At 46.9% G+C, this 230,686-nt stretch carries 201 protein-coding genes and 1 pseudogene (2 of these 202 cut by a window edge); 142 read left to right on the top strand and 60 right to left on the bottom strand.

Features of this window, described 5'->3' with window-relative positions; genetic code table 11:
- A protein-coding gene (locus MHB43_RS31800; protein WP_338539556.1) for an IS3 family transposase crosses the window boundary here: on the top strand, window positions 1–993 show its 3' portion. Its footprint begins 336 nt before the window's first position; 993 of the gene's 1,329 nt are visible here — the last part of the coding sequence; the start codon falls outside the window, past its left edge; the stop codon is at window positions 991–993.
- 86 nt (window positions 994–1,079) lie between these two features.
- Here the strand turns inward: MHB43_RS31800 and MHB43_RS31795 are convergent, their stop codons facing one another.
- Window positions 1,080–1,940 (bottom strand): GNAT family N-acetyltransferase, encoded by an 861-nt coding sequence (locus MHB43_RS31795; RefSeq protein WP_221820113.1) that lies wholly within the window; start codon window positions 1,938–1,940, stop codon window positions 1,080–1,082.
- Between the two features lie 268 nt (window positions 1,941–2,208).
- Between MHB43_RS31795 and MHB43_RS31790 the strand changes: the two genes are divergently transcribed.
- The 6 genes from MHB43_RS31790 to MHB43_RS31765 all read left to right on the top strand — a co-directional run bounded on the left by MHB43_RS31790 (window position 2,209) and on the right by MHB43_RS31765 (window position 14,916).
- On the top strand, window positions 2,209–2,802 hold the full coding sequence (locus tag MHB43_RS31790; protein WP_282319840.1) for a hypothetical protein: 594 nt from the start codon (window positions 2,209–2,211) through the stop codon (window positions 2,800–2,802).
- 266 nt (window positions 2,803–3,068) lie between these two features.
- Window positions 3,069–5,219, top strand: a complete 2,151-nt coding sequence (locus MHB43_RS31785) for an ATP-binding protein (protein WP_282319841.1) — start codon at window positions 3,069–3,071, stop codon at window positions 5,217–5,219.
- Between the two features lie 4 nt (window positions 5,220–5,223).
- Window positions 5,224–5,922 carry a response regulator transcription factor gene (locus tag MHB43_RS31780; protein WP_339180681.1) on the top strand — a complete coding sequence of 233 codons (699 nt, stop codon included), beginning with the start codon at window positions 5,224–5,226 and terminating at the stop codon, window positions 5,920–5,922.
- Between the two features lie 314 nt (window positions 5,923–6,236).
- Complete coding sequence (minD, locus tag MHB43_RS31775) at window positions 6,237–7,046, top strand: septum site-determining protein MinD (protein ID WP_221820105.1); 810 nt, start codon at window positions 6,237–6,239, stop codon at window positions 7,044–7,046.
- A 452-nt stretch (window positions 7,047–7,498) separates the two neighbouring features.
- Complete coding sequence (locus tag MHB43_RS31770; RefSeq protein WP_221820101.1) at window positions 7,499–14,545, top strand: InlB B-repeat-containing protein; 7,047 nt, start codon at window positions 7,499–7,501, stop codon at window positions 14,543–14,545.
- Window positions 14,546–14,766: 221 nt separating this feature from the next.
- On the top strand, window positions 14,767–14,916 hold the full coding sequence (locus MHB43_RS31765) for a hypothetical protein (protein ID WP_221820092.1): 150 nt from the start codon (window positions 14,767–14,769) through the stop codon (window positions 14,914–14,916).
- A gap of 163 nt (window positions 14,917–15,079) precedes the next feature.
- Here the strand turns inward: MHB43_RS31765 and MHB43_RS31760 are convergent, their stop codons facing one another.
- Window positions 15,080–16,948: an AbfB domain-containing protein gene (locus tag MHB43_RS31760; RefSeq protein WP_221820090.1), complete on the bottom strand. Its 1,869-nt coding sequence runs from the start codon at window positions 16,946–16,948 to the stop codon at window positions 15,080–15,082.
- A gap of 245 nt (window positions 16,949–17,193) precedes the next feature.
- Here MHB43_RS31760 and MHB43_RS31755 point away from each other — a divergent pair, with 245 nt between their 5' ends.
- Window positions 17,194–18,606, top strand: coding sequence for a DKNYY domain-containing protein (locus tag MHB43_RS31755; protein ID WP_221820089.1), 1,413 nt, complete (start codon window positions 17,194–17,196; stop codon window positions 18,604–18,606).
- A 79-nt stretch (window positions 18,607–18,685) separates the two neighbouring features.
- Here MHB43_RS31755 and MHB43_RS31750 read toward each other — a convergent pair whose 3' ends face one another.
- Both MHB43_RS31750 and MHB43_RS31745 read right to left on the bottom strand, forming a co-directional pair.
- Complete coding sequence (locus MHB43_RS31750) at window positions 18,686–20,131, bottom strand: DEAD/DEAH box helicase (protein ID WP_076320241.1); 1,446 nt, start codon at window positions 20,129–20,131, stop codon at window positions 18,686–18,688.
- Window positions 20,132–20,364: 233 nt separating this feature from the next.
- The gene (locus MHB43_RS31745; protein WP_221820087.1) at window positions 20,365–20,721 is read right to left on the bottom strand and encodes a YobA family protein; all 357 of its coding nucleotides are present in this window, start codon (window positions 20,719–20,721) and stop codon (window positions 20,365–20,367) included.
- Between the two features lie 432 nt (window positions 20,722–21,153).
- Here MHB43_RS31745 and MHB43_RS31740 point away from each other — a divergent pair, with 432 nt between their 5' ends.
- Both MHB43_RS31740 and MHB43_RS31735 read left to right on the top strand, forming a co-directional pair.
- Window positions 21,154–22,092, top strand: a complete 939-nt coding sequence (locus tag MHB43_RS31740; RefSeq protein WP_339180674.1) for a macrolide 2'-phosphotransferase — start codon at window positions 21,154–21,156, stop codon at window positions 22,090–22,092.
- A 53-nt stretch (window positions 22,093–22,145) separates the two neighbouring features.
- Window positions 22,146–22,832, top strand: coding sequence for a hypothetical protein (locus MHB43_RS31735; protein ID WP_339180673.1), 687 nt, complete (start codon window positions 22,146–22,148; stop codon window positions 22,830–22,832).
- A 144-nt stretch (window positions 22,833–22,976) separates the two neighbouring features.
- Here the strand turns inward: MHB43_RS31735 and MHB43_RS31730 are convergent, their stop codons facing one another.
- Window positions 22,977–25,271, bottom strand: a complete 2,295-nt coding sequence (locus MHB43_RS31730; protein ID WP_339180672.1) for a 5'-nucleotidase C-terminal domain-containing protein — start codon at window positions 25,269–25,271, stop codon at window positions 22,977–22,979.
- A gap of 263 nt (window positions 25,272–25,534) precedes the next feature.
- On the opposite strand from MHB43_RS31730, the gene MHB43_RS31725 reads away from it, so the two are divergent.
- Window positions 25,535–26,497 carry an endo-1,4-beta-xylanase gene (locus tag MHB43_RS31725; protein ID WP_221820079.1) on the top strand — a complete coding sequence of 321 codons (963 nt, stop codon included), beginning with the start codon at window positions 25,535–25,537 and terminating at the stop codon, window positions 26,495–26,497.
- A 136-nt stretch (window positions 26,498–26,633) separates the two neighbouring features.
- On the opposite strand, the gene MHB43_RS31720 is transcribed toward MHB43_RS31725, so the two are convergent.
- The 3 genes from MHB43_RS31720 to MHB43_RS31710 all read right to left on the bottom strand — a co-directional run bounded on the left by MHB43_RS31720 (window position 26,634) and on the right by MHB43_RS31710 (window position 31,273).
- Entirely contained in the window at window positions 26,634–27,794 is a 1,161-nt protein-coding gene (locus MHB43_RS31720; protein WP_405131060.1) for an MFS transporter, read from the bottom strand.
- A 310-nt stretch (window positions 27,795–28,104) separates the two neighbouring features.
- Window positions 28,105–29,445: a glycoside hydrolase family 30 protein gene (locus tag MHB43_RS31715; protein WP_339180667.1), complete on the bottom strand. Its 1,341-nt coding sequence runs from the start codon at window positions 29,443–29,445 to the stop codon at window positions 28,105–28,107.
- Between the two features lie 310 nt (window positions 29,446–29,755).
- A complete protein-coding gene (locus MHB43_RS31710) occupies window positions 29,756–31,273 on the bottom strand; it encodes a leucine-rich repeat domain-containing protein (RefSeq protein ID WP_405131059.1) in 1,518 nt (505 codons plus the stop codon).
- A gap of 381 nt (window positions 31,274–31,654) precedes the next feature.
- Here MHB43_RS31710 and MHB43_RS31705 point away from each other — a divergent pair, with 381 nt between their 5' ends.
- The 7 genes from MHB43_RS31705 (at window position 31,655) to MHB43_RS31675 (ending at window position 37,722) form a co-directional block, all read left to right on the top strand.
- Window positions 31,655–32,545 carry a diacylglycerol kinase family protein gene (locus MHB43_RS31705; RefSeq protein ID WP_221820287.1) on the top strand — a complete coding sequence of 297 codons (891 nt, stop codon included), beginning with the start codon at window positions 31,655–31,657 and terminating at the stop codon, window positions 32,543–32,545.
- 147 nt (window positions 32,546–32,692) lie between these two features.
- The gene (locus MHB43_RS31700) at window positions 32,693–33,610 is read left to right on the top strand and encodes an aldo/keto reductase family oxidoreductase (protein WP_076213731.1); all 918 of its coding nucleotides are present in this window, start codon (window positions 32,693–32,695) and stop codon (window positions 33,608–33,610) included.
- Between the two features lie 271 nt (window positions 33,611–33,881).
- On the top strand, window positions 33,882–35,264 hold the full coding sequence (locus MHB43_RS31695; protein WP_221820075.1) for a transcriptional regulator: 1,383 nt from the start codon (window positions 33,882–33,884) through the stop codon (window positions 35,262–35,264).
- Window positions 35,265–35,504: 240 nt separating this feature from the next.
- The gene (locus MHB43_RS31690) at window positions 35,505–35,675 is read left to right on the top strand and encodes an aspartyl-phosphate phosphatase Spo0E family protein (protein ID WP_017691550.1); all 171 of its coding nucleotides are present in this window, start codon (window positions 35,505–35,507) and stop codon (window positions 35,673–35,675) included.
- A gap of 99 nt (window positions 35,676–35,774) precedes the next feature.
- On the top strand, window positions 35,775–36,155 hold the full coding sequence (locus MHB43_RS31685) for a GntR family transcriptional regulator (protein ID WP_036611682.1): 381 nt from the start codon (window positions 35,775–35,777) through the stop codon (window positions 36,153–36,155).
- On the top strand, window positions 36,152–37,027 hold the full coding sequence (locus MHB43_RS31680) for an ABC transporter ATP-binding protein (RefSeq protein WP_339180660.1): 876 nt from the start codon (window positions 36,152–36,154) through the stop codon (window positions 37,025–37,027). Before MHB43_RS31685 ends, MHB43_RS31680 begins: the two co-directional genes overlap by 4 nt.
- On the top strand, window positions 37,024–37,722 hold the full coding sequence (locus tag MHB43_RS31675; RefSeq protein ID WP_339180657.1) for a hypothetical protein: 699 nt from the start codon (window positions 37,024–37,026) through the stop codon (window positions 37,720–37,722). Before MHB43_RS31680 ends, MHB43_RS31675 begins: the two co-directional genes overlap by 4 nt.
- Before the next feature lie 167 nt (window positions 37,723–37,889).
- Here MHB43_RS31675 and MHB43_RS31670 read toward each other — a convergent pair whose 3' ends face one another.
- The 3 genes from MHB43_RS31670 to MHB43_RS31660 all read right to left on the bottom strand — a co-directional run bounded on the left by MHB43_RS31670 (window position 37,890) and on the right by MHB43_RS31660 (window position 40,370).
- The gene (locus tag MHB43_RS31670) at window positions 37,890–38,408 is read right to left on the bottom strand and encodes a hypothetical protein (protein WP_237178005.1); all 519 of its coding nucleotides are present in this window, start codon (window positions 38,406–38,408) and stop codon (window positions 37,890–37,892) included.
- 50 nt (window positions 38,409–38,458) lie between these two features.
- On the bottom strand, window positions 38,459–39,232 hold the full coding sequence (locus MHB43_RS31665) for an isocitrate lyase/phosphoenolpyruvate mutase family protein (protein ID WP_339180650.1): 774 nt from the start codon (window positions 39,230–39,232) through the stop codon (window positions 38,459–38,461).
- An 85-nt stretch (window positions 39,233–39,317) separates the two neighbouring features.
- Window positions 39,318–40,370, bottom strand: a complete 1,053-nt coding sequence (locus MHB43_RS31660) for a trifunctional transcriptional activator/DNA repair protein Ada/methylated-DNA--[protein]-cysteine S-methyltransferase (protein ID WP_339180647.1) — start codon at window positions 40,368–40,370, stop codon at window positions 39,318–39,320.
- A 304-nt stretch (window positions 40,371–40,674) separates the two neighbouring features.
- Between MHB43_RS31660 and MHB43_RS31655 the strand changes: the two genes are divergently transcribed.
- Window positions 40,675–41,052 carry a LysM peptidoglycan-binding domain-containing protein gene (locus MHB43_RS31655; RefSeq protein ID WP_221820068.1) on the top strand — a complete coding sequence of 126 codons (378 nt, stop codon included), beginning with the start codon at window positions 40,675–40,677 and terminating at the stop codon, window positions 41,050–41,052.
- 177 nt (window positions 41,053–41,229) lie between these two features.
- The gene (locus MHB43_RS31650; protein ID WP_339298589.1) at window positions 41,230–41,802 is read left to right on the top strand and encodes a hypothetical protein; all 573 of its coding nucleotides are present in this window, start codon (window positions 41,230–41,232) and stop codon (window positions 41,800–41,802) included.
- Window positions 41,803–41,914: 112 nt separating this feature from the next.
- On the opposite strand, the gene MHB43_RS31645 is transcribed toward MHB43_RS31650, so the two are convergent.
- The gene (locus tag MHB43_RS31645; protein WP_076213755.1) at window positions 41,915–42,832 is read right to left on the bottom strand and encodes a phosphatidate cytidylyltransferase; all 918 of its coding nucleotides are present in this window, start codon (window positions 42,830–42,832) and stop codon (window positions 41,915–41,917) included.
- Window positions 42,833–42,928: 96 nt separating this feature from the next.
- Here MHB43_RS31645 and MHB43_RS31640 point away from each other — a divergent pair, with 96 nt between their 5' ends.
- Window positions 42,929–43,462, top strand: coding sequence for a hypothetical protein (locus tag MHB43_RS31640; RefSeq protein ID WP_339180641.1), 534 nt, complete (start codon window positions 42,929–42,931; stop codon window positions 43,460–43,462).
- A gap of 67 nt (window positions 43,463–43,529) precedes the next feature.
- Here the strand turns inward: MHB43_RS31640 and MHB43_RS31635 are convergent, their stop codons facing one another.
- Together MHB43_RS31635 and MHB43_RS31630 are read right to left on the bottom strand one after the other, a co-directional pair.
- Window positions 43,530–44,750 (bottom strand): TraB/GumN family protein, encoded by a 1,221-nt coding sequence (locus MHB43_RS31635; protein WP_405131058.1) that lies wholly within the window; start codon window positions 44,748–44,750, stop codon window positions 43,530–43,532.
- Between the two features lie 443 nt (window positions 44,751–45,193).
- Window positions 45,194–45,742 (bottom strand): transcriptional regulator, encoded by a 549-nt coding sequence (locus tag MHB43_RS31630; protein WP_339180635.1) that lies wholly within the window; start codon window positions 45,740–45,742, stop codon window positions 45,194–45,196.
- A 198-nt stretch (window positions 45,743–45,940) separates the two neighbouring features.
- Here MHB43_RS31630 and MHB43_RS31625 point away from each other — a divergent pair, with 198 nt between their 5' ends.
- The 7 genes from MHB43_RS31625 (at window position 45,941) to MHB43_RS31595 (ending at window position 53,350) form a co-directional block, all read left to right on the top strand.
- Window positions 45,941–46,816 carry a carbohydrate ABC transporter permease gene (locus tag MHB43_RS31625; RefSeq protein ID WP_036671737.1) on the top strand — a complete coding sequence of 292 codons (876 nt, stop codon included), beginning with the start codon at window positions 45,941–45,943 and terminating at the stop codon, window positions 46,814–46,816.
- A 59-nt stretch (window positions 46,817–46,875) separates the two neighbouring features.
- Window positions 46,876–47,721, top strand: a complete 846-nt coding sequence (locus MHB43_RS31620; protein ID WP_235599520.1) for a carbohydrate ABC transporter permease — start codon at window positions 46,876–46,878, stop codon at window positions 47,719–47,721.
- 241 nt (window positions 47,722–47,962) lie between these two features.
- Complete coding sequence (locus MHB43_RS31615; protein ID WP_405131057.1) at window positions 47,963–49,336, top strand: ABC transporter substrate-binding protein; 1,374 nt, start codon at window positions 47,963–47,965, stop codon at window positions 49,334–49,336.
- A gap of 95 nt (window positions 49,337–49,431) precedes the next feature.
- On the top strand, window positions 49,432–50,202 hold the full coding sequence (locus tag MHB43_RS31610; RefSeq protein WP_339180627.1) for an HAD family hydrolase: 771 nt from the start codon (window positions 49,432–49,434) through the stop codon (window positions 50,200–50,202).
- Entirely contained in the window at window positions 50,199–50,537 is a 339-nt protein-coding gene (locus tag MHB43_RS31605; RefSeq protein ID WP_339180624.1) for a multidrug efflux SMR transporter, read from the top strand. Before MHB43_RS31610 ends, MHB43_RS31605 begins: the two co-directional genes overlap by 4 nt.
- Window positions 50,537–51,622, top strand: coding sequence for a metallophosphoesterase family protein (locus tag MHB43_RS31600; RefSeq protein WP_405131056.1), 1,086 nt, complete (start codon window positions 50,537–50,539; stop codon window positions 51,620–51,622). The genes MHB43_RS31605 and MHB43_RS31600 overlap by 1 nt, the downstream gene beginning before the upstream one ends.
- Before the next feature lie 270 nt (window positions 51,623–51,892).
- Window positions 51,893–53,350: a carboxylesterase/lipase family protein gene (locus tag MHB43_RS31595; RefSeq protein WP_339180618.1), complete on the top strand. Its 1,458-nt coding sequence runs from the start codon at window positions 51,893–51,895 to the stop codon at window positions 53,348–53,350.
- Between the two features lie 176 nt (window positions 53,351–53,526).
- On the opposite strand, the gene MHB43_RS31590 is transcribed toward MHB43_RS31595, so the two are convergent.
- Complete coding sequence (locus tag MHB43_RS31590) at window positions 53,527–54,678, bottom strand: VanZ family protein (protein WP_339180616.1); 1,152 nt, start codon at window positions 54,676–54,678, stop codon at window positions 53,527–53,529.
- A 236-nt stretch (window positions 54,679–54,914) separates the two neighbouring features.
- Here MHB43_RS31590 and MHB43_RS31585 point away from each other — a divergent pair, with 236 nt between their 5' ends.
- The 3 genes from MHB43_RS31585 (at window position 54,915) to MHB43_RS31575 (ending at window position 57,417) form a co-directional block, all read left to right on the top strand.
- Window positions 54,915–55,256, top strand: coding sequence for a zinc ribbon domain-containing protein YjdM (locus tag MHB43_RS31585; RefSeq protein WP_169482263.1), 342 nt, complete (start codon window positions 54,915–54,917; stop codon window positions 55,254–55,256).
- A 145-nt stretch (window positions 55,257–55,401) separates the two neighbouring features.
- Complete coding sequence (locus tag MHB43_RS31580) at window positions 55,402–56,214, top strand: bifunctional 2-polyprenyl-6-hydroxyphenol methylase/3-demethylubiquinol 3-O-methyltransferase UbiG (protein ID WP_221820055.1); 813 nt, start codon at window positions 55,402–55,404, stop codon at window positions 56,212–56,214.
- A 141-nt stretch (window positions 56,215–56,355) separates the two neighbouring features.
- Complete coding sequence (locus MHB43_RS31575) at window positions 56,356–57,417, top strand: LLM class flavin-dependent oxidoreductase (RefSeq protein WP_036612299.1); 1,062 nt, start codon at window positions 56,356–56,358, stop codon at window positions 57,415–57,417.
- Between the two features lie 132 nt (window positions 57,418–57,549).
- Here the strand turns inward: MHB43_RS31575 and MHB43_RS31570 are convergent, their stop codons facing one another.
- Window positions 57,550–58,209 (bottom strand): TetR/AcrR family transcriptional regulator, encoded by a 660-nt coding sequence (locus tag MHB43_RS31570; RefSeq protein WP_221820054.1) that lies wholly within the window; start codon window positions 58,207–58,209, stop codon window positions 57,550–57,552.
- A gap of 249 nt (window positions 58,210–58,458) precedes the next feature.
- Between MHB43_RS31570 and MHB43_RS31565 the strand changes: the two genes are divergently transcribed.
- Window positions 58,459–59,274, top strand: a complete 816-nt coding sequence (locus MHB43_RS31565; RefSeq protein ID WP_221820053.1) for an SDR family oxidoreductase — start codon at window positions 58,459–58,461, stop codon at window positions 59,272–59,274.
- 22 nt (window positions 59,275–59,296) lie between these two features.
- On the opposite strand, the gene MHB43_RS31560 is transcribed toward MHB43_RS31565, so the two are convergent.
- Window positions 59,297–60,604 (bottom strand): VWA domain-containing protein, encoded by a 1,308-nt coding sequence (locus MHB43_RS31560; protein ID WP_405131055.1) that lies wholly within the window; start codon window positions 60,602–60,604, stop codon window positions 59,297–59,299.
- 102 nt (window positions 60,605–60,706) lie between these two features.
- Window positions 60,707–61,171 carry a DUF4385 domain-containing protein gene (locus MHB43_RS31555; protein ID WP_047840920.1) on the bottom strand — a complete coding sequence of 155 codons (465 nt, stop codon included), beginning with the start codon at window positions 61,169–61,171 and terminating at the stop codon, window positions 60,707–60,709.
- 96 nt (window positions 61,172–61,267) lie between these two features.
- On the opposite strand from MHB43_RS31555, the gene MHB43_RS31550 reads away from it, so the two are divergent.
- The 5 genes from MHB43_RS31550 to MHB43_RS31530 all read left to right on the top strand — a co-directional run bounded on the left by MHB43_RS31550 (window position 61,268) and on the right by MHB43_RS31530 (window position 65,665).
- A complete protein-coding gene (locus MHB43_RS31550; protein WP_339180604.1) occupies window positions 61,268–61,735 on the top strand; it encodes a YfbM family protein in 468 nt (155 codons plus the stop codon).
- Between the two features lie 136 nt (window positions 61,736–61,871).
- Window positions 61,872–62,000 carry a hypothetical protein gene (locus tag MHB43_RS31545; RefSeq protein ID WP_339180601.1) on the top strand — a complete coding sequence of 43 codons (129 nt, stop codon included), beginning with the start codon at window positions 61,872–61,874 and terminating at the stop codon, window positions 61,998–62,000.
- A gap of 208 nt (window positions 62,001–62,208) precedes the next feature.
- Window positions 62,209–63,717, top strand: a complete 1,509-nt coding sequence (locus MHB43_RS31540; protein ID WP_339180599.1) for a copper amine oxidase N-terminal domain-containing protein — start codon at window positions 62,209–62,211, stop codon at window positions 63,715–63,717.
- Window positions 63,718–63,961: 244 nt separating this feature from the next.
- Entirely contained in the window at window positions 63,962–65,425 is a 1,464-nt protein-coding gene (locus MHB43_RS31535) for a GNAT family N-acetyltransferase (protein WP_405131054.1), read from the top strand.
- A gap of 6 nt (window positions 65,426–65,431) precedes the next feature.
- Window positions 65,432–65,665 (top strand): SDR family oxidoreductase, encoded by a 234-nt coding sequence (locus tag MHB43_RS31530; protein WP_405131053.1) that lies wholly within the window; start codon window positions 65,432–65,434, stop codon window positions 65,663–65,665.
- 96 nt (window positions 65,666–65,761) lie between these two features.
- Here MHB43_RS31530 and MHB43_RS31525 read toward each other — a convergent pair whose 3' ends face one another.
- Genes MHB43_RS31525 through MHB43_RS31515 form a run of 3 tightly spaced genes read right to left on the bottom strand, consistent with a single transcriptional unit; the run spans window position 65,762 to window position 68,601 of the window.
- Window positions 65,762–66,220 (bottom strand): GNAT family N-acetyltransferase, encoded by a 459-nt coding sequence (locus tag MHB43_RS31525; RefSeq protein ID WP_260632665.1) that lies wholly within the window; start codon window positions 66,218–66,220, stop codon window positions 65,762–65,764.
- Window positions 66,217–67,137: a D-alanine--D-alanine ligase gene (locus MHB43_RS31520; protein WP_405131052.1), complete on the bottom strand. Its 921-nt coding sequence runs from the start codon at window positions 67,135–67,137 to the stop codon at window positions 66,217–66,219. Before MHB43_RS31520 ends, MHB43_RS31525 begins: the two co-directional genes overlap by 4 nt.
- Before the next feature lie 12 nt (window positions 67,138–67,149).
- A complete protein-coding gene (locus MHB43_RS31515) occupies window positions 67,150–68,601 on the bottom strand; it encodes a PLP-dependent aminotransferase family protein (RefSeq protein ID WP_237177977.1) in 1,452 nt (483 codons plus the stop codon).
- Between the two features lie 673 nt (window positions 68,602–69,274).
- Here MHB43_RS31515 and MHB43_RS31510 point away from each other — a divergent pair.
- Both MHB43_RS31510 and MHB43_RS31505 read left to right on the top strand, forming a co-directional pair.
- On the top strand, window positions 69,275–69,631 hold the full coding sequence (locus MHB43_RS31510; protein WP_076213814.1) for a nucleotide excision repair endonuclease: 357 nt from the start codon (window positions 69,275–69,277) through the stop codon (window positions 69,629–69,631).
- 208 nt (window positions 69,632–69,839) lie between these two features.
- Window positions 69,840–70,586: a Bax inhibitor-1/YccA family protein gene (locus MHB43_RS31505; RefSeq protein ID WP_221820284.1), complete on the top strand. Its 747-nt coding sequence runs from the start codon at window positions 69,840–69,842 to the stop codon at window positions 70,584–70,586.
- 174 nt (window positions 70,587–70,760) lie between these two features.
- Here MHB43_RS31505 and MHB43_RS31500 read toward each other — a convergent pair whose 3' ends face one another.
- Window positions 70,761–71,447, bottom strand: a complete 687-nt coding sequence (locus MHB43_RS31500) for a 4'-phosphopantetheinyl transferase family protein (protein WP_405131051.1) — start codon at window positions 71,445–71,447, stop codon at window positions 70,761–70,763.
- Between the two features lie 81 nt (window positions 71,448–71,528).
- Window positions 71,529–72,401 (bottom strand): arylamine N-acetyltransferase, encoded by an 873-nt coding sequence (locus tag MHB43_RS31495; RefSeq protein WP_339180589.1) that lies wholly within the window; start codon window positions 72,399–72,401, stop codon window positions 71,529–71,531.
- Between the two features lie 289 nt (window positions 72,402–72,690).
- Here MHB43_RS31495 and greA point away from each other — a divergent pair, with 289 nt between their 5' ends.
- The 3 genes from greA (at window position 72,691) to rlmN (ending at window position 76,078) form a co-directional block, all read left to right on the top strand.
- The gene (greA, locus tag MHB43_RS31490; RefSeq protein ID WP_221820044.1) at window positions 72,691–73,167 is read left to right on the top strand and encodes a transcription elongation factor GreA; all 477 of its coding nucleotides are present in this window, start codon (window positions 72,691–72,693) and stop codon (window positions 73,165–73,167) included.
- Between the two features lie 283 nt (window positions 73,168–73,450).
- Window positions 73,451–74,806: a sodium-dependent transporter gene (locus tag MHB43_RS31485; protein ID WP_339180587.1), complete on the top strand. Its 1,356-nt coding sequence runs from the start codon at window positions 73,451–73,453 to the stop codon at window positions 74,804–74,806.
- A 177-nt stretch (window positions 74,807–74,983) separates the two neighbouring features.
- Window positions 74,984–76,078, top strand: coding sequence for a 23S rRNA (adenine(2503)-C(2))-methyltransferase RlmN (gene rlmN / locus MHB43_RS31480; protein WP_221820042.1), 1,095 nt, complete (start codon window positions 74,984–74,986; stop codon window positions 76,076–76,078).
- A gap of 172 nt (window positions 76,079–76,250) precedes the next feature.
- Here the strand turns inward: rlmN and MHB43_RS31475 are convergent, their stop codons facing one another.
- Entirely contained in the window at window positions 76,251–76,691 is a 441-nt protein-coding gene (locus tag MHB43_RS31475; protein WP_339180584.1) for a GNAT family N-acetyltransferase, read from the bottom strand.
- Between the two features lie 185 nt (window positions 76,692–76,876).
- Between MHB43_RS31475 and MHB43_RS31470 the strand changes: the two genes are divergently transcribed.
- The 5 genes and pseudogenes from MHB43_RS31470 (at window position 76,877) to MHB43_RS31450 (ending at window position 81,866) form a co-directional block, all read left to right on the top strand.
- Complete coding sequence (locus MHB43_RS31470; RefSeq protein WP_237178046.1) at window positions 76,877–77,317, top strand: MarR family winged helix-turn-helix transcriptional regulator; 441 nt, start codon at window positions 76,877–76,879, stop codon at window positions 77,315–77,317.
- Between the two features lie 101 nt (window positions 77,318–77,418).
- Window positions 77,419–78,528: a glycosyl hydrolase family 8 gene (locus tag MHB43_RS31465; RefSeq protein ID WP_339180582.1), complete on the top strand. Its 1,110-nt coding sequence runs from the start codon at window positions 77,419–77,421 to the stop codon at window positions 78,526–78,528.
- A gap of 128 nt (window positions 78,529–78,656) precedes the next feature.
- Window positions 78,657–79,531, top strand: a pseudogene (locus tag MHB43_RS31460) (diguanylate cyclase domain-containing protein).
- Between the two features lie 155 nt (window positions 79,532–79,686).
- Window positions 79,687–80,982 (top strand): glycosyltransferase, encoded by a 1,296-nt coding sequence (locus MHB43_RS31455; RefSeq protein ID WP_405131050.1) that lies wholly within the window; start codon window positions 79,687–79,689, stop codon window positions 80,980–80,982.
- Between the two features lie 155 nt (window positions 80,983–81,137).
- Entirely contained in the window at window positions 81,138–81,866 is a 729-nt protein-coding gene (locus tag MHB43_RS31450) for a class I SAM-dependent DNA methyltransferase (protein ID WP_405131049.1), read from the top strand.
- Between the two features lie 200 nt (window positions 81,867–82,066).
- Here the strand turns inward: MHB43_RS31450 and MHB43_RS31445 are convergent, their stop codons facing one another.
- Window positions 82,067–82,849, bottom strand: a complete 783-nt coding sequence (locus tag MHB43_RS31445; protein WP_405131048.1) for an ABC transporter ATP-binding protein — start codon at window positions 82,847–82,849, stop codon at window positions 82,067–82,069.
- A 78-nt stretch (window positions 82,850–82,927) separates the two neighbouring features.
- The gene (locus MHB43_RS31440) at window positions 82,928–84,151 is read right to left on the bottom strand and encodes an MFS transporter (RefSeq protein ID WP_405131047.1); all 1,224 of its coding nucleotides are present in this window, start codon (window positions 84,149–84,151) and stop codon (window positions 82,928–82,930) included.
- 117 nt (window positions 84,152–84,268) lie between these two features.
- Between MHB43_RS31440 and MHB43_RS31435 the strand changes: the two genes are divergently transcribed.
- The 9 genes from MHB43_RS31435 (at window position 84,269) to MHB43_RS31395 (ending at window position 96,233) form a co-directional block, all read left to right on the top strand.
- Complete coding sequence (locus MHB43_RS31435; protein ID WP_405131046.1) at window positions 84,269–85,072, top strand: helix-turn-helix domain-containing protein; 804 nt, start codon at window positions 84,269–84,271, stop codon at window positions 85,070–85,072.
- A gap of 354 nt (window positions 85,073–85,426) precedes the next feature.
- Window positions 85,427–86,344 (top strand): sugar ABC transporter permease, encoded by a 918-nt coding sequence (locus tag MHB43_RS31430; RefSeq protein WP_240768206.1) that lies wholly within the window; start codon window positions 85,427–85,429, stop codon window positions 86,342–86,344.
- A 29-nt stretch (window positions 86,345–86,373) separates the two neighbouring features.
- Window positions 86,374–87,255 carry a carbohydrate ABC transporter permease gene (locus tag MHB43_RS31425; RefSeq protein ID WP_036612222.1) on the top strand — a complete coding sequence of 294 codons (882 nt, stop codon included), beginning with the start codon at window positions 86,374–86,376 and terminating at the stop codon, window positions 87,253–87,255.
- A gap of 68 nt (window positions 87,256–87,323) precedes the next feature.
- On the top strand, window positions 87,324–88,919 hold the full coding sequence (locus MHB43_RS31420) for an extracellular solute-binding protein (RefSeq protein ID WP_405131045.1): 1,596 nt from the start codon (window positions 87,324–87,326) through the stop codon (window positions 88,917–88,919).
- 40 nt (window positions 88,920–88,959) lie between these two features.
- Window positions 88,960–89,928 (top strand): LacI family DNA-binding transcriptional regulator, encoded by a 969-nt coding sequence (locus MHB43_RS31415; RefSeq protein ID WP_339180564.1) that lies wholly within the window; start codon window positions 88,960–88,962, stop codon window positions 89,926–89,928.
- A gap of 84 nt (window positions 89,929–90,012) precedes the next feature.
- Window positions 90,013–91,125, top strand: a complete 1,113-nt coding sequence (locus MHB43_RS31410; protein ID WP_405131044.1) for a glycoside hydrolase family 105 protein — start codon at window positions 90,013–90,015, stop codon at window positions 91,123–91,125.
- Window positions 91,122–92,186, top strand: coding sequence for a pectinesterase family protein (locus tag MHB43_RS31405; RefSeq protein ID WP_405131043.1), 1,065 nt, complete (start codon window positions 91,122–91,124; stop codon window positions 92,184–92,186). Before MHB43_RS31410 ends, MHB43_RS31405 begins: the two co-directional genes overlap by 4 nt.
- A 375-nt stretch (window positions 92,187–92,561) precedes the next feature.
- Window positions 92,562–94,133 (top strand): chitinase, encoded by a 1,572-nt coding sequence (locus tag MHB43_RS31400; RefSeq protein ID WP_405131042.1) that lies wholly within the window; start codon window positions 92,562–92,564, stop codon window positions 94,131–94,133.
- Window positions 94,134–96,233, top strand: a complete 2,100-nt coding sequence (locus MHB43_RS31395; RefSeq protein ID WP_405131041.1) for a glycosyl hydrolase family 18 protein — start codon at window positions 94,134–94,136, stop codon at window positions 96,231–96,233.
- A gap of 154 nt (window positions 96,234–96,387) precedes the next feature.
- On the opposite strand, the gene MHB43_RS31390 is transcribed toward MHB43_RS31395, so the two are convergent.
- Window positions 96,388–97,245 (bottom strand): aldo/keto reductase, encoded by an 858-nt coding sequence (locus tag MHB43_RS31390; protein ID WP_405131040.1) that lies wholly within the window; start codon window positions 97,243–97,245, stop codon window positions 96,388–96,390.
- A 194-nt stretch (window positions 97,246–97,439) separates the two neighbouring features.
- Window positions 97,440–98,654, bottom strand: a complete 1,215-nt coding sequence (locus tag MHB43_RS31385) for an MFS transporter (RefSeq protein ID WP_405131039.1) — start codon at window positions 98,652–98,654, stop codon at window positions 97,440–97,442.
- A gap of 164 nt (window positions 98,655–98,818) precedes the next feature.
- Here MHB43_RS31385 and MHB43_RS31380 point away from each other — a divergent pair, with 164 nt between their 5' ends.
- The 3 genes from MHB43_RS31380 (at window position 98,819) to MHB43_RS31370 (ending at window position 100,484) form a co-directional block, all read left to right on the top strand.
- Window positions 98,819–99,214: a helix-turn-helix domain-containing protein gene (locus MHB43_RS31380; RefSeq protein WP_017691613.1), complete on the top strand. Its 396-nt coding sequence runs from the start codon at window positions 98,819–98,821 to the stop codon at window positions 99,212–99,214.
- Window positions 99,211–99,888 carry a TIGR00266 family protein gene (locus MHB43_RS31375; protein ID WP_017691614.1) on the top strand — a complete coding sequence of 226 codons (678 nt, stop codon included), beginning with the start codon at window positions 99,211–99,213 and terminating at the stop codon, window positions 99,886–99,888. The genes MHB43_RS31380 and MHB43_RS31375 overlap by 4 nt, the downstream gene beginning before the upstream one ends.
- Window positions 99,889–100,022: 134 nt before the next feature.
- On the top strand, window positions 100,023–100,484 hold the full coding sequence (locus tag MHB43_RS31370; RefSeq protein WP_339298554.1) for a MarR family transcriptional regulator: 462 nt from the start codon (window positions 100,023–100,025) through the stop codon (window positions 100,482–100,484).
- A gap of 144 nt (window positions 100,485–100,628) precedes the next feature.
- Here MHB43_RS31370 and MHB43_RS31365 read toward each other — a convergent pair whose 3' ends face one another.
- Window positions 100,629–101,603: an aldo/keto reductase gene (locus MHB43_RS31365; protein WP_405132489.1), complete on the bottom strand. Its 975-nt coding sequence runs from the start codon at window positions 101,601–101,603 to the stop codon at window positions 100,629–100,631.
- A gap of 112 nt (window positions 101,604–101,715) precedes the next feature.
- On the opposite strand from MHB43_RS31365, the gene MHB43_RS31360 reads away from it, so the two are divergent.
- Together MHB43_RS31360 and MHB43_RS31355 are read left to right on the top strand one after the other, a co-directional pair.
- Window positions 101,716–102,759 (top strand): LCP family protein, encoded by a 1,044-nt coding sequence (locus tag MHB43_RS31360; RefSeq protein ID WP_405131038.1) that lies wholly within the window; start codon window positions 101,716–101,718, stop codon window positions 102,757–102,759.
- A gap of 190 nt (window positions 102,760–102,949) precedes the next feature.
- On the top strand, window positions 102,950–105,538 hold the full coding sequence (locus MHB43_RS31355) for a DUF2339 domain-containing protein (RefSeq protein ID WP_405131037.1): 2,589 nt from the start codon (window positions 102,950–102,952) through the stop codon (window positions 105,536–105,538).
- Between the two features lie 406 nt (window positions 105,539–105,944).
- Here MHB43_RS31355 and MHB43_RS31350 read toward each other — a convergent pair whose 3' ends face one another.
- Window positions 105,945–106,100: a hypothetical protein gene (locus MHB43_RS31350; protein WP_405131036.1), complete on the bottom strand. Its 156-nt coding sequence runs from the start codon at window positions 106,098–106,100 to the stop codon at window positions 105,945–105,947.
- A gap of 233 nt (window positions 106,101–106,333) precedes the next feature.
- Here MHB43_RS31350 and MHB43_RS31345 point away from each other — a divergent pair, with 233 nt between their 5' ends.
- Together MHB43_RS31345 and MHB43_RS31340 are read left to right on the top strand one after the other, a co-directional pair.
- Window positions 106,334–107,005, top strand: coding sequence for an FHA domain-containing protein (locus MHB43_RS31345; protein WP_047840896.1), 672 nt, complete (start codon window positions 106,334–106,336; stop codon window positions 107,003–107,005).
- A gap of 26 nt (window positions 107,006–107,031) precedes the next feature.
- Window positions 107,032–107,610, top strand: coding sequence for a class I SAM-dependent methyltransferase (locus MHB43_RS31340; RefSeq protein WP_405131035.1), 579 nt, complete (start codon window positions 107,032–107,034; stop codon window positions 107,608–107,610).
- Between the two features lie 229 nt (window positions 107,611–107,839).
- On the opposite strand, the gene MHB43_RS31335 is transcribed toward MHB43_RS31340, so the two are convergent.
- Genes MHB43_RS31335 through MHB43_RS31325 form a run of 3 tightly spaced genes read right to left on the bottom strand, consistent with a single transcriptional unit; the run spans window position 107,840 to window position 111,665 of the window.
- The gene (locus MHB43_RS31335) at window positions 107,840–110,146 is read right to left on the bottom strand and encodes a carbohydrate-binding domain-containing protein (RefSeq protein WP_405131034.1); all 2,307 of its coding nucleotides are present in this window, start codon (window positions 110,144–110,146) and stop codon (window positions 107,840–107,842) included.
- 27 nt (window positions 110,147–110,173) lie between these two features.
- Window positions 110,174–110,854, bottom strand: a complete 681-nt coding sequence (locus MHB43_RS31330; RefSeq protein WP_036612177.1) for a DUF4956 domain-containing protein — start codon at window positions 110,852–110,854, stop codon at window positions 110,174–110,176.
- Window positions 110,847–111,665 (bottom strand): polyphosphate polymerase domain-containing protein, encoded by an 819-nt coding sequence (locus MHB43_RS31325; RefSeq protein ID WP_100528190.1) that lies wholly within the window; start codon window positions 111,663–111,665, stop codon window positions 110,847–110,849. The genes MHB43_RS31330 and MHB43_RS31325 overlap by 8 nt, the downstream gene beginning before the upstream one ends.
- A 253-nt stretch (window positions 111,666–111,918) precedes the next feature.
- Between MHB43_RS31325 and MHB43_RS31320 the strand changes: the two genes are divergently transcribed.
- The 3 genes from MHB43_RS31320 (at window position 111,919) to MHB43_RS31310 (ending at window position 114,401) form a co-directional block, all read left to right on the top strand.
- Window positions 111,919–112,596 (top strand): response regulator transcription factor, encoded by a 678-nt coding sequence (locus MHB43_RS31320; protein ID WP_405132488.1) that lies wholly within the window; start codon window positions 111,919–111,921, stop codon window positions 112,594–112,596.
- Entirely contained in the window at window positions 112,596–113,945 is a 1,350-nt protein-coding gene (locus MHB43_RS31315) for a sensor histidine kinase (protein WP_405131033.1), read from the top strand. Before MHB43_RS31320 ends, MHB43_RS31315 begins: the two co-directional genes overlap by 1 nt.
- Before the next feature lie 201 nt (window positions 113,946–114,146).
- Window positions 114,147–114,401 (top strand): hypothetical protein, encoded by a 255-nt coding sequence (locus MHB43_RS31310; RefSeq protein WP_124116914.1) that lies wholly within the window; start codon window positions 114,147–114,149, stop codon window positions 114,399–114,401.
- A 460-nt stretch (window positions 114,402–114,861) separates the two neighbouring features.
- On the opposite strand, the gene MHB43_RS31305 is transcribed toward MHB43_RS31310, so the two are convergent.
- The gene (locus MHB43_RS31305; protein WP_145324813.1) at window positions 114,862–115,629 is read right to left on the bottom strand and encodes an SDR family NAD(P)-dependent oxidoreductase; all 768 of its coding nucleotides are present in this window, start codon (window positions 115,627–115,629) and stop codon (window positions 114,862–114,864) included.
- A gap of 194 nt (window positions 115,630–115,823) precedes the next feature.
- Between MHB43_RS31305 and MHB43_RS31300 the strand changes: the two genes are divergently transcribed.
- Complete coding sequence (locus MHB43_RS31300) at window positions 115,824–116,462, top strand: TetR/AcrR family transcriptional regulator (RefSeq protein ID WP_221819964.1); 639 nt, start codon at window positions 115,824–115,826, stop codon at window positions 116,460–116,462.
- 6 nt (window positions 116,463–116,468) lie between these two features.
- On the opposite strand, the gene cobA is transcribed toward MHB43_RS31300, so the two are convergent.
- The 4 genes from cobA to nirB are packed head-to-tail and all read right to left on the bottom strand — an operon-like array spanning window position 116,469 to window position 120,930.
- The gene (gene cobA / locus MHB43_RS31295; RefSeq protein WP_221819963.1) at window positions 116,469–117,239 is read right to left on the bottom strand and encodes a uroporphyrinogen-III C-methyltransferase; all 771 of its coding nucleotides are present in this window, start codon (window positions 117,237–117,239) and stop codon (window positions 116,469–116,471) included.
- Window positions 117,236–118,117 carry a formate/nitrite transporter family protein gene (locus MHB43_RS31290; RefSeq protein WP_405131032.1) on the bottom strand — a complete coding sequence of 294 codons (882 nt, stop codon included), beginning with the start codon at window positions 118,115–118,117 and terminating at the stop codon, window positions 117,236–117,238. The genes cobA and MHB43_RS31290 overlap by 4 nt, the downstream gene beginning before the upstream one ends.
- Window positions 118,118–118,154: 37 nt before the next feature.
- On the bottom strand, window positions 118,155–118,472 hold the full coding sequence (gene nirD, locus MHB43_RS31285; RefSeq protein ID WP_221819961.1) for a nitrite reductase small subunit NirD: 318 nt from the start codon (window positions 118,470–118,472) through the stop codon (window positions 118,155–118,157).
- Between the two features lie 16 nt (window positions 118,473–118,488).
- Window positions 118,489–120,930: a nitrite reductase large subunit NirB gene (gene nirB / locus MHB43_RS31280; RefSeq protein ID WP_339306180.1), complete on the bottom strand. Its 2,442-nt coding sequence runs from the start codon at window positions 120,928–120,930 to the stop codon at window positions 118,489–118,491.
- A gap of 590 nt (window positions 120,931–121,520) precedes the next feature.
- Here nirB and MHB43_RS31275 point away from each other — a divergent pair.
- Both MHB43_RS31275 and MHB43_RS31270 read left to right on the top strand, forming a co-directional pair.
- Window positions 121,521–122,114 carry an ANTAR domain-containing protein gene (locus tag MHB43_RS31275; protein ID WP_339180530.1) on the top strand — a complete coding sequence of 198 codons (594 nt, stop codon included), beginning with the start codon at window positions 121,521–121,523 and terminating at the stop codon, window positions 122,112–122,114.
- A gap of 18 nt (window positions 122,115–122,132) precedes the next feature.
- Window positions 122,133–123,209: an anthranilate phosphoribosyltransferase gene (locus tag MHB43_RS31270; RefSeq protein ID WP_339180528.1), complete on the top strand. Its 1,077-nt coding sequence runs from the start codon at window positions 122,133–122,135 to the stop codon at window positions 123,207–123,209.
- A 41-nt stretch (window positions 123,210–123,250) separates the two neighbouring features.
- Here the strand turns inward: MHB43_RS31270 and MHB43_RS31265 are convergent, their stop codons facing one another.
- Window positions 123,251–123,763, bottom strand: a complete 513-nt coding sequence (locus MHB43_RS31265; RefSeq protein ID WP_339185475.1) for an acyl-CoA thioesterase — start codon at window positions 123,761–123,763, stop codon at window positions 123,251–123,253.
- Window positions 123,764–123,974: 211 nt separating this feature from the next.
- A complete protein-coding gene (locus MHB43_RS31260) occupies window positions 123,975–124,598 on the bottom strand; it encodes an acetate uptake transporter (protein ID WP_091012490.1) in 624 nt (207 codons plus the stop codon).
- A 436-nt stretch (window positions 124,599–125,034) separates the two neighbouring features.
- Here MHB43_RS31260 and MHB43_RS31255 point away from each other — a divergent pair, with 436 nt between their 5' ends.
- The gene (locus MHB43_RS31255) at window positions 125,035–125,211 is read left to right on the top strand and encodes an aspartyl-phosphate phosphatase Spo0E family protein (protein ID WP_017691636.1); all 177 of its coding nucleotides are present in this window, start codon (window positions 125,035–125,037) and stop codon (window positions 125,209–125,211) included.
- 173 nt (window positions 125,212–125,384) lie between these two features.
- Here the strand turns inward: MHB43_RS31255 and MHB43_RS31250 are convergent, their stop codons facing one another.
- Window positions 125,385–126,314, bottom strand: coding sequence for a response regulator (locus MHB43_RS31250; protein WP_339180525.1), 930 nt, complete (start codon window positions 126,312–126,314; stop codon window positions 125,385–125,387).
- Between the two features lie 327 nt (window positions 126,315–126,641).
- Between MHB43_RS31250 and MHB43_RS31245 the strand changes: the two genes are divergently transcribed.
- Complete coding sequence (locus MHB43_RS31245; RefSeq protein ID WP_339180522.1) at window positions 126,642–128,078, top strand: alanine/glycine:cation symporter family protein; 1,437 nt, start codon at window positions 126,642–126,644, stop codon at window positions 128,076–128,078.
- 147 nt (window positions 128,079–128,225) lie between these two features.
- Here the strand turns inward: MHB43_RS31245 and MHB43_RS31240 are convergent, their stop codons facing one another.
- Window positions 128,226–128,684, bottom strand: a complete 459-nt coding sequence (locus MHB43_RS31240) for a methyl-accepting chemotaxis protein (RefSeq protein WP_260632679.1) — start codon at window positions 128,682–128,684, stop codon at window positions 128,226–128,228.
- Between the two features lie 666 nt (window positions 128,685–129,350).
- On the opposite strand from MHB43_RS31240, the gene MHB43_RS31235 reads away from it, so the two are divergent.
- Window positions 129,351–130,043 (top strand): cyclic nucleotide-binding domain-containing protein, encoded by a 693-nt coding sequence (locus MHB43_RS31235; protein WP_339180517.1) that lies wholly within the window; start codon window positions 129,351–129,353, stop codon window positions 130,041–130,043.
- Between the two features lie 136 nt (window positions 130,044–130,179).
- Here the strand turns inward: MHB43_RS31235 and pepT are convergent, their stop codons facing one another.
- On the bottom strand, window positions 130,180–131,418 hold the full coding sequence (gene pepT, locus MHB43_RS31230) for a peptidase T (RefSeq protein ID WP_405131031.1): 1,239 nt from the start codon (window positions 131,416–131,418) through the stop codon (window positions 130,180–130,182).
- 486 nt (window positions 131,419–131,904) lie between these two features.
- On the opposite strand from pepT, the gene MHB43_RS31225 reads away from it, so the two are divergent.
- Window positions 131,905–132,096 carry a 2-hydroxymuconate tautomerase family protein gene (locus tag MHB43_RS31225; RefSeq protein WP_017691642.1) on the top strand — a complete coding sequence of 64 codons (192 nt, stop codon included), beginning with the start codon at window positions 131,905–131,907 and terminating at the stop codon, window positions 132,094–132,096.
- 48 nt (window positions 132,097–132,144) lie between these two features.
- Window positions 132,145–133,179 (top strand): NADH:flavin oxidoreductase/NADH oxidase, encoded by a 1,035-nt coding sequence (locus MHB43_RS31220; RefSeq protein ID WP_339306168.1) that lies wholly within the window; start codon window positions 132,145–132,147, stop codon window positions 133,177–133,179.
- Window positions 133,180–133,444: 265 nt separating this feature from the next.
- On the opposite strand, the gene MHB43_RS31215 is transcribed toward MHB43_RS31220, so the two are convergent.
- Complete coding sequence (locus MHB43_RS31215; protein WP_221819924.1) at window positions 133,445–134,212, bottom strand: bifunctional 2-polyprenyl-6-hydroxyphenol methylase/3-demethylubiquinol 3-O-methyltransferase UbiG; 768 nt, start codon at window positions 134,210–134,212, stop codon at window positions 133,445–133,447.
- A gap of 227 nt (window positions 134,213–134,439) precedes the next feature.
- On the opposite strand from MHB43_RS31215, the gene MHB43_RS31210 reads away from it, so the two are divergent.
- The 8 genes from MHB43_RS31210 (at window position 134,440) to MHB43_RS31175 (ending at window position 146,404) form a co-directional block, all read left to right on the top strand.
- The gene (locus MHB43_RS31210) at window positions 134,440–134,868 is read left to right on the top strand and encodes an SRPBCC domain-containing protein (protein ID WP_405131030.1); all 429 of its coding nucleotides are present in this window, start codon (window positions 134,440–134,442) and stop codon (window positions 134,866–134,868) included.
- Between the two features lie 240 nt (window positions 134,869–135,108).
- On the top strand, window positions 135,109–138,204 hold the full coding sequence (locus MHB43_RS31205) for an ATP-binding protein (RefSeq protein ID WP_405131029.1): 3,096 nt from the start codon (window positions 135,109–135,111) through the stop codon (window positions 138,202–138,204).
- A gap of 99 nt (window positions 138,205–138,303) precedes the next feature.
- The gene (locus MHB43_RS31200; protein WP_339306164.1) at window positions 138,304–139,467 is read left to right on the top strand and encodes a response regulator; all 1,164 of its coding nucleotides are present in this window, start codon (window positions 138,304–138,306) and stop codon (window positions 139,465–139,467) included.
- Window positions 139,468–139,494: 27 nt separating this feature from the next.
- On the top strand, window positions 139,495–140,841 hold the full coding sequence (locus tag MHB43_RS31195; protein WP_339306161.1) for a deoxyribodipyrimidine photo-lyase: 1,347 nt from the start codon (window positions 139,495–139,497) through the stop codon (window positions 140,839–140,841).
- Between the two features lie 282 nt (window positions 140,842–141,123).
- A complete protein-coding gene (locus MHB43_RS31190) occupies window positions 141,124–142,299 on the top strand; it encodes an acyltransferase (protein ID WP_339306157.1) in 1,176 nt (391 codons plus the stop codon).
- Window positions 142,300–143,927: 1,628 nt separating this feature from the next.
- Window positions 143,928–144,329, top strand: coding sequence for an HNH endonuclease (locus tag MHB43_RS31185; RefSeq protein WP_047841083.1), 402 nt, complete (start codon window positions 143,928–143,930; stop codon window positions 144,327–144,329).
- Between the two features lie 268 nt (window positions 144,330–144,597).
- On the top strand, window positions 144,598–145,257 hold the full coding sequence (locus MHB43_RS31180; RefSeq protein WP_074092721.1) for a TVP38/TMEM64 family protein: 660 nt from the start codon (window positions 144,598–144,600) through the stop codon (window positions 145,255–145,257).
- 67 nt (window positions 145,258–145,324) lie between these two features.
- Window positions 145,325–146,404 carry a DUF1835 domain-containing protein gene (locus MHB43_RS31175; protein ID WP_405131028.1) on the top strand — a complete coding sequence of 360 codons (1,080 nt, stop codon included), beginning with the start codon at window positions 145,325–145,327 and terminating at the stop codon, window positions 146,402–146,404.
- 277 nt (window positions 146,405–146,681) lie between these two features.
- Here MHB43_RS31175 and MHB43_RS31170 read toward each other — a convergent pair whose 3' ends face one another.
- On the bottom strand, window positions 146,682–147,200 hold the full coding sequence (locus tag MHB43_RS31170; protein WP_405131027.1) for a cupin domain-containing protein: 519 nt from the start codon (window positions 147,198–147,200) through the stop codon (window positions 146,682–146,684).
- Window positions 147,201–147,352: 152 nt separating this feature from the next.
- On the opposite strand from MHB43_RS31170, the gene MHB43_RS31165 reads away from it, so the two are divergent.
- Window positions 147,353–148,354: an NAD-dependent epimerase/dehydratase family protein gene (locus tag MHB43_RS31165; protein ID WP_405131026.1), complete on the top strand. Its 1,002-nt coding sequence runs from the start codon at window positions 147,353–147,355 to the stop codon at window positions 148,352–148,354.
- A gap of 166 nt (window positions 148,355–148,520) precedes the next feature.
- On the opposite strand, the gene MHB43_RS31160 is transcribed toward MHB43_RS31165, so the two are convergent.
- Window positions 148,521–148,694: a CsbD family protein gene (locus MHB43_RS31160; protein WP_017691655.1), complete on the bottom strand. Its 174-nt coding sequence runs from the start codon at window positions 148,692–148,694 to the stop codon at window positions 148,521–148,523.
- A gap of 685 nt (window positions 148,695–149,379) precedes the next feature.
- Between MHB43_RS31160 and MHB43_RS31155 the strand changes: the two genes are divergently transcribed.
- The 10 genes from MHB43_RS31155 (at window position 149,380) to MHB43_RS31110 (ending at window position 160,487) form a co-directional block, all read left to right on the top strand.
- Window positions 149,380–149,826 (top strand): DUF1641 domain-containing protein, encoded by a 447-nt coding sequence (locus MHB43_RS31155; protein WP_017691658.1) that lies wholly within the window; start codon window positions 149,380–149,382, stop codon window positions 149,824–149,826.
- A gap of 24 nt (window positions 149,827–149,850) precedes the next feature.
- Complete coding sequence (locus MHB43_RS31150) at window positions 149,851–151,032, top strand: NAD(P)/FAD-dependent oxidoreductase (RefSeq protein WP_036606574.1); 1,182 nt, start codon at window positions 149,851–149,853, stop codon at window positions 151,030–151,032.
- A 317-nt stretch (window positions 151,033–151,349) separates the two neighbouring features.
- The gene (locus MHB43_RS31145; RefSeq protein ID WP_127550365.1) at window positions 151,350–151,994 is read left to right on the top strand and encodes an SDR family oxidoreductase; all 645 of its coding nucleotides are present in this window, start codon (window positions 151,350–151,352) and stop codon (window positions 151,992–151,994) included.
- Between the two features lie 55 nt (window positions 151,995–152,049).
- Window positions 152,050–152,805, top strand: coding sequence for a response regulator transcription factor (locus MHB43_RS31140; protein ID WP_405131025.1), 756 nt, complete (start codon window positions 152,050–152,052; stop codon window positions 152,803–152,805).
- Window positions 152,802–154,178 (top strand): ATP-binding protein, encoded by a 1,377-nt coding sequence (locus MHB43_RS31135; RefSeq protein WP_221819894.1) that lies wholly within the window; start codon window positions 152,802–152,804, stop codon window positions 154,176–154,178. Before MHB43_RS31140 ends, MHB43_RS31135 begins: the two co-directional genes overlap by 4 nt.
- A gap of 78 nt (window positions 154,179–154,256) precedes the next feature.
- Window positions 154,257–155,057, top strand: coding sequence for a PepSY domain-containing protein (locus MHB43_RS31130; RefSeq protein WP_405131024.1), 801 nt, complete (start codon window positions 154,257–154,259; stop codon window positions 155,055–155,057).
- Window positions 155,058–155,292: 235 nt separating this feature from the next.
- Complete coding sequence (locus MHB43_RS31125; protein WP_405131023.1) at window positions 155,293–155,928, top strand: PepSY domain-containing protein; 636 nt, start codon at window positions 155,293–155,295, stop codon at window positions 155,926–155,928.
- 361 nt (window positions 155,929–156,289) lie between these two features.
- A complete protein-coding gene (locus MHB43_RS31120) occupies window positions 156,290–157,798 on the top strand; it encodes an RICIN domain-containing protein (protein WP_405131022.1) in 1,509 nt (502 codons plus the stop codon).
- 234 nt (window positions 157,799–158,032) lie between these two features.
- Complete coding sequence (locus MHB43_RS31115; protein ID WP_047840868.1) at window positions 158,033–158,818, top strand: ABC transporter ATP-binding protein; 786 nt, start codon at window positions 158,033–158,035, stop codon at window positions 158,816–158,818.
- Window position 158,819: 1 nt separating this feature from the next.
- Window positions 158,820–160,487 (top strand): hypothetical protein, encoded by a 1,668-nt coding sequence (locus MHB43_RS31110; RefSeq protein WP_405131021.1) that lies wholly within the window; start codon window positions 158,820–158,822, stop codon window positions 160,485–160,487.
- 374 nt (window positions 160,488–160,861) lie between these two features.
- Here the strand turns inward: MHB43_RS31110 and MHB43_RS31105 are convergent, their stop codons facing one another.
- Entirely contained in the window at window positions 160,862–162,076 is a 1,215-nt protein-coding gene (locus tag MHB43_RS31105; RefSeq protein WP_405131020.1) for a Leu/Phe/Val dehydrogenase, read from the bottom strand.
- 346 nt (window positions 162,077–162,422) lie between these two features.
- Here MHB43_RS31105 and MHB43_RS31100 point away from each other — a divergent pair, with 346 nt between their 5' ends.
- From MHB43_RS31100 to MHB43_RS31090, 3 genes are all read left to right on the top strand, one after another.
- Complete coding sequence (locus MHB43_RS31100) at window positions 162,423–162,938, top strand: DUF2179 domain-containing protein (RefSeq protein WP_036606590.1); 516 nt, start codon at window positions 162,423–162,425, stop codon at window positions 162,936–162,938.
- 289 nt (window positions 162,939–163,227) lie between these two features.
- Window positions 163,228–164,655: a hypothetical protein gene (locus MHB43_RS31095; RefSeq protein ID WP_339180473.1), complete on the top strand. Its 1,428-nt coding sequence runs from the start codon at window positions 163,228–163,230 to the stop codon at window positions 164,653–164,655.
- Window positions 164,656–165,289: 634 nt separating this feature from the next.
- Window positions 165,290–165,658 (top strand): hypothetical protein, encoded by a 369-nt coding sequence (locus MHB43_RS31090; RefSeq protein ID WP_339180470.1) that lies wholly within the window; start codon window positions 165,290–165,292, stop codon window positions 165,656–165,658.
- A gap of 75 nt (window positions 165,659–165,733) precedes the next feature.
- Here MHB43_RS31090 and MHB43_RS31085 read toward each other — a convergent pair whose 3' ends face one another.
- The 3 genes from MHB43_RS31085 to MHB43_RS31075 form a co-directional block, all read right to left on the bottom strand.
- Entirely contained in the window at window positions 165,734–166,810 is a 1,077-nt protein-coding gene (locus MHB43_RS31085; protein ID WP_339180468.1) for a substrate-binding domain-containing protein, read from the bottom strand.
- 140 nt (window positions 166,811–166,950) lie between these two features.
- Window positions 166,951–168,135 carry a glycosidase gene (locus MHB43_RS31080; protein WP_339180465.1) on the bottom strand — a complete coding sequence of 395 codons (1,185 nt, stop codon included), beginning with the start codon at window positions 168,133–168,135 and terminating at the stop codon, window positions 166,951–166,953.
- Window positions 168,132–169,322 (bottom strand): AGE family epimerase/isomerase, encoded by a 1,191-nt coding sequence (locus MHB43_RS31075; RefSeq protein ID WP_339180463.1) that lies wholly within the window; start codon window positions 169,320–169,322, stop codon window positions 168,132–168,134. The genes MHB43_RS31080 and MHB43_RS31075 overlap by 4 nt, the downstream gene beginning before the upstream one ends.
- Window positions 169,323–169,774: 452 nt before the next feature.
- Between MHB43_RS31075 and MHB43_RS31070 the strand changes: the two genes are divergently transcribed.
- The 10 genes from MHB43_RS31070 to nikE all read left to right on the top strand — a co-directional run bounded on the left by MHB43_RS31070 (window position 169,775) and on the right by nikE (window position 180,795).
- Entirely contained in the window at window positions 169,775–171,088 is a 1,314-nt protein-coding gene (locus MHB43_RS31070; RefSeq protein WP_339306136.1) for an extracellular solute-binding protein, read from the top strand.
- A gap of 196 nt (window positions 171,089–171,284) precedes the next feature.
- The gene (locus MHB43_RS31065) at window positions 171,285–172,172 is read left to right on the top strand and encodes a carbohydrate ABC transporter permease (protein WP_221819858.1); all 888 of its coding nucleotides are present in this window, start codon (window positions 171,285–171,287) and stop codon (window positions 172,170–172,172) included.
- The gene (locus tag MHB43_RS31060; RefSeq protein ID WP_405131019.1) at window positions 172,169–173,008 is read left to right on the top strand and encodes a carbohydrate ABC transporter permease; all 840 of its coding nucleotides are present in this window, start codon (window positions 172,169–172,171) and stop codon (window positions 173,006–173,008) included. The genes MHB43_RS31065 and MHB43_RS31060 overlap by 4 nt, the downstream gene beginning before the upstream one ends.
- A 21-nt stretch (window positions 173,009–173,029) precedes the next feature.
- Window positions 173,030–174,067: a glycoside hydrolase family 130 protein gene (locus MHB43_RS31055; protein WP_339180452.1), complete on the top strand. Its 1,038-nt coding sequence runs from the start codon at window positions 173,030–173,032 to the stop codon at window positions 174,065–174,067.
- A 201-nt stretch (window positions 174,068–174,268) separates the two neighbouring features.
- Entirely contained in the window at window positions 174,269–175,210 is a 942-nt protein-coding gene (locus MHB43_RS31050; protein ID WP_339180449.1) for a glycoside hydrolase family 113, read from the top strand.
- Between the two features lie 296 nt (window positions 175,211–175,506).
- Window positions 175,507–177,141: a nickel ABC transporter substrate-binding protein gene (nikA, locus tag MHB43_RS31045; RefSeq protein WP_339180446.1), complete on the top strand. Its 1,635-nt coding sequence runs from the start codon at window positions 175,507–175,509 to the stop codon at window positions 177,139–177,141.
- 75 nt (window positions 177,142–177,216) lie between these two features.
- On the top strand, window positions 177,217–178,161 hold the full coding sequence (nikB, locus tag MHB43_RS31040) for a nickel ABC transporter permease subunit NikB (protein ID WP_339180444.1): 945 nt from the start codon (window positions 177,217–177,219) through the stop codon (window positions 178,159–178,161).
- Window positions 178,158–178,988: a nickel ABC transporter permease subunit NikC gene (nikC, locus tag MHB43_RS31035; RefSeq protein ID WP_221819843.1), complete on the top strand. Its 831-nt coding sequence runs from the start codon at window positions 178,158–178,160 to the stop codon at window positions 178,986–178,988. The genes nikB and nikC overlap by 4 nt, the downstream gene beginning before the upstream one ends.
- A 38-nt stretch (window positions 178,989–179,026) precedes the next feature.
- Window positions 179,027–179,833 carry an ABC transporter ATP-binding protein gene (locus tag MHB43_RS31030; protein WP_339185473.1) on the top strand — a complete coding sequence of 269 codons (807 nt, stop codon included), beginning with the start codon at window positions 179,027–179,029 and terminating at the stop codon, window positions 179,831–179,833.
- A 161-nt stretch (window positions 179,834–179,994) separates the two neighbouring features.
- Complete coding sequence (nikE, locus tag MHB43_RS31025; RefSeq protein WP_339180441.1) at window positions 179,995–180,795, top strand: nickel import ATP-binding protein NikE; 801 nt, start codon at window positions 179,995–179,997, stop codon at window positions 180,793–180,795.
- A gap of 117 nt (window positions 180,796–180,912) precedes the next feature.
- Here nikE and MHB43_RS31020 read toward each other — a convergent pair whose 3' ends face one another.
- Both MHB43_RS31020 and MHB43_RS31015 read right to left on the bottom strand, forming a co-directional pair.
- On the bottom strand, window positions 180,913–181,491 hold the full coding sequence (locus MHB43_RS31020; RefSeq protein WP_339180439.1) for an NAD(P)H-dependent oxidoreductase: 579 nt from the start codon (window positions 181,489–181,491) through the stop codon (window positions 180,913–180,915).
- 307 nt (window positions 181,492–181,798) lie between these two features.
- Window positions 181,799–182,389, bottom strand: coding sequence for a TetR/AcrR family transcriptional regulator (locus MHB43_RS31015; protein ID WP_339180436.1), 591 nt, complete (start codon window positions 182,387–182,389; stop codon window positions 181,799–181,801).
- A gap of 160 nt (window positions 182,390–182,549) precedes the next feature.
- On the opposite strand from MHB43_RS31015, the gene MHB43_RS31010 reads away from it, so the two are divergent.
- The 12 genes from MHB43_RS31010 to MHB43_RS30955 all read left to right on the top strand — a co-directional run bounded on the left by MHB43_RS31010 (window position 182,550) and on the right by MHB43_RS30955 (window position 192,806).
- Entirely contained in the window at window positions 182,550–183,533 is a 984-nt protein-coding gene (locus MHB43_RS31010) for an aminoglycoside phosphotransferase family protein (RefSeq protein WP_339180433.1), read from the top strand.
- A gap of 18 nt (window positions 183,534–183,551) precedes the next feature.
- Window positions 183,552–184,550, top strand: a complete 999-nt coding sequence (locus MHB43_RS31005) for a glycosyltransferase (RefSeq protein WP_221819830.1) — start codon at window positions 183,552–183,554, stop codon at window positions 184,548–184,550.
- A gap of 53 nt (window positions 184,551–184,603) precedes the next feature.
- Window positions 184,604–184,888: a hypothetical protein gene (locus MHB43_RS31000; RefSeq protein WP_076216814.1), complete on the top strand. Its 285-nt coding sequence runs from the start codon at window positions 184,604–184,606 to the stop codon at window positions 184,886–184,888.
- Window positions 184,889–184,999: 111 nt separating this feature from the next.
- A complete protein-coding gene (locus MHB43_RS30995) occupies window positions 185,000–185,161 on the top strand; it encodes a hypothetical protein (RefSeq protein WP_017691697.1) in 162 nt (53 codons plus the stop codon).
- A 98-nt stretch (window positions 185,162–185,259) separates the two neighbouring features.
- Window positions 185,260–187,341, top strand: coding sequence for an ABC-F family ATP-binding cassette domain-containing protein (locus MHB43_RS30990; protein WP_405131018.1), 2,082 nt, complete (start codon window positions 185,260–185,262; stop codon window positions 187,339–187,341).
- Between the two features lie 443 nt (window positions 187,342–187,784).
- A complete protein-coding gene (locus MHB43_RS30985; RefSeq protein WP_405131017.1) occupies window positions 187,785–188,252 on the top strand; it encodes a hypothetical protein in 468 nt (155 codons plus the stop codon).
- Window positions 188,252–188,536 (top strand): hypothetical protein, encoded by a 285-nt coding sequence (locus MHB43_RS30980; RefSeq protein ID WP_036671603.1) that lies wholly within the window; start codon window positions 188,252–188,254, stop codon window positions 188,534–188,536. The genes MHB43_RS30985 and MHB43_RS30980 overlap by 1 nt, the downstream gene beginning before the upstream one ends.
- 4 nt (window positions 188,537–188,540) lie before the next feature.
- Entirely contained in the window at window positions 188,541–189,941 is a 1,401-nt protein-coding gene (locus MHB43_RS30975; RefSeq protein WP_221819823.1) for a glutathionylspermidine synthase family protein, read from the top strand.
- Entirely contained in the window at window positions 189,923–190,327 is a 405-nt protein-coding gene (locus tag MHB43_RS30970) for a DUF350 domain-containing protein (RefSeq protein WP_221819821.1), read from the top strand. The genes MHB43_RS30975 and MHB43_RS30970 overlap by 19 nt, the downstream gene beginning before the upstream one ends.
- 57 nt (window positions 190,328–190,384) lie before the next feature.
- Window positions 190,385–191,332: a nucleoside hydrolase gene (locus MHB43_RS30965; protein ID WP_339180426.1), complete on the top strand. Its 948-nt coding sequence runs from the start codon at window positions 190,385–190,387 to the stop codon at window positions 191,330–191,332.
- A gap of 160 nt (window positions 191,333–191,492) precedes the next feature.
- The gene (locus tag MHB43_RS30960) at window positions 191,493–191,822 is read left to right on the top strand and encodes a PadR family transcriptional regulator (RefSeq protein ID WP_017691704.1); all 330 of its coding nucleotides are present in this window, start codon (window positions 191,493–191,495) and stop codon (window positions 191,820–191,822) included.
- A gap of 6 nt (window positions 191,823–191,828) precedes the next feature.
- Window positions 191,829–192,806 carry a permease prefix domain 1-containing protein gene (locus MHB43_RS30955; protein ID WP_339180424.1) on the top strand — a complete coding sequence of 326 codons (978 nt, stop codon included), beginning with the start codon at window positions 191,829–191,831 and terminating at the stop codon, window positions 192,804–192,806.
- A gap of 69 nt (window positions 192,807–192,875) precedes the next feature.
- Here the strand turns inward: MHB43_RS30955 and MHB43_RS30950 are convergent, their stop codons facing one another.
- The gene (locus tag MHB43_RS30950; protein WP_405131016.1) at window positions 192,876–193,355 is read right to left on the bottom strand and encodes a heme-degrading domain-containing protein; all 480 of its coding nucleotides are present in this window, start codon (window positions 193,353–193,355) and stop codon (window positions 192,876–192,878) included.
- Window positions 193,356–193,581: 226 nt separating this feature from the next.
- Between MHB43_RS30950 and lspA the strand changes: the two genes are divergently transcribed.
- From lspA to MHB43_RS30890, 12 genes are all read left to right on the top strand, one after another.
- Window positions 193,582–194,073, top strand: a complete 492-nt coding sequence (gene lspA, locus MHB43_RS30945; RefSeq protein WP_221819808.1) for a signal peptidase II — start codon at window positions 193,582–193,584, stop codon at window positions 194,071–194,073.
- Between the two features lie 161 nt (window positions 194,074–194,234).
- A protein-coding gene (locus tag MHB43_RS30940) for an IS3 family transposase (protein ID WP_405118018.1) occupies window positions 194,235–195,562 on the top strand; the annotation gives its coding sequence in 2 pieces (ribosomal slippage) (window positions 194,235–194,604 and window positions 194,604–195,562; 1,329 coding nt in all).
- A gap of 286 nt (window positions 195,563–195,848) precedes the next feature.
- Entirely contained in the window at window positions 195,849–197,039 is a 1,191-nt protein-coding gene (locus MHB43_RS30935) for an ABC transporter substrate-binding protein (RefSeq protein ID WP_405132487.1), read from the top strand.
- A 24-nt stretch (window positions 197,040–197,063) separates the two neighbouring features.
- Window positions 197,064–197,930 carry a carbohydrate ABC transporter permease gene (locus tag MHB43_RS30930; RefSeq protein ID WP_036606633.1) on the top strand — a complete coding sequence of 289 codons (867 nt, stop codon included), beginning with the start codon at window positions 197,064–197,066 and terminating at the stop codon, window positions 197,928–197,930.
- Entirely contained in the window at window positions 197,930–198,757 is an 828-nt protein-coding gene (locus MHB43_RS30925) for a carbohydrate ABC transporter permease (protein ID WP_339180415.1), read from the top strand. The genes MHB43_RS30930 and MHB43_RS30925 overlap by 1 nt, the downstream gene beginning before the upstream one ends.
- Window positions 198,758–199,347: 590 nt before the next feature.
- Window positions 199,348–201,111, top strand: a complete 1,764-nt coding sequence (locus MHB43_RS30920) for a sensor histidine kinase (protein ID WP_405131015.1) — start codon at window positions 199,348–199,350, stop codon at window positions 201,109–201,111.
- Window positions 201,101–201,895: a response regulator gene (locus MHB43_RS30915; protein ID WP_405131014.1), complete on the top strand. Its 795-nt coding sequence runs from the start codon at window positions 201,101–201,103 to the stop codon at window positions 201,893–201,895. The genes MHB43_RS30920 and MHB43_RS30915 overlap by 11 nt, the downstream gene beginning before the upstream one ends.
- A gap of 115 nt (window positions 201,896–202,010) precedes the next feature.
- Complete coding sequence (locus tag MHB43_RS30910; RefSeq protein WP_339180409.1) at window positions 202,011–203,330, top strand: extracellular solute-binding protein; 1,320 nt, start codon at window positions 202,011–202,013, stop codon at window positions 203,328–203,330.
- Between the two features lie 38 nt (window positions 203,331–203,368).
- Window positions 203,369–204,250 (top strand): carbohydrate ABC transporter permease, encoded by an 882-nt coding sequence (locus tag MHB43_RS30905; RefSeq protein ID WP_036606643.1) that lies wholly within the window; start codon window positions 203,369–203,371, stop codon window positions 204,248–204,250.
- Window positions 204,251–204,466: 216 nt separating this feature from the next.
- Window positions 204,467–205,330: a carbohydrate ABC transporter permease gene (locus MHB43_RS30900; RefSeq protein ID WP_051154087.1), complete on the top strand. Its 864-nt coding sequence runs from the start codon at window positions 204,467–204,469 to the stop codon at window positions 205,328–205,330.
- 235 nt (window positions 205,331–205,565) lie between these two features.
- Window positions 205,566–206,975 carry an MATE family efflux transporter gene (locus MHB43_RS30895; RefSeq protein WP_339180405.1) on the top strand — a complete coding sequence of 470 codons (1,410 nt, stop codon included), beginning with the start codon at window positions 205,566–205,568 and terminating at the stop codon, window positions 206,973–206,975.
- A 19-nt stretch (window positions 206,976–206,994) separates the two neighbouring features.
- Entirely contained in the window at window positions 206,995–207,216 is a 222-nt protein-coding gene (locus MHB43_RS30890; protein WP_206105797.1) for a hypothetical protein, read from the top strand.
- Window positions 207,217–207,269: 53 nt separating this feature from the next.
- Here the strand turns inward: MHB43_RS30890 and MHB43_RS30885 are convergent, their stop codons facing one another.
- The 7 genes from MHB43_RS30885 to MHB43_RS30855 form a co-directional block, all read right to left on the bottom strand.
- Window positions 207,270–208,652 (bottom strand): lanthionine synthetase C family protein, encoded by a 1,383-nt coding sequence (locus MHB43_RS30885; RefSeq protein WP_339180402.1) that lies wholly within the window; start codon window positions 208,650–208,652, stop codon window positions 207,270–207,272.
- On the bottom strand, window positions 208,649–210,460 hold the full coding sequence (locus MHB43_RS30880) for an ABC transporter ATP-binding protein (protein ID WP_405131013.1): 1,812 nt from the start codon (window positions 210,458–210,460) through the stop codon (window positions 208,649–208,651). The genes MHB43_RS30885 and MHB43_RS30880 overlap by 4 nt, the downstream gene beginning before the upstream one ends.
- Window positions 210,461–210,505: 45 nt before the next feature.
- A complete protein-coding gene (locus MHB43_RS30875) occupies window positions 210,506–213,718 on the bottom strand; it encodes a lantibiotic dehydratase (RefSeq protein WP_339180398.1) in 3,213 nt (1,070 codons plus the stop codon).
- Window positions 213,719–213,755: 37 nt separating this feature from the next.
- Window positions 213,756–214,526: an ABC transporter permease gene (locus tag MHB43_RS30870; RefSeq protein WP_124116697.1), complete on the bottom strand. Its 771-nt coding sequence runs from the start codon at window positions 214,524–214,526 to the stop codon at window positions 213,756–213,758.
- Between the two features lie 9 nt (window positions 214,527–214,535).
- Complete coding sequence (locus MHB43_RS30865; RefSeq protein ID WP_339180395.1) at window positions 214,536–215,330, bottom strand: ABC transporter permease; 795 nt, start codon at window positions 215,328–215,330, stop codon at window positions 214,536–214,538.
- The gene (locus MHB43_RS30860) at window positions 215,327–216,055 is read right to left on the bottom strand and encodes an ATP-binding cassette domain-containing protein (protein WP_339180393.1); all 729 of its coding nucleotides are present in this window, start codon (window positions 216,053–216,055) and stop codon (window positions 215,327–215,329) included. Before MHB43_RS30860 ends, MHB43_RS30865 begins: the two co-directional genes overlap by 4 nt.
- Before the next feature lie 311 nt (window positions 216,056–216,366).
- Window positions 216,367–216,546, bottom strand: coding sequence for an FDLD family class I lanthipeptide (locus tag MHB43_RS30855; protein ID WP_064641713.1), 180 nt, complete (start codon window positions 216,544–216,546; stop codon window positions 216,367–216,369).
- 428 nt (window positions 216,547–216,974) lie between these two features.
- On the opposite strand from MHB43_RS30855, the gene MHB43_RS30850 reads away from it, so the two are divergent.
- The 12 genes from MHB43_RS30850 to MHB43_RS30795 form a co-directional block, all read left to right on the top strand.
- Window positions 216,975–217,685 carry a response regulator transcription factor gene (locus MHB43_RS30850; protein ID WP_339180390.1) on the top strand — a complete coding sequence of 237 codons (711 nt, stop codon included), beginning with the start codon at window positions 216,975–216,977 and terminating at the stop codon, window positions 217,683–217,685.
- A complete protein-coding gene (locus MHB43_RS30845; RefSeq protein WP_339180388.1) occupies window positions 217,682–219,187 on the top strand; it encodes a HAMP domain-containing sensor histidine kinase in 1,506 nt (501 codons plus the stop codon). Before MHB43_RS30850 ends, MHB43_RS30845 begins: the two co-directional genes overlap by 4 nt.
- A gap of 60 nt (window positions 219,188–219,247) precedes the next feature.
- On the top strand, window positions 219,248–220,354 hold the full coding sequence (locus MHB43_RS30840; protein ID WP_339180385.1) for a hypothetical protein: 1,107 nt from the start codon (window positions 219,248–219,250) through the stop codon (window positions 220,352–220,354).
- A 239-nt stretch (window positions 220,355–220,593) separates the two neighbouring features.
- Window positions 220,594–221,481, top strand: a complete 888-nt coding sequence (locus tag MHB43_RS30835) for a rhodanese-related sulfurtransferase (RefSeq protein ID WP_237177890.1) — start codon at window positions 220,594–220,596, stop codon at window positions 221,479–221,481.
- 21 nt (window positions 221,482–221,502) lie between these two features.
- Complete coding sequence (locus MHB43_RS30830; protein ID WP_036606722.1) at window positions 221,503–222,141, top strand: metalloregulator ArsR/SmtB family transcription factor; 639 nt, start codon at window positions 221,503–221,505, stop codon at window positions 222,139–222,141.
- 195 nt (window positions 222,142–222,336) lie between these two features.
- Window positions 222,337–223,266: an Rpn family recombination-promoting nuclease/putative transposase gene (locus MHB43_RS30825; protein ID WP_221819783.1), complete on the top strand. Its 930-nt coding sequence runs from the start codon at window positions 222,337–222,339 to the stop codon at window positions 223,264–223,266.
- A 760-nt stretch (window positions 223,267–224,026) separates the two neighbouring features.
- Window positions 224,027–225,076 carry an ABC transporter substrate-binding protein gene (locus tag MHB43_RS30820; protein ID WP_047840843.1) on the top strand — a complete coding sequence of 350 codons (1,050 nt, stop codon included), beginning with the start codon at window positions 224,027–224,029 and terminating at the stop codon, window positions 225,074–225,076.
- Between the two features lie 271 nt (window positions 225,077–225,347).
- Window positions 225,348–226,208 carry an ABC transporter permease gene (locus tag MHB43_RS30815; RefSeq protein WP_405132486.1) on the top strand — a complete coding sequence of 287 codons (861 nt, stop codon included), beginning with the start codon at window positions 225,348–225,350 and terminating at the stop codon, window positions 226,206–226,208.
- A 2-nt stretch (window positions 226,209–226,210) separates the two neighbouring features.
- Window positions 226,211–227,005 (top strand): ABC transporter ATP-binding protein, encoded by a 795-nt coding sequence (locus tag MHB43_RS30810; RefSeq protein WP_036606660.1) that lies wholly within the window; start codon window positions 226,211–226,213, stop codon window positions 227,003–227,005.
- 193 nt (window positions 227,006–227,198) lie between these two features.
- Window positions 227,199–228,377, top strand: coding sequence for a winged helix-turn-helix domain-containing protein (locus MHB43_RS30805; RefSeq protein ID WP_405131012.1), 1,179 nt, complete (start codon window positions 227,199–227,201; stop codon window positions 228,375–228,377).
- A 69-nt stretch (window positions 228,378–228,446) separates the two neighbouring features.
- Complete coding sequence (locus tag MHB43_RS30800) at window positions 228,447–229,784, top strand: MFS transporter (RefSeq protein WP_405131011.1); 1,338 nt, start codon at window positions 228,447–228,449, stop codon at window positions 229,782–229,784.
- A gap of 652 nt (window positions 229,785–230,436) precedes the next feature.
- Window positions 230,437–230,686, top strand: partial view of a hypothetical protein gene (locus MHB43_RS30795; RefSeq protein WP_405131010.1) — the beginning only. It continues 362 nt past the right edge of the window; only the first 250 of its 612 coding nucleotides appear in the window; its start codon is at window positions 230,437–230,439; the stop codon falls past the right edge of the window.

Here is a 230,686-nt window from a genome sequence, read left to right as displayed (position 1 = left end):
GCACGGATTCATCTACTCGAATCTCAAGTAGAACTGCTAAAAAAGCTAGATACGAAAGAAAGGTTGCTGGTAGCAAAGGGAATGAACCTAAGCAAGATTAAGTTGTTCGAGCTCATAAAGGAAGCCGTGGATCAAGGCTTGGAACGTATGACGGGATACCTCTGCTCATTGCTTAACGTATCTCGTTCGGGGTATTACAGCTACTTACAAGCTGCAGATTTACGTTTAGAGCGGGTCCGTTCGGATGCTGAGGCAGGGAAGCTGATTAAGAAGGCTTTCGAACGAAGGGGTTACAAGAAGGGCTCACGCTCCATCAAGATGATTCTTGAGCACGAGTTTGGTGTCATCTATAACCTAAAGAAAATCCGTAGATTGATGAAGAAATTTAACATCGTATGTCCGCACAGAAAAATCAACCCTTATAAACGCATGGCCAAAGCTACGCTGGAACACCGAACCTTACCCAATACTCTGCAGAGGGACTTCAAGAAGGGCATACCGGGTCTGGCCTTGCTTACGGATATCACGTACCTTCCATACGGCCGATCCGGGATGGCCTATTTGTCGACCATACTGGATGCCTCAACAAGTGAGGTCCTCTCTCACAATATATCCCATCGGCTGACATTAGACATTGCCACGGATACTGTTGACGCTCTCAAGAAACAGAAACGTCTAAAGCTCCAAAAGGATGCTTTCATCCACTCAGATCAGGGCAGCCATTATACCAGTCCCATCTATCAGGAGTTGTTAAAGAAGAATGGGTTAGGCCAGTCGATGTCCAGACGCGGGAACTGTTGGGACAATGCTCCCCAAGAATCGTTCTTCGGCCACATGAAGGACCATGTCGATCATCGTAGTTGCCGTTCCCTTCAAGAGTTAAAGCAAGAAATCGATCGTTACATTCGCTATTACAACAACCACAGATATCAATGGGGATTAAAAAAGATGACCCCTGTTCAATACAGGAATCATCTATTATTCGCCTCGTAAATCTTTAATGCCACTCTTTTTTTAGTGTCCTTGACACGGGGGCCAGATTACCCTTTGCGGAAAACGATATCTCTCTCCACTGCCTTTTATAAACTACCGTTGAAATAGTGATACTCAGAATTTACTTCAAAACCAACACTGCGGTACAGATTCAAAGCGCGTTTGTTCTCGGTAACCACAGACAGGCGGATATCTGTGTAATTTTGTTTCCTTAGGAGATCAACCAGGATGCTAAGCGCAGTGCGCCCCAGTTTCTGTCCCTGATAAGCAGGCAAGATACAGAAGTTATGAATAAATGCGGTTGTTGCATTAATGGAGTTGACCCGTACCAGCCCAACAGGCAGTTGATTCTGCCATGCAATATAGGTGACTCGGCTGGGTTCATTTGTTTGCATAAAGTACTCGCGTGTCCAGTCCTCCGAATCTCCAAAGGCTTGGGAGGAGCAAGTGACCATAAACTCCATATCCTCGGCTTCTGCCAAGGACAACGTTAGTTCAGGAGGCTCCACAACCGAAAGGACCTCATTCACAAGTTGCATCGAGTACTCCGCACGATCATAAATGGCTCCGAGGGATTGGGCAGTATGAACACCCGGAGATAATCCCTGAGGAACGCGATAACTGAGTTGGTTGATTCCCTGTGGTTGCATGTCTAGGAGGGCTCGTTTCAGTAAGTGGAGAAACACACCTTGGCGACGAAAATGCGGATGTACGATGGCATTAATATTTCCGGTTACGTCATCCGAAGGGTACCAACTGAGAAGTCCGACCAATTCACCATCACGATAACAGAGGAGTGCATGGTCCCCGTCTTTTTTGCTGATATGGTCAAGGTCCGCCTTGAGATAAATCGAATCAAGCTGTTTACATTGTTGTTCGAGCAAAATAATAGCATCAATCTGTTCCTTGGAATTATAGATCATAGGAACGACTTGATAAGTTGACATAGCTTTCACACCTTCATTGTTGAAGGAAACACGCAGTTATTGGACCCGCAGGCGCTGTCCTTCGAGAGTTGGTCCATTTGTAATTTTGATCATCATTATTATCTCCTCCAAATCACTTCCCGATGACTATAACACAATCTATGATGAAGATGACACCCAATGGATGTAATTCACTGGGTGTCTGTTCAGATGCGCCCAATAACTGGACATTATATCCTATTGAAGGGATAATTGAGAGTAATACTGACGAGAAAGGGAGGGATTAACCATGCGCAAGTTGGCATATGTGATGGGTATATTATTTCTTTCCGCCGCCATGTTAATGGGATGTACATCATCTGAACCAGCGGAAAGCACGGAACCCGTCACTCCACCAGCAACGGAACAGCCAAGTGATACGGGGGACCAGAAGGCGACTGCGGAGGAGCAGCAACAAGCGCTCGAAATGTCACTGGAGTATAAGACAACAGAACTCACTGTGGATGGCAAAGACTATGGGGATACGTTAGAGATGGAAGGGTTATTGGCCAAAGGAGACACGATGAAGCCATTCCTGACCTCCAGGAATTATGAGGCTTACATGGCTAATCGATATATTGTCTTGCCTCTTCAGGTTGCACACATCGAACAAGCGAAACTGCATCCTGAAAATATACAAACCAAGATCAAAGATAGCAAGAGCGACTGGATTCTGGTGGAATACACGCTTGATCTGAAATTTACGGATAAGGATGGCAAAGAGTTCAAGTCCATTCCGCTATCGGGCGATATCACCTTTTTGCAGGATCAGGGCGAATGGCGCATTCAGGATGATACGTACAACAGGGATGCATTCGCAGACATCATTAATAGTTCTTTATAGTTCATGAAGTGTCTGTGATTCTGGCACATGGGGTTGTACTTGAATTGTCCATTACGAATAAGCTCCTTCAAAAAAGTACGCACTTCAAAGTGCGTACTTTTTTGTTGGTGTGTCCAGCTAAGCGTGCGTCGTTAAAAGGGCTTCATCGTGATGATTGTTCTTGTCTCTTCCTAGAAATTTGCAGGGTACATTCTCCTGTAATGATGATATCATTTGGATAAATAAACTTACTTATTGCGCTTTTAGAGATTGGGGTTGGATTCATCATGAGGGGAATTCTCCGAGTCGGTTCTCGTAAGGTGTGGTTTTATATCGTTGTTGCCGTTATTGTTGGCTTGGTTGCAGGCTATGTCGTCCTCTCTGAGCCGGACTCTCCTAAGTTCCAAAGTGAAAAAGGTATTCTGGATTTAAGGCAGGTTCAGCTCAGTACGAATCCGCAAAAGTTAACAGGGGAGTGGTCGTTCTACTGGCAAGAGCTACTGTCGCCTGAGGACATACGGGTTCGTTCGGCAAGGGAAGGAAATCAGGACCACTGGATCAGCATCCCGAGCTCCTGGCTAGGCTATCCGTTAGAAGGTCAGCGGCTGAGTGGTACAGGCTATGCAACCTATCGACTGATGATTAAACTAAGCGAGCAGGATCGAAACGAGCGGCTTACTCTGCGGCTGCCCAGCATTTTTCATGCGTACAAATTATGGGTGAATGGCGAGCTGCTGGCGGAAGTTGGTGAGGTAGGTCAGGACAAGAACCACGTGACCCCGCATCTGGAAACAAAGCTGGTGTATTTTCAGCCTGAAAGCGACACGTTAGAGCTGGTCATGCAAGTATCCAACTTCCAACATCATCGGGGCGGCATTACCAAGGATATCGAGCTGGGTGGCAGTGACGTACTAACGACCAAGACCAATCTGAATCTTGCCAGGGATATGTTCATCACGGCAAGTTTGCTAGTGATCGGTTTGTATAATCTGCTGTTGTTCATGCTGCGACGTAAGGATAAAGCTCCATTATATTTTGGCCTGTTTACTGTACTGCTTGGTATTCGATCCTTGTTCAACGGCGAACTTATCTTTACACAATGGTTGCCTCATTTTCCTTGGGAATCGCAGTTCAAGATCGAATATCTGATTCTTTGCCTCAGCGGTTATATCATCACCATGTATTTTGATTGCATTTTTCCGAATTACGTATCGCGATGGTTTCGTCTTGGTACCCGGATTGTAACTGGCGCATTCTGTATCCTTGTGGTGGTAACCCCTGCAATTATATATACGAAATTTCTGTTGATGATCGGTGTTATGGTTGTTCTACATATGGTCTATCTGATGATCGGGCTGGTTCAAGCGGCTGTGCGACGTATGGAGGGAGCGTTGATCTTCCTGCTGGTGTCGGTGATTACTTTGGTCACGGTCGTCAACGATTTTTTATATTACAACGGTTGGTCGCTGATCGGAAATACATCCCCGCTTGGCTTATTGATATTTACGATGGCACAGATGGTTCTGCTTTCTTCGAGATTTACGAGGACAGCATCCAATGAGGAGAAAATATCAAGTGAGTTGCAGGACGCTAACGACAAGCTGATCGAAATGAATATGAATCTGGAACGGACCGTGCAGGAGCGAACTCAGGCCTTATCTACAGCTCATGATGATCTCCGCACTTCGTATGACCAGCTGCTTCACTCCGAACAAGGGAGGAAGAAACTTCTTGCATATATTACGCATGATCTGCGTATGCCGCTGTCCAGCATGCTTGGGTATGTAGAAGCTATACAGGATAGGGTCAAGCCGGAACGTAACGAACAGTACCTGAAATATATCCGGGATAACACGATAAGAATTAACCGCATGATCGAGGAGTTGTCTTTCTTGTCGCATTTGGAGACCGGACAAGTCTCGTACCGAATGGAGCCGGTTCAGATGATTACCTTCTTGCGTGATTTTTTCGAACAATATGAGCTGGTTGTGCGTGACGTAGGATTAGATTTCATACTGGATATCGGAGATGCGGAGGATCAGCAACCTAACTTGCCTGTTGTGGAGATGGATGCCAAAAGAGTAGAGCAGGCCTTATTTAACCTAGTGTCGAACGCTATGAAGTTCACCTCCAGGGGAGGGCTGGTGCGTATTGCGCTAGCTGTGGAAGAGATAAATCATACTCGCCATGCGATCATTAGCATACAGGATTCTGGCATGGGTATTCCTCCGGATCAGCTTGAGCAAATCTTCGAACGTAATTACAGATACGATCGGCCGGGCTTGGGGAATGGAATAGAAGGCAGTGGGCTAGGGCTAGCGATTTGCAGAGAAATCGTACTCGCACAAGGAGGGACAGTTCGAGCGGAGAGCGACGGTAAGATGGGGGCGACTTTCTATGTAACGCTTCCTTGTATCGGCAATGAAGGAAGGGGATGATGGGATGGACACTCACAAAATAATGATCGTCGATGATGATCCTCATATATGCGAGATTGTTCAGGTGTATTGCGAACGGGAGGGGTTTATCTCCACCTACAGTCATAGCGGGACAGAAGCGATGGAACTGCTTGCATCGTTCGAGCCCGATTTGATTGTACTGGATATATTGCTGGCTAATGAAAACGGCATTGATTGGTGCAGGAATGCGCGTAACTTCACCAGCGCACCGATCATGTTTTTGAGCAGCCAGGAAGAAGACGAAGTGAAAATTAGCGCGTTATCCTATGGTGGCGACGATTATGTGACCAAGCCGTTCAGTCCGGGAGTGCTCATGGCCAAGATCAAGGCGCACCTTCGCAGAGTAGCAACGGGCAGAAAGGGACAACTGCTGGAGTTACCGGGTTTGACACTGGATTTCTATACGCAGTCCGTCAACATGGGGAGTATGCCTATCTCTTTATCTAAAAAAGAGTTCAGTCTGCTGTCCTATATGGCACAAAACGTAAATCGTGTCGTCAGTGTTGATACGTTGTTTCAAATCATCTGGGGAATGGAAAGTCTGGAGGATACGAGAACGGTCGCTGTACATATCAGTAATTTACGCAAAAAAATTGAGTCTGACCCTGCCGACCCCGAGCGAATCATTACGGTTCGGGGGAGCGGATATATGCTGGTTTCTAACAGTACATCACAAGCATGAATATAGCAGTAAGGGTAGTCTATTATAAATGGGTAAATGGCGTTGGAGCAGTAACTGACGCTATTGGCCCATTTTTTGTTCTTTCCACTAGCTTCGTAATCGACTCAAGATATTGAATTCCTCAACACCAGTCTGCGCTTTTCCATCCTCTTCAAAATGATTTGCATTGTGAGCACGATTTTAAAGTTTTCTTTAGGTTTCTCAAATAGGCTAATCCACCATGATAAAATCACAGTGTCCAATATAACGATTACACGTGAAGAAATAGTTGTCATGCTGTCCCGCATTAGCACTTAAAGAAGGAAGTGGCTCCAATGGCACGAGTTATATGTATCACATCAGGGAAAGGTGGAGTTGGCAAGACGACGGTGACGGCTAATCTGGGGACTGCCCTTGCCTTATCGGGGAACAGGGTTTGCCTGATTGACGCTGATTTTGGATTGAGAAATCTGGATATCCCGCTTGGTTTGAGCAATAGGGTAAACTATCATATTTCCGATTTCCTGACCGGTCGTTGTGCTTTGCATCAAGTAATCGTCAAAGACAAGCGAATCAGCACTTTGTTCTTTATCTCCTGTAGTAACGACGTGATGCATCACGATGATCCGCAAGTGTTTCGCAAGGTTGTGCAGCAAATAGCCCAGGGTTATGATTATGTGCTGATCGATTCGCCGGCAGGCATTGAAAATGGATTCTGGAATACATCTTTAGCGGCAGATGAGGCTATTGTCGTTACTACGCCTCATCGTACGTCGCTTCAGGACGCGGATCGTGTAATCGGATTATTAGAAGATAGGATTCCGGCTCCTCCACAGCTCATCATTAATATGGCCGACGGACAGGAAACCCCTTCGACAACGGTAAAGATGGAGGATATCATCGATATTCTCAATATTGGTGTGATTGGCGTGATCTATAGCGATGTAGAAGTTATACGTTCCGTACATAAAGGAATCCCGATTGCGCTTGATCCCGAGCTTGAAAACGGACTGCGCTTCCGGCACATCGCCCACAATGTGGCGAAGAATCAGCAGGAGCCTTTTATCTCATTAAAATCCAAGAAGCATAGAAGTATTTTTTCGCTTTCTCAAAGACTGCGCTGGGGGGAGAGTAGTTCGATATAGTCGAATTTGGTATATGAATTGTTTAGACGCGAATCATCTAAAATGAATTACAGACTAGCATACCGAGGTTGGGCAAGGGGGAGTCTCCTATTGCCCATCCTTTTTAATATGACGGATTGTCCAGCCGAGTGAGACAGTGCTTCCATGAAGGTTTCTTGAGCAGATTCCCAGTTTAGACATTTACGAGGATGCTGGTTGATGATGTTCTCGCTTGCAAGTTGTTGCTTACTTAAAGTTTTCTTTATAATTCACAAGCGGCTCATTTAGCATGATAGAATTCGAGGAGAAAAATCGATAGAATTAGCCAATCTGCATCCATTACATTGCGGTTGTTAGCAAGAAGAGTATTGAGTTTTGCCTAACGAAAGTGTCTTTAACCATGATGAATCTGCTCTTTGTCAGGTTCTAGAAAGTCGGTTCTTTAGTTTTATACATAGAAGGGATGAATGATTGTGAAGAAAGCAACAAAACGGTTGTGGAAGTTGAGCTCACAGATTCTATTGTGGATGCTGGTTATCAGCTTAATAGTGTCTGCTGTGCCCGTATTTCCGGCGCAGTCGGCGGCAGCGGCTGAACTGCCGATGCAGCAGACAGCAGTAACCAAATCCAGTGGGTTCCAGGATGTGAGTCCGACGGACTGGTTCCACGATGCGGTCATCCAGGTGCAGGAGAAGGGGATATTTAGTGGCACGACTGCCAGCACCTTCTCGCCAAAAGGGACGATGACGCGTGCCATGTATGTGACAGCGCTCGGACGAATGGCTGGGGTAGATACAGGAGCTTATTCTACTTCTAGCTTTGCTGATGTACAAGCGGGCAGTTGGTATGCCCCATATGTCGAATGGGCAGTTAAGGAAGGAATTACCGACGGTACGGGCGGAGGAAAATACTCGCCGAATGCCACTGTATCCCGGGAGCAGATGGCAACGATGACGTTGCGATATTTCGAAAGCGAACAGATTCCTTATCAGACCGAAAATCCGGTCACGACAGAGCCGGGCGATCTCGCGGATGTATCGCCTTGGGCGGCTGGCGCGGTCATCAAGCTGTGGCAAGCCGGGGTGTTCACCGGGGATGAAAAGGGTAACTTCAACCCGCTTGTGCAAGCGACTCGCGCGGAAGCAGCGGTTCTCTTCATGCGCAACAACGCGGTTGTAGAGGCGTGGAAAAATCAGAATCAAACGCCGGTTACGCCTACACCAACACCGGCACAACCGGTGACACCAACACCGACATCGCCGGTGACATCAACGCCAACGCCGTCACCCGGCGGTAATAGTGGTGGAGGAACGCCTGGAGATAACGGGGGTAACCCCGGCACGGGTTCCACTACGTATACGCTCACGTTTGAGAGCAACGGAGGCACGGCGATTGCTGCGCAGACGGTACGAAAAGGCCAGGTGCTAAATAACCTGCCGGCTCCAACAAAAGAAGGATATATATTCCAAGGATGGTTTACAGATAGCGATTTCTCGCTCATCTTTGCAGAGGATAGTGCGATAAGTGCGGATACGAAGTTGTATGCGAAGTATACAGATAGCATAGATAATGCCGTACAGAGCACACCAAGCTATTCGGTGCTGGATGTGGCACCGGACTTCACGATTGCAGTACACGATGCATCAGGCAATCTGACAGTACCTGAGGTCCAAGCGGGTATGACGTTCACAGACACGGCGAATCCCGACTTCGCAGGTATTACCGTCACTGGCGGGAACGGGGCCTTCACGGTAGCGTCTGCAGCCGAAAACGGAAAATTCGTCGAAGGTAATACGTATCAACTTACATTGACGGATGACAAGTTGTCCTTCCAAGGACAAGACGAGACGACAAGCATCTACGTGTTTAGTGTCGCTAAGCAAGAGGTTTTAGACATTCCGCTGAACCCGAACATGATCTACCTTCCGTACACGGATGTCACGGATATGATGCTGAATGGCACAGAGGTGGGTTCACCAGCGATTTCGGTAGTTGCCACGACGGTGGGCGGTAGCGAAAATGCGCTTGCCGAGGCGAATGCGAGCAGTGGAACGTTCGTGTATTCCGGCAGCACCGTGATTCAAGTCGGCAATACAGTCGCCATCTATCAAGGGGTTCGTCCCGATCAACGCACGTTAGAAACCACCGACGCTGACGACGGCGATGTGGCCTATGTCCAGATTACGGCGGTAGACGGAAGCACCTATACCTACGATCATGCGGATATCAAGCAAGTGTTGCTCAAGGCGGATGTTCTGCCGGTGAGTGAGCAAGCGGACACAGATGGAAATCCGAACAACAACTCCATCACAGTTGAGCATACCAAGATGAACTACAGCGACAGCATGTATGAGCCTTTCGGCTTGGATGAGTTAACCACGGTGGATGTGGGTGATTTTATCGGGTTCTATAAAGGTGAATTCGGCGCCGAAACAGGTTTTGAGACCGTTGGGTACGGACGTATCACTTCGATTACGCCTGAAGCTGAGATGGACGTCATCGAATATACTGACGCCACGATTGAAGATATTGAGAATGTCTTCAACATCTATCAGAAGCAAGCAATTGACGGCGAAGATCTGTTATCGGAAGAGCAGATCGCGGAGCTTGAAGAGCAGATCGAGCAGCAAGCGAGAGACAGCGGATTCGTCGATCAAGCCGCAGATTATCTATCCGATCTAGCTATGGAAACGAAGGATATCAAGGATTTGAAAGAAATTCAGCAGATCAAGGCTCAGTCTTCCCTGGCTTCGGGCAAAAGTAGCCGGGTGAGCGTAGAGAACCTGACGGTCGTTGCCTCACTCGGGACGAAACTGAAGAATATTAACGGCCGAAGTTCCGGCGTCAGCGCCACACTGCAAGTTGGCGCCGATATCGTCGTGAATATTAATGAAGACAGCGATCTGGTTATCCATATGACTAGTACATTCGTTCAAGAAATGAGCCTGGATCTCGGCATTAATGGTGATATGCAAGGGCATTGGCTGAAAAAGTGGGGAATCCCTTACTGGTATAGCATCGACGATTATGTGATCACTGCCAATCTGGATGCCTATAGCTATACCGGGCTTAATATTACAGCAGAGATGGCCCTCATTGAACACGATAAGTTGCAGGCTGCACTGAATAACTGGGCCGGAGAGAAAAAAGCTGGCAGGTTAGGTCAGGTACAGGACATCGCCACACAGATCAAAGCATCTATGGATGGTGTACAAGGTACCTCTGTGGATACGGAGGAATTGAAAGAACAGTACCAAGAGATGTTGGAGCAAGATACGGAATGGGTTCCTTTGGTCAAGAAAGAGCTCTTTGAAAAAAGTGTGCGCGTGGCTTACGGGATTGTAGAAGTCAAATTTGAAGCAGAGTTTGTAGTCAGTGCTCAGGTTAACTTAACGATGGGTGCAGATTTCTACTACAAGATGGCGAAGCGCTACTCGGTGACCTTGCGTGTGTTAAGTTTTAGTGGTACGAGCAATACGGTCAGCTTGCCGGGAGACGGCGATTACCAGTTCACCTTCTATGTGATGGGGACGCTCGGGTTGCGAGCCGGCATTCATATGGAGGTCAAAGCGGGGATTGGCAGTGTCAAATTAAATAGTATTGGACTTGCCGTAGAACCTGGTGTGTATATCAATCTATGGGGTTACTTCTACTATCAGTTGACAAATACAAACGGGGTAAGATCTACAAAGTCTTTAGGTGCTCTGTTTGTTGAGATCGGTATCTATTTGGAGGTCGAACTCGGTGCCCAGTTGGGTGATGGAGCGCTCTCGGGCAGCGTGGGGCTGGTTGATGAAGAGTGGCCACTATATACGATTGGTGAACAATACAACGTCTCCGACTTCGCTTATCCGCAGGATAAGAATCTTTTGCTTGGTCTGGCAGGTGTTGCGGCATCCCTTGATGTACCGCAGTCGATGCTCTCGATGAGTATGTTCGATTTGAAAACAGGCGATACCGATACTCAAGCGTTTGGTGCTTCAAGGTTCGATATATACGTAGACAATGCGAATTTCAGGTATAACTTGGGTACGAATAAGGTCGAAGTAGTGAATACCAGCCTTCCGGTAAGTAAGGGTAATCTGGTCATCACTTGGAAAGGATCGCCGCTTTCATTCACGTCTCGTACGCTCAAGCGCACGATACCGTTGACGTGGCGCGTTACGGAGGGTGAATATATCCTCCAGTTGGATCCACGAAACGGCAACGCGACTCAGGTTCTTCCATTTGTTTATAATGCAACGGTTAATGTGCCTACTCCGGTCTATCCGGGCTATACATTTGACGGATGGTATACGGCAGCTACAGGGGGAACAAAGGTAACGATTCCGAGCCGCATGCCTAAGGATGATTACCAACTGTATGCGCACTGGACAGCGAACCAGAATACGCCATATACAGTGGAGCATTATTTGATAGACCCGAATACAAGAAAGTCGATTTCGACTACGCCGGATTATAAGGAACTGTTGACAGGAACGACCGATACGGAGATTCGCATCAACTCTGACCGATACAAGGATCGAGGTTATGCGAACGGAGAAATATACGGACGCCTGATCAAGGGGGATGGTTCGACGGTCGTAAGGGTTGAGTATTATCCGACGAGTCCGACTATCACTTTTAATTTGAGCTATCCGGGCTCTCCGCGCAGCACCTTAACCGAACCGTCCGGCCGAAATATCGAGGGGCGTATACCGGTGCCGACAAGACCGGGTTATGCGTTTGCCGGTTGGTCGCCGGAGGCGCCAAGCGTGATGCCGACTTCGAATACGGAGTATACCGCAATATGGACAGCCAAAGAAGATACGCCTTACCAAGTCGTGTATTTGAAGCAGAATATGGCGAGTGACACCTATACGGTGGCAGATACGGAAACGTATCGCGGAGCTACCGATACAGAAGCCAATCTGACGAATATAACTCCAAGGTCCTATGCTGGGTTTAAACTGGATGAAAATATTCCCGGAACGGTGTTAACAAGTCAGATAACCGGCAATGGAAAAACGGTTCTGAAGCTGTATTATAAGCGTGATGCTCATACATTGACGGTCGATTACAATGGTTCCGGCCAAGAGACCAAAGTTGTAGAAGTTCCATTTGGAGCGACGACGCAGCTCTATCTGGGCACACCGATCTGGCAGGGGCATGTCTTCACAGGATGGTCACCAACTCCTCCGACAACCATGCCTGGGGAAAGCATTATGTTCACCGCGCAGTGGACGACGAACGCTTATACGGTGAGCTTCAACAGCAATGGCGGAGCGGAAGAAGTGGAGAACCAGACGGTAGGGTATGGCAGTTTGGTCAGCACACCGGTTGAACCGACAAATGAAGGTTATGTCTTCGGCGGTTGGTACAGCGGCAGCGACCTGACGACTCTCTACGACTTCGCGGCACCGGTGACGGGTGATCTTACATTGTACGCGAAGTGGCTGCTCCGTTATACGGTGAGCTTCGAGAGTAACGAAGGCTCAATAGTAACGAGCCAGATGGTGAACGAAGGGTCTAGGGCTGAAGCTCCAGTCGCTCCGGAGCGCGAAGGTTACGTATTCAGTGGTTGGTACAGCGACATTGATCTGATCACCCCTTACGACTTCACAACAGCAGTAGTGACGACGGATCTTACGTTGTACGCAAAGTGGACGGTTTATGTGCCGAATACCTATACGGTGACTTTTGAGAGTAATGGTGGGTCGATCGTAGATGCCAAAACGGTGAACGAAGGCGCTGTGGCTTCCGCTCCTGGCGTTCCTTTACGGGGAGGCTATACGTTTAACGGTTGGTACAGCGATATAGACTTGACGATTGCTTATGGTTTTACAGCAGGAGTTATGGAAGATATAACGCTCTACGCGAAGTGGACGAAGAACAGCTATACTGTGAACTTCAGCAGTAATGGCGGATCATTGGTGAGCAGCCAGTCCGTGAACGAGGGCGATACGGTTATAGAACCTACCGCACCGATACGCGAAGGCTATGTGTTCAGCGGTTGGTACAGCGACCTTGCCGGTACGCAAGCTTACAGCTTCACAACATCGGTGACGACAAACATCACGTTGTACGCAAAATGGACAGCGATCTATACAGTGACCTTTGACAGCAATGAAGGTTCGGTGGTTGATGACCAGACGGTGGAATACAACGGAACAGCTACAGAGCCAGCCGCTCCAACAAAGGAAGGGTATATTTTTAACGGCTGGTACAGTGATGCAGGTCTGATCGAGGCTTACAGCTTCACGACACCAGTGACGAATAACTTAACATTATACGCGAAGTGGACATCCAACAAGCTCACGGTGAGCTTCGACAGCAACGGCGGGTCGGATGTAGAGAACCAAATGGTAAGCCCCGGCGGCAAAGCGATAGTACCGACTACGCCAACATGGGAGGGTTATAAGTTCGATGGTTGGTACAGCGACATTGCCGGAACGCAAGCTTATGATTTCGACACGGAAGTGACGGCATCCCTTACCTTGTACGCAAAATGGTCAGTGACACCGTGGTTCAACGTAGGTGGTTTGTTAGAAGGCAGTACAACTTATCAAGTGTTAACCGACAGTGAGGGTACGGTGTATGCTTCTTATCGATCGAATGACCTGCGCCTGGACAAATATGAAGGAGGCGTGTGGAAGAACATCTACCAAGGCACGGGTGACAAGTTGAGCTATACGCGGTTTGTCTTTGACAATGAGGACAATCTTTACCAGACTTCGTCCAGCGGCGAAGGCGTATATGTGCAGAAGTATAACGGCACGGAGTGGGAAGATATAGCCCGCAACGGATCTCTTCCGGGGGAAGGTTCAAATATTGCGTTTGACCAAAATAACGTGCTTTATCTGGTTTATAATCATTTAATTAGCAGCAATAAGTATGAAATGAGAGTGGTTAAATACGAAGGGAATAGTTGGGTTTCCGTAACTGGCGGCGATAGTCTTGGCGGGAAGGCGCTTAATCCAGTTATCCAATTTGATAGAAACAATATCCCATATGTAATGAACGATGTGTCCGAATTTATCGATAGAGGGAATCCTGCTATAAACGGACGAGGTTCACGTATCACAGTTTCGAAATATGAGAATGAAGCTTGGGAGCATATCGGCAACTTGGGTCTCGTAGAAGTAAGAGCTCTTGTGGAACCAGCAGAGTTTGCGGTTGCTCCTGATGGCGTGCCCTATGTCCTTTACTCAACGCCTGGCTCTTGGGTTCTGACGAGCTACAACGGGACGGATTGGGAAAAGGTCGGTGAGGGCAGGGTACCGACGTCCGATTATAGAAGGTTAAGACTCGCTGTTGACGACTACGGTGTTCCTTATGTTTCTTATGATGATCGATCAAATGAGAAACTGGCAACCGTAGTGAAGTACGAAAGTGCGTGGATCAAAGTTGGCGAAGAAGGTTTTTCCATAGCTAGTCCGCTCACTTTGAGTTTCGCTAGGGGTAAAGACGGCAACCTGTATATGATTTATAGAGAGGAAGTTTCAGGAAAAATAGTTGTGAGGAAACATAAGTTGCAATAGTGTAAGATGTTAATCAAAAAGTATAAGAAGAGTCTACTTCCGAAGGGAGCAGGCTCTTTTTTTTGCGTTAGCAAGGCGAGGGAAAAGCGTCGGAAAGCACAATGTAACTGAAATGTGCAAGCTGGCAAGTCTGCGGTTCGAACCAAACTTTTGACGCTTATTATGTTCCATCCAAGGTATCTTGAAGGACACGCTCCTCAATATTCGAGAGACGGGGGAATTTGTCATCAATATGGTTCCGGCTTCGTTGGTGGAGTCGATGCAGCGATCATCTGGTTCTTGGAAAAGTAGAGCATATACGGGTGAATGCAGAGGCATATGCCGGTCGTTATAAAATATCCATGGAGAGCTGGCTGGCGATTACGCGCTAATTAAATCTATATTTTCAGTCTGAGATAGGGTTACGTAATCTATATCTAAAATAGTGCAGCAGAAAGAACCGCTTCTTCAGTTGTGACTCCTGAAAAAGCGGCCTTTCTCTGAAATTTAAATTGTAGATGTAGGTGGCTAAATCCTCATCTGTAATTCATTTGTTTAGAAATTGGTTCGCCCAAACGTGGCATCACTCTTCACCGTTGAACTGCTGGATGCATTGATGGCATCGAGTTGTAATACGTAATCATAATGCCGGATGTAATGTCCAGGCTGACTATACGATTGAAGGGATACTTTGGTGCTGTCAGCCCAACCTGGACTGCTTAGGAACGTAGCATCTCCCTTATAGGCGGAGGTGTCGGCATAAGCTTCAAGTACAATTTTATTGCTGGTGTTGCGCTTCAAAAAGTAACCCGGGAAGTTGATGGACTCCAGTGAAATTCCCGTGGAGCTGGCAAGACCCGGTACGACGCGGAACTGGGAATCCAGAACAGGGGAGACGTTGGCATCCACGCGAGCAGTGTAATTGGCATGACGGATGTATCGATCCGGAATGTTGTGTGAACTGAACCGACTGTAACCTGTGGCTTCCGGTGTTGCAGGACCCAACATTTTGACCTCGTGCAGGGTTGGGGTGTACCAGTTACCCGGATTATTCCACAAGACCGCGTTCACCATATTAATCCGTACATAACGGGCTGTGAAATGCACAGCATCTGTTGTAAAGCCATAGGTCAGATTGTTGGTGCGATCCAAGGTGGAGTAATTGACACCATCGTTGCTAATTTCAATTTTGTATTTGTAGTATCCTTCGGAACCTTTATACATAAACCAGGACGTGTCGATCTCGTTGATCGTCTTCGGTGCGCCGAAGTCCACCTGCCACCAGGCAGGCCAGCTATTGGAGGAAGCCACCCATGAAGTCTGGTAGTTGCCATCATTGACGTTGGATGCAGACGAGCCGGAGGCTGTGGAGCTGGCGGTAGCTGTTTTGCCTTGTGCATGATTGACGAGAGCAGGCGGTGTTACCGCACCCGTTACTGCGTCGATATTCCACGTTGTATACCACTCCAGTGATGCGGTTCCGTTCGAATCATTCAAGGTTAGTGGCAGCCAGATATGTTTGTGCTCTCCGAGGTTCATCGGATTCCAGCGATCCGCCATGTAGATGAAGGATGTGGTGTTGCTGCCTGTAATCGTGGCAATATCGTGAATCTGCGAACCGAAGGCAGATGGATTGCCATATGGCGTAAGCGCAGCCCATGGACCCGTCATGGAAGTTGCTGTAGCATAAGCGCCCTGATTCGGATACCAGCCAGCGGCTTGAGAGGTGAAGAGGTAGTAACGGTTTCCTTTTTTCACAACAGCAGGTGCTTCACGGTAGGCGTTCTCGAACAGCCAGCCCTCGAAGGACTGTATTCCGGTGTAACTTGCATTCATTTTAAAAATAGCCATCGTATCATTGGCACCGCCATTTTTGCGGGAAGCAGTAACCAGATAACCTGTGCCATCTGTATCAACAAAGACGGTCATGTCACGGGATTCATAATTCAGCGGGCGGAAGCTGCCCTCATAGGTGAATTTGCCATTCGGGGTATTGCTTGTTGCGACCGCTACACGCCCGAGGTTGTAGTCTGTACCGTTCTCATAGTGTGCCCAGAGCACATACTGATTGGTGGAGGCGTTATAGATGACTTTGGGGCGTTCGATCTTACTGGAGGCCAGCTCGGTTGCGGAATCTTTCGTCAGGATGGCATTGCTGAAAGTCCAGTTCTTCAGATCAGTGGAGGTGTAGACGTTCACGCTGTCAAACCTGCCGCCCACCGCATGTTCACCGTACAGATAATACGTCGAGCCTACCTGCAGAATGTTGCCACTATTCGCATGGATGGGGTTGCCTGCGGTATCGAGCCAATCGGTACCGTTGGTTATTGTGACACTTGCTGCGCTTGTCCGTTCAGGATGAAGTCCAAACAGGGTGAACGTGAGTGCAAAGACCAGAAACCAGACGGCTTTCCTGTTACCCATTACATACACCTCCCGAAAGATATCAGATTAAATGTAGCGCTTTCATTTATATTGTAGTTGGGTCAGACTCTTTTTCAAGTGAACAATCCATCCATTGCTGAACAAACCTTCATTTCATCGTGGCTGAGCGGTGAGAGCGGAGGAAATGTTCCTAAATATCAAGTACGATGATGTAGAGAGGATCAGGTACACACGTTAAAATAAAGCTAGACTGAATTCACATCATGGTTGGAGGGTGAACCGTCATGAACAAGTTTATTGTAGATGAAGACCTTCAGGTGATATTGCATAATGACGAGGATAGAACGAGCACTCCGATTAAGGGAGGCATTACTACTCAGGATTTTGAAGTCATCTCTACTTATCAAAAGGGATGGTTGACCTTCGCCTATCTACGTGATCGTCAGGGAATATGGTGGTTCAATGCCCGTAAGAACAAGGCGAGTTTGTTCAGTTGGGATACGGAAGCTTTTCGTGTGATCGATGAAGATTACTGCTGCGACTCTCAGTACGTCTATCTGGAAGATCGGGCCATGCCTGACTCCGATCCGAGCAACTTTCGGCTATTGCCGGATACGCCCTACTTTGCTCAGGACCAACGTTATTTATATGTAAAGAGCAGCACGCATTTTCATCTATTTGAGGATATCGATACGAACTCTGTGATTGCTCATCACGACTATTGCACCGACCAGGACCATCTGTTCCATCTGTCCAGCTCTCTTCGTTACGCGAATGGGGAAAAGGATGAGGTGAGGGCATGGTTGCAAGAACATCATCCCGACGTACATGGCTGGTGGCATGCGCATTATGCCCACAGTGCAGAGGGCGCTACGCAGATCACAGGGAATTGGTATGAGACAGAGTCGTCTATTTTTTATAAAACCGAATGGGGCGGTACGGCTCATCGAGAAGCAAAAGAGGTATTCAACCTTGTTCGTGGAGCAGACAGGTCTACCTGTGAACCGCTGGATGAGCAGTTTGCACGGGACCGAAAACGTGTTTATTTTCAGTGGCGTACTGTACAAGGAGCAGACCCGGATACGTTCCAGTCACTAGGTGGACCTTTTGGACGTGATGGCAAACACGTGTATTACAACGGTTACCGTGTCGACGAGGCAGATGCTCGGCAATTTGTAGCGTTTGCCGGGACGGAGCATCTTGGACTTTCCATGGATCAGCAACATGTGTATCGTGCCGAGGTTGTTCGGACAAGTCAGCCTTTCGGTCATCCAGACGATGTGCTTCAGATCATCAAGGGAGCTGATGCTGCAACGTTTGAGTTAATAACACCTTCCGGCAGTTGGGCGGTGGATGCCAATCGTGTGTATCTATGGGGTAAACCAAATAAACATATCGATCGAGCCAGCTTTACACATCTATTCGATGCTGATCCCCAGAGTTGGGCAATGGATCAGAATGGTCTATATAATGCCAATGGCAACCGCACGGTAAAGGGTGTGAGCGGTAGTACATTTGTCATGCTGAATCAATATTGGGGTAAAGATGAGCGTGTGGTGTTCAGTTTTGTGACGGGTGGGGTTTATAAGTCGGGAGATGTAGCAACGTTTCAGGTTACGGATGATATCGGGGGCGCCGAAGATGCGCTCTTTCGGTATACGGTGGAAGGCGGTACAGTGCGGAAAAAGAAGAGGTAATGAAAACAGGGATAGCAGACTTAGAAAAGAGTCCACTATCCCTGTTTGAATTTCTATTTATTTGACCGTATTTACCAAACTATTTATGACCTTTGCGAACCTTGAGCTGCATCTTTTTGATCGTTGTGTTTTGCATGAGCTCCAGTACGAGGGGGCCTTTGCCATTCAGAATCTCTACATCCGTCACATTATCCAGAATCGTAATGATCCCGATGTCGTCTGCGGTTACCCCTTCGAGCTTGGCTATGGTACCTACAAAGTCTACGGCGCGAAGTTTCTTCTTCTTGCCTCCGTTGAAGTTCAGCTTCATGATCTGTTGGTTAAGCTGTTCACGCTTGTCCTTTTTACGTTCAGGAACGATCTTCAATCGTTTCTCAAAATCTTCTCTGCGGCGATCCACAGCTTCTTCAGAAGGTGCTTTCACGACAGGGATTTCGAATCCAATATAGGATTCAATCTCAGCCAGACGTCTGCCATCTTTCGGTGTGATCAACGTAATGGCTTTACCTGTTTTGCCTGCGCGACCCGTACGGCCTGTACGGTGAACATATCCCTCTTTTTCCAAAGGAATATCGTAGTTGATGACATGGGTAATATTTGTGATATCAATACCACGTGCGGCTACATCCGTTGCGATCAGATAACGGAATTGTCCCCGTCTGAATGCGTTCATCACTTCGATCCGCTCATCCTGCTCCATACCACCATGGATACGATCTGCTGGGTAGTCAAGATCAGCCATAACCCGGAACAGTTTATCCACATTCTCCTGCGTACGGCAGAACACGATGCAGCTATCCGGATTTTCCACAATGAACAAGTCTTGAAGCAGTGCGGTTTTGTTCACCTCGGGTACGTTAATCACAGCATGTTCAATCGTGGCTGTTGTCAGTCCACTTGCCTTGATTTCGATCTCCACCGGTTTGTTCATGTATTTGCGTGACAGCTTGGCTACATCTTCAGGGAACGTAGCGGAGAACAACATCGTTACTCGCTCCTGCGGCAGTTTCTGAATGATGGACTGTACTGTCTCAATAAAGCCCATATTCAACATCTCATCCGCTTCGTCAATAACGAGATAGGCGATCCGTTCGAGTGGCAGCGTGCCGCGTTCGATATGATCCAGTACCCGACCTGGTGTACCAACAGCCACGTGGGTTCTTTGTTTTAACTCTGCTTTTTGGATATGAAAAGGGGACTGTCCGTATAGTGCGGTTGCTTTAATACGCTTAAAGCGGCCGATATTCGTAATATCTTCGTTAACCTGCAAAGCCAGTTCCCGGGTTGGTGTAAGAATCAAAGCCTGTGGCTTATTCTCATTCCAATCCACCAGCTCGCAGAGCGGAATGCCGTAGGCGGCTGTTTTACCACTGCCTGTCTGTGATTTGACCACAAGATCCTGATTCTCTAGTGCTACCGGAATAACTTTGGTTTGAACCTCGGTTGGTGTCTCATAGCCCAGACTGTCCAGTGCTTTTACGATCTCTTCACCAAGTCCATAATCTTTAAATTGTTGCTCGCTCATCGTTTACCTCTTTTGCGTTAGTTTTGAATACTCTACATACAAGCATTGCACCGTACATTTATCGTATACCTCTTCATTATACTCTATATGCAGGCAGGCTAACGGAGTAAATGCTTCAAGTGTGTAAATTGTTTTCATCATTTCCGATTTTAGTAGCAACCACCCGTTGCTGTTCGTATGTGTATCATAACGTTCCACGTGAAACGAAATGTATCGGCGTATTTTGCTTGGTGTTAATGAATGACCATTTTTACAGCTTTGGTTTGGGGAGGGTAAGATTGATCAATAACTCCATTGATCCATACTTCTGCACTTCGACCAACGAGTGTCTCATCCAAAGAGACGGTGACAATCTCTTCTTCGATGATGAGTTCGGCGTCCTTGCTGAGCGAGACCCAAATCGGTCCAGAATCAACACCGCCATCTTCTTTATTCTCGATGAGTACCTGACCTCTTTCTTCCTCAAAATCCGTAATAATTCCTCGCACATGTGGCTTCTCTTTCCCTTGTTCCTCGGATTTATCTGCGCATCCGAGCGTTAGCAGAAGCAAGATAAACGGGAATACGAATAATCTTCGTACAATGGACATCGGGTTACTCACCTCTCATCCTTTTTAATGCATCTATAACTATGGACGTTACCTGAGGTGACGAAGTTCCTGTATATCAATAAAAAAGAACCAAAATCATTCGATTCAGTCTGGTACTGAAAATTGGAATATGTTAGCATATAGTTAACTTACTGAACGGAGGGATACGTGTGGTAAATTTTTTTCGATTGAGATAGTAGCGGAACGTTTGCTTGCGCTTGCTGTTTCACTGCCTGTGTGCAGATCATCGGGAGAAGTTTGCCTGTTTACACGTATGCCGCTAGTCGTCATGAAAGGATCACTTTTTGAAGTGGTTCTTTGATGTACTACTATTTTTTTGTGAGCATCCAGGTATGCCAACTTCCGAAATGAACTGCACAGGCGAACATGTCTGTGTTTTTTATTTTATCCAGGAAAAGGGGAGTACCTGATATGACAAAACCGAACTTAAATGAAAATTTGGCAATTCATAAGGAACTATTAACTTTAGCAAAACAGAACGGACTACTTATTGTTGAGAAATCCTTGGAGATCAACGAGTCGGGTATGGATTTTCGAGTAGCATTTGCCACGGATGAAGAAGGCCGCAGATGGGTTCTGCGCCAGCCGCGACGCGAAGACGTGTGGGAGCGAGCCGAGAATGAGCGCAAGGTGCTGGATGTGGTCCGAGGAAATATACCCGCACAAGTACCGGATTGGAGGATCTTCACGCCAGAGTTGATAGCTTATCCTTTACTTGATGGTGATCCGATCGCAGTTGTGGACCCCGCAGGGGGAGGGTATGTATGGCGATTCCCTCAGGAGAGCTTATCGGATACATTCCTGGATTCACTGGCTACGACTCTCGCCATGCTGCATAACATCGATCCCGACAAGGCGAAGAAAGGTGGAGTGCGGATCAAGACACCTATGGAAGCTCGCAAAGAATTTGCAGCCAATATAGAGGAGGTTAAGCAGAACTTTACGGTACCAACCAAGTTGGTTGAACGCTGGACGGTATGGCTTTCTATGAATAGCTATTGGCCGCAGCACTCGGCGTTCATCCATGGTGATCTGCATCCGCCGCATATTATTGTCGATGGTGCCCAGCGAGTAAATGGACTTATTGATTGGACGGAAGCGGAGATTGCAGATCCGGGTAAGGACTTTGTCATCTACTACGCACTCTTTCAGGAGGAAGGGCTGCGTGAGCTTTTGAGTCGTTATGAGAAGGCAGGGGGAAGAACATGGCCCCAGATGCTGGAGCATATTCGGGAGCAGTGGGCAGCCTATCCTGCAATTGTTGCTAAGTTTGCTCTAACCACAGGGGAAGAGTCGACGATGGAAATGGCGAGAGGCATGCTGGCAAACTGGGATGTGAGGCGGGATTAGGTGCTCCAGTGAAGGTGTAAATCTAAGTATGTCGGATGAGGGGAGGTGGATATGTGGCACGAGAGGGTAAGACGCGATGGTTAATAAACATTGTACTGACGGTTAGTTTAGCCGGTTGCTCGGCCCCTTTTACCAACTCACATGAAGGCGCAGGAAACAGGCTGTCGCCAGAGCGGATGGAAGAATTGAGGAAGGAATACCCGCTATCTACTGACACCCCGGTGATGATCAATATCAGAGAAGTAAGTTTCAGAGAGATCATGGATTTTGCGGACTCCGTTATTGTAGCAGAGGTTGAGAGTAGCCTTCCGAATTTTAGCGTGGATTTGCCTGCCGAACCGGGCACGCCTGAGGGTGATTTTGCAGAAAAGGATCGGGCTGCTGGTCTTGTACCCTACAAGCCTGAATTCATTACTTACAAGGTGAAGGTGGATAAGGTTGTAACAGGTGAGGATGTAGGAAAGGATACTTTTTTATTTTACAACGCTGACTTCGCAGGTGTGGAGCCTGAACTTAAACCAGGTATGAAGATTATCGCTGTAGTCAAAAAGGGGACGACCGGAGAACAGCAGGGAGGATATTCATTCACTCGCTACGGCACGTACTATATTGTCGATGATGACTACGTACTTGCCGCCTACGAGGGGGAATCGGAGGAATTGCGTGATTTTATGGAACAAACGAATGGCATCCAGCTGGACGCTTTTATGGATAAAATCAAGAACCAACCACAAGGCTAAATGACTTCATTCCCCTAGAGCAGTAGAGGAAGGGCCATAATCCTAACCATTCGTTTAACATAACAAAGGGCGATCCCGACCATGATATTCATGGGAGAATCGCCCTTTTTCTTTTTCGTTAAGCGTGGTGCGTCACGATTGTATCTATTTCAAAATACTTACATATTTCCCATATACAAATGCTACACGTCCATCCAGCTTCACTTTTACCCAGCCATACTTGTCTGTACTGATCACCTCAAGCAGGGTGCCCTTTGGTACCGCAGCAACGACCTTCGCTTTGGATGAAGCGCCAGCGCGTACGTTCAGGTAAGCCGCAGTAACCTTGGCTTGTTTGCCTTTGATGACAGTTCCCGGTTTATCAGTGCTTGGTGTGGATGGTTTACCAGGTTTCGACGTGCCTGGAGTTGGTGTTGGTTTTGGTACTGTTGGCGTTGTCGGCTTCTCAGGTGTAGGAGTAGTTGCTCCCTCACCACTACCTACTGCTTTGCGAGCCTTGTTCAGCTGCTGATAGAATGCTCCCTTGTTTTTCACGCCTGCGAATTGTGCTGCACTCACACCTGCTTTGGCAGATAGTGTATCAATCTCTTCTTGAGTCACCGCATCCAAAATGTTAATGGAGGCAATGTTGGTGTACTTGCCATCTTCCGTTGTTGGCACAGACATGATGCCATTGTTAACTAACTCCACCACATCTGCACGCTCCGGTGCAGTCAGGTCTACGCCGGTGATTTTCCAGTTGCGTTGAATCTTCGGTTCGTAGACACCTTTCATGACATCTTTCAGATAGGCGATGGACAGGTTGCGAATCGTGCCTTGAATCTCACCAAATGCCGAGGCATCCTTGGAGGACCAGAGCTGCTTGAACTTGCGACCTTCCATGGCGCCGCCTTTGGCAATCAGGGCTTCCATCCGGTAGGCATTCATACCGAGCTTCAGCGTATCGTCTTCTTTGACAACGGATCCATTGCTGTACTTGAGATTTGTAATCCGACTACCGTATGGTTTGGTCAGGTCAATCTCATATGTTACGCCGCCGAAGAAATCATCGGTGCTGTATTTGGAAGCACGTCGTTTCGGATCAAAGCTGACGGTCACATCACCCGGGCGTGTGGAGTTGAAGTACCCCGCAGACCACTCCATATAATCCATTAGATCGCGTCCGGTTACTTCATATACGGTCACTTCACCAAAGGTGTATTGGTAGTTGAATGCAATATCCTTTTTCTTAATCGGGCCTACATCCAGCTTGGCTTTGTCGTTATCAATCTGATGCGCGACCACATCGGCATCACTGTAATGCAACATCACTTCGGTGAAAAAATCAGACAAAGGTGTTTCCTGGATCTGCACCGCAGGGATACCCTTAATCTCATCAGAAGGGACCAGGTTCGTTCCTTTGAGTTCAGCCACTTCAATGTTGGCATCGGCACGAGCGAACTCGTGGAATGGGTGCAAAGTCTCTTCCAGCGCAGGATCGGAGACTTCATACGTTCCGTCTGCTGCTTTTACAGCGAGTGCTTGAGCTTCTTTGCTTTTCAGCACAACTTTGTCGCCGTCTTTTTCAAATGTCAGATCGATTCGTGAAATATGTGAGCCATATTTATTCGGTTCGGAGATCAATACGCCGTTAACCGTTTGGGATTCAATCAAAGTATGCATGTGTCCGGCAAAAATGGCAGCCAGCTCCGGGTTGGCATTGGCGATATCCGTCACTCCGGTTCCCGGATTACCGTTCTCGTTGTCCAATCCCATATGCATGAGTCCAACCATGACATCGACTTTGCCTTTCAGCTCAGCAATGGCCTTTTTGGTCTCTTCCACAGGATCTTTGACGATGATGCCGTCCAGGTGATCCGTACCTTTTTCAAATTCGGTAGTCATAGGTGTGTTCATTCCGATAACACCCACTTTGATTCCGTCTTTCTCGATAATCGTATAGGCAGGCATGTAGCGGTCGCCGTTTTCTTTGAAAATATTACCCACGAGAGGCTGTCCATTGAATTGGGAAGAGATTTTCTCCAGTACGTCCAGTCCAAAGTTAAACTCATGGTTACCCATAACCCATGCGTCATATTTCATTTCGTTCATTGCAACCATCATGGGAGATTGAGGTTGATCATTAAACAACTCAGCCGAGTTATCCTGAATCATGTCTCCTGCATCCAGCAGGATCGTATTGGGATTCTCCGCACGGACTTTTTTCACAATGGTGTAGAGCTGTGTCATGCTACCGGTTGGGTTTGGACCGTCCAGAGCATAGTCCCACGGCATGAATCGACCATGTATATCCGATGTACCCAGCAACGTAATCTTGGTCTCCTTGTCTGCCTCAGTAGCCTGAACCGGAGTGGAAGCAAAAGGGGCGAACAAAATGGAGGCACATAAGAGGAAAGATAAAGGCCATCCGGCGAAACGTTTCGTTGAAATTTTGCTCATGTTGTAATCTCCCTTGTTATCTAGTGTGTGTAAAGATATGTATCATTTCATACTAGATAAACATGCGGTGAATGTAAACTCCAATGTAAGAGGTTATGTTGGATTTATGAGAGTGAATCTATAAATAGCTTCAAAAAAAGCACTTAATTCTATTTTCTTTACAATAAAATACTATAATTTGACAGGTGTTAAAAACCAAAATTATCCAGTAAAATGATGTTTGTAAGCGCTTAACAAAAAATGAATACTAAGGAGGAAAATCATTGATTAAGTCTAAGTGGTTCAAAACAGTCGGCTCATTGGCATTGGTAGGGATTCTCGCTGCTTCTGTTGCGGTTGGCAGTGTGAGTGCTGGTTTGGCGAAAGGTAGCAAATTTCTGGGCAATATTATTGCCAACCAGGTTCCTTCGAATTTTAACCCATATTGGAATCAGGTAACTCCGGAGAACTCTACCAAGTGGGATGCTATTGAAGGCACACGCAACGTAATGAATTGGGGCCAGGCGGACATGGCCTACAACTATGCTAACAATAACGGATTTCCGTTCAAATTCCATACGCTCGTATGGGGAAATCAACAGCCAAATTGGATTAACAGTCTCTCAGCCGCAGATCAGAAGGCTGAAGTGACACAATGGATTAAAGCCGCAGGACAGCGGTATTCGAAGTCTGCCTTCGTTGATGTGGTGAATGAACCTCTGCATGCGAAACCATCCTATCGCAATGCCATTGGTGGAGATGGGGCAACGGGTTGGGACTGGGTTATCTGGTCATTTCAACAGGCGAGACAAGCCTTCCCTAACTCCAAATTGTTAATTAATGAGTATGGTATTATCGGTGATCCCGCTAAAGCGGACCAATATATCCAGATTATCAACCTTTTGAAAAACAGAGGTCTAGTTGATGGTATTGGAATCCAGGCGCATTACTTCAATATGGACAACGTTTCTGTGAGCACGATGAACACAGTATTGAACAAGCTTGCAGCGACAGGGTTGCCAATCTATGTATCCGAGCTGGATATGACAGGTGACGATAATACACAATTGCAGCGTTATCAGCAAAAATTCCCTGTGCTGTGGAAACACTCTGCTGTTAAAGGTGTGACGCTGTGGGGTTACAACCAAAATCAAACCTGGCAGGCTGGTTCCCACTTGGTCAATAGCAACGGTACAGAACGTCCGGCTATGCAATGGCTGAGAAATTACCTGGCGAACAATCCTTAAGCTTGCGTTTTGACAAGTCTGAGCTTCCATGTAAATCGGTTGACTATATAACACCATATAGCGCCTGTTCCACATGTTAAACATGGGAATATGGCGCTATTTGTATTAATGCTTTGTCTCAACAGTGTTCGGAAATTTATGGTGCAGGGAAGCATTTAATTTTAATCCAAACCAATACAAAAGCGATCAGTGCAAAGATCATTCCGCTCCAGATCAGTTGATATATTCCCAGGTTCGCGATGAACCAGCCGCCGATAGCAGTACCCAGGGTAATACCTAGGTTGGAAAAGGATACATACAAGCTGTTGCCGAATTCAGGTGCATCCTGCGCTTCAGCGGTTAACCAGGTTTGGCTTACAATCAATCCTCCTGAATGCACGGATGCCCAGAGGATGACTACAATAACCATCCACATGAAGTGGGGACCGGCCCAATAGACGAGTGCGTAAGCTGCTACATACAGCAGGGGGAACATGAGGACAGTGCGGACCACGCTCCTACGCAGAAACTGTCCAAACCCCAAATTTCCGATGATCATGACGACACCAAAGACAGTCAGCATGACGCTGATCCATGATCCGCTCATGTGGGTGACCTGTCCAAGATACTCGGCGAAATAACTGTACACGGAGAACATGGCGGCGAATATAAAAATGACTGCGGCAACATTTAGCCATAATCCAGGTTTGCGCAGAATACCGAGTTGCTTGCCATAAGACATCTTTTCCTTCACGGGCATCGAGGGTAGCCAGATCCATATGCCGATCAAAGCGACTACACTGACCAACGCTCCAAACAAAAAGGCGATTTCGAGGGATAGGCGTTCAGCAAGATACGATGTCAGTGGCACGCCAAAGGCAAAGCCAGCGGTAACTCCGGTAAATACTTTGGCGACGGCCTGACTGCTTTTCTCTGCCGGAACAAGTTGGGCACTGGTGACCAGGGCTACGGAAAAGAAGACGGGATGGAATAACGCGGGAATGATACGGAAGATAAGCATGGTATCAAATGTTGTGGCGTAGGCATATACAACGTTCGAAATGGCAAACATCAGCACAGCGGCTAAAAGGATAATTTTGCGATTCATCCCGGATGCCAGTAAGGTGAGAAAAGGACCTGCAATGGCTACAACCAGCGCAAATATACTCACCAGCCAACCTGCCTGTGCAGCCGTAATGTTGAATTTATGCGCAACCTGAGGAAGTACCCCCACGATTCCCATTTCTGTTGTAATAATCCCGAATACCCCGAGTGCCAGCATCAAGATAAGGAGTGGATTGACCTGTTGTGATTTCATGCAAAGCGTACCTCCAATAAATTTAAATATAGAGAAAAGTAGATATATTATGTCGAAATGAGCCTGCCTTGCCTCCTATAATATAATGGACATGAGAGTAAGTTCTCTGGATTACATTATATCTAGATTTATAGATTTGTAAATATAAAAGGTGAAACGTCATATCTTTAATTCGTCTTCAGCTTGTGTTCTACAGGAGTGTTCATGGTGACAATAAGCATGGTCTGGCTCATAAAAAATAACGCCGGCTCAAGGAATTCCTGAGCCTGACGCTATTGATCTCTATGCTTTTAACGATGTGTTAAGTTGTTTATTTCGGTTGAATAACCATGCTGTTGAATGAATCGGCTTCCAGCTTCATGTGCAGGGTCTGTCCTTCTTCAAGGGTTAGATACAGGTCACGACGATCCTGGAATGGATTGTTGATGACAATGACGAGACTGTTATCCGGGTTGCGGAAAGCGACGGATTTACCGCTCCACGCGCCAGACAGGCCGACTCTTCGAGCACCAGGAATAATATGATGTGCGAAGTGTTTCATCACATAATACTCAGGGTTCCGAGTAACCTCCTTATTATCCGGATCTACGGTGATCATGGAGTTCTGCTCCCAGCCCCATGTGCTGCGGCCTTTGGGTTCCAGAACCATGTTCCAGTAGATGTACGCGTTCACTCCGTTGCTGAAGTAATGCTGGTAGAGATTAAATACATATTTGGCGTAGTTCCATGAGTTGTTGCCATCACCGCATTCGTTCTCAGTCTGCATATAACGCAACTCCGGATAACTGGCCGAGGTACGTTGAATGGCATTTTTGCCTGCCCATTGATACCCAACACCTTTGATATAGGAATAGGCCTTCGGATCACTCAGGACAAGCCCGGCGTACTCATCGAAGTCATTTGTTTTTTTCTTGATCAATTCCTCCCATGGATCAGGGGCGTTGATCGTTCCCAGCCAGATCTCCGTATCCAGACCTTGTTTGTCAAAAGCCGGGCCCAGATAATCGGCGATGAACTCACGAAGCTGCTCGCCTGTCCACATGCAGGAAGGGAATTTCTGATCTGCAATTACTTCGTTCTGCACATGCACCTGATGGATGGTAATGCCTGCGTCACGGTAAGCCTGTACAAATTTTACAAAATACAGGGCGTAGGCCTCCAGAATATCTTTCTCCCAGCGCAGTGTCCCATAGTTATAGGCTTTGGGCGACTTCATCCACGTTGGCGGACTCCATGGCGAGGCGAAGAATTGCAGATTCGGGTTAAAACTCAGAGCTTCCTTGATGTAAGGAATCAGGTATTTGAAATCACGATTGATCGAAAAATGTTCCATGGCCACGTCGCCGTCCACCTCGTTGTGGCTATACCACTGCTCCGCATAATCACTTGCGCCGATGGGCAGGCGACAGATGTTAAACTTGTGCTCACCCTCCGGATGGAAGAGAGAATGGAATACCTCATGGCGCTGCTCCTCATTCAAGTGGGACACAGCCATATAACCAAGCTCGTTGAAACATCCGCCAAACCCTTCCACAAGTTGGTGCTGTTCACCTGTTAGTTTTAAGTTGGCGCTTTCATTCGTCGGTACAAAAGATAGTTCTCTCCACGGGTTGTCTTGGGTTGTGGAATAACCAGTGAGCGTGAATGTCATGTGAATTTCCTCCTCGCTTGAACTTCAACTGTCATATATATTACGTTCAGTATAACAACTCCCACGGCAAAAGAAGATATGCTAAACCGTGTGAAATTTACCCTAATCCAAGATAGAGCATCACGAGTTCGTATTCGCACAGACAGATCGTATGCTGTATTTACTTGTGATCGGCGATGTCCATATACCATTATCCAATGTCATAATACAACTGTCATGGCACAACAAAGTCCCCGCTGATCGTTCAGACGGGGACTTTGGCTATACTTCTCATATTCTCTTATGGCTGAAAATGAACGTGAGACACAACTTAAGGCTGTACACTCTCACCAAGCTGTTTATTTTCAAAAATCAGAATTGTTTTGCTGCTTCCGATGTAACCAACAGAGGTATTGAATTGCTCCGAGATGAAGCGTACCGGTACAAAAGCTTTACCATTTTTCATCAGAAGAGGAGCATCATTGATCGCAAGCGTATCATTCACGGCAACTTGTTTGTTACCCACGCTCCAGCGGATGGTCTTATCATGCTGTGTGATCACGGCTTCGCGCGTACCGCTGTTCCAGTTCACACGGGCGTTTAACTGCTCCGAGACAAAACGCAGAGGCACATAGGTGCGCCCTTCATCGATAAAAGGTGCAGCATCCAGTGCATAAGCACGATCCCCGACATAGGCAGTGGTGGATCCTTCAATCAGACGTTGGAAGCTGCCCTGCGGCGTTCGTTTCTGCTCCCGCACATTCATCTGGTTCAGAAGCTGCATCGTATGACTACCACTCACAACATCCAGATAATTATTCTGCACTGTGAGTCCGGCAGGCTCAACCTCTGAGACAGACGTTTGAATACCCGAGGATAACGAGGTAGACGCCGAGATATCCTGTATAACATTTGTCGCTGACTGATCACGGGTAAACGTAAAACCTGCAATCGGTGTGAGATCCCACACCCGGTTGTTGGATAATTTTAACACGTCCAGGCTGGAAAGCTGCCGTAAAGGTTCCAGATCATAGATCTGATTGGATTCTGCATTCAACTCCGTCAGCCCAGTCAGTCCCTCAAGCCCTTTGAGGTGCTGTACTTGGTTACCAGAGATATCAAGTGTCCGAAGGCGTGTCATGTGCGCCAGTGGTGTCAGATCCGTGATTTGGTTGCCTGCCACATTCAGATTCCGCAGTGTATTTGGCAATTCAGCCAGTACGTCCAGCGTCTGAACCTGGTTGTTAGCTATGTTGAGTTGTTGGAGCCGAGTTTTACCCATGAGCGGTGTCAGATCGCTAATGGTATTGTTCGAAATCTCAAGCCACTTCAGTGCATCCGCATCCGAGAGGGCCGCAAGACTGGCAATCTGGTTACCGCTGGCGTGGAACGTATGTAATCGGTTGAACCCACGTACAACCTCTATAGAAGAAATGGAATTATTGCTGATATACAGCCGTCCCAAGTCTTTCAATTCAGTAAGTGCGTCTATGGATGTAATGTAATTATTGCGAACATCGATCTCGCGAAGCTGGGTTAGGTGCTCCAGCGGTGTGAGATCCTCAATCTCATTCCCATATAATCGGAGGTGAGTCAGATTGGTTGCATATTCGAGACCGGACAGGCTGTGAATACCTGCATTGCTCAGATCTACCACCTCAAGCTGCTCCAGATCCGTTGAAGTTAAGGGCACATCCAGAGGTTTGTTCAGGATTAGCTTCAGTCCGTCCTCCAAAGCAGGATCTTCAATGATTCCCTCGCCCAAGTCCGTGGTTGTGTAAGCCATGGCTTGCCCCGATGCCCAGAGACTCAGGATGAATACTAGAAATAGTAGCGTCATTCTTCTCATTGCATGCATTCCCTCCGATTTTTAGAATTATAAAATAATCCGAACAGATTGAGTTAATTAAGTATAGTATTTACACGATAACAGCAACCGGAAGGTTGTTCTGCCCACGGGAGTGCTCAGTGTGAATTGAATAGTTTAACATATGCAGGTTCGGCTCAAAGCACATCTATAGTTATTAACCCGTCAACAGGGAAAAGGAACAAGAAATTTCGTAATAGGTATTTCTCTACTTCTATTCTATATGAAACAATCCCTGCTCTGCACTCTTCAGAGACATGTTTATCAAAAAAAATAGAACATCCCCCACAGACCCTATTCAACCCACCCTTGAAACGGGTAATGATGAAGTAAAGATGCCATTTTGGAGGGGAAGATGTGAGTATGCGCCAAGCCATGATCATTAGTAATCCATCGTCAGGTAAGGAAGAGGCCGAGCAGTATGTGTCCCAAGTCAGAGAAATTCTGGAGTCACAGCAGTATGAGGTGGTTGTTAATGAGACGGCCGGGGAAGGTGATGCCACCAACTACTGTCTGAGCGCCTGTAAAGATGGCTGTGATCTGGTCATCTCCATCGGAGGCGACGGTACACTGCATGAGACGATTAACGGCATGATGGATCAGGATCATCGTCCCCGACTGGGCATTATACCGCTAGGTACGGTGAATGATTTTGCGCGTGCGCTGAATATCTCGCTTGACCCGGAAGAAGCCATTAGGCAGTTATGTTCGAATCAGACCCATATCGTGGATATGGGGAAAATCAATGATCGCCTGTTTGCTAACGTTGTGGCTGCGGGTTCTTTGGCAGAAGCTTTGTTCTCCGTATCTTCAGAAGAGAAGTCGAAGTTGGGATCATTCGCATATCTCAAAGAAGGTTTGAAAGATCTGGTGAATACACCAGCCAATCATCTAACCATCGAATATGACGGACAGATCTGGGAGGGGGAATCGCCACTTTTCCTGGCGGCGCTGACCAACTCGGTTGGAGGATTCGAGAAGTTATCTCCGGATGCAGAGGTGGACGATGGTTTGATACATTGTTTTGTTGTTCGTAATATCAGTGTGTTCAACAGTCTGACCCTTGGCACTTCCCTTTTATTTGGCAGTCTGAAAGACCATAAGGACGTGGACTATTTTACAGCCAAAGAAGTTCATGTTCGCTCAGACGAAGCCATTCGCACCAATGTAGATGGGGAAGAAGGTCCTGCCCTGCCGATTCATATCCGTGTCCTGCCAAGGCATATTGAGGTTATCATACCGGAAGAAGTATAACATATTCTTTTGGAACTATAGGCTGGAATGAAGAACCTATCATTTCTCCATATGAAAGTAGGATAAATCTATTGAAACCGATTGCAGATATATGTCACAATCAAAAGTAAGATACACGATAATATTCGAATATGGAGGGAAAACATCTTGAGAACGATTAAATTGGGCAGCAGTGCACTAGAAGTACCTGTAGTCGCGGTGGGCTGCATGCGGATTAATTCACTAGACGGTAAGGAAGCCGAACATTTTGTTCGTTCTGCAATGGAGGTTGGCGCGAATTTCTTTGACCATGCCGACATTTATGGCACAGGAACATGTGAGGAGATCTTCGCCGAAGCGGTACAGATGAATCCCCAAGTTCGTGAAAATATGATTCTTCAATCCAAATGTGGTATCCGCAAAGGCATGTTTGATTTCTCCAAAGAGCACATCCTGAATTCAGTCGATGGCATCCTGCAACGTCTAAAAACGGAATATCTTGACGTTCTGCTGCTGCACCGTCCAGATGCATTGGTTGAGCCGGAGGAAGTGGCTGAAGCCTTTGATCAACTGGAGCGCGAAGGTAAAGTGCGTCACTTCGGGGTATCCAACCAGAATCCGAACCAGATCGAATTGTTGAAAAAATACGTGAAACAGCCACTGGTAGCCAATCAGTTGCAGATGAGTATTACCAATACGACGATGATTGACAGTGGCATCAACGTGAACATGGAGAACGACGCTGCGGTTAACCGTGACGGCAGTATCCTGGATTATTGTCGTCTGCATGATATCACCATTCAGCCGTGGTCCCCGTTCCAGTACGGATTCTTCGAAGGTGTATTCCTGGGTAGCGACAAGTTCCCGGAATTGAATGCAAAGATTGACGAGATTGCTGCGAAGTATGACGTGAGCAATACAACGATTGCAATCGCATGGTTGCTTCGTCACCCTGCACAGATGCAACCTGTGACAGGCACGATGAATATTGAACGTCTGCAAGACTGTGTAAAAGCAGGAGATGTTCATCTCACTCGTCCAGAGTGGTATGAAATTTACCGTGCGGCAGGTAATATACTGCCTTAAATCCAAGTTATAGTGAGCATACTGACTGCTGAGTCAGTTGAGGACACGAGCCCGTGGATGGCTCGTGTTTTTTGTCTATTTTCAGGTTTGATGCCAGACGTGTTTCCGATATAAAATAAGGATATGATTGTCCGTTTCATAAAAGGATTAAAATGGTTTTAATACAAATTAGTTGAAATTATCATATTGACCGATACTTTCTAATTACATATAATTACTTTGCATACCGATAATCCCGTTTATGTTTTTTATTTTGGAGGGTGGTGTTCGTTTGGAGTCGACAACCACGATACGCGATCACTTGGAAAGTTATCTGAAGCGTGAACAGATGTCCATTAGTCATTTTTCGGAAACGTCAGGGATTAATTCGGGTACGCTCAGCAATATTTTGAATAAAAATCGGCCAATTGCCATGCAGCAGTTGGATCGCATTACTTCCGCCATGAGACTGGAAGAAGGTTACTTCTATGAGTTATACATAGATGAGTGTTTTGTGCACGCGACCCCGGACTGGCGAAGACTGGGACCCTTCCTTCATCGCTGTGCCGAGTTGGACAAATTGGACTGTATTGAAGAGGTTATTCGTCTAATGATGGATAATCTATCTTATATTCCTTTGTTATTTGATGTGGCTGAAGAATTCTACCAAGCGGGTAAATTCAAACCGGCCATTCTTCTATATGAGAACATTGCTGAAAGCGAGAAAATGCAACATTCCGAGCGGCTTGCACTCTGTCAGTATCGACTATTCCGGTTGGGACTGACCAATGATCAGCAGCGGAATCTGATTATTGCAGCACGGTTCGAATATTATGTGGATCGGCTGGATGAGCGCTATCAATTGGATGCGCTTAACGAACTAATTAATGCATTTGGAGCGTTGCATAGATGGAACAAGGTTCAGGAGTTATCTGAAAAATTGAAAATAAAAGCGTCCATCCATTATGAGATGAATGGCCGAAGGAAACAAGAAGAGACCAAAAGACCAATTGTCTTCTATATTCTGTACTCCGATCTAGCTGCAGGAAGTGCCTGTTATCATTTGAAAGACTACACTGGGGCACTTAAATATGTTTCTTTATATTCGGATAATCACTGGGTGAAGAACCCGGATAAAGATGAAATCGTTGTTATGAATCAGTTTCAGGAATGGGCTGAAGCGAATCGATATATATATCATTTAATGGGTGGTCATTTTGAGGTGTTACCTGATTATCTGGCGTATATCTCGACGAAGGAAAATGAGATATTCCCAGCGCTGTGTGATATTGTAACAGCGGCTAATCGTTATGATAAGGATATTGATCATGTTCTCAAACAGTATGAATCGTACTTCACTTATCAGGAACAGAGCAACCGAATTGGCAAAGTGAGCAGACAGGTTACGGATGATCGATATTTACGACTTTTAGCAGATTTAGGTGCATATTATTTAAAGAAAGACGAGTTCCATTTAGGGATAGAATTTGTTCTGGATAGTTTGAAATTTTCTATTGAAATTAGCAGTGGACGAGGTATGCTTAGAGGTGTCGGACTGTTTGAGCAATACCGGGAATTTGCATCTGAGACGGCGAAAAAGCAATACAAAATGATAATTAGTGAGGTGCAGAAACTCAATGAAGAGAAAGTTGGCTTTGCTGATAGCTACCTGTAGTATCGTTGTATTCATCGTAGCCCCTGCTACGGAACCTGTCCCAGGCAAGGAAATCCCGAACCCCGAAATTATGAGACCGGCTGATCATGGATTTGGAACTTAACAAAAGTAAAGAGCGCTTCTGATTTATTCAGAAGCGTTCTTTTTTTGTGTATCAAAGTGGAAGAATAAGTATGTCGTATCTCACATGCGCTTTTGATTGGCATAATACACTAAAATATGACAAAAAGGAGGGATACTATGGATCGCCTGGATTTGATATCACGGATCGAAGATGCCAGACAGTTGTTATATCGCATGCATATGGAATACGGCAGTCTGCTTCATCCGGAAGTGATCCAGCAATCCGTAGTCCTGGACGGGCTTATTAATCAATACAACAGAGCCAAGGTAGGAAAAGCGATGAATTAAGTTCGCCTATTTACATTTGAGTTTTTGTATACTATAGTTAGTTACATGAGTAACTAACCGACTAACTGACTAATGAATACGTATGAAAGTTGGAAGCACATGAAATCGACTTTGGATGAATCTCAGCCTATTTTTCATCAGATTGCCACGATGATTATGGACGATATTGTAGAGGGCAGATTGAAAGTGGAAGAACAGGTTCCCTCAACCAATGAACTGTCACGTTTCTACAATATCAATCCGGCTACAGCCCGCAAAGGACTGCAGGAACTCGTGGACAAGGGGATTATATACAAACAGCGAGGTGTTGGAATGTTTGTTGCAAAGGGAGCAAGAGAAGCATTGCTCGTTGAACGGAAACAAGATTTTTATGAAGAATACATCAAGCCTTTACTTGAAGAAGCCAGACGGATTCACATGAATGAAGACATGATCATTGATCTGATTCGCGGCAAGAAGGATAAGGAGAGTGAGTTATGATTCATATGGAGCAGGTCAACTACAGCTACCAGAAGACGCCCGTTCTGAACCAGGTTACGCTACATGAGAGTGAGCCAATCATTAGTGCAATCTGGGGAAGAAATGGAGCGGGGAAAACAACCATGATGAGTTTACTGGCAGGGCATAACCGCCCGGACAGTGGAACCGTTCAGATCATGGGTCAAGACCCCTATAATAATCTGGCTTCCCAAGAGCATCTGTGTTACATCCAGGAGAATCATCCCCTGGGGAAAAACTGGACAGTTAGTGATATGGTTCAAATGGGACAATATTTTCATCCGCAGTGGAAACAGGATTTGGCGGAACGTTTAATCGATGTGTTCGAACTACCGGCGAAGAAGAAAATCATTAAATTTTCGAAAGGCATGAAGACTGCTGCCCAGATTATATTGGGTCTTGCCAGTAATGCAAAGATAACCATTCTGGATGAACCCACCAATGGGCTCGATGCTGAGAAGCGTAAATTCTTCTATAATGCGCTACTGGAAAGTTATGAAGATAACCCGCGTATGATTCTGATATCCAGCCATCACATTGAGGAGATTCAGCCTTTATGTGAGTCTCTTATCGTTTTGCAAGCCGGAGAGGTGTTGTTAAATCAACCGATGGAAGAGATGCGTGAAAAAGGGATTCTTCTAACAGGGGGAATTGATGATATCAACCGAGTCACAGCAGGTGCTAAAGTTATAGAGTCTTCCCAGATGGGATCAACTGTGAAAGTGATGATTGATGAGCCCTACTCGAAAATGTGGAAGGATATCGCTCATTCACAGGGGCTTTCTATTGAGAAAGCGACATTACAAGATTATTTGGTTAACAGAACCCGTAATCAAGAGGGGGTTAAACCATGAACGCAGTAAAAGGTACAAACCGACTGATTCGCGATGATATGCGTTTGTTTCTGACCATATTTTCATCCATCGCTCTAATGCTCACCGTTGTATATTTGGCCATTGGCTTCATATTTGATGTCTCGTATGCTACGCAACTGTTTGGTCCCATGTACGGAGGGATATGTGCGTTTGCCATCGGGGGAATGATTACACTGTTTCCGGTTGCGATTGGTATGGGCAGTACACGAATTCAATTTATGAAATCCTTCTATATGAACTCGGTATGGATGGTTGCAGGCACCATGGTTATTCTGCATGTGGCGTATTTCCTCATACACCTGCTTCAGGGAAAAGGAATTGTTGACGTAACCCTTTATCAACCGGGCATGTTGTATTCAAGCGAATATCATTTCTTATCCTACCTGTGGATCGATCTGATGTGCGGCTTTCTCGTACTGGGAATCTCTGTCTTCCCAACGGTTTGTTGGATGCGCTTAGGGATGCGTAACTTCTTCATTATGTTCTTTGGGGTAGGCTTGGTCATTACGCTGATAATTACATTGGGCGATCTTGGTGAGTTTATGTTGTGGATTGCTGGGATCAATCGCATGACATTGTTCACCGTTCTGGGATTCATTGGTGGTGCGCTACTACTCTCTACGTACCCGATGATGAAGAATGCGCCGCTTACCATGAAATCCAAAAAAGACTGACAGGAAACAGTTATAAAGGAACTGGGCAAGGAATCTAAGCGAAACTTTCTGTAAATATGAAAAACACGAGTGCGAACACGCCTCGTGTTTTTTTGTATCATATTAAATCACTGAATATACCTATTCAACAATCTTTGTGCGGAATTCCAAACTGAAATGTGTATGAGTTAAGCCTGAGCCTGCGGTTTGAATCCTTCGTCTTTGAGGTACTCGCCGGCTTCGCTACGCGTTTCAAAAGCCATATCCAGGTTATCACCGGAATATACATACCACATGTCATCTTCGTATTTTAAAGTCAGCGTATGTCCATCTTCATCGATCCACGTTCCGCCACCCGTAGAGGTTGTAGACAATGCAGGAGCAGCAGCTTTTACTTGTTCTGGCTCTTGGAATTCAGCTGCGTTGGGATTGTGAGACATCGCTTGGATCGTTTGATCTAACAATGTGCGCAGATCTGTTTCGGAGTAATCACGAATATTGACGAATCCTTTAGCATCGGTCTCATAGTTAGGCAGTAGTCCTGCATAGATATAACCGTTTCCGTTAGGGTGAATATGGAGAGCAACAATTTTTTTATCATACGCACTATCCTCGTAGTGGAAATTAACTCGACCGAGAGAAACATCTTTGCGTTGCAGTTGGGGATACGATTGTAACACTTCAAGCTTTTGTTCCACGTTAAGCATAATTGCCTCCTGTAAATGTTCAATAGAGGTGATTATAACATGCCCTCCTGTTAATTTCCCGATAAAATGTTTCTCGCCAGTTCTTTCAGGTGTTCCATAACTTGCAGATAGGGATAAGGCCCATAGCTTACACGTGCTACACCCAGTGTGGCAAGCTGTTTTGGTGAAGGCTCAGGAGACGTAACCATGACGTTAATTGGCAGTGGTGAACGCTCACATAATTCCTGAATCAGTTGGTGATCCTGCAAACCGGGTACAAACAGACCACTGGCTCCTGCATCTGCATATTGACTCGCACGTATAAGTGCTTCCTCCAGGAGGGAGTGGTTATGGTGTTCAGGTTCATGTTGCAGGAAAATATCTGTGCGGGCGTTAATGAACAACGGTATGCCTGCTTGCTCCGCAGCTTCCCGGGCGGCGGACAATCTCGGACATTGCTCCTCCACAGTGTACAATCCCAAGCCAGCGGGAAGTTGATCTTCCATGTTGATTCCTACAGCACCATGATCGATGACTTGCAGGATATTTCGCTTCACTTCTGACACAGACCTCCCATACCCTCCCTCTATATCGATCGTTACAGGTAGATCCGCACTCGCTGTAATCCTTGCAAGATTGGCAAGCACCAGATGGAATGGCATGGCTTCACCATCGTGTTCACCGTGGGCCGCAGCAACGGACCAGCTTCCGGTAGCAATGGCCGTTGCTCCAGCGGATTGAATGGCTTGTGCACTTCCGGCATCCCACACATTGACCAGAACAAGTGGTTTTCCTTTCACATGGTATTGTTGGAACAACGCTGCTTTTTCTTCTAAAGTACTCATATTATGATGACTCTCCTTTGTTATATCATGCATTTCTTTGGACATTTGATGCGTATTTCATTACTTCATTACTTCATTCTGTTTTTCAGCTACCCTGTTTTTGTTTCTCGTGAGTCAAAAGCCAGTTTTTGCGAGTTAATCCCCCGCCGTATCCGCCCAGCTCACCACTGGCATTGATTACACGGTGGCATGGAATCACAATCGCAAGCTGATTGGCTCCATTCGCCTGTGCCACAGCTCGGCAAGCAGTCGGTTTCCCCAGTGCATTTGCAATCTCCTGATAAGACCTCGTTTCACCAGCCGGAATGGCCAGCAACTCGTCCCACACACGCTTTTGGAATGGTGTTCCTAAACAGAACAACGGTGTGTCGAATGCTGTCCGAATACCTTGAAAGTACTCGTTTAGTTCACGCTCAATGGACTGGATGGGAGGTGTAGAGCCGGGTACAATCGCTGATTTGGTTCGTTTGCGCAGACGCTCAACTTCGCGTTCCAGACCTCTGCGGTCCACAAATTCCAGTAAATATAGCGACTCCTCATCAGCAATAGCCATCATCGGGCCGAGGCGGGTGTCAATCCAGGACGCTTTTAGGATATGTCCTTCATCGACTTGTGTAGGGGCAGCACCCATGATCCGTGAAAAGGCATCGCGGAAGCCGCTGCTTGATTCATATCCGGTAGATAATTGGCTATCAATCACGGTGCGTCCGGAGCGAATATTTTTCAGGGCAAGTCCCATGCGGCGAGCGCGAGCATATTCTACAAAGGTCATGCCGAACCGCTTCTTGAATTGTCGGCGAGCAGTGGATTCGTCGATGGAGAGGGCCTTGAAATCCTGTTCTTTCCAGCGTTTCTCCGGATTTTTCTCCACAGCTTCCACTAATATGCGAACGACATCGGATACTTGGTTAGGGTGAGAGAGCGGACGACAGCGCTGGCAAGGGCGATAAGAGGCCAGAAGTGCCTGCTGAGCCGTCTCATAGAATTCGCAGTTTTCGAATTTTGGCTTTCGCGCCGGGCATGTGGGACGACAGAACACACCCGTGGTTCGGACCCCAACATAGAATAAACCCTCGTATTCCGAATCCTTGGCCACAAGCGCCTCGTAATATTGTTCCTTTAGATCAGCAGAAATCATGGGGCACGTCCTTACTCATTAGAATCTTTATCTATAACCTATTATAGAAAAACGTTACAGCAAGCATCGCCGAAAATCAGGCATGAATATTGGATAGATTAAATCGGATATAACATTGAAATTCGGTTGTTCAGAATTTGTTTAGAGTGAACTGGTAGTATAGACCTATCAGGGTAGGGATACTTAGGCAAAGATACCTATACAGTGAAAAAGTGAATTATTGATCATTCATTGTTATAGGAAAAATACATAGGTAAACATGAAATTAAAGATTAGCGGAATGAAAGTCTGGAGGTCGACTAGAATGAGATATTCTACGTACAAAAGTATTTATGAGTCCGTTTATACCAAAACGTCCGAGTCTCGCACCGTGTATGTTAAAGATCAATTCATGCAGCGTGTGAAGGCGCCATCTTGGCTAATGAAGATCGTCACTATAACTCTAATTATAATCATAGGGTGTAGTGCTGTATTCACTGCATTTGCCGGGGATGAGCAATTATTATCGGGTGACCAGATCGTTGTATCTCAGGGAGATACACTGTGGGGCATTTCATTGGCATATAAACCTCAGCAGATGGACACTCGTGTGTATGTAGAAGCAATCAAGAAAGTGAACAAAATCGAGCATAATGCCATCCAGATTGGACAAGTGTTGGTCTTGCCTGGGTTTGATCGATAAATTAAACAGTGCATGACGTCATGAACAGAGTTCTTTTTTTACTCATCGAGGTGCAGTTACATACTGAATTTATTAATCATTTACATATAATGGAGCTTCATGTGGGACGATATGGTGTAGTGATTAGTAAGTAGTATGTTGGATATACGTGCTGTAGATAGATGAAGGGAGAATTAGATGATGAAAATAAATATAAAGAAATCTGCACTTTGCATGTCTGTGCTATGTATTTCGTTATTAGTCACTGCCTGTGGCACTAGTGGAGAATCAGTTCAGGAGCACGCCTATCCGCAATCGAAGCAACCCGTAGAGGAAGCTGGGGAAAACTCTGTTCCGAATGCGGATGCGAAGAATAACAATGATCAAGGTAGTGCCAGTGGTGATGAGGGCAAGCCTACGGCTCAATCGGAATCCACTGAACCGTCTGAGCAGATTGATATCGTCATTGACCAGTCGGAGAAACCGAGCGAGGGTAACAGCTTTGATTTTGGAATCAAGCAGGTTCCGAAAGGGTATACACTAACGGAGATGCGATGGACGTCTAACACGGTGACGATTGTGAATTCACTACAGGAAGCCATTGAACATGGTGGAAATGGTGAAGAGGGGTTCTACTTTAGCGGCAATGGACAATTCTCCGGCTTTATCTATTCGGATGAGATGAAGGGTGAGCGGGGCAAAGCCACATTTGTCTTCACAAATGATGAGGGGAACGAAATCATGTCGGAAAAAGAAATTACGTTGAAGTAGCACGCATATGATTAAAGCTCCGACTGGAGCCTGTTGAACAGGAAAAGCAGCCACTTGGGCTGCTTTTTTTGACATACATAATTACAAGCTCGCCGATCTATCCGTTCTGTTGCTACATAAAGTCAAAGAAATAACGGACCACGTGGAACATAACCGGCGAGGTATAGGTCAGGCTGTCGACCCGGCTCAGGTAGCTTTTTTTGAGCGAATCGAACTTGTTGTCATCTCCAATTAATAGGTCGCGTTTCAGTACAGACACCGTCAGACTGCCGAAGAATCCAGCCAAACTGATCAAGACCCCGATGAATAGCGAGAATTTCCAATCAAATGGCGTCAGGTAGGGATGGATAAAATAAGACGTTGCTGTCGTTACAATAAACGCACACGCGAACCCTTCCCAGGTGACAAAAGGATTGGCGGTAGGCACCACTTTTCGTTTGCCCAGATAGAGAGAGACCAGATAGTGCACCACATCATTAAGCTGTGTTAACACGACTAGGAACAACACCAGCTTGGACCCGTACTCCGGTGTGGCAAAAGGAAAATAGGCCAGGTGGCTCAGTCCAAACACCATCAGCATCAGTCCCCATTGCGTGGAGCTGACACTGCGCAGGAACCCGACCGTACCTTTGTTAATCAAACGTGGCAGGGGCAGCACTAGGAACACATATAGGGGAATAAACACGATAAACATGCCATACCATCCAATGTAGATCCAGTAGAACTGAACCGGAATCGCCAGATACGCCCATAGGAACAGCCTGCGGTCGGCTTTGCGTGTGCTGCGAATCATGGAGAAGTATTCTTTGAGTGAGAAGAATGCAAGCACCATGAGGGAGATGAGGGACACGATGGGGTTGAAAAGGGTGGCGAGGCAGAAGATCACAAACATACCCCACCAAGTTTTGATTTTTTGGCCGATGCCTGAATAGTCTTTGCTTGGCTGGAGCTTTGCAATAATTTTGTACACGATATGTATCACAAGTAAAGCTGTGAAGATTAACGTTAGTGTAAAGAGTGAACTGCTCACGTACTGATCACCTGCTTATTCAAAGTAAGATTCCATTATAGGGTACCTATGTTATTATGAAGGAATAGTACCGACTTGATAAGGGGAAATTTTGCTATGACAGATGAACGCTCCATCTATATCCTGCTTACGAATACAGGAACGCTGTTTACCAAGGTTATTCAGAGTTATACCCGAGCGCCATATAATCACGCATCGATCTCGTTTGACCGGGAGTTAACCGAGCTGTACAGCTTCGGACGCAAACATCCGAGCAATCCGCTAAATGGCGGGTTTGTGAAGGAAGATATTCAGACAGGTACATACAGCAAATATCCCAATACCACATGTGTCATATACAAGCTTCAGGTGACGGATCGTGAAGTGGAAAAGATGAAACGTGTGCTGCACATCTTCATCCGCAGCCGCCAGAAATATATGTACAATCTGCTCGGCGTGATTGGCATTACACTCAAGGAACCGGTGGAGTTCAGCAACTCCTACTTCTGCTCCCAATTTGTAGCTGAGATTCTACAGCGTTCGGGAATCAAATTGTGGAATAAGCTGCCTGCGCTGGTGACACCGGATGATTTTCGCCAGAGTGAACGGTTGCAGCTAGTCTATGAAGGGAAGTTGAGTGAGTACACATGATAAACAGCCTGTGACTCGGATATACCGGGCGACAGGCTGTTTGCGTACACTTGCATTTTCATGAAATTTATTTTCGTGTCAGAGTGTATCCTTTATCTTGCAGTAGTTTTACAATTCCGTGGTCACCCAAATAGTGCGCTGCACCAACTACGATGAAGTATTCCTCATTTTTCCCGTTTTCTAGGTATCCTTCAATTTTATTGGCCATGTCAATGTTACGATCAATCAGCATCGCCTTATTGTATTCTTCATTTTCGGAGAAGCTGTTTGTCAGCTCTAACAACTGCTCGTCGCTCCCAGTTTTCCACATTTCGACTATCCCACTAACGTTGCTTTCCAATACATCGAAATTATCCAATGTTGCACTCAGTGAGCTTTCCTGTAGTTCTTTGGAGAAACCATCCAGCATACTAAGCTGGGATTCATAGGATTCCAGCTCAATGATCGGTAGCTTCTGTTCGATGGCCTTCTGGATGAAATATAGATCCACTCCCGCAGATTCTGTATATCCAACTTTCGCCGACTTTAGGCTGGCAAGTGTGCTCTCAACGACCCATGGCTTGTATGCGTCCAAAGCACTGGGTGCTGCCCCATTTTTCTTCAGAATTTCTTCCAATTTGCCATAAGTCTCGCTGGAAATGTGTTCCTTTAGAGTTGTTCCATCTTGGTATGTACCCTTACTGAGTACCAGCTGTTGTTGTGCTGCATCGGCTGCTTTACTCATATCAATTTCTACTCCAAGATAATCAGCCTCAGCGAACGCCTCTTCAAATTCTTTGCGCAACGGGTAGAGGTTGTCATTCGCGATATGAATCGATCCTACCAGATATACTGTATTGCCATTGCTTTCGACTTCCCACATGAAGCCTTCGCCACCCGTTGGGAATGCTTCTTTCGCCTCTCCCTTGGATACCAGGAAAACCGTGCAAGTTGTGTGATCCCAGCGAACTTCGTAGCCTGTTGCATCCCCTACGATGCGAATCGGAGCATATGTTACGCCATTGATACGCGTAAGCTTACTTTGGAGAGTAATCGTTTTGCCGTCAACAATGGCGGTAATGGTATCATCTGAAGCTGTAGTCAACTTCACATCCATGGCGTCCAGCGTAGAGCGCAACGGGACAAGAGTTATCCCCTTATCATTAACAGGTGCTCCTACAGCGTATGCAACGAGTTCATCATTTACCTTCACTGACGTCTGTTGCGGAGCGGCTATGGCGGGTACTGCGGATGCGAGTAAACCTGCTGAAATGGTAAGAGACAAGAAAAGACGTTTCCAATTTTTCAAGTAAAAACCTCCTAATATGAGTGAATTCAACACTTGCAAACCGTTCTGCTTCCCTGTCTCAGAGCTAAGTTGAAAGTTTCTTTTATTACTGCGATACGAGTATTAAGGGAAGGGTGGGTGTTTTGTATTGCTATAACTCTCAATATGTTTAGATACCGTTCATTGTTATGATTTTACGTTAATAATCCTATTTGAATAAACATCCTTTCTTGGATATTTACAATTGTATTTATATCTGATAAAGCACCTATATATGTAGCACGAAACATCTCTAACTTACTTCCTAACTTGATTTCCAGACTGCGGATGACCAGCTGAAAAAAATATTCGCATCATTTTGGTTTGAAGCAGCGCGTAATATTGAACGAGTCCATCTATAATCGCGCGCTGCTTTTTGAGGATATCATGGATATCAGCTGAGAAGGAGCCCTCTTAGTTAGGTTTCACGATTGTTGAAATCTACCATCCCGCAACTGATCCACGAACCCCTGAAGCCACACGTAATACTGCTCTGCATGTTGAAGTTTGTGCAGATCCCGCAGTGCGGCATCCCGATCTTCGGAAGAGGTATGCTCAGAGAGGATTATGGACGACAGATCCGGAATGACCTCACGGATGCCTTCTAACATCACATCCACTTCCCGTTGCAGCTTGGAACCGAAGAAGTTCTGAAATGTACGATAGAAATCGGTCTCAGCCAGATACTGATCCTGACGCTCCTTCTTTTCCTCCAGCTTATAGATCATCTGTGATTCTGTAAGCGAACGAACCGCGTAGCTCATGTTGCTCTTGCTCATATTCATTGAATTCTTCATTTCTTCAAGTGTCATCGGTCGATCCTCAAAATACATGATGCCGTACAATTTGCCAAACGTATGATTAACCCCATACAGATCCATCGTATTGGCGATGGCCTCAATAACTCTCTCCCTCAGCGCATGCCGATCAGGTAACGAAGAATGATTCGAGTTCCCGGCGGTTTCTTTTCCCACAATGTCACCTCTGGTTTATGATAGCGTTCCCACTAGCTGCCTCATATTTTACATGACTTGCTCCAATTTTAACATAAGCCGGAATTAGAATTTTCAATACGAGTGTACAATCAATTTTGTACAGAATAAATATAAAGCGGATTATACTCAAAAATTCCCAATCATTAAAGAAAAATTGGACAGTAAGGAGTGGGGGATTTGCGTTTAAAACTATGGAGGGAGTCTGAGGCGGTTCTATTCACGCTGCCAGCTCTAATCCCATTGCTGATCTTCTGGCTGGGACCTCTGGGATATATCGTTTATCTCAGTTTCACCGATTGGGACTTCATGAGCCCGGATAAGCTGTTCGTTGGTTTGGACAATTACAGTTATCTGCTGACAAACTCTGAATTCTATCGTTCATTGAAAGTAACCTTGTTATTCGGACTTGGAAGTGTAATCCCAACCATTGTGGGCGGATTGGCACTTGCGATGCTCATGAATAGCAAGATCAAATCATCAGGCATCTTCCGGACATTACTCTTCTCACCTTGGGTCACCCCGACAGTTGCGGTGTCCATTGCGTGGTCCTGGATCTTTGAACCCGAAGTGGGACTCGCTAATCTGATGCTGGGCTGGGTTGGCGTATCTCCGATCGGATGGTTGCGTGACGCGGACTGGGCACTGGTTGCCGTTCTGATCGTCACACTCTGGAAGTCGATCGGGTGGGCGATGGTATTTTATCTCGTTGCGCTACGAAATCTACCGTCCGATCTGCTCGAAGCAGCTTCAATCGATGGAGCCAACGGTTGGGACAAGTTCAGAAGTATCACACTGCCGCTGATCTCACCAACGACATTTTTTCTCTCGATTATTCTTACTATCCAGTCCTTGCAAGCCTATGACCAGATTAATGTCATGACGCAGGGTGGACCAGCGGGATCAACGAGAACGTTGCTGTATATGTATTACCAGTCTGCCTTCGAATCCTTTAACGTAGGTGAAGCTTCGTCCATCGCCGTTGTGATTATTCTGATCTGCGTGTTGCTGTCGGGAGTATCCTTCCTGCTTGGCAGACGTCTGGTGCACTACTAATGACAATGACATTGCCTACCAAAAAGTCTAAACGGATGAAGCGCAAGGAGTTGCAGAATGTGTCACAACCGAATTTTAAAATAAGTAAATTAATCCGCTACCTTCTGTTAGCCGTTATTGCGCTGGGTACAGCCTTTCCCTTCTATTGGATGGTCATTAGCGGGTTTAAAACCAATGATGAGATCTGGCAGTTTCCGCCGACCTTCTGGCCAGAGACGTTCCTGTGGAGCAACTACGTGGATGCCTGGAATGCGGCACCATTTGCCCGTTACATCCTGAACAGTACCGGGGTGGCCTTAGCCATCTGTCTATTTCAGATCGTCAACTCCAGTATGATGGCGTACGCCCTGACACATATGAAATTCCGTCTCAAAGGTGTACTGACATCCCTGATTCTGGTGGGTTATATGATACCGAGTACGGCCGTGTATCTGCCTAGTTACCTGGTGCTTAGTGAGCTTAACTTGCTGGATTCCTACACAGGCTTAATTGTATCCAACTGTGTCAGCGTGTTCTCGATCTTTCTGATCCGGCAGGCGTTCATGCAGGTATCTCATGAATTGGTGGAAGCCGGACAGCTGGACGGTGCTTCTCATTTTCGGATTCTCTGGACGATTATCACACCGCTTGTACGCTCAAGCTTCGCTGTGATGGTTCTGATTACGTTCATTGAACAGTACAACAACTATTTCTGGCCTATGCTCATCACCAAAGACCCTGATTTACAGCTGGTATCAGCGGGTCTGCGCAGCTTCTTTGTAGAAGGCGGAGCATATGGACTGGCTTGGCCACAGATTATGGCTGCGAGTGCCTTCACCATCGCACCCCTACTTATTCTCTTCCTGTTCACCCAGAAGACGATCATGCAGAGCGTGAATATTACGGCTGGTGTGAACAAGAACTGAGATTAACTACCTTACTATATAAATTGAAATAAACATTTACACAAAACGGAGAGGACAGAAATAATCTGAAGAAGCGAAGCGCTCGCCTTTATCCCCGGATTTTACCTTTATAAAAAGGAATCAATAAAATCTGGGGATAACAGCGATCGGAAGGTTGTTCTGTCATTGGAGTGGCTAGTGTAAATATTGTTTAGTTCATTTTATGCAAACTACCATTTCACCTAAAACGGGAGGAACAACAATGAATTGGAGTCAGGCAAGCATGACATGGAAAAAGAGATTGAGGTTGAACTGGAAGGGGGGCATGTCGCTGGTACTCGCGACCAGCTTTGCACTGCTAACCGCTTGTGGAACACAAGCACCCGTAGAATCAGGTACGACGGCTACTGCCAGTGGAACCGAAGCTCAGGCGAAAGATCCGGTGGAGATTGAGTTCTGGTATGGTCTGGGTGGTAATCTGGGCGATAACATGAAAAAGACGATTGATGCGTTCAACGCCTCCCAGAACGAAGTCGTTGTAAAAGGGATTGTACAAGCAGATTACACGGAAACGGAACAGAAGCTGCAAGCAGCAATTGCTTCCAAGAAGGTTCCAGCTGCTGTACTCAGCTCCAATATAGACTGGGCACGCAAAGGATATTATGTACCCATGGATGAGATGAGTGCCGCTGATCCAAATTTTAAGAAAGACGATTTCATTCAGACATTCCTGAACCAGGGACAGGTGGATGGAAAGCAATACTTTTTGCCAATGTACGGTACAACCCAGATCATGTATTACCGCATGGATACGTTCAAGGAGAACGGAATCGACCCAGCGAGTCTGACAACATGGGAGAAGCTGGCTGAGGCAGCAGCGAAGATGAGCAAGCAAGAGAATGGCAAGACCACCTTCTACGGTTGGGAACCGATGTGGGGTAGAGACAATATGATTGATGCTGTGCTGGGTAAGGGCGGACAGATTCTTAGCGACGATGGCAAAACCGTCATGATTGACTCCCCGGAATGGATCGAGACATGGGAGTTGTTCCGTAAGTGGATTAACGAAGACAAGATTATGGGCATTCATTATGGAGGTCAGGGCTGGGAGTACTGGTACAAAACGATTGATGATGTGATGAAGAATAAAGCAGCGGGTTACACGGGATCTAGTGGTGACCAAGGCGACTTGGACTTTAGCATAGTCGCTGCAATGCAACAACCAGGCTGGGAAGGCGTTGGTGAAGGAAAACCGGTAGCAAGTGCTATATCGGCAGGTATTCCGTCAGCAGCAACGCCAGAACAACAACAGGCAGCGTACAAGTGGCTTACGTATTTCTCTGAGACTTCGAACACAGCTTCATGGTCCATGAACACCGGATATATTGCAGTTCGTCAATCGGCTCAACAAGATCCAGAGTTCATGAAATTCAGTGAGGAAAATCCACAGATCACTGTACCACTGCAACAGGCAGCTCACGCTTCGGCTCCATTCCAGGATCCAACGGGTGGCAAGATCAATGATGCATTGAAAGATGCAGCTGATCAGGTGCAGATCAATAATATGCCAGCGGAACAAGCGCTGAAGGAAGCGAAAGAGAAAGCGCAGAAGGAATTAGATCGTGTAACGAAATAAGAAACGTATACAGGCAATTGACTCACGCGATAAGGGCGGTACATGCTGTACCGTCCTTTCCGTTTATACAAGATCGCAGACAAGGAGTTTAACCAATGCAAGATGAAATATATGTGGACAGATTACCAAATCCGATTGAAGCCGTTTTGTTTGACAAGGACGGGACATTGCTTGATTTTACAGGTATGTGGGGATTCTGGACCGATTGTGTATTGAACGACTTCAGAGATCAGTTGGCAATCCGAGGACTGCGTATCAACACAGATGAACTTCCGCAGATCTGGGGTACATTCCACGATGAACAAGGCCGAATGAATGGGTATGACGTGCGAGGGCCGCTTGCGATGGGAACCATGGATGAAGTGTATGCCGTGCTGACGTGGCATGGATATCGTGCGGGTCTCAGCTGGGCGGAAGCCAAGATTATGGTTCGGGGATGCTTGGCGCGAGCGGAGGAAGAGATGGAAAAGCATCGTCCGGCACATCCGTTACCGGGCGTTCGTGAATTCCTTGAACAGTGCCGTAGCGAAGGTATCGTTATGGGCGTAGTAACGGCAGATGATACACCAAGTGCGGTTAAACATTTGCAGTGGATGGGACTGGATTCCTTTTTTGACGTGGTGATTGGTACGGATCTGGTGGAGCGGGGCAAACCTTTTCCCGATATGCTACTGCTTGCCTGTAAACGGTTGGGTGTATCTGTGCAGCATACGGTGGTCATTGGAGATACGGACGGAGACATGGAGATGGCACGAACCGCTGGTGCGGGGTACAGGATTGGCATTGGAGAACCGGGAAAAATCCGCTTGGCGGATAGGACGATTCAATCGTTCCATGAATTAATGAATGGTGGGTTCGTCCAATGACGAACAGTCATGCTTACTTGGGCTGGGTACTACTGGCAATGGCCATCGTGCTGGAGCTTAGCGCTACCATTTTGCTGAAAGTATCGGATGGATTCTCGCGGTTATGGCCTTCGGTGTTGATGTTTGTCTGTTATGGCGCAAGCTTTACCTTTCTCAACTTTGCAGTGAAGTCTATGCCGCTGGCTGTGGCATATGCGATCTGGTCTGGCGTGGGCATTACGCTTATTGGCGTCGTGGGGCATTACTATTTTGGTGAACGTCTGCGGCTCACGTCGATGGTCTGGATCGGTTTTATTCTGATTGGCATTATTGGACTGAAATGGAGTGATTCCTGATGGGAAATGAACATACACCGGAGCAACCTCTTGCTACCTTCCAAGTCATTACAGATACGCATGTACGGGATGAGGCAGACCACATTCATAACCGACATTTTGATCTGGCACTTGCTGATATGGCCACGTATAGTCAGGGTAGCAGTGGGATTATGCATGTGGGCGATGTGACAGATCGAGGTCTGCCGAGCGAGTACCGTGAGTTGCAACGTATATGGAAGCAACATGCGGAGCACTTGCCCGATATCCGGTACACGGTAGGTAATCATGATATTGGAGCCGTGGTATGGCAAGATCCGCCGATCGTTTTGCTTGAGATGAAAGAGGATGATGTAGCTGAGTTATTGGAACAAGAGGCAGAAATGGAGCTGGTTCAAAAACAAACCGCTGCTGAATCAGCTGCACTGATTGAGCAGTTATCAGGTGGAACTTATACGTTGTCTGCCGCACCTTCGGAGCAGGAGGGTCAGGATATGTCAGAGGAAGCTCAATCCATCACAGTCGCCGGGTTATGGCAACGTCGATTGAGTGATTTTGAAGCGACAACCGGCATGAAGGGTTCCTACCACGATCACTGGATCGACGGGTATCATTATATTTTCCTGGGCACTGAGCAACCTCATCCGAAGGATTGTGATATGTCGGCTGAACAGTTGAAGTGGCTGGATGCGAAATTGTCTGAACGTGCAACGTCAGATCATCCCATCTTCCTGTTCTTGCACCAGCCGCTTATAGATACGGTAGCTGGGTCGTTGAAGGAACAGGGATGGTATGGGGTGAATCAGGATGCTGAACTCAAGACTGTTCTCGCCAAATATCCGCAAACGATTCTCTTCTCAGGTCATACCCATTGGCAGTTAGAGGCGCAGCATACGATGTATAATGGTGCTGGCCAGATGCCAACCATGTTCAATGCGTCGTCTGTAGGTTATCTCTGGACGGATCAGGATGAGCATCTGGAGGGCAGTGAAGGACTTCATGTGGAGATTTATAAGGATCGAGTCGTTGTGAAGGGACGGAACTTTGTTACGGGCGAATGGATTGAAGGTGCTGAGTTTACGGTGCGTTATCCAGTAGAAGGTTAGTTATTCGGATAGTCGACGGGAAAGGGTCATGCTAAGGGTCAATGTCATTAAGACTTGATGATATTGCTCTAAGGATGGCCTTTTTGGTGTCCATCACTCGATGTGTATCAGATCATCCACCCCATAAAGTTCCACGTGAAACGTAGCAGGGGAGGCTAGAGTTGGGTAAAGTTGTAAATGGGTATGACTACAAACTATACTCAAATAAGTACACATGGTATGCACGTACTCGTTAATTTAACCTATTTACGGAGAGGAAGTAGAAGTGGCATGAGAGAACTTCAAGTTGCAACGAAGTACGGTAACGTTCAAGGAGAGCTTTTGCATGGTGCAAGCGTATGGAAAGGTATTCCCTATGCGAAACCTCCGGTAGGTGAGTTGCGTTTCAAGGCTCCGGTACAGCCCGAGTCATGGGATGGAATCAAACAGGCCACGCAATTTGGACCTGAGAATATACAACCTCGAAATCATCAACCAGAAGGCCTGACAGAACTTCCGAATGAGTCAGAAGATAGTCTATATCTGAACATCTGGGCGCCTAAGGAAAAAAGCGCGGAACCACTGCCGGTCATGGTATGGATTCACGGCGGCTCTTTCGTATCAGGTTCAGGTAGCCAGCCTATGTATGATGGTACGCAGTTAGCGGTTCGGGGTGAGGTCATCGTTGTGACAATCAACTACCGACTCGGACCTTTGGGTTTCCTTCACATGGCCCCATTGGATGATTCATTTGTATCCAATGCAGGTCTGCTGGATCAGGTTGCGGCGTTACAATGGGTGAAGGACAATATCTCTGCTTTTGGTGGTAACCCGGACCAGGTTACGGTGTTCGGCGAATCAGCAGGCAGCATGAGTATTGCGGCGTTGATGGCGATGCCAGCGGCCAAAGGACACTTCCATCGTGCCATTATGGAGAGCGGTGCTTCACAATTCATGCCGGCAGAGCAAGCTTCAGCTATGCGGGAAGGGATACTGAAGATTCTTGGCGTGGACCGGGATAATCTGCAGAAGCTAAGTACAATCCCTGTAGAACAGATTATTGCAGCTGCTGAAACGGCCAAACAGCAGAGCGGAGCGGGCATGGCATTATTCTTCCAACCTGTATTGGATGGGGAGATACTTCCACAGGTTCCACTGCAGGCGGTGAGCGAAGGATCAGCACAGGACATCCCGGTGCTGATTGGTACAACATTGCACGAGGGTGCACTGTTCATCCAGCCGCATGTACCGTATTCAAAAGAAATCGATATGGTTCAGGGCGTAGACTTTATGACACCAGATCTGCAGAACCGGGTATCCATCGCGGATAGTTATCCAAAAACGGCAGATGGACAAGCCCAAGTTATGACCGATATGTTCTTCTGGCGGTCATCGCTGCAATATGCTGCGGCACAGCAGAAGTATGCCCCCGTGTGGATGTATCGATTTGATTGGGTCATGCCGGAACATCCCCTGTTGAAAAGAGCAATTCACAGCATCGAAATGTTCTTTGTGTTCAATACACTGCATGTCCTTAAATTCATGAATGCGGAGCCCGACGAAGCTGCGTCGGTACTTGCTCTCAAGGTACAGGATGCATGGATTTCCTTTGCCAAGAATGGCAAACCTGAGGTTGCAGGTGTGAACTGGCCTGAATATGAGCAGGATCGTGCGACACTAATCTTCAACCATGAGATTGAGGTTGTACATGATCCGGATTCAGCCAAGCGAGAGCTGTTAGGGTTATAATCCAGGCTGGTTATTGTGTATGGATACTCTAAATAGTTGCAATGAGCAAATTAAAAAGAGGACGTTCATTCTGAGAATGAACGTCCTCTTTAGGTGATCCGGCTGAATAGTAAGCAGAACGTAAGCGCTAATTAGAGGGATATTATGCCTTCATTATGCCTTGTTAACTCCAAACATTATTTACGAGAAGCACGTGTGCGGGACACCTCATCGAAGTAGAAGGAACGTTTTCCACGGGAAAAGAGTACGGTCAAGACATGAACACAAAGCACGGCGTAGACTAACATATAGATACCGAATGTCCCCAAGGAGATCCACATTTGATAAGGCTGAAGCATAACATCCTGATGACCTGAAAAGGCATATTCGTTGACCAAGCGAATGATCGTAACTAGCAGCCATGGAACATAGAGTGCGGCAAATCTTTTGAATAATGATTCACTGGTAGGTGTGCCGGTCTGACGATCCACATAGCGGAATCGCAAGATAGCCGAGCCTGGAGTTACCCCATTTCGCACCCAAGGTATGAAGAACAGCACAATGACCATAGCAATGGATGTACTTAGCGCATCACTGATCACATCAGACGCTGTAAAGATGGAGAGTAGATTCGAAAGGAAGACAATAATGATTCCATCAATAATTAACGCGAGCAATTGAGGCATAACATACACCTGGTTTTCCTCCACGATCTGTTCGCTCTTCGCCTGAATGCTTGCACGTGATGGGAATAAAGCAAGCAGGATGGGCGCTGTGAAGAATCCAATGACTGCTCCCGAAGTATTCAATAACAGATCATCCACATCGAACAGGCGGTAAGGACAATTATAATACCCGTAAAATCCGGTGATTTGAGTGATCTCGAAGAATAAGGAAAGCCCGAATCCACCAACCAGGGCGTACTTCCAGAATGATCTCTTTTGAAAAAAATAACGGATATATACACCCAGCGGCATGAGAAGCAGGACGTTAAATAGAACTTGCAGAAAAGCTCTGCCCTGAATCATACTGAGATAGCTGGAAGGCTGAGACCATACAATGGGTGTTTCCTTCATGATGTCTTTGACAAAAGTGAATGCAACCAGATTGTAGTAGATCGTGTCAGCAGCTTGCTGCGCACAGGTATCTCGCGTAGTCGGAAACGGGAGAATGACGAGGCAATAGGCGGCCAGAATATAAAAGATAAACGAAAAGCTGATGCCAAACCGTGACCAGCTGAAGAAACCGTCTTTACGATATCCGTAGATCAACCATGGCACCAGCAAGAACATGGCGGCAACGACAAAGATAAAAAAAGCCGTTTGCACAGGGAAAACATATGAGGACATGAGCAGGAACTCCTTTGGTTTTAAATATAATAACAATTCATAGAGACATTAAAATTCATGTATGTGTAGTGCGTATCTATTAGTTACATCATAAGCAGTTACCCTTAAAGTGAGGGAGGCATGAACCTTAAATTTGGTTTAAATCCATCCATGCAGTGACCTAGCGTATGGAATATACCGTCGATATCCCGTATACTTGCGGGAAAGCCAATCGTAGAATGGAGAGTTTAATACATATGTCTAATTTGCCTAACTGCCCGAAATGTAATTCGGAGTACACGTACGAGGATGGTAACCTGTTGGTTTGCCCGGAGTGTGCGCATGAATGGTCTTTGGAAGCAGACAATGAGAATGCAGAGGATGCAAAAGTAATCCGTGATGCCAACGGAAATGTGTTAAGTGATGGCGATACCGTTACCGTCATTAAAGATCTGAAGGTAAAAGGTAGCTCACTCGTGGTTAAACAGGGCACGAAGGTGAAGAATATTCGCCTAATTGATGGGGATCATGATATTGATTGCAAGATCGACAGCTTGGGTGCAATGAAGTTGAAGTCTGAGTTTGTGAAAAAGATATAAGTTCGAGAAACGTTCAGTTCCGTATTCAATGGGAATTGAACGTTTTTTGTTTGACAGGAAATATTTGGTAGATATATACTGGTTGGAATTTAATTTTGAACATGGTTAGGTGGTCTACATATTAGAAAAGGCAGGTGTCAGAGCGATGAAGAGAGATCACATTATTAAATATTATTCAGGGTTTGATGAATGGGGCAGACTGGAGCGGGAACCAATTGAATTCATCATCAACATGTATTACATCAGAGAGTATCTGCCTGCCAACGGTCATATTCTGGATAATGGCGCTGGGCCGGGGAAGTATGCCATGGAGCTGGCGAAACTGGGGTACCAGGTCACTTTATCTGATCTGACACCGTCCTCCGTGGATACTGCGAGGCAAAAGGCTGAGGAGTTTGGTTTGACACAGCAATTCGATGGGTTCCATGTTCTCGATGCCACTTCGCTCTCCGGTATGGCTGACGAGACGTACGATGCGTCCCTCATGCTGGGGCCGTTATATCATCTGCAGACAGACGAAGAGCGCACGGCTGCTGTACAGGAGTTGTACCGTGTGACCAAGCGAGGAGGCGTGGTGTTTGTAGCCATGCAGAGCCGTATGCGCATGAGTATCAATTCGCTGCAATCCCCGCAGCACTGGAAACCGAATGATAACATGGCAGCAATCCATTCTTTTGTGGAAAAGGGTATATTCGATCATCAGGATCAAGGACGATTTACGGGAGCATACTATTTTAATATTCAGGACGTTACACCCTTCATGGAGCAACATGGATTTGAAACCATTGATTTAATTGGTTCATCCAGCCTTAGAGCGATGCTTACGGACGAGCAGCAGCAATACTGGAAAGAGCGTGGCGAGTATGATGAACTCATGCACTATATGATTGAAGCCGCCAAAGACCCTTCCATATTGGGAATCTCGTCTCATCTGCTGTACATCGGGAGGAAGAAATAAACATAAATGTGCCCTCTGGAAACAGAGGGTACTTGTGTTTTTCACCAAAATAGTTCAATATTAAGATATATAACAAAAGGTGATCTACTTACAATAGGTTAGATGAACAACGGATCGCTTCATACCAGGGAGGAACAGACAATGGAAATCGGAATTAGTACATTCGTGGAGACGAACCCGGATGTAAAAACAGGAGAACTTATCAGTCATGCGCAGCGTATTCGCGATGTTGTTGAAGAGATTGTTTTGGCAGATCAGGTGGGTCTTGATGTATATGGCGTGGGAGAACATCATCGTGCCGACTACGCCGCTTCATCACCAGCTGTCATTCTGGCGGCCGCAGCTTCACAGACCAAGAATATTCGCTTGACGAGTGCGGTTACGGTGCTGTCATCGCATGATCCGGTACGGGTATATCAAGATTTCGCGACATTAGATGGCATTTCGAACGGACGTGCAGAGATTATGGCTGGGCGGGGATCATTTATCGAATCGTTCCCACTGTTCGGCTATGATCTGAACGACTACGATGAGTTATTCGACGAGAAACTGGATTTACTGCTCAAGCTGCGTGATTCGGAAAAAGTAACCTGGGAAGGCAAACACCGCCCTTCCTTTAACAATCTGGGCATCTACCCGCGCCCGGTACAGGAAAAACTTCCGGTATGGATTGGCAGTGGCGGTAATCAGGAATCCGTTGTTCGTGCAGGACTGCTCGGTTTGCCACTGGTGCTTGCCATTATCGGTGGCCGTCCGGTGCAATTCGCACCACTGGTGGAACTGTACAAGAAAGCAGCAGCACATGCAGGACATGATGCTTCCAAGCTGACCGTTGCTTCTCACTCTCACGGCTTCATTGCCGATACAACAGACGAAGCCGTGGAAAAATTCTTCCCGCCAGCGCAAGCGGTCATGAACATACTGGGCCGTGAACGTGGATGGGGACATTACAGCCGTGCAACATTTGATGCAGCGCGTAGCCTAGAGGGTGCTTTGTACGTGGGTGATGTGGAGACGGTAGCTCAGAAAATTATTTACCTGCGCAAAGAAGTTGGGATTACACGCTTCATGTTGCACACCCCCCTCGGCACCATGCCGCACAACGAGGTCATGAGAGCGATCGAACTGCTTGGTAAAGAAGTTGCTCCAATTGTGCGCAAAGAAATTGCACGTTGGGAAGCTGAGAACGAAGAGGCACGTTAATCGACTGAAACCGTTACGGAACTAGATAAAGTCAACCCAATAAAGGAGCATGCCCTAGGCGTATTACGCCAATGGGTCTGCTCCTTTTTCGTTTATCGTCTAAAAGCATCTAAAACAGCGCAGATCTAATGCTTATCCATTTGCAGATGTACTCACAAGGGAGTGTATAACCATGGACAACGTATGATCATAGAGGGTTTTGGCAGCTTCTTCGCTCTCAATATGGCCTCCCAAATACAGATGAATAACACCGTGTAAGGGAGCCCAGATCATTCGTACCGCAAGCAGGGGATCTTGCACCTGAAGCATTCCTTGTTCAATCGCTATCTCCACCAAAGCAGATACTTGCTTCAGTGCAGTTGCTGTTCCCTGCAAGGTCTCTCCATCTGGTTTGAATTCGGAAAAAGATCCTCCAAACATCAGCTGATAGAAGCTGGATTGAGAAATGCCGAAGTCCCAGTAGACATAGGCCAGATCACGGAAATATTGTTCGAACGATTCCTGACGGGGTATAGTTTCAAATCGCTGGGCCATAAGGGAACATCCCTCTAAATATAAATGCTTGGCCAACCCTTCTTTTTTGCCAAAAAGATTATATATGATCTTGGTGGAGCACTCCATGCGTTCAGCTACACGGCGTACCGTGACGGCCTCTGGTCCATGCTCTTGCAGTAAAGCAGCAGCAGCATGCACAATATTTTGCCGCAGATTATCCGAGTGCTGGAGTCTGGCTTCCTGAAAGGTTGTTACCGTATGTGCAGATTCTGTGGAACCCGAATTAAGATTCTTCATTGATTTCATCCTCGTAACCGTATTGTTGTTGAACAGAAACTACGTTTCCTTTTCTTAAGGTCATTCTACTGTTTTACGCCGGATGACGTCAATTTAATCCGAATTTAGTAAGTAAGCACCACGGTCTAGATTCAAATTTATCAAATGTAATTGACAGCATCATGGAATTTGGTTACGATGATTCTATAAGGAAACAATGTTTCCTAGTGAAAACTAGTGTTTATACTATGCATAGAGGATGGATGAGAGATGATAAAGGAACAGCAACAATGGGTACTTATTACAGGTGCTTCTTCAGGTATTGGGGAAGTTTTTGCACTCGAAATGGCTTCCAAGGGTAAAAATATTGTGCTGGTGGCCAGAACAGAATCCAAACTGAATCAATTGGCAGAACGTATAGAACGTGCATATCGAGTAAGGGCTGAGGTGATCGTATCGGATTTGTCTCAAGTCGATGCACCTCAGAGGGTATATGAGGAATGTCAGAATCGGGGAATACACATCGATATGCTGATCAACAATGCGGGATTTGCTACCCATGGATGTTTTGAACAGGTGGATGGTTCCCGGCAGCAGGAGGAAGTTATGTTGAACGTGCTCGCCTTGACAAACATGACACATCTTTTCTTGCCAGGCATGTTACAGAAGAAAAATGGTGCTGTCATTAATGTGTCTTCGACGGCTGCCTTTCAACCTGATCCGTATATGGCTGTGTATGGAGCAACGAAGGCATTTGTACTTTCTTTTACAGAGGCATTATACGAAGAAAACAGGAAGCGTGGCGTTCAGTTTTTGGCACTATGCCCAGGTTCAACCGAGACTTCGTTCTTTGATGTAGTGGGTGCTGATGAAGCCTCGGTGGGTAAACGTGATACCCCTGAGCATGTCGTGGCGGTGGCCATGAGTGCACTCGAATCAGGCAAACCTTATGCTGTACCGGGGGCCGGCAATTACTGGACAGCGCAGTTCACCCGCCTCGTGCCACGCAAGTTGATGTTGCGAATCGTAGGAAGTATGCTCCGTCCACGTTCCAAGGATGGTAAAGCAGAAAAAGTACAAGCCTGATTAGTGATATAGGGTAAAAGCTTTAGGCCAAAATGCCTTTGGCCCGAGCTTCCTTTATCCAACCTGGAAATTCAGTGAGGAGACGATCGTACAATTCTTCATCGCTGATCTTGGAGATGTCGTCGAGAGCAAAAAAGTCAGCATTATCGATGAAACGTCCAGTCATGTCATCGAGTTTCTCCAGAATACCGTAATTGGCTTGTCCCAGGCCAACAAATTGCCAGAATAGGTTTTTGGTTGAGCTTTCGGTAATAAGCCGCATGATCTTCCCTTTTTGACTAACTCCACCATCGCTAAAAAAGATAATATACGTTGGAATCTTCACATCGGGTTCCTCGATCGTATATTTGCGAATGACATCCTGCATCACAGGAGGTTCGTTATTGGTACCCCCTTTGCTACCCAGCGTATATGTGCGTTCAATATAATTCTCGAAATCCCTGGCGGTGACGCTAGGTGCACGCAAGAAGTCTTTGGCGAAGAACCAGACGTCCAACTCTCCGTTATCATCAAACGCTGATGCAATCGCCAGAATACGCTCGAAGGCTTCTTGCACGATGCCTTTGCGATACAGATGGTACATGGAGCCTGATGCATCAAATACGACAGCAACACGTGCCTGTATGGGTTCGATCTTTTTCTTTTGCAGAGACAGGGTTACTTTACGCTTGAGGAGATCGATCTTGGTCAGGTTAAGCGGTGCATGATTCGTGTTTGGTGCAGCATCAGGTACCAAGACTTCTGGAGAGGCGGCTGCCACTTCAGCACGTGCCGTGAGAAGAATCTGTTCGGCTTCCGAGGTGTCGTTACTCTCAATTTCAACACCGAATGACTCTGCCAGCGGCTGCAATCCACCAAAGAAACCTCGTCCAATCGCACGAACTTTGAACCCGTCACGATACTTATAGATTTCAATGAGAATAAGAGCTGTTTCCGCAGTGACCTGCCTGATCTCATAGGTGATCTGCTGGGAACCCGCTTGTACAATCGCCTGACATGCCTGAACATCGGCAAATGTGCCTCTCGCATCCAGAGTAGCCGTAAACACACATTTTTCCACAGGAGCCTGCCGTAATTGATTTGTATCCAGTACAAAAGAGGATTTCAGTTCCTCTGCCTGTTGCAGAAGCACACTTTGATGGGGATCGGCCTTCTGATTATAAAATACAAAATAGTCGTCAGATGGGACCTTTCCCTCTTCGTTCACCATAAAGCAGCTAACATCCAAGGGAGAAGGAGATGATGTACATTGAATGGTTACCTGAAGTTGAGCACATTCGTTGATACTGATATTCTGGCCTGTGTTTAAGTGAATGAACGAATCTGTCATAATCGGATGCCTCTCTTCTCCAATATAATGGTTGAAAATGTACAGTAACAAGATCGATTCTGAGACAAATGTTTCCATAAGTCAATCTTTTCACCGTTGTTCCTAGGCCTCATCAGACTCGTACTTTTCCCGATGCTCCTTCTTCATCTTCACATAGTCTGGATCCGTCTTTGCAATCTCCCATTGTGCCTTGAATATAGCTGCGGCTTCTGCCTTCACCTTATCATTCTGATAGGGCAAGATAGAGCCATCCTCCTTCGAGTATTTGCGTCCTCCTTTGTGATTTGTATACCGTCTGGCCCGTGTATAACCCATCTGGAGAAATTTGCGAGCCATATCCATACCCACGAAATCTCCCTTTTTCTTATACTCCAAAAATAGCTCATAGATTTTCTCCGATGACTCTGTCGCAATCTCTGGTGTTTTGAATCGCCAGTGTGGCAGAATCTCGCCCTTGTATGGCTCAACCATAAGAACACCCTGCTCACCCCGGCCTACGGTGTACAGCTCAGGATGTTTGCGCAGATCCAACTCATCATAATTGAGACTATAATCAAATTTTTTCATGTATACACCCTCCTTGATAGGGATTACCCCGATTCTGAACCAACAAGCACGGTTAATGGGGAACAATAGAAGGAATTACACAGGAGGGGTAGAGGTATGGGAATGTCTGGCAGATATCTTGTGGTAACAAAGGAGATAGTCGAATCCATTAAGTCAGGTGAGATCAGTGTGCATGATTGTGCAGTTGATCTGGATATTGATAAAACGTGGCAGATGCTTCAATTCACGCTGAACGGTAACTTGGTAGAAGGGGAGCCGCCCCTGGGATATGTGGTGCCTCTCGCAGGTGAGCAATACGTGGGAAACTATTCGGACATGGATCTGTTTTTGCTTAGTAACGAACAGGTGCTGGAAGCCTACATGGCATTGGAGCAGCTCACACCGGAGGAATTGAAGCAACGGTATAGTCTGGACCGGATGATCGCTGAAGGCGTCTACCCTGTCATGGAAGATTGGGATGCGGAAGAGACATTTCAGGAGATCGTTCAGACCGTGGATGATGTCCAGGCCTTGTTTCAGGCCACGGCTGCAAGTGGGAACGGGATCATCTTTTATGTTTTCTAAGTGAGCATTGAAATTATGATGGAAAATGTCATGCCGATATTGAGACAGGTTTGAACTACGCCTATTCGGGTTATTGATAGACACAAGGCCCAGGCCTTGATGACATGACAATCCGGTAGAAGAGAGGGAATGCGATATGACACAGGATCAGAACGAAGAGAACAAAGCGATTCAAGAGGACGAGCCGGATCAATTCGAGACTCCCGCAACTGCGGAAGATGAAGAAACAGATGAGAAGCTCGCAGATGATCAGGAGCAAGAATAACTCCCAGCATTGCATAATGAAGCAGGATGTTTTATCGAATCTTACGATATGCTGAAATATAGATAGACCAGAGGTCGGACATGTTCCGGCCTTTTGGTTTATTTTTTTGCGTATCCGTTTACAAGAATTACCTATTCCTTCATAATAGAAATGAACCATATTTTTCTAAGGAGGAGTTCATATTAAGAATCGGAAGTTAGTCCAATGGATGGCAGTGCCACTTGTATTATTAATGGTTGTTCTTACAGGATGTCAGGCTGTGGGTGGAGTAGACGTTGGCAAAGCAATGGCCAACGGCGCGAGTATCAAGTCCGGTGAATCCAGACAATCCATGAATATAAACATAGAACCGGCTAAGGAATTTGCTACAGAGAAAGACCTTGAAATGATCGAACTTATTAACTCCATATCCCTGGATATTGATCAAGCCAAAATGAAAGATGCGAAGACAGCATCGATCAAAGGTACACTGAGCATGGAGGGAACGAAATTACCTTTCCACCTGTCCATGAATGAGTCCCAAATGGTGATTGATCTGGACGGAGCCCAAAAACCGCTGTACATATCTCTGGATACGTTCCAGGATGCACAGGCTCTTCCAACGGTAGATACGAAGGCTCTGGAGAAACAACTCGAGGAACTTTCCCCGAAACTGTTCTCTTTTGTCCTGAAACATCTGTCCAATCCGAAGAACATCTCCGTAACACCGGTACAGGAATCCGTAAATGGCGAATCACTTAGCCTCTCCAAGCTGCATCTGGAAGTTAGTGGTGAAGAGATGCTGGCTATGGTTAAACCGTTCCTGACGAGTATTTCGAAAGATGAGCAAGGACTGAAAGACCTGATTGGCGATCTGTATGATGTGTTCTACCCTGTACTTGAAGCTGTGAATGAGGTTGAAGGCGGGGGAGATGAAACGCTGAATTCGATCGTTCCTGAATCGAAAGATGAAGCTGTTGCGTCACTATATGCCATCATCAAAGTAGGACTGGACAGTATGCTGGTCAATTATGATCAGGAGCTGAACAACCTGTTGAATGAGACCCCTGAATTCAAAACGGTATTTGGCACAGATACCAAACTGAAATTGGATTTTTATCTCGACAGCAAGCTTGATGTTCGCAAGCAAAACTTTGAACTGAAAGTGGCACTGCCTGCTTCCGAGGATCTGCCGCTGAACTCCGTAACCGTAAGTGGAGACAGTGAACAGTGGAATATCGGTGGCACAGTTGCAGTTGATGAAGTGGATGTATCGGGCGGCGTTATGGATCTGATGAAGGATGATATTACGCCTGGACAGATGCTGCGCAATTTTGATTCCAACTCACTGGCATACCAATTGCTGAAAGATGAAGCTGGAATCACGAGTAAAAGTGTAGTGCTCTTCCCGGATGATGAATACGCTGGAGCGATCACCGTTAAGAATACAACATTTGTTCCGCTTCGCTACGTGTCTGAGGAATTGGATGCGGAAGTGAAATGGACCAAAGGCTCAAACCAAATCGTTGTCATTGATGACATCACTGGTGATGAGATTGTCCTGACTGTAGGTTCCAAGAAGGCAACCGTTGCTGGTAAAGAAGTAACCATGGTGGAATCCGCCTATGTAGGCAAGGACGGCAAGACGTATGTGCCGCTGCGCTTTGTGGCTGAATCCCTTGGAGCTACTGTAGATAAGGAACAAGAAACAGGCTGGATTTACATTGACCGTCCTTAAGTGAGACGTTATAAGTAATCCTTAGTAAGAGAGGGGATTTCAGAGTATGCCAGATTTCTCGTAATGATCGTGAAAAGAACACCGCAAAAATTCCGTTAGACCATGAACGGGATACGTGTGTCCTTTTGACCCATTACGAGGAGCTTCGGCGTTTCTGAAATGATGAAACGGATCGAGGAGTGCCTCTATTGGAGGTGCTCCTCTTTGTTGTGTCATCCTAAATAAATCCCCAGAGGTGTTGTATATGAAAAGTCAATTATTCATCCATTCAAACTCCGTTACATTGCGTCCATTTACGCTTGAAGATCAGGCTGCCGTGTATGCATTAACCCAACAACCTGAAATCACAGATGTCCTGCCAGATTGGAAGATGACCGAGGAGCAGCTGCGCGAATTCTTACAATTTGTCGTTGGCAGTTACGAACAGTTCAACCCGGAAGATGTACGCATCCTGCTTGCCGTTGTACACAATAAAGATCAGCGTATCATTGGTTGGTGTGGCGTATTCCCAAATGATTTGCTGAATCGTGCTGACCGTGAAGTGGCCTACGCGATCTCCCGGGATTACCGGAATAAAGGATACATTACAGATGCAGTTCGAGCCCTAACAGCATATTTATTTGAGCATACCTTGCTGGATCGAATTGTAGGCATTGTGAAGTCCTTCAATCAGCCGTCACGCAAAGTTCTGGAGCATGCGGGTTTTCGTTATATCTCTCGCAGAATGCTTATGGACAAGGAGTGCTACGATTATTTTGAACTGCTCAAAGTAAAGACCGAGCCGGTGCAACCGAAGCAGATACATTCTGAAATTCGTTTACGACGAGCACAGCAGGAAGATGCTGTTGTACTTACAGAGATTTGCACTCGTGCTTTTGATCATGTCATAAAAGTCTGGGCGGATAATGAGAAGGATATCGATAGCAATCTATGCCCGCCTGATTATTCGTCAGTTCGCATGCATCGTTACGTGATCCGTGAATGGGATTATTATGTTGTAGAAACAGATGGATGTGCTATTGGCGGAGTGAGTGTTAACGTGCTTGGACGAAAACATGCCAGGATCGATAAGATCTATATTGACCCCGTATGCCAGGGCCGTGGCGTGGGAACTCAAGTCATGAGGCTTATTGAGGCTGAATTTCCGCAGATTAACACCTGGAAGCTGGAGACCTCAGGTAGGCAGCTGGATAATCATCATTTTTACGAAAAAATGGGTTATGTTCGTATCTATGCATCTGAGGATGAATTTGGATATGAGAAGAACATGTCCGTTGATTCTTTTGATCCAACATGTGATGAGACATTAGCCAAGGACTCGGGTGAGTCGGTGGTTGAATATGTTCAAGCTAATCTGGACTCGGTTCGTTACAGTACCAGTAATCTGACCAATAGTCGGATTACCGACTGTAACCTGAGTGGAAGCAAATTTACCAATCTAAATATGACCAATATATTGCTAGCTGATTTACGCCTAACCGATAGCAAGATTGAATTCTGTTCTTTGGATGGCGTTCGATTCCAGGACACACACCTTGGATCTGACCGTGTACCCATGCAGTGGGCGCATTGTGATCTTGGGGGAAGTCGTTTTATCGATTGCGATCTATCTGGAGTACAGTTGGAACAGTGTCAAGTGAACGGGATGAAGATCAATGGAATAGAAGTAGAGGAATTACTTGCAGCCTATGAGGCTATGAAGTCCTGAGGACGAATGGCAGGGCAAAACGCCGAGCACGGAATCAGTGTTAATGCAATTGCACCTGGAGCCATTCTGACAGATATGGTTATCGGTTCATTCAAACAGATCAATCCAAATGACTGGGAGTCAGCATCCAAAGAGTTCGTGAAGGACAACCCGGCGAAGCGCTTGGGTGAACCGAAGGAAGTAGGGCGCCTCGTTGCCTTCCTGCTGTCTGGCGAAGCACCATTTATCAATGCGGCATAGATATATACTGAAGAACGCCCGTTTCCGCTAATGTGCGGATTGGGGCGTTCTTTTTTTGGTTTGATATTCAAGGGGGCGTATCCCGTATCCCGCAGGTTAAGTGTGCTGTAGAATCTGTGGCTTTTTGCTAAATCCGGTACTCCCGGCTGTAAAGCCCATCTGACGATAGAATTCATGTGCAGCTTCACGTTCAGGGCGATTGCCACTGTTCAGAGACAGGGAGTCCACGTCATGCGTGGCGGCCCATTGTTCGGCTTCCAGAATGAGCTGACGGCCGATGCCTGAGCCCCTGAACTGGTCGTGTACAACCAATGCCATGATACGGCAGTGCCTTCCATTCTTTTCATACAGATAAGACGTCTGTAATCCGATTAGTCCAACTACACGTCCGCGTGCTTCAGCAACCAGTGTGGTGAAGTTAGCATCTGCAGCAATGTGGGTATAGCGCTCTTCCATCTCGGCGTACGTGGTGGGATAACCAAGTTGGTCCATCAGAATGACCATATCTTGCAGATCTGTAGTGGAGCTATGTCTAATCGTCACATCCAGGCTCATAATGTTATATCCTCCTTGGGTCTTTCCTTCAATGAAAGTTCAATAATGGTATCCAGCAGCTCTGCAAAAGAAATGCCCGCAGCGGCTGCACTTTTGGGCAGCAGACTGTTACGGGTAAGGCCCGGCAGCGTGTTCACTTCAAGCACATAAGGCAAGCCTTCGCGAATCATCATATCCACGCGCGCGTAAACGCTGCATTTCAGCACCTGATAACAGGCAAGTGCCGCGGCTTCCACACGATGGTGAAGATCCACAGGCAATTGCACAACCTGCTCATCGGCTCCGTGGTCATCATATTTGGAAGAATAATCGAAAAACTCGGCGTTCGAACGAATGGAGATCACCGGCAGCATCTTACCATCCAGAATGGCACAGGTAATCTCCTCACCTTCGATATACTGTTCAATCATGACTGTATCATCCCAGGCGAGGGCAGCCTCCACAGCAGCGGGCAGGGCGGCAGCCTCTTTCACTACTTGGGTACCGATGCTGGAACCGCCTGAATTGGGTTTGACCACCACGGGGTACGTTAATTGTTGAACAGCAGTTGAGGACAGTTCCTCGATATGACTCACTCGTAGCCACTCTCCGGTAAGCACACCTGCATGCTGCATAAGTTGTTTGGACATGTCTTTATCCATGCATACACTGCTCGCCAGCACACCACAACCTGTGTAGGGAATACCCAGAGATTCCAATGTGCCTTGGACCGTACCGTCTTCGCCGTATTTGCCATGCAGGGCAAGCAGTGCCACATCGATCCCCGCTGACTTGTCGATTAGATCGCGCTTGGTATTCAGCTCAATGGGTACAACCTCGTATTTGTCTCTATTCAGGTTTGCAATCATCTCCTGTCCGGTCAGCAGGGAAATATCCCGCTCTGAAGATGTACCGCCCATAATCACGCCAACTTTCATGTGAAATCCTCCTTATCTCATTTGAGCTGCTGTCTCGCCAATGATGCGAATGCCTTTACGTATATTTTCATCGCTGACTCTGGAGAAACCCAGGCGCATCGTGTTTACACCCTGACCGGGTTCCAGATAAAAGGTATCCCCTGGTGTGAACGTCACACCTTTCACTTTACAGGCCGCCAGCAGTTCACGGGTTCTGTATTCGGACGGGAACTGCACGAACAGATGCAGACCACCCGCACCGGAGATCCGGCACATTGGCAGATGCTGCTTCAGGCAACGCACAACCAATTCATATTTTCGCTTATACTCCGTCCGAGCTCTCTTCAAATATTTCTCGAAATTACCGTTGCTCAGATATTGATACAATAACGATTGGTCCAGCGTGGAGGTATGGATGCTGCGTGCCCGTTTCATACTCTCCAGATAATCAATCAGCGCCGCATCCGCAATAATCCAACCTACCCGCAGGCCTGGGAACAGGACTTTGGAGAAGCTGCCCAGATACACCAGTCCATTGCCTTTGCCCATGCTGGCGATCAGGGGAGATACGTGGGAACCGGAATAGCGCAACTCTTCGTTGAATCCATCCTCAATGATGGGTACTTGATACTTGTTCATCAACCGGATGATCTCTACCCGTTTTGCAGGGGACGTCACAATCCCGGTTGGATTGTGATAGGATGGCACGAGATACGCCAGATCATATGGACTTGCCTCAAGTTCATGTTCCAGTTGCTTCAAGTCCAAGCCATCTGGCTCCATGTTCACACCGGTCAGGTGAAACTGGTGCAGCTTTAGATTTTTGATCGCCGTGTGGTGCGTTGGATTCTCGCAGAGCGCTTTGCCGCTTTTTTTGCGCAACGCTCCAAGCACCAGATCGAAACCTTCCGTGAATCCGTTGGTGATTAGGATGTCCTTGCCACGGAGGTCGACACCTTTGTTCTCCATATATCGTAGTAAATAGTTCATCAGCGGTCTGTATCCCTGCGCATATCCGTAATTCAGCAGTACTTCGCCTTCAAGTGACATGCGATCCAGAAAAGCCCGTTTCACGTTGTGCAGATCAAACAGCTTTTCATCCGGCGCTATGCTGGTAAACGATATCTCGCCGCGCTCTGCTCCGGAGCCATGCTTCATCAGATCGTACTGCTCTGCCTGAATTGCATACTCACTTACCTCTGTCGTCCAGTCCAGTTCCCAGCTCGCTGCTGCCTCAGGTGTTTCGATGGAGGCACTGACGTAATTGCCCTTGCCTTTGACTGCGTAGATCAAGCCTTCATCTTCAAGCTCGGCATAAGCGAGCAGAACTGTGCTGCGGCTAACCTTCATGAGTGTACTGAGTTCACGGGTCGAGGGCAGTTTTTGTTTGGCTTGCAGGCCGCCTTTGAGCATCAATCGCTTCATATAATCTTTGACTTGTATATATACAGGGCGGTCCTCCGTCAGTTGCAGATCGGAATACATCCCATCACTCCCTCTACTGGTATCTTGCCATATTATAAACCCAGCAGAAAGAACCACGATACCTCTGTTTCCCTGAGCGTGTGGTTGGTTGTTCGCACAAACGCAAAAAAGCCCTGGCAGTATGCCGGGCCTGGTGGTGAAACTTGATCCATTTTCTATAGTACTGCTGCTATAATTTCTACAGTTGTATTGCATGACTAGTCTCTCTAGGATCGATAGCTATCTGACCTTCTACGTGTGTCTATTAACTTCAGTACGACTATAATTGCAGGCTTTCTAGGTGATACTAAAAATCTACAGTGAATCATGAATCTAGGTCTTCCTAGGTTTGCTTGCTGCAAGGGGTCGATTAGATGATGAATCTACAATCTATAAACTAGGGTTCTTGCTAACTGTACTCTTGTCGTGATCACATAACAGAATTCAGCATGAAAAAGATATTCAATCATAGGGTACAATAGACGGAGGTAGATATAAAGACGTATGTCTCAGTGCCCAATTTCTTCCTCATACCCCTATAGTACCACTTTGAATCAGGGAAGTTAACCTTTTTTTTGAAATATTTGTCGTAATAGCGAAAATTGCGTGAATTGTACTTCATATAGAATGAAATGGTGTCCCTTTATAATATGTGATAAGATCTAAACCTATAGATAATGAGGAAGTGAGCCTATTGATTAATATTACTGTGCCAACACCGGATGTAACCATCACAAAGCAGGTTGATCCACAGCTTAGTCACATTTATGGATTTACTGATTTTCACCTGATTACCCGGGAACTAGGCGGGATTTTCATGTTTTACAATGCCGCTGGAGAGTTGTTATTTGTCGGTAAAGCACGAAAATTAAGACCCCGCATCAAAAAGCATTTTGAAGACACCGTATCACCAATCAAGAATCACCGCGAGGAAGTAACGAAGATTGAAGTATGCCTGGTTGAAGATCCGGTAGATCGTGAAATTTACGAGACGTATATCATCAACACGATGCGTGCGAAATACAATGTAGATAAAGTGTTGTACAAATAAGACGCTTAAAAAGCACATGAACATGCAATGTCTGGGACATATGTCCTAAGTGTTGCGCCAGGGGGTAGGGATGTAATCGAAGGATTGCATCCGATTCCTTCTGGTGCCATCCCAATCTTTTCGAGGGAGTAGCTTGTAGAATTTGAAACGTAGTAAGCCCAAGCTTAGTATCACAGATATACCAAATACATATGACGAGGTGATTGTGTTGATCGGTCGTAGCGGTAACCCTACACTTAAAGACAGCACGTTTGAAAACAGAGGATATGGAGAAGATCGATATCAGAATTACATGACGATCAACGGCACGGTGAATAAAGCGTTTATTACGCTGGTGATCCTGCTGGGCAGTGCATTTGCAACCTGGATGATGTTCTTTAACGGACAACAAGTGATGCCGCTCGCTTATGGTGGATTAATCGTTGGTTTTATCTTGGCGCTTGTGATTTCGTTCAAACCCGTAGCGGCACCTTATCTGGTACCTGTCTATGCCGTGGCAGAAGGCCTGTTCCTTGGCGCACTCTCAGCAACCTATGAGTCCCTGTATAACGGAATTACCTTGCAGGCAGCTCTTTTGACCATGGCTGTATTCATCGCTCTGCTGGTGGCATACAAAACCAGATTGATCAAAGCTACGGAGAACTTCAAGCTTGGGGTCGTGGCTGCAACTGGCGGTATCATGATCATGTATCTGCTGAGCTTTGTACTGGGTTTCTTCGGAATTACGATCCCTTATCTGCATGATAACAGCTTGATCGGCATCGGTATTTCAGTCGTTATCGTCATTGTGGCTGCCCTCAATCTGGTCCTTGATTTCGACTTCATTGAAGGGGGCGCTGAACGTGGTGCACCCAAGTACATGGAGTGGTACGGTGCATTTGGATTGATGGTGACGCTGGTATGGCTGTACATTGAGATTATCCGTCTGCTTGGCAAATTGCGGAGCCGGGACTAGTCCTATTCAATACGTCAGATAGACGTTAAACGGAGTGTGGATTTAAAGCTAAAAAGCTAACGCGTGATACTCACGTCGTTAGCTTTTTTGATTAACCTTAGCAGGATATTATTAATGGCGGCCTCTTACATAACTCAACTGATTCCAACTCGTTGAGGCCCAACCAGCCACACACTAAACCAAATCCGTATATAGATCCTCCAAGGTTACGATTTCCGGCTTGCTCGGCAGCTCTCCCCCGGCTGAACAGGCTGCAAGCATATGCTGATCATCCAAACGCTGACTATAGAAGCGATGTGCCGTAGCCTGTTTGCAATGCCAATCTTCCCGCTCATTGGGAAGGATGGCGAAGGAGTCCAGTGGTATAGACAGACCCATACCGACTGCCTTGATATAACTTTCCTTCAGCGTCCATAGACGGTAGAAGGTTTCCAGCCGACGATCGTCAGGCTCGGCAGCCAAGAACTGGCTCTCCTTAGGAGAGAAGAAACGCTCTGCAATCTGCATGTCAATTGGAGCTATTTTTTCCACATCCACGCCCAGTTCATCTGTACCGCCGGAGATCAGAGCAATCCAATCACCAGAATGGGAGACGTTGAATGGTACATCCGAATGGTGACTGAGCGAAGGTTTGCCGTAGGAATTACGGGTAAAGGAAAGCTCAGCAGGTCTCAGTCCAGTTAACTTGCTCAAAGTCACACGAGTCAATATCTCTCCCAGCACGGAGCGATACGCGTCAGCCTGACGCACAAAACGCGAAGCCTGAGCACGTCGCTCGGCAGAAACTTGCGACAAAAGGTGGTTCCAGTACGCCTCGGGCAATACTTCTGGAACTTGGAGCACACGAATAGTTATCATCATTTATCACCTGAATACGTATTCGGCGCAGTTCAGTAACTTTCCTTTATATGGAACGTCTCTTCAACTCTTCCTCCCAAATCATCATGCTTCTTGCGCTTGTTTCCATTCCGTATGTGCAGCCTGCACTCGCTCCCACATATCCTGGCATTCCAGTTCGCTGTAATTCACCAAGGGTTCATGGAATATTTCAGTTAATACGTTACGCCACTCGGTATAATTCCGGATCTCCGTTTTCTGGATTCCTTCCATATCATGTGTTCGGAGCATACATCCACGTAGTTCCTGACTGCGGTTCTCATCCCGCTGACGAAGCAAAAATACGTTATGCCAAGGTGATTCTGCCGCCTGACTGTAGAATTCATGTTTGGGAATGAACTCTCCCAGATCGTGGACTATCTCGGAAGCATAGTCGACTCCTTCACTTGGACCATTCGGCTCGTACTCAAGCCGCCATCCCTCAGCAGCAACAGATGATGGCATTAACTGATACGTGAACGGAGCTGAACCATAGGTTCCATAACGAAGTGGTAGAGGTTTAAAGGGCATTCCGCCGAGACCTGCATCTACAATCCAGCGTTCAACTGTCGATTCAGCATCCGCCAGAAGCACAGACAGACCGAGATGGAATGAGTTCACACGGGGTTGTTCCCCATGAGGCTGTACTCCCCCGCGATGCCAATTAACCGTATAACCTAGCGAGCGGAGAAGAACACTAAACGCACCATTTAGATGAAAGCAGTAGCCGCTGCGTCCCTGTAATATAAGTTGAATCGATTCTTGAAGACTGATTCCCGCAGGACGACCTGCAAAAATATCGACCGTTTGCCAGGATAAATATTGCACATGTGCCCGCTGGAGTTCAAATAAGAATTCCAGTGTAGGTTCCTTTATATCATCCATGCCAATCCGTTTCAGATAGGCTTGTATTTCAGCTGTATTCAATAGTTCAATCATCCAGATCACCTCACGTCATATAGTGGGCTGCAGGCGATGATTATAAAACGTCTGCTGCCCTGAGTTCATTGTAAAAGTCAACGGGTGAAAACAACATCATCAGTTGAGCAGATTGTAACGGTACAATTATTGAACAAAGCCTTGAAATTCATCTCAAGAGATGGACATGGTTCTGATGTCATTGAAATACAATATATGGATGAGCTATTTCTTTTTCCGGGGTATGCTAACCCTTTGGAGTGGATATAGGTTAGAATATAGATAGATAGCAGGATTAGGAGATGGAAAAATGGCTAATGATGAAGTGATTTTGACACAGGAAGGCTTGGAAAAGCTGGAGGACGAACTGAAGGATTTGAAGACGGTGAAGCGTAAGGAACTGGCAGCTCGTCTTAAACTCGCGATCAGTTACGGTGACCTGAAGGAAAATAGTGAGTATCATTCAGCCAAAGATGATCAGGCCTTTATGGAGACACGGATTTTGATTCTGGAGAAGATGTTGACAAAAGCAAGAGTCATCTCTTCAGACAATATAGACTCCAACAAAGTGAGCATTGGATCGACGGTGTTACTTAATGACATTGAGTTCGCCGAGAAGATTGAATATAAAGTGGTTGGTCCTGCCGAGGCCGATGTTGCGGATAATAAAATTTCGTACGAGAGCCCGCTGGGCAAGGAATTGATGGGCAAAGAAGTGGGCAGCGTCATTCATGTCAATGCTCCGATGGGCGTTATCAAGTACGAGTTACTTCAAATCAAAGTGTAATTCAAAAAGAGAGGTGCTCCGCAGTCATCCAAGTGGCTGACGGGACACCTCTTTTTGATTCTACTGGGCTTTGAACGTTTGGGAATATGGGTTTGTAGTAACTTCATACGGTTGGACTAACGGACTTTATCACATACTGTGTTTAAGGAACTTATGAGATGAAGATTTCCGTTTGTTTTATATGTAAAAAAATAACATTTCGACAAATTTCGAATTTCGAATGACCTGACAAGGTGAGTAGTATATAATTACGGGAAAACTTTAAAGTGATGGAGTAGATACGATGAATTTTAGTAAGCCTAATCTCGATCAAGACAACACTGGCAAAGGTGAGCGCTTCTCTCGCGCCGGATTCATTCTGGCAGCCATTGGTAGTTCGGTTGGTCTGGGTAACATGTGGAAATTCCCGTACATTACGGGGGAGAACGGAGGAGCTGCGTTTTTCCTGCTCTTCATTGTTTGTTTGCTGCTGATTGGTCTGCCGGTGCTGCTCGCAGAACTTGCGATTGGTCGTAGCGGCAGAGGAAGTGCCGCAACTGCTTTTATCAAAGCAGGCGGACATAAAGGCTGGATCGCAGCCGGTTTGCTGCAAGTACTGACACCTTTTATCATCCTTTCTTTTTATGTCATTATTGCAGGCTGGACCTTGCAATATGCGATTACGTCCTTCAGTGGAACATTGTTTAACAATCCGGATTATGCGGGACAATTCAATTCCTTTGTAGGCGGTTATATGCCAATCGTGTGGCAACTGGTCTCGGTACTTATCGTAGGCTGGATTGTAGCCAAAGGGGTATCCAACGGGATTGAGAAGTTTAACAAAGTGTTAATTCCCGCCATGCTGGTGTTGCTCATTGTCTTGATGATCCGGGCCGTAACGTTACCTGGTGCAGGAGCAGGGGTTTCCTTTTTCCTGAATCCTGATTTCTCACAACTTACAACGGAATCAGCATTGGTGGCACTTGGGCATGCCTTCTTCTCGCTGTCACTCGGTATGGGTATTCTAATAACCTATGGTTCGTATGTGGACAAAAATCAATCACTCGGAGCGGCAACCATCGCTGTTGGGGCGGGGGACCTGCTCTATGCGTTCATTGCCGGCCTGATCATCTTCCCAACGACATTCTCGTTTGGTATTGCACCGGACCAAGGACCGTCACTCATCTTTATAGCACTTCCGGCAGCCTTCTCGGCGATGCCGCTTGGCTTCCTGTTTGGCGGACTGTTCTTCATCCTGCTGGCTATTGCCGCATTGACTTCGGGAGTATCCTTGCTGGAAGTTCCGGTGAAATATTTCATGGAACGTCTGTCCTGGAGCCGCAGTCGTGCAGTATGGGTGATATCACTCGCAGTCTTCATCGTGGGACTTCCTTCAGTATTGTCGCTCGGCTTGCTGCCTGAATGGACCATTGGATCGAAGAGTGTGTTCGACTGGATGGACTTTGTAGCATCCAACATCCTGCTGCCTGTGGGTGGATTGCTTGTGACGATTTTTGCCGGATACTTCTGGAAAACGGCTGCGGAAGCTTCAGGACTGCGTTCCGGATGGTTCCGGGTGTGGTTGTTCATGCTTCGTTACGTGGCACCGATCCTGGTTCTGCTGGTTCTACTGCACACTTCCGGTATCATTCACTTCTAAACTGAAGACCAGATAGGTATAAATGTTGTCTGTTGTGCAGATTTGCCATAGATAAAACCTCTTGGAAGAAATGCTAAAGCCCTTGTTTTCCCGCTTCAATTTTGGGACAATACGGAGTAGAGGTTTTTTGGGTAGGACCGATAAGCCATAGCTTTTTAGCGAAAAGAGGATTATACAATGAACAAGTCATCCATATATGGATTAACATTAGAGCAATTACGTTCCTGGCTGCCGGAGCATGGGCAGAAGAAATCCCGTGCATCCCGGATCTGGGAATGGTTATATCAAGAGCGTGTACACGATTTTCCTGCGATGTCTGATGTCCGTCAGGAATGTCTGGATGTACTCTCCGAGCATTTCACAATGAACTCTCTGAGCGAACATGTGAAGCAGGAATCAGCAGATGGTACCGTGAAATTTCTGCTTCGGATGCAGGATGGCAACCTGATTGAGACGGTATTGATGCGGCAAAAATACGGGCTTACCGTTTGTGTGACTACACAAGTGGGCTGTAATATTGGTTGTAGCTTCTGTGCGAGCGGTCTGATCAAGAAGAGCCGAGACCTGACCGCTGGAGAGATTGTGGAACAGATTATGCATGTGCAGCGACATCTGGATGCAGCGGGTCAAGACGAACGGGTAACCAACGTGGTTGTGATGGGTATTGGTGAACCATTTGATAACTTCCAGCACATGAGTGATTTCATCGAGGTCATTAAAGATCGCAAAGGACTGGCACTTGCCGCCAAACGGATTACTGTATCCACGAGTGGCCTTCCGGACAAAATCAAGGAATTTGCAGACAGCAGTCTGCAGGTTAATCTGGCGATCTCTCTGCATGCACCTAATAATGAACTGCGTACACACATCATGAAGATCAACCGGGCTTTCCCGATTGAGCAATTGATGGATGCGGTGGATTATTATTTGGCTACAACGAACAAACGTATCATGTTTGAGTACATCCTGCTGCGTGATGTTAACGATCAACGTGAGCATGCCGCGGAGTTGGCTGAACTGTTGTCCAGTCGCAGAAGTATGGTCAGTGTGAATCTGATCCCATACAACCCGGTGGATGAGCACAGTCAGTATCAACGGAGTACAGAAGAATCGATTCTGGGCTTCTATGATACACTCAAAAAGAACAACATCAACTCTACTGTACGTATGGAACACGGTACCGATATCGATGCCGCCTGCGGACAGTTGCGTAGTAAACAAATGAAGAACAACGCTGCCGAATCCGAGCCAGACCGTCTGGCAATGGGATAAGGCACAGCACGGAGCTGGCAAGTAAGTAGAATGCATGGTTATTATAATCAGTGCTCGTACTTTGTACGTGCCATTTACCGTTGTTGAGTCACTCATGAATGCGTTGCTTGAATGCAAAACGCCTCTGAATATCACTGAGAAGTGATAACGGAGGCGTTTTTTGGAATGTCATTTATTTCAGTTTTTTGGTCATCAGCAGATGGGGAATGCCGTCTTCCATAAATACTTCCGACGCGGGCGCATATCCAAGACGTTCGTAGAACCCGGAAGCTTGTACCTGTGCGTGCAGCTTGGCTTTCTCCAGACCATCAGCAACAGCCATCTGCTCCAGCTTGTCGATCAGCACACGGCCCAGACCGTGTTTACGGTAATTGAGCATGACACAGATCCGTTCCAATTTGGCGACCTGTTCCACAATGCGCAGTCTAGAGGAAGCAGCAGGTACTCCGTCTACATAGAGCAGAATGTGGCGCGCCTCCGCGTCTAATGTATCATAAGCATCGAATTCATCCGCTGCGGGTACACCTTGTTCTTCAACAAAAATAGCGGTGCGAATGGCGAAGCAGGCATCGAGCAATTCCTGATTATTAACTTCAACAATCGTTGTATTCATGAATGTTTCTCCTTTGGGTGATCGTAATGTTATCCTGACGTGATAAACTGGTACATAACAGGAATGTGGAACGAATCTCGTTCTTTTCAACAGTAGTTATACCATCAATTATGTTGCGATTGCAACAATTTTATAGGGGCGTGAGTGTGTTGACTGAGAAAAAAGAAGTGCTGCGTGAAATTGGTATGATTGCCCGCTGTCTGGATTCAATCAGTAACGTCGAGTTTCAGCATCTGAACCTGTCCCGTGGACAATATCTATATCTGTATCGAATCTGTGAGAATCCGGGCATTATTCCGAATCAGCTTGCTGAACTGATCAAAGTGGATCGCACGACGGCGGCCAGAGCTATTAGCAAACTCGAATCCGATGGATTCATTATTAAACAGCCAGCAATGGGTAATAAGAAGAATAAGGTGTTGTATCCCACCGAAGCTGGGCTTGAAGCATGGGAATTCATTCGTAAAGAGGGCGTGCATTCGGATCAGGTGACTCTGGATGGTCTGACGGAGGAAGAGATCGAGACCGCGGTCATGCTTCTCCGTCGAATGCGACATAATATCGAGGTGGACTGGAAATTTGTCAAAAAGGGTGGACGGCGACCCTACATGGATATTTCGGAATGAACAGAGGAACGATCCTTGACCCCTGCATCCCAGACTCTAGCCGAACCTATCCAAAGGAGAAGAGCCATTATGCCAGAGAAACATCAGTACAGGAGGGAGTCATGAGACGGGTAAACCGGAAAAGGCTAACGTGGTGGATCATATTGGCAGTCAGTATCACGGCAGCGTTAATTATTTTTGTGAAGGAGCGGTTTGTGATGAATGAATCATCCCCTACGGTATCCTTTGTTCAAGATCATATGACTAATCCCAATGGTACAATTGCGACCTATTTGCAAGATGCTACCTCAGAGAGAGCGGACATCGTAGCAGGCAGAGAGGCTTTATCTGAGTCACTTGGTCTTTGGATGCAATATGCTGTAGCCAAGAATGATCAGGCGTTATTCGAGGAAAGCTATGAACTGCTGACCACCTATTTCCTCACGCCGCAAAAATATATTGCCTGGAAGCTGAATGCCAAAGGTGAATCTCAAGTGACTACCAACGCGCTTGGCGATGATTTTCGAATTGTCGGTGCTTTATTAAAGGCAGCAGATCAATGGAAACAAGGAAGAGAAGCCAAGCTGGAAACGGCTTCGGAAATATCCCGTACACTTTCGCAATCGGTTCGGAATAAAGGATATTATGTGGATTTTCACGATTTTGCGAGTGGTCACTCCACAGATACATTAAGCCTGGTTTATGTTGATCTCCCGTCTCTTCAATTGATGGAAAAACATCAGATGGTGGAACCGGGAACCTATGCCAAGTACGAAGCTTTGCTGAAGAAGATGCCTGACGATGGATTGTTCTATCCGAAGACCTTCGATGTGGTCCATAAAAAATATACGTATGATGATACGGTGAATCTGATCGACCAGTTGATTGTGGCGAATCATCTAACCGTGACCGACCGCAAACCGGACAAGCTCATTTCCTTTTTGAAAAAGGAGTTCAACACCCGGCATCAGCTGCCCGGACAGTATAAGCGAGAATCACGCACACCTGCCGTCTCTTATGAATCTTCCTCGGTATATGGCCTCGCTATCTTACTCGCTGTTCGTTCAGGTGATCCAAAATGGGCCAAACAGTTGTATAACCATATGACTACGTTGCGTGGTAAGGACACTCGTTATCCAGGTGGATATGTATTTGACGGTAACACACATCTGTTTGATAATCTTTTTCCTTTATTGGGAGAAGTTAATTTACAGAAAAGTATTAAAAAGTAAGGATTTTGTCATTTAATGAACTCTGCAATGTGTTAGCATATCTTTGTCTAAACATGTCATAAATTGTTGTAATATAAAAGAAATGAGTTTGAACAAGAGTTCTAAAAATTCAACGGAGAGAAGGAACTATGAGGAATAAAGCGCCTACCCGCCGTATTGCATGGGGATATGCCTTTTTAATTGGACTAGCCCTCATGCAGCAACTGATGATTTATCTTAAAGTGTACATGGATCAGAGCTACACTACAGGGGATATGATTTTTAGTATCGTGTCGCTGGGTGCTTTGGTTTTTGGTCTTTTTCTGCCTGTTGGCGTATCCGTCGTGGCGGGGTTTGTATATCTGGTTTCTTATTTTGTGTGGCTTGTTACTTATGCTGATGCAAATGTGCTTGTATTCTCCTGGTGGTTGCTCATCCCTGCCAACGTTGCCGTGGCTGCGTTCATCAAGGCAAGTCTGCTGCGCAGTGCGCGTGTAGTGGAACGTCTTCAGGATATGCAGGATCGTAACCCGGAAATCGATCTGGATACCACGCTTGGTAATAAGGGAGCTCTGGCAGATACGTTAATCAAACACAGTAACCTTGCTCGTCGCTACTCCGAAAAGTATGGATTCAGCATTGCCATGTTCAAGATTGAATTCTTGCCACTGGTGATGGAATCCCTTGGTTCAGTCCGGTATGCACAATTCCTGCTTGAAATCTCGGGTACGATCCAGAAGCAGATTCGGTATGAGGATTATAAATTTTTCGTGGATCGTGGGCGTTTTGTCATCTTATGTCCAATGGTGAATGTGGAATACCTTCCACTTCTTACACAGCGGACAAAAAAGCCATCATGGATCTTCATATTATTGATAAAAAGGGAAATGAACTGCAGACGGTGATACGCTCTGGTGCTCTGGTATTCCAAAAGGAGCAATTCAGCAAGTACGAGGACATTGACGCGGTTATTGCTGCCCTTGAACGAAACACAGAGACCGATCTCATCGGAGAATATATATAACGGGAAGGAGAGAGGCGCTGTGGACTATATGTCCTGGTTCATCCCGATCTGTATCGCCGTCAGTTCTTTATTTGCGGTATTCACGATTTGGTTAACAATTGCAACCCTTCGCTTTCGGTCGAAAGTTATTCGCAAGTATGATCGGAGGAAAGTAAGTGGCTGATTTTATATTAATATTATCCATATTTAGTATCTGGATTGCCGTATTCGAGTCGATTGTTATTATGGCAGGTGCGATTCGTTTTATTAATAAACAGGACAAAAAAGGGATTCAGATCCCTGAAGATATGGATCATTATCCAACAGTCACGGTCATGGTACCTGCGCATAACGAGGGTCTGGTCATTGTTGCGACGGTAGAGCACATCCTGCGCCTGAATTATCCGGAGGATAAAGTTCAGGTCATTGTGATCGCGGATAACTGTACAGATGATACCGCAGAGAAGTTGAGATCATTCCTCAGTCAGACCAGCTATATGCATCGTAATGTGACGGTAATGGAGCGAAAAGGAACCGGTGGCAAGTCCGGGGCATTAAATGACGGACTGGAAATTGCCACGGGCGACTGGATCTGTATCTTCGATGCAGATGCCGCACCTGAACGGAATTCATTAATGTTTTTGACCCAAAAATCGCTTGAGAACCCTGAACAATATGGCGTGGTTTTTGGCAGAAACAAAGCACGCAACAGAGGACAGAATTTCCTCTCCAAATGCATTAATCTGGAGATCATCACTTCGCAACGTGTGTATCACACGGGTCTGTGGGAATTGTTTCAGCTGGGTTCCATCCCGGGAACGAATTACATTATCAAAACCGACTTGATCCGGGAGATTGGCGGCTGGGATGTGACAGCCATTACAGAAGATACGGCGCTATCATTCGAGATTTTGAATCGCGGACAGTTTGTGGCGCTTGCGCCGCAAGCGGAAGCTTATCAGCAGGAGCCGGAACAGCTTAGTGTATACATGAAGCAGCGCGAACGCTGGGCCAAGGGGAACTACCAGGTGGTACTGGATAATATTCATAACCTGTTTAACCGTTCCAGTTGGCGTAATAAGTTGCTTGTCATCTATTATGCCGTCAGTTATTTCTGGTTTATGCTTGCGATCATTGTATCGGATATTATATTTCTCGTGAATCTGGTTTATCGGGTCATTGCCATATTTAAACCAGAGGTAAGTTCACCGTTCCAGTTTGCCGGCGATGCGTATGTGTTCCTGGTCATTGGTTGGGCACTTATGTACTTTATTTACGTGTTACAGATCAATCTGGCACTTGCCGCAGATATTGGACAGAGCAATACTCGTAATTTCATCTATGCCTGCGTATCCTATTTCACGTATGCACAGCTGTTCATCCTGATCTCGATCAAGGCTTTCTACTCCTTGATCATGGACAAGATTCGGAAACGCGAAAGCAAATGGTACAAAACAGAACGTTTTGGCTAAGCGGCGTAAATGTTATAAGTGTAAGGCAGAAAGGCTGTTTGCTGGATAACTCCAGACAACAGCCTTTTTTTGTTATAGTCAGAGACATCCATATTCTGTATACTCTTACAGGCTGTAAATAGGAAGCATGCTTATCCGAAATGGAGGGTCACAGAATGAAGGGCAGAGGATCGGATTTTTACGATAATGAGGCGAATTTCGAAAAGTACATGGAACGTCGCAAGTGGCAGGAGAACGCCAATGATACATTGGAGAAGCCGGTGATGCTGGAGTTGATCGGAGACGTTGCTGGCAAGAATATTCTGGACCTTGGTTGTGGAGATGCAAGGTTCGCGGCAGAATTGCTCAGTATGGAGAGTGAAGGTACAACATATACGGGGATTGAAGGCTCCGTGAATATGATTCAGGCAGCCAACGAGTCGGTAAAAGGATTAAATGCGCGGATTGAGCAAGCGTTCATGGAAGACTGGACCTATCCGGACGGAGTGTACGATCTGGTTATATCGAGACTGGCTGTTCACTATATTGAAGATGTGGAGAGCCTGTTCCACAACATATACAATACGTTGAAAGAGAACGGGACATTTGTATTCTCGGTAGAACATCCTGTGATCACGTCTACACTGCAACCCTCCGGGACTCGAACGGATTGGGTGGTTGATCAGTATTTTGTGGAAGGATATCGGGAGCAGCAGTGGCTGGGCGGTTCTGTGAAAAAGATGCATCGTTCCATTGAATCATACTTTATGGCATTGCAGCGGGCAGGATTCCGTGTAGAACATTTGCGCGAGTCGGCACCACAACGTGCTTATTTTGTAAACGAGGAAACCTATCTACGAAGGCAGCGTATCCCATTGTTTCTGTTTTTAAGTGCCCGGAAGTAGATAGTGATAAAGTGTATAGATAAATAGAAGGACATAACTAAGTTATACTCATAAATTAGAAAGTTCTACACAGAAAACGGTGGATAACACTAGATATAGGAGTAAAAAGCCCGAAATCTATCCACATGTGGATAAGATATCGGGTTTTTTACTGTTAAGTTTCTTCACCTATGTTACGTTTGCTGTGTATAACCCCGCAATTATAAATCCGCCGCAGCTCTGACATAGACACGTTCACCATGTCGATCGACTTCCACAGGTGCCTCGAAGAAGTTGCTCAGCACTTCTGTGTTCATCAGATCGCCAGTTAATCCGCTACTGACAACTTCACCTCGGCGCAGCAAAAGGCTGTGACTAAAGACGGACAATATTTCCTCCGTGTGATGGGTGACATAGATGAGCGAAGGGGTATCCGGTCGCTGGGACAATTCACGGATACTCTCCAGCAGTCGCTCTCTTGAGAACAGATCCAGTCCATTGCAAGGCTCGTCCAGAATAAGTACGCGTGGGTTGGCCATAAGTGCTCGTGCAATGAGAAGTTTCTGTTTCTCCCCTTGAGAACAGGTACGATATTCGCGATCCCACAGGTGCCGACAGCCCAGCGTTTGCATCAATTCCTGTGCCTGTTCCAGATCATCATCTGACAGCTTGTCATACAAGCCAATGGTGGCGTGTTTACCGCTGATCACGACATACTGTGTGCGGTCTGTGCCATGCAATTTCTCTTGCAGAGATGAACTGACCCAGCCGATGGATTTGCGAAGCTGTCTCAGATCCACATCCCCATATTCATGGCCTAACACGGATATCTTGCCTTCGGTTGGCCAGAGGTACCCGGTGATCATGTTCAGGAGTGTTGTTTTGCCGGAGCCATTCAGGCCAAGCAATGCCCAGTGCTCACCGTCATTCACCTGCCAGCTCACATCGTTCAGCAGGGTAAGGGGTCCCCTTTTCCAAGTGACATGCTGTACATCAATAATCATGCGTTATTCCTTCCTTCTGTTATCCTCAATTCTCCTAGGTGTATTGTAGTCACAAAATCAGTGAGGTTTCAACGGTTATCACGCTGTTCTTGGTTGGTCCTTGCGCAGAAATACAGCACACACACCAAGCAGTGGCAAAAACGAACATAACTTGATAACAAACGCAATGCTGGTCACGTCAATTAAGGAACCTAACACAACCGAACCAAGTCCAGCCATGCCAAACGACAGACCAAAAAACAATCCGGATACCGTTCCAATATGACGAGGAAGTAATTCCTGTGCATAGACAATGATGACGCTGAAGCCGGACATCAGGATTAGTCCAATCATTCCGCATAATACCATGGACAAGACGGGTCCTGCATAAGGTAGCAGCAGGGAAAACGGTGCAGTGCCTGCAATGGAGAACCAGATCATCGGTTTGCGTCCGTAGCGGTCAGCGAGTGGGCCGCCAAGCAAGGTTCCGACCATACCTGCAAATTGCAAAATAAACAGACAGATCTGTGCCTGGGAGAGAGGCAAGCCATAGGCATCGGCGTAATAGAAGGCGTAATACCCGGTCATGCCAGCAATATATACGAATTTGGAGAATAACAGCAGGATGAGAATTCCCATTGTAAAAGCGATGAATCCCCTGCTCACAGGCTGTGTCACTGGCTCTGCGCCGCTTGATTTTAGAGGGCGTTGCTGACGAATGCGAGTCTCGGCAAGCTTGTCTCTGTACCAACGACTGACCATAGACTGAATGAAGATGCCGATCAGGGCAAAGCCCATCAGCCATAGAAAACTTCGCTGTCCATGTGGCAGCAGGATGAAGGCGACCAGTAATGGAGCAATAGCCTGTCCTGTGTTGCCTCCCACCTGGAAGATCGACTGCGCCATTCCGCGTCCACGATCGGCTGCCATATGGGCCACGCGTGAGGATTCGGGGTGGAGGATGGATGAGCCTATGCCAATCAATGCTGCCGAAACAAGCAGCATCCATAACTCGGAAGACAAGGCTAAGCCGAGAACACCGATCAGGGAGAATAACATGCCTCCGGGAAGCAGGATCGGCATGGGCTTGCGGTCTGACATATAACCGACCAGTGGCTGAAGGACGGATGCGGTAATATTCAGGGTGAAGGCAATCCAGCCCATCTGGGCGAAACTGAGCTGCATGGTCTGCTGGAACAGCGGGAAAGCAGACGGAACAACTGTCTGCATCGCATCATTCAGCAGATGGGCGAAGCTGACTCCGGCAAGTGCCCAATTGGCGGAGGAGTTGATTTGCATTTTGCTTAAAGTGGCCTGAGCCATGGGAGATCACCTCGAATTATTTTTTTCAATGATAAAAGATGGGGGCAGATCATGTCTTTGTGAAAAGTGCTTGGAAAGTGAGCACGATTTGCTATAATGTCAGCAGGTGAGCAAACGATGGAATTAAACATGACGCTAAATGGGTTGGAATTATGGAAAGCTACCGGAGGGTTTGCGAATGAGCCGCATGTACATGACGACTGGTATCAGCTAACGCTGCCGGTCAGAGGTCAATGTCATCTGGTACAGGAACGGCATGCATACCCGCTAAAAGCAGGGATAGGGATTATTGCTCATCCCCAGACTGAGCATTATTTTGAGATAGGGTCGGATTCGGCTGTCATTGTGATCAAGTTCCGTAAACCGCCATTAGGCAGTTTCGAAGGTGCGGAGTTAAGTGGGGGGCGAGCTGAGTTTCGACCTACCCAGACATTTGATCCTGCTGAGATCAGCAGTCTGTTTCGAGGCTGGAATTCTATTTTGTTAGATGATGTGCCCGAAATGCTGCAAGTGCAGGAAACAGAACTGGCGGTTGAGACGTATCTAAGACGCATGTTGACGGGGCAGGAAAATGGAAAAAAGACTGTAAATTCCGATACATTCATGGACCCGCATCTCCAACGAGTGCTGGATTACATTCACAGTGCCTACACAGGTCCAATGGATATTGATTCGATGGCGATGGTCGCGCATCAGAGCCGGTATCATTTTATGCGTTCTTTCAAGGCTCTTACGGGAACAACACCGTATCAATATTTGCTGAATTTGCGCGTAGAAGAAGCGTCCAGGAGGCTCCGCCATACAGCGGATTCAGTAACAACAATCAGTTATGAACTGGGATTTTCCAGCGTCAGTCAGTTTTACAGAGCCTTTCAGCGAGTGTATGTGATGACACCGATGGAATATCGGAATCATGTGTAGATTTCAATGGGCAGTCTCGCGCATGCGAGACTGTATTTAGTACGTTACAGCATGCCACTGATTTTTGTTGTTGCCAAACATCGAAGACTTTGCTAAGATGGAAAAAAGTTTATGTAAGCGTATACATTTAGATTAAAATTACAACGTTGTAATTATGATTATGGCAAGTATTGAGAAGAAATAAATACGGTGTGAGGAGGACTGTTTCAAGTAATTATCTCGTTATTATGCAGAATAATATAGGTTGTTACAAAATGTGAATGAGATGAATAACAAATACATCAGTGAAATGACAGTTCTTTTTATTCAAAAATTCAAACGTTGTAATTATGTAGCGAAGGGGAGTGTTTCACGTTGAAAAAACGCATGTCAACGCTGTTCAGCCTGATCAGACGGGATAAATATTTGCTACTGATGTTTTCGCCTATCTTTCTGTATTACCTCATCTTCATGTACCTTCCGATGCCTGGCGTGCTGTTGGCATTTCGTAATTTCTTGCCGGGGCAGGGCATGCTCAGCGGGGAATGGGTGGGACTGCGCTGGTTCGAACAGTTTGTGAATTCCATTTACTTCTGGCGACTGCTGCGTAACACATTTTTGCTCGCCTTCCTGCCACTCCTGTTTGGCTTCTCCATTCCGATTTTATTCGCTGTCTGCATCGTGGAGATCAAGAACCGGACATTCAAGCGATTTGCCCAGACGGTTACGTACCTTCCTCACTTCATCTCCACTGTTGTTGTAGCTGGCATGATTATTAACTTCCTGTCACCAACAGACGGTATTGTGAACACCCTCATCGCGAGTCTTGGCATGGAAAAAGTGAACTTCATGATGGATGCGAGCTGGTTCCGTACCATCTTCACAAGTTCCGACATCTGGCAAAGCTTTGGCTTCAGCTCCATCATCTACATTGCAGCCATTATGGGGATCGACCCCGAGATGTATGATTCCGGCAAAATCGACGGCGTCAACAAATTCCAGGAGCTATGGCACCTGACCCTTCCCAGTATCAAACCAACCATTGTCATTCTTCTGCTTCTGTCGCTTGGCGGCATTATGAGTGTAGGTTTCGAGAAAGTATATCTGCTCTACAACGGAGCCACCTACGAAACAGCTGATGTCTTGTCCACCTATGTATACCGGATGGGGATTGAGGGCCAGAATTACGGCTTCGCCACAGCGGTTGGCTTGTTCAACTCCGTTATCACCTTTGTCCTTGTTTTTGCTGCCAATTCCATGACCCGCCGCCTGACCAAGATGTCACTCTGGTAAGACTATAACCCGGACCAAAGGAGATCTGTATGCAAAAATCGAGAAGTGACCGTTTGTTCTACGGATGTGTCTACCTGCTGACCATACTGGCGGTTGTTGTCACGTTGTATCCCTTTCTGTACGTCATTAGTATTTCATTCAGCTCGGTGGATGCCATCGACAAACAAAAAGTTGTATTGTGGCCCGTTGGGTTTACCCTGTCAGGTTACCAAATGGTACTGCAATACAAGGAGTTGTGGGTTTCGTTCTACAACACCCTCTGGTACACGGTGGTAGGCACACTGTTGAACATTGTGGCAACATGTCTTGCCGCGTTCCCATTATCCAGACAGCAGTTTTTCTTACGCCGCAAGCTGAATTTCTTCATCGCCTTCACCATGTATTTCTCGGGTGGACTCATTCCGGTCTACATGCTGATTACCTCGCTTGGGCTGTACAACACCCGCTGGGTTATGGTGCTGCCTGTGCTGGTGATTACGTTTAACGTCATGATCTGCCGCTCAGCGTTCGAAGGTATTCCGAATGAAATATTCGAAAGTGCCAGTATAGACGGAGCCAACGAGATGACGATGCTGTATCGTCTGGCGGTTCCGATCATCAAGCCAACACTGGCTGTGCTCACGCTGTACTATGCGGTATTCCACTGGAACAACTTTTTCACGGCCCTATTATATCTGGGCAAACAGGATATGCAGCCTTTACAGATGTTCCTGCGAAGAGTGCTGATCATGGCTTCGCCGGAAGTGATGCAGAAGATGGGCGGTACGATGACATCCGGTGCGCTGGCGGTCTCCTCCCTTCAGGTTCGTTATGTATCCATTGTGGTCAGCATTCTGCCTATTGTTACGATCTACCCGTTTATCCAACGGTACTTCGTTAAGGGAATTACCCTCGGAGCCGTGAAAGGATAGCTTTACTTACTTAAGTGTCATGTCATTCAAGGGAGTTCAGAATGGTTCATACCAAGGAGGAATGATGGATGAGATTTAAAGGGGCAGGAAGAAAAAGTGTAATCGCAGCGATACTGGCAATCAGCCTGGCGGGATGTAGCGGTGGAACAGGGGCGGGAACCGATGCGGGGAGTACCCCGTCCAGTTCGGAGCCAGCCTTCAATTATACCGGAGCAGGGCCGGTGACGGATCAACCGGACGCCAAGTTGTCTATTCTCGGCACCAACGCTTGGACGACCAATGTGGACTTGTCCACCGCAGCCATCGTGAAGAAAATTGAGAGCAACGCTGGTGTGACGGTGGATTGGGATCTGATTCCGCCGCAGAACTATGCGGATGCCGTCAATCCGAGGCTGGCTGCTGGTACCGGCTTGCCCGATATCGTGTACCTGCCGGATCAGGATCAGCTGATGAAGTACATTAACAGCGGTCTATTCATTCCGATTAATGAACTGGTAGAGAAATACGGCGTGAATCTCAAAAAAATATATGAAAAGTCGCCTTCGGTCAAAGCCAGTTTAACAACGCCAGATGGTAAAATGTATTATATCCCGCAGCAGACGTTAACCCGCAACTACATGCCGGTATTTATGGTCAATGTGCGCTGGCTTGATAAGTTGGGATTAAGCGAGCCGACCACGCTGGATGAATTCACGGCGATGCTGCGCAAGTTCAAGACAGATGACCCGAACGGCAACGGAAAAGCCGATGAGATTCCACTGTCCATGGAAGCAAAATTTGTGTCCATGGCCTTTGGCCCGGCATTTGGACTTGATCTGTCCAATCAGTTTTATGCAGACGATCAGGGCAAGGTGCATTTCAGCTATTATGAGCCTGCCTACAAGGAGTACTTGACCTATCTGAACGGACTCTACAAGGAAGGTCTGCTTGGGGTGGATTATGCGAGTACCACGAGTGATCAGGTTACGTCGCGCATCTCTCAGGATGTGACGGGCGCAACGTTTAATTTTAGCTGGTATATGTCGATGGTCTACAGTCCGTTGTTCAAGGATTACAATCCGGAAGAACCAATCATCAAAGGCATTTTACCACTGAAAGGACCGCATGGGGATCAGTTCTATGTAGGACGTACACCAGTGAGTGGCATCTTTGGCATTACACGTGATAGTAAAAATCCGGAACTTGCTTTCCGCTTCCTGGACTATGCCGTAAGTGAGGAAGCACAGACGTATTATACGTGGGGCATCAAGGATGACACGTATACGGAAGAGAATGGCGTGAAGACATTCACGGACAAAGGCAAGGACAATGAATACATTCAGAAGCTGGGCATTGGTCCGGTGAATCTGCCGAACATCCAATCCACCGATTCTGCCGATTCCGTCGTAGCCCCTTGGCATTCGAAGATGGATAAGGAACTGGAGCCGTATGTGCGCGAACCGTTCCCGTTTGTCTATGCCCTGCCGGATGAAGCGAGCGTGGAGAGCATGGCGATGCCTGACATCACCACATATGTGGAAGAGATGAACTTCAAGTTTATTAGCGGGGACGCCAGTCTGGACCAGTTTGACAGTTATATTGAGACGTTGAAGAAGATGAATATAGAGCAGGTTATTGCGGGCAGACAGGCACAATACGATCGTTATAAGTCTGCACAGAAATAGGAAATTAGGGTTTTAGGCGTATGAGAGGTGTTGATTGATTTTGATAACCATTAAAGACATTGCCAAACTGGCGGGGGTGAGCTATAGCACGGTATCGAAGGCGCTGAATGATGATCCCGCGATCAAACCGGCAACAAAGCAGAAGGTGCTTGCGGTCGCGGAGAAACATCAATATCGGAAAAACATGCTGGCCCGGCAGCTCTCCACAGGCAGAAGCAACATCATCGGTTTTGTACTGGATGAGCTGAGCAATCCGTTATTCTCGAACATCTCCGGCCGTCTGCACACCGAGCTGAAGAAGCGAGGATATCAGATGATCCTGGTTGTGGCGGATGATGGCGTGGATGTCTTCAGCCAGCTGCGCGTGGACGGATGTATTCTGTGGGACTATGCACTGGACAATCGGGAGATGTTCTGGAAAAAGTTCGCAACACTCAACATGCCGTGTTTTGTGCTGGGTACAGATGAAGCGCCGAACTCTCCTTACATCAAGATTGACCGCAAAGAAGGGCTGTTCAAAGCAGTGGAGCATCTGAAATCGCTGGGCCACCGCCGAATCGGATTCATCGGCAACTCCCAGCACGTCAAGCTGGAGGGATACCGGGAAGCGTTACAGCGTACGGGTCTGGCTTTTAACGAAGACCATGTGCTACCAGCGTATTCTTCCTGGGAAGACGGGTATTTTGCCATACGTAATCATGCGTTTGGGGCGGATTCGCCGACAGCTTTTATTGGACTGAACAACCTGGTCACCCGAGGGGCACTCCGAGCTTTACTTGAGGCAGGTTACAGTGTTCCACGCGATATCTCGTTAATCGGGTATGATGATCTGCCGGATATGCAATATGCCGAAGTGGCTTTGACGACGATTGGCCCATCTCTGGATGAACTGGCCGTGCAGGCAGCAGAGCTGATTGTCTCGTTAATCCGTGATGAACAGGTCGATGTTCCGGTAGTCATTCAGCCCAAGCTGAACCTTCGCAATTCAACGGCAATATGCCGGCAGTAAGGACAGTAACCTTTGAAGAGTGAAGCGGTTATCCGTTAGTCATACATGTATTAGGTGAGTACAACATTCAAGGAGGAATTGCTTATGCAGGTACAGACACAGTTATCCTGGTCTGAGCGAATTGCAGCAACAATTATCCAGCAATGTGACGGGGACGGTTATCATGCGTTCCCTTCGGGACGATGGGCATACGTGGAAGGCATGACCTTGATGGCGATGGCACGAACCGGGCAGTATTATGGCAAGCAAGAGTATGTTGATTTTATGAAAAAACATATGGACCTGTATATCCAGCCCGACGGCTCTATTGGCACCTATACTTTGGAAGAATATAATCTGGATCAGATTAATCAGGGGAAAAACCTGTTTGCATTACTGGATGGTGCTGAAGATCAGCGTTACGCAGAAGCGGCGCATCTCTTGGCAGCACAACTCGCAGGGCAACCCCGAACATCAGAAGGCGGCTTCTGGCACAAAAAAATCTATCCATTCCAGATGTGGCTGGACGGCCTGTATATGTCCTCTCCCTTTCTGTCCGAGTATGCGAAGACATTTCATCGTCCCGAGTTATGGGATGAAGTTGCACATCAGATTCTGCTGATCGAACGCCAGACCCGTGATCCGCGGACCGGGTTGCTCTATCATGGCTGGGATGAATCGAAGGAGCAGGTCTGGGCAGATTCATCGACAGGGTGCTCACCACACTTCTGGAGCCGGGCGATGGGCTGGTATGCCATGGCGATTGTAGACAGCGTGGAGCATTTCCCCGTGAATCATCCAAAGCGCGGAACCATCATCGGCATCTTCGAACGGATGTGCCACGCTTTGGTGCGCGTGCAGGAGCAGGAGAGCGGGTTATGGTTCCAGGTACTGGATCAGGGCTTCCGCAAAGGCAACTATCTGGAAGCATCCGGATCAAGCATGTTTGTATATGCACTTGCTAAGGGTGTGCGGCTAAGGTATCTGGAGCCGCATTTCAGAGCTGCGGCGGAGAAGGGATGGCAGGGACTTTCCTCCAGATTGGTGGAGGAGACGGCTGACGGCATTCGGTTAAACGGGATCTGTCATGGCGCAGGATTAAGCATGGATCGGGATGGCTCGTACAACTACTATGTAAGTGAAGCGGTTGTAAGCGATTCCTTTATGGGGGTGGCTCCGCTTCTGCTGGCAGCGCTGGAAATGGAGCGATTGCCATGACGCAGCAGAGATTGCCAAATACAGCATTGGAATCATCGGCTCCCTGTCTGACGGTTGCTTCAGACGGGACAGGGGATTATGTGACGATTCAGGCTGCAGTTGATGCGCTGCCGGAGAATGGCATCGGAACCGTTCCAATTCGAGTGAAGGCTGGTGTCTATCATGAGAAGCTGCATATGGAGAAGCCGGGCATCCACCTGATTGGTGAGGGGGCGGAGCAGACGATCATTACGTATGATGATCATGCACTCAAGAAGTTCCCGGACGGGTCGCCATATCATACGTTTCATTCCTATACGGCTTTCATTGGTGCCGATGATTTCACGGCAGAGGGGATTTCCTTCGTAAATGCTGCCGGGCCGGGCAAGCAAGTTGGTCAGGCCCTGGCCGTTTATGTGGATGGAGACCGGGCGGTCTTTCGCCGCTGTCGTTTGATCGGTCACCAGGATACAATCTTCACCGGCCCGCTGCCGGAGCAGCCCATGGATCGCAGTTATTTTGGTGGGCCACGCGATGGTGCCAAGCGGCGCAAACTGCGGCAGTATTTCGAGGACTGTTACATCGAAGGTGATATCGATTTTATTTTTGGCTCGGCTACCGTGGTGTTTAAGGGCTGCGAGATCTTTACGAAGAATCGCCTGACTGAAGCGGAGGCAGCGGATGGACAAGTGAACGGTTGGATTACCGCAGCCTCTACGCCAGAGGATGTGCGTTACGGCTATGTGTTTCTGGACTGTGATCTGACCAGCAATGCTCCGCCGCAGTCGGTGTATCTGGGTAGACCGTGGCGTCATCATGCCAAAGTCTGTTTTCTGAACTGCTGGATCGGCGCTCATGTGAAGCGGGAGGGATGGCACAACTGGAACAAGACAGATGCAGAGCAGACCGTTCAGTATGCGGAATACAACAGCGCCGGGCCTGGTGCCGGATGTGCTGCTGATCGTGTGCCTTGGGCCAAAATACTGACCGAACAGGAAGCGGCCGAGTACACTGTACCTCTGATTCTGTCCGGCGTAGATGGATGGCAGCCTTTGGAAGGGAGAGGGGAGCTGCGGCGGTAAGATATGCCCTCTTCTCTGCGTAATATCTAACATAGGTTTTCGTTCAAGTCTCCTAAGAACTTGAACGAAAACCTTTTTTGTGCGCTATATTACATTTTTCGCCCCCAATAGAACTATTTTATCCCTTATCTCTTTTGCATTTTACTGATTAAATACAGGGTGAGGATCTGTAAATTCCCTGTAAAATTTGGATGGTGCCTGCAAAAAAAGAACACGAGAGGGAAGGTCCATTTTGGTAAGGGAAGGGAGTGAAGTGACACGCAACATCAGATGGCTGAATGAGGCTGGCTCTAATCGATCACAGATCAGATGCAGGTGGACAATTGAAGTTTTGTTTGCAAGGTGAACGTATCCTTAGTACAGGAGGGATTTTGCTTGAATCAAGCTGTTCGATTCCGCCCGGTCATTACATTTGCTTTGACATTTCTTCTACTTATTTCGTGGTTTGCACCGAGAGCCGATGCCGCCGCCCAGTGGCAGGCAGGCACCGCATACAAGAAAGGAGACCACGTAACATATCAAAATAAAGATTATGAGTGTATTCAGGCCCACACGGCGTTGACCGGATGGGAGCCCTCTGTTGTGCCCGCGTTGTGGAAATACGTCGGGGAAGGTTCGGGAGGGGAAACGCCAACGCCAGATACGGCACCACCTTCTGTTCCTGCGGGTCTGACTTCATCCTCCATCACGAACACCTCCGTGAGTCTTTCCTGGAATGCATCCACGGATAATGTGGGCGTAGCGGGGTATGAGGTGTACCGGAACGGCGTTCTTGTGACAAGTACTTCAACTACAACAGCTGTAGTCACTGGACTGACAGCCAGCACGACTTATGCTTTTACGGTAAAAGCCAAAGATGCCGCAGGCAATGTATCCGCTGCGAGCACCTCCCTCAGTGTAACAACTTCCAATGGACCTTCTAACCCTGAGCCAACCGGCAGCAAATGGCTGATCGGCTACTGGCATAACTTCGACAATGGTTCAACCAATATCAGACTTCGTAACGTATCAACAGCCTATGACGTCATTAATGTCTCCTTTGCCGAACCGATTTCACATGGCAGCGGAACGCTTGCTTTTACTCCATACAATGCAACGGTAGCCGAATTCAAATCCGATATTGCCTATCTGCAAAGCCAGGGAAAAAAAGTACTTCTTTCCATGGGGGGAGCCAACGGTACCATTGAGCTCACCGACGCGACCAAGAGACAGCAGTTCGAAGATTCGTTAAAATCAATCATTTCCACGTATGGTTTCAATGGTCTAGATATCGATCTGGAAGGAAGTTCCCTGTCTCTGAATGCAGGGGATACCGATTTCCGTAGTCCAACTACACCGAAAATTGTTAACCTCATCCAAGGCGTGAAAGCGGTTAAGTCACACTTCGGCGCCAATTTCATCCTAACGGCTGCGCCGGAGACGGCCTATGTACAGGGTGGATATCTGAGCTACGGCGGCCCTTGGGGAGCTTACCTGCCAGTCATCCATGCCTTGCGTAATGACCTGACCCTGCTGCATGTGCAGCACTATAACACCGGCTCCATGGTGGGGCTGGATGGACGCTCTTACGCCCAGGGAACAGCTGATTTCCATGTGGCTATGGCGGAGATGTTGCTTCAAGGCTTTCATGTAGGCGGCAGCACAGGCCCTTTCTTTAGTCCCTTGCAACCGGATCAGATTGCCATCGGTGTACCGGCTTCCCAACAGGCTGCTGGAGGTGGTTATACAACGCCAGCCGATCTGCAAAAGGCATTGAATTATTTGATCAAAGGTGTGTCATACGGCGGTTCCTATTCCTTGCACCAGTCTACGGGCTATGCGGGGATAAAAGGGATTATGACCTGGTCAATCAACTGGGACGCATATACGAATAACCAGTTTTCGAGCGCACATCGTCCGTTCCTGAACGGGCTGAGTACGCAAACGACAAAGGAGGTTGTGTATTAGATGATACATTTAAATAAACACACTGCTTTCAAGAAAACCGCAAAGTTTCTTCTGGGTCTATCCCTGCTCTTATCTGTTATTATTCCTTCTTTTGCACTCCAACCCGCTACGGCAGCAGCTGCAGATTCATATAAAATTGTTGGTTACTACCCGTCATGGGCTGCGTATGGGAGAAACTATAATGTAACGGATATCGACCCAACCAAAGTCACGCATATCAACTATGCTTTTGCCGATATTTGCTGGAATGGTGTTCATGGAAATCCGGACCCTTCGGGCCCTAATCCGGTGACCTGGACGTGTCAGAATGAGAAGAGCCAGACAATCAATGTACCGAATGGAACGATCGTGCTTGGCGATCCATGGATTGATACCGGCAAGACATTTGCAGGGGATACGTGGGATCAGCCCATTGCAGGCAATATCAATCAGCTTAACAAGCTGAAACAGATCAATCCTAATCTGAAGACAATCATCTCCGTCGGAGGATGGACATGGTCCAACCGCTTCTCTGATGTAGCTGCGACTGCAGCAACGCGAGAGGTTTTTGCAAACTCTGCCGTCGACTTCCTGCGGAAATACAATTTTGACGGGGTAGATCTGGACTGGGAGTACCCGGTATCAGGCGGACTTGATGGTAACAGCAAACGTCCTGAGGATAAGCAGAATTACACACTGCTTCTGAGCAAAATCCGTGAGAAGCTGGATGCTGCCGGAGCTGTGGACGGCAAGAAGTATCTGCTTACGATTGCAAGCGGTGCATCGACGACCTATGCCGCGAATACTGAGCTTGCCAATATAGCTGCCATCGTCGACTGGATTAATATTATGACATACGATTTTAACGGGGCCTGGCAAAAAGTCAGTGCGCATAACGCGCCGTTGAACTATGACCCTGCGGCTTCGGCTGCTGGGGTGCCGGATGCCAATACATTTAACGTGGCTGCCGGAGCACAAGGGCATCTGAATGCTGGGGTACCAGCGGCCAAACTTGTGCTTGGTGTTCCATTCTATGGCCGCGGCTGGGATGGATGCGCGCAAGCTAGCAATGGCCAGTATCAGACCTGCACGGGGGGTTCTTCCGTTGGAACATGGGAAGCAGGCTCCTTTGATTTCTACGATCTGGAGACCAATTACATTAACAAAAACGGGTACACGCGTTACTGGAATGACACGGCCAAGGTGCCATATCTCTATAATGCGACCAACAAGCGCTTTATTAGCTATGACGATGCGGAGTCTATTGGATATAAAACCGCTTATATCAAGAGCAAGGGACTCGGCGGAGCGATGTTCTGGGAACTTAGCGGTGACCGGAACAAAACACTTCAAAATAAACTGAAAGCCGATCTGCCTACCGGAGGTACAGTGCCTCCAGCAGATACGACGGCGCCAAGCGTACCCGGTAATGCCCGTTCGACAGGTGTGACGGCAAACTCGGTTACACTGGCTTGGAATGCTTCAACGGATAATGTAGGGGTTACCGGTTATAGCGTCTATCATGGCAGTAATCTTGCAACATCCGTGACCGGAACAACAGCAACGATCAGTGGACTTACTGCAGGTACTTCTTATACTTTCACGATCAAAGCAAAAGATGCGGCCGGCAATCTGTCTGCAGCCAGTAATGCTGTAACCGTAAGCACTACGACTCAGCCGGGAGGTGATACGCAAGCGCCAACTGCACCGACGAACCTGGCTTCAACGGCGCAAACAACATCCAGCATAACGCTGAGCTGGGCGGCATCCACGGATAACGTGGGTGTAACGGGTTATGATGTGTACAATGGAGCGGCTCTGGCGACATCCGTGACCGGAACGACAGCAACGATCAGCGGGCTTGCAGCGGATACCTCGTATACATTTACGGTAAAAGCAAAGGATGCAGCGGGTAATGGTTCTGCTGCGAGTAATGCGGTGACCGTGAAAACAACAGCAGGAACGACAAATCCGGGCGTTTCCGCCTGGCAGGCGAATACAGCCTATACTGTAGGACAGCTGGTCACCTATAGCGGTAAGACGTATAAATGTTTGCAATCCCACACATCCTTGTCTGGGTGGGAGCCATCCAATGTCCCTGCATTGTGGCAGGTTCAATAGTTGAAAAATGGATTACCACATTTTGAATTGAAACGTGCAGTGTGAGCGAGTCTTGGCTGTAGGGAAGAGAATATAACGAAAAAACACCGGATACTGGTCCGGTGTTTTTTCGTTATGTTATGTCAAACAAAGCAGCCTCCAAAAAGGCTATCTATTAGAAATCGAAGTTATCCGGATCAGGTCCAACGCGTACATCTTCGTTCAGAGCACTAATCTGATCCATCTCTTCATTTGAAAGTTCAAAGTCGAAGATGGAGGAGTTCTCGATAATCCGGTTTTCCTTGGTGGACTTCGGAATCGTAATGACTCCATTTTGCAGATCCCAACGCAGGATGACTTGTGCAACCGATTTGCCTTTGTCTGAAGCAATGGCTGTGAGCACTGGGTTGTCCAACAGCTGACCTTGCATTAGAGGCGACCAAGCTTCAAGCTGGATACCATTCTTTTCGCAGAAAGCCTTAAGCTCAACCTGAGTCAGGCGAGGGTGGTATTCCACCTGATTGACCATCGGTTTCACTTTGGCATCCTGCATCAGGTCTTCGAGATGATGAATCTGGAAGTTACTTACGCCAATAGCCTTAATGCGGCCGGCTGCGTACAGTTCTTCGATCGCTTTCCAGGCTGCTTTGTATTTGCCTGCCTTAGGCCAGTGAATCAGATACAGGTCAAGGTATTCCAGTCCCAGTTTGTTCAATGTGGTATCAAAAGCGGCAAGTGTCTCTTCATATCCAAGGTCTGCATTCCATACTTTAGATGTAACAAACAGTTCTTCGCGTTTCAGGTTGTTTTCTTGCAAAGCTTCTGCAATCGCTTGACCAACACCAGCTTCATTGCCGTATATTGCAGCAGTATCAATGCTTCGGTATCCATGTTTAATCGCATTTTTCACGGCTTCAATCAGTTCAGATCCTTCTTCTACCTTAAATACACCAAGTCCGAACCAAGGCATAGAAACACCGTTATGCAGAGTTACTGTGGATTGTAAATGTTGTGCAGTTTGAGCTGTTGTCATGAGATTTCCTCCTTAAATTGTGTAAAAATCAGTTATATTAAGCTGAATTTTTGTTGTTTTATCATACAAAATTAAATCATAGTAGATCAAATTGGGTTCAACGTATTATAGTATAATAAAATACATTGTGAAACCGGTTCCCCTCGAAGGCTGGAACTGATAAATATAGAGTGAGACCTAGGGTCAGATGAAAATTAGCACGAAGCTTTCTTCATTTCGACTGATGCATGTTGATCCTTGCTTTCCAGCATTTTAGCCCATGCGGTCAGGATTACAGCTACGAGAACCATCAAGGCTCCGACCCATGTTGTGTGAATCAAACCAATGGAGTCATTGATCACTCCACCCAAATAGGCACCTATAGCGATCCCTGCATTAAATGCGGCGATGTTAAAGGCTGAGGCTACATCCTTGGCCTGTGGTGCATATCGCTCAGCCAAGGTTACAACGTACATCTGAAGACCAGGCACATTCATGAAGGCGAGCAGGCCCATACCCATAATGGTGAGCAGTGCTGCCAACTTAAACGGGACGGTGAAGTACATCACGCCGAGAATGATGGTCTGAATGATGAACATGTAGAAGAGCGCCTTGAGCGGGTTGCGATTGGCTGCTCTGCCGCCGATGATGTTGCCCACTGCAATGGCAATTCCGTACAACAACAGAATGAACGCTACTGTTTTCTCGGAATATCCGCTAATATCATGCAACAACGGGGACAGATACGTAAACACAACAAATGTTCCTCCGTACCCGACGGCAGTGATGGCAAAAGCAAGCAGCAAGCGTCCGCCTGTAACCAGCTTCAGCTGATCCCGAAATGCCGTTCGTGTTCCGCGTTTCAACGTGGATGGTACGAGTATCAGGTTCCCGATCATCGCAACGATACCAACCCCAACAATCAGGATAAAGGCAGCGCGCCAGCCCCAATGTTGGCCAATGAGTGTACCGAGAGGTACACCGGTTACTGTGGCAATGGTTAGACCGGAGAACATGATGGCAATGGCACTCGCCCTACGGTTGGCAGGCACCAGATCGGCTGCAATCGTGGAGCCAATGGACATGAACACCCCGTGTGCCAGAGCGGATACTACTCGTGCAATGAGTAACATGGTGATGCCCGTCGATAGTGCAGCCATCGTGTTACCCGCAATGAAGACAATCATGATGGCAAGCAGTAGCGTTTTGCGTGATATGGTAGACGTCAGTGAGGTCAGAACAGGGGCCCCAAAGGTAACGCCTAATGCATATAAAGTAACGGTCAGTCCCGCTGTAGTTACGGAAATGCCCAGGTCATCTGCAATGAGGGGTAGTAGCCCAACGCTGATAAACTCTGTGGTACCGATTGCGAATGCACTAATGGCCAGTGCTAGCAGTGCCCACGTGCTGCGTTTTGAATCTTGTAACATTTCTTGCTCAACTCCCCAGAATGTAGATTTACGTACCGGCAAATGCTATTATGAGTTATTCGGTATAGATTGAATAGTACGTACTTTTTAGTACCCTACGTACTTTTTGGTGCCTATACAGCATGCGACGGATGTAATCCAATTCATCAGGGAGGAAGCAAGTTATGGTAAGAAAAAAATATAACATCTCGGTTGAAGCGACCTTAGAAGTGATCGGTGGCAAGTGGAAATGCGTCATTCTCTGTCATCTGACACATGGGAAAAGACGAACCAGTGATCTCAAGCGTATTATGCCCGCAATCACACAGAAAATGTTAACACAGCAACTGAGAGAGCTTGAAAACGACGGAATCGTAAACCGAATCGTATATAATCAGGTCCCTCCCAAAGTAGAATACGAATTGAGTGATTACGGGAGAAGTCTTGAACCGATTCTCAATGCACTCTGTAATTGGGGAGATCAACATATTGTGAAGGAATACGGAGACAAATCAGCGGTTCTGGAAGATAATGGACTGAATGATTTTAACTCTGACAATAGGGAGCTGGTGCAACCGTGAACTATGAGATTTTATATGATGGTGCTTTTGCGATGCTCAAAGTACATTTGCAGCGGGGAGAGCGGTTCAAGGCTGAGAGTGGTGCGATGGTATCCATGACGCCTACGGTTGAACTGAAGGGTTCAGCAGAAGGCGGAATGTTTGCCGGGTTCGGTCGGATGCTGAGCGGGGAGAAGTTTTTCTTTCAGGAACTGACGGCTGCGGGCGGGTCGGCAGAGATTCTGCTCTCACCTTCAAGCATGGGCGATGTAGAAGCTGTTGAATTGGACGGTTCTTATTCACTCTATGTGCAGAAAGACGGATTTCTGGCGGGAACCGAGGGCATTCAGGTGAATACCAAAATGCAAAACCTGAAGAAAGGTCTCTTTTCGGGAGAAGGTTTCTTCATTATTGAGATCAGCGGACGTGGAACTGTATTTCTGTCTTCCTATGGTGCCATCCATGCGATTAATCTGGCAGCAGGTGAAGAAATGATCGTGGATAACGCCCATTTGGTGGCATGGCCTCATTATGTAGATTACCGTATTGAGAAAGCTTCACAGGGCTGGTTATCCAGTGTTACAAGTGGAGAAGGACTGGTATGTCGGTTCCGGGGAGAAGGAACCATTCTTATACAGAGCCGCAATCCGCAAGGATTCGGACAATGGGTGAAGCAGTTTATTCCTGCCCGCTAATTATTTTTTTGAGAAAGAACACACAGAATTGCAACGGATATGTTTCCATCATCGTTATATGAATAATGGATTTACTTCATTGACTGACGGGTACATATTCTGTTGCATAAGGTCGCACATCATGGAGGTATGAGATGACAAGCTCACGGTATAAAAACGCACAAGAAAGCCCGGGATATCTGTTATGGCAGGTTACATCCATGTGGCAAAAGGAAGTACGCAGGGTGCTGGAGCCCCTCGAACTGACACAACCTCAATTTGTATTATTGCACGCCTGTTTGTGGCTCAATGAACACGATGAGGAAGGCAAAGGAGTTACTCAGGTTCAAATTGCTCATTTTGCCAAGGTGGATGTTAACGTGACTTCTCAGGTTCTACGTGCGCTTGAAAAAAGGGGATTAATTACCCGCGCTCGTCATCAGACAGATACGCGTGCCAATATTATCACAACAACGGAAGAAGGAACCCGATTGGCTGTGGAGGGAATCCATCTGGTCGAGGAATCGGACAAGGCATTTTTCGAAACTTTGGATGAACGTAAGGGTGAGTATTTGGAGATCATGCAGGAGTTTCTTCGCCAAAAAACAGAGAGTTGATCCGTAATATATCTTTTTTTAATGTATTAAACTACAGAATGTAGTGGAAATGGGAAATTTTCTGATTATTAATAATTATAGCACCTCTGCAAAATACAAATAGACCTCCTGACTTCATCTTGTCGGGAGGTCTGTTTCGGTTGCTCAATCGATTCGATAGGACGCAAACGGCTCGCGGCGACGGAAAGAGTCACTGATCTGGTCCAGATCGGCCAACAGCTCATCGGGCAGTGACATGTCCAGACTAGCCAGATTATGTTCCAACTGATCGGTGTGTGTAGCGCCAACAATCACTGTGGATACAGCCGGACGTGTCAGCAGCCATGCAAGCGACAGCACACTCGGGGAGCATCCATATGCAGCCGCTTTTGCGCTTACTTGTTCGCTCAGTTGAATATTATGCTCCAGCAAGAAACGGTTGAAAGACGGATCGGTGTCTGCTCTGGAACCAGAAGGCACACGGGTCTGTCCGTTATATTTACCTGTCAGAATACCACCTGCCAACGGGAAGTACGGAATAATACCTACACCCTGATCCAGACACATCGGTACCAGTTCCAACTCGGGCGTACGGTCTGCCAGGGAGTAGCTGGTTTGGGTGGAGATGTAGCGCACATAACCTTTCTGTTCACTGATGCCCAGAGCTTTCATCAGCTCCCAAGCTGCGTAGTTGGAGGCTCCGATGTAACGGACTTTGCCGGAAGTGACCATATCATCCAGTGTGCGCAGTGTCTCATCCAGCGGTGTATGCGGATCAAAAGTATGGATCTGGTACAGATCGACATAATCCGTTTGCAGACGCCGCAGGCTATGTTCCAGCTCTTGTTTCAGATGGTAGCGGGAGGAACCCCGCCCATGAGGACCATCATGCCGGGGTAATCCGGCCTTGGTAGTAAGCACCGCGTTTTCCCGTCGACCTGTGAGAGCCTGTCCGATGATGCGTTCCGATTCCGTGCCTGCGTAGATATTGGCGGTATCGATAAAGTTGATGCCCTGATCCATCGCTGCATGAATAATGCGGGTAGAAGCTGCTTCATCCGCGCGTTTGCCAAACGCATTGGTGCCAAGCCCCAGTGCCGACACACGCAAACCACTATTGCCCAAACGTCGATACTCCATCATTCATCGCTCCCTTTATGTACATTTATGTAATGCAGATTATAACGTAATCTATTGAAAACGTGTTATTAATATAGTTAAATGATTCTAAGAACCCGTTATTAAAGGAGATATGATGGAAAACAGTGCTGCACATTTAACAAGACGGAAGCCGAAGAAACCGAAGAAGAAATGGAAGAAGCCATTGATCATCACCCTAAGTGTGCTGCTTGTGTTGGGAGGACTCGGATTTATCTATCAAAAGCAACTCGTCGTGTTTGCCTTTAATTTGTTCGCTTCAGCTACGGTGAAGGAAGCTTTGGATGACTCCTTTGTACCAGCGGGCGATAAGGATGCCCCTGTCGTGGAACATACCGACCCATTCTCGCTGTTGCTGCTAGGGATTGACCAACGGGATAACGAACCAAGCCGTTCGGATACCATCATCTATTCCGTCGTGCGTCCAGAAGACAATAAAGTGCTGCTGCTGTCCATTCCGCGTGACTCCTATACCGAGATTGTCGGCCGGGATGTGAAGTCGAAGATCAACTCAGCGTATGCCCATGGTGAAGCCAAGATGGCGATGGATACGGTGGAGAATTTGCTGGGGAACAAAGTGGATTTCTATGCCGCGATTAATTTTAACGGGCTCAAGGATATTGTTGATGCGGTTGGTGGTGTGGAACTGCCGATCAAAAAGAACATTGAGAACAAGCTCAAAATTCATGAGAAGCTGTTTGTTGAAGCTAATAAACCGATCTATAACGGCGAAGAAGCGCTTGGATATGTGCGTTACCGGGAAGATTCCGATTTCAATCGGACGATGCGTCACCGGATTTTCTTAAGTGCCTTCATGAATCGTGCGCTGGAAGTCAAAAATCTGACCAAGATCCCGGACGTAATCCAGATTGCCGGATCGAATTTTACAACCAACATGACCTCGGACTTTATCGTGAAATTTGCCGAGTCCCTATATATGAAAGATAGCATACCAACGATCAGCAATTACATGCTGAAGGGTGAGGGTGCAACGCGCAGTGGCACATGGTACTACGATCTGTCGGAGGACGATCTGCAGTATGTGCGTGGCATGATCGCAAGTTGGCTGGACCCGGATGCGACCGAGATAATTGAACCGGAGTCAGCGGAACAATCGGAGACGAGTGATGCGGCATAAGCATCCAATCTTGTGCAAATGCTCATACGAATATAAGTCCGGAGAAGCGGTTGCTTCCCGGCTTTTTTTGCGTTTGAGATCCTGCGGATGAAATATTGCACAGATATATCTAATGTTTAAACCTCTTTTTATGGCATACATATAGTAAAATATAGGGAAAAGATTAAACATCAACCAACGGAGGAAGCTCATGAAGGAGTTTAAGGAACGGCTTGGGCAGGTTCAGGAGCAGCAGAAACAACTGGCGAAGGAGTATCACGCCTTGCTCCAGGAATACCAGTCCGATGACCTGATCGTTCAGAATGAACAGTTACAGGAACAGTATGAAGCCCATAAGCTCAAGCTGCACCAGCTTGAACTTCGCTCGCGCAAGATGGAAGAAGAGAATGCACGTCTTCGTATGGCGTTATCTGAACAGATGCTGGATGAGAAGCTGAATCTGATCCGGGTATCGCGGGAGAAGATGGAGACCTATTTTCAAGGGAAAACAGCGGTACATAATGATCGAGTTGCATTCCATGAACATCGAACGAAATCCAATCTAAACGTGCTGTACAATCAGGCCGCACAGGAGTTGCAAGAAGATTCTCACGAAGTGAAGGAGAGGATTGCTTACCTTGCGGCAGAGGTGAATGAGCGGATTGAAATGCACAGACAGGCCGTACGGGAGAGAGAAGAGGCTCTACGTGGGCACATGGGTCGTGGGTATGAGCAGATGGCGGAGGAAGGATTGAGCGAGGAGACTATTCAGCGGCGAATCAAGCAGAATCGCATGGAGATGAAAATCGGACTCAGCTGGATCAACAAAGTAGCCATCCTGCTTCTTATTTTGGGTGTTGGAGCAGCGTTCCAATATTCGTACTCGACCTGGTTTAATGACGAGATGAAGAGCGGAGCCTTTTTCCTGCTCGGTGCACTGATGCTCGCCGGAGGAGAGTGGCTGTTCCGCCGCAAAAGGCAGACGTTTGCGATGGGGCTGCTCGGCGGTGGGATATCCGTGTTGTTCGGCTCCGTCTTCTATAGTTACTTTTTACTGCATATTATCGGGTTATATACGGGACTTGCCCTGTCTGTATTGGTATCGGCAATCTCCGTATTATTGTCCTTGAGATACCAGTCGAAGACCATCTGTTCACTAGGTTTGGTGGGTGGATATCTTCCGCTATTCTCCTACATGTTCTCGTTCGGACTCGAAGGTCCGGCTGTCTATGTAGCCATGATCTATCTGCTGCTCTTAAACGGCATTATTGTGTTCATTTCGTTTGGCAAACGGTGGCCAGTGGTGCACTATATCAGTTTCCTGTTCAACACACCATCCATGCTCATCCTATTATGGCTGTCGCCAAGTGAGAAGATTGGCATGTTGTATTCCATTGTGACGTTTGCATTATATCTAGGCATTACGCTGGCATATCCGTTCAAACACCGGATGAAGTTAACCTGGTGGGATTTCGCTCTACTCGCCATGAATACGAGCATTAGTTGTCTGATGTTATACGTATTATTTGATGTGGCGGGTTGGAATGATGCTCAGGGTTTACTGGCGTTGATCTTCTGCGTGGTGTATCTGGGCCTCGCACGATTCGTCCAGCGCCATATGGTTCAGGAGAAACAGACGATTCTGCTCTTTTATGTCACTTCCCTGACCTTTGCCATTCTAATTATTCCGTTCCAATTCGGGGCCAAGTGGTTATCGATGGGTTGGTTAATTGAAGGCGTTCTGCTGGTCACGCTAGGACATCTAAAACGGCTCAAATCGGTGGAACGTGCTGGATGGGGCATTGTGCTTCTATGTCTAATCACTTTTGTGTACTATGATCTGCTGGCGCTATTCTTCATCGGGGAACGTTCTTACTTTATGTTAAAATACTCCAGCATCACGCTGGGAACCTTACTTATTACACTTTATTATGCCTGGGCAGTCCACGGCAACTCATCTTCCAGGGAGAGATTCAATTACAGCGCGCTGGAGCTGGGTTTCCTGAACGGGTTCAAGTATGTAACACTTGCGAATCTGTGGTTATACGTGCTGTATGAGTCGAATGAATTGTATACCAGAGCTGTCGATGGGACGTTCCTGTTATACATGTTCTACAAGTTGCTCATGTTCGCAGCGCTCACCATTGCATTGGCCTATGGACTGAACAAGGTGAAGCTGCTGCGTGATCGATACGTGCAGGTGTATACCACCTTCTTGCATGCTATTGGCTGCTGTATTGCACTGGCCGTAACCTTAACCATGCCAGCGCTTCAGCCGGAAGTTCAGCAGCATACGGCGGCGGAGATTATTGGTTTGCTGGTGCTAATTATCTTTAACGTAGGGGTATTCTTTGCAGGAAGGGATCTGCTGATTGCAGGCATCCGCGGGCAGTTCAAGAGCATTGAATGGTACCCGGTTATCGCAGGGGTGTATCTGCTGGGTGTCATCACCGTCTTCCTGACGATTCAGTTCCAATGGGGCGATGTGGGGCTGATGTTCAGCCTGATCTATCTGCTGCTGGCGATTCTCTATATTGCCTATGGATTCCGTAGAAAATATGTCATGATTCGGCGTCTGGGCCTAGGACTAACGTTGTTCGCTACGGGGAAGATGGTGTTCTATGATGTGGGGATGCTCACCTCGGGCAGCAAAATCTTTGCCTATTTTAGCTTTGGCGTACTACTGCTTGGGATCTCTTACCTGTATCAGAAGGTGTCCAGCCGGATGGAGGAAGTACAGTCCAGAGTGGTAGCGAAGCCTGACGACGAGCCGAATGTGCCTGAGGAAGACCAAGACTAACTTGGATACGAACGATAGAAGTAGCATTTGCGATTATATGGGGAGGGATTCGAAGTGGGATTTGACCTGAAAATCATGCTTTGGCAACTGTTATGGCTTGGTGGCCCTGTAGCTCTTATCGTGTATGCGTGGAGGAAATTCGGCGTGAGAAAGAAGCGGCAATGACGTGAGTGCGGATGGTGGGAATGTCCGCTGTCCACTTCACTTCGCTCTGTGAAATAAGTCGTTATCTCTGTTGATCAACGGATAGATGATCTTTCGTGTAATATAGATTTTCTGGATTAAAATGAGGCTCCGGGTTGCTGTTACCAGCAATCTGGGGCCTTATTGATATGAGTCTATGGCTTAGCCTAATATGACATTCGTGAAACGTTTTGCGCAGAGATCACGTTATAATAGAGTAGACTTAGGGTTGGACCTTCATTTGTAACCATGAGGTTTCGGAAGCTGATGTGCCTTTCAGTGATTCTCCGCCATCATCATTCATACGGGAGAGCACGGTTAATGTCATGGACAGGGCAAAGGCGAGCAACACGTATATGAAAATATTTTTTTTGTTCATAGGAAGGTACCTCTCTTGTTGAATGAGCTAAAGTAGACATCCGGCCGTCATGAGAAAAAAAGCACAACGTCTGGTATAGTAGAGTGAGTAGAACCGAACATAAATCGTTCCTGTATACCACTATATTGAACTATAGCGGTGCAAACAATGGAACAAATCTGATGAATTTATCATTATTGTTATGAAATGTTTATAGAGATCGAGTGAGTGATCATTGAAGGTGGGAGAATAACATGCGGGAGACGGCAAAAATCGTCATTCGTACGCCAGGACAGGAAAGTGACGGCTCATTCGCTTATGTAAGCCAAGGTCGCTCCATTACGGTGGGACGTTACACAGGCGGTAGTGAATTGGACTTGTCTGTTTATAATCAGATGATATCGAAGCGGCATTGCCGCATTCATTATGATGTACAGCAACAGTTATGGATCGAAGATCTGGATAGCAAAAATGGAACCGAACTGAACGGGCAGCGCCTCGTTCCCTATGAGAAATATCCGTTTAGCGAGGGCGATAGCCTGACGTTGGTCAACGGCCTGATCCAGCTTCGCACGGAAGGTGATCTTGGAGAGACGAGGGAATATCGGGTGTCGGACTTGCTGGGTGAGGGCGTACGTTTACTGGATCACCTGCAAACCGTACAGATCGGCGAAGTGGAGATTCCGCTGTCCAAGAAGGAGTATCAGCTGTTCAAGTTGCTGTATAGTCAACTGGACCACTTTGTGACAAGGGAACAAATTGTGGCTCAGGTGTGGCCGGAGCGGAGCATGCTGGAGAGTGAAGCGGTAGGGATCGACGAGATTAACTCGCTGATCTATCGGACGAATCGCAAGCTGGGTGTACACTTTACCATCAAGTCTGTATATAAAAAAGGTGTATATATGAAGTCTCATGTGCCGGAATGAATGAGTGATAACAAAGGGATGAGTTCATGTTCATCATTTACCTGATTCCATGGCTTATTGCCGTGGTGACATTGATATGTGTCATATCCATCGTACTTGTCAGTTGGAAAAACGGGATTTCCCCGATGCCCACATCCGGCCACGTCAGACAGGTGGTCATTCAAGAGGTGAACCGCATTCCAGGTTACGGGGATGTGCTCGAAGCAGGCTCTGGATGGGGCACACTGGGATTGGATGTTGTAAGGCATTGCCCAGGCAAAAGGCTGACCGGGATTGAGAATTCGAGAATTCCCTTATGGTCTTCCCAAATAATTGCCTATCTCAGTGTTTGCTTACGTCGAGCCAAGGGAAACAAGCTCTCTCTCAAGGGAAGGCTGCGCTTCATGCGCGGAGACATCTACACCAGTTCCTATGAACATGCAGATTGTGTAATTTGTTATCTGTTCCCGGGAGCCATGACCCGGCTTATGGACAAGTTCAGTCGAGAGCTTCCGCCGGGTGCCAAGGTGATTAGTGTCTGTTTTGCGCTGCCAGGAAAAGAACCGCTACGTACTATTACATGCCGGGATGCCCTGCGTACCAAGGTATACGTGTATTCCTTTTAAAGAAAAGAACAGGAAAGTGATCACCAGGTTTACTCAGCTGGAGTGCTGTAAACCTTCTGCCATAACGTTAATGGATGAAAGAGTGCGCTCCATATCATAGTAATGCAGATACCACGTAAGAATGAGGATACGAAAAAGGCCCCGAACTCACTATGAAGTGATTCGGGGCCTTTTTGTCTCGCCTTTGAGTTGGGGCAAGAGATTGCTTGATTATTGTTTACCGCACGTATTATTTTTCAGAGTCGGTAGTGCCTGTACTCTCTGAGGTTGTACCGGATTGCGTCCGATTTCTGCCGCCTCCGAAGCCGCCTTGACCACGGCCTCCTCCTGGACCACCCATACCTGAATTGGCTGTAGTTACACCAGATTCATTGACCCAAGTTACATTGCTTGTCGATTGGAAGGCAACCACTTGAGTTCCACCACTATACGTACCGTCTGTATAGAGTCCGTCCACGGCTTTACCTGTAGATGTGCCACCGGAGTAGACCACGTATGAACCATCTTTTGCAAGATCCGGTGAGCTGACAACCACGGTTTGATAATCTTTTGCCGGAGCGAATGTCAGAATATTATTGCCTTCGCTATCTTGTACATGTACAAGTGTTCCAGCTTTTTGCGTTGCAGGGAATGTCATCACAATGGTATTTTGCGTAGACGCATCGGATGTTCCTTGTGCCATACCAGAGCTGCCAGCAGCCACGAGGTATCCACCGCTGATTTCAAATGTACCGTCATAATCCAATGCTCCGTTGCCGCTATCCGTCGGTCCGTTCACAATAACCGTTCCACCAGTCATGTTAATGGAACCATTGGAATCCAGTCCGTCACCACCTGCGTTCACCGTGAGTGTACCGCCGTTAATGTGGAACTCGTTATTGCTCGCTGCCGCACCGCCCATACCGCCCGGTCCACGTCCTTGCTGATTAGCAGTTGTACCTTGGGATACCTGATCGGTAGTCGATGTTGTGCCTGTCGTTTCGGTTACAGAGATGTTGGATGTCGTTGTTGCATCGGTTGCTGTAGTAGCGTTATCTGTACTTGCCGCTGTATTCGCAGCTGTTTCCGTCTCGCCACCTGCAGCATTTACGCCATCATCGGATGCCGTTACATCTACATCCCCATCGTTCAGGGTGATGATTGCACCTTCAAGTCCTTCATAGCTCTTCGCAATCATGATGGTTCCGCCGTTAATCGTCAGGGCCTGATCGGCATGGATGCCGTCATCACCGGATTCAATGTTGAATGTTCCGTCGTTGACGGTCACGTTATTGTTGCTGTGCAGGGAATCATCCATGGAATCAATGGTATACGTACCGCCATTAACCGTAAGATCTGTACCTGCTTTGAGTGCTTTGGCACTTGTGGACTCGGTTGCTGTTGTTGCTGTGTCCGCATCGGCATTGTTATCCGTTGTTGCTGTTACATTGGCAGAGTTGGATGCTGCTGCGTCATTCGTATTAGCACCTGCATTTGTACCGCTGTTATTAGGCATCTCGGGCATATCCGCAGGTGGTTCGCCATCTGGTGGTGTGCCCATATCCGTTGGTGGTGTGCCGCCACCCCATCCACCGCCACCGCCGCCAAATGGACCTTCTTCTACTTTGGCTGGTGCATTGGCGCTACCACCGGCAGTTACAATGGTGTACGTGCCGCCATCCGTAACGAGTGCAGTTTCGGCTTGAATACCGTCATTGCCACTCTGAATATCGAAGGTACCTCCTGCGATGGCAACGAAGCCTTTGGTGGTATCCGTGTCATTGGTTGATTTAATACCGTCGCCTTCGGCTTGAATGGTAATCGTACCCGCTTGGATGGCGACCATATCTTTACCTTTGATGCCGTCATCGGCTGCTATGACACTGATGGTCCCGCTAATGACTTTCAGATCATCCTTGCTCGTAATACCTTCATTATAGTTACCTGTGACGGTCAATTGACCTGCACCGTTGAACGTAAGATCCGCTTTACTGAAGATCGCAGCATCCGGCTCATCTGTCGTAGCATCGGCGTACACATACGTTTTACCATCGGAAATGTTATTCTTGGTTCCCTTTTCGAGAGTAATCACCGCTTTACCAGCCTTCTGAATGTAGATCGCTGCACTGTCGTTATCATGAATGGTTGCTCCGTTTAATACGAGATGTACAGTGCCCTTATCGGCAACATTGACCACGATCTGGCCATCCGTTAGCTCACCGCTAAGTACATAAGTACCTGCTTCGGAGATGGTTACCGAACCATTCGCTGCTTTGGCACCCGAACCGGTCACCGTTGCAGTTGTGCCATTCAGTTTAATCGCTGTGGAATCTGCTTCACTCCAGCTAATATTGGTATCGTCAGCATCCAGAGAGACCAGATCCGCGTATTTTACTGAAGTTTGTTCGCTGACGGATACCGTTTTGGTTGTTCCTGTCGTAGACGTTGCGGCATTGGCGGTTGTGCTTGTCGTTGCTGGTGAACTGCATGCTGCGAGTAGACTGGTAATCATGGCGATGGACCAAAGTTTGCTGCCTGTTATCATGTTTTTCTTCATATTAGATCGTTCCCTTCGAATTAAAAATTAATATTCCGTTGTTGGACTCATGGTTAACGAGATATCCAGGTTGCCGTTCCGTGTGCGGATCGCATCGAGGAATTCCTTTTGGCTAACACTTTCGTGAATGGTTACACTGTAGACCAGCTCATACAGACTGCCGAGTTCAGTGGTTCTGATTTTTTTCAGATCAAAAGGTACATTGAATGTATGGAACACTTCATTAAGTGCTTCTTCATAGCTCAAGTTTTCGGGAATGGTGACTTTCAGCGTTTTCAGCTGACTTTTCTTGCCGCCGAAGTTGAAGCGACTCAGGACAAACATCAGTACACACAGAATAATGGTGAACAGCACCGCGTATCCAAAAGCGCCTACACCGCAGGCAAGACCGGAAGCCATCGTGAACAATACGTAAGCAATGTCTTTTGGATCACCAGGGGCACTTCGGAATCGGATGATCGAGAAGGCACCTGCCAAGCTGAAAGCTCGTGCGATGTTGCTGCCGATGAGCAGGATGATGATGGCGACAATGACGGGCAGGACAACCATCGTTAAGGTGAAGCTCTGGGAATATGTGCTTTGGTTAGTCTTCATGTAGGTAAGGCTGATGACCAATCCCAGAATGATGGCAAGACCAATGGTGATGACTGCGTTGTTAAACGTTAGGTTGGTATCGGTTAGGGCTGAACTGAACAGTGAATCAAGCATATAGGACACGCTCTCTTTCTATAATCGTTTTATCTTGTTCTATGGATGGGTTGAAATCGGTACCTGGTACAAGAATGCGCTCTGTCTGGTAATTCAGGTTGGTTGTTCTCGCCAGATGTCTGTACTCGTTGCCGTATTTGGAGAATCCGGTACGGTAAAGTCCATGTTCTGACAGCAGTTGTGACAACCACATCGGAACGGTTTTCTCGGCTTTTACTTCCATCAGCCATCGACCGTCCTTCACCAGCGGTTCACCGTAATCTCCCTGTTCCAGCTTCAGATCGTATCTGCGGCTGCGAATGTTGGTATCAAAGGTAATGCGGAGATCGCGGCTGTTCTTGTCGAAGAGCGCTTTGCGCTCATACGCCAGATATACTTTCGGTTCCAGATCGTATACCCGAAGGAAATATTTGATCTCTTCGACAACCTGTTTATTCATGTAATCCGCCAGCTCCGGCGCCTGTCCCGAACGGACGAATTCGTAAGCTTCATCCAGCTTCAAGGCTGTTCTGCGTTTGTTCACCAGGCCAAATACTTTCTTTTTGATCTCCAGATACACTTTGGCGTTCTCTTCAGGGATTCCATAAGCCCGCAGTCTCAGCTTCTCCTTGTATTTTGGTTTGGAGAGACTGGCGCGAATCAGTGAATCTTGTGGAGTGTCGAAGTACAGGTTGCTGATGGAGTAGTACTCATGTTTCTTGTTGTAAGCATCCAGCTCCATGTATTTCAGCAGGTCATTGTAGAAATGTGCGTACTGCTCATCCGTCAGAAGATACTTGCTCTCATATCGGTTGAATACTTCAATAGCCATGTGGGACTCAGTCCTTTCGTCGGTGGGTTGTATGTTTTGTTGCATCGTGTATTGCTTCCATGTCTGTATCTTAGAGCCCCAACCTTGAATGAATCTTAAATGGTTTTACATTGCGTTAACATTTTTTTACCTTCCTATAATAGTGCGCATGCACAAAATGAATTAAGATTGATTCAAGGTTTGATTGATAGAATAGGCGATATCATAAAGGGTTCATGAAGACGAATAATTCAAGCAGAGGAATGAATAGATGATGAGAATATTAATTGCGGAAGATGAGGTTCATTTGGCAGAGGCTGTATCGCAGATTTTGAAAAAAAACAACTACTCCGTGGACATGGTCCACGACGGCAGGTCAGGACTCGATTATGCGCAGAGCGGTATATACGACCTGTTACTACTCGACATCATGATGCCGGAGATGGACGGGATCACCGTCCTGAAGAAACTTCGCAGTGAAGGCATTCATACGCCTGTCATTCTGCTTACTGCCAAGGGTGAATTATCAGACAAAGTCACAGGGCTCGATTATGGTGCCGATGATTATATCGCCAAGCCTTTTGCCACAGAGGAACTGCTGGCCCGGATTCGTGCAGCTTTACGGCGGAAGGGTGAAGTGGTTCCCGAGGATGGGCTGAAGTTTGGCGACATTGAGCTGAATACAACCCAGTTGAAGCTGAGCGTACAGGGTAAGGAGATCAAGTTGAATCTGAAGGAGAATGAACTGCTGGAGCTGTTGATTGCCCGCAAACAGGCGATTACCTCCAAAGAGCAGATTATTGAGAAGTTATGGGGATTTGACTCGGAAGTGGAGTATAACAATGTGGAAGTATATATCTCTTTTTTACGCAAAAAATTAACCTTCTTGAACTCTACCGTCCGCATTAACACGATTCGGGGTGTGGGGTATGTGCTTGAGGTGACGTCCTGATGTTCAAGAAACTCCGAAATCGATTCCTGATCGTGAATCTGGTGTCCATATCTATTATGATGCTGGTGGCATTTGCGACGATCTATACGATTACGTATCAGAATGTGCAACGTGAGACAAATATGGAGCTGTACAAGGTGTCCGATTTCTATCACAGTCCTTATAGTTCATCCAAGATGCCGCGCGGGGAAGGACAGGGTTCCGGTTCAGGGGGTAGTACAGGCTCAGGTTCAAGTTCCGGTTCAGATTCGTTTCCCTCCGATGCCATGGGTGGTGATAATGGAGGCCCGGGAGGTGATCCCAACTCACCTCCGGCACGTTCCGTTTCGTTCATGATCAAGACGGATGACCAGTGGAAGATTACGGATACGCATTCCCGCTTTGATATGGAAGATACGTTCTACACCGCGGCGTTGCAAAAGGTTGACCAAGATAAAGTTGGTGATTCGGGACGGCAGACTGGACAATTTGCGCTGGATGGAACGGACTGGGCCTATGTGGTTGATCCGAGCGGTGATGGGCATATGATTGTCTTCATTGATGTGACGGCACAACAAGGTATTCTTACGAATCTGATCTATACATTTGCTGTTGTCGGACTGGTCATGCTGATTGTGATCTACTTCCTGAGTCGTTATTTTGCGAATCGCTCCATTGCACCGGTTAGGGAAGCGTTTGAGAAGCAAAAACAATTCATCGGTGATGCTTCTCATGAGCTGAAGACACCTCTGGCGATCATCAATACCAATGCCGACGTACTGCTCGCGAATCAGGAGGATACCATAGCGAACCAGGCGAAGTGGCTGCACTATATCAAGTCGGAAACCGAGCGCATGACCGGACTTACGAATGATCTGCTCTATCTGACACAGATGGATGACTCCCGCTCCACGATGATTCATGCGAAGTTTAATATGAGTAATGCGGTAGAGAGTATTATTTTGCCGATGGAGGCCGTTATTTTTGAGAAAAACATCTCCCTCGATTACAACATTGAGCCGAATCTTACGGTACATGGGAACAGTGAGCAGATCAAACAGGTCATTCTGATCTTGCTCGATAATGCTGTGAAGTATTCCGGTCCAAAAGGCGCCGTAAACGTCACCCTCCAGAAACAGAATAATGATGTCGTGCTGACCGTGTCCAACACTGGGGAAGGCATTGCGCCGGAACATCTGGAACGGATCTTCGATCGATTCTATCGCACCGATTCGTCAAGAGCACGCAAACATGGGGGGCATGGTCTGGGTCTGGCGATTGCTCGTTCTATTGTGGATCAGCACAAAGGAGAGCTGTACGCTCGAAGTGTGGTCGGAGAGGGTGCTACATTTTACGTGCGGTTGTCGTAAGGGAGGTGTGATGAGCCAGCGTATGAAAAAATGCTACCTACGTTTCGGCTCCACACTAATCCTTCGTTCCCTCTCTATAATTTGTTCTTCAGGCATAAGTTCTGCCTGTAATGGGTTAACCTATGCTACAATGGCAACAGTATGTATGAATCAAGGAGATGACTGAACGTGGCAGAAGCAAACGCAATTAATGAACAAGAAATGATGCAATATATTGCAGATAAAACGAAGGCAAGCCAGGCGAATATCGCCCTTGTGCTGAAGCATGAGCAAGCGTACATCAACAAGGCGCACGAAAATGCCAAAGGCAACGATGTGGATATTGACGGCGATGATCTGGCTGACTATATCCTTAGTCGTAAAGATGTGAAGCTGGATGAGTTGACCGTGGAAAGCATCCTGGATGCTGAGATGGACTACTTGATGGACAAGGGTCACGCAGGGTACGTAGATTAAGTTCGGCATAGACAAAATCTAACGAACCTGACACGCCTTATTCGGGTATTTCTCGCTCGGTCGAGATTTTAACGAATCTGAGAAGCGTTATTCTCGGGATTTTAGGACTTTTCGGTGCAATGGCAGTATTACTGTGGGATTAGCGTGTCTGAGATTCGTTAGTTCGGGAAATAAGCGCTTTTAGCCGATATAAGGTGTCCTAGGTTTGTTAGAGTGATCACTTGGTGCAACGAGGCGTTAACTGGCTGTTTCAAAAGACATTTTCACAGATGCAACCTTATGCATGGCAAGTGTTGTACTGTCAAAAAGACCTCAACTCCACAATACTGTGGTGTTGAGGCCTTTTTTAGATTGTAGCGACCAAGCGTTCCTTCGGGAATACCTGTCGGTATAACTTTTCTAAGGATGGACTTGAAGTTCTATCGACCCAATCCCTATCAATCCTACCGTTTGCAGCTTCTTATTGACCCATCATGCCGCCATCTACAGTGTAGAGGGAAGCTGTTACATAAGATGCTTCTTCGGACAACAGGAAGTTCATTACTGCAGCGACTTCTTCCGGTTCGCCATAACGGCCCATTGGAATGCTGGACACGGTTGCCGATTGATAATCTTCCACGTTACCGGAATTAGCTTCGATCTGGCGCATCATACGTGTGTTGATTGTGCCTGGCAATACAGCGTTAACCCGAATATTATAAGGTGCGAGTTCATTCGCAGCGGTACGCGTGAGACCAACTACGGCATGTTTGGACATAATATATGGAGACACAGCAGGTGCACCCATCAGACCCGCGAGGGAAGAGGTATTAAGAATCGCACCGGATTTTTGTTTTTTCATCACTGGAATGACATTTTGCAGACCCAGGAATACCCCACGAATGTTGACGTTATAGACCATATCCAGTGCTTCAACACTCAGGTCTTCGATCAGCCCTGTTGGACCTTCGATCCCAGCATTGTTGGCAAAATAATCGATTCGGCCAAAAGCATCCAATGCTTTTTGCACATAGTTTTTCACGTCTGCTTCTTGGGATACGTTCGCTTTTACGGCGATGACGTGCTCTTTGTCGAGGTTCAGATCAGTAATTGTCTGCTGGATGGCTTCTTCATTCAGGTCGACCAGAACCAAGTTGATTTTGCGCTCAGCAAGGCGGCGTGCCAATTCTTTACCAATGCCTCCGGCTGCTCCTGTAATAACGGCTGTATGTGTATAAGATGTGCTCATGATTATCCGCTCCTTATTCATTATTGGCAGGTATTTCTCAAAAAAATTTTCAACCTGTCGTCTATCTTTCCTGTCTCAATGTTAAGATATACATAGCCGTGTGACAATAATCATTGACAGCGCATATGTCAGCTATCGGACAGAGATGTAAGCGGTGTTCATTTATATTACAATAATGAACAAAGGAGGCGAGAATGTTGATCATTGAACATCCTCAGGACCGGAGAGCACGAAGAACGCAGGATGCGATCATCGCTGCGGCGGTTTCTTTGATAGTGGAGAAGGGAGCAGACGCTTTAACCATTCGGGATATTACGGAGCGGGCGGATTACAACCGAGGAACCTTCTATTTACATTTTCCCGGCAAACCGGAGTTGTTGCAGTTCATACTGGATGATTTCATGCAGGGAGTGGGGCGAGCTTATGCAGAACCATACGCACAGCTCAAAGAAGTGGACATGACTGCATTGCTGCCATCCACGATGCCTGTATTCGAATATATTGAAGCCCATCAGGATATCTTTCGTGCATTAATAACGATGCATTCGGATATGGGTTCCCGGCTGTGCAATATGTTTAGAACGTATCTAACCGAAGATTTTGTATTGGTGACCGAGGATAGTGAGTGGACGATTAATTACGACATCATGTTAAGTTATCTGGTATCTGCTACGGTAGGCGTGATCATGCATTGGGCAGAGATTGGATTCAAATATTCTGCGCATTATATGGGAGAGCAGCTTACGGCGCTGATTAACATCAAACCGACCCGTCTGCTGATTGAACCAGGGCAGAAGGGTCGGACTATTCATGAGCGTATGCTGTTGGATTAAGTCAGATTATCCGGTCATGGATGCGTTCGCCGCCTGTTGCATCTGAAGCAGCTGTTCGCGGATCAGGACGGACTCGCCGATCATAATTAATGCCGGATTAATCACTTTATGCGACTTGGCGAGGGAGTGGAGTTCGGCAAGTGTGCCGGTAATGATGCGTTCCTCCGAAGTGGTTCCCCGTTCGATTAAAGCCGCAGGGGTGTGTCCGCTTTTGCCATGGTGAAGCAATTCATGTTGGATCTGGGGCAGTTGGCTAATACCCATGTAGATGACCAACGTATCTACACTATGGGCCAGCAGGTCCCAGCGGACCGAAGATACACTTCCATCACTGCCGGTTCCCGTGACACATGCGAAGGATGAAGCAACCCCGCGATGGGTTAACGGAATAAGGGATGAAGCGGATGTACCTACAGCCGAAGTGATGCCAGGAATGATCTCAAATGCAATCCCTGCTTCCGCCAGCACAAGCGCTTCTTCACCACCACGGCCAAAGATAAACGGATCGCCACCCTTGAGTCTTACAACTTGTTTGCCTTCCGCCGCATGTGCAGCCAGCATCCGTCCAATCATCTCCTGACTCATGGAATGAAGGCCTGGCGCCTTGCCGCAGTAGATGCGGAGTGCTCCTTCACGAGCCACAGCGAGCAATTGATCATTCACTAGCCGATCATACATAATGACATCTGCAGACTGAATACGTTTCAGGGCTTTTACCGTAATCAGATCCGGATCTCCAGGACCAGCGCCAATAATACTAACCAGGCCCCGACTCATGATCGTGTCCCCAGTTTCGGTCCAGCATCGGAACTTGCCAATCCTGAACGACCACCCTGAATGGTCGCCAGTCTGGTCGATATCTTCACCGGATTTCCCCAGTGGTGTGCAGCATATAAACCGAGGCCTGTAAATACAACTCCGCCAATGAGGTTACCCACCAATACCGGGATCTGATTCCACAGCCACCAGTCAGCGAGACTGACCTGTGCACCAAGCATCATACCTGCCGGAATGACGAACATATTTACCACAGCATGCTCAAATCCCTGAGCGAAAAATATCGTAATGGGCAGCCACATCGCTACGATTTTACCCAGTGTAGAAGTGGACGTCATTGCCATCACTGCCCCGAGTGTAACCATCCAGTTACATAGAATGGCTTTGATGGTGACCAGAACAATGCCAGCTCCACCCAAGTGCTGATACCCCAGTGTCTTGGCTTCACTGGTCTGGATCAGCGTTTGAATTAGAGGGTTGCTCATATCCGTACCCATCTTCGTAATGGTCAAGCCGTATAACAGAGCATAGAATGCACATCCGAGCAGATGTCCTGTGATCACCAAAAAATAATTTCGGAGCATATCCATCCATGTAATTTTACGTTTCATCACTGCGAGTGGAAGCACCGCAAAGTTTCCTGTCACCAATTCAAGACCCAGCAGAATAATAATGGCGAATCCAGCCGGGAATATCAGTGCACCTGCCAAACCAACGGAAGTTTGAGATACAGCGGTATATGCCAGTGTCGTTGCAAAGGCAAGGATAGCCCCCGCGAGAAAACCGCGGATCAGCATCTGTACCCGATTCATTCTGGCCTTGCTCTCACCAGCTTCGACCATCGATTGCAGCACTTCTGCAGGTTTAACAAAATCCATAGCGCACGCCTCCTTGATGTCAGGGTATCTCTAGCATTTAGCCCGCAATCGTGATGTAAATTTCTCCGCTGTTGCTATCCACTTCTGTTTTGTAGGTATTCAAGCAGCCTTCATCCGGCTCATGTACCTTACCGTTACGCAGATCAATCTTCCAATCATGCAAAGGACAATGAACGGTTGTCCCGCACACCATGCCTTCCGACAGCTTGCCGCCCTTGTGAGGGCAGCGATTCTCGACGGCGTGCAGACTTCCGTCGCTCAGTTTGAAGACGGCAATTTCGGTGTCCTGTATCAGGAATGTCCGTGCTCCCTTTTCATCAATATCCGCAAGGTGTCCAATCCGGAATTTGTTCATCGCTGTTCCTCCTCTTCTAGTGGGTTACCGGCTCGGCACCGGACAGTGGGGTGAAGTTTTTACGCAATTTCTCATCTTCAATGATTTCCTTCCAAGGATCAACCGTGTGACCCAGTGTAACTTCCAGACGTTCAACCAGAGCGAGACGTACATCCTGATCCGCCAATGCTTCCTTCACATGATCCAGACCAACCCGTTCAATCCATGCCGCTGTTCTCTCATTCCATTTTGCGTTCTCTCTATAGTACTGCAGGTAAGAGTAAGTCCACTCTTCCACTTCCGCATCGGTCTTCACCGTACAGAGCAACTCGGCTGCACGAACCTTAACTCCCGCGTTACCACCAACGTGAATCTCCCAAGCGCCATCAATGGCGACAACACCCAGATCTTTGATGGTCGCTTCAGCACAGTTCCGCGGACATCCAGAGACAGCGAGTTTTACTTTGGCTGGAGCCACCATCTTGTCGAGTTTTTTCTCCAGACGAATACCCATCTCAATGGAATCCTGTGTGCCGAATCGGCAGAACGTATTACCTACACAAGTCTTCACCGTACGCAGCGCTTTGCCATAACCAAAACCGGAAGGCATATCGAGTTCCTCCCAGATCTTCGGCAGGTTCTCCTTCTGTACACCGAGCAGATCGAGTCGTTGTCCACCCGTGAATTTCACCAAAGGCACATCGTATTTCTCTGCGACAGTTGCAATCTTGATCAATTCCGCCGGGGAAGTGACACCACCATAGATCCGTGGAATAACGGAGTAGGTACCGTCCTTCTGGATGTTGGCGTGATAACGTTCATTGGTGAATTTGGATACACGCTCATCCGTGTATTCAGCCGGCCAGATCATCCCGAGATAATAGTTGAGGGAAGGACGGCACTTGGAGCAACCTTCCGGTTCATTCCAACCGAGAACGTTCATAACTTCCTTGACGCTTTTGAGTCCCATCTCCTTGATCTGAGCAACAATCTCATCCCGATCATAGGATGTACAGCCACAGATGCCTTCTTTGGTCTGTTCGCCTACATTATCACCGGCATAATACGTGAGCAGATTTTCGATAATAGGTTTGCAGCCACCGCAAGAAGCGGAAGCTTTGGTACAGGACTTGATTGCACCCAGTGTATTACAGCCTTTATTCAGAACCGCGTCCCCGATGGAAGCTTTGGTAACACCGTTACAACCACAGACGATCTCGTCATCCGGCATACTCGCCATGCGTTCTGCGACAGATGGGCCCGAGGCCGAACTACCGGAAGGTACACCGAGCAAAATTTCTTTCTCCCGACCACTGATGTTCTCACCACTCTTAATGAGGGAAAATAGAGAAGCGCCATCTGTGGTATCCCCGAACAATACAGCTCCGATCAGCTGTCCTTCTTTGATCACCATCTTTTTGTACACACCATCGACGTCATCCTGAATACGAATGCTGCGAGTGTCTGCAGCGTCTTTGAATTGTCCGGCAGAGAATACGTCAACACCTGATACTTTCAGCTTGGTAGAAGTGACTGAACCTTCGTATCCTTCGGTTGCCGCGCCAGCCAGGCGTTTTGCGAGCACCATACCTTGTTCATATAATGGAGCTACCAGTCCGTAGGCAATACCGCGATGTTCTGCACATTCGCCAACGGCAGAGATGCCAGGGATGCTGGTATGCATATAATCATCTACAATGACTCCGCGATTCACATCGAGGCCGGTATTGCGAGCCAGTTCAATCTGCGGACGAATCCCGACAGCCATGACAACCAGATCCGCTTCAAGCACCGATTGATCGGTGAAACGAATGGCTTTCACTCGATGTTTGCCTGTGATTTCTTCGGTATGTTTGTTCAAAAGGAACTTCATGCCCTGATCTTCAAGCTCACGCTGGAGCATCAGGCCTGCCGGCAAATCCAGGTTCCGGTCCATCAGATGACCGTTAATATGGATGACCGTGACGTCCATGCCCAGATTAAGCAGTCCCCGCGCTGCTTCCAGTCCAAGCAATCCGCCTCCAATGACGGCAGCTTTACGATACTTTTGTGATGCTGCCATCATGGTCTCGCAGTCTTTAATATCTCGGAATCCGATCACGCCTTCCTTGTTAGCGCCGGGAAGCGGGAGGATGAACGCCTGTGAACCGGTTGCCATAATCAGCTCATCGTAGGCTGCGCGTACACCATTTTGAGATACAACTTCTTTGCGCTCGGCATTGATCTGAACGACTGGGTCACCGGGGTATACCCGAATGCCGTTATCTTCGTACCAGCTCCACTCGTTGATTACGATATCTTCGATCGTTGTTCCGCCTGCCAGTACAGAAGATAGCATGATACGGTTGTAGTTGGGATGCGGCTCTGCGCCGAAGACTGTAATTTCATAAGCATGCGGAGCAAGCTTAAGGATATGTTCAATTGTGCGGATTCCCGCCATGCCATTACCGACCAGCACCAGTTTTTTCGTTGTACTCATTATGATTAGCCCCCTTAGGTCCATTCTGCAAACTGCCTCAAAACCTTGTCTCTAAAATCGAAAAAGCCTGTTATGCCTCGGAGGACTGCGCATATACATACGCATCCCTTGCTCCGAGATTGCAAAACAGGCTTCATTGCCGTTTCAACCAGCTACGCCGTTGTAACTGTGATCGATTCAAATATGGAGTTGTTATGGCTTAACTATAAAAGATCGATCTAACCATGTCAAGATAGTTAACATAAAAAAGTATTTGAAATTTAAAGTTAATTATGTTTACATGAGTTTATTGGAATATCAATGGGACGACGACGTTTTACAGACATACCTTCATAAGAATGAAGGATTTAGATAAAATTAGTATACCGGTTATGAATAAAACTGTAGAAAAGGTGCCATGGTCACTGTTTCACCCTTTTTTAGTGCAGGATGGCGAGGCATGAAGTGCTTATCAACATGTTGAATTCAGAACGTATAATCGTGACTATTTGGTTTTTGTCAGGTAACATGACACATTTATTGCTTTCATGTATTAACGCCTTAAATGTTATGGACTCTGACTATACGTAATAGGGAGGGATTGATCCATCATGCGATCTTTATTGGTCATCCGTGTACAACCAACGATAGCTGCCTCATCCGATGCAATCCCTCTGACACCGGAGAGGCTGCTGGGAGCAAACGGGTACCATGTACAAGTGGCAGGCAGTGAAACGGAGGTGCTGAAGCTAGCTCGTGAGGCGGAAGCATCCATTTTACACCTATCCCTGACTGATGTGGAATACTGGGGGAACTGCCTGGGAAAGGGTAAGTCGGATTCACCACTGCTTTGGTGGTGCGCGCCAGACACAGCCTCTTCCTCCGCAGAGTCCTGCGAGGTCGAAACCTCATTTGATGGAATACTTACGCCATCCATGACCGGGCCCGAGATTCACTGGACTCTTCACTTTGCAGCCCGACGTTACATGGAACGCAAACAGTGGGAGCAGGAACGGAAGCAATTGCAATCCAGGCTGGAAGATCGGAAGTGGATTGATATGGCGAAGGCTATCCTCAGTGATCTGAAGCAGATCTCGGAGGCCGAAGCCTATGACCTGTTACGCAAAAAAGCGATGGATGAACGCAAACGGATGGTCGATGTAGCTACAGCAATTGTGAAGGCCCATCAACTGCTCCAGTCTTAATTGGAAGGAGGATTCTCCATGGATATGTCTCAGATACTCCGAGAGGTCGGACGTGGGAAACGAGGCTCGCGTGATCTGAATTATACAGAAGCACTGACCGTTGCAGAGAAAATCCTGAAACAGGAGGTTTCCCCTGCCCAGACGGCTGCGTTTCTTATGGCTGAACGTATGAAAATGGAAAACGTCGAGGAGCTGGAAGCTTTTGTTCATGCTTGTCGTAACAGTGCGGAACGTTTCACCACATTTCAGGATGGATTGGACTGTGCGGGTCCTTATGATGGACGGACAAAGTCGTTCATGGCCACGTTTCCGGTTGCGTTTGTACTCGCGGCGGCCGGGTTGCCGGTGACTTTGCACGGAAGTGATCCTTTACCGCCCAAGTGGGGCGTCACGTTGTCGGTACTGTTGAAGGAAGTGGGTATTGATACACACAAGATGGATCGGGAAGATGCCCGGAGCGCTGCATTGCGTTCGGGTGTCATGTACGTGTCCTCCGAGGATTGGTGCGAACCTCTTCGCAAGCTTCGTCCGTTACGGGAAGAGCTGGGTTTTCGAACGGTGTTTAACACAGCAGAGAAACTGATTGATTATAACCATTCACCGTATTTGGTGTTTGGTGTGTTTCATAATACCTTTCTGGATCGGATTGCGAAGTTGCTCACCCGGTTTAACTATCTTCGTGCTTATGTTGTACAGGGGATGGAAGGTTCTGAAGATCTGTATATTGATCGCCCAACCCGCGTATACGCCGTGGAAGACAGTGATATGAAGCTGGAATTGGTTGATCCAGCAGCCTATGAACTGGATATGCCCGTGCCGGAGCTCGTCTGGACGGCTGCAAAGCAACTTGAAGTGGCGGAAAGTGTGTTAAGCGGTGAGGGTCATATTGCTTTTGTGAATCAGGTCTTGTTAAATGGAGGTTTTCGCTTGTACGTGGCGGGGCGTGTCAATTCCATCGAAGAGGGCATATACACTTGTCAGGGATTGCTGGAGAGTGGTGCAGCGTATCGCATCTATCAGCAGTGGTGTGTCTCCATGGGTGGCGAACTGCCGGATAACAGAGCGGTGTCCATCTATCCGGCATCGTCCAGATAATGTAATGCTGGTATTCAATCTTGTTATTGTTTAGCTTGTTTTTATTCCCAAGGATAAGTAACGGTCAGGAAGTCAGCGAATTTCTTGCTCTCTTGCCGCCGTTGTTTCCGCATGGCCGCCCGATCCGGGGCGGTCTCGTATAATTTCTTTTCTTCTTCCGTCTCCGGAATAATGCGAGGCACGATCAGTTTGCGATTATTTTCGTCCAAGGCCACAAAGGTCAGAAATGCAGTTGCTGCAATTTTCTTCTCTCCGGTTTTCAGATCCTCTCGAATCACTTTCACAAAAATCTCCATGGAACTGCGTCCTGTCCAGGACGCGAACGATTCAAGCGTAACCGAATCCGATGGGTTAATCGGGTACAGGAAATCTACCGAGTCAGTTGAGGCCGTTACGGTATTGACCCGGCATAGCTTGGAAGCGGCGATAGATGCAATATCATCGATGTAGGACATCAGCTTGCCGCCGAATAGCGTATTATGATTGTTGACATCGGTTGGGAACACCCGTGCCGTCTTGAAACAACGTGTTTCGCGTACATATTTTTTCTCCACCTGATCCATCTCCGTGGGTTTCGGTATCTCTCTCATGCTTTTTCCTCCTGACAGTATTGCTACTGTGACATTTCTTTTCAGGTGCTGCAGGGTCTTTTTATAATCTATTATTCCCTAGTATAGGTGTCGGTTAGATACATATTCAAATGAAGTCAGACTGCAAAAAAACCGCCAGGCGCGGACCGGCGCGCTGGCGGTTAACTGCTGTATATTAAGCCTTAGGCTTGAAAATGCCGGACGGTTTGCCGATCGGCAAGAACGCATAACCGAAGTGAGCGTTCAGTACCGAAGCACCTGTACCATACAGGGACACAATTCCGATCGCCATTTCAGCGTATGCTGCAATGGTGTGGAAAATGTGAGGAGCTACGCCGAAAGCGTCAAAGGTCAAGCCAAGGAACAGGAAGTCGATCAGAATGAAGATGATAAGCAATACTTTATTCGCTTCAATCGCACCGATTGTCATGAACAGGGTGAATACGAGGTATCCGGCAAAAGCAAATCCGAGCTGTTTGCCATCGGCCTGTTCAGCAAGCGTGGAGCCAAATACACCCATTTTGATCATCCAGTTGGCCGCCATGGCAAACCAGAAGAATGCGTACGCGCCAAAAGCCGTTGTGCCAAAGGTATTGTTGCGTTTGGAATCTTGAATACATGCGAATAGCTGGGCAAAGGCACCCAGGAAGATCGCCCAAGGAATAGCGTAGCTAAGTCCATCCGTAATGCCAAGCTTTTGGGAAGAAGCGACCAGGGTTACGATAGCCAACCCAAATAATCCCATTGCGCTGGGATCGGCGTTAACAATTTTGACTTTAGTCTGTGAATCGGTCTGCATGTTGATGATTAAGCCTCCAATAATATCAAATCAGGATCAATGGCCGTCGTTGGCCGTCCTCTAAATTACATCATTTGTATCCGCCGGGTCCGGACACACACATCGCCCTATTGTACCTGAATGACCCTATTATGGAAAGGGATTTTATTACCTTTTGAACCAATGTACTTTCTGTTTTTTCAATATACACATTTACGACACAATCCGTTCTGGCGGTGAACGATGAGGCCAGACGCTAGAATCCAACCCACGATAATACCACTAAAATTGCGTCATATCAGCCATTTTCGGATCAGCTCTTGTGTGATAAAATAATCTTTATCAAAATTTGGAGAAGAATACAAAACATCCTTGTCTCCTATGCCATATGTTAATCCAACTATAGATTGACAGGAAAAACTAAAATGGTTCACAGAATAAGGAGGTATCAGGGGTCATGGTTATGAGTTTGGATTTGAAAAATAAAATAGAGAAGGCCAGACATAACCTTCATATGCTGGTAGAGCATAACAAGGGTGGTCTTGGGCATCCCGATGTGATTCGGCAGTCTATGGCATTGGACGAATTGATTAATGAGTATAACCGAATTAGCCGAAACCATTCACGGGCCTGAACCCAAAGCGATTTTGATTTTATACACGAAACAAATCATATAGATTGTAACGCTTGATCGTACAGACGGGCATGAATATAGCCGGTATGGACAGCCTCAGTTGATGAGGCGGTATCCTACCGGCGTAATATTCATGCCCGTTTGTTTTGGCATTGTATCCATCATGCATCTGTTTAATGCAGCAATCGTTTGGCTTCCAAATATAGGACCTGCACGAACTTTTTTGTATTAATGCGTGTCTGGGACAAGGAAGGCTCCACATTGTTTTGCAGCTCCAGCATTTTCTTGCGAATTTCGGTGAAATCGAAAAATTTGGATGCATAGTTCTCGAATTTGGGATGTGTATAATCTGTTAATCCCAGAGAAACCACATGGCTCAGAGTCTGGAAGATGGCTCTTCGAACACGTTGTTCCGATGCCTTGATCTCCTTGTTCACCTCTGCGAGAGAGGCGTCTTCTCCCAGTTTACGTATCGCTACATTCTGGAAGATGTCTTTGAGGGATGGGAACGTATAGGGGGACAGCTTATGCTCATCTGTCTCTACCTGCTCCAGATATTCCAGCATGTCCAGCAGATCCCTGCTGCCTGCTTCGCCGATCATGCCCATCTCGGACAGCAGGAAATGTCCTGCAGTCGTAATTGTTTTGTCCGGAACAGGAGCCGCAGCACGTTCGATAGAATTCAAACCGGACAATCCCTGCAATGTCCTCTGAATATCAGCGATGGATTGCTGCATCCGAAGCCTTTCGTTCACCAGCCGCAGAACAGATAGAATCTCTAACCGGTTAATCGGCTTCGTAATATAATATTCAATGCCTAGTGAATAGGCTTCTCCGATCATATTTTTCGACTCGATCTGGGAGATCATGACGATCTTGCCCTCGAACCTTCCTTCAAGCGCCCGCACAGTCTGGATCCCGTCTCGTTGTGGCATCAGCAGATCAATCAGCAGGATATCCACCTTATGCAGTTCCAACACTTCCGCGTGAATATGTGCTCCATCCTCAGCTTCCCCGGCAATATCGCCAAGGCCTTCATCCTCAATAATATCCATCAACATGGAACGAACGCCGGGATCATCATCCACGATAAAATAACGCATGTCAGTCATTCCCTTTCTCTGCGAATGGTGTGATTGAGAAATCTATGGTAAAGGGGGTTAACTCCGCCATGAACTCTCGTTCCAGTGTAATCGTTCCTTTCCTTCTTGCATAGAACCTGATATGTCAGGTTAAATGACAATGATTGGGCGATAAAGCCCATTTTTAAAATAAATGTAGGAATTGCATGTAGGTATTTGTCGATTTCCGTAGATGCCCTTGTAGTATAAGTAACATCCTGAAGTCTGGGGCTAGTGTTGTGCAGAATGGTACAAACTTTTCACGTGACCATCTCTGTGTTTGAAATACACCATAAAAGGGGCATACCGATGGAGCAAACAATACAAGATATTGTCGTCATTTTCAATGATTTTCTATGGTCCAAAGTGTTAATTATACTATTGGTAATATGTGGTATATACTTCACCACCAAGACCCGATTCATGCAATTCCGCATGATTGGAGACATGGTGAAGGTGCTTCTAGAGCCGAAAAGCAAGGTACCAGGAAAAATTTCACCTTTTCAGGCGTTCTGTATTAGTATGGCGGCCCGTGTAGGTACGGGGAATATTACCGGTATTGCACTGGCGATCGCACTGGGTGGACCTGGGGCTATATTCTGGATGTGGATCATTGCAATTATCGGGTCAGCCTCCAGTTTTGTGGAGAGTACGTTGGCTCAGATCTATAAAGTGAAGGATAAGGGCGGATTCCGCGGGGGTCCGGCATATTATATGGAACGTGGGTTGGGCAAACGCTGGATGGGGATTTTATTTGCCATTCTCATCACACTTTCATTCGGTTTGGTTTTCAATGCGGTGCAGTCTAACACGATTACCGTTGCATTTGAGAACTCATTTGGCACGGATCGGTTAACGGTGGGTATCATTATGGCTGTGATATTTGCAGGAATTATCATGGGCGGTGTCAAGCGGATTGCAAAAGCATCGGAATACATCGTTGTTGTACTGGCCGTATTGTACATTGGGGTGGCGGCTTTTGTGGTGCTGGCGAACATTACCCAGCTTCCGGCCATGATTGCGTTGATTGTCAAAAATGCCTTTGGCATCGAACAGGTAGCTGGCGGAACGTTAGGTGCTGCACTGATGAACGGTGTGAAACGCGGATTGTTCTCCAATGAGGCGGGAATGGGTAGCGCCCCGAATGCTGCTGCAACGGCGGATGCAACACATCCGGTGAAACAGGGACTTATTCAGGCGTTTGGCGTGCTGACAGATACGTTAGTGATATGTACAAGCACAGCCATGATTATTTTGCTATCCGGGGTATACAAAGGCTCCAATCTGGGTGGCATTGAATTAACTCAGGCTGCATTAAGTGTACATATTGGTCCATGGGCATCAGGATTCCTGGCGGTTATGGTGTTCCTGTTTGCTTTCAGTACACTAATCGGAAATTATTACTACGGAGAAACCAACATTGAGTTTATCAAATCCAACAAAGTTTGGCTGTGGGTATACCGCATTTGCGTTATCGCGATGGTGGTGTTTGGTGCGGTAGCCAAAGTGCAGCTGGTATGGGATTTAGCAGACTTGTTCATGGGGCTCATGGTTGTTGTGAATTTGATTGCTATTCTGATGCTGTCCAAGGTGACTTTTGAAGCGTTGAAGGACTACAAGAAACAAAAGGCTGAAGGTCGTGATCCCGTCTTTACGCGGGACCGCATTCATATTCCGGGTGAAGTGGAATGCTGGCAGTCGGAAGAAGAAGTTATAGGAGATAAATCAATACATGTAACCAATTAAGATTTTATCTGAACGTAGTTGGTTATATAAAATGGGCACAACAAACAACAGGACTTGGATTATCCATCATGGGCAACCCGAGTCCTGTTTGTTGCATATAAAATGTATTCTTGCACTAGCCAAAGTTCATCAAAAGATATGTTTTGGTTAATTTTTAACGGAATAACTGATCAGTTGTTCGGACAGAACTTTCATTCGCTCCCCTGTTTCATTAAGCTGCTCAATCACATCCGTAAAGGAGGATACAAGCGTTGCTTGTTCCTGTGAAGAGGCTGCAATCTGGGAGACTTCAACTTCCATCTGTTTGATGACCTGTTGTACATCTCTCAGACTGGTATCGATATCACTTGTAGCTTGTTTGGCATCCACAGAGAGTTTGCGTACTTCGGAAGCAACCACACCGAAACCAGCACCAGCTTCACCAACGCGAGCGGCTTCAATAGCGGCATTCAGGCCAAGCAAGTTGGTTTGCTCAGAGATTTCACGAATGAACCCGGCTACTTTGTTGATTTGGGAAGAGTTCTGAACAGCAAGTCTTGTGTTCTGCAAGATCTGCTCACTGGTTGCTTGCAATTCTTCAGCATGAGCAGCGACATGTTGCACCATATCAACGAGGTTACCATTGATGGTTTGATTTTCTTGTATAATATCCTCAAGTTGGTTCTGGTTAGATTGGTCGTAAGATACACAGAAAACAGCAACAACTTTCTGGTGATCATCAAAGATCGGAATGTTCAAAATATCCAGTTCGATACCATAAACGTCCTTGGAGAGAGTAGCGAGAGTAGCTTCTCTTCCATTTTTTAAGATGGAAAAGTTTTGATACGATTCCAAGAGTGGCATTCCTTTTTCAAAACCAAGGTCAAACTTGTCGGTGGTAATAACCTCCAATACCTTTTCGTGATCATATACAGTTAAACTAGCTGGTTCTCTAAGGATCAGGCTGATATAAGGCATTACTTTAAGCAGGGCATCTACAACGTTCATGGAAGAGGACCATCCTTTCAATATTTGAATGTATTATTTTTAACGATCTCTATGGAATGCTCTATCTTTCATCGGACGGTAATGGCCTTTCGTGAACGGCATTTTGCATGAAAGAATGAACATATTATGATTAAATTTTAAAATATTTCCCATTTGAAATGATTTACTGGATATAAGTGTTAGCTGTAACTATTTTTATATCAAGATATTTGTACGAATGTATATCAATTATGGGACATATGTCCTTTTGCATGCGTTATATACGACAACGGAGGGGAAGTCGGAATGAAAGAAATTATGGACTTTGGACTTGTGCGGCAGCTCGCCCGTGAGAATGGGTTGGATCAGGTGCTGGACAAGCCTGCACTTGCTGAGTTGCGACTACTTGAAGCTGCGAAGGGCGAGATGATATGTGCCAAAGGTGAGCGACCGGAGCGATTGTATTTTCTCGTGCAGGGCAAGCTCAAGATCTATACCACCCTGCCTAACGGGAAGTCTCTGTTGCTTCGTTTCAGTACACCACTTGCGCTCGTGGGAGATTTGGAACTGATAAATGGCAAGGAGGCTATGAATACGGTAGAGTCTGTGAGCAGAAGCCTGCTGCTGGGTATCAGCTATCGCGCTCTCCAGAATACGTATGCAGAGAACCCTAAGTTTCTCCACTTTATGTTGAGTCAAGTTACGCATAAATTGTACACCTTTTCCAACCTGTCAAGTCTGAATATGTTATATCCGGTCGAAAGCCGATTTGCCAGCTATCTGTTGTCCACCATGGGCCAGGAGGAGTCCTCTTCAGAAGAGATCCAGACCTCCAAGCTCACCGAACTGGCAGATATGCTGGGCACCAGCTATAGACATCTTAATAGAGTCGTTCAAGATCTGTGTAATCGAGATATTATTCTCAAAGTGCAGCGAAAGCTAGTGATCTGTGATCTGGAACAGTTGCGTGTCATCGCGGGAGGCAATATATATGAGTGATGGCATTTTAAAATAAAGACCAGGTCTGTATATCTATGCGACATGACGCGACACATTAAATTACAATACGGTATAACAAAGAGCACCCTCCCGAATATACCGAGGGGTGCTCTTTTTGCTATACACTTCAAGTGGATTAGATATCTCCGCGTTGTTCGAACAATTGAGCGATCTCTACAATGACACGGGTTGCCTTCACCATATTGTCTACCGATACATACTCGAATTTGCCGTGGTAGTTCTCACCACCAGTGAAAATATTTGGTGTTGGCATGCCCATATAGGATAGTTGGGAACCATCTGTTCCTCCCCGGATGGGGCGAATAACAGGTTCGATGTCCAGTCGGGTCATGGCTTCATGGGCAATATCGACGATCTGGCGTACGGGTTCAATTTTCTCGCGCATGTTATAGTACTGGTCATTCAATTCAACCGTGATGCTTTTCTCTCCATACTTGGTCTTCAGTTCGTTTGCGATTTGGAGCAGATTTGTTTTGCGTTCTTCAAACTTCTCCCGGTCGAAATCACGGATGATGTAGCTCATTTTCGTCAACTCAACGTCACCCTCCAGAGACAACAGATGGTAGAACCCATCATAACCGTCCGTGAATTCAGGAGCTTCCTCCACAGGCAGGCGTCGATTCAATTCCATCGCAATTTTCAGGGAGTTCACCATCTTATCCTTCGCAGTTCCGGGATGCACATTGGTGCCTCGTACGGTAATTTTGGCGGCAGCTGCGTTAAAGCTCTCGTATTCCAGCTCACCAAGTGGTCCACCGTCGACTGTATACGCATATTTGGCTCCAAAAGCAGCTACATCGAACTTGTGCGGTCCACGGCCAATCTCTTCATCGGGGGTAAAAGCAACCCGAATCTTACCGTGTTTCACTTCCGGGTGTTCAATCAGATAGGCCATCGCCGTCATGATCTCGGCAATGCCTGCTTTATTATCTGCACCAAGCAATGTTGTACCATCGGTTGTGATCAGGGTGTGGCCTTTATACTCGTGCAGTTCCGGAAAATCCTTGTTGGACAGTACTACATCCAGTTCCGAGTTCAGCACAATGTCAGCACCGTCATAGTTATCGATAACCTGTGGTTTGACATTTTTGCCAGTAAAGTCGGTCGCTGTATCGAGGTGAGCCAGGAAACCAATTACGGGAACATCCTTGTCGGTATTGGATGGCAGTGTAGCCATGACATAACCGTTCTCATCCATCGTCACATCTTGCAGACCAATGGAGTTACATTCTTCAACGAGCAGTTTGCCCAAGGCCAGTTGGCCGGGTGTGGAAGGGCATGTCTCGCTATTTTCATCGGATTGGGTATCCATCTGAACATAAGTACTCAGTCTTTGAATTAATATATCTTTCATCTATTATCGCTCCCTAGCTTGAGTAGTATATAAGTTGAGCTACTTATTTTACACTGATCCACTACGATGCCAGAATAACCTTCTGATCGCTGTTATCCCCAGATTTTTTGATCCACTTTTACAAAGGTGAAAATATGGGATAGCGTATGCTTTCGATGCAGCTTTCTTTCAGAAAACTTTTAGGCGAAGTGTATGCTTTCGAAGTAACTTTCTTGCAGAAAGCTTTTAGCTCCGCTTCTACAGGTTATTTCTGCCCTCTCCGTTATCGTGTAACCGTTAGTCACAACTTATGTAAATTGGGTATAGTAATTATTGTGGTTCTCTACGGTTATCATATCATGTTTTGCAGTCATTTCCAGAATGGGGCAGAACCGAAATATGAGGATTTCTAGGTATCAAAAAGGGTACTAGGTCACAAAAATGTACGTACTTGTATTTCTTTAACTGAGGTTCATAATAAATGATAAAAAAGGATGAGTTCTAGACATGCCATTTATCACTGTTAAGGTACTGGAAGGCAAGTCGGTTGAGCAGAAACGTCAGTTGATTGAACGTATGACTCAGGTGGCTTGTGAGACACTGGATGTTGATCCGAGCAAAGTCTTTATCTTCATTGAGGATTTGGAGAAGGACAATTACGGCAAGAACGGAAAACTGTTTTCGGACTTAGACAAATAAGTAAGGCTTCATATATATCATGATCATGGAACAGGAGATGTAACATTAATGACTGAACAATTATTTTCCCCTTACCAATTCAAGAGTCTGCAATTAAATAACCGTGTCGTCATGGCACCCATGTGCCAATATTCCGTGACGGCGAAGGACGGCATTCCGAACGATTGGCATCAGGTTCACTATGTGAGCCGTGCGGTTGGAGGAACAGGACTGATTGTAATCGAGATGACCGATGTAGATCCGGATGGACGTATTACCGATAATGACTTGGGTATATGGTCAGATGAGCATGTGCCTGCCTTCACCAAACTTGTAGACGGAATCCATGCCTACGGCTCCAAAGTAGCTATTCAGATCGCACATGCAGGACGAAAAGCAGAGGATGCTCCGCAGCCGGTTGCCCCATCGGTAGTTACATTCCCGGGAGAAAAGTACAAGGAACCACGCGCGTTAAGTACCGAAGAGGTAGAAGCCATGGTGCAGAAGTTTGCAGACGGTGTTCGCCGCGCAGTACAGGCTGGAGTAGATACCATTGAACTGCACGGTGCACATGGATATCTGATCCACCAGTTCCATTCCCCGCTGATGAACCAACGTGAGGATGTATATGGGCAGGATCTGTCCCGTTTTGGCGTAGAAGTCATTCGTGCAGTGAAAAAAGAAATGCCAGCAGATATGCCGCTGATTTTGCGGATTTCAGCTGTAGAATACGCGGATGGTGGATACGACATCGACCACACCATCAATATCGCTCGTGCGTACCAAGATGCAGGCGTGGACATGTTCCATATCAGTTCAGGCGGCGAAGGACCTTCCGGTCAGCGGAAACCAGGGAACTATCCAGGGTATCAGGTACCATTTGCCCGTCGCTTCCGTGAAGAGCTGAACGTTCCTGTAATAGCAGTGGGTATGCTGGAGGATGCAGCATTGGCTCAGGCGGTGATTGGCAACGGCGATGCGGATCTGGTTGCTGTTGGCAGAGGTATGCTGCGTGACCCTTACTGGGCAAACCATGCTGCTCTGGAACTGGGCGTCAGCAAGGATCAAGCTGCGATTGCAGAGCAATATTCTCGTGGATACTAATTTGCTCTAAATTGTATTTACACTTGCCACTCCGATGACAGAATAACTTTCCGATCTGAGGATAAAGGCGAAGTGTATGCTTTCGATGTAGCTTTCTTGCAGAAAGCTTGTAGCTTAGCTTCTTCAAGTTATTTCTGTCCTCTTCGTTTTCGTGTAAATGTTATTGCAAATTTTATATAGTAAAAAAAGGCCACAGCATGGGTTAAACCTCATGCTGTGGCCTGATTTTGGATATTGAGAAGCATATCCATCCAATTACGGATGGCTACGCTCTTCGAGTCGCTTCATAGACGAATTTTTGATTCGACTGCGTGGGTGGTTGATCCGGGTTAAAGTCGGCGTACACTTTAATGTCAGAGAAACCAATGTGTTCGAGAATTAGGCGTAACTCTTCTATGCCGTACCAACGTAGGGTGAGTTGTTGCAGCTCCGTAGCAACAAGAGCACCCTGATGCCATTGTTCGTAGCGAATCAGACTTACCTTATATTGGTGTAGAAGGTTCACTTCAATGGTTTTCACTTCTACAGTGATCGTATCACCATCGGGTAATGAAACGGTTGATGTTTCTACAGAAGAGGGTTGTGTCACATCGGGCAGAAACAGATCAAACACGAGCTTGCCGCCAGGTTCCAAATGCTGAAATAGATTACGTAATACGTTAATCGACGCCTGTCTGTCTGGGATGAGGAGCAGAGAACCTCCGGGAATGATAATTGCCTCGTATCGATATGGAAGGTCAAGCTTCTCCAGATCGGCAACGAACAGCTCAGGCATGGGTAATGCCCGCTCCATACAACGAGAACGGCAGGAGTCAATCATATCCATTGAATAATCAATTCCATCCACCTTCAAGCCTGCTTCAAGCAAAGGAATGAGCACTCGGCCTGATCCCGACATGGCTTCAAGGATACGTCCTTTGCAGCGCTGAAGATAATGGCGATAGAATTCAATGTCTCCTCCCAAGGAGTGTCCCACAGGTTTTGTTAGATCATAAACGGTGGTGCATAATGGACCGTAATAACTGAATGACATAGTATAGGTGTCCCCCACATTTTGATATAATGAATTGCAAACGTGAAAGGGAACTCGTTAAGATTATCCCTTCCGGCAACGGTTGGAAATGGATTTTTCAGAGCAGACTATCATAGGATTCACGCACCTTTTATGGAATATGTTCCAATTATAGGGTGGGGATAAAGCGGAGGTCAACTTCTATTCGGGTAGTCATACGAAATGAAATGTATAAGGAGGTGATTCGAATGGATTCATCATCAAGTTCATCAAGTGCACTGCCAGATATCCGGCAGGAACTGGTACTCCATGCACCTGTAGATAAGGTGTGGGAAAAGGTCTCGACCGAGCAGGGACTGAAAACCTGGTTCATGCCAGGCAATCTGGAACCCGTGGGAGGTCACGAGTTTATATTGGAAGCAGGCCCCTTCGGCCAATCACCATGTCAGGTGACGGAAGTTCATCCGCTGCACAAGCTGTCCTTCCGCTGGGGTAAGGACTGGACGTTGACGTTCCAACTGAATGAACAGCCCGAAGGTACGGATTTCACGCTGATTCACAGCGGTTGGGATGCGGATAAACTGACCGAGTTTGGACAGGCCCACGCTATCGTACGCGAACGTATGGAACAGGGATGGGCCGGAATCGTTCAGAAGCTTGCCCAAGTTGTTAAATAAATCTTCATTCAATCACCCCCAGGTCATTTCGCCCGTTCATTCCGGTGAAATTCGGCCTGGGGTTTCTTGGTGTACCAAGAGCTGGCGAAAACAGATAGAGATCCTTAAAATTATAAGGAAGTTGGCCGATTTTGATACGGAAACTATTTCCGTGAGCAGCAGAAACGTGTAACATGAATTATAGTGATAAATCGACAAAATTAGACGTCTCTCGCCATTGTGAATGGAAGGAATACATAGATGAGAAAACACTGGATTATGCTGACCATAAGTTTCATATGCATTGTCATTGTTCCGCTGGGTTGGATCGCTCAGACGTTAATTAGTGAGCGGAGTAACCCCCAGGCTGCAGATGGAAGAATTGACCTGACCCATTGGGACTTTGATCGCAAGGGTGCAGCGTCTCTAAAGGGTGTCTGGGATTTCTACCCTGGGCAGTTGCTGAGTCCGGCAGATATTGAAGCAAATGTATCCGGTCGCAAGCCTTTGCCGGCTTCGTCTGGCACTCAAGTTCCTGCCCGATGGAACAAATCTTTGGGGCAGGCGCATGGGTATGGAACCTATCATTTGCAAGTTCAGCTTACACCCCGGACGATGAAAAACGATTATGGTATACGCACGCAGAATATACGCATGGCCCACCGGGTATTTATCGATGGTAAAGAGATTGGTGGCAAAGGCCTGCCAGGAAAGACCAAGGCAACAGATATACAATTAAATCTGCCCTTTACAGGATTCACGTCCATTGAGGGCAGTACGGCTGACATTATCATTCAGGTATCAAATTATAGTTACTCGTCTGGGGGCATTGTAGCGCCTATTTTGTTTGGAGACGAGCATAGTATTCTGAAAAGTCAGCAACAAGGTTGGCTCAAGGATCTGATGGCCTTATTCGGTTTTATCTTGCCAGCCGCCTTTTTTCTACTTCTGTTCAGATTACGACGTACGGAGAAGGAGCTTCATTTTCTCGGATTATTCAGCCTTTCTGGTGCGCTATACGCCCTGACACATGGGGAGAAGTTACTGGGTACGTTTGTACCGTTCCTGACCAATAATGAGATACTTCGGATTCAGCTCCTTAGTTCAGCCGCTGCCTATTACTTTTTGCTTCGGTATATGGATGCCCGTGTGCCAGGAGCAGTTCATCAGTGGTTTGTTCGTCTGGCTGTAGTGCTAATCGTTACCCAGACTATTGTGGGTCTTACGCTTCCTCCGACACTGTTCTCGTCTCTTGAGCTTCCCATGTTGCTGATCTCGCTTGTTGTCATGTTGTATACGCTGCGAGCCATGTTCTATTGGTTGAAAGGCCGGCCGAATGACAGCCACTTTGCACTGGTGAGTATGATGAGCATACTCATGGTTGTTGTGTTGTATACGCTTGGTGCGTTCACTACCCTAGACACAGCGTTCTTTGCGCTGATTGAACTTTTATTATTTGTATTTGCCCAGATGATAGTGACCGCAATCCGCTTTGCACAATCATTCCGAGACGTGGAAGCCCTGTCAGAGCGTTTGCTTGCCATCGACAGCCTGAAGGACGAGTTCATGGCGAACACGTCTCATGAGCTGCGAACGCCCCTCCATGGCATCATTAATATTGCGCAATCCATGCTGGAAGGGGCGGCCGGAGCAGTCACGCCCAAGCAAGCCAAAAATCTCTCCATGATTACTTCAACCGGCAAGCGCCTTTCACTGCTGGTTAACGATATTTTGGATTTTTCCAAATTAAAAAATAGTGAGATCGAGTTAAAACGGGTAGCTGTCGATCTGGAATCCGTTGCTCGTACTGTGGTTGAAGTCTCGGGTTTCACGTTTGAGGACAAGCCGGTTATATTGATTCAACAATGGCCCCAGTCGTTGCCGCTTGTTGAGGCAGATGAAGATCGCCTAAGGCAAGTTCTGTATAACTTGCTGGGTAACGCCTATAAGTACACTGAGCAGGGTGAGATTCGATTGTACGCCAGTGTGGAGGGGGATTGGGTGAAGGTATCGGTCGCGGATACAGGGGTAGGCATTGCCTTGGACAAACAGGAGGATATCTTCCAGGCGTATGAGCAGAGTAACGGCACGATCGAGCGATTGAGCAATGGAACCGGACTGGGTCTGAGTATTACGCGAAAACTCGTTGAGCTTGGCGGTGGTGAGATCTGGGTTGAATCGGCGCCGGGGCAAGGTTCGACCTTTCATTTCACCCTGCCTGTTATGAAGTTGCCTATGTTGCAATCTCATTCGAAACCAGTTGCCGCCCGATATGTTGCTGCACAGGGGGCAGGGGCGAAGGAGCTTGTGACAAGAGAGTCAGATGAGCCGGATGATCTTCCGGAAGCGGAGCATACGATTCTGATTGTAGACGATGACCCCGTGAATCGACAGGTATTGCTTAACCTATTGTCGACAGAACGATATCGCGTGATTGCAGCGGACAGCGGGTCCACTGCATTGAAACTCCGTGAGGAGTTCCCGTCCATTGATCTTGTTATTACGGACTGGATGATGCCTAAGATGTCCGGGCTTGAGTTATGTCGCAAATTGCGCGAGCAGAGTTCCTTGTCGGAGTTACCGATTCTGATGCTGACCGCCCGCGGGTTGCCTGAGGATATCAAACACGGATTCCAGGCGGGAGCCAATGACTTCCTGAGCAAACCGGTGGATGCTGGTGAATTGCGTGCCCGGGTTCGGACGTTAATTGAGATGCGGAGTTCTGTGCAGGAGGCTATTCGGACCGAAATGGCCTTTTTGCAGGCCCAGATCAAGCCGCACTTTCTATATAATGCACTCAATGTTATTATCGCGACCTGTGCAGTGAATCCGGACAAAGCAACCGATCTGCTGATTGAATTGAGTCATTACCTGCGCGGAAGTTTTGACTTCCAGAACAGGGAGCAGCTTGTTCCTTTGACCAAAGAGTTGGAATTGGTGGAGTCTTACGTGCATCTGGAACAGGCCAGATTTGAGGAAAGACTCGTGGTCGAGTATGAGGTGGAACCAGACATACAGCTCTATCTGCCACCTCTCAGTATTCAGCCACTTGTGGAGAATGCCATTCGCCACGGCGTGATGGAGCGGGCAGCTGGTGGGACAGTTCATCTTAGGATTTTCCAAGAGAGTGAGCATGTAGTTGTACAGGTCCAGGATGATGGTGTTGGTATCCCTCCTGAGCGTATGGCTCAGGTCAAGTCTGGGCGCACCGAAGGTCCGGGAGGTGTCGGGCTGCAAAATATAAACCGTCGCCTGATGTCTCTATATGGTCAGGGACTGGAGATTCATAGCCATGTGGGTAAAGGCACGCAGATCCGATTCCGTATCCCTGTGCAAAAGGTGGATTATTCCAATTAATGTGCAGAGTGAAGCAATTATGGTTAACAGATTAATAAGCGGGTGCTGATAAAATCGGTATTCCTATTGAATCTTTCATGGCAGGAGGCTGAAAGAACGGTGAGAGCCATTGTGATCGATGATGAGAAGCCAGCGCAGCTTCATCTGGAGCGACTACTACGAACGGACGGACGAATTACACCCGTGCAATGTTTTTCAACAGCTCGTGATGGTCTGCATTTTCTGGCAAAGGAACGTGTAGATGTTGTATTTTTGGACATTGGAATGCCGGAGATGAATGGCCTGGAAGCGGCTGAATATATACAGCAATTGGATCAGAGTATTCGTATCATCTTTGTTACGGCTTATGCGGACCATGCAGTGGAAGCATTTGAGCTGCATGCTCTGGATTATGTACTGAAACCGGTAAGCTCCGCCCGATTGGCCAAAACCATTGATCGAATTGCGGGCATAATGTTGCATACTTCCCAAGTTGCAGCCACCACCGAGGTACAGCAATCGGAACCTGTATCTGTGGAGTTGGATACTGAAGTTCCGGGGCTGCTTACGTTCAAACATCTGGATATCTACAGAAGCTTGGATCAGGGTGCCAAGAAACATAAGTGGCGCACAACCAAATCACAGGAATTGTTTGCTTTTTTGTTTCATCACAGGGAAGAATGGGTAAGCAAGGAGATTCTGCTGGATAAGCTATGGGGTGATGTTTCCCAGGAAAAGGGATTAACCCATCTACATACTTCCGTGTACCAGATTCGAAAGCTGCTTAAGGAATGGAACATGACAGGTAAGCTGGAGTACAATATGAACCGTTATCGTCTGTTATCTGGCAATCTGGTAAGTGATGTGGATCAATTTGAAAAAGCCATGGTCTACAACGTCATCACATCAGACAGTGTTGAAGACTTGAGGCATATGATTCCGCTTTATCGTGGCGATTATCTGGAAGAGCATGATTATCATTGGGCACAGGCCAAAGCAAGGGAACTCAGACGCAAGTATACAGCGCTGGTTATGGATATCGCGAGATGGGACATGGAGCATGGTCGTGGCAAGGTAGCGATTGAGCAATTAACGATATTGCAGGAACGGGAGCCTTATTCGGAAGAGATCTGTCGACTCATGATGGAAGTGTATGCGTCCATGGATGATCAGCAAGGCATACTTCGTTTATATCATTCATTTACATTGACATTAAATGAGGATCTGGGGTATCAGCCCGAGCCCGAAACAAGCAGGTTGTATCAGGACCTGACGGAGCAATAAACGTAAGTTCAGACAGGAGGGTGAGACATGAAGCTATTCATACACCGCAAAGACTTGCGTACGGATGATCTGGCCGCATTCGATTATTTGCGGGAACACCAAGAAGAGAGTGTGCATGTTCTCATCTATGATCCTTTCCTCCTGCGGCGAGGCCGAGAGAAGGAACACAGCGGTGTGAATTTCAGGCGGCATGCGGCGGAATTAGGCAGACAGTATCTTGAAGCCAAACGAAAACTGCATGTTGCTTACGGCAAACCGGCTGAAGTGGTAGATTTCATTCTGAACGAATTCAAAGGTGAGATTGACGAGATTGTGGTCCATCGGGACATGACGCCATATGCAATCGAGCGGGATAGGGCCATACGCATAGTCAGTGAGGCGCACGAGGTTTCGTTCACACAACTGACGGATCATCTGCTGATGGATCTGAATGGATTTGCCAACTTTACAGGCAAGTCGGAGCCATATAAGGTATTTGCGGCTTTCCATCGGCGGTGGGTGGAATTCATGAATGAACATCCCAACCCTCCTTCGGCAACAACGGTTGCAGCGTTGAAGGTGAGTGATCGTCAGATTGAATGGCCGGATGTAATGCAGGTACCTCCAGAGTTGCTGGAGGGCAGTGGTTCGAATGACGAGGACCCTCATCTGCTGTTGGATCAATTTTTATCGGATCGAATTGCTGAATACGGTGATCATCGGGATGAATATGAGGCTTACGAGCCGAGTCATCTCAGTTCTTACGTGGCTGTGGGGGCCGTATCCATTCGCAAGATGTATGATGCGGCGAGTCGCACCGCAGAAGCGGGGGAATGGATCAGGCAGTTGTGCTTCCGCGACTTCTATCTGTATCGAGCGGTCTATGAGAGTCACTATTTTACATATGAAAAGGTGTACGATCTCTCGACTCTCCATGATAATCACTTTGAACGGTGGTGCAAGGCGGAGACAGGCATTCCGATTATTGATGCAGCGATGACGGAACTGAATGAAACCGGACATATGCCCAATCGGCTGCGAATTCTCACGGCGATGTTTCTCACCAAAAACCTGCAATGCCCGTTCACCTTGGGTGAAGCCTATTTCAGGCGCAAGCTGAGTGATTATGATAACATTCAAAACCGTGGTAACTGGTTATGGTGTGCTTCGCTTGGTGAGAATGCGGCTCCGTATTTTCGGGTGAACAATCCAGTAACGCAATCCGAGAAATATGATCCGCAAGGTGATTATATTCGCAAGTGGTTGCCTGAATTGAAGGATCTGCATAGCAAGGACATCCATCAGCCGCGCAAGGATGCCATCGTTGATCTGAAGGTATCGAGACAGGTAGCTATTGACGTGTATAAACAGATTCTGGCGAGTCGTTCGAAGTAGACTGAGTCAGGGGCGGGATGCATGCCCAAACCCAAATTTACCATTCTCATCCGTTTGATCCAATATTCATTTGGTTGAGAGCAGGATGTTCCACAGACCGCATACTCGCGGTCTTTTTTACATATATAGACATGAAAATAGTGTGAAATGTGTTGAAAATTTAGGAATTGTTAAGAAAATGGACTATCCATCTTAAGCATTATGGCTTTTAATAGATAGAGAGCTTTATTGTATTAAGTCATATCTGACATATTGACGAACACATTAAGGAGAAACGTAAACATGAGTGAAACACTGAAAAGAGAGCGAATTCCAGAACTGAATCTGGTGCGTGCCATGGCAATTATCGGCGTACTGTGCGTGCATTCCACGTCCTATGCGACGGTGGACATGACGGGTTCAGGCTACTACTGGCTGTACAACTTTATTAATATCTTTATGAAATATGGTACGCCAACCTTTATTTTTATGAGCAGTTTTGTACTGTTCTATAACTATTATTCTCGTCCGTTGGATAAGAAACTCGTGAGTAACTTCTACAAGAAAAGATTTGTGTATATTTTGCTTCCGTATTTCCTGTTCTCATTAATGTATTTTGTGTTGCTGCATTTCACGCATTATCAGGGCCGACCTTTCGGCGAATCGGCAGTAAGTTTTATCACGAAATTGTTTACGGGCAAGGCCTATACACATCTGTACTTTGTGTTTATTAACATGCAATTTTATCTATTATTCCCATTGGTGTTATGGTTGCTTAAGAAATATCCTTCTGTGGTGAAATGGTCTGTTCCGATTGGACTATTGATTCAATGGGCATTCATCGTAAGTAATAAATATGGATTCCAGGTACCCAACAAGGGAAGCTGGGCGTTCTCGTACTTCTCCTATTTCATGCTGGGTGCTTTTATCGGGGTGTATTTCCCTAAAATCAAGCAATGGTTTGTCATCAGTCGGGCCAATGCCACCAAAGGACGCGTAGCTTCATGGATTCTGCTCTGGGCGGTATGGATCATTGCCGGACTTGGCCATGTGTATATCTATTACCTGCTGCGTCTGAAGATCGCAACGTATAACACACTGTGGTATGAATTCTTCTGGAATGTGCATACCTTTGCTTGTGCGCTGGTACTTATCCAGGTCGCTTATCTGCTCTATCGCAAAGGACCATCACTGATCGTGAAGCCGCTAAACCGGCTTGGAGCTCTGTCGTTCGGGATCTACCTGATCCATCCCTTCTTCCTGCTGGTGTATCGTGAATTTCCACCGCAAACAGGTGTTTCCTGGTTAGTGCATCTGTGGTATGCCGGAGGATTCGGTGTAGCTCTGATCGCTTCGTGGATTGTCGTTGGATTGACGGCAAGGTTTGTTCCATATGCATGGGTGATCTTTGGCAATCTGCCAAAACCGAAACCACGTCTCGCGCCACAACAGAACTCGGGACAATTGGACGTACGTTAAGATACATTTCCAATTAGAGGAATAATAAACCGTTTCTTGGTCGACCTTAGGGGAGAGCGGGGAGCGGTTTTTTCGTCTATATAGATATGCTGGATGTGGGGAACGAGTGTTTCTTTTTCATGTATAAGGGGTAATCATAAGGCGGAACGATAATACATTATGGATAACAGGATTAAGGTGAATATAATGACAACATGCGAAAAATGCGGGAGACCGATGCAGGATATATTGGAATATGTGGAACACATTCTTCACGAATGCAGTGAACAGACACAGGAGTACAACTCGAAAGATTATCAGGCCTATGGCCATGAGGGTGTTCACAAGCAGATGTGATACAATAGAAAGAAACCGGATTCATACGGAACCGAGGTGACAACATGGAGACGGGTCCAGCCCCTTTCCGGCAAGGAAAGACGGAACAAGAAGCGCGACTGAGCAAAACGTGTATGTATTGCGGACAACAGCGGCCAATGTCCGAATTCCGGCGCAGAACCGGAAAGCGGGCAGGTCCCGGAGCCAGGCGGGGAGCCTGCCGCAGCTGTCGCCAGCTCGGTGGACAGGCTGACCACGAGTCAGGTTCAAGCGTGAGCGGACGAACGAATGAACGGATCGAGCATCAACGTGATGGCTTGGAGACCCGTGAGGTTACTGACAGTCCGTCTGCCTCAGTGAGAAATGAGGCAGGTCGTACCTCCCATGGTATGGAGCAGGGATCTGCTACGGTGTCTGAGTCTGACAGAATTCTGGTGTCTCAACCTTCAGTAGAATCTTCATCTTCGAATGACGATGAACATGCTGACTTGGTGACTTCCTCCCCCTCTTCTTCGGGTATTCGGAAGAAGAGGAGAAGACGGAGGAAGAGCAAGCGATCAGAGAGCATAACGGGCAATGAGCTGAGAGAGACAAGTCTGGAGCAGGATGGTTTGGCAGGTGAGGTCTTGGTTGAGCCGCAGCCAGGCGAGCACTGGCGTGGGGAAGAAGGGCATTCGCAGGGGCATGCTGCTGCGAATGAGAAAGGCACTGCACAGCGGGCAAGCGCGCGAGCTGCCGCTGCAGTGCGGGCCGCCGAGCAAGCTGCGGCGGCCCACCAAGCTCTGCTGCCGGCTGAGCCGCAAGGCCCGGCAGCAGAGCCCATGGCTGCGGATCAACCGACCGCAGCCAAACGCAAGCGCAAGCGGCGCCGCAAGCGTGCTGCCGCGCTCGCGCCCGGCGCAGGGCAGGCCCGCAGCGTAGCTGCTGAGGCCCATGCGCCGGCACTGAGCGACCGTGGCGATGCCACCACGGTCGCTGCGCCTACGGCGGCTGAGGCACAGCCTGCCGCCACCGGGCGCGAGCCCGGGCAAGCGCCGGGGGCTGCTGCGGCGGCGGAGGCACAGCCTGCCGCCACCGGGCGCCAGCCTGGCTCGCCAGGGTCCAAGCCGCGCCAGGCGCGCAAGGAGCGTGCGCCCAAGGCGAACGGCGAAGACGCTGCCCGCGGTGTATCTGGGCAGCGACCCGCGCATGCCAGCCGAAGCCACGGGGCTGGCACGGATGGCCGTCCCCGCCGCCAGACCCCGTCGGCCCCGGTAGCCATCGACCCGGAAGATCCGGCTTCGCTCCGGACCAATCGGCAAGGCATGGTACGGATGAGGGGTAAGACCGACAAGGGCAGACGTTGGCATCAGGAAGTGGACATGGAGCTTGCGGTCACGCTGGTCAAGGAAAAAGCCGCTGTGGTGGTCAATCGGTACACGATTCGCCGATTGTTCAGCAACAAGGATTTCAAGCGGTATATTCTGACTCGGGATCACTACACCTGTTACTTCTGTGGATCGTATGGAGATACGATTGACCATCTGCTGCCGCGTGCCAAAGGTGGACATACCACTCCGCTCAACTGTGTCTGCGCCTGTAATCTGTGCAACCAGTCCAAAGCAGCGATGGATGCCGAAGAGTTCATGCGTTCCGGTATTCCCGAATGGAATGCTGCCCATCAGGCAGAATTGATTGAACTGGCCATGCAGGAAGCGCAGCTGGAAGAAGGATAAATGCCCCCGAAGATGAAATCGGGGTTTTGATATAAAGAGCACACCAAGACCACAGAGGTCGAGGTGTGCTTTTTTGATTTAATTTTGATTGGGGTGGGAAATGAGTTTGCTGTGCAATAATTTCTTCAAATTGACAACGGTGTTCATCGAAGATGTACGTTATACTGGGAGGGAGTTGCTAAAGAAGCTTCATCATCCATAAGAATGATGAAATGTATAGTGAACATCAAACCTGAGAACCTAGACTGTATAGATTGGATGGATGCAGATGACCCCGGCAGCATTAGACATTATGTCATATATTACGGAAGAAAATATTCGTTTCTGGTTGGAGAAGTTTCGCTCCCTGGGCCCGTTACCGGGAATTTTGCTTACGTTTATGAAATCATTTGTACCGCCGCTTCCAACGCTGTTGATTGTGGGCGTAAACGGTGCGGTATATGGTCTGTGGGCAGGATTTATATATTCATGGATCGGCATGGTGCTCGGTTGTACCGTTACATTCCTGATCGTACGGGAGATTGGGAAATCCGCTTTTGTAGAGCGATGGGCACGCAAACCTCGTGTGCAACGCAGCATGGTATGGATTCGAAGGAATGCATTCAGTTATGTTTTTCTGCTGAGTATCTTCCCGGTAGGTCCGTTTGTCATTATTAACGTGGCGGCAGGTATCGCGCGAATGCGATTGTTATCCTTCCTGCTTGCGGTGGGTTGTGGTAAAGCGATCATGATCTTCTCGGTTACGTATATCGGTTCCAATGTGGAACAATTTCTGGAGCACCCTATACGCTGGGTAGGCGTATTGCTGTTTATTGCGGTATCCCTGTGGGCAAGCCGCAAACTGGAGCGACACTTTACCCGGTCATCGTCAGATGGTGAAGATCTACATGATCTGAATCAACCAACTGGCAAATCGATTTCTTCATAAATAAAAGAATGATCAGTATGCAGATATGGGATGTCAGTTATCTCGTTAGCTCGAAGGAGGACCTAGCATGAATGATAATATCTATGCATTCAGCCGAACGATAAATCGTATGAGTGAAGATGAACTTCGTTCAGTACTGCGTGTGCTCTATATGAAGTCAGGACATGTGGTCAAGCGGCAGGAAGAGCAAGGCGAAAAGGTGGATTTTGCGGAAGCGGTACAGTCACTGTTTCGGAATATGGATACCCCATTTGATCTGGGTCGTCTGGAACAACAAGCTCTCGCCGAGGTTGACAAGCCAAATGAAATTCATATTACGTTTGGAGAATCACCTCTGAGTAGTCTGAAAATGGGAATGAGTACATTACCTGATCAGGAAAAACGGAGTTATTTCTCTATAGATGATAATTATGCGGTAGGGCCATTAGGTGATCTCACCCGGCGTGCAGACTTGCAACGCAGGCATCTCTGGCTGACCGAACGAATGTGTCTCAATGACCGTGAGGCATATGGCATGCATGAACTGGAATCATTATTTGATCTCGAAGCCACAATACAGTCCTTTGATTCCAAGACGTCGATCATTATCTGGTATGCGAATAATGCACGGGAGAAGACGGGACTGCTTTACGCCATGTATCTATTGCGGAACAGCGAGAGCCCCATATATCTTATCGAAACGAGTGGCTTATATAAGCAATTATTTGATAGACCTGACGTTCAATACGATGTGCTCCACACAGGCGAGATTCTTCCGGAAAAGCTTCTGGCGATGTGGCACGTTTGCTCTGAGCAAGAGCCATTGTCCAAGCAAGAGCGCCGCCAACTGGAGCAGGATTGGCTGGAACTTTCGGTACAGCCTGGGCTATTACGTATGATGGAGAATGGCGTGATTCGGAGCTTAACTGAAGATGCGTTGGACGAGTACATTATGCAGAAGGTGAAGGAACTGACACCGAACTGGGAGCCAGGCAAGTATATCCGAGCAGCTCGTATTGTGGGTGAAGTGATTGGTACAAGTAGCCAGCATATAAGTGATGCGTTCGTGGAGTACCGTCTACGACAACTGGTGCTGCAAGGCCAACTTGAAATGGATGGAAAGCCACTTGCAATGAGGTATTACAGTATTCGGCTTGCCGAGCGCTGAAAGGGACTAAGGCTGAAACGCACGGATAGAAAAACAAGTGATGAGATCACAAAGTTTGAAATAAGACGGAAGATTTGAGCAGTTCCTTGCGCATACAGGAAGATGATCACGAAGTGTCTCCGTTACCAGCTGTTCAGATTTAACACTTAAATAGACTGTTCCATCGGTGAGTAACTCCTACATGTCCGGGGAACAGTCTATTTGTTTCTCATTAAGTACTGAACCAGCTTTACTTGTGCATTGTCCAATAACATTCGTCTTTATGATCATCATTGTATTAAGATTTCTTCCCATTCCAGATTTCTAGTAACGGTCCCTGCTGTCCATAGACCGGATCAGTATCCGGGATCGGAACCTCACGTATTTCCTGAAGAGCCTTCTGCAGCTCGCCTTCCTCACCTGTGCGTGTGTTGTAACTCATGCCGCCCGGATAAGCACCGGCAATACGAAAATCACTGCTGAACTCCAGGCGTTTATGCCCTGTTCCAGCAGGAAGCACGACAACGTCACCAGTTTGAAGGTAAACTTTCTGACCATTTTCTCCGCCTAAAATCAGTTTCACGAATCCACTCACCACAGCAAGTGCCTCATGAGCATTACTATGATAATGATGATAATTGAACACACCATTCAACCAGCTATTTCCCCATCCATTACGGTTCAGCAACGATTCTGCATGAAGAGCCTCTTCAGCCCATACGTTTTTATACAAAAGCACAGGCAGGGTCGGATGATTGGGAATTACACCGTCATCCTGAAGGAATAACGTCTCTATGTCCTTATTCCGTTCATTCATCTCACATCACCTCACTATAAATTACCCGATAACCTCAAGGACGAACAAAAAACAATTGTAAAATGATACAAAATGTATCATTTTAAGGTTATACTCAGTACATAAACTCTCTTCAATGCACTCGTTGTATAAATCGCAAGGGGGAATCGTGTGTGAACATTGTGATTACAGGGGCTTCTGGATTTGTGGGATTTAATCTTTCACAGTATTTGGCGCAAAAGGGGCATCGAATTACCCTTCTGGATCGGGATGATTATTGTCAGAGGCTTGTTCATATCTCACCTCTGCATGAGATGCCGCTCATCTGTTGTGACCTTACAGTGGACCGGATTCATCTACCTCCAGGAACAGATTACATCATCCATCTGGCAGCCATGCCACACGTGGATTATTCGTATCATCAGCCAGGGGAAGTTTTCCGCAATAATACACTTAGCACACAGGCTATCCTGCAATATGCTACGGAACATCACATTCCAGTCTTGCTGGCTTCATCCGTTGAAGTGTATGGCGGTGATTGGGGCAGAGTCTATCACGAATCAGATCCGTATGCACCCGTCTCTCCTTATTCTGCATCCAAGGTCGCCTGTGAGATGCTTGCTCACTCCTACGCTCAATGTTACCAGCTTCCAGTCAAACTCTTTCGTTTGACCAACCTCTATGGTCCATGGCAATTACCAGACCGTATTATTCCCCGAAACTTTGGTCGGATGTTGGACGGACTGCCTCTGGATATTCAGGGATCAGCAGTGCGTGATTTCTTGTATGTAGAAGATGCCCTCCGGGCCATTGAACAGATTATGCTGAAAGGCAAAGACGGACAGGTCTACAACATATCGACAGGACTTGGAACAACCATGCAGGAGATCGGGGAGATATTGAAGCCAATGGATCGATCCGTAGCTGCTGTAGAGATTCGGGAGCAGGAACCAACCCAATCTAGAGGATCCAGTCTGGTCGTGCACTCAGGCAGATTGCGAGCGGAATTGGGATGGTTACCGCAAACTACGTTGGAAAAGGGATTGGAAAAAACCTTCCGTTGGTATCGGGAACATCCCGAATGGGTCAGACAGTTCAGCCGTGAATACCATACAACAAGGGAAACGCGCAGTTTCATTATCGATATGGCAAGATACGCAGTTCCAGCAGTATAAAATACACAAAAAAAGCCAGGGAAGGGTGTATTGAGTAACACCTTCCTTGGCTTTTTTGCGCTTCCGTCTCATTTTCGAATTTCATCCGAACACGGACGGTCAGGCTATTTTAAAACGATCTATTGCACGAAATCTTCGTGCTTTCTGAGGTTTGCATCAAAAGGATCTAGTGATCTCTTTTAACGTCGGCAATTTTATCCTGTACGGCACCTTTGGCTTTGTCTTTTTTACCCTCAGCCTGAAGGGATCTGTTATTGGTTGCATTACCGATCTGATCCTTCACTTCGCCTTTGGCCTTGTTAACGCCTGCTTTGATTTTATCGCTAGTTGAATTACTCATATCGAACATCTCCTTCGTTTCTGGTGTAGTCCTTATTAACCGGGATGTCCGCATTCTAAACGCAATGGGTTTGTGCCAAGTTTTGCATTCGTGACGCAAGAGGTTCATACTTGAAATAGAAAAGATGTCTCAATGATGGAATAAGGCTGAGCCCAACGCTGCATAATAACCACAGTGACCAATTTCGTTGCATGATTATCGTGATATTGGAAAACAATTCCTGAAATTTTGGATAAACAAATCCTTCCTTGTGTACATATCGCACATCTGGTCATATGTGATCTTGTCTTAATACCACATGTGGTAGGATTACGGATCTTGGACAGGAGGATCGGCGGCGTTAGCTTGCCTTCATGGGTTGACAAAAAAATCGATTTTGTTACAATGTTCACAATATCTTCACAAGTGTAAAAAATTTCTTTTTCATGTTCATGTGTAAGAGGTGTAATATAAGGGTATAGAGTTCGGTTTCGGCCTGCTTGTCGTTTTGTGCGTCAACACATGTTGTCCGCAATAGATCCAAGATACAATGCATGATATGGGAGTGGCCCTGAGCTACGCTCATCCTATTGTGTGAAATTTGGTACATTTAAATGTATTCGATGTATTTTGTGGTTCGGCTCTGCTTGACAGGCATCATGAAAGTCGCGGACTTCTATCCCAAAGTAAAGGAGGACTTTCTCTTATGTCACAATCGCCTACTCAACAAGAGGTGCCAGTTACAGAAGGTGCCAACGTTTCCGAGCGCCAGTCCTTGGACGTTCTGGATCAACTGATGAAGCCTGAGGTACAGGAGTCTTTAACCGTTCTGGTGGAGAACCTGCCTAAATTGGCTGAAATGGTTACTGCTATGACAAAAGCTTATGACTTTGCACAAAGTGTAGCAACAGACAAAGTTCTGATCAGCGACACAATGAGCGCAATGGGCGAGTTCGCTAAGCCTGTTGTAGACAAAGCTAAAGGTGTAGCTTCTGCTGCCATCGAAGCCAATGACCGTGCGCAAACAGAGCAAACTTCAGTTGGCTTGTTCGCTATGCTGAAAATGCTTAAAGATCCAAACGTACAACAATCGCTTCGTTTTGCTCAATCTTTCTTGAGCATCTTGAACGAGCGTCAACAACCGAAGCGTTAAGACTTAGAAGAACGGAGGATGGATATGTCGAAGCAAATTTTGATCTTGGGTGGAGGATACGGCGGTCTGTTGACTGCATTGACTGCGCGTCAATACTTGTCTCCGGAAGAAGCGACAATTACTGTCGTGAACCGTTACCCTACACACCAAATTATCACGGAACTGCACCGTCTTGCAGCGGGAAGCATTGCTGAACAAGCAGTTGCTCTTCCACTTGAAAAATTGCTGCGTGGCAAAAACGTGAACTTGAAAATCGATACGGTGGATACAATCAAGCCGGACGAGAAAAAAGTTCTGATGACCAGCGGCTCCACATACTCTTACGATGCACTTGTCGTTGCCTTGGGCAGCGAAACGGCATTCTTCGGAATTCCGGGATTGCAAGAGTACAGCTTCACGCTCAAATCGGTTAGCGATGCAAACCGTATTCGTGCACACGTTGAAGCACGTCTTGATGCTTACAAACAGTCCGGCAACAAAGCAGACGCTACGTTTGTTATTGGTGGCGGCGGCTTGACAGGTATTGAGCTTGTTGGCGAATTCGCTGACCTGCTTCCTGCAGTATGTCAAGAAAAAGGCATCGACTTCAAAGAAGTATCCCTGTACACAGTTGAAGCAGGTCCTTCCATCCTGGCAGGATTCCCGCCGGAGCTGGTTGAACGTGCTAAATCAAGTCTTGAGAAACGTGGCGTTAACTTCATCGTTGGCGTAGCGATTACCGAGATGAAAGAAAACGAAGTTCTGCTGAAAGACGGCAGCTCCATCCCTACGAACACACTCGTATGGACAGGTGGCGTACAAGGCAACGCTGTTGTTGCTAACAGCGGAATTGAAGTGGATCGTGGCCGTGCGAAAGTTACGGAAGTTCTGCAATCGACTTCTCACAAAGACGTGTTTGTTGCTGGTGACAGCGCAGTCGTCTTCCCTAGCGAAGGTGCTCGCCCTTACCCTCCAACAGCACAATTGGCTTGGCAAATGGGTGAGACTATTGGTCACAACTTGGGCGTTATGTTCAAAGGTGGCGCAATGGAATCCTTCACACCAGTATTCTCCGGTACGCTGGGAAGTCTGGGTCGTAAAGATGCTGTCGGCATGATCGGTGGCAACCAGACTCGTCTGAAAGGTCTGCCTGCAACCATGATGAAAGAAGCAAGTAACATCCGTTACCTGGCTCATATTCACGGTTTGTTCGCACTGGCTTACTAATCTTAATGCCATTCAAGGGCGCCCTTTTGGGCGTCCTTTTTGGTTGTCACGATTACAAAGGATAACAGATATTCAGAATGAAAAAAGGTGCGGCAGAAGTGGTCAAATGTGAGGTCGCGTATAAAGTACCTAGGGGATATGGCATATTAATGGGACAACGGAAGACTTCACATTTCTTAGAGGTACTGAACAGGCATGGACATGAAGCCGGCGCTTAGAAGCGCCGGCTTTCGTTTAAATTATAGGATGAGCATCCTTAAATAAAAGGAACGGGGAGCAACAACAAGCCATCCGTTCAACTGAGAGGAGAATGACGTATGAACGTTTTAGTTATAGGAGCAAATGGGCAAATCGGTAAGTTTGTGGTGGAGCAGCTGGCACAGGAAGGCAAACATAAAGTAACGGCTATGATCCGCAAACCGGAGCAGGCGGATGCACTGAAGGAACTCGGTGCAGATGTGGTGATTGGTGACCTGGAGGGTAGTGTGGAGGACTTGGCTGAGGCAATGAAGGATCATAATGCCATTGTGTTTACGGCGGGTTCTGGCGGATCTACCGGTCAGGACAAAACACTGCTGATTGATCTCGACGGTGCGGTGAAAACGATGGAAGCCGCAGAGCAGCAAGGAATCTCCAGATATATTCTGGTCAGCGCGTATGGCGCAGATCAACGGGAGAAATGGTCAGAGTCCATTAAGCCTTATTACGTGGCGAAACATTATGCGGATCGTGTGTTGTTTGCAAGTGATCTCAATTACACGATTATACGTCCAGGTGGTCTGAAGAATGAACCGGGCACAGGTAAGATCGCAGTTGGAACCGATCTGGAGCCAGGAAGCATCCCGCGTGAAGATGTAGCCCGCGTAATCGTGGCTTCTTTGCAGGAAGAGAAGACGTACCGAATGGCCTTTGATCTAATTGCCGGGGAGCATCCGGTTGAAGATGCCTTGGGCAAATTGTAGATGTTATTGTAAGATAACGGGAGAATGAAATGATGGGGATGAGGGGGAGCGCTGCATGAACGAAGCCGTGCTGGTCATAGAGGATGAGCCCAAAATAGCACGTCTGCTGGAACTGGAACTACAGTATGAGGGGTATCAGGTGGGCAAGGCTGGTAGTGGAACAGAAGGACTGGAGAAGTATGCTGAAGGACAGTGGGATCTGATTCTGCTGGATGTGATGTTGCCTGGTCTGAGTGGAATTGAAGTGTTGCGGCGAGTTCGTGCCAAAGATGCTACGGTTCCGATCATTATGCTCACTGCCAAAGATTCTGTGGAAGACAAAGTATCCGGCCTGGATCTAGGAGCCAATGACTACATCACCAAGCCGTTCCAGATTGAAGAGCTACTTGCCAGAGTTCGGGCTGCATTGCGGCTTAGTGCAGTGGCGTCTGTTGTTTCTTCCGCTTCTTCGTCTACACCTGCTGATACGGGGAATGACTCTTCTGGGCAACAGGCCGAAGCTGAGGCGGGCTGGTTGACGGCTGCCGGGTTGAAACTAAATGAAGGAACGCGAGAGGTATCCCGAGATGGTGTGGCCATTGAGCTTACTCCACGTGAGTTCGACCTGCTCGTGTATCTGCTTCAGAATCAACGTCAGGTGCTCAGTCGTGATCAAATTGTGCAGGCCGTGTGGGGATACAATTATTATGGAGATACCAATGTGGTGGATGTGTACATCCGTTATGTGCGCAAAAAGGTGGATAACGGATTCACACCGCCCTTAATACATACCGTACGGGGCGTTGGATACGTTCTGAAGGAACAGTTATGAGCCTGCGCAGTAAAATCTACGGATATTCGTCTGTATTATTTGCTGTGCTGTTAATCGCGGTGAACCTGTCCGTCTACATCGTGTTTGAACGGATGTCGATTGATAACGAGGTTAATCGGGTGGAGGCGGAAGCGGAGTCTATTGTCAAAGGAGTACGTCAGTCTGCCGGCTCCATTCCGCCGGACGACTTGTTGCGGGCCTACGCGCCTGTGAACGGCATGCTTCGGATTGTTAATGAAGACGGCACCAGTTCCCCGGTGACAACAACAGCAGCTTCCGAGCAGCTGAGCAAGCTGCCCTATAAGTATGAAAGTGAGAAGAAATCGGAGTATACCCAAGTTGAACAGATTGGTTATGTGTGGGTATCAGTCCCTGTCATCTGGCCTGATGGCGAGGTGGTGAATGTGCAGGTCACCGAGAGTGTAGCAGAGACAGAGAATCGCCTATCTGTACTGCGAACCGTGCTTGTGGCGGTCACGATTATTGCTCTCATTCCGGCCATTATCTCCAGCCGGATTCTGGCGAATCGGATGACCAGACCGATTCAGCAGATGACACGTACAATGAGTGACATTCAGTCCAGCGGACAATTCAAGCGTCTTCCACTGGAGGAAGGGTCGAAGGATGAACTGAAAACAATGGGACAGACGTTTAACCGGATGATGGATCTGCTCGAATCCAACTTTGAACGACAGGAACGATTTGTATCCGATGCATCTCATGAGCTCAAAACTCCACTGACCATTATTGAGAGCTATGCCAGCCTGCTACAGCGGCGAGGAAAAGAGCGGCCCGAGGTATTTGATGAAGCGGTGGAAGCAATTCTGTCCGAATCGGTTCGTATGCGGGAGATGACCGAGCAACTGTTACTGCTCGCGAAGCAGCCAGAGCAGTGGAATGTACAGTTGGAGCGTGTGGATATCACAAGACTGGCTACAGACTCCACACGTGCGTTCCGCGAAGCCTATCACCGTGAAGTCCGGTGTGAAGATCCAGGTCCAATCTGGGCGATCAGCGATGAGAGCAAGCTGAAGCAGCTTTTGTTTATTTTGCTGGATAATGCCCGGAAGTATAGTGAAGATGCAATTGAAGTCAGGCTGGAAGCCAAGGGGCAAGAGTGCCGTATTCGGATTGTGGATACCGGGATTGGTATGCGGGAGGATGAGCTGGAGAAGGTATTTGACCGATTCTACCGGATTGATCCGGCCAGAACACGCAGCTTAGGCGCAAGCGGTTCAGGTCTGGGATTGTCACTTGCCAAAGAGCTTGCAGGAGCAGTTGGAGCACGGATCGAACTGACCAGCACCGAGGGTGAAGGCACCGAGGCTTCGATTATTTTGCCATTATCGGTTCAGAACGGGCCGCTCTCATGAAATTCTCACTCTTCTCTTATATACTGATAAGCATCAGATCAACTGGGGATGATAAGAGAGTGCATAGGGGGAAACGGGATGACAGAGCATGAGCAGCGACCACCGGAGATGAAACGGCATGAACAAGGGAACAGTGGATGGGCAAAATCGCGAAGGTCACTCTGGTGGGGTGCAGGGATTCTCGTTGTGCTGATTGTGGCAGTAGTTGCTTGGTGGAAGCCGTGGCAATCGACGGGTGCGGTACTTACGGCAGATGCGGCAGCACAATCGGTGCTGAATCAATATCCAGGTGAGATTGTGAATTCCACGTTGAAGGACGGGACGTATATCATGCAGCTCCGTTCGGAGACTGGCCTATATGATGTGCAAGTGGATGCCGTTACAGCTGCTGTGAATTCCATTAAACGGCTGGAGTCGAACCCGCAAGCGGAAGAGAAGACATTATGGAGCCGCGAGCAGATCAAGACGGCGTTGTTAAAACAACAAACAGATAACCAATTGGTCTCGCTTGAACTTGTGGAGCAGCAAGGCAGTCCGGTATACACCGCGGTAGTGAAGGCAAAGGATAACAGCCGTGAAGAACTCACGATTGATCCATACACGGGAGAGACGATATCTTCCAAAACAACAGCAGCCCCGACAACTGAACCAACCAAGGATGATCCCAAACCTCAGTTTCTGAGCGAAAAGCAAGCCAAGCAGAAGGCACTTGCGGAGGTTTCGGGGGAAGTGGACGACATCGAACTGCGTGGAACCAACAGTGGGAATCCGTATTATCTGGTTGAAATTGATCTGGCGGATGGCAGGGAAGCCATTGTGCAAGTGAATGCCATCTCGGGAGCGATTCGTTCGGTGACTTGGGATGAGGACGAGGATTAACATGTTGCAAGGAACACATTAAATATAGTTATAGTGTTAAACTGCTTAGAGAGATGATTCCTAGTTTAGGGGTCATCTTTTTCATTTAGTGTAGATTACATACGTAATGAATACCTGTTAAATGAGCATTCTCTTCATTTTCTCATCAAATTCTAATCTAACTCTCGCTGATCTCTCATTCCTGCAGGTTATTCTATAAAAGTAGACGAGAACGAAAACAACAACGAGGAGATGAATGATGATGATGAACAAACATAAACTTTGGATTGGTAGCTTGTCAGCAGCAGTATTACTTGGTGGATCAGCCGTGGCGGCTAGCGGGAATGTGAACGGACAATCGGTGCAAACTACACCAACGTCAACGACACAATCCGTTACACAGAATCAGAACAGCACAGGCAAAATGCTGAATGCATCACAAGCGAAAGCGCTAGCGTTGAAAGCAGCCGATGGTAAAGTGGATGACGTGGATCTGGAGCGCAGAAACGGCCAAACGTTCTATGAAATTGAGATCGACAGAAAAGGAAACAATGATGTTGTCGTTCGTCTGGATGCTTATACAGGCAAAATCCTTGCGGTCGTGAATGATGAAGACTACGATGATGACGACGATTATAAAGGTACTGTATCCGGCAACACGTCTAATAACTCTGCTTCCAAGCAGGTCAAATTGACGGCATCCCAAGCTTCAAACATTGCGTTGAAACAAGTTACGGGTGGTAAAGTAACCAAAGTCGAGCTGGATCATGATGATGGTCGCTATGTGTATGAGATCGAACTGAGAACTGCTCAAGGTGAAGCAGATGTAGATATCGATGCCAACACAGGTAAAGTGTTATCGTTTGACCAGGATTTTGACGACCAAGATTAAGCAATAAGGGCGAGTATACGCCGTTAAAACATCATATAAAAACCTGCCTATGAACACCCTTACACAGCTAGAGATCGTTACATCATGGAGGGGCAGGGCAGGTATAGCAGAGGACGCTTCGGGGGAAGCGTCTTTTTGCTGTTGATCGAGAGAGCGGAGTATATAATTGTACATCTTCCGCCGGATTGTTCACTATTCGAGCAGGAACGTGGCGGATACAATCGGAATCAGGGAGGTGAACGCTCAGCCAGTATTGCCAGGAATTCTAATGCTGAAATGCATCATCGATCGGAGGCAGATGAGACATATCGATTTTATTTAATGTAAGCGCTTCATAAAAAACATGGAGGTGCATTACGATATGGCTATGAACGATGAATGGTTGAAAAAGAATACACATTCACGTCGCTTTACTCGTCGCTTAAGTTATCTGCTTGCTTTGGTTTTGGTGCTGCAATCCATAGGTATGCTGCTTGCACCCGGACCGGATGCTTCAGCTGCACCGCTTAGTGTAACGAACGGGATACAGTTCAAGGATACCAATGGCAATGTTGTTCATGCCCATGGGGGCGGGATGATCAAGGCAAACGGGTATTATTACTGGTTTGGAGAGAACCGCAATACGAATGGAACGTTCAAGGCAGTGTCCGTGTACCGTTCATCGGATCTGAAGAACTGGGAGTATCGCAATGATGTGCTGACCAGCAGCTCGGCAGCCGAGCTAAATATCTCCAACATTGAACGTCCAAAAGTCATCTATAACAGTTCAACCGGCAAATATGTGCTGTGGATGCACAAAGAGAATGGTCTGGATTATGGCGAGGCAAGAGTAGCTGTAGCTACTTCGAATACGGTTGATGGCAACTACACGTATGTGGGCAGTCATCGTCCACTTGGGTATGATTCCAGAGACATGACGGTATACAACGATAACGGAACCGCTTATCTGATCTCTGCAACCCGAGTGAATGCTGATCTGAATATATATAAGCTGACCCCGGATTTCCTGGGTGTGGAATCCCTCGTCACAACACTATGGCCCGGACAATATCGTGAAGCACCAGCCCTATTCAAAAAAGACGGCGTCTACTTCCTGATCACCTCGGGTGCAACTGGCTGGAATCCAAATCAGGCCAAATATGCGACAGCCTCCAGCATTACAGGCACATGGAGCGGCCTAAGCAATTTTGGAGATAGCACAACATATGGTTCTCAATCCACCTATGTTGTTCCTGTAGAAGGTTCACAGACCACATCATATCTTTACATGGGTGATCGCTGGGCTGGTGCATGGAGTGGACCTGTGCAGGATTCCAAGTATGTCTGGCTGCCACTTTCATTTCCGAGCACAACTAGTCTGGCGATGAACTGGGCCAGCAGTATTACGATTGATACAGCAACAGGGACTGTGACCGGAGTGAGTACACCGGATGTCTGGGACCCGAATGCTTCATATCAGCTGATTAGTCGTAAGAGTAACAAATTGCTAAATGTCATTGGGGGTTCTTCCGCCAACGGTGCGGATCTGGAGCAGCGAGCAGATGGGGGGATGACAAGTCAACAGTGGCAGATTACCGATGCGGGTGGCGGTTATGTCAAAATCATCAACCGTTCCAGTGGCAAGCTAATTGGTGTGGAGAATGGTGCCACGACGGATGGGGCTGTCATTGAACAGTGGAATGATGGTGGCTGGGCCAGCCAGCAATGGCAGCTCGTCCATGTAGGTGGTGGTTATTATAAACTGAAGAACCGCAGTACAGGCAAGGTATTGGATATCTCCAGTCAATCCCTGGCAGATGGGGCTGCTGCCATCCAGTGGACGGATAATGGCGGCACGAATCAGCATTTTCAGATTGTTAAGGTGCAGTAAGATGTTTTAAATATTAGAAAATAAGGTTCAGCATAAAGTGTAAGCCCTTGTCTCTTACCATAAGGTGGGACAGGGGCTTTGTGATGTATTCACGCATGTTACGTGATGCTTTTACACGTAGGGGATGTCCAGACGATGGCTGATATCGTGACCTTTTTCCGATCATTACCATCCCAATCTGTGGTAAACTAGTAGAATTGTAGAAAAAGATAGAGACAGGAGCTGGATAACGAAGTGAGTGAACAACAAGTGCTATCAATTGAAAGCTTGCGTATGAGATACAACGGACGTTATGTGTTGAATGGCATCGATCTGGAAGTAAATCGCGGTGAGATGATTGGATATATTGGTCCAAACGGGGCTGGCAAAAGTACGACGGTTAAGATTTTACTCGGGCTGGTTGAAGGATATGTAGGCACGGTGCGAATCTTTGGTAAAGATATTGCGGATGGCGATGTAGAGTATAAACGCAGAATCGGCTATGTTCCGGAGGTGGCGGAATTGTACGAACAATTAACGCCTGCGGAGTATCTGACTTTTACGGGAGAGTTATACGGTATGTCCTATGAAGATGCGGATTACAAGGCCAAGCTATTGATGGATTGTTTTGGACTGGAAAAATCATATCATTCCCGCATTGCCTCCTTTTCCAAAGGTATGCGTCAGAAAGTGCTGTTAATCTCTGCGCTGCTGCACGACCCGGATCTGTTGTTCCTGGATGAACCGCTTAGCGGATTGGATGCCAATAGTGTGATGGTGGTCAAAGAGATTTTGTCACAATTGTCAGCCAAAGGCACAACCATCTTCTATTCGTCACACATCATGGATGTGGTGGAGAAGATCAGCAGTCGAATTGTACTGATCGCTGAAGGACGCGTAGTGGCAGACGGTACGTTCAAGCAGCTTCAACAGCAATCCATGGAAGGTACGCTGGAGGAAGTATTCAATCAATTGACAGGCTTCAATGAGCATAAAGCCATTGCGGAGCGTTTTGTATCGATTGTGCAGGAGGTGTACTGATATGGAGGAATCCTCAGACTTCCGCACGCTCAAGATTCTGGATCGCTTTCGTCCGCTCATCGCCAAAACAGGGGCGGATTATGATGTGCTGCGCCTGATTTTGCGAGTGAAGTTCCAGATGGATCAACGCAGAGTGCCTACCATTTTATCCAACAATTCAGGGAAAAAGGAGCGCAAGGAAGGTAATCAGTTTCTTCGATCCCTGTGGTTGTATGGATTAATGGGACTGATGATGGTTCCCTTCGTCGTCTGGGATACGGGGCATTTTATGCTTCAGATGGGTCTTGTATTTGGTATTTTAATGTTTATGATCATGACGTCCATGATCTCGGATTTTTCCTCCGTACTGCTGGACATTCGGGATCGCAATATTATCATGACGAAGCCCGTTAATGGGCGAACGGTAGGTATGGCCCGAGCCATCCACGCAGGCGTTTATCTACTATTGCTGACGGGTTCATTAACCGGTATACCGCTAATTGCCGCGTTGGTGACGCATGGGATCGGATTCTTTCTGATTTTCCTTGTAGAACTGATTCTGATCAATATGCTGATTCTGGTGACAACGTCTCTGATCTATCTGTTCATGATGAAGTTTCTGGATGGTGAGAAGCTGAAGGATATGATCAATATGGTGCAGATTCTGCTGTCCGTGGGGATTGCAATCGGTTATCAGCTGGTCATCCGTTCGTTCAGTATTATTGACTTTAGTATGGTATTTACCCCGGCATGGTGGCAGTTGCTGTTGCCTCCGTTATGGTATGCGGCCGCATATGAATGGTTATTTGCAGGGGGCGGGAATGTGTGGATCTATACGTTCACAGCACTTGCAGTCTTGGTTCCTGTGGTGAGTATGATCGTATATGTGAAGCTTATGCCTTCCTTTGAATTGTATCTGGAAAAAATGGCACATTCGGGTCAGTCCTCCGGACGCAGACGTGGAAGATGGGATCGGTTGATCTCCAAGGTGGTCAGTCGTTCGAGAGAGGAGCAGGCTTGCTTCCGTCTGTCAGCCAGCATGATGCGTAATGAACGGGAATTCAAGCTGAAGGTGTATCCATCGCTTGGTTTATCATTTGTTTTACCTTATGTATTTTGGTTTACCGAATTGCAATCTTCTACTTGGGCGGAGTTTAGACAAAGTTCGTTTGTATACACCTTTTACATCGTGCTGATGCTGGTTGTAACGGTTGTAGTCATGTTGAAATTTTCAGGACAATACAAGGCATTCTGGACCTTTCGCGCTGCACCGATGGCGAATGATAGCGCGTTATATAAAGGCGCTCTGAAGGCGTTCTTGTGCAACATGTTCCTGCCTATATTTCTGGCAAATGCCATTCTGTTTACCTGGACATTTGGATCACGGATACTGCCAGATATTGCGATTATTATGCTGACGGCTACGGCGCTTGTCCCAATGGCAGGCAAATTGTTGCTGCGTAAGCCGCCGTTCTCCCAATCCTTCAGTATGGCGCAGCAAAGTGATGGTTGGTACGTATTCGCCGCCCTTCCTGTACTTGCCATGTTATGGGGAGTCCATGTCTTTTTTCGTTCGGTGTCGGGGGGCATCTGGATCTATGGCGCAATACTGATCGTAGCGAATGTATTGCTGTGGACGCTGCTGTTTCGAGAGAAGAAGACAGTGAAGAAGAGGTCGGTTGCAGTTTAAGGAGTAGTAGAGTAAGAGAGAGTGAGAGAGAGTAAGAGCGCTAAACGATAAGAGAGGGTAAAAGAGCTAACCTGGACACTTACGTCTAGGTTAGCTCTTTTGATAAGTGATACTACCCCATAGAACCTCGTCCGCAGCGCTAAAGAACCTGAGACAACCTATTGGTGGGAATAATCAGAAAAATGAATTCTAACGAACCTCAGGAACGCTATCCTTCGAAAAAGTAGTTATTTAGCTTGAAAAAGGACCAAACTTGGTACAATAACGTGTCTGAGATTCGTTAGATTTTAGATCCATGCTAAAAGGGGCTAATAACGTGTATCAGGTTCGTTAGAATGAAGTAAAGCAGTGGAGGTTCCCCAGGAGGGGGCACCCTATCTTGTGTGGCCTGCTCGGAGGATGGATTCCGCTAGCCGATCGGCTGCATCGGCTGTGGAGATCGCAGATTGCGTAGCTTCTGCGTATACCTTGCTCAGCGTGCCTGCAATCCCCGCCACCTTTTGGCGGATCAGGTCAGGCCCTGCGCCTTCCAGCTCGTAGGCGGTGGAGATGATTCCGCCTGCATTGAGCACATAATCAGGCGCGTACAGAATGCCGCGCGCCTGCATGCGGCCTGCAACCAGCTGTCGTTCACTCAGCTGGTTGTTGGCCGCCCCGGCAACGATGGAGCAGCGCAGCTCCTCCACCGTTGCCGGGGTCAGTACGCCCCCTAGGGCACAGGGGGCGAAGACCTTGCAGTCAGCGGCGTGGATATGGGCCGGATCGGCCGAGATGGCGCCGCTGAACTGCACAAGGGCACGTTGTACACGCTCCGGTACAACGTCTGCCACAATGAGCCGTGCCCCGGCTGCATGCAGGTAACGGCACAGGGCATACCCCACCTTGCCCAGTCCCTGGACGGCAACGGGAATGCCCTGCAAAGATGCAATGCCTTGTTGGCGCAGCGAGGTCACAATGCCGATGTGCACGCCGTAGGCGGTCATCTCGGCAGTGAAGTCATCCTGCGCCCCCAGCGAACCGGTGGTGTCCGTCACATGTGCGGTCTCCAGTCGGATCTGGTCCATGTCTGTCGCCGTGGTACCCAGATCAAGACCAGTCACGTATCGCCCGTTCAGCCGCTCCAGACAACGACCCAGTGCACGAAAGCGCTGCGCCCGCTTGGATGCGTCTGTATCCAGACTTTTATCTTGTGGATGTGTCATCTCATCAGCGACGACTTTCCGTTCAGCGGCAGCGCCCTTTTGCTGCTCTACTCCTAGATCTCCAGCGACCTGCTCAGCACTGTGAGATCCGCAACCATCCTCATCCGGTTTTGTATTCTTCGCTAAAGGCACATCCCATATGACCACTTTTCCACCACCATACGGCAATCCGGAGATTGCATTTTTGTACGTCATGCCTTTGGCAAGCTTCACAGCATCCCGAACAGCTTCTTCCTCGGACGCATACGTCCAGTAGCGGCATCCGCCCAGCGCAGGTCCAAGGACCGTGTTATGAATGGCAATGACCGCCCTCAATCCACTATCTGCATCATGGCAAAAAATGAGTTCCTCCATGCCTTCCCGCTCCATCTCCTGCCATAGCTGCATGACGGTACCCCCTTTTTGTTTTGACCCATCCATCCTGGTTCTGACCTGATATCCTGTGCCAGCGTGCTTGGCTTTATGATGATACAGCATATTCAAAGACCCCCGTTTTCGACCCCGGGACCTCCGCCGGGTTGATAATCGGTACAAACGGTTCTATAATGGCAGTTCCGGCATGCCAGAGAGCAGAAAATGCCTACGGATTTACATCCAACCGTTTAGAATGAGGGCATAACGTCCAATGATGGAGATAGAGCGAACATACAGGAAGCATAGATGATACGAAATCTTCGAGGATATGCAGCAAAGGGCCAATTCCATTGTGAAGGCCAGGAAAGAGGGATTGTGATTGTTTAAAATATTGGTATTTATCTTTTTGATCCAGATTGTGTACGTATCCGCTTATACACTCCGGATGATTCTGACACTCAAAGGACAGAAATATATCGCCGCACTGATCAGCATGGGTGAGATTGTGATCTATGTACTCGGTCTGAATCTGGTGCTCCAATACCTGACTCAGCCTTCGGCCCTGATTGTGTACGCGGTGGGTTATGGACTTGGGGTGTTGCTCGGTGCGTGGATTGAAGAGAAGATCGCGCTCGGTTACGTTACCGTTAAAGTCATCTGTAACCAGATGGGCAACAACGTCGCGAATGCCCTGCGAGATAAAGGATATGGTGTTACTGCATGGGTGGGCAGTGGACGTGATGGAGATCGGCTTGTGATGGAGATTCTGGCAAAACGTAAAAACCAGAAATTGCTCTACCAGACGATTCTCGATCTGGACCCCAAAGCATTTGTTATTACCGTGGAGCCCAAACAGTTCCATGGCGGCTTCTGGACACGTTCCATCAAAAAGTAAAATCGAGCAGGTCTGCAGCAGATGCAGTCCTGCTTTTTTAATTTCATCCCATCTGGAATGTTCTTGTACCACGATATATCCATGAAACCTTACTCCCCAAGTTAACTCTGTACGATTCAAGGTTGCTTACAGTACAAACCCTTACCATACCAGCCTTTTCCAACCATATGTGAGATAGGGATTATTGTTGTAATCGTTTACAAAATGTACATTGAGAACATGTCCTTCGTAACATGGCATGGCAGCGATGGGCGAATGTAATCATTATATTTCGGGAGGAATGGAATCGATGAAAATCAAATTTCGAAGCTTATGCAGCACAGCCTTGGCTCTAACGTTGGGGTTAACTTTATTGTCCGGCCCGGCAAGTGTGCAGGCAGCAGGCAACGCAGACTACAATCTCACAGGCTTCTCCCAAGGGAATACGGGCGGCGGCATTATTAACGAATCCAACACAGCCACGTATAAGAAAGTGTATAATGCGACCGATCTGGCATTGGCGCTGAAAAAGAACTCCGGTGTCAAAGTTGTTGAGATCATGAACGATCTGAATCTGGGATGGAATGAAATTCCGAGTGCAGCGCAGATTTCTCCTTTTGCCAAGCATAATGATGCGCTGACACATCCTGTATTAAAACAGACAGGTGTCAGCAAGCTCACGATTGACGGTTTCAATGGACTCACGATTTTCTCCGCTAACGGCTCCAAAATCAAACACGCTGCAATCAGCGTGAAACGAAGCTCAAATGTCATCATCCGTAACCTGGAATTCGATGAGTTATGGGAATGGGATGAATCCACCAAAGGTGATTACGACAAGAACGATTGGGATTACATCACCCTGGAGGAGAACAGCAACGTATGGATTGATCACTGCACATTTAATAAAGCCTATGACGGACTTGTCGATTCGAAAAAAGGAACCAGCGGCGTGACCATCTCCTGGTCCCTCTTCAAAGGGGATGACGGCAGCTCGAACAGCTGGGTTACCCAGCAGATTAACGAATTGGAAGCGAATAAGGCTTCCTATCCCATGTACAACTACCTTCGCAGCAGTGCTGTAGGTCTCAGCAAAGCCGATATTATTGCCATCTCGGGACCACAGAAGAAAGGACATCTGGTCGGTTCGACCAGCCTGGAATCAGCTAACGCCAACCTGTCCATGACACTGCACCATAATCTCTACAAAGATATTCAGGACCGGATGCCACGCCTGCGTGGAGGCAACGCACATGCATACAACATCGTGATGGATTCGACAGGGGCACGTGCCGCTAAAGCCAAAATTACAACAGCGATGGCAACAGCGATTGCGTCCAAAGGTTATAAGTTCGATATCATTGGCAATGGGGCAATCTCCACAGAGAGCGGAGCCGTATTAGTTGAGAAATCAGTCATCAAGGACGTGCTGTATCCTGTGCGCAACAATCAGACCGATCCGGCAGATCCAACCTATACCGGCAAAATCAGAGTGACCGATACTATGTATTCTTTGGATGGCAGCTCATTCCGTGGCAGCAGTGATACGTCTGGCAGTCCACTGGCGCCAATCCCGGCGGTGATAAAATCCTTCTCCTGGAATGGCTTCTCGTCACTGCCGTACAGCTATACTACGGATGATCCGTCCACTTTGAATGCACGCCTCACGGCTTCCAATGGCGCGGGTTCGGGTAAACTGACCTGGTCCAAGGATAATTGGTTGAAGACAAGTTATTGATATCAGAGTAACCTGTTGCTTTTACGTTCTTCAAATAAGGAAAAGAGTGCTCCTGCAGCTAAGATTGCCGGGAGTGCTCTTTTTATATAATTTAGCTCTATAAACAGTTTGGTGGCCTATAGAAGAATGATTTCTTGTAAAAGTGGACCATCTCCAGCTACAGCATGTGTTGGTCTCTCCGGTGATCGTTGTATATCAATATTCATCTTCATTACCCCAGTGAGTAATTTATGACAAATTAACCATTTATTCAAATTCATCTTGTAATTTTACTTACCGGTAAATATAATTTATTAGAATTGACCAATAAGGATGGTGAAGCAGTTTGGATGTATGGATATACTTCGCACTTACTCTTGTTTATTTGATACTTGTTATTCGGATGACCGTCGCGTTGACCCAGAGGAAGCAATGGCTTACGTATGCCAGTTTTCAGTTATTCGTAGCGTTCAGCTTAGCATATGATAATGGAATTATTGCTCTAGGTAATATAATCGGGGAAGGGGAACCGCTAATGGTTCTCAGTAGCCTTCGATTTTGGCTACATGCCTTTGCTACCCCTACCCTTATTCTTGCTAGCTACCATATATTGCGCAGCTCAGGTGCCAGGTTTGCAAATAGAAGAATAACGAGTGTGGTAGCATGGCTGATAACGCTGGGTCTGGTTATCTACCAGATTGTAGGCTTTACTTTATCCGAGGTTCAAAATCTCAAAGTTACAGAAGAGTATGGAGTACTGAGATATATGGCAGAAGGTCATGGAGGTCCGCCGATGATGGTGATCATCGTGGGGCTTGTACTCTTATTTGTTAGCCTGATCGTTCTTTTCAAACATAAATGGGTATGGCTGTTTGTTGGGACTGCATTATTGTTTGCAGGGCAGTTAATCTCCCTGCCAGTGGAAACCGGTACTTTAACCAATGTGTATGAGCTGATCCTCATCCTCTCGATTTGGAGAACGACTACATTTTTGAAGAATTCAACAGATCGTCGCCGGCGTTAAGCTCCGCTGTATCAGAAAAGACTGGCCAGTAAGATAAAGGCCAGTCATCTGTGTTCGTTTATTTCATTTTTTAATTCAAATATCCATAATATCTGATGAGGCAGACACAGCACTCACCGAGTCACGATAGATGATGTTGCCTTTCACGTGTACACGGCCGAAACTGCGGTTCGGGTTGTCGACCTTTTTGAGCATGGACTGAACTGCCGTGCGTGCCATCTGTTCCACATCTACTTCAACAGTTGTCAGCTTGGGATCGGATAACATCGCATAGATATCATTATCAAAACCAACAACAGAGCATTGGCCAGGCACCTGAATATCCATGGAAGTCAGTTTTTGAACGAGCAGATGAGCGACCTGATCACAGTTGCATACAAAAGCGGTTGGCAGCTGTTCCGGCAGATCAATCTCAATAAACGTACCCCGTTCATCCCGATCATTCAGAACCAGATCCGGATTCATTGGCAACCGATGTTCCAGCAAGGATTTGTAGTAACCGAGGAATCGGTCCTGTATGCTGCTCGTGGAATACAGGTTCCCTACATAAGCAATGTTCCGGTGGCCTTGCTGAACCAAATAGTTCGTCAGCTCATAGGCAGCGTAAAAGTTATCGGTAACAACTGAATCGATGTCCGAATGTTCATCGTAGAAGTCGAGAAACATTTTGGGAACCTCCATTGATCGCACCAGTTCAATATACTCTTTGCTGATCTGTCCGAGCACGATGAAACCATCGACTTTGTTATCGCTGTACAGCTTGGGCAGTATTAATTCCTCCTCATCCTCCACATTCAGAATGTGCAGAATGCCGTAGTAGCCCTGTTCCTCCAGATGTTTGGTGATGCGCTGGAACACGCGTACATAGAACGACTGCGTCGGCCCGGTAAAACGCTCCGGGATAATTACGCCAATATTATGGGTTAAGCCTTCCTTCATGGAACGGGCAGCAGCATTATACCGATAGCCCATTTCAACAGCAAGCACTTTAATTTTTTCCTTTAATTCGCCACTCACGCCATCTTTATCATTCAATGCTTTCGAGACGGTCACACTGCTGACCCCGAGCCTGTCGGCGATATCCCGCATGGTGATATTGTTCTTCAGTATGGTCGCCTCCTTCAAGCCGGTATAGGCACAATGTGCTGTCATTATGATGAACACTTTCTTCCAACATAATAACAATCCATATCAGTATACATCGTTACCCACTTGGAATAAAGCCATTCTGGCTGTTGTTTCGCTAATTTTCAGCACATTGCAGGTTTCCCTGAGAGGACGCTCTACCGATGTTACGTTAATTGTTTCTGTAAAAGCTTCTCATTCTGTTCAATCAGCTGACCCCGCTGGCTGGCACAGTCCAGGGAACGATACGGATCAGCCGGTGTATTGAACGTATAATCAACTAGTTTTTCCAGCGTGGTTGTTGCCACATGACAGCGGGTATCGCTGGATGCGTAATAGATAAAGACTTCTTCTTTTTCATTGACCACAGCACCATTGCAGAAAATAACATTGGACACATCGCCTACCCGCTCATCGTCATAAGGAGCAATGAAGTGGCCGCCCGGCTTGGCAATAATACGCGCCGGATCATTCAGATCGGTGGCGAAGGTGTATAACACATAACGCAGGCCTGCCGCGGTGTTCCGAACCCCGTGAGCAATGTGGATCCAGCCACGATCCGTCTTGAGCGGAGCAGGGCCTTGACCGTTTTTGACCTCATATACCGTATGATATTGCCGTTCGTCGATAATTGTCTCTTCATGAATGACAGGGTTCAAGATATCCTCACACAGACCAAAGGCGATTCCGCCGCCACTGCCTGTGGAGATGAATCCATCCTGTGGACGGGTGTAGAAGGCATATTTTCCATCCACGAATTCCGGGTGCAATACGACATTGCGTTGTTGAGGGGAATTCGTTGTTATGTTGGGCAACCGTTCCCAGCTTGTGAGATCTCGTGTCCGAACCAATCCTGCCTGTGCCACTGCGCTGGACGTGTCAAATGTAGGAGCCTCCGGGTCTTTGCGTTCCGAGCAATAGATGCCATAGATCCAGCCATCCTCATGCTGAACAAGGCGCATATCATACTGATTGGTTTCATCCGCATCAATATCTTCCCAGACTAATGGTTTACCTGTAAAGCGGAATCCGTCGATGCCATTGTCACTCTCGGCGAGCGCAAAGATCGATTTGCGATCCAATCCTTCGGTACGAATAACCATGACGTATTTGCCATTGAAATAGATGGCTCCTGGATTAAGCGTTGCGTTAATGCCCAGACGTTCCATGAAATGCGGGTTGGTCGTCTCATCCAGATCGAATCTCCAATGCAGCGGTACATGATGGCGGGTGATAACCGGATATTGATACCGATCATATATGCCGTTGTAGAAGGAAGAATTGATCTCATTGGGGCGAGTAAGCAGCTGCTCCTGTTTCTCCAGTAACTCCTTGTATTTCGGGTGTATCATTCTGATCCCATCCTCTCGATTAGTTCAATACAGAATCTGCTATTGTGATACGGGCATTTCCACGGTCCGGCAATTTCGCTCTGATCCGGTGTGCCGTTCCCATCAACTGACCAGTACCATTCCCCACCAGCGCGCTGATCAATGATGTTTTCTTTTGTATAGGTCCACAAGCGCTCCACTCTCTCCAGAAACAGCGGATCACCTGTACGCTGATATGCATTATAGAAACCGACCATCGCCTCGGCTTGAACCCACCAAATTCGCTTCTCATCGATATGTTCACCTTCTTGTTCATTTAACAGGGAACCATCCACATTCACGGCTACATTGGAGATGTTATAGGCAATATCTGTTACCATCGCCGCATACTCCGGATGTTGTTCCAGCCCCAGCACTTTTAACGTTTCGTCGATCAGCCAGCTGGCTTCAATGTCATGTCCAAACGAGCGCAGGTCAATGAGGGATTCCCACTGTTTATTGAAAAATACCCCGAGAAACTTGGTGTCTTGGTCATACACCCGTTCATATAGAATCCCGAGCAGGCGTTCCAGCGCCGCCTTCACTTGTTGATCCGGCCACACGCGATAGAGTGTGGTGTAGGCCTCCAGCACATGGATATGCGTATTCATTGTGTAATCCGCAATAACCCCATTTTCGCTCAGCATTTCATTGGGCTGTTCCTTCCATGTGCGATCAAATTGTTCCTTGTACGCAGGTAGTTCGGCATCCAGACCTTTGTCCTCGATTAGAGCGAAAAGCGTTTTCGCAAGTTCCAATGCAGAAGCATCCCCGGTAGCACGATAGTATTCACTGAGTGAATACACACCGAATGATTGCGTATACACATGTTTGCTCGTATCCAATGCTTCCCCTGTGTAATCTACCATCCAGTACATACCGCCATATTCGGTATCCATCACATGGTCAGCGAGAAAACGGTATGCATGTTCAGCGTACTCGCGCCATCTTTCGTTTCCGGTAACCCGATACGCTGCTGCAAAAGACCAGAGTTGTCGTGCCGTTGCGATTCCGCCTTTGGGTGCCTGTTGATTCACCTGAAGATCATTGCCAACCCAGCCGTAGAATCCACCGTGGGTTGTATCTTTAAGGGTGGACCAGAAGGGTAAAATTTGCTTTTCCCAATGTTCCTTCATCTCAGATTGGAGTTGGGTTGTTTTGGTATTCATAAGTGAGCGCTCCTTCAACGTGTTACATAAATCTTAATATATAAATTGACTAAAGAATATTTACACTGGCCACTCCGATGACAGAATAACCTTCCGATCGCTGTTATCCCCAGATTTTTTTTGATTCCCTTTTTCAAAGGTGAAATTCCGGTGATAGCGTATGCTTCCGATGTAGCTTTCTTTCAGAAAGCTTTTAGGCGAACGCTCCGCTTTTTCAGGTTCTTTCTGTCCTCTACGTTTCGTGTAAATGTTTAATCAATATATATAGTTAAGTTAACGGTAACTTTATTAAACAATATTAGTGCCCTGAAAAACAGATGTCAACGAATTACTTCGCAATTTCTCTTGTTAATTTATAAATAATTTAATTGACAGGTAAGCGTTACCATAATAGAATTCATTTTGTAACCTTAACGATAACCTAAATTTACTTAAGAGAGGGGTCGAAACAATTGAGAAAAAACAAAGGTTGGATGATGTTGCTGACGATGCTGCTCATCACTTCGCTACTTGCTGCATGTTCATCCGGAGGTGGATCTTCGCAGGCAGGGGAGGAGATCAGTACAGATCCGGCAGATATCAAAGGTGAAATAACCGTTCTGACGCAACGGACAGATATTGTGGATACCGTGTTCAAAGACTACGCAGCAGAATTCAACAAGGAATATCCCGATGTCAAAGTTAACTTTCAGGCGCTGGCCGACTACGAAGGACAAGTGAAGATCCGTATGAGCACCAAGGATTATGGTGATGTACTGATGATCCCGACCAGTGTTCCGATCGCAGATATCCCGGACTTTTTCGAGCCGCTCGGCACGTACGATGAATTGAAAGACAAATACACCGCTATTGAAGAACGCATGGTGGATGGTCAGGTGTACGGTATCCCTACCGTGATCACGTTCTCCGGAATCATTTATAACAAACAGGTCTTCAAAGACGCTGGCATTATGGAAATTCCCAAAACACCGGAGCAATTCCAGGCTGCGCTTCAACTGGTCAAAGACAATACAGATGCGGTTCCACTCTACACCAACTATGCATCCGGCTGGGCTCTCACCCAATGGGAATCGGATCTGCCAACCGTGGCAGGCAGTGTGGATTACGTTAACGTGGACCAACCGAATACAGATGAGAACTTTGTGCCTGGTCAGCCGCACTATGAACTATATAAAGTGCTCTATGATGCAGCCAAGAACGGTCTAATCGAGAAAGACCCAACAACAACCGACTGGGAAAGCTCCAAGGCTGATCTTGCCAAAGGCAAAATTGCTACGATGGCACTGGGCTCTTGGGCGATTACACAGATCCAAGGGATGACGGATACACCGGACAATATTGGATTCTTACCTTTCCCAACTAATGCAAGTGAGGTTGTGGTTCCGCTCTCCGCTGACTATAACATCGGCATGAACGTGAACAGTGAGAACAAACCTGCTGCCAAAGCCTGGATTGACTGGTTCCTGGCGAAATCGAACTACGCAGTTGAACAGGGCGGCGGTATGGATGCAGACAAGAATGCTGAATTGCCACCGATTTTGGATCAATATAAAGATGTGAAATTCTCCACGCTTACACCTGCCAAAGGTGGTCAAGAAGGGCTGGTTGACAAGATTGATAACGAAGGCGAAATCGGTCTCTGGCAGCCTGACTTCAAGAAACGCATTATCGAAGCAGGTATTGGGAACCGCAAGGAATCATATGACGACATCATGAAAGATCTGAACGACAAGTGGGTAAAAGCAAGAGCAGAACTCACGAAATAATTGGATTAACGTAAGTGGATCAGGTGATGAATGGACTGCGGGGATATAGGAATCCATATCTGAATGGAGCATGGAGTATGTGGTATTTGAAAGCATGATACCCATGCTCTTTCCCCGGCAGTTATTCCTCCGGAATTCCATTGGACGGGAGTCTTTCGATATATAGGCGGGAGAACCGCTTGGAGGTGTGGAGAGCATGAAGTACTTAAAACTTTCGAATTGGGGCTACTCAGCGCAACGCATATTTATCATTTGTGCCTTCTCAATTATTCCGCTGGCGTTGCTGTTCACGTTTGCATACTTACCGGTCATCAACATGTTCAAATACAGTTTCACCGATTGGAACGGATACAGTAAAAGGTTTGATTATGTTGGGTTTGAGAACTATACGCGCATATTCAGTGATCCCGAATACTTCAAAGTATTTATTGTCAGCTTGTATTACTTCGTGGCTACGTTCTTACAGATGGGCTTGGCGCTTTACTTTGCCACGATTTTGAGTTTCAAAGTTCGAGGCAAAAACTTCTTCAAAGGCATACTGTTTTTCCCTTATTTGCTGAATGGGGTAGCCATCGGTTTTATCTTTCTCTTTTTCTTCAAACCGGACGGTACACTCGATATGCTCATGCAGGCTGTCGGGCTGGGACAATACACGCAGCTCTGGCTCGGTAATCCCAATATTATTAACGTGTCACTCGCAGGTGCCTCGGTATGGAGATACATGGGCTTCAACTTTATCATTTTCCTGGGTGCAATCTCCTCCATTCCGAAGGATGTGTATGAAGCATCCGATATTGATGGTGCCAATCGCTGGCAGCAATTCCGCCACATCATCCTGCCAAGCATTACACGCATCCTGCAGCTCAACCTGATCTTGGCGATTAGCGGCGCAATTAGTGCGTTCGATATTCCATATATCATGACTGATGGTTCCAACGGCAGTATGACATTTGTAATCCAGACGGTTCATTTGGCGTTTAAATATGGCAAGCTGGGACTGGCATCCGCCATGGCTGTGGTGCTGCTCTTGATCGTTATTCTCGTTACGCTCGTTCAGCGCGTCACCATGAAAGGGGAGGAATGAATGTGAACCAATTCAAATACACCCTTGCGAGCGTGGTTAAATATGCTTCCCTGGTGCTTGCGGCGTTTATCGCGCTGTTACCCATCGTGGTCATCCTGTTTGCATCTCTCAAAACCAATGCGGAATACGCTACCAGCAGTCCGCTTGCCCCGCCAGCCAACTGGCTGAACTTTGCGAATTATACGAAGGCTTTTGTGGATGGCAACATGCTGGTCGGTTTCAAAAATACAATTATTATCCTGATCATCTCCATTATAGGTGCAACGTTAACGGGTTCCATGATCGCGTATGTACTGGATCGTTTCAAATTCAAAGGTAAGAAAATCATGGTCGCGGCATTCCTGCTAGCTACGCTGATTCCAAGTGTTACGACGCAGGTCGCCACATTCCAGATCATTAACGCCCTCGACCTGTTCAACACGCGCTGGGCAGCCATCGTGATGTACCTGGGTACAGATATCATCGCGGTTTATATTTTCCTGCAATTCCTGGGTTCCATCTCAAGTGCACTGGATGAATCCGCCATGCTGGACGGCGCTTCGTACTTTACGATCTACTGGAAAATCATTCTGCCACTGCTGAAACCGGCCATTGTAACGGTCATTATCGTGAAGGGTGTGAACATCTATAACGACTTCTACACACCGTTCCTCTACATGCCAAAGGCCGATCTACAGGTCATATCCACCGCCTTGTTCAAATTCAAGGGGCCGTTCGGATCGCAGTGGGAAGTCATCAGTGCCGGCATCATGATCGCCATTATTCCAACCATGATCATTTTCCTGCTGCTACAGAAGTACATCTACAACGGCTTCGCGCAAGGCTCAGTTAAATAAAAACCGAAGGGAGAAATGGAAATGTCAGTTGCTGAAACGAAAAACGTACACATTGTTGGGGATGCTTTGCCGAATATGCCGTGGGAAGCCAAACCGGAGGGAACGGAAGGCCCGGTATGGAGACACTCGGCGAACCCGGTGGTTCCGCGTAACCCGGTCAAAGGCATTGCCCGCATTTTCAACAGTGCTGTTGTACCGTATGAAGGAAAATTTATTGGTGTATTCCGCGCCGAAACCGTTAATGGCCGTCCGCACCTGCACATGGGGGCAAGTGAGGACGGTTTGGAGTGGACGATTGAAGAAGAGCGTATTGCATTTGTAGATGAAAATGGTGATCCATTTATGCCGAACTATGCGTACGATCCACGTTTGGTCAAAGTCGAAGATACGTATTACATCATCTGGTGTACAGACTTCTACGGCGCAGCACTGGGCCTGGCCAAAACAGATGACTTCAAAACATTTGTCCGCCTCGAAAATCCAATGCTGCCATTCAACCGTAATGGCGTATTGTTCCCGCGCAAAATCAAGGACAACTATGTAATGTTGTCCAGACCAAGTGACAGTGGACATACGCCATTTGGGGACATCTTCCTGAGTGAAAGCCCGGATCTTGTGTACTGGGGCAAGCACCGTCATGTGATGAGCAAAGGCGGACAAGGCTGGTGGCAATCGGTCAAAATTGGGGGCGGTCCTGCTCCGATCGAAACGTCCGAAGGTTGGCTGATGTTTTACCACGGCGTCACGGGAACCTGTAGTGGATTGGTATATAGCATGGGTGCGGTTATTCTGGATCTGGATGAGCCATCCAAAGTAAAATATCGTTCCTCCAACTTCGTGCTGACACCGGAAAAATGGTATGAAGAACAAGGCTTCGTTGATAACGTCATCTTCCCGTGTGCAACACTGCATGATGCTGATACCGGACGTATCGCCATCTATTACGGCGCTGCTGATACGTATGTGGGCGTGGCGTACACGACCATCGAAGAGATCGTGAACTATGTGATCGAGACGGATGAAGTCATCGCCGGAGATCATGAAGAGGGCAAGCTGTAATCGAAGTGAAACAAATTTTGGGAAAGCTGAAATTTACACAATAACGGAGAGTGCAGAACCAATCTGAAGAAGCGAAGTGGTCGCATTTATCCCCGGATTTCTCCCTTGTATAAAAGGGATTGACAGAAATCTGGGGATAACGGCGATCGGAAGATGGTACTGCAATCGTAGTGAAAGTGTATACATTGGGGAGCAATGCATATGGAGTATATCAAGGGATTTACATTTGGCTGGATGAGTGGCAGGGGCGACTTCCGCAAGCCGGAAGCCAAAGAGTCTTTGCGTCTGATGGCAGAACGTACAGGCAGTTCACATGTTATTTTTGCACTGGCGGCACATCAGGATCATCCGCAGGCGGTAGAAGTGAAGTATCGGGGTGCACATCTGGTGGAGGATGATGAACTGGTGGACATGATTCGTTATGCCCGTACACTCGGGCTGCGTGTCATTCTGAAACCAACCGTCAACTGTACCGATGGCACATGGCGTGCACACATTAACTTTTTTGATATCGATGTGCCGTGTGAGCCAAAGTGGAAGGATTGGTTCCGCAGCTACACGGCATTTCAGAAGCATTATGCAGCGATTGCAGAGCAGGAAAAGTGTGAAATGTTCATCGTTGGCTGTGAGATGGTGCAATCCGAGCGTCGGGATCAAGAGTGGCGCGAGGTGATCGCCGGTGTGCGTGAAGTGTATACTGGGCTGGTGTCATACAACACGGACAAATATCAGGAAGGCCATGTGAAGTGGTGGGATGCCGTGGATGTCATCTCTTCCAGTGGTTACTATCCCATCGGAGATTGGGAGGCGCAACTGGATCGTATTGAACAGGCGATTGCTCCTTATGGCAAACCCTTTTTCTTCGCGGAAGCAGGCTGTCCCAGCCGCAATGGATCAGCCCAAGTACCGAATGATTGGGGGCTGGAAGGCGAAGTGAGCGCGGAGGAACAGGAGCGTTTCTATGAAGCCATGTTCCGGCATGTCAGTCAGCGTGACTGGGTACGCGGATTCGGTCTGTGGGATTGGAGCGCACATTTACACGCGGAGAAGGATGCGCTGACCGATGACGGATATGGAGTGTACGGCAAGCCAGCGGAGCAGGTAATTCGTCGGTTCTATGAGGGCATCGCTGTAGAAGTTTAAACGAGAAATAAGAAGGTGTATGTGATGATGAATCTCAGTGATATATCTCCATATGTACTTTCGTGATTTCCATGCTGTGAGCAAGGAATAACAGATTATGGTGAAGCTTATTTTTTCAGTTGTGATTCATATGCAGGTCGAGAGGCTCTTCCTCCTACAGGAAGGGCTTTTTTGGCATATTTAGTAGTGATGCATACTATGTCGAATTTTGTTGACAAAAGGAGGGCTCCTGCCTATTCTTAATGGATGAATATGATAATCATTATCATAAAATAGAGAAAAGGGGTTCAACATCCATGTCTGTACAACATCGCAAATCTTCGGCCCTCACGCTGGCAACGATGCTCTTGTTGTTATTCGTTATTGTGGGTTGCAGCAATACAGGAAGTGGAGATGAATCCTCATCTGCTGCTTCGGATCAAACATCTACGAAGTCGATTACGATGTCATGGCCACGTGATATCGGTACAATGAATCCGCACACGTACAATCCTTCGCAATTATTTGCCCAATCCATGCTCTATGAGCCGCTGATCAGTTACCAGAAGGACGGAAAACTGGAACCTGCGCTGGCAGAATCATGGACGATCTCCGATGACGGCAAAGTATATACATTCAAGCTTCGCCAAGGTGTGAAATTCTCAGATGGTACGCCATTTAATGCTGAGATTGTGAAAAAGAATTTTGACGCTGTAATGAAAAATAAAGACACACATAGCTGGCTGGGCATTGTAGGTGTGCTCGACAAGACGGAGGTTGTGGACGATCAGACTTTCCGCATGACACTCACAGAGCCGTATTATCCTGTTCTTCAGGACTTGTCGGTGGTTCGTCCTTTCCGCTTCCTGGGTGAAGCCGGATTCCCGGATGACGGAGATACTTCCCAAGGCATCAAAGAGCCGGTGGGTACTGGCCCGTGGATGCTGGCTGATTACAAGCAGGACGAATATGCTGTTTTCAAACGCAACCCGAATTATTGGGGAACCGCACCGAAGGTGGATCAGATTACGGTTAAGATCATCCCTGATGCAGAAACCCGCGTGCTTGCTTTTGAAAAAGGTGATCTCGACCTGATCTATGGTGAAGGTATGATCAGTCTGGATGCGTTCCAACAGCTTCGTGACAACGATAAATATGTGAGTCAGCTGTCTGATCCGGTAGGTACGCGAGATCTGCTGCTGAATTCCTCCAATCCGAAGCTGTCTGATCTCAGAGTGCGGATGGCGCTCCAGCAAGGATTTAACAAAAAAGCGATGGTGGAAGGCATCACTCTGGGTCTGGAAGAACCGGCAGATACGGCACTATCCAAAAACTACCCATACACCAATGTTGACCTGAAACCGATCGAATATAACGTGGAACAATCCAAAGCTTTATTGGATGAAGCGGGTTGGAAGATGCCTGCGAATGGTAGCGTTCGTGAGAAAGACGGACAACAGCTTGAATTCGAAATGATTTTTGACAAGACGGACCCGATTCAGAAAGCGATGGCTGAGACCATTCAGGCGGAATGGAGCGAGCTTGGGGTTAAGGTAAACCTCACTGGGCTGGAACTGACGGTACAGATCAAACGGTTGAAAGCCAATGATTTTGACCTGTATTTCTGGTACAACTATGGTGCTCCGTATGATCCACATTCCTTCATTAACGTTGTAGCGAGCCCTGGATTTGGTATCTCTGAGACGCTCAGTGCCTTGCCGATGAAAAAGGAACTGGACGAGCAGGTACATGCCGCACTATCATCAACAGATGAGACGAAACGTCAGGAGCTGTATGGCTCTATCCTGACAACACTTCAGGAACAATCGGCGATTGTCCCCATCTCGTATGTTAAGAAAACGGCGGTATATCAGAAGAAAATTTCCAACTTTATTTTCCCGGCAAACCGTGATGAGAATCCGTTTGTAGGCATTGAGTTGGGCAATCAATAAGTCATAATTACTTTGATTTTGGAAATGGTAAGGCCTTGGAAAGGTCATGTAGCTTGATAAAAGGGAGGAAGTTTGTTGATCAGTTATATCGGGAAACGAATGATCGCGATCATTCCTATCGTTTTTATCGCTACACTCGTTACCTTTGCGCTTATTCATATTTCACCAGTTGATCCGGCCGAGGCTTATCTGACAGCCGCTCATATCTATCCAACACCGGAGCTGCTTGCGCAAAAGCGGCATGAGTTCGGTCTGGATCAGCCTTTATTAACCCAATATGCGCATACGATTCAGAAGATTGCCAAGCTCGACTTTGGCACTTCGTATCTCACCAACAAACCCGTATGGGATGAAGTGAAACTAAGGATTCCCGCTACGGCTGAACTAGCCTTCTGGAGTATGTTGTTATCGGTTTTGGTAAGTATTCCTTTGGGAGTACTGGCGGCGGTGTATAAGAATAGCTGGATTGACATGGTCAGCCGGGCGATTTCCTATTTTGGAGCATCTATTCCGCAATTCTGGCTCGGTTACCTGCTGATCTTCTTTTTCTCGGTGAAGCTGGACTGGCTGCCTGTGGAGGGGCGTGGATCGTGGGAGAATCTGGTCCTGCCTACGGTAACACTATCCATGATCCTGATTGCGGTCTACACCCGATTGTTGCGTTCCAGTGTGCTGGAACAATTGCAGGAGACATATGTACAGTATGCGAGAACACGCGGGATTCGCGAACGAGTGATTATGCTCAAGCATGTGCTGAAAATCGCCATATCGCCCCTCATTACGGGGATGGGGATGAGTATGGGCAAGCTGCTCACAGGCACCATTATTGTAGAGCAGGTGTTTTCCTGGCCTGGGTTCGGGCGTTATTTCGTCGATGCGATATTTAACCGGGATATTCCCGTGATTCAATGTTATGTCTTCCTGGCGGCATGCCTGTTCATCGTATGCAATCTGCTCGTTGATCTGGTGCAGCTCGTTATGGACCCACGGATTTCAGCGAAAGGACGGGCAGAACATTGATAAACAAATGGCGTGCGGTATTTAAAGGACAGAGAGCCATCCAGATCTGCTCGGTGATCATCTTGCTTTTCTTCGTGATCGCGTTATTAGCCCCATGGATTGCTCCTCATGATCCGGTGAAGGTAAACCTGTTGCAGAAGCTGGCGAGTCCATCGCCTGAGCATTGGCTGGGAACGGATCATCTGGGACGCGACAATCTCACCAGGCTGATGTATGGAGCACGGGTGTCGCTCGGATTTGCTACCCTGATCTTTCTGTCTTCTTTGCTCATAGGTGTCATTGTGGGTTCAATCTCCGGTTACCTTGGTGGCTGGGTGGACAGTCTGCTGATGCGCTTGTGTGAAGGCATTATGGCGTTTCCGAATCTGGTGCTGGTGCTCGGTATTGTAGGGATCTTTGGTCCAGGTCTGACGCAGGTGCTTCTAGCCCTCATGATGGTACAGTGGGTGTATTATGCACGTATCTGCCGGAACATGGTCGTAAGTCTGAAGGAACGGAATTTTATCGCAGCGGCGCGGATTAGCGGCTCTTCTTCGTGGACGATTATTCGGAAACATATCATCCCCAACGTGCAGCGTCCGATTGTTGTGATGGGCACGCTGGAGATGGGATGGGCGATTATGGATATATCGGCACTTTCATTCTTGGGGCTTGGCATCCAACCACCGAATGCAGAATGGGGCGCCATGATCCATGAAGGAACAGGTTACATTCGCAGTCATCCGGAGTTGATGATCTACCCGGGTGCATTAATTCTGCTGGTAGTTATTACGTTCAACATCTTGGGAGAAGCGTTATCTGAGCGTTATGGCATTGCAAAAAGGTAATGATTCGGAATCTAAGGCATATGGAGGTGAACGTAACGATGGATGATGCAGCGAAGGTGCTCGAAGTTCGTGGTCTGCAAGTTAATCTTAGAACAGCGGAGGGTTTAGTCCCGTTACTGGAGCCCATAGATTTCGAATTGGAAAAAGGTCGTGTCTTCGGTCTGGTTGGCGAGAGTGGCAGCGGTAAGACCGTTACGTGTAACGCGCTGCTCCATCTGCTTGATCCTCGCAGGATGGAGGTAAAGGGTAGCATCCGTCTGAATGGACGGGAGCTGGGTTCGTTGTCAGGTGAGGAGATGCGGCGCATCCGCGGCAAGGAAATCGGATTTATTATGCAGAATCCGATGAATGCTTTTACACCCGTATATACGATTGGATCTCAATTCATTGAAACCTTGCGTACGCACACGGGGATGTCCAAAGCAGCGGCTCGAGAGCGGGCTATTACTGCCTTGGCAGACATGAACCTGCCCGAGCCAGTCAAACTGATGAAGCGATATCCATTCCAACTGAGTGGCGGTATGTTGCAGCGGGTGATGATCGCCATATCGATGTGCCTGCGACCGGCTTTGGTTATTGCTGATGAACCAACGACGGCACTGGATGTCGTGAATCAGTTCAAGGTGCTTCAGGAATTGGATCGGCTACGTACGGAGTATGGCACATCCATCTTGCTCATCTCCCACGATCTGGGCGTGATCTCGCAAATGGCGGATGAAGTCGCGGTTATGCAGAAGGGGCGAATTGTGGAGCAGGCGGATGTGCACCAACTGTTCGACCACCCGCAGCATGAGTATACCCGGATGTTGTTAAATGCCAGACCCAGTATGTCTTTGGGACGATAGCGAATCACTGATGAGATGAATCGTTCAGTGAGTGTATGTGTAGAGCGGGTATGCACTGTATTTTGAGTGGGTAGGCGCAGGGGTGGAATGAACATGGTGATGGTTAAATTCGGCTTCTTCGGAGATTGCTTCTGCCAAGTACAAGAGAGGAGGATGACCTGATGCTTCAGGTATGTGGAATAAGCCATAGCTATGGCAAACGCAATTGGCTGGATCGTTCGGGAGCACGTCCTCCTGTGCTGGCAGACATCTCACTTACGATTGAAAAGGGTGTTTGTCTGGGACTGTTAGGTACGAGTGGAGCAGGTAAAAGTACCTTGGGCAAAATTATTCTTGGTCTGGAGAAGCCAAGCCAGGGTCAGGTTTTATTTCAAGGACAGGATATCTACCGATCCAGCAAACCCGTCCTCAAGGGATTACGACGTGATCTGCAGGTCGTGTTCCAAGACTGTTATTCGGCTGTGAATCCACTCATGACTGCCGCGCAGATCATTGGGGAGCCGCTGGATAATTACGAGCGTTTGTCGGCAAAAGAACAACTTCGTGTGATCGGACAACTGCTTGAGCAGGTTGGACTTACACCAGAGGATGCCAACAAGCTTCCGCACCAGTTCAGCGGTGGCCAATTACAGCGAGTTAACATCGCACGAGCCATTGCGCTCAAGCCGAAGTTAATCGTACTGGACGAGTCGATCAGCAGCCTGGACATGGTGCACCAGACGCAAATCCTATCCTTATTGGCGGAGCTCAGAACGTCGTATGGGTTGTCTTACCTCTTTATCACACATGATATTCGGGCGGCCATGACGATCTGCGACCGCATTGCCGTGATGGATCAGGGCAGGATTGTCTATAGCGGTGATGCGGGGGATTCAGTAATGCAGTCGGATCATCCGGCAGTCCAGCAGCTGGTTACAGCTATTTTGCCTGAGCATCCGTCGGGTCGTATTTCATTTGGGTAAATAATGTGCGCAAGGTTCGTTAGACTATAATAAACGCAACAAAGGGGTGTCCCGTCTTGAACATGACGTAGGGGACATCCCTTTTTTGTTTAGAATTAGGCAATTTTATCTTCTGTCTTACCCCATCTTCCGCCCAAGCTGCTCAATCTTATCGAGCCAATTCTTTCTCTGTTCATCGGACTTCTTCCCGACTTGATCTACAGTTGTTATACGCACAGGTTTGATGCCGGTGAGTCCAAATGTGGAGATTTTCATCATTTTATGTGCAGGCTCACCTTGGAACCATTTGAAGTACCAGCTCGGACCATCCATCGTGGTGATCATGCGAGCGGTCCGGCCTTTGAGAAGTTGATCCGGGAAAGGTTTTCCTTTTTGATACTTGAAGGCGTAACCTGGCATGAAGATTCGGTCAACAAAACCTTTCAGCAGGGCAGGCGGTCCTCCCCACCATATTGGGAACACCCATACGAGATGCTCGGCCCACTTGATTGCTTCTTGAGCTTGTAGCAAATCCGGTTCAAGGGGAAGTTTATTACGATATCCTCCCTCCAGATTCATGTTAAACGCCAACTCGTTCAGGGTGATCATGCGGACGTCAGCACCAGCCTGCACCGCACCTTTGTGGTACGCCTCGGCGATTGCGCCGTTATAACTGGGGGAGACGGGATTACCTTGAATAATTAATATTTTTTTCATGGAAGATGACACATCCTGACTATTTTAGTTAATGAACACTAACCTCATGTGCAAAAAGAAAAGGTCACGTATGACCCGATAATCCATCTGGTATATCCTGATGGTATGTTGACGATTCTCTTTTAGAAGTTGTTCAAAGAGTCCGCATTACAAATCATGCCTAGCGGTATCATCAGCATCGAAGATGGGATTCAGCCGAAATAAGCGGGAACTTACGAAGGTTGTTTCCTTCGGAAACAACGTAGTTGCTCACGTCGTTTTCCCTACGCTCCGCTACTCCATTTCTAGCTTCATCCCATTTCCATCGTTACTCCTGAGGTACCTGCCCCAACATCGATGCAAGTCGGTGAACCGTTTCCCCCGTATAAGGTACCAGCAACTCCGGCAGTTCACCTTGCATACTGGAGACCGCCATGCGTGTAATTGCACCGATAATCAGCACGGCAGTGAGCCTCGAATCCTGCTGAGGCAGTTCGCCACGCATCATTCCCTGATCGATCAGATCCATTAACGCATCCAATGGCTGACGGTAATCTTCGCTGCTTCCAGCTTCAATGAATATTTCATGATTCTGTGAAATCAGCAGCAGTCCGTAGGGATCTTCATCATGCAGATGGAGAACCTCGGTAACCAGTTGCTTGAAGCGATCCAGTACGGGACCTTCCTGTCGAACATACCCGTCAATTAGTGCAGTATAGTCGACACAGTATTGGGTGAAGGCTTCCAGGGCAACGGCATCCTTGTTTTTAAAATGTTTGTAGATCGCCGCATCGGTTACTCCGGCGGCATCACCGATCTCTTTGACGGATATGCCGTCAACGCCTTTGGTTGCGAACAAGCGCATCGCCGCTTGTAGGATATCTTTCTTTTTGCTATCCACATGAGATTTGTTCTTCATGATTGTATAGTAAGTGATTACTAACCAAAATGCAATAAGTAATTTTGAAACTCTGAATTGAGACACTGAATAAGCGCTTACGAACAAAGCTTGCAGGCTTGTGAACGGCAACGTATGATGGATAGAAATCATAATCGGAGCAGCAGGGAGAACGAAACGGATGGTGGGTAGCGTGAACGAAGAGATGGATGCATACAGCTGGGTGACACCTAAAGGAATGCTGAATGATCACTATATAACAAGCCGTGAACCGTTGTATAAAGGAATGAACGGACGATATGTGGAGCGATTCACTGTTTCTACCGGTGAAAGTTATATTTTCAAACCGCTGACGAATCCTGCACAGCATGGACGGGAACGATGGATGTACGAGCGTGTGATGTCTGGCTTACCACCGATCTATCCGCAGCTCATTGCATCGTCGGACCCTACCATTACACCGGCACAGAGTTGGATGATCTACGAGGATCTGGGGCAACTGGTGCATGATTCACAAGAAGCGACGATGCTCGGCGCAGCTGTACATATGGCAACGTGGCATGCGTTGTCTGTCACGGATTGGGGTGAACTGCCTCGCGTGGGCCAGAAACCGTCTATTCACACAATGCTGGATGAGTTACAAATGCACAGACAATCTACGGATGAACTGTTATCCAGGCTGGATATGCAACTGTCCGAACCCGATTGGAATAAGATCACGAGGTTGATCCTCACGGCAGAGGAAGAACTTCCAACTGTTCTGTGTCACGGAGATTTGCATCCCGGTAATCTGGCGGAGGTGGACGGCAGACTGGTCGTCTTGGACTGGGAGCATGCCCATCTGAATACGCCGCTGTGGGATGTAGTTCATCTGGTGGATCTCTCGCATCCGCTATTTCCCAGAACGGTTACGCCGGACCTGCGAGAGCGGGTTATGGATGTTTATTTGGACAAACTGGGGAGCTTGGGCGTACAGATTGAACGGGTTCCTTTTGGAGAATGGTACGACGCCTATGCTATTGTATTCTCGCTCTGGATGCTGCGTTTGATTGACGGTGATCTGAGGAGTGAGGAATGTGTGTGGCCGAAGGAACAGTTAAGTAACCAGTGGTATGAGACAGCAGCGACGCTGGAACAGTGCATGAAGCACATGTGTAAGGAATAGAAATGAGGGGTGAGAAGCTTGCGTAAAGTCGGACTTGTTATGCGTAAAATTCAATTCACGGAAGCACAGGGGCCACGCGTATTTGCGGATCGGCTGAAGCAGATTGGTCTGGAGCTGGGCGTGGATATTGTGTTCATCTCGCCGGAGCGTCATGTCAGCGGATACGACTGGTTGCCGGGTTATGAGCATGAGAAAGGTGACCTGGTGAACTACGATATCGTGCTGGATCAGATTCATAGTCAAAATATAGAGCATGTTATCTACACCGTATCCGGGTTTACATTTTTGAAGATGTTCTTACCGAAAAGCGTATTGTTTCCGCACAGTTTCCCCGATCCCGCGCTGACGGGATATGAGATGATGAAGCCATTTTATACGATGGTGGATAAAGCGATTGTGCAGACGGAGTTTTTGAAAACAGAGCTGGGTCGCAATTTCGGTGTGCATGACGTGAACGTTATTCCGATTGGCTTTAGCGAAGAGCTGGCGAACCGGCACTATGATCCGAGTCAGGTTGTGCATAATCGGGTGCTCTGGATCGGTAGGGATGAGGCGAACCGTCGCCCGGATCTAGTTCTGGAATATGCTCGGCAGAACCCGGACAAGGAAGTATATATGGTGTTTGGTGGTGTACGCTATAAGGAAACCATGAAGAAGTACGACATTCCTTCCAACGTGAAGCTGAAGTTTGCGCTCACGCAGGATGAGATATTTACGTTGATGAACTCATCCAAGGTGTATTGGAACTGTTCAGCCTTTGATACATTTGCGATGCCGTTGACGGAAGCGATGGCGATGGGCAAAATGGTCGTGAAGCCGGAGCATGCCTGCTACGGTCACATTCGATCCACGCATGCCTTTGCAGGCAACGAGGATAACTGGTTTGAACTGGTGAACATGGCTGCGGCTGCGCCGCGCAGTGTGTCAGAAGACAACCGGGAGTATGCTTTTGGTGCTTTTTCGCGCACGAAGATGAAAGAAGGGTACCGGAACTTTTTCTCAAATTGGTTGAAGTAACGTAAGGTCTGTAACAAAGGGCTTGATCCATCCAGCAACAGGAGGGGAACCTTATGGAAGTACTGATCTTGTGGACATTGGGAATGTGGGCGGTGCAGCTGCTGATTGAATGGCTTATCTACCGGTTGCAAGGACGCCGAATGACGTGGGTACAATATATATTGCCATGTGTGGCCTTGCTCGGCGGTGCCGTTGTAATCATGATCAGCATCGATATTGGCGGGTGGAACGGCATCGGATATGCCCTGCTTGGCGCATCACTGGGTACCTCGGGAATGTTAACACTTATTACGGTGGCGATCAGGGATGTAATGCTTCGGCGACGGGGCAGGGATTAATCAGAGCAGTAGCTACTGTGGAGTAAGGATGAATTGGGCGATGGGATGGTTGCAGGAATGCATTCGTCTGTGATATATTGACATTAATTATGACAGGGGAGGTGAAGACAGGTGAATCACGAGATGCTTAACAACCGTATTAGCCAGCTGCCGATTGCTATGGCTGGCATTGTTCATACTTTTCTGACCAACGGGAGAAGTCTGTCCAATTTTGAATATACGGAAGTTAACATTTGCGAGAAGATGCCTGCCTTGACCTCATTCGGACGATAAGCGATATTGCTTGAATTCTGAAGGGCCGCGGAGCTAACCTCCTGCGGCTCTTTTTGTGTTGCGGTCAGGATCTTCCATACCATAGGAGGAACCTTATTATGATGATCATTAGCGCGCAACAACTGACTCAATACCACGGAGCACATCTGGTGCTGGACGGCATTACGTTTGAAATTATGGAAGGTGACAAGGTCGCCCTGATCGGCCGCAACGGAAGCGGCAAAACCACACTTATGCGCCTGATGGCAAGACTGAACAAGCCGGATGAAGGGCAATTGATGATCAAGAAAGATACACGAATGGGTTACGTGGCTCAGGTCCCAGAAGGATTGGATGACCATACCGTACTGGATGTATTGAGTCTTGGATTCAAGGAGCTTATGATATGTCGCACGCAAATGAAGGAAATGGAGCAGCAGATGTCCGATCCGGCATGTGCAGCAGACCCTAATCAATTAGAGCGTCTGCTGAAACGCTACGCGGCGCTGCAAGAACAGTTCGAGCGTGAGGGTGGATATGAAATGGATGCCCGGATCGATCAGGTGGCGGACGGTCTGGATATCGACAAGGCGCATTATGGTTGGCGCTTCGGTTCCCTGTCCGGTGGGGAGCAGACTCGGGTAGTGTTGGCTTCACAGCTAATCGTAAGGCCCGATCTGTTATTGCTGGATGAGCCGACGAACCATCTCGATCTGGAGCGGGTCGAGTGGCTGGAAGGATTTTTACGAGAATATCCCGGCACCATTGTCCTGATCTCGCATGATCGTTATTTTCTGGATCGGGTCGTGAATCGAACACTGGAGCTGGAGGATGGAGAAGCGGAAACGTCTGCTGGCGGTTATACGGAATATATGAAAGTGAAGGAACAACGGCTGTTGCAGCAATTCGAAGAGTTCAAGGAGCAGCAGAAGGTTATCAAGAAAATGAAAGAAACGATCCGCCAGTTAGAGGAGTGGGGCCGAGTTGGTGGGAATGAAAAGTTCTTCAGACGGGCGGCTTCTATGCGTAAAGCCATCGAGCGGATGGAACAGGTGAAGCGTCCTGTACTGGAGCGCCGCAATGCCGAATTCGATGTGCGCCCTACGGATCGAACGGGTAAACGGGTAGCAGTATTGGAACAGGTCGAGAAGAGTTATGGCGAGCGTGAAATCCTGCGCGGAATCTCGGGTCTGCTGGAGTATGGGGATAAAATTGCACTCATTGGCCGGAATGGTTCTGGCAAGACGACCCTGTTCAAGCTGTTGCTTGGTGACGAGCAACCCAATGCGGGCAAGCTGGAGTGGGGGGCACGTGTGGATGTGGGGTATCTGGCTCAACAGGAGGAACCCACGAATCCAAAACTGAACGTACTTGAATACTTCCGTCTGGAAGCGGGTGTGGAGGAAGGCGAGGCTCGCGGGATTCTGGCCCGATATCTGTTCTATGGAGCGGATGTATTCCGCTCTGTCGGGCAATTATCTGGCGGGGAATGGACGCGCCTGCGGCTGGCTCTGCTGGTGCAACGCAAACCCAATGTACTGCTGCTCGATGAGCCGACCAACCATCTGGATATCGCATCCAGAGAAGCGCTGGAAGAATCCTTGGTTGATTTTGAAGGAACCGTACTTGCCATCTCGCATGATCGGTACTTCGTCAATCGCCTCGCCTCCCGTGTCTGGGAACTGGAGGACGGACAGATGACCTCTTATCTGGGAGACTATGAGGCGTATCGTGAGAAGAAGCTTGATATGCAAGCTCGTGCGGCGGCGACAACTCAGGCTACAGCAGGAGTGGGAGTTTCCTCTCGTGGGAATGCCAAGTCAGAGTTGAAGTCAGGTTTAACGTCTGCGCCCGGCGGGACTGCCAGATCAGGGAAGAAACCAGAAGCAACATCGACAATGAACGGTTCCGCTGTTGCGGCTACCGATGGAAGTCGTGGTCATGAAGTTTCTACGGAATCAGGCAAGGCGTTGACTCCTTCCGCAGCAGCTGCATCGAAACATAGAAGTGGCAATGGCAACAAGCCGTCTGCGGAGAAGCTGGAACAAACGTTAGCTCGTCTTGAGGCACAGATTCAGGTGCTGGATCAACAGTTGGAAGTTGTGCAGAACAATCCGCTTGAACTGGAGCAAATCTGGAATGATCGCGAGCAATTGTCCGCTAAATATAATGATGTATTGGCCCAGTGGGCTGAGTTATAAGTCCGAATGGCATGAGCATAAGATTAAACAAGTGCGGTCGGAGAGTCTTCTCCGGCCTTTTTGAACTGGATTGCGTATAAACGTGGAACCCGCTTGTTAGCCGATCTTCGTTGATCCAGAAACGGGCGTGAAAACCTGTTCTATTTTAGTTAAACCACATAATGCAGCATCATCAACAGTGCCTCGAACAATAGCTTTTATTACATGTCATGGTGAATAGAATCAATTTCATAACTCATTAAAAATGGAGTTTTGTAACTAGACATAGACAAATTAAACCATTTTGATCTATGTCTAGCCTTGATTTGAAGCAGCTAAAGGTACTATGAAATTGATTCACTAGTGTAACTTTTTTCCTTCTGATGCGTTAAATACGTTTGTATGAATTGAAACGGCTCACCTAAGAGCTCGCAAAAAGGGAGGTTATCGGTATCTATTATTCATTGACGTATCGGAGTTGGTCGGATGATCGACAGGCGGAGACAGGGGTGCTGGAGCAGACTTCAGTCACACGAGATGAACTATTCATGCGCAAACTGGTGGATGCCACCTTGGTGAAAAACAAACTCTGGGCGCATCTGTCCAATGAATGCCAGGATGGGCGGGAACATGCGGTATATGTAACGGCGTATGACCAACAGATGCCGGAAGAGTACGGTGCAGCCATTGCGGATGCTGCGCTGGCGATGTGCAAAATGTCTTCCATGTACAGCGCAGAGTATATGCTGTGGAATGGAAGTTCGTTTCAGGAGTTAGAGCTCACAACGTCATCCACCTATACGATGGAGCTTGCCGAGCAACTGCTGGACCATTACATGGTTCGCGGTGGCAAGACGTATGAGTTCATGTATTCCGTGCTGGATGCGGATCGCAAGAAAGTGTTGTTTTATATGAAAGAGGTGGATCTGTAATGAGTGACCAAGAGCGGGGGCAAGCATCCAAACCCGGATCAAAAGCGAAGCTGGTTGCTTTCTCCCTGATGCTGGCGGTTCCTGCCGTGTTATCCGGTTGTGGCAGCAACAATGATGAATGTGACCCGGAGTATGATACCGGATGTGAATATGATTCCAGCAGTGGGCACTATTACTACGGTGGGTCGTCGTATCGAAGCAACAAGGACAGTAACAGCTCCTATAGCAAGTCCAAGTCCAAATCAAGCGGCTTCGGTAGCTTCTTCCGCAGTTCGGGAGGATAACCGGATGAGGCAAGTGGTTCAACTACCCTTTAGTCACGAAGAGGTATTTCAGGGCGAAACAGAACAACAGATTCCATACCATCGAATGTACGGGAAGCAGTATTGTGTGCCTGCCTTGACGGTCTATTCTCCCTCGGAGATGCAGGAACTGCGTGCGGCAGCCGAGGCGGTAGACGGCATTTACTGTAAAGTGATGCGATTTATCCAGCAGTATATGCCGGACTCCTTTTTGGAGCATCAGCTCGGTATCCATCCCGGGCTTATTCCAACGGCACGTATGGAGATGGTGACTGGAGGCATTACCCGTCAGGACTGGATTATTGGAGAAGCTGGGCCGAAGTGTATTGAAAATAATACGGACACTCCTACGGGTATACCGGAGGCTGCTGCATTGGAAAATATCCTGGTGGGTCTTGCTGAGGATGCCGCGTTGACCGCACCATCTGCCGAGATGGATACACGTATTCGGGAGTGTTTCAGGATATGGCTCGAATTCTATGCAAACCAAGGATTACAGGGTCCGGTGACGTTTACTTCTTTTGGTGAACATGTCGAAGATCGAACGAATACGGAATACCTAATGAAACGTTGTCAGGAAGCTGGATACGAAGTCTTCTATGCTCCACTTGAGGAACTGGAGATTGCTCCGGGGGAGGCGCTTTACCATCAGGGTCGGGAGATTAACCTACTGTATCGCCTTTATCCACTGGAGTATCTGATCGATGATCGGGATGAGACGACAGGGGTGGACATTGGTGCTGCACTGCTTGAACTTGTACGTGATGGACGACTGGGCCTGATGAATCCGGTTCAGCATGTACTGATGCAGAGTAAAGGCTTCATGGCGGCAATCTGGTCGCTCTACGAGCGGAACGAGCAAACCCCGGAATATTGCGGGTTTACCCTCTTTGATGAAACAGAGATGGACGTTATTTCCCGATATCTGTTGCCTACCTATTTTTCGGCTGAGCCCTTCGAGCTGAACGCCATACCATATGTATCCAAAAGCTATTGGGGGCGCGAAGGTAGAGGAACTCTTTTGCTGGATGGAGGAACGGACAATGCCCTTGGGAAGCAGGATATAGGGCATCCTCTTAACGAGGCGCTGGAATCCAATCTTGCAACTGGGGCAACAGACGAGGATGAAGAGATCACAGCTTATTACGAAAATCAGCCCAAAATCTATCAGCAGCTGGTTCCGATGGAACAGGTTGTGATCGAGACGGAAGCTGGAGCGTACAGTGGTTATCTGCTTACAGGGGTGTTTGTTATCGGTGGGCGTTTGGCTGGGTTGCTACCACGGGTCGGGGAGAAAGTAACCGGAGATATGGCCTATTATTGCGCGGCTACAGTTCGCGAACGGATGAATGATGAGGAGGAGAAGGAATGGAGAACTTGGGATTGAACTTGCTGAATGTTGCGGTGGGTATAGGCATTCTGCTGGTGGTATTGGTGTGTGGATATTTCGCTTTTAGCAGATTGACCCGGTATGACGATAGTGAGGAAATCGCCAAAGGTAACGAAGCGGCAGGCATGTATATGGGCAGCAAATTGCTGGGACTGTGTATTATCGTAGGCATGGTGTCTTTCTCGACGCATTCGTGGCTGGATATGCTGCTGTGGTCGGCACTTGGAATTATTGTGTTGTGCCTGGTCTATATTATATTTGATTTCCTTACGCCTAAAATGCGAGTATGCGAAGAAATCGCACGAGGCAATATGGCAGTAGCACAGCTGCTGCGTTCGATTATCATCGGCGTTTCCATCGTCATCGGTACGTTTTTGATGTAAAATAAGACATAGTGTTTTATAGAGTTTACTATCAATGGGAAGAAGGAGCGCGGCATCATGAGAAGAGTCATCATCGATACAGATACAGCAGGAGACGATACGATTGCGATCCTGACGGCATTGCATCACTTTCAGGTGGAGGGCATTACCATTACGGGCGGTAACGTACAATTCGACCAGGAGGTTGAAAATGCCCTGTACACGGTACAGGTTGCTGGACATGGCGGCAAGGTGCCTGTGTATAAAGGTTGCGAGCGTCCGCTAATGGCCTATGGAAAGGCTCAGCACCGCACAGTGGAAGATGTGCATGGCGATGACGGCATGGGCGGCGCGCATTTCCCGAAGGCAGATCAACGTCCCGAGAGCGGGCACGCGGTTGATTTTATCATTGAGAAGGTGCATGCATATCCAGGTGAAATTGAACTTCTGGCGATTGCCCCGCTGACTAATATTGCGATGGCAATTCAGAAAGACCCCACGATTATTCCGGAGATTGCTCACCTGTACATCATGGGCGGAACGAATAATGCACTGGGCAATATCACACCGGCAGCGGAGTATAACTTCTACGTGGACCCGGAAGCAGCGAAAATTGTACTGCATGCAGGCATTCCGATTACGATGGTTGGCTGGGAGATGTGCACGCAATATTCAGTGATGGACGATGACGATCATGCAGAGATTGCGGCTCTGGGTACATCCGGTGCCGATTTCTTCACCGCTATCAACAAAGTGGTTATGCAGTTCAACAAGTCGGTACATAAGCTGAATGGCACCACTCATCCCGATACGTTGCTGATGGCTGTTGCGGCAGATGAATCCATCATGACCAAGTCGGGTCAATATTATGTGGATGTGGAAGCGGCAGGAGAGCTGACACGTGGATACAGTGTGGTTGATATCAACGGACGTTTTGGCAAAGAGCCCAATGTACGCGTCTGTGAAGCCATTGATCGGCCCAAATTCAAATCCATGCTGCTGGACGTTCTCTCAGCGATCCAGTAAACGCAGGAATGTAACTACAGGAAAAAGAAGAAAATCTGTGCCTATCCCAGGTACGGATTTTTTATTGTCCATTTTTGGCATAACTACTTCACCTGTCGTAGTAAAATGTGCTATACTTCAACTACTACGACAGATGAAGTAATGAGGAGGAGTATCTTTTGTGATCAGCAGTGACGTTATACGTGGCTACAATGATACGCTGATCCTCTACATGCTGCTCGAAGGGGAGTCGTACGGCTACGAGATTTCCAAGAACATCAGGCAGCTGACAGAGGAAAAGTACGTCATGAAGGAGACGACATTATACTCGGCCTTCACCCGATTGGAGAAGAACGGTTATATTGAATCGTTTTACCTGGATGAGAATAGTTTGGGAAAGCGTCGTACCTATTACCGGATTACGCCGCCCGGCCTCGACTATTACAGAGAAAAGTGTGAGGAATGGAAGGTTACGCAAGAGGTTGTTAATCTATTTATCAGGGAGTTGTGACGGAACATGGAGACAATTATGGTGTATCTGGAGAACATGTTTGCGGGTCTACCGAAGACACCCGAGGTGGAGCATCTGAAGCAGGAGCTCCTTTCGGGGATGGAAGATAAGTACCTAGAGTTGAAGCGGGAAGGCAAGTCGGAGAATGAAGCCATCGGTATTGTGATCTCAGAATTCGGTAATATCGAGGAGCTAACTGCAGAACTCGGTATTCAACCAGTCAGTGCGGAAGAGGCAGTACCTGTGCTGACGGAAGAAGAAGCCTACGCATATACCAATGCAAAAAGAAATGCCGGATTTTGGATCGGGCTGGGTGTTTTATTGTGCGCGTCGGGTGTGGCGTTTCTGATTTTCATGGATACTTTATTTGAGAACTATGCGACTTCAGCTGCAAACCGTTCGGTGGAAACGGGGGCTGTACTGGGCCTGATCGGCATGTTCGTGCTGATTGCGATTGCGGTAGGCATGTTCATTCACAGTGGCATGAAGCTTGAACGCTTCAGTCATATGGAGAAGGGCATCCAGCTTCCTTATACACTTAAAATGAGTATTCAGCATAGTCGGGAGAGCTTCGCTCTGACTTATCGTATAGCCATCATTACGGGTGTTTGCCTGTGCATTCTGTCTCCTGTGTTTATTTTCGCAGCGTCCTCTATCAATGATAACTACGCCTCTTATGGTGTATCTGCCTTTATGGTTATGGCTGGGGTAGGAGCATTCCTGTTTGTATATTACGGTAATATTCAGGGGGCTTACACGAACTTGCTGGAGAAGCACCAGTTGACGGTAGAGAAGAAGCAAGAAGTGAAAATTGTGAGAGCCGTGGAAGCGATTGTATGGCCGCTGGCGACAGCCATCTTCTTGTTCACAGGCTTTGTATATCAACGGTGGGATATCAATTGGGCCATATTCCCGATTACAGGCATTCTCTCCGGCAGCTTGAGCAATGTGTACCATATTATGAAAAGCAAAAATCCGTCCTGAGCACTGCTTTAGCTAGTAAAGCCCACTTGATCTATATTGATCAGGTGGGCTTTTTTTGCTCCATTTAATCTAGTTTTGCTGCAACAAAAACGAGCGAATGCCTGTCGTGACCAGATCATGGTCTTCCTCATCAGGCAAACCCGATACCGTAATGGTGCCGACCTGTCCCTCATTTTCCAGAATCAGCGGGAAAGCGCCACCAGCCAGAACATAGTCCGATGAAGGCAGATTGAAGTCTTGCTCAAGTGTCTGGTTTTCACTTCTCAACCGTAGGGCCGTATGCCAAGAACTGGAGGAGAAATGATTCACCACGTTGTTTTTACGGCGAATCCAGTCCTCGTTGTCGGGATGAGTGCCTTCCATCGCATGCAAAAAGAGACGATGTCCCTTCAGGGTAATGTCGATGGTCACGGCTTGGGAACGACGCTTCGCTTCCTCGATCAGATGCAGGCCAAGTCCAAGCGCTATTTCAGAATCAAATGTGCTGAATACCAAGTCCTTTTCTTCCTGTTGCATTTCCTTTAATTTCTCTGTCATGGTTAGGTTCAAATTGCAGGCAGCCCCTTTACATATATGATTGATGTCTACATTCGACATGGATTGGTGTAGTCCCTTCTCGATGCAGTCTGAACGATGTTAGTGGACATTACTTGCGTGGTTAAAGGCCGTTCATTTGGAGACCATACATCGGCTGTGTTAAAGTGAAGGGAACCTAATATACATAACTCTTAAAGTTAAAATAAGTTATTGCTACGTAGGCAGGAGGAGAGGCACGATGCTGTTTTATTTTGTAGCACTGCTGGTAACTTTGGTTGATCAGGGAACCAAGATTGCAGTGAGGATGTATATGGAAGTTGGCGACGTCATGAGACTGGGTAACTCCGGCATGCAGTTACAGCATTACGAGAACAGTGGAATGGCGGGCAGCATGTTTCAGGGAAATGCGCGTCTGTTCGGTGTAATTGCTGTTCTGTTCATAGCGGGCATGCTGTATTACCGGAGTAAAGGTGAGATTCGCGGTTTCTGGATGCAAGCTGGCGCGGGTTTTATGGTCGGTGGGGCTTTAGGAAATGCGATCGATCGATTTATCTATGCCCGGGTAACGGATTTCCTCGTGTTTCCGTCAGGACGCGGGATTTTGAATCTCGCTGATGTCGCAATTAACATCGGTGTGGTCATGATCATCATCGGCATGTTGATTCGAGCATTTCAGAGTTATCGGGCCAAGCGTTTACGTAATGCTTTGCCGAAGGTTGAGCGTTCTTAATAGGTTGGATAAAAGCGTTACAGTGGCTGAATATAACTTATTAAATGAGGGACATTGGATATCTAAACTGTACCCTACAAGATAGACACTTTAAAAAAGGTCATCTTGCAGGGTCTTTTTTGTGTACAATTAATAAAAAAACGGAGCGGTGGTCGAAGCAGATGTCTAAAAAGTTATTTACAACTCAAGAGCAAACGCAGTTAAGAACAAATCCCTATGTGAAAAATGTCAGTGCCAAAGCCATTACATATATGGATGCTTTTAAAGAACGATTTATTCAAGAGTATGGTCAAGGTAAACTTCCAAGTGAGATTTTTCAGGAAGCGGGTTTTGATATTGATGCTTTGGGTGCAACCCGGATTCGGAAGGCTTCCAATCGTTGGCTCACGGCTTTTCAAGAACAAGGGCCGACTGGATTAACAGACGCTAGAACACACGCCTCAGGCCGTCCTCTGACCCGTGAATTAAGTCTCGAAGAAAAATACACCCGTTTGGAAGCAAAAATGAAATGGCTTGAGGCGGAGAATGAATTCTTAAAAAAGCTCGATCAACTCGAAAGGCAGATGAAAAAAAAGAAATCAAACTATGTACGTCACAAAAGTTCGAACTGATCCAACAGATGATGAAGACATACCCTTTCCAAAGAAAGGTGCATGTTCTTTGTGAAATCGCAGGGGTCTCACGTTCCGGCTATTACCGATATCGTAGTGAAAATGCTCAATTACATCGTCAAAAACAGGAACAAAACGATGAAAAAGTCAAAGCGATTCTTCTGAAAGCCTACCGTTACCGGGGAAGAAGGAAGGGGGCTCGTCAAATCAAAATGACGCTAGAGCATCAATATGGAGTCACATACAACCTCAAGCGCATCCGTCGAGTCATGCAAAAGTACAACATCGTTTGTCCAATTCGAAAAGCAAATCCCGCGCGTCGTTTGGCTAAAGCGACCCAAGAACATCGAACCTGTCCCAACATATTAAAGCGAGCTTTTAAGCAAGGGATCGCCGGTAAAGTTCTCTTAACCGACATCACGTATTTAACCTATGGGAAAAACAAGCGTGCCTATTTATCAACGATAAAAGACGCCGAAACGAATGAGATTTTGGCCTATGAAGTCTCTGCTTCACTTGGTTTGGACATTGCAATCGACACGTTGAAACAACTCAAGAAACATCGCCATCTCACCCCGGATGCCTTGATTCATTCGGATCAAGGATTTCACTACACCAATCCGAAGTTCCAAAAGCTTGTGAAGAAAATGGGGCTGAATCAATCCATGTCCCGTAGAGGAAATTGTTGGGATAACGCTCCACAAGAGTCATTCTTTGGGCATTTCAAAGATGAAACGAATTTCAAAACGTGCATGACCTTGGCAGAAGTTAGGAAAGAAGTGAAGAGCTACATGATCTATTACAATCATTATCGAGGTCAATGGAACTTAAACAAACTGCCGCCTGTACGATACAGACAGCAGCTTGAAGTCGCCTAACCTTTTTTAAATTGTCCTTTACAAGGGGTACAGTTTAATCATCCAGTGTCCTTTTTGTTATGCCCCATTCAGGTCATGGAAAGAACTGCCGTGATTCATTTGTACCGAAACCGTTTTAGAAATAATAAAGACGTATATTATCCATTCAGATTGAAGTTCGTTTGGAAGGATTAACCAAATGGTTATTTCACCATCTGAATGGGTAAATTCTTACGTATAAAGCTGAGGGAGGTACAACATGAGAACAACGCTTACCAAGGCTCTCGGGACAATGTTGCTGTGTGGAATGATGGCTGTACTTTTATCTTCCTGTACCAGTGGAGATAGCGCGAATGGCAAAGTGCAGATTGAATTTTTCCAGAACAAACCTGAAGCCAAAACAACCTTTGATGAATTAATTAAAACGTTTAATGCGGAGCATGACGATATCCAAGTGACACAGGTGAATCCGCCCGATGCGGAGACAGTACTGAAGACGCGTGTCGTCAAAAATGATATACCGGATATTATGGCCATGGGGGCAACGGATACGTATTCGATCCTGGCCCAGAGTGATATTTTCACCGATCTGACGGACAGCTCATTACTCCAGACGATTGATCCGAACTACATACAGATGCTGAAGGATCTCACAGGCATGGACGAAGTGACAGGTATTCCTTACGCGACTAATGCAAACGGCATTATGTACAACAAAACGTTGTTTAAGGAAATGGGATTGGACGTGCCAAAGACGTGGGATGAACTCATTGCGACCGCCCAAAAGATCAAGGATGCAGGTGAGATTCCATTTTACTTCACATACAAGGATGACTGGCAGACGAGCCTGCCCTTCAATGCACTGGCCTCCAATCTGGTCGGTATTGATTTCTACCAAGAGCGGCGTGATAACAAAGTGACGTTCAAGGAGAAATACCGCGAGGTAGCTGAGAAGCAACTGGAACTCATGAAGTACGGTCACAGCGATAACTTTGGTAAAGCTTATTCGGACGGTAACCGTGCTTTTGCTAACGGTGAAGCCTTCATGTACATCCAGGGAACCTGGGCCATCTCGGAGATTCGCAAAGCGAACCCGAATGTTGACATCGGTTTCTTCCCATTCCCTACGGGCAACGATGCAAGCGAGATCGAGCTGGTGAACGGGATTGACTCCCTGTTTACCATTGCGGAGGACACGCCTAATCGTGAACAGGCGGAGACGTTTATTGCGTTTCTATTAGAGCCTGAAAATATCGGAAGATACATTGACGAACAGACGCTGTTCTCTGCGGTAGAAGGTGTGAAGCAGGATGATCCTGCGGTACAGGAATTGATGCCTTATATCGAGCAGGGCAAGGTTATTGACTTTCCCGATCACTATATTCCGGCTGCGGTGCAGCTGAATTCCATCGTACAGTCCTTTTTGCAGAACCAAAACATCGACAACTATCTAGATACACTCGACAAAGAATGGGACAAGGTTGCTAATCGGCGCTAAGCCTTGTCTGAAGGAGGATGGAGTATGAATAAGCGTATCGCACCCTATTACTGGATGACGGTTCCGGCGGTTGTGTTGTTCTTTGTGTTTATGACGCTGCCGGCCCTCCAGGGCATCTATTATTCATTTACGAATTACAACGGATTCGGGAAAGAGTATGATTTTGTTGGTTTTAAAAACTATTTCAACTTGTTCCAAGATGACAATGTAGGCAATGCCTACTGGTTTACGTTCAAATTTGCGATCGTTGTGACGATCCTGACCAATATTCTGAGCCTGCTCATTGCACTCGGGCTGAATGCCAAGATCAAGTTCCGTAACTTTTTCCGCGGCATCTACTTCCTACCCAATATTCTGAGTGTACTGATCGTAGGTTACATATTTAACTACCTGTTCTCCAACGTATTCCCGATCTGGGGACAAAATCTGGGCATCAATGCGCTATCCACCAACATTCTCGGCAGCGAGAGTCTGGCTTGGATCGGTATCGTCATTGTTGCAGTATGGCAATCTGTGGCCCTGAATACGATTCTGTATTTGGCTGGTCTGCAAACGATACCAACGACACTATACGAGGCATCCAACCTCGACGGTGCAGGCAAATGGCGTGAATTCTGGAGTATTACTTTCCCGCTTATTGCCCCGTTTTTCACCATTAATATGGTGCTGGCCATGAAAAACTCGCTTATGGTCTTCGACCAAATCGTAGCCTTGACCAACGGTGGTCCCGGGCGGGCGACGCAGTCCATCTCCCATCTGATCTACACCGGCGGATTCGAAGGCGGCGAATATGCATATCAATCTGCGAACTCGGTTATTTACTTCATCGTAATTGCGGTGATTTCAATTCTGCAAATCCGGTTCCTGCAAAGAAGGGAGATGGATCTGTAATGAGAAGCCGTACACGAATCAATTGGCTCGTTATGCTGCTCGTGGTGCTGGGTACCCTGTTTATCCTGTTCCCATTGTATATGACCGTTACAATTGCTTTGAAAAATCCGGAACAGATGGCCCAATCGGTCTTTGCCATTCCGACGACACTTCACTGGGAGAATTTCGCGAGGGCCATCGACATGACAAACTTCTTCCAGTCGTTCCGTAACAGTGCGATCGTTACCGCATCTACCGTGCTTTTGACGTTGCTTAGTAACTCGATGGTAGCCTATGCGATTGCGCGGAATATGGAGAAACGCAAGTTTTTCAAAGGACTGTACTATTACTTCGTCAGCGCGATGTTCATTCCATTTCCGATCATCATGCTGCCGATTGTTAAGCTGACCGCATCGCTGGAGATGACAAATCTGGTAGGTCTGATTCTGCTGCACACGGTATATGGCCTGGCATTTAACGTATTTGTGTACGTGGGATACATCCGGTCCATTCCGGTAGCGTTGGAGGAGGCGGCTTTTGTGGATGGAGCGACAACCTGGGGCACGTTCTGGAGAATCATTTTCCCGCTCATGGCGCCCATCAGTGCCACGGTTGGTATTCTGACTTGCCTGTCCACGTACAACGACTTCTTGCTGCCACTCATTATTATCAGTGATCCGGGACAATACACGCTGCCGCTGGTACAGTATGTATTCCAAGGGCAGTTCAATACCGAGTTTAACCTTGCGTTTGCATCATACCTGCTCGCGTTGCTGCCGATGATTATCATCTACCTGTTTGCGCAGAAGTGGATCATCAACGGGGTTACACAAGGGTCTGTGAAATAACTGAAGTTGTGTAGGGAAGAAAAAGATAGATGTAAAAGGAATGGACATATGTAAAGGGAAGATGAGTAAAGAGAGGTGGACTATAAGGGTCCCCTCTCTTTTTTTTGATCATAGCTATTTAACGTTCGGAACGCTACAGGAGGATTGATTAACCTGTAAAACTATGCTATTTTTTAGTCGTTAGTTTAATCGGTAAACAAAGATAGTGAAAAGAAGATTAAGGTTTAATTTTGCAAGCGCTTTAACTATATAAATTGAACTAAACATTTGCACGAGAACGGAGAGGGCAGAAATAACCTGAAAAAGCGGAGCTAAAAGCTTTCTGAAAGAAAGCTGCATCGGAAGCATATGCTTCGCCTTTATCCCCGGATTTTCCCCTTTAAAAAGGGAATCAAAAAATCTGGGGATAACAGCGATTGGAAGGTTATTCTGTCATCGTAGTGGCTAGTGTAAATATTCTTTCGTTCATTTTATATAGGGGAACTGAATACGTAGATAAATCCGGCATCGTTTGTACCCAGTCTTCAAGAGAACACAGGCGTAAGATGGTGGGTTCTTTTACATGCCAAAAAGAGAGGAGAATGGGGAAGTTGCACGGGAAAAAAGGACATTTTAACTCACTTCGCAATCAGATCTTCATTGGTTTTGTTATGGTGATGCTTGTTGTTCTGCTGCTCGCAGGCATATCGGCTTATGATCGGGTAGCTGCCCTGCTGAAAAGCAATGCGGAGAAACATATTCACCAAACCGCTGTCCAGGCCAGTGGCAGATTGGATGCACTCATTGCACAAGTGAATTCGCTGACCGCCCAGGTGGCGGATGATTCATACGTGCAGCGTCTGCTCAGCGATGAGAAACAAGGCAACCCGGCCACCTTTAATCAGCGCCAAGCTCTCTTGCAGATTGCAGGCAGTTATCAGTCTTTCATCAACGGAGCGCAAAGTATGGAGATATACACTACGGGTTATAACCGCATATTTCCGATGGATGACCGATCCCTCGATCTCAGAGTGGAGCGCAACTGGATCAACCTGGCGGATGAAGGAAAAGGCAGACTGGTATGGGCAGGCGCTGACCCTGAAGATCCGGGTGTGCTCCTGGCTATTCGGCGGATTAACCTGCTGGATCATTCTTTCGAACATGGAGGTTATGTGGTGGTGCGGATGCAGCGCAGTTTTTTTCAATTGAATGATTCGAATGGGACAGATGGTTCGCAGGACTCTATCATGCTCTTGGATGGGGCAGGCGAAGTGGTAACTTCCGATCTGGAGATTAATCTCGATCCCAAAGCCATATTGGACAGCGGATCAGTCGTGCAGAACGGGGAGGAATCCTATATCGTCGTCCGGCAAAAATCGGAGTTAACGGGATGGACACTTGCTGTCCTGACCCCGCTGCGGGAGACAACGGAAGGTGTATCCATCCTGAGGACAGCGCTGCTCGTCTCGGGAATGATTGGTGTTGTTCTGTTCCTTATCATGTCCTTCTTTCTGTCCACGATGATTACACGTCCGCTCATACGGCTGATGCGGGCCATGCGCAGTGCACAGCCGGGAGCAATGAGACCTAATCTAATGGTTAGCTCTACGATGGAGATCAATGAACTCAACAACGTATATAACCAGATGGTCTACAGGCAGAATGAATTGACCCGTGTGGTTCATGAGAAGGAGGTCATGCAGTCCCGGGCTGAGTTGAAGGCGTTGCAGTCTCAGATTAATCCCCATTTTTTATTCAACACACTGGAAGCGTTCTATTGGTCCCTTGAGGAGAAGGGAGACGAGGAGATGGCACGTATGGTTGTGGCGATGTCTCGATTATTTCGCTACATCATCTCCAGTTCGCAGCAGGATGAATGGGTTACGATTGCCGACGAGCTGGAACACGCCGAGCGTTATCTTCAAATTATGCAGATGCGGTTGGGAGAGAGAATGCAATGGGAGATTCAGCTGAGTGATACGGTGCGTAAGGTCGCAATTCCGAAATTGCTCATACAGCCCTTGGTGGAAAATGCGATTCTCCATGGAATTGAAAGTAAACTGGGACTGGGAAAAATCAGCATCCATGTGGATGCTTTGATCGAGAAAAATCTGGTTCGCATTGTGGTTCGGGATGATGGTCCCGGTATGGATGAATTACGGCTTCAATCTGTCATTCATGCTTTAGATGGCGGGCCGGCTGTGTCCAAGAAGGGGACAGGTGTAGGTCTAATCAACGTACATCGGCGACTGAAGCTTTACTTTGGCAGCCAACTTGGCGAACATTGCAGGCTTTCCATAACAAGTAAGGTGGGGGAAGGGACCGTCATTTGCTTTGAGATTCCCATGGGAACGGAGGGTGCATATGATTCATGACAAAACAATTCTTATCGTTGATGATGAGCCGCGTACAAGAGAGGGTATTCGCAAAACACTGGAGGGATGGTCAGCAGGACGAAATCACATTCAGACTGCAGAAAGTGGCGTCGAGGCCGTGGAATGGCTCAAGAAAAAACCGGTAGATCTGTTAATAACGGATGTTCGCATGCCGGAATTCTCTGGCTTGTGTCTGATTGAAGCCATTCAGCACTTTTCGAACAAGCCTGTTGTCCTGATTATGTCGGGACATGCCGATTTTCAATACGCCCAACAGGCCATTAAGTTGGGTGTTGTGGAGTATATGTTGAAACCGATTGATAAGGAACAATTGCTACAGACTGTCGAAAAAGCCCTAAAGTTCAGCGAACAACAACGACGTATTCAAACGATGCAAGAAATGGTTGACCCCAAGTTGCTGGATGTTAAGGAGCGAGGGGAACAGAGGCTAAATAGCCAGATCAGTGAAGCTTTGACCTATGTGGATACTCATCTGGGTGAACATGTAACCATGCGTGAAATCGCTGATTTACTCCATCTCAACTCCAGTTACTTCAGCGTATTGTTTAAGGAACAGATCGGTATCAATTTTAGTGAATATCTTACCCGCAAACGCATTCAGCGCGCGAAGGAGTTGCTTGTGCAGACAACGATGCCAATCTCGGAGATTGCCGAACAGGTGGGTTATCAGACGGATAAGTATTTTATCACAGTATTTAAAAGTCTTGAGGGGCTAAGTCCAAGCAAATATCGGCATTCCCTATCTGAACGAAATAACAAATAACCTCAAAAAAGTGGAGTTTTTCCAAATTGTTCTGGTCTTATAGAGGCAATAGGCCCATGCTACAATTTGGTTAAAGCGGTTACATTAACCGAAAAAACCAAGGGGGTCTGGAATAATGAGCAAAAAAACGATGGCCATTCTTCTGTCATGGACGCTGGTTCTCGCCGTAATTTTATCCGGATGTAACAGTTCAAGTTCGGATGAAGAGGGTGAAACAGGCAGCAACGGCACAGATGGGAAAGTAACCCTCAAATTCATGCACCTCTGGCCAGCAGGCAGCTCCGCACAGCAAAACAAACTGGTCAACGATATCATCAAGCAGTATCAGACGGATCATCCGAATGTAACCATTAAGCAGGAAGTGCTGGAGAATGAACAATATAAGAACAAATTGAAAATCCTGTCGGCATCCAATGAACTTCCCGATGTTGGTGTAACTTGGGCTGCCGGATTTCTGGAGCCTTATGTAAAGGGGAATCTGTTCGCACCGGTCGATGATCTGCTGAGTGACTCGCTGGGCGAGAAATTCATAGCCGGAACAACAGAAGCTTATGCCATAGACGGCAAAACATATGCGTTACCAATCGAGTTGAATATCTCCCCCATTTATTATAACAAAGCCATTTTTGCAAAATATAACTTGCATCCGCCAGCAACGTACGATGAATTCCTGAATGTGCTAAAGACACTGACAGAGAACGGTGAGGTGCCGATTGCACTGGGCAATAAAGACCGTTGGACCGGCTCACTCTGGTATATGTATCTGGCGAATCGGTTAGGTGGAGATGCATTGGAAAAGGCCATCAATGGCTCTGGCAAGTTTGACGATCCTGCGTTGACACAAGCTGCTGCCGAGGTACAAAAACTGGTGGATATGAATGCTTTCAACAAAGGCTTCAACGGGTTGTCCAACGATGAGGGCAAATCCGAATTCATGAACGAAAAAGCTGCCATGTACCTGATGGGTACTTGGGAACTGCCAAACTTCACGACTAACCCGGACATCCCGCAGGAATTCAAGGACAAGATCGGATTTTTCAAATTCCCAACAATGGAAGATGGCAAGAGTGACATTAACAGCTGGGTAGGTGGTCCAGGTGTAGGACTGTTCGTGGCCCAGAACTCCAAAGTGAAGGAAGAAGCGCAGAAGTTTGTGCAATACTTTGTGGAAAAATGGGGTGAAAGTTCGGTAACTGAAGCAGGCGTCATCCCGGCTACCAAAGTGGATACAGCTGCAGTACAGCTGCCACAGCTTTACATTGACTTGCTCAACGAATTGAATCAGGCGAGCAGCCTTACACTCTTTGCAGACGTACAGATGAAACCGGCAGCCGCTCAGGCCCATCTTGACATGATCCAGGCATTGTTTGGCAAAGCGGTAACACCAGAGGATTTTGTGAAGAATCATCAGGCTGCAATTGATAAAGGCAATTGACGTACACACGTTTGAACGCTTGAAGGGAGGATAATGTGATGGACAAAGTCATGTCCAACCGTCTCGTTGCTGCGTTGTACGTGCTTCCTGCACTGCTTCTGCTGCTGGTCTTGGTTTACATCCCGATCGTGCTCACCGGGTATTATGGGTTGATGCAATGGGACGGGATCGGTGCAATGACCTTTATTGGATTAGATAATTACGCCAGACTGCTTCAAGACGGGACATTCTGGCAGAGTGCGAACCATACTTTTTTGCTTGCTTTGTTCTCTGCGCTGAGTCTGATCGGTTATCTGATGATCGCTTTGGTGCTGTCAGGCAAGATCAAGGGGGCCAATCTGTTCCGCAAAATATATTTGATCCCGATGCTGCTGTCTTCGGTCGCGATCGCCCAGTTATGGCTGAAGATCTATCATCCCAGCAATGGTGTACTGAACACCTTTCTGGAAGCGATCGGCTTCAGCAATCCGCCAGCCTGGCTGGCGGAGCCATCCCTGGTGCTGTATGCACTATTCGTACCGATTCTATGGCAGTATGCAGGCTTCTATATATTGATCTATTATGCGGCCCTCAAAAATATTCCGGAATCTCTGGTGGAAGCAGCCCGGATTGATGGGGCAAGCCCTTGGCAGATCGCTTTTCGAATCAAGCTGCCGCTAATTACTGAAGTCATCAAGGTGACCGTTGTACTGGCTGTGGTGGGCTCGCTCAAGTATTTTGACCTCATCTACGTCATGACCGATGGCGGACCGAATGGCTCCAGCGAAGTGATGGCCTCCTATATGTATCGTCAGGCGTTCCGTAGCTTCGACTTTGGTTACGGCAGTGCTGTAGGTTTCTTCCTGCTCTTGATCTGTCTGCTGGTTACCTGGCTGCTTCGAAAAGCGACAGCATCCAAAGATACGATCCAGTATTCCTGACGCTAGTTCGTGTCTGAAAACTCGCTGAAGTGCATCTTTTACCGCCTTTTCGCCCCCTGCTGCGTCACTTTCCCTTGACGTGCCCCGGCACGCCTGCGGAAAATTTCCTTGCTTGGAACGAAAATTCGGCAAAATCTGCCACCTTCGGAGTTTCCAGACACGCCCTAGTGAAATGAAAGGAGGTCCATCCCGGTGAAGACGGATACGACCGTTAGATTGCCAACTTACCCGGGGACAGGCCGAGGTTCGGCATGGTTAAGGAGATTCGGATATATTCTGCTGTATTTCCTCTTGTCCCTGGTAGCTTTGCTGCAAATTTTACCCTTGGTATGGCTGCTGTTGTTCTCGCTTAAAAATAATCAGGAAGTATTCGACATGGCGCCTTTTTCCCTTCCTGCTACTCCGCGTTGGGAAAACTATGTCAAGGTATGGACAGAGGGAAATATCAGCTTGTACTTCTTCAACAGTGTATGGATTACGGTGGTCTCGGTGGTGGTTACCGTGCTGTTTGCCAGTCTGGTGACCTTCGCCATTACACGTATGCGCTGGAAGGGTCGTTCGCTGGTGCTGGGACTATTCATGGTGGGTCTGATGATCCCTGTACACTCCACGTTGATCCCGCTGTTCAGCTTGTTCCTGAAGCTTCATCTCACCGATCATCCTTTGTCAGTCATCTTGTCTTATATTGCCTTTAATATGCCAATTACCATTATGATTTTACTCGGATTCTACTACGCGCTTCCCCGAGAAGTGGAAGAAGCCGCAGTGATGGATGGCTGCTCCGTGCATCGGATTTTCTTTCGGATTGTGCTGCCGATGACGTCTTCGGTCATTTCCACAACGGCGATCATTAACATGATCTATAACTGGAATGAATTCATCTTTGTTAATACGTTCATCAGTACAGATTCGTACAAAACCCTGACTGTTGGTGTACAGAACTTTATCGGTCAATACACAACGGATTGGGGAGCCATTGGTGCAACGCTGATGATTAGCATTATGCCAATCCTGATTGCTTTTCTTATCTTGAGTAACCGAATCGTGGAGGGAATTGCTGCGGGTTCTGTTAAAGGTTAAGAGGCTGTGGGCCTAAGGCCCTTCCATTCTTGCTTAAAAGCGAGTTGGGAGGGGCCTTTTTTGTCTTCTAAAACCTCTGGCAGACGTACGGAAGCGGGGCTTTATGAAAGCGGTGAAAATACCTATATATGGAATTACAAAAAACTTTCAACTATTTTCGCAAAACTACTGCATTTTCAAACCACCTGTGCTAACATACCCTAAGAATTAAAGCCCACATGGGAAAGGTGAGAAAATGACAGCAATATCCTCAACCAAAGAGTCCCTTCGTTCTGATGCCAAGGATCTGAATCTGATTCGACTGACATGGCCTATTTTCCTGGAACTCTTCTTATTTATGTTGATGGGGAGCGTGGATACGCTCATGCTCAGCTCGGTGTCCGATAATGCGGTCTCCGGCGTTGGAGCAGCCAATCAGATTATTTCTATCGCTATCCTTGTATTGGAAGTCATTGGACATGGTGCTGCGATTGTAGTCGCACAATATATCGGATCGAAAAAGTTAAGTGAAGCAGCACAAGTTACGGGTAATGCGATTACACTGAACCTTATCGTAGGTCTGGTCCTGAGCGGAATCTTCCTTCTGTTCGGAGGACAATTGTTAACACTTCTGAATATTCAAGGCGAAATTTATGATTTTGCCCGTTCGTATATAAATATCGTTGGTGGCGGGATATTCCTCCAGGCACTCATTAATGCGCTGGCTGCGACGATCCGTACACATGGTTACACCAAAGAAACGATGTATGTTGCTGTATTCATGAACGTGATTCACGTTGTTGGTAACTATGCATTGATCTTTGGACACTTCGGCCTGCCGAAGCTTGGAGTGGAAGGGGCAGCGATCTCTACGGTGGGAAGCCGGTTTATCTGCCTGCTGATCTTTTTCTGGTTGTTGTATCGTGTGAGCGAGGTGCGGGTGGATTTCGAATACTACATTAAGTTGTCCAAACATTTTATTGGCAAAATTCTGCGGATTGGCATTCCATCTGCGATGGAATCCATGGTATATCATTCCTGCCAGCTCGTGTTCACGCTGTATGTGACCTATCTGGGTGCAGAAGCTATGGCAACCAAACAGTATGCGGGTAACATCTCCAGCTATATCTACTTGTTCAGCATGGCGATTGGTATGGGGACATCGATCATTGTAGGTCGACTTGTGGGTGCGCGGCGCAAAGACGATGCGTACAAACGTGTTTTTGACAGTGTAAAATGGGCCCTTCTGGCCACGGTTATCATTGATGTAATCATTATTCTGTTCCGTGTGCCGCTGATGAGCATATTTACGGATAATCCGGAAATTATCAAGCTGGGGGCTCAAGTGATTTTACTCAGTCTGTTGCTCGAAACCGGGCGTACCTGCAATATAGTGATCATTGGTTCCCTGCGTGCGGCAGGTGATGCAAAGTTCCCGGTATACATGGGTCTGATTTCCATGGTCTGCATGAGTCTGCCACTGGGATACCTGCTCATATTCAAGCTTCATCTGGGGCTCGCGGGTGTGTGGCTTGCCATTGCGGCTGATGAGTGGACCCGTGCGGTCATTATGTTCTTCCGTTGGAAGAGCAGAGCTTGGGAGAAACATGAACTGGTGGAGCATGATGACGAAGAGGTTGTAACGCAGACCGTTCCTGCCGTTTAGGACAGTGAACGCTAAAATAATGGCTAAACCATCACCGAGTAACTTTCCTTTTCTCGGTGATGGTTTAGCCAAAGATTCTGCTTCACTTTCCATAAGTCAGTATAGCGCTATAATTGGCCAGAGTCTGTACTTGATCGAGACTGGGCTGTATGAGGCGCTAGGGCTGGCTGAGGTTGCCGCGGAAGTGGGACTGTCGACGCAACATTATTACTGGGTATTCCAATTACATTGCAGAGCTTGATGAGAACGATTGATGGATACGTCTGGGGTCAGTAAATGATCGTTTTTTTTCATTTAATGTATCAATAACACTTGATCCCATTCAGGACTTTTATCCGATAATAATGATGCCAAGACCAGAGAGACCCCAGCTGCTCCGTTTAAAAGGCCTGCTTCATCAATATACTGAAGTTTATTATCAATCCAGTTTATGTCGCAATATCCAAATATAGAGTCCGCCTTGTAGAAATCTAGAGTCTTTTCTACAAGGCGGTCACGCATCATTCTTAAACGTTCTTCTCCGGTTTCAGAGTACATCCGTTGGATGAGTAGAAGCCAACCTGAAAGGCCATGACAAACGGTTGGTGAGATTAGCCCTCCGTCCATATCTATGCGTTTTTCCATATCCAGATATGATTCAAGTGCAAGATTAGATAATTCTTTATTTTCCAAAGCATTGCCTGCCAACCATATTGCACGTGCAATTCCAGGAGTTCCGTAGCACCACGAATCTCTTGGATGCATTTTATTTTCAACATGCAGATTACCTAATTTCCATTCTTCATAAGAAACCCTGCCAGGCCAGTATATTCCATCTTCACCATTGACCTTCCACTGAACAAGCCAATCAGTTAGTTTACTTAATTGATCCTTAAAGGGTTCGGCAGGTAGTCCTTTAAGGATCGCAATGCTCATAAGTGCAATGGGCCCTGCTATTCCATGGGAAAGTCCTAAATTGAAGTTTCCAGAAGGATACTGATTCGTCTCACTAGCATGAAATTGGCTCCGAGCAGAAATATGCCATCCTGGGACGGTTTCTTCTCCTATTTCCTTTTTTGCACAATATAATTTGAACCAATTTACAATCTGTTCCCATACCTTTTTCATTCCCGGGCGATCATAATATGATAAAATAACTCTTCCAAGCCCACTTAGACCAAGAATCGTATCATAATCTCCTATTTTTAAATCAGTACTTCCCCAATTTTCAACTAGTTCATCAACTTTTTTAATTGCTAGTTCTTCCATCCAAGTTGCAATACCTTCTGTCATTGACTGGTAACGGGTGCCTCTCCGGGATAGGGAACGTATGGCCACTAGAACACCAGGCAATCCGCCGTATAATGACAAATCATGCAACCCCGTTTGTTCAAGCTTATTCTGCAATTCCTTTAAATACTGATGTCCTATATAATCCCAACCAGCATCAGGTTGGAGATAATCCAATTCCCCCATTAATAGGCAAATTCCGGAATGTCCGTTACTTAGACTTTCTTCCGTCCACCGTTCTACTTCGAATCCATCAACTGCTAATATAGAATTTTGAGATTTCATTGAAATTTCGCTTGGAGTTTTATATCTGTTTGCAACAGACGCCAAAGTGCTTGCAACGTTGTTTCTTAAGTCGCCTTCTAAGCCCAACCATCTATCCAGATTAGGGTTTATCGCAATACTCAATGCTGATATACCTCCTCAATGTTATTTTCCTGAAAGGTCTTAGCTTGTATACGATACATCTCTGCATACGTACCATTATCATTAAGCAATTTCTCGTGTGTTCCCTGTTCGATAATCTCACCGTTCTCCATGACAATTATCTGATGAGCAAGGCGTGCAGAAGATAGCCGATGAGTAATGAATACACCGATCTTATCTTTCATTAAATCAAGAAACAACTCCAACAAATCTCGTTCTGCAACCGGGTCCAAAAACGCGCTAGGTTCATCTAAAATGTATAAATCGGCATTGCGCATGAAAGCTCTGGCTATGGCTAACCTCTGCCATTGACCACCAGATAATTGCTGACCTTCTTCAAACCATTTACCCAACTGCGTATCAAGGCCTTGGGGCAAAGAATGGATTACATCATCAATAGATGCGTACTTGGCTGCATTTAGTATCAGTTCGTCTTGGTCCAACTGATCCAATGAACCAAAACCTATGTTGTTCCTGGCGGACATTTCATAATGAACGAAATCTTGAAAAACAGTACCGATTTTTTTTTGATACATATTCAGATCATAATCGGTTATGTTTTTTCCGTTTATGATAATTTCACCTTCGTAATTGTCATAAAGTTGCATTAATACTTTCATTAACGTTGTTTTTCCCGATCCGTTTTTCCCAACTATTGCGATGGTCTGCCCCCTTCGTAACGATAAGGAAATGTTCTTCAACGCTATCTTGTCATTCCCAGTGTACTGAAAAGAAACATTCTTGAGTTCCAGGTGTTCTATGCTAAAATCAGATTTTTTGTTTTGCAGAGAAGATCGAGCAACTGGGTCAGATGTTGGTAACTCAAAGAACAGGAACAATTGCTCCATATAGAGATGATTTTGGGAAAATTGCAATAAACTCCTCATTATGGATTGTATCTGACTTTGTGTAAGTACTATTGCCTGAATATACCCGTACAAACTGCCAATCATCAAGGTACTTAACAAAGTTTCTTGAATGACAAACCAAACCAACCAAAGCATTACTGCAAGCTCAAAAAAATTGTAAATAAATGTGTATTTAGTTAGCTTTCCTAACATTCTCTTGTCTACTTTATAAAAGCTTTCGAGCAATTCAGAGTAGCGGTTAAGTAAATGAGTGCTCAATTGAAAAACCTTAACTTCCTTAACTGCTCGATCATTTGTAAGCAAATGCGTCAGATACCATGATTGACGATATAAAGGGGTCCTTTTCATATAGATATCGAATTGTTGTTTGTTTAATTTGAATAAAGAATACAGTGATGTCAAAGAGACTACGAGAATGATCGGTACGGTCCACCATTTCCATAGAAACAACCAAGTTGAAGATGAAATTACAGTGATAAGACCAGAGATAATACCTGCTAATTGGCTATATAGCTGATATGGCCGAAATGCTGCTTCCTGAGTTGCACGTTTTAATTGATCGTTGATAGACGAATTTTCGAAGTCAGCAAGTCCAAGTTGAGTTGATTTTTTCCCGATCATGATATTCAAAGACTTCGCTAATGATGCTTCTAAATTCCCCTCCACATAGGTTTGTCCTGAATTAATGATTAATTTTACTGCGTACACAATAACAAACAAGATAAAAGGTATGCGTACTAGATCCGCTCCATGCATCAAAGAATATGAAATCCCATTCAACATATTCTGCATAACAACCAAACTAAAAAAGGGAATCAAACCTTGCAGGATATGCAATATTGCACTAATTATGAACAATACTTTATTAGTCTGAAAAATTAGTGAAAATAACTTCATGCTGCTTTTCGCTGAATTCCACATAAAGACTCCATTTTCCGTTTATAATTTTTTGGTTTACAAAAAAAATCATATCCTGCTCAAATTTTCTATTCTTTTTCTTTTATGGTATTGTATCAAGCTGTTCATCGCATGGCGTGTCAATATCATTATTTTCTGTTCCAGCTTTCGATCAGTTCCAATTAGTCGATTCAAGTGCATGTGAATAATGCTAAACACGATGTCATCTTTGCTATTCGTCAATAAAGCTTCTGAACGATGTTGCTCAAGCTTTTGGTAGTATGTTAAACAGCTGTTTGCTCTTGCTTCAAAAACGGGCAGTAATTCTTGTGAAAAGTTTCCTGAAGCAGAGGTTTGGGAAGCATTCAAACCAAAAAAAGTATTAAGCATATCCATATATGTGTTGCGGACCTTGCGAAAATCTTGAAGGTAATCTTTAACATCAAACTTATCATTTAAAGTTTCGAAACATTCAGTTTTGTTGTATCCTAGATGAGTAAGAAGATGAATTACACTAAGTACACCAATTTGTTCAATCTCAAATTCACGTCTCTCGAAACGGTTTAGACGAATTAATCCAGCCACCACATAACTATCTTCGGAGAACAGAGATTCTGCTAACTTCATTAATTCCGTTCCGCCATATCTTTCTATTTCAGGTTCATAAGTTTCTAGTGTGAATTTAGTTATATAACCATCTTTAAACCACTCGTCACTCCATTTTTTAAATAACTGAGCGAATAGCTGAGATTTATCATTGGATTTGAACTTGAACCTTACCCTAACATGCGGATCAGGATCAGCGTAGCGTATAAAATAAGCTTGTTCTATTAAACTATTATCTTTAGCCTCGTTCACACATTCCTCCCAATAAAGAGCAAGGAATTCATTTTGTCTGCTATCCAATCCGTATAATTTAGCATAAAACCACTCATTGCCAGGGAGATAGATATCTTTCCCTAAAACCCGTCTGTCCGATAGCTTTTTGAAAGGGAAAACGGATGAACTTCCTTTAATTGGCATAGCATCGTCTATAATGAGTGGAAACACAAATTCAGCAGCCAAACAACCATCACTACGATGGATAGGCAAATTTTCAAATCCGCCGGCGTGTTCGATTAAATTTATATGTCGTGTTGTCTTTAAATTTTTTAATAATTCACTTAAATGTAGCGGATGATCCAAATCCAGTAAAATTCGATTATCTGAATCAATCAAATAAACATATCTTGGAACATTCCATTCCCTCAAAAATGTTAAAACCCAATTCTTTAATTTGTCTGCATTAATACTTTCTTTCAAATTATTATTAGGGTAACGAAGATTCCATTTTGCAGGAGACAACACAATTTTTTTATATTGAATTCTTGGCATAAATGGGGCATGCATTAAATACCCAAAGTCTGGGGCGGACCATTGATCAAATCTCATCAAGCCAACCTCCATCAGGAATCTATAGATGTTCGGCGCATGATGATAATTGAACATATGACCTGCAGTTGGAATTACTTCTTTGTTTTGGGATACGGACCTAATATATAACCTTCCTTCTCTCGCACCTACGACAAGATCAGACATGGATATGATCTGTTCGTTTGGAGTTATCCCACCATGACTAAGCGGAATTTCATGGTCCCGGTAGTTCTTCGTAAGCATTACATTCGCAGATTTACCCGAAGTGGGAAGAAAAGATGTTTCTGCCCACATTGCATCAGGATACAAGTCCTTTTCTTTTTTTGAAATCAGTGTTAAATCTTTTTGGAGATTGGGTTCAAGGATATCTAAAAAACGACCGAAAGTTTTTCCCGCTCCGTTTGAGCCGGGATTAGGCGCGAGCACCAGTTTGTACTCCCCATGATCAAGACTGTTTTGATCCAACGTGTGAAGGGAAAAATACAATTCCATAGATGGTAATGGTGGTAGTTGGGAATCATTGGATCCTTCCAGTTGTTGTATAACGTGTTCATCCAATTCAACTGTATGCTGGCCTTTATGTATTGCGGATACCAAGAGTTCCATAAATAAATGTTCCTGTCCCATTTTACCCTGAGAATCCCTGCGCTTTAACGCATATGAATTTTTTCGGTTTTCAGGATAACGATACGTCGCCGGAGGACCCAATCCAAGCTCATCATCAATCAATTCTAAAACGGGGATTTCTTTAAGATCGCCATACCTTTCTAGAAAATCTTCTACATATCTTTTCAGGTAATCTTCTGAATAGTGTGAAAGCATATTAAGGATGTATGCTGCCTCTTCCACGTCTTTGCGAATATGCTCATTGAGTCTGATAGACTGATCTGCAAGTGACAAATCCACTTGTATAGTGGGTGTCTCCATCGGAATAAAATCATTCGTCATTCTACTAAGTTGTTTGAAAGTCTCTATTCCTTCTCCAACAGGAGTCTCGTTATATAACATTATCGTTTCGTGAATCTCATGCAATTTTTTCCCTATATCATTTACTCCCTGGAGCCCATTCACAAGACTAAAAACATGATAGAACGGATCTTTATCTATAGTGGACGGTCGCAGTTCAGTAATGAGGAACTCTTCTTTTATGAGTTGTTGCAAGTAATTATTGATAATTTCGCGGTCTGTTCCCGGAAACTCCAGTTCCATTTGGTTCAATACCTTGGAAAACTTTCGGGGGAAAGATAAATAATTCATAATCCAGTCAAATACAATGGTTGCTTTAACAGAGATGCTATCATTTGCTCCACTTTTCATTTTCCCATATCTCGTTAAGAAGGGGAGCTTAGCTCTATTACCTTGTTTATAAATTAATGCATTCGGGTAAATAGTTAGTTGTTCCAATATCTGTGGATCGTTTTCAAGTTGTTCTATTAGTTTGAGAATCCATCCCATATCAGGTCGTGCTCGTTTACGATAATGAGATATCTCCTTAATATCAAGTTGAGATTTGGCTGAGAACCTGCCAACAGTAATGCCTGAGAATAATCCAAAAGGAGTAGGTCTACTCATCATCCGGATTACATACTTCATTACGCTTGATACAACTTGCGCTTCAATCACATTAGACTTATTTTTGAATTCATCAATTTTAGAAAGCGACCTGTATAGGCTAGGGCTTGCAACAAGGATCGCTTCCCTGATCTCAGGTTTACGAGATAATTGCATCAAACTTTCCAAAGAATAACTAGCAACATTCTCAATAAGAGAATGTTGCTCGGGGAAACAAGAAAAAAATTTATTTAAGGGTAAAACTGGAGTTCTCAACATGAAAAAATCCAGTGTTTTATACGAATAACGTTTCATCATATTCTCCTCCCACTAGATGCCAGACATGAGACCCTTGTCATATTACTTTTCTTTGCCAACCCCAAAAACTGATTGCCCCAAAAAGAATGCTGGATCCAATTAAATATAGCCAAAAACTGATTGAACCTCCTGACTGAAGAGAAAGCAAAATTGGACGAAAAGGGTCAAATAAAAAAACTAATTCTGTTGCTATATAATGATAAAGTACAATAGATAATCCGAAAATCACGAGAAAGGCTATGATTGGCCTTGAGATAAACACACAAATAGCACTGCAGAATAGCAACTTAACAAGACAGGTAAGTAGAAAAATACCATAGAATTTGATCGTATACCATTCTGCTGGTAACCTTCCTACTTCATCCTTAAAACCGTAAAGTGCCGCTGTATCGCTGCTAGAAAAAAAGGTTTTTGATCCAATCATAGAAATAATGTAAACAATTCCGATCCCAACAACAGTCGTTGCAGCCAACGCCAACAGTTTTCCCAGCCAAAGTTCGAACCTTCGGTATGGACGAAGTGCATACAATCTGTATGCGCCAGAATTCAATTCGCCACTTAACTGATCAATATAAAAAATAGGCAGCAGTGCCGCCATCATTAATAATGACATTCCATCCATCATAAACCAGGGAGCGTTAAGATTATTTAGCAAAATACTGCCTTCTCCAAAACGAAATACTCCTTTTTGTGACGAACTTAACCCCCAAATGTTGAAAATAATCACAATTAAAAAAGCAGAGAACAGTACAATTTTAGACTTTTTTTTCCAATCTCGTTCCAATTCACTAATCCATATGCCTAACATGTTTACCCCCTAATATAAGTAGTCACTTTTCACAAAGCGATAGTAGGCTCCCCATAGGAAAACAATAAGATGTACAACGACAACGGATAATATAGCCACAATTACATTCGTATTTCCGTCTATAACTTCGTTCAAACCAGTATGTTGCAGAAAAGGTATCAAGGAATAGGTAATGCTGAGTTCTAATAGAGGAATGTCACTGAATACTGCCGCAAGTTTAATAACTGCGCCGTCCAGTAACAATGATGCTAAAATGTAAAGCATACAGCCCCCGATTGCATATGTGACATTTTTGCTGTACATCGAAATACAAATAAACAAACTGGATATCCCTAAGAGTGAAACAAATGCAAACCCGTAATATACAAAAGTGTAGCTAAGAGCTTCAAGAGAATAATTCAGCAAACCATTTTCATTGAATTGAAAAAAATAACCAGTAACTATCAAACAAACTGCAAACAAGATGAGCATCAGAAAAATACAAACACAAATCAACAATAGTTTGCTAAAAAAGATTTGCTTGCGGGTAAATTGACGAAGAAAAACATATCTCAACTGACCGCCTCTATATTCCTCGGTGAATATAGAAGCTGCAAATACAGCCATAATGATATTAACGGGAAAATACAAGTTATTTCGTAAGCCTGTAAGAATAAATAGCTGAGATAGCGTGTCATGATCAACTTGAAGCGTTTCAAAAAAACTGGCTGTCATATAAGCAAGACCAGGGATAGCCAAAACCAATAGCCATGTCCAACGTTTGGACCAAAGTCGTTCCCACTCACTATTGAATAACGTAATCATGCTCTCATTAACTCCACGAAAGCATCTTCTAACCTTTCGCCATCACGGATTAACTCGGCCGTAGGACCCTTCCAAATAACCTTTCCACTTTTTATGATTATTAATTCATCACACATCTGCTGGAGCTCATCCAGTAAATGGCTTGAGATAAAAAAAGCGTAGTTAAATTCGTTTCTCAAACTAAGGATGATATCTCTTAATGCTCTCATCCCCATGGGATCAAGACCGTTGGATGGCTCATCTAAAAGCAGAAGTTTCGGGTTTCCTAGCAGTGCCTGAGCAATACCCAAACGTTGCTTCATTCCAAGCGAGTACCCCTTAACTCGATCATTCCCTCTATCTCCCAACCCAACCCTTTCAAGCAACTCTTGAATATGATTTTCCCTATCAGATTTAGGCAGGTCAGGATGCAGTCGTGCCAAATTGCGTAATACTTGCCTACCTGTCATATATTCAAAAAAAATGGGCGATTCTATAATTGCTCCCACCTGTGCCAATGCATTTTTTCGGTTTTTGTTTATTTCGTATGAATCTATCTTGACATGGCCATTACTTGGATGCATCAATCCTGTCATCATGCGCATCATCGTAGTTTTGCCTGCACCATTCGGACCAATGAAACCATAAATTTTTCCCTCTTCCAAGTTGAACGAAGTTTCTTGAATGATCTCACGTTTGCCTATCACTTTAGTTAGGTTGTTCACTTCCATAACAATATCAGGCATTATAACCCTCCTTCTAGAGCATTTCTTCGAATAGATTAAATGGTAATACATGAGATATTATGTTAAATGCGTACAAGATACGAAATTCACGAGAGACAATTGTGGCTAGATATAAGAATTATCGTCGTTTGGCGATTCGTTAAGATAAATTAGCGTGTACGTTCAATTCTTATTTGGTCTTGGTATCCATTATGGTTTAGCTTCCTTGAGTTTGAAGACACTCTCTAGTAGAAATGTTATTCAAAATAACAAGAAGAGACTTATTAAGTCTCTTCTTGTAGTGAAAACAAAAAAATATGATTGTGAAAAAATTAACAAAGTGCTCCAATATTAGAGAAACATTTTACTCCTGCAGTAGGCGCGCAAGTATTGGCAGTTCTTGTTTGCTCTCCGCAACCACCAGTGCAGTTCCAAATACTTAAAGCTTGTGGCTGAACTGTACCTTCTGATTTTTTAATTTGTACATCAAGATCAAAGATTCCTTTTTCCATTTTCGTTACACTCCTCTAATTTTTTTGGAAAATCAAATTATGTAAGAATCTAGGTGCTGTATGAAAAAATATAAAAAGATCTTCACCTTTCTATATATTCCATAAAAAAGTATTAGCATAAAACAATGTAACATGAGGAAATAATAAAGTAAAGAATATAATTCCAAATATTGAATTTATATCAAATTAAAGATGATTATCATAAAACTAAATAGGGGATTCATGCACTTATTATACATTTAATACAATATTGAAATTATAATAAATATATATTCTTATAATCAAATATTTTACATAATTTAATTCTGGAAATCTAGTCAATAGTGAGTTTTTTAGCAGGAACGATTGATAGTGTTGGCGAATCCGCGACTCCTTGTTAACATAGATGCAGAAAGCGTTTGATGACATTGCAGCAAAGGATGAATCCCATGAATAAAAAGGTGCTCGTGGTAGATGACGAATCAAGTATCGTCAGTGCCATTGCTTACGCGCTGCGGCGCGAAGGATATGAAGTAGATACTGCGAGTGACGGCGAAGAGGCCTTGGTCAAGGTCGCATCGTTTCACCCACAGGTCATGATTCTGGACGTGATGATGCCAAGGCTTGATGGATACGGGGTATGCCGGAGGCTGGAGGACCGCGAGGATATCGGCATTATTTTGCTGACTGTCAAAAATGATATCGTGGACAAAATCGTTGGCCTGGAAATGGGCGCCGATGATTACATGACCAAACCATTCGAGATCCGTGAACTGCTCGCAAGGGTGAAAGCGCTCATGCGCCGTGTCGAGAAAAGCAGTCCACCACCTGACGATTCGAAGAATCAGGCCATTGTGAATGGTACACTGCGTATTCATGTTGCTCACCGCACGGTGACCGTTAATGAGGAGAAGCTGGATCTGACACCAAAAGAGTTCGACCTGCTGACCATTCTCATGTCCAATCCCGAGCGTGTGTACACACGAGACGATCTGCTAGATCGAGTGTGGGGCATGGAGTATGCGGGTGGTACACGAACCGTAGACATTCACATCCAGCGTTTGCGTAAAAAAATTGGAGATACGGATCAGCAAAAATTACAGACCGTATACGGGATTGGCTACAAAGCATCTGCACCTGATACAGGCGGGGCCATATGAGAGTCAGCATCAAGCTGAAGTTCAGTGTTTTTCTGGCAGCTTTGCTTATCCTGACCGTGGTGGTGCTTAGTTCACTGGTCCTGCGCGGTATTGAACGCAATCAGCAGTCACAGATTGAAGATATTCTATCACAGCAGACACGGCTGGTGAATCTGAATGTGCGACAGTCCTACTACACCGAGTCCGTCCATCTCGATCAGGACGTTTTTTTACAGCAAAACGGTCGCAGGCTGGCACAGGAACTGGCCAACTCTACCGGATTGCCAATAGCACTTTATAACATGACAGGTCAGCAGATGGGAGCATCCTTCGCCTCCGGCGAGAATGAACTCATTCAGGAAACGTTAGACTATGCGCTGCAAAATAAAATTGCCTATCATGAACAAGGGGACACCCTGCTCTACGCTGCACCATTGGACGGTCCGGATGGGCAGATGGGTGCCGTGTGGATACAGTATCCGGTCCAGAGTTACCAAGATTTTTATGCCCGTATCCTTCAACTATTTATGTGGGCAGGGATTGCGGTTGTGGCGCTGAGCTTCATTCTGGGGTATCTATTCTACAATCGGTTTGCTGTCGCGATTACCCGGCTGAAAAAGTCTGCAGATTCCATTCGCGAAGGGAACTACATTACGGAGTCTCCTTTAAAGCGCAAGGATGAGTTGGGCGAGCTGGGGCAGGGCATCTATTATATGAGTACATCCATTCAGCAAAATATCACAGCCATGCATGCGGAGCAGCAGAAGCTGCAACTGGCGATTGAGAAACTTCAGGCGCTGGAACAGCAGCAGAAACAATACATCGGTAACATCAGCCATGAGTTCAAGACACCGCTGACATCGATCAAAGCTTATGTGGAGCTGCTCGACATGTATAAGGATGATCCGCAACTGCTTGATGATGCCACGAGTAACATTGGCAAAGAAACGGAGCGGTTGTACGAGATGGTCGAGAAAGTCTTACATTTATCTGCCCTGGAGAAGTATGACTTCGAGAACCAGGCCGAAGATGTAGAGGTCAGCGCTCTGCTGGAGGATGCCTGTGGCCGGATGCGTGGGAAAGCGGAGAAGTTTGCGCTGAACATGGAACTGGATCTTGAACCGGCGGTGATCCGTAGCGACCGGGAGAGTCTTATGCATATTTTCATCAACATGCTGGATAATGCCATCAAATATAACGTTCCGGATGGTGTGATCCGGGTGAAGAGTGAACTGCGGATGCAGGAGCGTCAAGCGGTCATTCGCATCTATAACTCGGGTACGCCGATTCCGACAGAGGCGCAGGAGAAGATTTTTGAACCCTTTTACACCGTGAACAAAGACAGAGCCAGAAAAACCGGCGGAACCGGACTGGGACTATCTCTCGTGAAGCAGTTTGTTGAAAAACAGGGCGGTACAATCACCCTGCTGCCGGGTGATCCAGAAGATGGGGAAGGTGTGACATTCCAGCTCATGTTCCCTTTGGTTGATTCAAGTTTACAAGTTCGAAACAAGTCTGAATAACTTTGGAAGTATGCGATGTGTATGCTTGGTCTATAGCAAGAGAAACCAGGGGGGACCATCATGAATTGGAAACAAGCAGCTTTGGGGACGTTCGGGGCCATTGCCCTGCTAACGACAGCAGCATGCGGGGGAACGACAGAGCCGGGGGGCAATGCACAAGGTGGGAAAACGAGCACCGATATTATAGTGAAAGATAATACCAACACGTCTGTGTACCAGAGCTTCAAGCTGGAGAAAATTGATAAGCTGCCGAATATGCGCGGGATTACATGGCTTAGTGATGATTGGATTGTATCCGACAAGGAGAACAAGTCCTTGAAACCCGTCACGGTTGAAGGTCAGGAAAGATACCCGCATAACTTATATATGTATGATCTGACAAAAGGCACAGACACGCCACTCAAGGAAAGTGAAGCCACTATGGGTGCACCGCTAGTGTCACCGGATGGTCAGTACCTGTTCTACCGGGAGCCGGAGGAAAATACGGGCAAAGGCTACTTCCTGAACCTGCATAATGGGGAGACAACCTCTGCTGGCAAGGAGGATGGATTTATCCAAGAGGGCGCATGGCTGGATAATGAACATGTCGTTTTCCCCAATATGAAGGGTGATCTGATCTCGGCAAGTGTGGACGGTACAACAAAGGTACTGGTGGAGACGGGTAATTTCAATGTGCGGAGTATCGAGGTGTCAGGCAATATGCTCTATTATATTACGGGCGAAGATGGCCAGTTGAATGCATACGATGCGAAGACGGGTGACGTGAAACAGGTGCTGAAAAGTGTGGAGTGGGTCATCCCTTCTAATGATGGAACAAGGCTTGCGATTGTGAAAAGAACAGCGGATACCAAACGGGCGCTGGTGCTCACCGATCTGGAAGGCAATGAGAAGGCTACGCTCGCCAGAGGCACGCAAATCTTTGGCACAAGCTGGTCGGGTGATGATTCCAAGATTGCATACACCATCAATTCCGAGAATGATAATGAGAAAGGGCTGTTTGTCTCCAACACGGAGTCGGCAGAACAGTACCAGATCTCGGCGGATATGGACAACGCTTCTGACCCGCTCGCCTGGAGTCCGAAAGGCAATAAAATCCTGTTATCGCAGGCGGTATTGGAGAATGAATCGTATCACTTTGTAACCTCGGTCATTACGATCTCAGAATAGGATGATTGTTGCAGACAGATATGTTCCATATCTTTCATCCCTTTCTATACATTTATATTGACTAAGCTATTCCGCTTCCGATAAACTAGAATGCAGGAATAAAAGTCGAATGTAAGGCAGCAGTTCGAGACGATGTTTCGGGCGGCTGTTTATTTTCTTTTTAACAGTAAGGGTGCAACGTAGTCGTCTTGCCGGATGATCCGGCTAATAACAACATGGAATAGGAACAGGTGATATACATGTGTAACAGCGCGTACCGCGTGCTTTTATATTATAAGTTCGTGAAGATTGAAGACCCTGAGACATTTACACAAGAGCATCTGCAATACTGTAAGGACCTTGGTGTGAAAGGCCGTATTCTGATCGCATCCGAAGGCATTAACGGTACGGTATCCGGAACGCCAGAACAGACGGAACAGTACATGAAAGATATGCTGGCTAATCCGCTCTTCAGCGACATGGTGTTCAAGATTGATGATGTGGAAGAGCATGCGTTCAAAAAAATCTTTGTTCGTCACAAAGCAGAGCTGGTTACGTTCCGCGTGGACGATGACCTTGATCCAAATGTGATTAGCGGCAAACGCCTCTCACCGAAAGAGTTCCATGAACATCTGCAACGTGATGATGTCATCGTTATCGATGGTCGCAATGATTATGAATACGAAATTGGTCACTTCCGCGGGGCCATTCGTCCAGATGTGGAGTCATTCCGTGAGTTTCCGGAGTGGATCCGCGAGAACCTGGGTGACATGAAGGACAAAACGATTATTACCTATTGCACTGGCGGCATTCGCTGCGAGAAGCTGACTGGGTTCATGATCAATGAAGGATTCCAGGACGTGGCTCAATTGGACGGCGGTATTGTCACGTACGGTAAAGATCCGGAAGTACAAGGCCATCTGTTCGATGGCAAGTGTTACGTATTTGACGAGCGCATCTCTGTACCGATTAACCGGACAGAAGAAGATATCGTCATTGCCAGCTGTTATCACTGTGGAACGACACATGACCGATATATTAATTGTCCAACCTGCAACCTGCAGCATGTAAGCTGTGAGGATTGCGAAGAGACGCATAACCGCTTTTGCTCGGATGCCTGCCGGGAGGCAGCACCGGTACACGCATAAGCAGGAGAGCAGGTGCTGATCGTGAAGCGCGAAGAGGAACGAACGACGCGTGAACGGATTTTGTTCATGCTGAAGCAGCAAGGCACATTGACCGCGAGGGAAATGACAGCTGATCTGGGTCTGACCGGCATGGCCATTCGCCGTCATCTGACGGCACTGGAGCAGGACGGCTGGATCGAGGTTCGGGAGGCCCGGGCTACGGCCGGACGTCCGTCCTCGGTGTACCAATTGACGGTACGCGGGGACAGCTTTTTTCCAAAATCATATTCGTCCCTTACGCTGGAACTTCTTGAAGAATTGTCTGACTCAGCCGGGAGCGGTGTGGTAGATGCGTTGTTCGAGAGTCGCCGGGACAAGCTGCTTCGCAGCGGATTGCCACAGATGGAGGGCCAGGATCTGGCCGGACGGGTGGAGGAACTGGCGCGAATCCAGAATGCCAACGGATATATGGCGGATGCGTCCAGAGAAGACGATGGAACCTACGTCATTACGGAAATGAACTGCCCGATTGTGCAAGTCGCAAGTGTCTACAAGCAGGCTTGCCGCTGTGAGTTGGAACTGTTTCGCTCACTACTTCAAGCTGAGGTAGAGCGTACCGAATGTTACGCAGATGGCGGCAAAAGGTGCAAGTATGAGATTCGCGAAGCGTCGGGGAATTAACTGGTTTATACAAAGAGATTGTTTCGATTCGTCGAAATAGTCTCTTTTTCTGGTAATGAATTACGTATAAACGCTATTTACGTATGGCGATGCGTGTTATAATGGAGCTAACATCCAGTGCATGTTCGCATCCTTATATCTGCTGATACTTCAGCAGATATATCCTGTCCATTTTGCGCGTAGGAGTGAATAATAATGACAGAGTTGCTTGATCCCAAGAACGATTATGTGTTCAAACGAATCTTTGGAAGTGAAGAGAATAAGGATGTTCTTTTGGCTTTTCTGAATCATACCTTCAAAAATGCAGGTGAATCTTTACTGACCGAGATTGTGTTAATCAACCCTTATCTGGACAAGGATACACCGAGAGATAAACAGTCCATACTGGACATACGGGCCAAAACAGATCAAGGTGAGCTAATTAATGTTGAAATGCAGTTGTTTAATCAGTATGATTTAGAGAAGAGGACTTTGTTCTATTGGGGTAAACAATATTCCGGACAATTACTTGAAGGACAGAGATATAGTCAACTCAAAAAATGCGTAGCGATCAACATTGTTAATTTCAAAATGCTCGCTAATGATCAGTACCACAACGTATTTCATTTAAGAGAAGACCAAACTGATATTCCGTTGACGGATGTTATAGAGATTCATTTTATGGAAATACCAAAGCTCAATGATGAAAATATTCAAATAAAGGATGGATTGGTACGTTGGCTGTTATTTCTGAAAGGAATGACTAAATCAAGCTGGGAGGCGTTAATGATGCACGAACCCGAACCGGCTTTGAAAAAAGCCATGAGTGTATTGGAGTTTCTGAGCCAGGATGAGCAAGCACGTCAACGATATATCGACCGTCAGAAATTTCTATGGGACGAAGCTTCCATGATTGAGGGCGCACGAGAAGAGGGTCTCAAGAAAGGCATGGAGGAAGGAATTCAAAAAGGAATCGAAGAAGGGATCAAAGAAGGAATCAAAGAAGGGATCAAAGAAGGTGAAGCTGAGAGCAAGCGAAAAATCGCAATGAATATGCTCACTTTAGGTCTTGATCAGGCTACAATTATTAAGGCTACCGGACTAACTTCATCTGAATTAGAGGAACTGCAAAAAGAAAAGGAATAAGCACTCTGGAGCTATCCTTTGATTGATATAAGGCGACCATACCCAAAGTACATTGGGAGGGATGCCTCTTTTTTTTTTTTGAAAATTTTAAATATGAAAAATCTCATGATGAAGCACAATACTTGTCTGGAGCGGAGAAAGCTGCCGTGATTGCCCAGTTATCAATTACCCATGAAGCAGCAACTATGTCACGGTAATCCCAACCCGGGTAACATACTCCTTCGAGAGCATGATACCTTTATTCCAGCATTCGCATCTTTATGGAGGAGTATGAGAAGTTGTCCGGTATTGGCTATGCAGATATCGAACCTTGGATTGCGCCTGTTGTAGCACGAAAATTGATCGCGGATGCCATATCAGAAGCGGAGAAAACAATACTTGTGGACGAGATTAGATGAAGACTTCATACTCCACTTTCATGAGTAGGACCTTATTTTGTTTTACCCATGGCGACCATCTACAGAACAATGTGGGTGGTTTTTATGTTTTATGTAATGTTTTCTATCACAACCATACGATGAAACTAAATTGGAAGCGGTTCAACCATTGACGGATATCGGGACGCCCCTTAATATTAGGGGAACAATAAAACACCAACACGGGTCATGGACTTCAGTCGCATGAGAAAAGTCTATATTTGTCTGCTTTTGTCGATCAAAGCAACAATGCGTTGAAGCGTTTGTTTTGTCCCGCCCTATCGTGTCAATGGAATCTCGATAAGGGTAACCACATTTTATAAGATGGAGAGGGGTTCTCACACATGAAAAAGAAATTTTGGATGTCACTGATGATGGTTGCTTCAATGATCGTTGCAGCAGGTTGCGGAAATAACAGCGGTACAGGCTCGGAATCCGAAGGATCAGGGACTACAACAGGTGGAGGAAGCGAGGAAAAATCATACCAGATTGCCATCTCGCAGATTGTTGAACATCCATCTCTGGATGCTACACGTGAAGGATTCATCGCAGCCCTGAAGGAAGCAGGCATTGAAGAGAACAAGAACCTCAAAATCGATTACAATAACGCGCAAGGTGATTCGACGAACAACCTGTCCATTGCACAGAAAATCTCAGGTGATTCCAAAAACGATCTCGTACTCGGCATCGCAACACCATCTGCGCTGGCTCTGGCTCAACAAGTGAAGGACAAGCCATTGCTGTTCGCAGCGGTAACAGACCCACTGGGTGCCAAACTGGTGACTGATATGGACAAGCCGGGCGGCAATGTTACAGGTGCATCGGATACGAATCCGGAGGCTATTGTACAATTAGCTGACTTTATCGCTAAAAATCTGCCGGATGTGAAAACGGTGGGCTTGGTCATTAACGAAGGTGAACCAAATGCGGTGGTTATGGCAGATAACGCTGAAAAAGCGCTCGCAACACATAATATCAAGCTGGTGAAAGCACCAGTTACGAATACATCTGAGGTAAAACAGGCAACGGATTCTCTTGTTGGCAAAGTAGACGCCTTCTACATTACACTTGATAATTCTGTCGTGAGTGCGGTTGATACGATCATCCAAACGGCAAACAGTAATAAAATTCCGTTCTTCTCCAGTGATCGGGATACCGTTGAAAAAGGAGCTTTCGCAACCGTTGGCTTCAAATATTATGACCATGGATATCAGGTTGGTGAGATGGCCGCAGACATTCTGAAAAATGGTACAAAACCTGGTGATATGAAAGTCACCGTTCCGGACAAACTGGATCTGATCCTGAACCTGAAAGCGGCTGAAGCCCAAGGTATCACGGTTACGGATGAGATGAAAGCGGAAGTTAAAGACCAGGAAAACAACATTATTCAATAGAATCAATTCATAATACCTTTAGTTACTTCAATCAAGGGTAGATATAGATCAAAACGATTCAATTTGTCTATATCTAGTTACAGAAACAATAATTTAATGAATTATGAGATTGATTCAATAATCTGACCGGAGTGTAATCCGACAGTATGGATGCGAGGCGGACGTGCAACGGGTTCGCCTCATTCTTTTCGATAGACAGGGAGGAAGTAGTGTGAGTATAAGCTGGAATTCAATTGAAGGGGCGATCGAGCTGGGGCTTTTATATGCACTGATGGCACTTGGTGTATATATTACGTTCCGTATACTCGATTTTCCTGACCTTACCGTAGACGGAAGTTTTACAACAGGAGGCGCAATCGCGGCGGTTATGATCTCCAATGACTTCTCTCCTTGGCTCGCCTGTTTGGCGGCAATGGCTGGCGGCATGGTGGCTGGGGCTTGTACAGGTCTGCTTCATACCAAAGGCAAAATCAACGGATTATTATCCGGGATTTTGATGATGATCGCGCTCTACTCCATTAATATGCGTATCCTTGGTGCACCGAATAAATCCATTATGGGTATGGATAATCCATTCTCAGGTGAGCATGTCATGGTGCTAATTATCATCGTTGTACTGGTGTTTAAAATCATGCTCGATCTGTTCATGAAAACAGATGTTGGACTGGCCCTTCGTGCGACAGGTGATAACAAACGCATGATTCGCAGTTTTGGTGCAAACACGGATGTGACTACGATTGTAGGGGTCAGCTTATCCAATGGATTGGTTGCCCTGTCTGGTGCATTCATTGCACAGCAATCAGGCTTTGCGGACATTACAATGGGCATTGGCATGATCGTTATCGGACTGGCTTCCGTGATTATCGGTGAAGCTATTCTTGGAGCAAGAACGGTATTCTGGGCTACACTTGCAGCGATCGTTGGTTCAATTATTTATCGGATTGTGGTCGCGCTTGCCCTTCAAGTGGAATGGTTTGATACATCTGATCTGAAACTGATCACCGCTGTGATCGTCATTATCGCCCTTGTATTCCCAACGATGCAGCGCTCCGTGAAGCAGCGAAGTCTGGCTCGCAGACGAACGGAAGAGTTGATGCGATCCGGGGGCCAACAGGCGAAGGGAGGTATGTGATCATGCTGGAGATTACGCAAGTAACCAAGTTGTTCAACCCAGGTACAACGGATGAGAAGACCGCGCTGGTTGGTGTGAATCTGACGATGAATCCGGGAGACTTTGTGACGGTGATTGGCAGTAACGGAGCCGGAAAATCCACACTGATGAACATTATCTCGGGTGTGATGAAGCCGGATATGGGTGATGTACTGATCAATGACCGTTCAATTAAAAACTTGCCTGAGCACAAGCGCAGCAGCTGGATTGGCCGGGTGTTTCAGGACCCGATGGCAGGAACAGCACCACATATGTCCATTGAAGAAAATATGGCGATGGCATATAAACGTGGCAAAGGACGCGGACTAGGCTTCGGAGTTACCCGTGCCAGACGGGAGATTTTCAACACGCAATTGGAGAAGCTGGGAATTGGACTGGAAAAGCGTCCGAATGCAAAAGTGGGTCTCTTGTCTGGCGGGGAGCGGCAGGCACTCAGCCTGTTAATGGCTACGTTTACCCAGCCGCAGATTCTGCTATTGGATGAACATACGGCGGCTCTTGACCCTTCACGTGCCGAACTGATCACGGAACTGACAGAGACACTTGTGCGTGAGATGAGATTGACTACGCTAATGGTAACGCACAATATGGAACAGGCGATTCGTCTGGGTAACCGTTTGATCATGATGGACAAAGGCCGAATTATTCTGGATGTCAGCGAAGAGCGCAAGCGTACGTTGACTGTACCTGAGTTGCTTGGTGAATTCGAACGTATTAGCGGCAAAAAAATGGCAGATGATCGTGTCGTGCTGGGTTAAGACAAGGGAATACTTTATGGAAGAACGGATATAGGTACCGTGATCTGCAATCTAAGCCATCTATAAGATAGACCATAAAAACCTTTTGCGTTCTCGCAAAGGGTTTTTATGGTATGTTGAACACGTTGAAGAAAATGGAATGAATCTATACTATTTCGGATTAGCGAATTATACATAGTAGGAGGAACCAAGCATGTCTTTGCAATTGGATGAAGGAACATATACGGTCACGCGGCGTACAGAGTCCATTCGCCTGCTCGCCAAGGAATTTGCACTACTGCATTTTCTGTATGAAAACAAGGAAAAAGCCTTCACTCGCAGCCAATTACTGGATCGGGTATGGTCGCTTGAATATCCGGTTGAACGCACCGTGGACGATCATATCTATCGCCTGCGCAAGAAACTGAAGCACTGGAACGAGATCAGTCTGGATACGGTACGAGGATACGGTTATCGGCTTGCTGTGCAAGAGAACAAGTCCGTTCTACCTCCTAGCCCTTCTGTTCAGGACCCAGAAATGCAGGATGCCATTCATAATTTACTTCGTAAATATCACGTGTTTGGGCAGGGAAACGCCATACAGACCCTGGTTCAACAGCAGGAAGCACTCGGCATTCAGATTGCCCCTTATTATCAGTTGTATATCCGTTTTATACAGGGAGATCTGGAATGGTTGATTACAACAAAGGAAATTCCTTTTGAGGAGCGACTATATTGGCTACTGATTTTCGTGCACCCCCTGATCGAGCCAGCGGATAGTATTCAGTTGTATGAACAAGCGCTGAATTCATCGGCATTATCTGTCGATCAGCTTCGCGAACTCCGCATTCTGAACATCATCGAAGTCTATGTAGAGGTGGGCCAATATCAACGTGCCAAAGAGCAACTGGAAGAAACATATCATGTAATAGAGACAGACGAACTCAAGAATTTCAGACTGCCTGTAGCACTTGCAGCGTTATATGTGGAACTGTGGGGTGGCAGCGGTGAAGCTGTTGAGGCCCAGATGGCAGACCTGCGGTCAGGATTGAAGGATGCACCCTATCTGCGAGAGATCGGACGTTTTCAGGTGATGGAGGGGTTATGGTTGCTTCGGCAAGGACGAGTTCGTGAAGCGGAACTTAGAATGGATGATGGCCTAGACGTATTGAAGATGTCGCTGAACGCACCGCTATATCTGAATGCTGCATATCAGATTCTCCTATTCCTGGGTCATCATCGAATTGAAGGCAGACTTCGCAGCAAATATCGTCAAGTGTATGCAGAGATCGGTAAAAGTTACGGCGTCCCCGCATATGGACCACAAATTGTAGATAAAGTACGTCAATTTTTGTCTCCTGTATCCCCATCCTCTGATCTTCCTCTGATATAACTCTCTTATGATTACAGCCAAGAAACATACAGACCACAATTGGCTGTAATCAAGGGAGGAAGTACATGTATGACCGTCATTTCAAATGAGTCCACATCCAATGAGTCCACCGAATTAACCGCCTTATCTACGGAATCTTCCAAAAGCTTATGGACCAACCTCCGGTTTGTCCGCATGTTTATTGCATACTCGCTAGCTACGTTTGGAGATTGGTTTGATGCACTCGCCATCCAGGTGATGGTGGCCTACCGCTGGGGCGCCGATCCACTGATCATTGCACTTATTCCTGTATGTATGGCTGTCCCAGGCATACTGCTGGGCTCCTTTGCAGGCGCCCTGGCTGATCGACTGCACAAAGTAAAGATCATGATCTTGTGTGATGTGATCACCGTGGGATTAACCGTTGCTATTTTATTCGCACCAAGCCCGATATGGTTGCTTCCACTGCTTGCCCTGCGGGCCATGATGGGAGTTTTTCACGTTCCAGCTCAGCAGGCGTTAACCCGCCAAGTGGTGGCAGAGGAGCATCTGTTTCAGGCATCGTCTCTTAACGGCTTTGTGAGCCAGTGTTCGAAAGTGGCGGGACCACTTCTGGGTGCAGTCATTTTGGCCTTCTTTTCACCACAAATCTGTATTGTCATTAATGCCTGTACCCGCCTGTTGTCAGGCGCAGTATTATGGCCCTTGCGGCGTTTGGTGGAGAAGTCCGAGTCCGTAGAATCAGACGGAAGTGCTGCTAGTGAAAAGGATGGAACTGAATCCTTGTTCTCCCAGTGGAAGCAAGGTTGGCTTTTTATTCAGAGCAGTCGCACCGTGCTGAGCACGATTCTGTTCGGCTGTTTTGGACTCATGGCCATTCTCATGATTGATTATCAGTTTACGACCCTGTTTCGGGAGATCAAGCCAGGTAATGAATCACTGCTCGGCTGGTTGGGATCGTCGGCAGGAGCAGGGGCAGTTGTCATCATTTTGTTGTTAAATCGCTTGCCGAGAATTGGGTATGGGTGGGGGCTGGGTGGAGGATATCTGTTCGTGGGTGCCGGAATTGCTGCGCTGGGGTGGATCAGCCCACAAACACCTGAAATTTGGGTCATTATCTGGGGCCTCTGCATTGGGCTGGGTAATGGACTCTTTATGGTAACTCTGAATTATTTGCTGCAAAAGGAGACCCCTCCTGCCTATGTAGGGCGCGTCTTTGGCATTCAAAATTCACTGTCCAGTGTTGTACTGGTTGTAGCTCCACTTGCAGGTGGAGCGCTCATTCGAGTTGCAGGGCCGAGCCCCACCTTTCAATATATCGGTCTCGCTACGCTGGTGATTGGTCTTGCAGGTATACTACTGCAACGCATCTTGTGGGAGGGGAATCAGCCTCTCGTGTCTGAAGCAAAAGAGACTATTCCGCAGTAATCGGTCTGACAGCTTTGACCCGATTCCTAACATCATTGTATCCACAGTCAGACAACTAGCCATATTGAAACTTGGGACTCTCTTAATAGCTAGCTGTTCCTACCATAAAAGAGTGAGGAGATAATCATGGTTTTACCAAAGCCGAGAGAAGCGAACTTACATGTAAATAAGATACGACAAGCGTATCTTCAATATTTTAGGAATTGATGATGCATTACTTGATCCTGATATAGTTCCTTATCCAGAACATGAATAAGAGGAAAGAATCCGTGAATTATGGGTTACTAAACCTTGGAGCAGTGACGCTCAACTATTTTCTTATAAAATGATTGTGAATTCTAAGGAAGAAAAAGTGAGAGATCAATTCCCAAAACTATTCTTAGATGAAGAGTACGTGTTGTTCTGATTGAGCTTGAATATTCAAAGAAACGGTAATCCTCATCGGTATTTTTTTAGTGATTATATCTTGGATCTGGTGTGGAAACCTATAAATATGGATGTTATTTTCTCATATGGATAATAAATTATTATTTTTTATAAAATTCCATAAATTTACACTGAGATATGGTGTTCATATTATAATTAGATACATTTAATACATTAATTGTATTTGGTTGTACGTAAATAAACCTAAGAGAGGGGAAAGTGAAAAATGAAGTTGAAGTTGAAGTTTCCTGTAATTCTGTCTTTAGTAGTAGCACTGGTAGGAGGTACCAGCTCAGCTGCTTTTGCTGAAACTGAAAATACAGTTTCGGCCGAGTCTAATGTATCAAGAGCATTTATCGTTGAAGATGGGGTGAAAAAAGAGCTTAATACTGAGCAGTATGATCTTTTAATAAAGGAAAATGAGGAAAAACAACAACTTTTAGAGGCACAGAAAAGTATTATGACTAATAGAATTA

Source organism: Paenibacillus sp. FSL H8-0317 (genome assembly GCF_045040685.1).
Classification (GTDB): Bacteria; Bacillota; Bacilli; order Paenibacillales; family Paenibacillaceae; genus Paenibacillus.
The sequence above is the reverse complement of the archived record's forward strand: the minus strand, read 5'-3'. Positions and strand labels throughout refer to the sequence as shown.

Excerpts from the sequence above, each read along its gene's own strand:
- MHB43_RS31795 (WP_221820113.1), bottom strand. The coding sequence starts at position 1,940 with ATGTCAACTTATCAAGTCGTTCCTATGATCTATAATTCCAAGGAACAG.
- MHB43_RS31790 (WP_282319840.1), top strand. The coding sequence starts at position 2,209 with ATGCGCAAGTTGGCATATGTGATGGGTATATTATTTCTTTCCGCCGCC.
- MHB43_RS31785 (WP_282319841.1), top strand. The coding sequence starts at position 3,069 with ATGAGGGGAATTCTCCGAGTCGGTTCTCGTAAGGTGTGGTTTTATATC.
- MHB43_RS31780 (WP_339180681.1), top strand. The coding sequence starts at position 5,224 with ATGGACACTCACAAAATAATGATCGTCGATGATGATCCTCATATATGC.
- minD (WP_221820105.1), top strand. The coding sequence starts at position 6,237 with ATGGCACGAGTTATATGTATCACATCAGGGAAAGGTGGAGTTGGCAAG.
- MHB43_RS31760 (WP_221820090.1), bottom strand. The coding sequence starts at position 16,948 with ATGGGTAACAGGAAAGCCGTCTGGTTTCTGGTCTTTGCACTCACGTTC.
- MHB43_RS31755 (WP_221820089.1), top strand. The coding sequence starts at position 17,194 with ATGAACAAGTTTATTGTAGATGAAGACCTTCAGGTGATATTGCATAAT.
- MHB43_RS31750 (WP_076320241.1), bottom strand. The coding sequence starts at position 20,131 with ATGAGCGAGCAACAATTTAAAGATTATGGACTTGGTGAAGAGATCGTA.
- MHB43_RS31745 (WP_221820087.1), bottom strand. The coding sequence starts at position 20,721 with ATGTCCATTGTACGAAGATTATTCGTATTCCCGTTTATCTTGCTTCTG.
- MHB43_RS31740 (WP_339180674.1), top strand. The coding sequence starts at position 21,154 with ATGACAAAACCGAACTTAAATGAAAATTTGGCAATTCATAAGGAACTA.
- MHB43_RS31730 (WP_339180672.1), bottom strand. The coding sequence starts at position 25,271 with ATGAGCAAAATTTCAACGAAACGTTTCGCCGGATGGCCTTTATCTTTC.
- MHB43_RS31720 (WP_405131060.1), bottom strand. The coding sequence starts at position 27,794 with ATGAAATCACAACAGGTCAATCCACTCCTTATCTTGATGCTGGCACTC.
- MHB43_RS31715 (WP_339180667.1), bottom strand. The coding sequence starts at position 29,445 with ATGACATTCACGCTCACTGGTTATTCCACAACCCAAGACAACCCGTGG.
- MHB43_RS31710 (WP_405131059.1), bottom strand. The coding sequence starts at position 31,273 with ATGAGAAGAATGACGCTACTATTTCTAGTATTCATCCTGAGTCTCTGG.
- MHB43_RS31705 (WP_221820287.1), top strand. The coding sequence starts at position 31,655 with ATGCGCCAAGCCATGATCATTAGTAATCCATCGTCAGGTAAGGAAGAG.
- MHB43_RS31690 (WP_017691550.1), top strand. The coding sequence starts at position 35,505 with ATGGATCGCCTGGATTTGATATCACGGATCGAAGATGCCAGACAGTTG.
- MHB43_RS31685 (WP_036611682.1), top strand. The coding sequence starts at position 35,775 with ATGAAATCGACTTTGGATGAATCTCAGCCTATTTTTCATCAGATTGCC.
- MHB43_RS31680 (WP_339180660.1), top strand. The coding sequence starts at position 36,152 with ATGATTCATATGGAGCAGGTCAACTACAGCTACCAGAAGACGCCCGTT.
- MHB43_RS31675 (WP_339180657.1), top strand. The coding sequence starts at position 37,024 with ATGAACGCAGTAAAAGGTACAAACCGACTGATTCGCGATGATATGCGT.
- MHB43_RS31670 (WP_237178005.1), bottom strand. The coding sequence starts at position 38,408 with ATGCTTAACGTGGAACAAAAGCTTGAAGTGTTACAATCGTATCCCCAA.
- MHB43_RS31665 (WP_339180650.1), bottom strand. The coding sequence starts at position 39,232 with ATGAGTACTTTAGAAGAAAAAGCAGCGTTGTTCCAACAATACCATGTG.
- MHB43_RS31660 (WP_339180647.1), bottom strand. The coding sequence starts at position 40,370 with ATGATTTCTGCTGATCTAAAGGAACAATATTACGAGGCGCTTGTGGCC.
- MHB43_RS31655 (WP_221820068.1), top strand. The coding sequence starts at position 40,675 with ATGAGATATTCTACGTACAAAAGTATTTATGAGTCCGTTTATACCAAA.
- MHB43_RS31650 (WP_339298589.1), top strand. The coding sequence starts at position 41,230 with ATGATGAAAATAAATATAAAGAAATCTGCACTTTGCATGTCTGTGCTA.
- MHB43_RS31640 (WP_339180641.1), top strand. The coding sequence starts at position 42,929 with ATGACAGATGAACGCTCCATCTATATCCTGCTTACGAATACAGGAACG.
- MHB43_RS31615 (WP_405131057.1), top strand. The coding sequence starts at position 47,963 with ATGAATTGGAGTCAGGCAAGCATGACATGGAAAAAGAGATTGAGGTTG.
- MHB43_RS31610 (WP_339180627.1), top strand. The coding sequence starts at position 49,432 with ATGCAAGATGAAATATATGTGGACAGATTACCAAATCCGATTGAAGCC.
- MHB43_RS31605 (WP_339180624.1), top strand. The coding sequence starts at position 50,199 with ATGACGAACAGTCATGCTTACTTGGGCTGGGTACTACTGGCAATGGCC.
- MHB43_RS31600 (WP_405131056.1), top strand. The coding sequence starts at position 50,537 with ATGGGAAATGAACATACACCGGAGCAACCTCTTGCTACCTTCCAAGTC.
- MHB43_RS31595 (WP_339180618.1), top strand. The coding sequence starts at position 51,893 with ATGAGAGAACTTCAAGTTGCAACGAAGTACGGTAACGTTCAAGGAGAG.
- MHB43_RS31590 (WP_339180616.1), bottom strand. The coding sequence starts at position 54,678 with ATGTCCTCATATGTTTTCCCTGTGCAAACGGCTTTTTTTATCTTTGTC.
- MHB43_RS31585 (WP_169482263.1), top strand. The coding sequence starts at position 54,915 with ATGTCTAATTTGCCTAACTGCCCGAAATGTAATTCGGAGTACACGTAC.
- MHB43_RS31580 (WP_221820055.1), top strand. The coding sequence starts at position 55,402 with ATGAAGAGAGATCACATTATTAAATATTATTCAGGGTTTGATGAATGG.
- MHB43_RS31575 (WP_036612299.1), top strand. The coding sequence starts at position 56,356 with ATGGAAATCGGAATTAGTACATTCGTGGAGACGAACCCGGATGTAAAA.
- MHB43_RS31570 (WP_221820054.1), bottom strand. The coding sequence starts at position 58,209 with ATGAAGAATCTTAATTCGGGTTCCACAGAATCTGCACATACGGTAACA.
- MHB43_RS31565 (WP_221820053.1), top strand. The coding sequence starts at position 58,459 with ATGATAAAGGAACAGCAACAATGGGTACTTATTACAGGTGCTTCTTCA.
- MHB43_RS31560 (WP_405131055.1), bottom strand. The coding sequence starts at position 60,604 with ATGACAGATTCGTTCATTCACTTAAACACAGGCCAGAATATCAGTATC.
- MHB43_RS31555 (WP_047840920.1), bottom strand. The coding sequence starts at position 61,171 with ATGAAAAAATTTGATTATAGTCTCAATTATGATGAGTTGGATCTGCGC.
- MHB43_RS31550 (WP_339180604.1), top strand. The coding sequence starts at position 61,268 with ATGGGAATGTCTGGCAGATATCTTGTGGTAACAAAGGAGATAGTCGAA.
- MHB43_RS31545 (WP_339180601.1), top strand. The coding sequence starts at position 61,872 with ATGACACAGGATCAGAACGAAGAGAACAAAGCGATTCAAGAGGACGAG.
- MHB43_RS31540 (WP_339180599.1), top strand. The coding sequence starts at position 62,209 with ATGGCAGTGCCACTTGTATTATTAATGGTTGTTCTTACAGGATGTCAG.
- MHB43_RS31535 (WP_405131054.1), top strand. The coding sequence starts at position 63,962 with ATGAAAAGTCAATTATTCATCCATTCAAACTCCGTTACATTGCGTCCA.
- MHB43_RS31530 (WP_405131053.1), top strand. The coding sequence starts at position 65,432 with ATGGCAGGGCAAAACGCCGAGCACGGAATCAGTGTTAATGCAATTGCA.
- MHB43_RS31525 (WP_260632665.1), bottom strand. The coding sequence starts at position 66,220 with ATGAGCCTGGATGTGACGATTAGACATAGCTCCACTACAGATCTGCAA.
- MHB43_RS31520 (WP_405131052.1), bottom strand. The coding sequence starts at position 67,137 with ATGAAAGTTGGCGTGATTATGGGCGGTACATCTTCAGAGCGGGATATT.
- MHB43_RS31515 (WP_237177977.1), bottom strand. The coding sequence starts at position 68,601 with ATGTATTCCGATCTGCAACTGACGGAGGACCGCCCTGTATATATACAA.
- MHB43_RS31500 (WP_405131051.1), bottom strand. The coding sequence starts at position 71,447 with ATGATGATAACTATTCGTGTGCTCCAAGTTCCAGAAGTATTGCCCGAG.
- MHB43_RS31495 (WP_339180589.1), bottom strand. The coding sequence starts at position 72,401 with ATGATTGAACTATTGAATACAGCTGAAATACAAGCCTATCTGAAACGG.
- greA (WP_221820044.1), top strand. The coding sequence starts at position 72,691 with ATGGCTAATGATGAAGTGATTTTGACACAGGAAGGCTTGGAAAAGCTG.
- MHB43_RS31485 (WP_339180587.1), top strand. The coding sequence starts at position 73,451 with ATGAATTTTAGTAAGCCTAATCTCGATCAAGACAACACTGGCAAAGGT.
- rlmN (WP_221820042.1), top strand. The coding sequence starts at position 74,984 with ATGAACAAGTCATCCATATATGGATTAACATTAGAGCAATTACGTTCC.
- MHB43_RS31475 (WP_339180584.1), bottom strand. The coding sequence starts at position 76,691 with ATGAATACAACGATTGTTGAAGTTAATAATCAGGAATTGCTCGATGCC.
- MHB43_RS31470 (WP_237178046.1), top strand. The coding sequence starts at position 76,877 with ATGATTGCCCGCTGTCTGGATTCAATCAGTAACGTCGAGTTTCAGCAT.
- MHB43_RS31465 (WP_339180582.1), top strand. The coding sequence starts at position 77,419 with ATGAGACGGGTAAACCGGAAAAGGCTAACGTGGTGGATCATATTGGCA.
- MHB43_RS31450 (WP_405131049.1), top strand. The coding sequence starts at position 81,138 with ATGAAGGGCAGAGGATCGGATTTTTACGATAATGAGGCGAATTTCGAA.
- MHB43_RS31445 (WP_405131048.1), bottom strand. The coding sequence starts at position 82,849 with ATGATTATTGATGTACAGCATGTCACTTGGAAAAGGGGACCCCTTACC.
- MHB43_RS31440 (WP_405131047.1), bottom strand. The coding sequence starts at position 84,151 with ATGGCTCAGGCCACTTTAAGCAAAATGCAAATCAACTCCTCCGCCAAT.
- MHB43_RS31435 (WP_405131046.1), top strand. The coding sequence starts at position 84,269 with ATGGAATTAAACATGACGCTAAATGGGTTGGAATTATGGAAAGCTACC.
- MHB43_RS31425 (WP_036612222.1), top strand. The coding sequence starts at position 86,374 with ATGCAAAAATCGAGAAGTGACCGTTTGTTCTACGGATGTGTCTACCTG.
- MHB43_RS31420 (WP_405131045.1), top strand. The coding sequence starts at position 87,324 with ATGAGATTTAAAGGGGCAGGAAGAAAAAGTGTAATCGCAGCGATACTG.
- MHB43_RS31410 (WP_405131044.1), top strand. The coding sequence starts at position 90,013 with ATGCAGGTACAGACACAGTTATCCTGGTCTGAGCGAATTGCAGCAACA.
- MHB43_RS31405 (WP_405131043.1), top strand. The coding sequence starts at position 91,122 with ATGACGCAGCAGAGATTGCCAAATACAGCATTGGAATCATCGGCTCCC.
- MHB43_RS31395 (WP_405131041.1), top strand. The coding sequence starts at position 94,134 with ATGATACATTTAAATAAACACACTGCTTTCAAGAAAACCGCAAAGTTT.
- MHB43_RS31390 (WP_405131040.1), bottom strand. The coding sequence starts at position 97,245 with ATGACAACAGCTCAAACTGCACAACATTTACAATCCACAGTAACTCTG.
- MHB43_RS31385 (WP_405131039.1), bottom strand. The coding sequence starts at position 98,654 with ATGTTACAAGATTCAAAACGCAGCACGTGGGCACTGCTAGCACTGGCC.
- MHB43_RS31380 (WP_017691613.1), top strand. The coding sequence starts at position 98,819 with ATGGTAAGAAAAAAATATAACATCTCGGTTGAAGCGACCTTAGAAGTG.
- MHB43_RS31370 (WP_339298554.1), top strand. The coding sequence starts at position 100,023 with ATGACAAGCTCACGGTATAAAAACGCACAAGAAAGCCCGGGATATCTG.
- MHB43_RS31365 (WP_405132489.1), bottom strand. The coding sequence starts at position 101,603 with ATGGAGTATCGACGTTTGGGCAATAGTGGTTTGCGTGTGTCGGCACTG.
- MHB43_RS31360 (WP_405131038.1), top strand. The coding sequence starts at position 101,716 with ATGATGGAAAACAGTGCTGCACATTTAACAAGACGGAAGCCGAAGAAA.
- MHB43_RS31355 (WP_405131037.1), top strand. The coding sequence starts at position 102,950 with ATGAAGGAGTTTAAGGAACGGCTTGGGCAGGTTCAGGAGCAGCAGAAA.
- MHB43_RS31350 (WP_405131036.1), bottom strand. The coding sequence starts at position 106,100 with ATGAACAAAAAAAATATTTTCATATACGTGTTGCTCGCCTTTGCCCTG.
- MHB43_RS31345 (WP_047840896.1), top strand. The coding sequence starts at position 106,334 with ATGCGGGAGACGGCAAAAATCGTCATTCGTACGCCAGGACAGGAAAGT.
- MHB43_RS31340 (WP_405131035.1), top strand. The coding sequence starts at position 107,032 with ATGTTCATCATTTACCTGATTCCATGGCTTATTGCCGTGGTGACATTG.
- MHB43_RS31335 (WP_405131034.1), bottom strand. The coding sequence starts at position 110,146 with ATGAAGAAAAACATGATAACAGGCAGCAAACTTTGGTCCATCGCCATG.
- MHB43_RS31330 (WP_036612177.1), bottom strand. The coding sequence starts at position 110,854 with ATGCTTGATTCACTGTTCAGTTCAGCCCTAACCGATACCAACCTAACG.
- MHB43_RS31325 (WP_100528190.1), bottom strand. The coding sequence starts at position 111,665 with ATGGCTATTGAAGTATTCAACCGATATGAGAGCAAGTATCTTCTGACG.
- MHB43_RS31320 (WP_405132488.1), top strand. The coding sequence starts at position 111,919 with ATGAGAATATTAATTGCGGAAGATGAGGTTCATTTGGCAGAGGCTGTA.
- MHB43_RS31315 (WP_405131033.1), top strand. The coding sequence starts at position 112,596 with ATGTTCAAGAAACTCCGAAATCGATTCCTGATCGTGAATCTGGTGTCC.
- MHB43_RS31310 (WP_124116914.1), top strand. The coding sequence starts at position 114,147 with ATGATGCAATATATTGCAGATAAAACGAAGGCAAGCCAGGCGAATATC.
- MHB43_RS31305 (WP_145324813.1), bottom strand. The coding sequence starts at position 115,629 with ATGAGCACATCTTATACACATACAGCCGTTATTACAGGAGCAGCCGGA.
- MHB43_RS31300 (WP_221819964.1), top strand. The coding sequence starts at position 115,824 with ATGTTGATCATTGAACATCCTCAGGACCGGAGAGCACGAAGAACGCAG.
- cobA (WP_221819963.1), bottom strand. The coding sequence starts at position 117,239 with ATGAGTCGGGGCCTGGTTAGTATTATTGGCGCTGGTCCTGGAGATCCG.
- MHB43_RS31290 (WP_405131032.1), bottom strand. The coding sequence starts at position 118,117 with ATGGATTTTGTTAAACCTGCAGAAGTGCTGCAATCGATGGTCGAAGCT.
- nirD (WP_221819961.1), bottom strand. The coding sequence starts at position 118,472 with ATGAACAAATTCCGGATTGGACACCTTGCGGATATTGATGAAAAGGGA.
- nirB (WP_339306180.1), bottom strand. The coding sequence starts at position 120,930 with ATGAGTACAACGAAAAAACTGGTGCTGGTCGGTAATGGCATGGCGGGA.
- MHB43_RS31275 (WP_339180530.1), top strand. The coding sequence starts at position 121,521 with ATGCGATCTTTATTGGTCATCCGTGTACAACCAACGATAGCTGCCTCA.
- MHB43_RS31270 (WP_339180528.1), top strand. The coding sequence starts at position 122,133 with ATGGATATGTCTCAGATACTCCGAGAGGTCGGACGTGGGAAACGAGGC.
- MHB43_RS31260 (WP_091012490.1), bottom strand. The coding sequence starts at position 124,598 with ATGCAGACCGATTCACAGACTAAAGTCAAAATTGTTAACGCCGATCCC.
- MHB43_RS31255 (WP_017691636.1), top strand. The coding sequence starts at position 125,035 with ATGGTTATGAGTTTGGATTTGAAAAATAAAATAGAGAAGGCCAGACAT.
- MHB43_RS31250 (WP_339180525.1), bottom strand. The coding sequence starts at position 126,314 with ATGCGTTATTTTATCGTGGATGATGATCCCGGCGTTCGTTCCATGTTG.
- MHB43_RS31245 (WP_339180522.1), top strand. The coding sequence starts at position 126,642 with ATGGAGCAAACAATACAAGATATTGTCGTCATTTTCAATGATTTTCTA.
- MHB43_RS31240 (WP_260632679.1), bottom strand. The coding sequence starts at position 128,684 with ATGGTGCAACATGTCGCTGCTCATGCTGAAGAATTGCAAGCAACCAGT.
- MHB43_RS31235 (WP_339180517.1), top strand. The coding sequence starts at position 129,351 with ATGAAAGAAATTATGGACTTTGGACTTGTGCGGCAGCTCGCCCGTGAG.
- pepT (WP_405131031.1), bottom strand. The coding sequence starts at position 131,418 with ATGAAAGATATATTAATTCAAAGACTGAGTACTTATGTTCAGATGGAT.
- MHB43_RS31225 (WP_017691642.1), top strand. The coding sequence starts at position 131,905 with ATGCCATTTATCACTGTTAAGGTACTGGAAGGCAAGTCGGTTGAGCAG.
- MHB43_RS31220 (WP_339306168.1), top strand. The coding sequence starts at position 132,145 with ATGACTGAACAATTATTTTCCCCTTACCAATTCAAGAGTCTGCAATTA.
- MHB43_RS31215 (WP_221819924.1), bottom strand. The coding sequence starts at position 134,212 with ATGTCATTCAGTTATTACGGTCCATTATGCACCACCGTTTATGATCTA.
- MHB43_RS31210 (WP_405131030.1), top strand. The coding sequence starts at position 134,440 with ATGGATTCATCATCAAGTTCATCAAGTGCACTGCCAGATATCCGGCAG.
- MHB43_RS31205 (WP_405131029.1), top strand. The coding sequence starts at position 135,109 with ATGAGAAAACACTGGATTATGCTGACCATAAGTTTCATATGCATTGTC.
- MHB43_RS31195 (WP_339306161.1), top strand. The coding sequence starts at position 139,495 with ATGAAGCTATTCATACACCGCAAAGACTTGCGTACGGATGATCTGGCC.
- MHB43_RS31190 (WP_339306157.1), top strand. The coding sequence starts at position 141,124 with ATGAGTGAAACACTGAAAAGAGAGCGAATTCCAGAACTGAATCTGGTG.
- MHB43_RS31185 (WP_047841083.1), top strand. The coding sequence starts at position 143,928 with ATGAGGGGTAAGACCGACAAGGGCAGACGTTGGCATCAGGAAGTGGAC.
- MHB43_RS31180 (WP_074092721.1), top strand. The coding sequence starts at position 144,598 with ATGACCCCGGCAGCATTAGACATTATGTCATATATTACGGAAGAAAAT.
- MHB43_RS31175 (WP_405131028.1), top strand. The coding sequence starts at position 145,325 with ATGAATGATAATATCTATGCATTCAGCCGAACGATAAATCGTATGAGT.
- MHB43_RS31170 (WP_405131027.1), bottom strand. The coding sequence starts at position 147,200 with ATGAATGAACGGAATAAGGACATAGAGACGTTATTCCTTCAGGATGAC.
- MHB43_RS31160 (WP_017691655.1), bottom strand. The coding sequence starts at position 148,694 with ATGAGTAATTCAACTAGCGATAAAATCAAAGCAGGCGTTAACAAGGCC.
- MHB43_RS31155 (WP_017691658.1), top strand. The coding sequence starts at position 149,380 with ATGTCACAATCGCCTACTCAACAAGAGGTGCCAGTTACAGAAGGTGCC.
- MHB43_RS31150 (WP_036606574.1), top strand. The coding sequence starts at position 149,851 with ATGTCGAAGCAAATTTTGATCTTGGGTGGAGGATACGGCGGTCTGTTG.
- MHB43_RS31145 (WP_127550365.1), top strand. The coding sequence starts at position 151,350 with ATGAACGTTTTAGTTATAGGAGCAAATGGGCAAATCGGTAAGTTTGTG.
- MHB43_RS31140 (WP_405131025.1), top strand. The coding sequence starts at position 152,050 with ATGAACGAAGCCGTGCTGGTCATAGAGGATGAGCCCAAAATAGCACGT.
- MHB43_RS31135 (WP_221819894.1), top strand. The coding sequence starts at position 152,802 with ATGAGCCTGCGCAGTAAAATCTACGGATATTCGTCTGTATTATTTGCT.
- MHB43_RS31130 (WP_405131024.1), top strand. The coding sequence starts at position 154,257 with ATGACAGAGCATGAGCAGCGACCACCGGAGATGAAACGGCATGAACAA.
- MHB43_RS31125 (WP_405131023.1), top strand. The coding sequence starts at position 155,293 with ATGATGATGATGAACAAACATAAACTTTGGATTGGTAGCTTGTCAGCA.
- MHB43_RS31120 (WP_405131022.1), top strand. The coding sequence starts at position 156,290 with ATGGCTATGAACGATGAATGGTTGAAAAAGAATACACATTCACGTCGC.
- MHB43_RS31110 (WP_405131021.1), top strand. The coding sequence starts at position 158,820 with ATGGAGGAATCCTCAGACTTCCGCACGCTCAAGATTCTGGATCGCTTT.
- MHB43_RS31105 (WP_405131020.1), bottom strand. The coding sequence starts at position 162,076 with ATGCAGCTATGGCAGGAGATGGAGCGGGAAGGCATGGAGGAACTCATT.
- MHB43_RS31095 (WP_339180473.1), top strand. The coding sequence starts at position 163,228 with ATGAAAATCAAATTTCGAAGCTTATGCAGCACAGCCTTGGCTCTAACG.
- MHB43_RS31085 (WP_339180468.1), bottom strand. The coding sequence starts at position 166,810 with ATGACAGCACATTGTGCCTATACCGGCTTGAAGGAGGCGACCATACTG.
- MHB43_RS31080 (WP_339180465.1), bottom strand. The coding sequence starts at position 168,135 with ATGATACACCCGAAATACAAGGAGTTACTGGAGAAACAGGAGCAGCTG.
- MHB43_RS31075 (WP_339180463.1), bottom strand. The coding sequence starts at position 169,322 with ATGAATACCAAAACAACCCAACTCCAATCTGAGATGAAGGAACATTGG.
- MHB43_RS31065 (WP_221819858.1), top strand. The coding sequence starts at position 171,285 with ATGAAGTACTTAAAACTTTCGAATTGGGGCTACTCAGCGCAACGCATA.
- MHB43_RS31060 (WP_405131019.1), top strand. The coding sequence starts at position 172,169 with ATGAATGTGAACCAATTCAAATACACCCTTGCGAGCGTGGTTAAATAT.
- MHB43_RS31055 (WP_339180452.1), top strand. The coding sequence starts at position 173,030 with ATGTCAGTTGCTGAAACGAAAAACGTACACATTGTTGGGGATGCTTTG.
- MHB43_RS31050 (WP_339180449.1), top strand. The coding sequence starts at position 174,269 with ATGGAGTATATCAAGGGATTTACATTTGGCTGGATGAGTGGCAGGGGC.
- nikA (WP_339180446.1), top strand. The coding sequence starts at position 175,507 with ATGTCTGTACAACATCGCAAATCTTCGGCCCTCACGCTGGCAACGATG.
- MHB43_RS31030 (WP_339185473.1), top strand. The coding sequence starts at position 179,027 with ATGGATGATGCAGCGAAGGTGCTCGAAGTTCGTGGTCTGCAAGTTAAT.
- nikE (WP_339180441.1), top strand. The coding sequence starts at position 179,995 with ATGCTTCAGGTATGTGGAATAAGCCATAGCTATGGCAAACGCAATTGG.
- MHB43_RS31020 (WP_339180439.1), bottom strand. The coding sequence starts at position 181,491 with ATGAAAAAAATATTAATTATTCAAGGTAATCCCGTCTCCCCCAGTTAT.
- MHB43_RS31015 (WP_339180436.1), bottom strand. The coding sequence starts at position 182,389 with ATGAAGAACAAATCTCATGTGGATAGCAAAAAGAAAGATATCCTACAA.
- MHB43_RS31010 (WP_339180433.1), top strand. The coding sequence starts at position 182,550 with ATGGTGGGTAGCGTGAACGAAGAGATGGATGCATACAGCTGGGTGACA.
- MHB43_RS31000 (WP_076216814.1), top strand. The coding sequence starts at position 184,604 with ATGGAAGTACTGATCTTGTGGACATTGGGAATGTGGGCGGTGCAGCTG.
- MHB43_RS30990 (WP_405131018.1), top strand. The coding sequence starts at position 185,260 with ATGATGATCATTAGCGCGCAACAACTGACTCAATACCACGGAGCACAT.
- MHB43_RS30980 (WP_036671603.1), top strand. The coding sequence starts at position 188,252 with ATGAGTGACCAAGAGCGGGGGCAAGCATCCAAACCCGGATCAAAAGCG.
- MHB43_RS30975 (WP_221819823.1), top strand. The coding sequence starts at position 188,541 with ATGAGGCAAGTGGTTCAACTACCCTTTAGTCACGAAGAGGTATTTCAG.
- MHB43_RS30970 (WP_221819821.1), top strand. The coding sequence starts at position 189,923 with ATGGAGAACTTGGGATTGAACTTGCTGAATGTTGCGGTGGGTATAGGC.
- MHB43_RS30965 (WP_339180426.1), top strand. The coding sequence starts at position 190,385 with ATGAGAAGAGTCATCATCGATACAGATACAGCAGGAGACGATACGATT.
- MHB43_RS30955 (WP_339180424.1), top strand. The coding sequence starts at position 191,829 with ATGGAGACAATTATGGTGTATCTGGAGAACATGTTTGCGGGTCTACCG.
- lspA (WP_221819808.1), top strand. The coding sequence starts at position 193,582 with ATGCTGTTTTATTTTGTAGCACTGCTGGTAACTTTGGTTGATCAGGGA.
- MHB43_RS30935 (WP_405132487.1), top strand. The coding sequence starts at position 195,849 with ATGATGGCTGTACTTTTATCTTCCTGTACCAGTGGAGATAGCGCGAAT.
- MHB43_RS30930 (WP_036606633.1), top strand. The coding sequence starts at position 197,064 with ATGAATAAGCGTATCGCACCCTATTACTGGATGACGGTTCCGGCGGTT.
- MHB43_RS30925 (WP_339180415.1), top strand. The coding sequence starts at position 197,930 with ATGAGAAGCCGTACACGAATCAATTGGCTCGTTATGCTGCTCGTGGTG.
- MHB43_RS30915 (WP_405131014.1), top strand. The coding sequence starts at position 201,101 with ATGATTCATGACAAAACAATTCTTATCGTTGATGATGAGCCGCGTACA.
- MHB43_RS30910 (WP_339180409.1), top strand. The coding sequence starts at position 202,011 with ATGAGCAAAAAAACGATGGCCATTCTTCTGTCATGGACGCTGGTTCTC.
- MHB43_RS30905 (WP_036606643.1), top strand. The coding sequence starts at position 203,369 with ATGGACAAAGTCATGTCCAACCGTCTCGTTGCTGCGTTGTACGTGCTT.
- MHB43_RS30895 (WP_339180405.1), top strand. The coding sequence starts at position 205,566 with ATGACAGCAATATCCTCAACCAAAGAGTCCCTTCGTTCTGATGCCAAG.
- MHB43_RS30890 (WP_206105797.1), top strand. The coding sequence starts at position 206,995 with ATGGCTAAACCATCACCGAGTAACTTTCCTTTTCTCGGTGATGGTTTA.
- MHB43_RS30880 (WP_405131013.1), bottom strand. The coding sequence starts at position 210,460 with ATGTGGAATTCAGCGAAAAGCAGCATGAAGTTATTTTCACTAATTTTT.
- MHB43_RS30875 (WP_339180398.1), bottom strand. The coding sequence starts at position 213,718 with ATGATGAAACGTTATTCGTATAAAACACTGGATTTTTTCATGTTGAGA.
- MHB43_RS30870 (WP_124116697.1), bottom strand. The coding sequence starts at position 214,526 with ATGTTAGGCATATGGATTAGTGAATTGGAACGAGATTGGAAAAAAAAG.
- MHB43_RS30865 (WP_339180395.1), bottom strand. The coding sequence starts at position 215,330 with ATGATTACGTTATTCAATAGTGAGTGGGAACGACTTTGGTCCAAACGT.
- MHB43_RS30860 (WP_339180393.1), bottom strand. The coding sequence starts at position 216,055 with ATGCCTGATATTGTTATGGAAGTGAACAACCTAACTAAAGTGATAGGC.
- MHB43_RS30855 (WP_064641713.1), bottom strand. The coding sequence starts at position 216,546 with ATGGAAAAAGGAATCTTTGATCTTGATGTACAAATTAAAAAATCAGAA.
- MHB43_RS30850 (WP_339180390.1), top strand. The coding sequence starts at position 216,975 with ATGAATAAAAAGGTGCTCGTGGTAGATGACGAATCAAGTATCGTCAGT.
- MHB43_RS30845 (WP_339180388.1), top strand. The coding sequence starts at position 217,682 with ATGAGAGTCAGCATCAAGCTGAAGTTCAGTGTTTTTCTGGCAGCTTTG.
- MHB43_RS30840 (WP_339180385.1), top strand. The coding sequence starts at position 219,248 with ATGAATTGGAAACAAGCAGCTTTGGGGACGTTCGGGGCCATTGCCCTG.
- MHB43_RS30835 (WP_237177890.1), top strand. The coding sequence starts at position 220,594 with ATGTGTAACAGCGCGTACCGCGTGCTTTTATATTATAAGTTCGTGAAG.
- MHB43_RS30825 (WP_221819783.1), top strand. The coding sequence starts at position 222,337 with ATGACAGAGTTGCTTGATCCCAAGAACGATTATGTGTTCAAACGAATC.
- MHB43_RS30820 (WP_047840843.1), top strand. The coding sequence starts at position 224,027 with ATGAAAAAGAAATTTTGGATGTCACTGATGATGGTTGCTTCAATGATC.
- MHB43_RS30815 (WP_405132486.1), top strand. The coding sequence starts at position 225,348 with ATGGCACTTGGTGTATATATTACGTTCCGTATACTCGATTTTCCTGAC.
- MHB43_RS30810 (WP_036606660.1), top strand. The coding sequence starts at position 226,211 with ATGCTGGAGATTACGCAAGTAACCAAGTTGTTCAACCCAGGTACAACG.
- MHB43_RS30805 (WP_405131012.1), top strand. The coding sequence starts at position 227,199 with ATGTCTTTGCAATTGGATGAAGGAACATATACGGTCACGCGGCGTACA.
- MHB43_RS30800 (WP_405131011.1), top strand. The coding sequence starts at position 228,447 with ATGACCGTCATTTCAAATGAGTCCACATCCAATGAGTCCACCGAATTA.